Origin of the sequence: Embleya sp. NBC_00888, assembly GCF_045207655.1 — a bacterium.
Classification (GTDB): Bacteria; Actinomycetota; Actinomycetes; order Streptomycetales; family Streptomycetaceae; genus Embleya.
Window position 1 is genome coordinate 2,704,462 of record NZ_CP108784.1, and the last position, 230,686, is coordinate 2,935,147.

A 230,686-nucleotide genomic window follows, 5' to 3' on the forward strand; every position below is an offset into this window, starting at 1 on the left:
AAGCCACCCTCGGCACCGGCTCGAAGCCCGCTTCCGGATGATGGGTCACCACGTCGATTCCCGCCCCTGTCGACACTCCTGCCCTGTCCGGCGCACGCTCATGTCCCCCGGTCAGGGCTTCGATGATATGCGGCCGGAGCGGGTTCGCGCTGAGGGGCGGGGCCGCGCGGGTCGCGCCCGGTCGCCGAGGCCGTTTCCGAGAGTCGGGCTCAGCGCCCCGAACGCCCCCGGGAGCGGGGTCCACGGGCCAGCAGCGCGGCCGAGGTGAGCGCCGCGTCGCCGAATCGGCCGCGCACCGCGTCGGCCGCGCGCTCCGCCTCGCGTCGGCCCAGAACCCTTTCCCCGAGCATCAGTTGGCGCGGATGGGCGCCGCCGACCAGGCCCTCCACCCGGATGCCCACCAGCCGCAGCCGGGCCCGTTCCAGGCCCAGCGCGCCGTGCAGCACGCAGGCCACGCCGTAGATCTCGTGGCCCACGTCGGTGGCCTCGCGCAGCGTCCTGGCCCGGGTGAGCGTGGTGAAGTCGGCGAATCGGATCTTGATCGTGACGGTCCGCCCGGCCACCTTCGCCCGGCGCAGCCGGCTCGCCGTGCGGTGCGCCAGGTCGAGCAGTGTGCGGCGGATCACCACCGGATCGTCCACGTCGGTGGGGAAAGTCTCCTCGGCGCCGATACTGCGTTCGGGTTCGGACGGGATCACCGGCCGCCGGTCCCGGCCCCACGCGAGTTCGTGCAGTCCGCGACCGGCGGCCGGACCGAGCGCGCGACTCAACGTCTCGACCGGGGTGTGTGCGACGTCACCGATGGTGGTCAGGCCCAGATCGGTGAGCAGCGCGCCGGTGCGTTCGCCGACGCCCCACAGTCGGTCCACCGGGAGCGGGTGCAGGAAGTCCACCACCTCCTCGGGGCGGACCACGCGCAGGCCGTTCGGCTTGGCCAGGGCGCCGGCCAGTTTGGCGGTGAACTTGTTGTCGGCGATCCCGACCGAGCAGGTGATGCCCTGTTCGTCCAGGATCCGGGCGCGGATGCTCTCGCCGACCGTCTCCGGCGGGCCCAGTCGGCGGGTGACGCCGGTCAGGTCCAGGAACGCCTCGTCCAGGGACAGCGGCTCCACGCGCGAGGTGATCGAGCGGAGCACCTCCATGACGCCGCCGGAGATCAGCCCGTAGTCGTCGTGGTCCGGCGACAGGAACACCGCGTGCGGGGCCAGCCGGCGGGCCCGGGAGGTGGCCTGGCCGGCGTGTACGCCCAGCGCGCGCACGTCGTAGGTGGCGGAGAGCACCACACCGCGCGGGCCCTGGCCGGCCACCACCAGGGGGGTGTCCCGCAGCGCGGGATTGCGGCGGATCTCGACGGACGCGTAGAAGGCGTCCATGTCCACGTGCATGATCGCCGGCGAGGCGGATCGGGCGGTGCTCATCCGGCACCGCCCGGACCGGGGGCCCGATCGGGGTGGACCCGACCGGGGTGCGGGTCAGCCCGCCGGCTTGCTCGCCAGCAGGTGCAGTTGGGTGGCCAGGGCGCGGTACTCGGGCTGTTCGGCCGCGGCGCGCTCCAGGTCCAGGAGGGCGTCGAAGGAGCCCGGGTCGTCGACCAGGACACCCGGGACCAGGTCGGCGAAGACCCGGATCGCGTGCACGGGGCCGGCTTCGAGGCCGGCCTTGGCGACCAGGTCGGTGAGGTCGGCGACGGTGAACCGGCGCGGCAGCGGATCGGTCGGCCCGTACCGGCCCGCGGGGTCGACGAGCAGGTCGCGGGCCTGGTCGAAGTGCCCGGCGAGGGCGCGGGCCAGGACCGCGCCGGTGCGGTTGGCCGCGAGCAGGCTGAGCGTGCCGCCGGCGCGCAGGGCGCGGACGATGTGCGCGAGGTCGGCCGAGGGGTCGTCGACCACCTCGAGCACGCCGTGGCACAACACCACGTCGGCGGCGTCCGGCTCGACCACGTCGAACAGGCCGTGCGTGTCGCCCTGGTAGGCCCGGACCAGGTCGGTGACCCCGGCCTCGGCGGCCCGGCGTTCGAACGCGGCGAGCGCGTCCGGGCTGGGGTCGACGACGGTGACCCGGTGGCCGAGTCGGGCGATGGGCACGGCGAGGTTGCCGGTTCCGCCACCGGCGTCGAGCACGTCCAGGACGTCCCGTCCGGCCGCCCGGGCCCGTCGGTCCAACGCCTCGCGCAGCACCTGCCACACGACGGCGGTACGCATCGAGCTGCGCCTGCGCGTCTGGTCGGACACGGACACCCTCCTCCGGAACTGGTCGGGTTCCACCTTAGGGCGTCGAGGGAAGTCATCCCGCGCTCCCGGGACTGGCGTGCCAGAGCTTGCGCGGGGGCTGCTTGGTGGGGCCGCCGGCCGGGCGCAGGTCGGCGTACGGGGAGATCCGGAAGCCGCTCGTGTGCACCAGGACGCGGCGTGTGGCGGGCGCGGGCCCGGTGGGTGTCGACGCGGCCATCAGTTCGTGTACGGCCGGGAGGCCGCCGGTGCTCCACGCGTCGTACAGGCCGCCCAGCTCCCAGCAGCCGGTGGCCCGCAACGACACGCCGCGGGGTCCGGTGCGCCGCAGCACGCCGCGCACGACCAGCAGCCAGGAATGGAACAGGGTGGCCGCGTACGGGTCCTGGGCGTCCTCGAAGAAGGTGGTGTCCACCGGGCCGGTGGCGTCGTCCAGGGTCAGGAAGATCACCCGACGGCCGGTGCGGATCGGCGGGGTCTGGGTGGCCACCTTGACGCCGGCCACGAGCAGTTCGGCGCGGTTGCGCCGGTTCAGCAGGTCGCGGGCCCGGGTGATGCCCAGGTCGGCCAGGAACGGCGCGTAGAAGTCGAGCACGTGTCGCCCGGCGTCCAGGCCGAGGATGTCGAGTTCGGCGCGGACGCGTTCGACGTCGGTGAGCTCGGGCAGCCCGGTGGACGGCGGCGTGTCGGGGGCCAGGCCCAGGTCGAGTTCGGCGCCGCCGCCGGCCCTGCCGCCTCCGGACCGACCGGCGCGGCCGAGCCGGTCCAGGTCGGCGAGGTGCAGCAGCAGGTCGCGGCGCGTGCTGGGGGCGGGGTGGACGGTGTCGAACCCGCCGACGGTGATCAGCCGTTCGGTGGTCGGGCGGGACGCGCCGGCGCGGGCCTTGAAGTCGACCAGGGAGGTGTACGGGCGGTGCGCCAGCACGTGGGCGACCTCGTCGGCGCCGATGCCCTTGATCTCGGCCAGCGGGATGCGGATGCCGGGCGTGCCGTCGGCGGCGGGCTCGACTCGGTACACGTCGTCCGAGCGGTTGACGTCGACGCCCAGGATCGGCACGCCGAACTGGCGCGCGTCGTCCAGGATCAGCCGTTTGGGGTACATCCCCGGGTCGTGGGTGAGCACGCCGGCCAGGAACGCGGCGGTGTGGTGCGCCTTGAGCCACGCGGACTGGTAGGTGGGCACCGCGAACGCGGCGGCGTGCGCCTTGCAGAAGCCGAACGACGCGAAGGCCTCCAGCACCTCCCAGATCCTGTCGATCACGGCGGGGGTGTAGCCGCGGGCCGCGGCCCGGGCGTACAGCCAGTCGCGGACGACCGGTTTTCGCTCGTGGCTGCCCAGCGCGCGCCGGGCCACGTCGCCGCGGGCGAGGTCGCAGCCGGTCGCGATGTGGATGATCCGGATCACCTGTTCGTGGAAGACCACCACGCCGCAGGTCTCGGCGAGCGCCTCGCGGAAGTCCTCGTGGATGTAGTACGGCTCGGCCCAGCCCTGACGGGCCGCCAGGAACGGGGTGACCATGTCGCTCTTGACCGGGCCGGGCCGGAACAGCGAGATGTCCACGATGATGTCCTCGAACGTCTCCGGGGCGAACTTGCCGATCAGCTCGCGCTGGCCGGGCGATTCGATCTGGAAGCAGCCGAGGGTGCGCTTGGAGCGGATCAGCTCGAAGGTCGCGGGATCGTCGCGCGCGATCGTGTCCAGGTCGGGGGCGGTGCCGTCGACGCGTTCGATCTCGGCCACCGCGTGGGCCATCGCGGACTGCATCCGCACGCCGAGCACGTCGAGCTTGAGCAGTCCGAGGTGTTCGACGTCCTCCTTGTCGAACTGGCTCATCGGGAAGCCCTGCGCGGAGGTCTCGACGGGGGTGCGGTCCAGCAGGGTGGGGTCGGAGAGCAGCACGCCGCACGGGTGCAGGGCGAGGTGTCGGGGCAGGCCGTCCAGCCGGGCGGCGAGGGCGAACAGGCCGTCCAGGCCGCCGTCCCGGACGAGCCGGTCGGCCCGCAGTTCGGGCAGGTCACGGCGGGCCGCGGCGAGGTCGCGGGCGCGGACGTGCGGGAATGCCTTGGCGAGTTCGTCGATCTCGCCGGTGGCCAGGCCCAGCGCCGCGCCGACGTCGCGGATGGCGTGTCGGGCCCGGTAGGTCTCGGCCATCGACACGCACGCGCAGCGCTCGGGGCCGAAGACCTCCATGATCCGCCGGTACACGTCGGTGCGGCGGGCGGACTCCACGTCGACGTCGATGTCGGGCAGCGCGGTGCGCCGGTCCGAGACGAATCGCTCCATCAGCAGGCCGTACCGCAGCGGGTTCACGCCGGAGATGCCGAGCAGGTGGTTGACCAGGCTGCCCGCGCCGGAGCCGCGGGCCGCGCAGCGCACGCCCATGTCCCGGATCAGGTCGACCACGCCGGACACGGTCAGGAAGTAGGACGGCAGGCCGAGTCGGCCGATCAGCGCGAGTTCCTCGTCCAGGCGGGTGTGCGCCTCGGCGGTGGGGGCGATGCCACGCAGGCCCAGGCCGGCTTCGCAGCGGGCGCGCAGTTCGGCGGCGGCCCGGCTCGCCGGGACGCCGAGCACCTCCGGCTCGGGGTAAAAAACGCTGCCGATGCCGAGGTCCTCGGCCGGATCCAGGACCAGGTCGTCGGCGAGCGCGCGGGTGGCGTCGAGCAGCGCGGCGGCGGTGCCGCGGCCGGCCAGGCAGGTGATCTCGGCGGCGACGGCGACCATGTCGAGGGTGGGCTTGAGGTATTCCTCCGAGCCGGTGCGGGTCAGGTGGTGCCGGCCCAGCGGGACCAGCCGCCGGGCCGCGTCGAGCACGTCGGCGACCACCGCGTCCTCGCGGTCGGCGTAGCGGACCGCGTTGGTGAGCACGGCGGGCACCCGGTGGTCGTCCGCGAGGAGCGACATCCGGGCCGCGTGGGTGGCCGAGCGGGCCCGGTCGGGCGGCGCCAGATGGCATACCAGTTCGATGAAGAGAGCGTCCTTCGCCAGCACGGACCGGGCGTGGGTGAGCAGCCGCCCGGCCCGCGCGGGCTCGTCGGCGGCCACCGCCCGGCCGATCTCCGAGTCGGGTCCCGCCAGGACCACCACGGCGCCGTCGGTCGCGGCGAGCGCGTCCCACGTGGTCGCCGGGTCGGCCCGGTCGCGCCGGTGCGCGTCGCTGATCAGCCGGCACAGCGCGCCCCACCCGGCCTTGCCCCGGGCGAGCACGGTGACCCGGGGGTGTCCGGCGTCGGTGAACGCGCCGCCGCGCGCGGGGGTGCGTCGGCGCGGGCTCGTTTCGGCGGCGGCCGGCTCGATGGGCAGCACCGCGAGCTCGGCACCCAGGACGGGCCGGATGCCCGCCGCGACGCACCCGCGCGCGAACGCGACGGCGCCGTACACCCCGTCCCGATCGGTCAGCGCGAGTGTGTCCAGGCCGTGTTCGACCGCGCGCTCGATCAGCGTGCGCGGATGCGAGACGCCGTAGCGCATCGAATGCCCGGACGCGACGTGCAGGTGGACGAACGGGCGCTTCGATCGGCTCGGTCGGTTCATGGGTGGTGCGTTCAATCGGTAGGAGGGGGTGGGGCCGGGATCGGGGGCAGCGCGAGCAGTCGCACCACCAAGCGGAAGAAGGTCTCCACGTCGCGGATCAGGTCGTCCGCCTCGCGGCCGGTGACCGCGCCGGGCAGCCCCGCCTCGGCGGCGGCGCGCTTGCGTGCGCCGGACGCGAAGAAGGCTGCCCATTCGGTCAGCTCGGGCGCCACCTTCGGCAGCAGTTCCCACGCGCTGCGCGGGGCCCGCCGGCGCCGGCCCGGGCGCTCGTCGTCGGCCTGTGCGCGAGCGGCCAGCACGGCCGCGGCCACGCGCAGCGCGGCCAGGTGGGCGGTGGCGTATCGCTCCGCGACATCGCGGTTGACGGCGGCCTCGGTGAGCCCGCGCCGAGCCTGGGCCAGCAGATCGAGCGCGCCGCGCGGGGCGGACGACCAGCGCACGGGCGCCCGGCGGATCGGCGGCGGCTCGGGTATGTGGGCGGACTGGTTCAGACTCGCGCTCGGGCTCACGAAGCCACCTCCTCAATCGGCGGTCCGCGCCAGCGTCCAGGTCCCGGCGCCGGCGTCCAGGCTGAGGTCGTACACACCCAACGGCGCACTGCGACCGGCACCGGCCTCCACGCGCCACACCTCGCGCTCCCCCGTCGCCACGACGGCGGTCCGCGAGCGCGCGTGTTGCCACCACTCGCCGGTCTCGACCCAGTGCCCGATCACCTCCCGGACCACATAGAGCCGGTCGTGCCACAGGAACCGCGCGGGGTCCCCACCACTGCGCAGCACCTCCACCGGGTCGGTGTGCAGACGCGTCATACAGCTCCTCCTCTGCCGGGGGATCGGCGATGCGCTTCCCCACGCACCGCCGACCCGGGCTACCCATCCGGTTGCCCCGTGCCGTTCGAGTCGAACTCTTTCTCGAACAAAAGTTCGATCTCGTTTGCCAGTAAAGCTCGCTCCCCCACCCACGTCAACGCCATTGCCGCAGTCCCGGGCGAACCGTCGTGTTCGAGCGATGTTCGAGCATGTTCGAGTCCACTCGATCCGCCGTCGAGAGCGGTCGCTCCCCACGTCCTCCACCGTGACAGGCGACACCGACAGCCCCGGCGGGCCGACCCGGCGTGCCACCCTTGTCCGGGTGCGCCCACGTCTGCCCTCGCCGCTGCGCGAGCTGTCCGATCCCCGACTGACCACCCGCGGCCTGCGACTCGCGCTCAAACGGGACGACCTGATCCATCCCGAGGTGTCCGAGTACAAGCCGACTGGTGTTTGCGGGCGCGACCAGGGCCTTAATCGTTGGACGGCCCTCGACACCTTGACCGAAGGTGCACTCAATGGGCAGTACGGCGACAGACCCTGCCAAGCTGTGTGATCTGTTCCTTCGCCGCAGCACGTTGCAGGATGACAAGACGACTCTGAAGGCCCACGAGCGCGACCTCCGAGAGCGCGCCGCTCGCGAGGGCCTAACCGTCCGGAAGATCTGGAAAGAAGAGCTGTCCGCGTTCAAAGCGGGCGTCGTGCGGGAGGAATTCGACTCTGCCATCGCGGCCGTCCTGGCCGGTGAGGTTCGCCATCTCCTGGTCTGGAAGCTCGACCGACTGAGCCGCCGGGGCATGGGCCAGGTCGGCCAGGTGCTCGATCAGTTCGAACTGAAGGGCGCCCGTCTGGTCGCTCACATGGATGGGCTGGACAGCAGCATCCCGCAGCATCGTGGGCTCTTCGCCTGGCTGGCCGAACAGGCCCGCGCGGAGTCGTACAACACGTCCACGCGCACCCGCAGCACCAAGGCCGAGCGGAAGCTCTCGGGTGCGTGGCCGGGCGGACAGCCGCCTTACGGCCTGCGTGTGCGCAAAGGAAAGAAGAGCACGGAGCACCACCCCAAGGAGTACGCCCCGTCGCGGCGGATCGCCGAGGCGTTGCTACGAAACAAGTCAGCCTCCGAGATCGCCGAAATCCTCAACGCCGAAGGATCCAAGACCCGGCGCGGCCATAAGTGGCGCTCGTCGTCGATTACGCAGCTTGCCCACTCTCCCGCTTGGGCCGGCCTGATGCCGGTTCACGAGCGCTACACCGACGCCAAGGGACGGGTACGCTGGCGGGCCACGGACGAGCCGCTGATGACGCCAGACGGCCGGCCGGTGGGAGTCGGGGAAGGGGTGATCACGCCCGGAGAGCATACGCAGATTCTGGCGGGCTTGAAGTCTCGCACCTCCGACTCACTGGCATCGGGACGACGGGGAAAACCTGCCGCTCAGTCGCTGCTTTCCAGTCTGATCAAGTGCGGGCGCTGCGGGGGCAACATGACCAAAGGCGGCCAACAGTACCGCTGTTATCGGCGAGTCAATCTGGGCAGGTCGGCGTGCATTGGCATGACCGTACGTGTCAGGACCTCGACCGTGCGATCTCGGCCGCCTTCATAGCCCGTGTCGCATCATTCAAATATGAAAACGAAGTACTTCGGGCTCTCACCCAATCGGTGGCTGGCGTACGAAAACCCTGCGGCGCACGCCCGGCGCGGAGAACTCGCACTCGCCATAGAGGGGGCAAACGAGCGCCGAAACTCGCTGGATGACGCCTTCTACGTACAGGGGCGCTTCAAGGGCACCACCGGACAGCATCGATATGACCACCTGCGCGACGCGATCGACAATCAACTTGAATCGATGAACGCGGAGTTGGCGGAAATCTCCGCCTCCACTGATCTCGGTGCCCTGAGCAATCCCGACCGACTTCACAATGCATGGATGAATGCCGACCTGGAGCAAGCCCGAATGCTCCTACGTATCGTGCTTCACTCGGCCACGGTACTACCGCCCGCCGGACAGGGTCACAAGCGCAGTGTGTACAACCTTCTTTCCGAATGCTGCTTTCACTGGGTCGGCGAGAAGCCGCAGCCGCTACACAAGGATCTGAGCCGCCTTGCCGGTACGGTCTGGTACGACCTCGACACGACTGCCTCTACTCCCCTGACGTGGGCAGCCTGAATCGGGTTTGCGCCTGGGGCACGGGACGCCCTTTCAAGCTCCCACGAGGGCCCGTGGCATCGCCGCCACCATCTCAAGTAGCGGCGGTGCCGCGCTGCTTCAAACCCTCGTAGGCGGCTCTGAGGTCAGCAGCCTCCGGCAGGCGGCGGCCCTCGACCACTTTCACGACTTCGAGCGCTCGCCAGTGGCTGGACGGCATGACTCGGTTGGACAGGATCGCTCGTTGGGCTGCGTCGCACGCCTCGTCGAGTTTGTCATTGGTCAGCAAAATCAAGGCCAGGTCGAGGTTTGCAACCGCAGCCCGGCGCGCCAATCTTCCCCCCGGGATCGGCGTGAGCCGAGCGATCACCTCTCTTGCATAATCCTCGGCCGCTGGATCTCCCAACCATGAGAGCGTGGTCGCGGTATACGACGTCGATTTATCGGGATCATAAAGATAATGATGCTCCGGACGATCCGTCGATGAAAGTCGCGATACGAATTCGTGAACTCGCGCTATCGAATCGTAGGTTTCGCGAGACAGACCCAAGCGGGCATACGCTCGACCTTCTTGGGCGGTCGCTTGGATGGCTACCGAACTTCCCTTGGGCGCGAGGCTTTGAGCGGCCCTGGAGAGAGTCAAAGAGCGCGAATAATCCCCTTGGGTAAGGATTCTCCACGCATCGGTCTCGTAGCACCACGCCTCAAGTTCCGGCTGATTGGCTTGCTTGGCCAGATCCGCAGCCGTTCTCAGGCGGGCTGTGGCCGCGCCTTGTTGGCCAAGGTCGATATGAAGCGTTGCGCTCATCAGAGAAAGCCAGCCGCCGACGGCGACCAGGCGCTGATACTCGGCCAGAGTCTTCCTGGCATCGAATAGATGTGATGTATAGGACAGATAGCGGCGTGCTCGAACGAGGAGATCGTAAGGGGGCGCCTTGGAATAGTCGATGGCCAGCTGATCGAACGCGCTTTCCAGTCGGGTGAGAGTCTCGTCGCCCACATCGCTCGCCGAGGCACGGCGGCCCAACTCCAACGAGTCCAATTCGTCATCGATCGATGAAATCCCCGCTGGATGCGCAACTGCGACGAAGGGCGGCGGCTCGAGTCGGGGGGCGTCGGATTTCGATTCCCACTCGCGTGGTGCAATGCCGATCATGAGCCCAGGCACACGTAGGGCGTCGGCGATCTGTCGAATCTTCTCGACGGTGGTGATGCGCCCCTCGCCTCGGGCGAGTGTGCCGACTCGCTCAGGCTTGATGTCACAGGCGTCGGCGATCTTCTGATAACTGATGCCACCGTACTTGCGTGCCAGTCGGAAGACCGTTCCGAAGTCATGATCACGCAGAGCTTGGCGCACGTCATCGCGGTCGAGTACCTCGCGCGGTAGTGCAGCCGGTGCTACATCACTCGTCACGACTCGGTGACCCCCTGGTCCACGCCGCATCACGCCGTGTGGCGAGTCTACCCATGACGGGTACCCCTGCCGTGGGCTGACGAGCGGGCCTCTCGGGCAGTCAAGCTCGACGGTATGGGCAGAACGCAGATAGGGCGGGCGGGCCTGCGGCACGTGGTCACGCGGGTTCAGCCGGATGAACGGGATCGGGAACGGACTGTTCCCGGCCGGTCGGAAGCGGATGGCCGGTTGAGTCCTGGGGAACGCTGGCTCGGGGCTGTGCTGAGCGGTCCCGGATGGGATCCGGTGTGGATCCGGGAACGCACCTGGGAGTCACATCCGGCGGAAGTGAAGCAGGCTCGGGCGTTGACCTGGGCGGCCATGGCGGACTGGAACCTCCTCGAACTGACCGATGAGGCCATACTCTGCGCGTCCGAATTGGCGACGAACGCTGTGGTGCACGCGTTCATGCCGGACCAACAGGGCTGGTTGGGGCGCACGTTCACGATGCGCTTGTCGTTCTGGCCCATGCGCGCGGTGGCGATCGAGATCCGGGATGCGGATCCGCGTCCGCCCGTGATGCCCGATCGACGGGTGTTGCAGCCGTCCTTGTCGGAATCCCATCTGATGGGTGGCTCGCTGCGCGGTCTGCGGATGGTCGAAGCCGTTTCGGACTTGCTGTCGTGGGGGCCGCTGGGCATGGGCGGAAAGACGGTGTGGTGCCGCTTCGACCTGGCACCTCGTGGGCTGGCGAGGCCGTTCACAATGACCGGTAATCCTGCCGACAGCCCCTGAGTCGACGGGGGCCGCTCGCACGGTTTCTGCGGCCCTCTTGAACTCCCTCGGAGGAGACTTTCTCTTGCCGCCTCCGAGGGTTCCTGCCGTGGGGAAGGGCGTGTCGACAGCGTCTCCTCTCGCGTGACGGCAGGAGGCGGCGCGCGGACCGGCAGCGCCGCGCGCCGCTCCGATCCCCCGGGTGGCGTCTTGCAGATCGAGTGCAAGGCGCCACCCGGATACCGGGGCCCAGGCGTTGGCGGGTGCCCTGAGGCGGGTGGCCGGCCGGGCCGCGTAGAGGGTCCCAGCGGGGCAGCGCGTCGGTGCGGTGAGAGCGGCGGTGGTCGCAGTGTTGGGCCGGTGTCCTGCCTGTGCGGGGGTCGGGCATGGTCGGGGGCCCGTACGCTGGCCGGCACAGTGGGGAGCACCGCTCCCCACCCGAATTCCCCACTGAGGGCCCCCGGCCTTGCCCGACGCGGGGTCCCCGTGCTGGGAGGTGGCTCAAGACTGCGGACGCCGGCCCCCGACCGAGCGGGCCTGTGGCGCTGGACGCGTCGGTGCCTTCCGAGGGGAAGGGAGGCACCGCGGCTGCCCACACCGCGCATTCGCCCGGTGATCGTGTCCGGGGGCAGCCGCTGTGCCGGACCCTCACGGGTCCTTGCCCGGGGCGGGGCCGGTCGGGGTGTCGACCCGGGACCGGCGGCCACGCCGCACGCCCGGGGCGGGCGCCCCGGGCGGCCCCGCCCCCGGCGCGGAACGCGCCGGGCTTGAGTAAGTAGAGAAAGTCTCGGACACGCCTCCGGGATCGGCGGGCTTCGCGTCCGATCGGGATGCGACGTCACACTGAACGGGTGGATCTTCCCGTAGACCTCGACGTCGCGCTTGGCCCGCGCGCTCTGTCTCCCTTGCAGGAGCTGCACGACGACCGAATGGTCTCGCGCGGCCTGCGGCTGTGGCTCAAGCGCGATGACCTGCTGTATGCCTTTTTGCCCCGGGAACCTGGTGCGCCTGAACCAGTGCACCTGTACCCTTCCGGCAACAAGTGGCGAAAGCTGAAGTACAACCTGGTGGCGGCGCGCGAGCAGGGGCAGCGCACGTTGTTGACCTTCGGCGGCGCGTACTCCAACCACCTGCGGGCCACCGCCGCCGCCGGGCGCGCGCACGGGCTGGCCACGGTGGGCGTGGTGCGCGGCGAGGAACTCGCCGACCGCCCGCTCAACCCGTCGCTCGCCTTCGCCGTCGAACACGGCATGCGGCTGGTGTTCACGGACCGCGCGACCTACCGCGCCAAGCACACGCCGCGCGTGCTCGATCGGCTGCTCGCCGCGCACGGCCCCGCTTACGTGCTCCCGGAGGGCGGCAGCAACGAGGCCGCCGTGCGCGGCTGCGCGGAACTGCCGGCAGAGCTCGGCGAGGACCTGGACACGGTCTGCGTCGCGGTGGGCACCGGCGGCACGCTGGCCGGCATCGCGGCGGGCCTGCCGCCCGGGCGGCGCGCGATCGGCTTCGCGGCGCTGGGGGGCGGCTTCCTCGCCGACGAGGTGGCCGACCTCCAACGGCGCACGTACGGCGCGCCGACCGACAACTGGCACGTGGAGCACGACTTCCACCACGGCGGCTACGCGCGGCGCGGCCCGGAACTGGACGCCTTTCTCGCCGACTTCGCGGCCCGACACGACTTCGCACCCGAGCCGATCTACGTCGGCAAGATGTTGTTCGGCCTGTTCGCCCTCGCCGAGCGCGGCACGTTCGCCCCGGGCACCCGACTGGTCGCGGTGGTCACCGGCTGAGCCCGACCCGCCGGCCAGACCCGCCGCCGACCCCGATCCGCGGCCCGGTCTCGCGACGCGCATGCGAAAGGCGAAAGGCGTCGGTCCCGCCGCCCCCCGCGGCGGTACCGACACCTCGAACGACCCGGCTCCCCCGCGCCGGTCGTCACCCACCGGGACCGACCGACGCCCCCGTCGTCCGTCCCGATGTCGCCGCGCCCCGCCGTCCCCCCGAACGGCCCTCCCCCCGAGGTTGTCCATGGGCGCTTCCCCGTGCCGACCACGGTGCCGGTCGACCCGGTGGCGGAACATCCGTACGAATACTCAGTGGCGGACATGAGTATCACCGTCCATGTCCCCCTTGATCACGATTTTCGACCCGGGTTGCCCGCGGTGGAAAGAAATCTTCCCCGCGCGTACAACCCTCTGCCCGGGTCGCGAGTCTTACCAATCGTGACCCGCTGGGGGGTGGGCCCGTGGACCGTGGGGAGCGGTCGCGGGACGGTGAGGGGGATCAGGCCCGGGGGGCGGGCCTGATCCCCCTCACCCGCATATACGCTGTGCCACCGTGGCTCGCATCGTGGTTGTCGGCGCAGGTATGGGTGGGTTGGCGGTGGCCGCTCGGCTGGCCACGCTTCGGCACGAGGTGACGATCTGCGAACGGTCGTCGGCGACCGGCGGACTGTCCGGGTCGATCGTGCGGGACGGCTTCACCTTCACCACCGGGCCCGGGCTGCTCACGCTGCCGGCCGTCTACCGCGACCTGTTCCTCAAGACCGGCGCCGCGATCGAGGACGTCGTGGACCTGGTCCCGATCGCCACACCCACCCGCGAGTCGTTCGCCGCCGCGAGCGGCGCGCGCACCGTCGTGGACATCCCCAACGCGTCCCGGTCCGGGACCCACGAGGCGTTCGAGTCCGGCTTCGGGCCGGGCGCGGGCGACGACTGGCAGCGGCTGCTGCACCGGGCCGGCGAGATGTGGGGCGTCACGCGCAAGAGCTTCTTCGAGGCGCCGCTCCTGGCCGATCCCGCACAGCGCGCCGAGCGGCTGCGCAGCGCGGGCGGGCGGGCCGATCTGCGGGTGACCGCGCCGTGGCGCTCGCTGCGCTCGCTGGGCCGGACCCACCTGGGCGACCTGCGACTGCGCGCCCACCTGGAGCGCTTCGCCGCCGAGGCGGGCTGCCACCCGGGCAAGGCACCCGCGACGCTGGCGACGCTGCCGTACCTGGAGGAGACCTTCGGGGTGTGGTGGGTGCGCGGCGGTCTGCACCGGATGACCGAGGCGCTGCACGCGCGCTGCGTGCGGCGGAAGGTGAAGGTGCGCACCGACACCGAGGTGGTCTCGATCGAACGCGCGGGCGGGCGGGTCGCCGGTGTACTGCTGGCCGACGGCGGCCGGCTCGACGCCGACGTCGTGATCACCGACCTGCCCACCGACCCCGAGAGCGCCGGGCTGCTGCCGGCCGCGAGGACCGGCGGGGCGGGCCGGGTGCCGGCCTCCTCGGCGATGCTCGAACTGCATCTCGCGCTGCGCGGCGGCGCCGCCGGGACGCCGCACCGCACCTACCTGTTCGCGGACGACCCCGGGCACGAGCCGGACGCGCTGTTCGCGCGCCGCGCGGCGCCGCCGGTCGATCCCACGCTGTGCGTACTGGCCCCCGACGACCCGGCGCTGGCCCCCGAGGGGCACAGCACGTGGACGGTACAACTGCGGGTGCCTCGGCACGGCGCGGTGGACTGGGACTCGGCCGCCGTCCGGGACGCCTACCCGGCGACCGTGCTCGACCTGATGGCCCGTCGCGGTCTTGACGTCCGCGACCGGGTGTTGTGGTCCGAGCTGCGCACGCCCGCCGACCTGGCGGAGCAGACCGGCGCCCCGGGCGGCGAGGTGCCGGGCGCGGGCGCCGACGGTCCGCGCACCGCGCCGCGCCGGGTCCCGAACCGGTCGGCCGTACCGGGACTGTTCTCGGTCGGCGCGAGCGCCCATCCGGGCGGCGGTCTGACCCGGGTGGGCATGTCCGCGGCGCTGGTGGCGGAGCTGATCGGGCGCGCGTGAGGCGTCAGCGGGCCTTGGCGCGGCGGCCCTTCGGGCGCCGGCCGCTGACCGTCCAGCCGTGGTGGTACGCCTTGCGCACGTAGCGCGTGGTCAGGAACTGGCCGACGGCGAAGCAGAACACGCCGATGCCGACCAGCACCGGGTTCTTGATCCCCACGCCCGCGGCCACCCCGACGAAGCCGACGAAGGCGAGCACGCGGTAGCGGAACGGCGCGCCGTGCTGCCACAGCACCTCGGTCAGCAACCACAGCCCGATCGGCACGAACAGGATGTAGAGCACCACCAAGCCGAGCTGCACGGTAGATCCCTTCGTTACCGGCGCGTTGCCTCACCCTAAAGGGTGAACCGGTCGTTGGGGCCGAACCGGATCAGCCGCCTTCGTGAAGCCCGAGGTTCTGGTAGATCTCGGTGGTCGCGGTGGATCGGTTGAGGGTGATGAAGTGCAGTCCCGGCGCGCCCTCGGCGAGCAGCCGCTCGGACATCCGGGTCGCGTACTCCACACCGACCGCGCGCACCGCGGCCCGGTCGTCGGCGACCGCCGCGACCGCCGCCGCCAGCTCGGCCGGCACCCGGCAGCCGCTCAGCTCGTCCACCCGCACCAGCGTGGTCGGGCTGGTGACCGGCATCACCTCGGGAATGATCGGGATGTCGCAGCCGGCCGCGGCGACCCGGTCGCGCAGCCGCAGGTAGTCCTCGACCGAGAAGAACATCTGGGTGATCGCGTAGTCGGCGCCGGCCCGGCACTTTGCCACGAAGTGCCGGATGTCCTCTTCCCAGTTCGTCGAACGCGGGTGCATCTCCGGGAACGCCGCGACGCCCACGCAGAAGTCGCCGGACGCGCGCAGCAGCTCGACCAGCTCGATCGCGTAGGTGAAGCCGTCCGGGTGGGCGACCCACTCGCCCTTCGGGTCGCCGGGCGGGTCGCCGCGGAGCGCGAGCACGTTGCGCACGCCCGCGTCGGCGTACTGCCCGATGATGTTGCGCAGCTCGGCGCGGGTGTGCCCGACCGCGGTCAGGTGGCCCACGGGGGTGAGCGTGGTCTCGGTGGCGATCCGCTCGGTGGTGTCCACGGTCATGCCCCGACTGGAGCCGCCCGCGCCGTAGGTGACCGAGACGAAGGTCGGCGCCAGCGCCTCGACCCGACGGATGGCATCCCACAGTGTGCGGGTGCCCTTCTCGCTCCTGGGTGGCATGAACTCGAACGAGAAGGACCGGGTGCCGCTCGCGAGCAGATCGCGAATGGCGGGGGTTCGACTGATCCGAGTGGATGCGGCACCGAGAGACATGTACGCAGGTTATCCGGCGGTCACGCGGACGAGAACGTCTTCCCACTCCGCGAGACGGCCGGGCTGCTCCGGATGGCCGGACCGGGCGCAAGTTAGGCTGCCCCGTACTTCCCCACCGTTTCATCGCCCTCGACGGAAGACTCCATGGCTGCCGATTCCTTCCCCGTACACCCCCTGGACCGGGACGGCCTGCGGCAGCGCGTCAATGCCGCGCTGGGCGAGTTCATGGACCGTCAGGCCGAGGCGCTCGCCGATGTGGGCGAGGGCATGGTCCCGGTCACCGCGGCACTGAGCGACTTCGTGCTCGACGGCGGCAAGCGGCTGCGGCCGGGCTTTTGCTACTGGGGCTGGCGCGGTATCGCGGGACCGGACACGGAGGACGCCGCGATCGTGCGCGCGGCCACCGCGCTGGAGTTGCTCCAGGCCAGCGCGCTGATCCACGACGACCTGATGGACAGCAGCGACACCCGGCGCGGCAAGCCCGCGGTGCACCGCCGGTTCGAGGGCCTGCACGCGGCGAGCGGCTGGGTCGGTTCGGGCGAGTCGTTCGGCTCGGCGGCGGCGATCCTGCTCGGCGACCTGTGCCTGTCCTGGTGCGACGAGATGTTCGGCGCGAGCGGCGTGGAAGACCGGGCGCTGCGCGCGGCCAAGCCGTTGTTCGACGTGATGCGCACCGAGGTGATGGCGGGCCAGTACCTCGACGTGCTGGAGCAGGCGATGGGCGGCGGCTCGGTCGAGCGCTCACGGCGCGTGATGCGGTTCAAGTCCGCCAAGTACACGATCGAACGACCCCTGCACGTGGGTGCCGCGCTGGCCGGCGCCGACCGGGCCGCCCTGGACGCCTACTCCGCGTACGGGCTCCCGCTCGGTGAGGCGTTCCAGCTCCGCGACGACGTGCTCGGCGTCTTCGGTGACCCCGAGCGGACCGGCAAGCCCGCCGGCGACGACCTGCGCGAGGGCAAGCGCACCGTGCTGCTGGCGCTCACCGGCGAGCGGGCCGACGCCACGCAGGCCGAGGTGCTGACCGCGCTGCTCGGGGATCCCGCGCTGAGCGACACCGGGGTCAAGGAATTGCGCGCGGTGATCGAGGACACCGGCGCGCTCGCCGACGTGGAGACGATGATCACCGAGCTGACCGAGCGGGCCCTCGCGGCCCTGGCCGTCGCGCCGATCGCCGAGGACGCGCGCGAAGTGCTGCGTGAGCTGGCCGACGCCGCCACCGTGCGCAGCGTCTAGTCCGGCGTCCGCGGCGCCGACCGCGAACGGGGAGCCCAGGACCGCGGGACGGGGCCGCTCCGGCTCGGCCGCCCGGCCCCGGGAGGGGTGCGGGCCGTGCCTCTCGTCGGCCTCGAGCAGTGCCTGGGGCGGGTTGCGGCCGAGCAGGTAGATGCCGCCGATCATCGCGGCGAGCACGAACAGCGGGAACAGCAGCGCGGCGCCGCCGTCGGGTGTCGTGCCCGGACGGGGCCGCGAGTGTTCGGCGGCGCCTCTGGGCCCGGGGATCGACGGCTTCGCCGGGTCCGTTGAGCTGGTCGGCGCGGTCGAGGTGGTCGGCGCGGTCGAGGTGGTCGGCGCCGTCGCGGGGTGCGGCAGGTCGTGGTCGCGGGCATCCTCTGCGGACCCCGGACGACATCGAACGTCGGGTGTGTCCATCTCGGCAGTCTGGCCGCTTGCTCCGCCCGGTCCGGCCGGAATAGCCCATCCGCGAGGCCAACCACCCGATCGGCCCAGAATCGACACCGGCGCCGGCAGCCACCCGCCCGGTCGACCCCTCCGTGCGAGCCGGCGCACCCGCTCAGGGCAGCACGGCCGCGAAGCTCGCGTAGTGGTCGTCGCTGTAGAAGCGCTCGGTGTTCTTGCCCGTGACGATCCGGCGCGCGCCACGATCGGCAGCGCCCGGCGTACGGACCGTGTACTCGCGGTAGTACCCGTCGGGCTCCGCCGGCAGCCGCTTCTCCCGGTCGCCGAAGACGACACCGTCGCGGTTGTAGGGGAACGGCCCGCCCGCCGCGATCAGGCGCAGCGTCTCGCGGGCCTCGGCCGGCAGCCGCGCCGCGGCGACGGTGCGCATCCCGGCGGGCACCCAGTCGGGGCGCGCGGCGGTGGACCCGACCGGCCCGGGAGCCGTCGCGCCGGTGCGGGTGGTCGCCGTGGTGGGCGGCGCGCTCGCCCGGGTGCCGCCGCCGTCGCCGTCGTCCCGGGTGAGCGCGAAGGCCAGTGCGAGCGCGGCGACGAGCGCGAGCAGCGTGACAACGAGGGCACGCCGCCGAGAACCGGACACAGCCGGATATTGTCACGCCGTCTCGCGCGCGCCGGGGTCAGCGCTCGGCGAGTCGCCGGACGAATTCCGCCGTCGCCTTCGCCGGGTCCGCGGCCTCGGTGATCGCGCGTACGACCACCACGCGGTCGGCGCCCGCGGCCAGCACCTCGTCCAGGTTGTCCAGGTCGATGCCGCCGATCGCGAACCACGGCCGGGTCGGGCGCAACGCGGCGGTGTAGCGGACCAGGTCCAGGCCCGGCGCGGGTCGGCCCGGCTTGGTCGGGGTGGGCCAGACCGGCCCGGTGCAGAAGTAGTCCACCCCGGGCTCGAGGATCGCCGCGTCCACCTCGGCCTCGGCGTGCGTGGACCGGCCGATCAGCACGTCGCCGCCGATGATCGCGCGGGCCGCCGGGACGGGCAGGTCGTCCTGTCCCAGGTGCAGCACGTCGGGGCCGATCGCGTGCGCGACGTCCGCGCGGTCGTTGACCGCGAGCAGCGCGCCGTGGCGGCGGCACGCGTCCGCGAACACCCGGAGGTATTCGAGTTCGGGCCGGGCCTCCAGGCCCTTCTGCCGCAGTTGCACGATGTCCACGCCCGCGCCCAGGACCGCGTCCAGGAACGCGGGCAGGTCGCCCTGGCGCTCGCGCGCGTCGGTGCACAGGTACAGGCGCGCGGCGGCCAGCCGTTCCTGTCGGCTCGTCATCGGCCCGGCCTCAGATCGCCAGCGCCTGGGCGCGGCGACGCACCTCGGTCATCCGGTTCTCCTGGAGCGCCTGCACCGGCGTGCCCGGGAGCGTGTCGTCCGCGGTGAACAGCCACTCCAGCGCCTCCTCGTCGGTGAAGCCGGAGTCCGCGAGCAGGGTCAGCGTGCCGACCAGGCCCTTGACGATGTTGCCGTCCTGGAAGAAGTCGGCGGGTACCTGGAGGGCCCGGTGCTCGCCGCGGCGCACGGCCAGGAACTTGCGCTCCTTGAGCTGCTGCCGGACCTTCAGGATGTCCACACCGAGGATCTCGGCGATGTCGGGGAGTGTCACCCAGGCGGGGACGAGGGCTTCTGTTTTGGCGTCGATCTCGCTCACCCGGCCAAGTTTAGGTTCCGCGCCGGGGCCGGCCGGCCGGCGCCCGGCCCGGTACGGGCCCGGCGCGGCACGGCGCGGCCCGGCCGCGGTCAGCGCGCGACCGACTTGAGCGGGTTCTCGGGGTCGGCGAACCGCTCCCGGTCCACCGGCGTGCCCAGTTGCACGAGCTTGCGGCCCTGGGCCAGGTCGCGCGGCCGGGCGACGGCGAGCAGCGCCGTCAGCCGGTCGCCGGCGAACCAGCCCGCGGCCCACTTGTCGTCCTCGCCCGCGCCGCGGAAGACGAGTTCCTCGCCCGCGCCGTGCCGGCCGACGTACTGGACCATCCGACCGAACTGGTCGGACCAGAAGTACGGGACCGGGTCGTACGCCTGGTCGCCGCCGAGCAGGTTGGCGACCAGCACGCGCGGTGCCTGGAGCGCGTTGTCCCAGTGCTCGACGTTCATCCGGGTGCCGTAGCGGGCGGACGGGAAGTCCACGCAGTCGCCGACCGCGTACACCCCGGGCACCGAGGTGACCAGGTGGTCGTCCACCTCGACGAAACCGCGGTCGTTGACGGCCACGCCGGAGTCGGCCAGCCACTCGGTGGCCGGGCGCACCCCGATGCCGACCACGATCGCGTCCGCGCGCAGCCGGCGGCCGTCGGTCAGGTGTACCGCGCCCGGCTCCAGGCGATCCACCCGCGCGCCGAGCAGCAGTTCCACGCCGGCCTCGGCGTACCACGGCACGAAGCGTTCGCCGATGGCGTCGGGGAAGGGGCCGGCGAGCGGGGCGTGCAGGGCCTCGACCACGGTGGTCGGGCAACCGGCGGCGGCCGCGGCGGTGGCCACCTCGGCGCCGATCCAGCCCGCGCCGACGATCACCACGTGCGCGCCGGGCACCAGCGCGGCGCGCAGCGCGCGGGCGTCGTCGATGGTGCGCAGCACGTGCACGCCGGGCACCTCGGCCGCGCCGGGCAGGTTGAGCACGCGCGAGCCGGTCGCGATCACCAGGCGGTCGAAGGTGACCGGTCCCGCGTCGGTGTCCACCGCGCCCGGACGCAGTCCCGTCGCGGTCCGGCCGAACAGCACCTCGGTCTCCAGCGCGGCCCAGTCCGCCTCGAAGGACGTGTCGTCGGTCTTGCCCGCGAGCACCTCCTTCGACAGCGGCGGCCGGTCGTACGGCGCGTGCGCCTCGGCGCCGAGCAGGGTGACGCGCCCGGCGTACCCCTGGTCCCGCAGCGCCACCACGGTTTGCAGGCCGGCCATGCCGGCACCCACGACGAGCACGTTGTCCATGCGGGGCACCCTACGACGCGATCCGGCGCGACCGGCGGGCAGGGTCTTGACTCAGTCAAGGACATCTCGGACGCACTCGGGCACCCCGGGGCACGCGAAACCGGTGTCGTAGTGTGGAGAGGTCACGGGAGCCCGGTGAGACCGGGCTGAGAGGGGGGCTGCGAGCCCCCGACCGTCCGAACCTGATCCGGGTCATACCGGCGAAGGGAGTTCCCCTCACCATGTCCACCATCCCCACCACCGATGTCGTGGTGGTCGGCGCGGGCGTCGCCGGGCTGTCCGTCGCGTGGCGCGCGCGCACCCGGTACGGGCTGGCCGTCACCGTGGTCGACCCGACCCCCGGCGCGGGCGCCTCGCACGCCGCGGCCGGCATGCTCACCCCCGTCTCCGAACTCCAGTACGGCGAGGAGAGCCTGCTCCGGCTGAGCATCGAATCGGCCCGGCGCTACCCCGAGTTCGCGGCCGAGCTGGCCGAGGCCGCGGGCCTGCCCTCGGGCTATCGCGCGTGCGGCACGATCGCGGTCGCGCTGGACGCGGACGACCGGGCCGTACTCAAGGACCTGCACGCCCACCAGCAGCGCCTGGGCCTGCACTCGTCCTGGCTGACCAGCCGCGAGTGCCGCCGGCTGGAACCGATGTTGTCCCCGGCGATCACCGGCGGCCTGCACGTCGAGGACGACCACCAGATCGACAACCGCCTGCTGGTCGCGGCGCTGCTCGCGGCCTGCGCGCGGGCCGGTGTCGGCTTCGTCCGCGAGCGCGTCGAGCGCGTCCTGGTCGCCGACGAGCGCGCGTACGGCGTGCGGTTGCCCGACGGGCGCGACCTGATCGCGGATCAGGTGCTGCTCGCGGCGGGCGCCCGCTCGGCGCTGATCCCCGGTCTGCCGCCGGAGGCGGTCCCGCCGGTGCGCCCGGTCAAGGGCGAGATCCTGCGCCTGAGGGTGCCGCCGGCCCTGCTGCCGCTGCTGTCCCGCAACGTCCGGGGCGTGGTCAAGGGCGGCAGCATGTACCTGGTGCCGCGCGCGGACGGCGAACTGGTGATCGGCGCGACCGAGCACGAACTCGGGCACGACACCGAGGTCACCGCCGGCGGCGTGTACGAACTCCTGCGCGACGCGCACGAACTCGTCCCCGGCATCACCGAACTGCCTTTGGTGGAGACGCTCGCCGGGCTGCGCCCCGGCAGCCCGGACAACGCGCCGATCCTGGGCCGCTCCGCGCTGGCCGGCCTGGTGGTGGCCACCGGCCACTACCGGCACGGCATCCTGCTCACCCCGATCACCGCCGACACCGTGGCCGAGGCGCTCGCGCACGGCACCACCCCCGAACTCATCGAGCCCTTCGGGCCCGACCGCTTCGCGAGCGCCGCCCGAGAGGTGATGGCATGAACGACATCGAGGTCTCCGTCAACGGCGACCGGCGCCGCGTCGCGGACGGCACCACCGTCGCCGACCTCGTGGCCACGCTGACCACCGCCGCCAAGGGCGTCGCGGTCGCGGTGGACGAGTCGGTGGTGCCGCGCGGCGCGTGGGCCGAGACCGTGCTCGACGCGGGCAGCCGCGTCGAGGTGCTGACCGCCGTCCAGGGAGGATGACCGGCATGGCCGACGACAAGCTGGTGATCGGCGGCGAGTCCTTCACGTCGCGGCTGATCACCGGGACCGGCGGCGCGCCGAGCCTGGAGATCCTGGAGCAGGCGCTGATCGCGTCGGGCACCGAGATCACCACGGTGGCGATGCGCCGCGTGGATCCGGGGACCGCGGGCTCGGTGCTGGGCGTGCTGCGCCGGTTGGGCATCCGGGTGTTGCCCAACACCGCGGGGTGCTTCACCTCGGGCGAGGCGGTGCTGACCGCGCGGTTGGCCCGGGAAGCGCTGGAGACCGATTGGGTCAAGCTGGAAGTGGTCGCCGACGAGCGCACGTTGCTGCCGGACGGGGTGGAACTCGTGGACGCCGCCGAACGGTTGGTCGACGACGGCTTCCGGGTGCTGGCATACACCAACGACGACCCGGTGCTCGCGCGCCGGCTCGAGCAGGTGGGCTGCGTGGCGGTGATGCCGCTCGGGTCGCCGATCGGTTCGGGGCTGGGCATCCGCAACCCGCACAACATCCGGCTGATCACCGAGCAGGCCAAGGTCCCGGTGGTGCTGGACGCGGGCCTGGGCACCGCCTCCGACGCGGCGCTCGCGATGGAGCTGGGCTGCGACGCGGTGATGCTCGCGACGGCGGTCACCCGGGCGCAGTCGCCGCGGTTGATGGCCGAGGCGATGCGGCACGCGGTGGACGGCGGCCGGCTCGCCTACCGCGCCGGGCGGATCCCGATGCGGCACCACGCGCACGCGTCGTCACCGATGGCCGGCATGCTGGAGACGAGCCCCGAGCACCCCGCCTTCTGATCCGGCCGCACGATCGGTGCGGCCTTCCTCGGACGGGGAACCATGGGGAAGACCGTCGGCGTCCACAAGGCAGTGGACCCTACACTCCTGAACATGGACACGACCTTGAATGATCCGCTCGTCGGGCGGCTGCTCGACGGTCGATACCGGGTCGATGCCCGAGTTGCCGCGGGTGGCATGGCCACGGTGTATCGGGCTCTCGACACCCGTCTCGACCGCACCGTCGCCCTCAAGGTGATGCACGCCGGGCTGGCCCAGGACCCGGAGTTCACCCGCCGGTTCATCCTGGAGGCGAAGGCCGCGGCGCGGTTGTCGCACCCCAACGTGGTCAACGTCTTCGACCAGGGCACCGACGGCGCCTTCGCGTACCTGGCGATGGAGTACGTCGAGGGCCGCACGCTGCGCGAATTGCTCCAGGACCTGGGCAACATGACGCCGCGCGAGGCGTTCGGCGTGCTGGAGCCGATGCTGGCGGCGCTGTCCGCGGCGCACCGGGCGGGCTTCGTGCACCGCGACGTCAAGCCGGAGAACGTGCTGATCTCCGACGACGGCGGGATCAAGCTCGGCGACTTCGGGCTGGCCCGGGCGACCAGCACCACCGCCACCGCCGCGACCGGCAAGGTCCTGGTCGGCACGGTCGCCTACCTCGCGCCGGAGCAGGTCGAGCGAGGCGAGTCCAGCCCGCGCTCGGACGTGTACGCGGCGGGCGTGGTGCTCTACGAGATGCTCACCGGCCGGCAGCCGCACCACGGCGCGACCGCGGTCGAGGTGATCTACAAGCACGTGCACGCGGACGTGCCGGCGCCCTCGCTCGCGGTGCCGGGCCTGTCGCACGCGCTGGACACGCTGGTACGCACCGCCACCGTGCGCGACCCGGAGCAGCGGCCGAACGACGCCGAGACGCTGCTGGGCCTGGTCCGCCGGACCCGGCACGCGATGCCGGACACGGAGCTGGACTTCGGCGCGGCACTGCGTCTGCCGCCGCCGCCCGAGCCGATCCACGACAACGCCACGAGCGTGTTCCGGGCGGGCGAGGTGATGTTGCCGCCGCACCTGGCACCGCTCGGACTGAGCGTGGACTCGATGGAGGACGAGCAGGCGCGCTACGGCGGCGGCGCGTACGACGAGCCCTATGCGGCGGAGCACCACGAGTACGCCCCGGCCGCCGAGGCGCCCCCGGATACTCCCGGCGGCGGCTATCCGCAGCAGCCCAAGCTGCCCGGTCGGCGCCGCCGGCGCGGGCCCTCGCGCGGGATGATCGTGCTCGCCGTGGTGCTGCTCGTCGCCGCCGCGATCGGCGGCGGTGCGTGGTGGTACGGCTCGGGTCGCTACTCCGACGTGCCGGGTGTGCTGAACATGACCCAGGCCGACGCCGAGCGCAAACTCGAGTCCGCGGGCCTGAAGGTCGAGTACGTCGGCGACGGGGAGTTCAGCGAGATCACCGCCAAGGGCTCGGTGTTGTCCACCGACCCCGCCCCGGGCAAGAACGTGCTCAGCGGCTCGAAGGTCAAGGTCAAGCTGTCCAAGGGCCCGGAGCGGCACGTGGTGCCCGCGCTGGTGAACCTGAAGCTCGAGGACGCCAAGAAGGCGCTCGCCGACGCGAGCCTGAAACCCGGCACCGAGACCAAGACCGCGAGCAGTAAGCCGCCCGGCACCGTGGTCGGCAGCCAACCGGCCGCCGGCGAGCCGCTCCAGCGGGACAGCGTGGTGGCCCTGGTGGTCAGCCGCGGCCCGGACACCGTGGTCCCGGACCTGACCGGGCTCAGCGTGGACGAGGCCAAGGCCAGGTTCCAGCCGGCGACCGGGGTGAGCGTCGAGGTGGATCCGACCCAGCAGTTCTCGGACACCGTGCCGGTCGGCCGGATCATGTCCTTCGCCCCGGGAACGAACGCGACCGTGCCTTTCGGCACCCGGATCACCGTGGTGTTGTCCAAGGGACCGGACCTGGTCCAGGTGCCGCCGGTGACCGGGATGAACCCGGACGACGCGGCCCGGGCGCTGCAGGCCGTCGGGCTGCGGGTGAACAACCGGATGATCCCGCTGATCCCGGCCAACGTCGGCAAGCAGGATCCGGCGGCGGGTTCGATGGTCAAGCGCAACAGCGAGGTCTTCATCTCGAACTTCTAGGGCGTGTCTTCGGTCCCCCGTCGCGGAGCTCGGCGGGGGACCGAGCACACACCCTGGCCCGGCACCACGAAGGCCCCGCTCCCTCGACACGTGGTCGGGGAGCGGGGCCTTCGGTCGTTCGCCCGCGGGCACGGCTCAGGTCAGCGCCGGGCCCTCGCCGCTCTCCTCCTGGTAGGAGTAGCGCTGCTCCCGCCACGGGTCACCGATGTTGTGGTAGCCCCGCTCCTCCCAGAAGCCGCGCTTGTCGGCCACCATGTACTCGATCCCGCGCACCCACTTGGGGCCCTTCCAGGCGTACAGGTGCGGCACGATCAGCCGGACCGGGAACCCGTGCTCGGCGGTGAGCGGCTCGCCGTTGTGATGGGTGGCCAGGATGGTCTGGTCGTTGGCGAAGTCGAACATGCGCAGGTTCGAGCTGAAGCCGTACTCCGCCCACACCATCGCGTGGGTGACCTCCGGCGCCGGCGGGGCGATCTCCAGCAGCTTGGCGACGGTCAGCCCGCTCCACTCGTTGCCGAGCATGCTGAACTTGGTCACGCAGTGGAAGTCGGCGACGACGGTGTCGTGCGGCAGCGCCGAGAACTCGTCGTAGTTCCAGCAGTGCTTGTCCCCCGAGGCGGTCGCGCCGAAGACGCGGAAGTCCCATATCTCGGGCTTGAACCGAGGGACCGGTCCGTAGTGCAGAACGGGCCATCCGCGCTGGATTCGCTGGCCCGGCGGAAGTCGCGGATCGCGGTCCGGAGCCTCGGTTCCACCTTGTGCCGCTTCCGTATGCCCCATACCTCACATGGTCCCAGACGCCCCGACCAACTCACGACCGCCCCCGCGCGCCCCGAACCCCGCGCGCGGCACCCGATCCGGTCCCTGCGCCGGGGAATCCCGAGCCGACCGACCGTGGTGGGACATGTTCGACATTGCAAGGCAAGGCTGCCCTTCGTGGCGGATGAGCTACCAAAAGTGACAGGATTCGAGGGAAAACCGCCTCATGCGCGCTCGGGGTTCCCCCGTGTCCCACCCACACCGGAAGGTGCGTCGCGATGCACAGTGACCCGCAGATCATCGAGCTCCTGAACGAACAGCTCACGGCGGAGCTCACCGCGATCAACCAGTACTTCCTGCACGCGAAGATGCAGGAGCACCGGGGCTACATCAAGCTCGCGGCCTGGACCCGCCACGAGTCCATCGACGAGATGAAGCACGCCGAGAAGCTCACCGACCGCATCCTGATGCTCGAGGGACTGCCGAACTACCAGCGACTGAACGCGCTGCGCATCGGCCAGAACCTGGAGGAGATGTTCCGCGCCGACCTGGCGGTGGAGATGGAGGCCGTCGAGCGGCTGCGGCGCGGCATCCCGTTGATGCGCGAGAAGGGCGACGTGACCTCGGCCAACATCTTCGAGGAGATCCTGGCCGACGAGGAGGAGCACGTCGACTACCTGGAGACGCAGCTCGCCCTGCTCTCCGAGGTGGGCGAGCAGCTCTACATCGCGGGCCTGCTCAAGCAGCCGAACGAGAGCTGACCGGCGGCTCGGGACATTCCCGGATGCGATCGGGCAACCGCTCGGATTGTGTTACCGATCACCCGGTATTCCCCCCGGCGAACGCTGAGGTTACCCTTACCTAAGTAACCTCGCCGCTGGGGGGAAATCTCCGTGTACGTCTGCATGTGTTTCGGTGTCACCGACAAACAGGTGAACGACCGGATTGCCGATGGCGCGCGCACCATGCGTGAGATAGCCCAGTCCTGCGGCGGTGCCGGCACCGACTGCGGGCGTTGCGTCAAGAGCATCACCGCGATGTTGCCGCGCGACGAGTCGCGCCGCCGCCGGCGCGAGTTGTGCGGCGAGACCGAGACGTGCGCGACCCCCTGCGGGACCGCCCCGGCCCCCGAGCCGGTCCCGCTGCCGATGCCCGCGGTCGCCGCCTCGGCCGTGCCCGACAACGTGGTCCCGCTGCGCCGGCACTCCGCCGCCTGATCGGCGCCCCTGATCAGCCCTTCGCCGCCTGCGCGATCGCCGTCGCGGCACGCGCGCACCCGGCCGCGTCCACGTCCATGTGCGTGACCAGCCTGATCAGCCGAGGCCCGAACGGCGACACCAGCACACCCTCCGCACGGCAGCGCTCCGCCACCGCCGCCGCGTCCGGCTGCCCCTCCCCCAGTTCGACCAGCACGATGTTGGTCTCCGGGTCGAGTACCGCGAAGCCCGCGTCGCGCAGCAGATCGGCCAACCCCCGCGCGTGCTCGTGGTCCTCCGCCAGCCGCTCGACGTGGTGCTCGAGCGCGTACAGTCCGCCCGCCGCGAGGATGCCCGCCTGGCGCAGCCCGCCGCCCATCCGGTGCCGCATCCGACGCGCCTCGGCCTCGTACTCGGCGGGCAGCAGCAGCACCGAACCGGCCGGAGCGCCCAGCCCCTTGGACAGACACACGCTGAGCGTGTCGAACAGCGCGCCGTAGGCCCGCAGTGGTGTACCGGTCGCCACGTGCGCGTTCCAGATCCGCGCTCCGTCGCAGTGCAGCGGCAGTGCGTACCCGTGCACCAGGTCGCGGATCGCGGTCAACCGCTCCAGCGGGTACACCGAGCCGCCGCCCCGGTTGTGCGTCTGCTCGACCGCGACCATGCGGGTGCCGACGGTGTACGCGTTGTCCACCCGGATCAGCCGGGCCAGGTCGGCGACCTCCAGCAGGCCGCGCGGGCTGAGCGTGGTCCGGGTCTGCACACCGCCGTGCCAGGCCGCCGCGGCGTCCTCGTGCGCGACGATGTGCGCGTCGGCGTCCAGGACGAGTTCGCCGCCCGGCGGCACGGCCAACCGCACGGCGAGCTGGTTGGCCATCACCCCGGTCGGGGCGAACAGCGCGAAGGAGTGCCCGAACAGATCCGCGACGTACTCCTCCAGCGCCCGGACGGTCGGATCCTCGGCGTAGACGTCGTCGCCGACCTCGGCGTTCGCCATCGCCGCGCGCATCGCGGGGCCGGGCTTGGTGACGGTGTCGCTGCGCAGGTCCGTGAAGGTCATACCGGCAGCATTACAGACGCGCCGAAGGGCGAACCCCCGGGAGGGTCCGCCCTTCGACGATCGTGGTGATCCGCGCGCGGTCAGCTCTTGCGGTACATCTCCGCGACCAGGAACGCCAGGTCGAGCGACTGGCTGCGGTTCAGCCGCGGGTCGCACGCCGTCTCGTAGCGCTGGTGCAGGTCGTCGACGAAGATCTCGTCGCCGCCGCCCACGCACTCGGTGACGTCGTCACCGGTGAGCTCGACGTGGATGCCGCCCGGGTGGGTACCGAGCGCCCGGTGCACCTCGAAGAAGCCCTTGACCTCGTCGAGGACGTCGTCGAAGCTGCGGGTCTTGTGTCCGCTGGAGGCCTCGAACGTGTTGCCGTGCATCGGGTCGGACACCCACACCGGATGGGCGCCGGCCGCGGCCACCTTCTCCACCAGGGCCGGGAGGTTGTCCCGGACCTTGCCCGCGCCCATCCGGACGATGAAGGTCAGTCGGCCCGGCTCGCGGTTGGGGTCCAGCTTGTCGATCAGCGCGAGCGCGTCCTCGGGCGAGGTGGTCGGGCCGAGCTTGACGCCGATCGGGTTGCGGATCCGGGAGGCGAACTCGACGTGCGCGCCGTCGAGCTGCCGGGTCCGCTCGCCGATCCAGACCATGTGGCCGGAGACGTCGTACAGGTCGCCGGTGCGCGAGTCCACCCGGGTCAGCGCGTCCTCGTAGTCCAGGATCAGCGCCTCGTGGCTGGCGTAGAACTCCACGGTGCGGAATTCCTCGGGGTCGGTCCCGCACGCGTGCATGAACCGCATCGCGCCGTCGATCTCGGCCGCGAGCCGCTCGTAGCGCTCGCCCGAGGGCGAGAGCGCGACGAAGTCCTGGTTCCACGCGTGCACCTGACGCAGGTCCGCGTAACCGCCCGTGGTGAACGCGCGGACCAGGTTCAGCGTCGCGGAGGACGAGTGGTACATGCGCTTGAGCCGCTCGGGGTCCGGCGTGCGCGCGGCCTCGGTGAAGGCCAGCTCGTTGACCGCGTCGCCCCGGTAGGACGGCAGGGTCACCCCGTCGCGGGTCTCCATGCCGCTGGAGCGCGGCTTGGAGTACTGACCGGCCATGCGGCCGACCTTGACCACCGGCACCGAGGCCGCGTAGGTCAGCACGACGGCCATCTGGAGCAGGGTCTTGAGCTTGTTCTTGATCGCGTCTGCGGTGTTGCCGACGAAGGTCTCCGCGCAGTCGCCGCCCTGGAGCAGGAACGCTTCGCCCTTCGCCACCGACGCGAGCCGACCACGAAGCTGGTCGCACTCGCCGGCGAAGACGAGCGGCGGATAGGAACGGAGGTCCGCGAGGGCGGAGCCCAGGGCCTCGTTGTCCGGCCACTCGGGCTGTTGGGCCGCCGGGAGGGTACGCCAGGATTCGATGTCGTTCAGGGTCACCGCTCAAGACTAAGCGGAGAGGCAACCCGATTGAGTCCACCGCCCGGAGAGCGAGACGCCGACTCGGCCCGCCCGATATGGTGAGGCCGTGATCGCGATCAATCTCCATCGGAGTTCCTGGTGGCCCGTCCCTGCGGCGGCCCACTGACTTCGCGATCACCTTGACGATCCGACGGCCGCCCGGCAGGGCGGCCCTTTGTTTTTCCCGGACCGGGCGGACCTCCGCCCCGGCCGGGGCGGACAACCGGCGGATCGCCCGGTCGGGAGGGCGTCTCTTCCCCACCGAGGAGCACCCATGCGCACCGCCGACGCCCTGTCCCCGCTGTTCCGCGACGCCCCGCCGCCCTTCGCGCTGATCCGGCGCGAGCACTCGGCCGAGGTCGAACTGCTCACCGGCGAGATCGTCGACGTCCGAGACCTCGACGACCTGCCGCTGCCGGCCGCCGGCGGACCCGGCCACGAACTGCTCGCCCTGGTGCCCTACGCGCAGATCCGCGAGCGCGGGTTCGAGCATCACCAAGACGGCACGCCGCTGTGCTGCCTGAAGGTCACCGAGCAGCGCCTGCTGCCCCTGGACGAAGTGCTGGCGGCGCTGCCGCGGGTGCCGGTCGAACTGCGCGGCGGCGGCTTCGACGTGGACGACGAGACGTACGCCACCATCGTCAAGCGGGTGATCGAGGACGAGATCGGCCGCGGCGAGGGCGCCAACTTCGTCATCCGGCGCGACTACCGCGATCACATCGAGGGGTACACGCCGGCCTCCGCGGGCACCCTGCTGCACCGGCTGCTGACCCGGGAGAGCGGCGCGTACTGGACCTACCTGATCCACACCGGCGACCTCACCCTGGTCGGCGCCAGTCCGGAGCGGCACGTCAGCTCGGTGGGCGGCGAGGTGGTGATGAACCCGATCAGCGGGACCTACCGGCACCCGGCCGAGGGGCCCTCGCGCGAGGGGCTGATGGCGTTCCTGCGCGATCCCAAGGAGATCGACGAGCTGTTCATGGTCGTCGACGAGGAACTCAAGATGATGAGCGCGGTGTGCGACCTCGGCGGCGCGGTCGAGGGCCCGTTCCTCAAGCCGATGGGCCACCTCACGCACACCGAGTACCTGCTGCGCGGGATCACCTCGCACGACGTCGCCGCGGTGCTGCGCGGCACCATGTTCGCGCCGACGGTGACCGGGAGCCCGCTGGAGAACGCGTGCCGGGTGATCCGCCGACACGAGCCGACCGGGCGCGGCTACTACTCCGGCGTGCTCGCGCTGATCGGGCGCGACGACGAGGGGCGGCGCACGCTGGACGCGCCGATCCTGATCCGGACCGCGTACATCACCCCCGACGGCGGCCTGCGGGTGCCCGCCGGCGCCACCCTGGTCCGGCATTCCAGGCCCGCGGACGAGGTCGCCGAGACGCACGCCAAGGCGGCCGGGGTGCTGGCCGCGCTCGGTGTGGTGCCGGCCGCCGAGCGGGCGGCGGGCCCGGCGCTCGCGGCCGATCCCGAGGTCGGCGCGCTGTTGGCCGCGCGCAACACCGCGCTCGCGCCGTTCTGGCTCCGGCCCCGGGACGAGAGCGCGCTGCGCGCCCCGGAACTGGCCGGCCGCGGGGTGCTGGTGGTGGACGGCGAGGACACCTTCACCGCGATGCTCGCGCACGTGCTGCGCACCCTCGGCCTGCACGTGGAGCTGCGCTCGTACGACGACGTCACCTCGCGCCGGGTGCGCGCCGCGGAACTGGTCGTGCTCGGCCCGGGTCCGGGCGACCCCAGGGACACCGCGCACCGCAAGATCCGGCTGATGGGCGCACTGCTGCGCACCCGCCTGGACGCGGGCGGACCGCTGCTCGCGGTCTGCCTGGGCCATCAGCTCCTGGCGCACGAGCTGGGTCTGGAGCTGGTCCGCAAGCCGCGGCCGTATCAGGGCAAGCAGGTCGAGATCGACCTGTTCGGTCGGCCGGAGCGGGTCGGCTTCTACAACGCGTTCGCGGCCGTGCGGCCGGCCGGCGGCGTAGCCAACGTCGAGTTCGCCGCGGATCCGGAGAGCGGGCAGGTGCACGCGCTGCGGTCGAGCCGGATGCGGCTCGCGGGCGTGCAGTTCCACCCGGAGTCGGTGCTCACCCACAACGGCCTGGGCATCGTGCGGGAGTTGCTCGCCGGGCTGTGAGGTCCGTCGCGCACGCGCGCACGCGCCCGCCCGAGGCGCCCGGCCCGGGACGGCCGGGCGCACGGGGGACGCGGCCGGTCCGGGCGGTCGAAGGCGGTCCCGGGTGGTCCCAGGCGATCCGAGGCGATCCGAGGCGATCCGAGACGGTCGGTCCGAGGCGCGCCCGCGGGGGTCGCCGACCGGCCGGGACCGGCCCCTTCGTCGCACCGGCGTGCGACCATAATCGCGTTGCTCGCCGCGGTACGACGGAGGATGCTCGACCCCGTTCGTTGACCGGTTTCCAGTGGAGGGGGTTCCCGTGGGCTCCGATTGTCCGCCGCACGACCCCGTCGACTGGAGCGGTCGCAAACGTTGCCGCAAATGCGGAGTGACCTTCGGCGGGCCGCGCCCGCTGCCACCGTCACCACCGGAAGCCGATGGCTGATCCGCCGCTTCCGCCGCCGAACTTCCATACGGCGCCGCGTACTTTGTGGGACGAACTGCCCACGGACGCGCGCGCCGCGGTCGAACGGTGTGCGGGACGCGTGCTGGCCGTCGCCACCGTGTGGGCCGGATTCAACTGCGAGTTCGCCGCGACCGTGACCACCGAACACTCCCGCTACTTCGTCAAGGGCGTCCCGCGCGATCACCCGGCGGTGTCGCAACAACGCGTCGAGGCCCGGATCGCGCCGCACGTGGGCGCCGTGTCGCCGAGGTTGCGCTGGGAGATCCGGCTCGACGACTGGGTGCTCCTGGGCTTCGACCACATCGTCGGCCGACACGCCGACTTCGCACCGGGCACGGCGGATCTGCCGCTGGTCGCGGACGCGTTGCGCCGACTCGGCCGGGTCGCCGTCCGCGATCTGCCGCTGCCGCGGATCGAGGAGCGCTGGCGTCCGCTGCTCACCGGTCGTCAGCTCGAACTCCTGCGCGGCGAGAGCTTGTTGCACACCGATCTACACCCGCACAACGTGCTGATCAACGATCGCGGCCCCCGGGCCTACCTGGTCGACTGGGCCCAGCCCGCCCGGGGCCCCGCCTGGATCGAGGTCACCCTGGTGGCCAGCCGGCTGATGGACGAGGGGCACACCGCCGAACAGGCGGCCTCCTGGGCGGATCGGTTCGCCTGCTGGCGCACGGTCTCCCGGGAGGCGATGGAGACCTTCGTGTTCGCCGCCACCAACCAGTGCTCGCGCGGGATCGGCGCCACCCACGCGGCCCCGTGGAACGCCCGGTTGACCGCGCTGGCCGAGGCCCGCGCGGCCCGCGCCCACCTGCGGGCATGCCCACCGCGCACGACCCGCTCCCCCGCCCACCGGACGGCGGAGTGACCCGGATCCCCCGAACCACCCGAACCCACCCCCCGGAGGTACGAATGCCCGAACTCGACGCAACGACCAGTCCCCGCAAGTGGGTTGCCGACCAGGCCCGGCTCTACGAGGAATCCGGCGGCACCAAGGGCGTGACGATGCAGGGCGCGCCGTGCCTGCTCCTGGACACGCTGGGCCGCAAGAGCGGCGTCTGGCGCCGCACCGTGCTGATCTACGGGCGCGACGGCGAGGACTACCTGATCGTGGCCTCGCTCGGCGGCTCGGACCACCACCCGCTGTGGTACCTGAACCTGACCGCCGAACCCCGAGTCCGCCTGCGGGTGGCCACCGAGCGCTTCGCCGCCACCGCCGAGACGCTGACCCCCGCCGAGAAGGCGCGGGTGTGGCCGCATCTGGTCGAGGTGTTCGCGCCCTACGCGGGTTACCAGGACAAGACCCGGCGGGACATCCCGGTGATCCGGCTGCGCCGCGCGGGCGATCCGCACGGCTCCTGAGCAGCGGCCCCGGCGTCGGGACCCGACGGCCGGCCCGCATCGCTTATATCGGTGTGGCCCGGCCCGTACCGCCCGGTAGGCTCCGGCCGTTCGAACCTACGGTCGAGCAAGCTCCTTCCTACGACGGGTACCCCGCATGCGCCTGCGCCGCTGTCTCGCCTCGACGGCCCTCCTCGTGCTTCTCGGGTCGCCGACCGGGCACGCGGCGCCGGTCCCCGACCCCACGCCCGTGCAGGAACCGCCGATCGGGCAGGTGGTCGAGGTGCGCGGGATGCCGGACCGGATCCGACCCGCGGCTCCCGTCGAACTCACCGCGAGCGCGCACAACACCGGCGAGATCCCGCTGCTGCTGGAACCGCGGGTGGAGATCACCGGCGCCACCGGGCGACTGGCCGCCGAGCAGGTGCGCCTGGAGATACCGGATCCGGTGCACGCGGGCTGGACCCCGACCCCGTTGGACCCGGAGGGCGGCGCACGACTGCCCTTCCCGGGTCCGGGCGCGATCGACGCGACCTCGGGTCGCCTGGCGCCCGGCGCCTCGGTCGAGTTCCGGCTGCGGTTCACCATCGCGGCGAACGTGCCCGCGCAGTTCGTACAGGTGCTGGTGGGCGGCCGACCCACACCCCCGGGCGCCGGTGACGAGCCGCGCTTCGTGATCGGCTACGCGGCCGACTCCGCGCTGCTGGGACCGGACGGGGCCATGCCCACGCGTCCGCCGGATCCCGGTGGAACCCGCTCCCCGTCGGTGCCGGACGCGGGCACGGAGCACCTCGGCGGCACCGCCAAGGTGGTGCCGACCGCGCGGCGCTCCGACGGGCCGACGTTCGACCTGGTGGGCGTGCCCGGTTGGCTGCGCGCGGGGGCCGGTGCCGCCGAGTTCCGGGTCACCTTCGGCAACGACACCGACCGGATCATCCCCGGGGTGCGTCCGGAACTGGTGTTCACCAGCGGCCAGTCCCCGATCACGCCGCAGCAGTTGGTGGTCGAGGCGTACGACGACCACGACCGGGGCTGGCTCCCGGTGCCGCTCGCGGTGCTCACCGACCCCGCCAACGGACGCGACGCGCACCTGGTCGGCGAGTTGACGCCCAAACCGTGGGACGGCCGGCGGCCGCTGCCGCCGGGCGAGCTCACCGCGATCACGGTGCGTGTGTCGATCCCGACCGGCTCGCCGGTGGCGGGCGGCGACCTCGCGGTGCTGGTCGGCGGTGGCGCGCCGGAGGGAACCGACCGCGCACTCGCCTCGCGCAGCGACTTCCGGGTGTTCCACGTGCCCAACGCCGGGGTGCCGCCCCGCCCGCCCAAGCTGCGCCCGGAACTGCCGCCGACCGCCCCGGACTCGGCGGCCGGGCAGCGCGAGGAGGACGAGGACGACACCTCCACCCTCGCCACCGTCGCGATCTGGGTCGTCCTGGCCGGCGTCGGGGCGACGATCGTGTACTTCGCCCGCAGGAACCGCCGGCAAGGCGCCGGAATCGAGCCCGATCCCGGCGCCTGACCGAACCCGCCCGTCGCGCGCCCGCGCGGCGGGCCGGCAGTGGTACGCCGTGGTTCGGCGCAGGATCCGCGGCGAACGCGCGGTGGTTCGGCGACGGATCAGCCGAACAACACCTTCGCCTCCTCGTACAGGGCCGGCGGCACGGTCTTGAGCTCGCGGGTCGCCTCCTCCAGCGGCACGGTCACCACGTCCGTCCCGCGCAGCGCGACCATCCTGCCCCAGTCGCCCGCATTCACCGCGTCGATCGCGTGGAAGCCGAACCGGGTGGCCAACCACCGGTCGAACGCGGTGGGAGTGCCGCCGCGCTGCACGTGGCCGAGCACCGTGGTGCGCGCCTCGTGGCCGGTGCGCTTCTCGATCTCCGTGGCCAGCCAGTCGCCGATGCCGGACAGCTTGACGTGGCCGAACGCGTCCAGCGTCTGGTCCTTGGTGACCATCTGACCGGCCAGCGGGATGGCGCCCTCGGCGACCACGATGATCGGCGCGTAGTTGGTGCGGAACCGGCTGTCCACCCAGGCGCAGACCTCTTCGACGTCGAAGTTCTGCTCCGGGATCAGGATCACGTTCGCTCCGCCGGCCATCCCCGAGTGGATCGCGATCCAGCCCGCGTGCCGGCCCATCACCTCGACGATCAGCACCCGGCGGTGCGACTCGGCGGTGGTGTGCAGTCGGTCGATCGCCTCGGTGGCGATGTTGACCGCGGTGTCGAAGCCGAACGTGTAGTCGGTCGCGTTCAGGTCGTTGTCGATGGTCTTGGGCACGCCGACGACCTTGACGTCGTGCTCGTGCAGGCGGGTCGCGACGCCGAGGGTGTCCTCGCCGCCGATCGCCACGAGCGCGTCCACCTCGAGCTTGGCCAGGTTCTCCCGGATCCGCTCGATGCCACGATCGACCTTGATCGGGTTGGTCCGGGACGAGCCCAGGATGGTCCCGCCGCGCGGCAGGATGCCGCGTACGGCCTTGATGTCGAGCGCCATGGTGTCGCCCTCGAGCGGCCCGCGCCAGCCGTCCCGAAAACCGATGAAGTCGTACCCGTAGTCCTGGACGCCCTTGCGGACGACCGCCCGGATCACCGCGTTCAGCCCCGGGCAGTCGCCGCCGCCGGTCAGTACTCCGACACGCATCGAAATCTCCGATTTCTTCCGTCCGGTACGATTCGCGGCCCACGCTACCGGTGCGAGAAGCCACCTCGACTCTTCCCACCACCCGTTCGAGGTACCCGACTTGATCGGATCGAGCAGACCCGGATGTCGACCCGGATCCACACCGACGACCCGGACAGGGCCTAGTCGTCCAGACCCTTCTCGATGGCATAGCGCACGAGTTCCACCCGGTTGTGCAACTGCAGCTTGTTCAAAGTGTTCTGTACGTGGTTCTGCACCGTGCGATGGGACAGGAACAGGCGCTGGGCGATCTGCTTGTAGGACAGGCCCTTGGCGACCATCCGCAGCACCTCGGTCTCGCGGTCGGTCAGCCGCGGCGCGGCCGGGCCGCCGGTCGCGTCCTTGCGCGGCGGGTCGGTGGCCATCCGGCGGAACTCGCCGAGCACCAGACCGGCCAGCCCGGGGGTGAACACCGGATCCCCGACCGCGGTCCGGCCCACCGCGTCCACCAGTTCCTCGCGGCTCGCCGACTTGACCAGGTATCCGGTCGCGCCCGCCTTGACCGCCTCCAGGACGTCCTCCTGCTCACCGCTGGCGGACAACACCAGGATCCGCACCGACGGGTCGTGCCGGACCAGTTCGCGCGCCACCTCGACGCCGGGCAGTTTGGGCAGGTGCAGGTCCAGGATCACCACGTTCGGCGAGGTGGCCCGGGCCCGCCGGACCGCCTCGGGGCCGTCGCCGGCGGTGGCGACCACGTCGTGGCCCGCCGCCGTGAGGTCGCGGGCCACCGCCTCGCGCCACATCGGGTGATCATCGACGACCAGCACCTTCAGCGGCGTCGGGGCCGGCTCGCTCCCCGGTGTGGGTGTACTCGTCTCGCTCATCCGCTCCCCTGCCTCGGCACCCGGAACTCCAGCTCGGTGCCTTCTCCCGTCACCGACGACCACACCACACTGCCGCCGAGATCACGCACCCGACCCTCGATCGACTGGGCCACGCCCAACCGGCCCTGGGCCCGGGCCGCCTCCAACCGGCCCGGAGCCATCCCCGAACCGTCGTCCCGGACGCTGACCACGATCTCGTCCGGCTCGTCCTCCACCAGGATCCACGCGTTGGCCTGCTCACCGGCGTGCCGGCGCACGTTGTCCAGCGCCGCCGCGACGGCCGCGGTCACCTCGCGCGCCGCCGGGGTCGGCAGCAATACCGGCGTACCCGGCGAGGACACCGTCACGCGCGCGCCGGCGAAGCCGCCCAGCAGCACCCGCAGATCCTGCCGGGCCGGGTCGCCGTCCTCCCCGGAACCGGGCAGGTCGGCCGACTCGACCCGGGCCGGCGTCGCGGAGATCAACTGCCGCAGCGCCACCTCCTGCTCACCGGCCAACTTGCCCAGGCCCGCGGCGTCCCCGCCGATCTCGGCCCCGCGCCGTTGCACCAACGCGAGCACCTGGAGCACGCTGTCGTGGATGTCCCGGGCCAGTCGCTCGCGTTCGCGCGTGGCCGCCTCCAGCTGCAGCGCGCGGGTCAACGCCTGTTCGCTCACCCGGGCGATCTCCACGACGTAGCCGACCGCGCCGCCCGCGAGCAGCAACAGCACGATGTTGTGCTGGTTGTCGGCGGTGAGCGCGCTGCGTTCGAAGATGTCGGCGGCGCCTATCGTCAGCGCCGCGGCCGAGCCGGTCCGCCAACCGCCCTTGATCGCGCACGCCAGCACCGGTGCCGAGGCCCACACCGTGGGCAGCGTCATCGTGCCCTGGGCGACCCGCTCGGGATCGTCCAGCCACCGGGTGGCGACCAGGCACCCGACGGCCACGCACAGGTCCAGGATCAGCAGCGGAGGCTCGCGGAAGGCGGGCTTGCGGAAGCCGTACGCGGTCACCGCCGTCCAGACCACGAGCAGCGCCATCACGGCCCACCCGCCGACCGGGTGCCGATACTCGTCCGCGACCTGGGCGTACCGCACGACCGCGTAGACGAGGGCGAGCGTGCGAAAGACCGTGAGCGCCCGCCACAGCGACTGCTCGACCCCCACGTGAACCCCCAGGTGTGCCGGGTGCCGCCCGGTCAGGCGGCGGGTCGGCCGGAACCGCCCGAGTCGTCGTTCGGGGTCGGCGCGGCGTCCGGGTCGGCGGCATCCGTCGGGTCCGCCGGCTTGTCGGCCGCCGTCTTGTCGCCCGCCGTCTTGTCGGCCGCCTTGGACGCCTGCTTGCGCGCCTCGTCGATCCGCTTCTTGGCGTCGGCCGCGTACATGTCCACGTACTCCTGGCCGGACAACTCCATCAGCGCGTACATGATCTCGTCGGTGATCGCGCGCAGGATGAAGCGGTCGTCCTCCATGCCCTCGTAACGGGAGAAGTCCAACGGCTCGCCGACCCTGATGCCCACCCGCATCACCTTGGGCACGATCTTGCCGGGCGGCTGGATCTTCTCGGTGTCGATCATCGCCACCGGGATCACCGGGGCGTGCGACTCCAGCGCGAGCCGGGCGATCCCGGTCTTGCCCCGGTACAGCCGACCGTCCGGCGAACGGGTGCCCTCGGGGTAGATGCCGAACAGGTGGTCCTCGCGCAGCACCTTGAGGCCGGCGTCGAGCGCGGCCTCGCTGGCACGACCACCGCTGCGGTCCACCGGGAGTTGGCCCACGCCCTTGAAGAACGCGGCGGTGAGCCGGCCCTTGACCCCGCGGCCGGTGAAGTAGTCCGACTTCGCCAGGAAGGTGATCCGGCGCGGGACCACGACGGGCAGGAAGAACGAGTCCGAGAACGAGAGATGGTTGCTCGCCAGAATCGCCGGGCCCCGGTCCGGGATGTGCTCCTCACCCTCCACCCAGGGGCGGAAGAAGAGCCTCAACACGGGGCCGACGATGATCTTCATCAGCCGGTAGAACAACCCTGACCTCCTCCTCGGGACAGGACGAACCCTAGAGCATGCCCCCGGGCCGGGACCCGCGTACGGCCCGGTCGGGCAAACCGCCCGACCGGGCCCCGGAACCCGGCCGCGGGCCGCTCGCGGTGGATCCTCGGCCGGCCGTGCGGGCCGCCTCCCGGGCCGGCCGCCGGCCACGCGGCGCCGCTGTACGCATCGCGCACCCCCGTGGGACGATTCCGAGGCGTCCAGGTGTTACGGGGTGAGAGGCGGAACCACTCGCCTGTCGACCCCGTTATGGAACCTGTATCGCCGTCGTCCACCGGTCGCCACAACCTCGTGGTGCCCACCCGGCCGGCTGGTCCCGCCAAGCCCGTCACCCGAAGGAGCCCGTTGGTGTCGATCCTGCCCGGTGCCGAGCCCCACCAACACGACGGCGGTCCCGTGGGCGTCCTGCTCTGCCACGGCTTCACCGGCACACCGCAGTCGCTGCGACCGTGGGCGGAACACCTGGCCGCGGCCGGGCTGAGCGTGTCGCTGCCGCTGCTGCCCGGTCACGGCACCCGCTGGCAGGACATGAACCTGACCACGTGGCAGGACTGGTACGCGACCGTGGACCGCGCGTTCGACCGACTGCGCGAGCGCTGCGACACGGTGTTCGTGATGGGCCTGTCGATGGGCGGCGGCCTGGCCCTGCGGCTGGCCCAGCAGCACGGCGACAAGGTGGCCGGCCTCGTGCTGGTCAACCCGTCCGTGCAGGCCGACGACCCGAAGATCAAGCTGCTGCCGGTATTGCGCCACGTCATATCATCGGCGCCCGGCATCGCGTCGGACATCCGCAAGGAGGGCTCGGTCGAGCTCGCCTACTCGCGCACGCCGGTCAAGGCGGCCTATTCGCTGTCCCGCTTCTGGCGCGTGGTCTCCGCCGACCTGCCGCAGGTCACCCAGCCGGTGCTGCTCCTGCACAGTCCGCACGACCACGTGGTCTCGCCGGCCAACTCCGAGACGGTGCTGGCCAGGATCTCCTCCACGGACGTCACCGACGTCCTGCTCAACGACAGTTATCACGTGGCGACGCTCGATCACGACGCGGAACGGATCTTCGCATCCAGCCTGGAGTTCGTACGCCGGCTCGCGCCGGACGCGCGAGCCCCGGAGACGGCCGAGAGGGACTGAACGAACGGTGCGCGGACGTGGCAACGGACTCGACGCGGAGTCCTTCAAGCCCCTGACCGACCTCGACCCCGAGGCGGCGGACGTGATGCTGGTCGCCCTGCGGGACGCGGGGGTCGCGGCATACGTCTCGACGTTGGAACCCCGGGATCCGGACGAGGAGCCCGAGGAGATCGAGCGCCTGTGGGTGGACGCGACGGCGACGTCGCGGGCCCGGGCGATCCTGCGCTCGCTGACCGAGCCGTCCTCGCCCCGGACCCGGGCCAAGGAGGCGGCGACCGGACCGGCGGACATCCCGAAGGTGGATCCGCCGCGCGCGGAAGGCGCCGAGCGGGGCGAACGCACCGACCGGGGCGAACCCGAGTCGCCCGCCGACCGGCCGGGCGACGACGAGGTGTGGGCGCAGATCGTCGCGTCCTTCGACAACGACGTGGCCGACCCGGTCCCGCGCTGGCCGGTGGCCGAGGACCTGGGCGGCGAGCGGTCGGACCGGGACGAACCGGGCGAGGGATCGTTCAAGGTCGGGCTGCCCGCGGCCGCGGGACCGCGCGACTACTCGCTGGCGCCGCCCGGGCCGCCGGTGATCGACGAGTTGCACGAGGATCCGGAGGAGCACTTCGTGCCGCCTCCGCCGCCGCCGCTGCCCAAGACCGACGCGGCCACCAAGATCGCCTGGATCGCGCTGGTCGGCGGTCCGCTGTATCTGCTCGTGTCGGTGCTGCTCGGCCGCGCGGTCGGACCGTGGACCTCGTTCGCCGCGTTCGCCGCGTTCACCGGCGGATTCGTCGCGTTGGTGGCACGGATGCGGCGAGATCGGGACGAGGACGACCCGGACGACGGCGCCGTGGTCTGATTCGACCTCATGTGCCTTGTTCGCGACCGGTTCTGACGGGACGTCATCCCGCATTCGAGGTCCGGGTCCGGGTACCTTCCTTGCGTGGACGCGGATAACGAGGGACGCCTGATCGGCGGGCGCTACCTGCTCGCCGACCGACTCGGGCGAGGCGGCATGGGTGCGGTCTGGCGAGCTCGGGACGAGGTCTTGGGGCGCGAGGTCGCGGTGAAGGAGATGTTGCCGCAGCCCGGCGCGGACGAGGCCGACCGGGCCCGGCTGCGCGAGCGCGCGGCGCGTGAGGCCCGGGCCGCCGCGCGGCTGAGCCATCCCTCGGTGGTGCGCGTCTACGACGTGGTCGAGGAGGACGATCGGCCGTGGATCGTCATGGAGTTGGTCCCCTCGCGCTCACTGGCCGAGGTGATCCGCGGCGACGGCCCGATGGCCGCCGACCGGGTCGCCGAGATCGGGCTGACCATGATCGACGCGCTGCGCACCGCGCACGCGGCCGGGATCCTGCACCGCGACGTCAAGCCCGGCAACGTGCTGATCACGCTCGACGACCGGGCCGTGCTCAGCGACTTCGGCATCGCGGTGGTCGAGGGCGACTCGTCGGTCACCCAGTCGGGTGTGGTGCTCGGCGCGCCGGCGTACATCCCGCCGGAGCGGGCCAGGGGCCTGAGTCCGACGGCGGCCTCGGACCTGTGGTCGCTCGGCGCGACGCTGTACGCGGCGGTCGAGGGCAAAGCGCCGTTCGAGCGCTCCACGCCGCTCGCGACGCTGACCGCGATCGTCAGCGAGGACCCGGCGCCCGCCAAGCACGCGGGCGCGCTCGACCCGGTGTTGCGCGCGCTGTTGGCCCGCGATCCGCAGGAGCGGCCGGACGCGGCGGAGGCCGAGGCGATGCTGCGCGACGCGCTGCGCGAGATCCGGGAGGAGAACGCGGCCACCCGGGCGCTGCCGCTGTCGCCCGCACCGCTGCTGCCCCGGCCCGCACCGGCGGCGGACCCCAAGGCGGACCCGAAGGCGGAGTCGAAGGCGGAGTCGATACCCGCGATGGTGCCCGTGGTGCGCGTCACCGACCCGGATTCGGACGAAATACCCCGGGGCGACGGGGAGATCGCATCGTCACTCGTCGCCCCGCCCGCGAAACCCGCCAAGCCGGTCCGGGAGGACCGCCCGGCGCGCGCGTTCCCGTGGTTGCCACTGCCCGCCGCGATCGCGGCCCTGGTGGTCTTCGGCGTCGTGGTGGGCCTGATCCTCTTCCTGATCGTCCCGGCCGACGACAAGAAGCCCAACGCGAAGGCCGGCGGCACCGATTCGGCCGGCCCGCGTGCCACTCCCTCTCCACCGGCCTCGCCGAGTTCCGCCGGGTCCGCCCCGGCCGCGGGGAATCTCACCCAGCCGCCGCCGAGCACCGAGCCGGAGCAGAGCCCGAGCGGCCCGCCGGCGCAGACCACGCCGCAGACCACGCAACAACAGCAACCGCCTCCCGAGACGAACGGCCTGCCGGCGGGCTGGACTTCGTACACGGGCTCGACCACGCCCTACCGGATCGGCCTGCCGCCGGGCTGGAGCAAGGTCAAGACCGAGGGCTCGCAGGAGTTCTTCGCCAACGCGGAGCGCACGCTCAAGCTCAACGTGGACACCGTCGCCAGTTCACCGACCGACCCGGTCGAGGACTGGAAGAACCTGGAACCCGACGTGCGCGGCAATTTCCCGAACTACCAGCGGCTGAGCATCGAGAAGGCCGACTACCGCGACTACCGCGCCGCCGCCTGGCACTTCACCTTCGGCAGCACCGTCAAGCACCACGTGCTCAACCTCGGCTTCACGGTCCCGTCCGGGCGCGGCTATTCGCTGTACATGGACACCCCGGACGCGGTCTGGAACGACCCGGCCACCCAGGAGTTGCTGGCCGGCTTCAAGGCGAGCTTCCAGCCCTGACCCGCCCGAACGCCCGGCCCGCCCGGCCCGCCTCCCGGCTCACCCGCACCACCCGATCCGCCAGATCCGCCGTCAGGCGGTGGGCACCCGCAGGTCGGCCAGCACCGGGCGATGGTCGGAGGCCGCGGTGTAGTCGGCGTCCGTGACGTCGTCGGGGACGCCACAGCCGAGCACCTCGATGCCCTGGGACACGAACACACCGTCCAACCGGCGACCGGGGTCGCGGCGCGGCGAGGTGAACTCCGAGCCGTTCGGCGCGGTCGCGTAGCCGTCCTGCAACTCCTCGGCCAGCCGGTCCCACGCCGGCCGGCCGGCCGACTCGTTGAAGTCCCCGGCCAGCACCCGGTGTTCGACGCCGAGGCCGGCCAGTCGGCGAAGCACCAGTTCGGCCTGTTCGAGCCGCTCGGCGGCGTCCAGGCTCAGATGGGTACTGGCCACCGCGAACTCGGCGCCGCCGGCCTCGACCACGGCGGTGGCCATGCCACGCTGATGCAGCCCGGGCGTCCGCGGCAACAGCACGTCGTTCGCCCGGCGTACGCTCACCCGCAGGCCGCCGAGCAGCAGCGGACCGGCCGCGGTGCCGCCGCCGGTGATCACCACCAGGCCGCACTCGCGCGCGAATCGGGCCACCGCGTGCCGCCGGCGCAGGAACCGGGGCGCCTCCTGGACGCAGAGCAGGTCGGGCGCGCAGTGTCGGACGATCCGCACGAGGGCCTCGCGATCGTCGCGCAACGAGCGCACGTTGTACGACATGACCCGGATCTCACCGGTACCGACAGTCACTGGAGCCCCCTTGCCCGGCTCGGACCGCCCGGCCCGAACCACGATCGACCAGCCATGCGCCCGCCCGCTCGTCGGGCGGCGATTGTCCGCGCGTCGGCGCGGCACCGGTATCGCGCGTCGTCGCGATACCGGTCAGCGGCGGGCCAGGTCCGCCGCGCCGACCAGTCCCGCGTCGCTGCCCAGCGTGGCCACCACGACCTCGGCACCCAGCCGGTGCCCTCGGCGCAGCACGCTGCGATAGGTCTCCAGGGCCGGGACCAGCAGCAGGTCGCCCGCGTCGGAGACGCCGCCGCCGATCACGAACGCGGCGGGGTCCAGCACGGCGGACAGATCGGCCAGCCCCTGGCCCAGCCAGGTGCCGAGTTCGCGGAAGGCGGCCAGCGCGACCGGGTCGCCGAGCAGCGCGGCCTGGGTGACGTGCGGGCCCTGGATCCCGGCGGGCGTGCCGTTGCCGAGCGCGAGCAGCTTCTCCGCCGCCTCGGGGATGCCGGCCGCGCGGTCGCGGGCGTAGCGGGTCAGCGCGCTGCCGCTGGCGTACTGCTCCCAGCAGCCGTAGTTGCCGCACGGGCAGGCGATGCCGTTCGGGACCACCCGCATGTGTCCGGGCTCACCCGCTATCCCGCCACCGCCCCGGTACAACTCGCCGCCGAACACGATCGCGCCGCCGATGCCGGTACCGACGGTCACACACATCACGTTGGTGTGCCCCGCGGCCGCGCCGAAGCGCACCTCGCCCCACGCGGCGGCGTTGGCGTCGTTCTCCACCACCACAGGGAGGCCGATCAGCGCCTCCATCCGGTCGCGCAGCGGCTCGCCGACCCACGCGCCGACATTGGCCGAGAACAGCACGGTCGATCGGTCCGCGCCGATGAAACCGGCCGCGCCGAGCCCGACCGCCTCCACGACGTGGTTCCGGCGCAGGGTGTTGACCGCCTCGGCGATCACCCGCGCGGTGCCATCGGCGTCCTTGGGGGTCGCGACCTTGAGCCGATCGAGGATCACCCCGTCGGCATCGACCACGCCCGCGAGGATTTTGGTGCCACCGATGTCGACACCGATCGTGAGTCCCATGTCGTCCCAAGCTCGTTCGCGTGCATTGCCCGCAACGGATCGTACTGGTCCCTTCCCCGGGTCCACCCCACCCGTACGCCCGCAGGTCATCGTGGGGATACCCGGAAACGGGCGGTCGACCGGGGGACGACGGCGCCGGCGACGCGGCCCGGAGCGCAGGGCCGGTTATTCGTCGTCGAGCCGAATCCGCTCGGTCTCCGCCGGCCGCGCGGCCCACCGACGCTCCCGGTCACCCACGAAGGCCCGGTACGCGGAGGCCAGCTCGGATCCGGCCGCGGCCAGGTGCGCGGCGACCTCGGGATGCCTGCGCACCACCTGCTCGCGTACCGCGCCGGCCTGCTCCACGAGCGTCTCGGCCAACCTGCGCGCCTCCTCCGCCAACCGCGCGGCGGGTGCCTCGTCCCCCTTGTCGGCCCCGCTCAACGATTCGGCGAGCTTGCGCGCCTCCTCCCCGAGCCGCGCCCAGGGATCGACCCGCTCGCCGTCACGCTCCGTGTGCGCCCCTTCGTCGGCGGAGCCGGCGTCCGCCTCGTCCGGCGGCACCGGGTCCGTGTTGTCCGCCCACGCGTCCGCACCGTCCCCGGCCGCGCCCTTGCCCGTCACCCGCTCGTCTCGGTCCATCCGACGCATTGTCCGCGCTCGCGCACCCCAACGCGAACGGAACCCCGCGCGAACGATCCGAGACCGCAAACCCGACGATGCCGTCGCCGAACCCGCGCACCCCCATGAGGCACGAAATCGAGCCGCAGCATCGAGCCCCCGCATCAAGCCCCGGAATCGAGCCCGGGAAAGACGAGCCGGGAAACGAGCCTCGGGACGGCGCCGGCTCCCCCGCACCGAGCCTGCCTAGTGCCGGGCGCGGCACTAGACCGGGCTCTTTGCCGGCCGCCGGCCGGCATCGACCGTCGCGGCCGGATCCGGCGCCCGGGCCACGTCCGCGTCCTCGACGGCCCGACTCGCCCGCCACAACCGCCGTCCCGACACCACCGTCGCCGCCACCAGCAGCGCGTTGCGCAGTCCCAGGGCCAGCACCGCGTGCGGCTGGGAACCGAGCAGCTCGCCGAACCAGATCGGGAATTCGAGCATGGTCAGCGGCATCGCACAGAGCAGCAATACGGCCGGCGGACGCTGCGTGGTGTCCGGCCGCACCAGGCACACCGCCGCCAGGCCGATCAGCCACACCAGGTACTGCGGGCTGATCACCCGGCTGGTCACCACGAAGATCAGCAACGCGCACAGCGCCGCGTCGCACGCCGTCGTGTCGGTGAACCGGCGGGCCCGCACCCGCCACAGCAGCAGCCAGCCGAAGCCGAGCACGGTGGCGACCAGGCTGAGTCGGCCGACCGCCGAGACGTACGGGCCGTGGAACTCCAGCGAGCCGTAGCTCTCCTGGACCCGGCCGCTCCAACCCAGCCGGGTCGCGATGTGGAAGGGCAGCGCGAACACCGACTCGACCTCGATGCCGCGTTCGCGCTGGTAGCCCAGGAACGCGAAGGCGCCGGGCAGCGCGACGGCGAAGCCGAGCACCACGGCCGCGCCGCCGAGCAGGGTCCAGCCGTACACCCGGGCCATCCGCCCCCGCCCGCGCAGTCCGACGAAGATCAGCACCGGCCATACCTTTATCGCCGCCGCGACGCCCGCGAGCAGGCCCGCGAGTCGGTTGCGGTCCGTGCGCCGCCCGCCGATCAGCAGCAGCGCGGCCACCGTCGGCGCGGTCACCGCGAGGTCGTAGCGGGCCAGGACTATCGGCCCCAGCAGCGGCACCGCCACCACCCACAGGGCCGCGCCGTACGGCGAGCCGCCGCGCGGGATCGTCCGGACCAGCAGCCACAACACCACCGCGTCGGCGGCGAGCATCAGCAGGTAGACCGACGTCGCGTAGTCGAACGGCAACAATCCGGGCAGCAGCAGCACCCCCGCGGCGCCCGGCGGGTACTGCCAGCGCACGTCGTCCACCGGAAAGGTCCCCGAGCGCAGCACGTGGAACCACTCGCGGTAGATGGCCCGCGCGTCGCCGGTCACGAACGGCCACGGGTTGGGCAGCACGTCCATCGCGGTCAGCAGCAACAGGATTCGGGTCGCCGCCCAGACCAGCGCGATGGTCCACAGGGCACCCGACGGGGTCCGAAACGCGTTCCGGACACGGTGCGACTGCGGAGGGCTCACCGTCGGATCGTATCGAGGCGCCCGGGTCGATCCGGGCGTATCGGCGACGCTGCCGGGTCCGCGGGTCGCGGTTCGGGGCGACCCGGTCGTGCCTGTCCGGACCTCGAGCGTGCCGGTCCGGGGCCCCGAGCGTGCCGTCCCAAAGTCTCGGCCGGGCGATCCGCGGCCCTCGGTCGGGCGACCCGGGATCCTCGGTCGTGCGGTCCGCGGCAAGGATTCCCGGGTCTGGGATCCTCGTTCGTGATGAAGACCTTGATCGTCACCAACGACTTCCCGCCGCGCCCCGGCGGCATCCAGTCCTTCGTGCACTCCATGGCCCTGCGGCTGCCGGCGGACGGCGTCGTGGTCTACACGTCGTCGTGGAAGGACCGGGCGGAGATGGCCGCGTTCGACGCGGAGCAGCCCTTCCCGATCGTGCGCGACCGCACTCCGATGCTGGTGCCCACTCCCGGCGCGGTCCGCCGGGCCCGCGAGATCGCCCGCGCCGAGGGCTGCGACACCGCGTGGTTCGGCGCGGCGGCACCGCTGGGCCTGATGGCGCCCCGGCTGCGCGCGGTCGGCGTCGAGCGACTGGTGGCCACCACACACGGGCACGAGGCCGGTTGGGCGGTGCTCCCGGGCGCGCGGCAATTGTTGCGGCGGATCGGCGAGGGGGTGGACACGGTCACCTACCTGGGCGAGTACACACGCGGCAGGATCGCGCCCGCGCTCACCCCGGCGGCGGCCGCCCGGATGGTGCAACTGCCGCCCGGCGTGGACGAGAAGGTCTTTCGCCCCGACGTCGGCGGGGCCGAGGTGCGGGCCCGGCACGGGCTGAGCGATCGTCGCGTGGTGGTGTGCGTGTCCCGGCTGGTCCCGCGCAAGGGCCAGGACGTACTGATCCGAGCGCTGCCCCGGATCCGGCGCCGGGTGCCGGACGCGGCGCTGCTGATCGTGGGCGCCGGGCCGTACCGGGACCGGCTGGAGGCGATGGTCGACGAGGTCGGGGTGCGCGACTCGGTGGTGTTCACCGGCGCGGTGCCGTGGGCCGAGTTGCCCGCGCACCACGAGGCCGGCGACGTGTTCGCGATGCCGTGCCGGACCCGGCGCAAGGGGCTGGACGTCGAGGGCCTGGGCATCGTCTACCTGGAGGCGTCCGCGGTGGGTCGGCCGGTGGTCGCGGGCGACTCGGGCGGCGCCCCGGACGCGGTCCTGGACGGCGAGACCGGTTACGTGGTGAACGGCCGCTCGCCCGCCGCGGTCGCCGACAAGGTGGCGGGTCTGCTGGCCGACCCGGCGAAGGCGGCCCGGATGGGCGCGGCGGGGCGGCGCTGGGTCGAGCGGGAATGGCGCTGGGACCTGCTGTCGCGGCGGCTGCGCGGGCTGCTGGACCCGGACCGGGCGGGCTGAGCCGCGACCTGCCGAAAGCGGAAGGCGGGCGGCCCGGGAACCCCCGGACCACCCGCCTCCGCTGTCGCGAGCGAGCGCCTTCCGACGACGTCGGGCAGGCTCGGGCTCAGCCCTCGTAGATCTTCTCGATGTCCTGCTCGAAGTCCCGCAGCACGAGGTTGCGCTTGAGCTTGAGGGACGGCGTCACATGGCCGCTCTCCTCGGTGAAGTTGATGGTCAGCACGCGGAACCTGCGCACGCCCTCGGCCCGCGAGACGGCCTTGTTGCCCTCGTCGATCGCGTCCTGGACGGCGGCCAGCAGGTCCGGGTCCTCGGCGAGGTCGGCGACGGTCGCGTCGGCGGGCTTGCCGTGCTGCTCCTTCCAGGTCGGGAAGGCCTCCGGGTCGATGGTGATCAGCGCGCCGACGAACGGGCGGCGGTCGCCGACCACCATGCACTCGCTGATCAGCGGGTGCGCGCGGATGCGGTCCTCGATCACGGCCGGCGCGATGTTCTTGCCGCCCGCGGTGACCAGGATCTCCTTCTTGCGTCCGGTCACGGTCAGGAAGCCGTCGTCGTCGAGCACGCCGATGTCGCCGGTGCGGAACCAGTCGCCCTCGAACGCGTCGGCGGTGGCCGCCTCGTTCTTCCAGTAGCCGGTGAACACGTTCGGGCCCTTGGCCAGGATCTCGCCGTCCTCGGCGATCCGTACCGCCGAACCGGGCACCGGCCGGCCGACCGAGCCGATCCGGATCCCGACGGCCGGGTTGACCGTGTGCGCGGCGCACGTCTCGGTCAGGCCGTAGCCCTCCAGGACGGTGAAGCCGATGCCGCGGAAGAAGTGCCCGAGGCGGGTGCCCAGGGGTGCGCCGCCGGAGATCGCGTGGGTGGCCTGGCCGCCCAGCGCCGCGCGCAGCTTGCCGTAGACCAGCTTGTCGAACACCTTGTGCTTGAGCTTGAGGCCCAGGCTGATGCTCGCCGCGTCCATGCCCTCGCTGTAGGCGATCGCCGTCTCGGCGGCCATGTCGAAGATCTTGCCCTTGCCGTCGGCCTGCGCCTTGGCCGAGGCCGAGTTGTAGACCTTCTCGAACACGCGGGGCACCGCGAGCACGAAGGTCGGCCGGAAGGACGCGAGTTCCGTGGTCAGTTCCTTGACGTCCGGACAGTGCCCGACCCGCACGCGGGCCATCACGCAGCCGATCTCCAGGATCCGGCCGAGCACGTGCGCGAGCGGCAGGAACAGCAGGCAGCTCGACTTCTCCGGAATGAAGAGTTGTTCGAGCAGCGCGACCACGTTGCCCAGCTCGGCCTGGAAGTTGCCGTGCGTGAGGATGCAGCCCTTGGGCCGCCCGGTGGTCCCGGAGGTGTAGATGATGGTCGCGACCGAGTCGGCGCGCAGCGTCGCGCTGCGCTCCTCGACCACGGCGTCGGCCACGTCGCGCCCGCCGGCGGTGAGCGCGGCCACCGCGGCCTCGCCGTCGCCCTCGTCGATCCGCCATACGTGCTTGAGCTCGGGCAGCCGCTCGCGCGCCCGCTCGACCGCGCCCTCGTGCGCCGTGTTCTCCACGATCACCGCACGCGCGCCCGAGTCGGACAGGATCCACTCGAGCTGTTCGGCCGAGGAGGTCTCGTAGATCGGGACCGAGATCGCGCCCGCGCACCAGATGGCGAAGTCGATCAGCGTCCACTCGTAGCGTGTCCGCGACATCAGGCCGATCCGGTCGCCGGGCTCGATGCCCGCCGCGATCAGGCCCTTGGCGACCTCGTACACCTCGGCCAGGAACCGGGTCGAGGTCACGTCGGTCCAGCGTCCGCCCACCTTGCGGGCGAGCGCCGCGGCATCCGGTGCCTCCGCGGCGTTGCGCTTGATGAGGTCGGTCAGGTTGCCCTCGGCGGGAACCTCGGCCAGGGCCGGGACGCTGCACTCGCGCACTGATGCTCCTCGTTGCGGTCTCGGCGCCGGGGGTTCGGCGCTGCCGTTTGCCGTTGTCTGTGTCGCCGGCGGGTCGTACTCGCCGGCGGCTCTCGCCGGTCCGTCCGCGGTCCGTTTCCGCGGTCCGTCTCCGGTCCGTCTCTGCGCTGGGTCTCTTCGCTGGGTCTCGTCGGTGCGGCTCGTCGGTGGCTCTTGCCCGTTTCGTCGACGGGGGCAGACGTTACTGGCAAGTAGGTCCGGGGGACAGAGGTCCCGATGATCCTGTGCCCCGTCTCACGCCACGGACAAGCCCACGCCCGGATCGACTCGGATCCCGTGCGGGCGCCCGGCTCCCATCCGTCCCGATTCGGTCGTGCATGTCGAGAGTATCGATTCGTCGCCGAGGGCGGGTGTGACGGAGGCAACCCCACCGCGCCGTCGGTTTCGGTTCCGGCCCGTCAGTACAGTGACCGACATGCGGGTCCACGTGGTGAGCGATGTCCACGGCGCTGCCGAGGCACTCGCCCACGCGGGCGACGGCGCCGACGCCCTGGTGTGCCTGGGCGACCTGGTGCTCTTCCTCGACTACCACGATCTGGACCGGGGCATCTTCACCGACCTGTTCGGTGTCGAGAACACCCGCAGGCTGCTCGCGCTGCGCAACGCCCGCCGGTTCACCGAGGCCCGGGAGTTCTCCGGGGCACTGTGGGCGGGCGTGCCGGGTGGGGCCCGCGCGGCGATCGAGGAGGCGGTGCGCCGGCAGTACGCCGCGCTGTTCGCGGCCTTCCCGACGCCCACGTACGTGACCTACGGCAACGTCGACGTGCCCGACCTGTGGCCGGACTACGCGCGTGAGGGCGTGACCGTGCTGGACGGCCAGGTGGTCGAGATCGGCGGTCGCACCTTCGGCTTCGTCGGCGGCGGGCTGCGCACCCCGATGCACACGCCGTACGAGATCTCCGACGAGGAGTACGCGGCCAAGGTCGCCGCGGTCGGTCGGGTCGACGTGTTGTGCTGCCACATCCCGCCCGCGGTCCCGGACCTGACCTACGACGTGGTCGCGCGCCGGTTCGAACGCGGCAGCGAGGCGGTGCTGCGGGCCATCCACGAGACCGGGCCGGATCTGGTGCTGTTCGGTCACGTGCACCAACCGCTGCGGGCGCGGATGCGGATCGGGCGTACCGAATGCATCAACGTGGGGCATTTCCAGGCCACCGGGAAACCGTACGTCCTCACCTGGTGAGCCGGTGCCACGTACGCGCAGGTCGGGCACGATAGCCTTCGAGCGGATCGGCTGTACCCAAGCATCCGGTGATGTTTGTCCGGGACAGCCACAACGGCTACGCGAGCTTCCGGAGGACTCCTCACGATGGCTGAACGGACCAGCTCGACCATCACGATCGACGCCACGCCGGCCGAGGTCATGGCCGTCATCGCGGGGTTCGAGGGCTATCCCGAGTGGACCGGCGAGGTCAAGGAGACCGAGGTCCTCGAGATCGACGAGGCGAGCGGGCGCGCGGTGCGCGTGCGCTTCAAGCTCGACGCGGGCGTGATCAGCGACGAACACGTGCTCGGTTACACGTGGGACGGCGACCGCGAGGTGCGCTGGACCCTGGTGACCAGCCAGATGCTCAAGGCGCTCGACGGTCGCTACGCGCTGCGCCCGATCAGCGGCGGCACCGACGTCACCTACGAACTGACCGTGGACGTCAAGATCCCGATGCTGGGCATGCTCAAGCGCAAGGCGGAGAAGGTCATCATCGATCGCGCCCTGACCGGGCTCAAGAAGCGCGTCGAGAGCTGACCCGGCGGTGACGCGGGTCCTGTTGGTCACCGGCCTGCCGGGAGCCGGACGCACGACCGTCGCGGCGGCGACGGCGGTCGCCTCGGCACGGGCCGGGCGACGCACGCTGCTGCTCGCCGCCGACGGCACCCGGGACATGGACGCGGTCCTGGACCTGCCGGTGGGCACGGACGCGTCCGACGTGCTGCCGGACCTGACCGTGCAGCGGGTCGGCGCGCGGGCCGAGTTCGAACGCGAGTTCCTGCTGGTCCAGGGCCAGTTGGGCGCGGCGCTCGCGGTGGTCGGGGTGGATCCGCTGGATCCCGAGGAGATCACCGTGCTGCCCGGGGCCGGCGACGTGCTGGCGCTGCGCGTGCTCGCGCGGGCGGTGAGCGCGCGGCGCCACGAGCTGATCGTGGTCGACCTGCCGGCCGTCGAGCGCGCGGTGCCGGCGCTGGCGCTGCCGGAGGGGCTGGCCCGCTACCTCGATCGCCTGCTGCCGGTGGAGCGGCAGGCGGCCCGGGCGTTGCGGCCGGTGCTGGCGGCGGTCGCCGGTGTGCCGATGCCCGAGGACTGGGTCTACGACACGGCCCGGCGGGTGACCGCCGAACTGGCGGTGTTGCGCTCGCTGGTGGCCGCGCCGACGACCACCGTACGTGTGGTGCTGCGACCCGGGACGGTCGCGCTGGCGGCGGCGCGCCGGGCCGCCTCGGCGCTCGCGCTGTACGGGCACCGGATCGAGGACGTGATCGTGAACGGGGTGGGCGCCGCCGACTCGCCCGATCCGGCGGTGCGTTCGCGGGCCGAGGTGGCCCGGGAGACGGTGGACGCGCTGTGCGCGCTGTTCCCGCGGGTGCCGTTGGCGCAGATCCCGACGCTGGCCGCCGAACCGCTGGGCGCGGCCGAACTCGCGGACGTGGCGGCCCACTTCGGCCCGGTGCGACCGGGCGGCCCGGCCGAGGACGAGCATCTGATCGAGCGCGACGGCGAGCGGCTGTCGCTGCTGCTGCCGCTGCCGGGCACCGATCGCGACGACCTGGACCTGCTCCGCCGCGGCGACGAACTGGTGATCACGGTGGGCCCGAACCGCCGCCTGATCAAGCTCCCGTCGGCGCTGCGACGCTGTGTCATCGAAGGCGCGGGTCTGCGGGACGGCATGTTGCGCGTGCGCTTCGTCCCGGACCCGGCGGTGTGGATGCGCTCGTCGACGTAACGGCGACGAGGACGACGAGGACACCGACGCCCGTGGCGATCGACGCGGATCCCGGACCTACCGCATCCGACCTACCCCTTGCCGTGCAGCCGCTCCCAGTCGCGCGCGAGCGCGATGCGCTCGGGAGCGGACGGGTGTGAGGCGAACAGGAACTGCAGGATCGGGTTCGGGGTGACGTTGGAGCGGTTGGCCACCGCCAGGCTGTGTTGCATCCGGATGAAGGCCTCGGGGTCGCGGGTCAGGTCGAGCGCGTGCACGTCGGCGCGCGCCTCCAGGCGGCGGCTGATCAACATCTCGCCGGGTCCGGCCAGTGTGCCGATCACGGCGACCGCCGCGAGCAGCAGGGCCAGCGAGCGCGGATCGCCCGCATCGTCCGCGCCCGCCCGGCGCAGCAGCGGCGCGCACGTCATCACCAGGCCCAACGCGCAGACGCCCGCCGCGAGCGCCGCCGCGCCGATCAGCGTGCCGTGCAGCACGTCGTTGCGCTTGGCGTGCCCCAGCTCGTGCGCGGCGATCAGCTCCACCTCGCGCGGATCCGCGTCCCGCACGGTCGTGTCGTAGACCACGATCCGCCGGGTCGAGCCGAATCCGGACACGTACGCGTTGAGCGCGGTGGTCCGCCGCGACGCGTCCGCGATCAGGACGTCGCGTACCGGCACCCCGTCCCGCTCCGCCAGTTGCATCAGCGACGTGCGCAACTCCCCGTCCGGCATCGAGTGGAACCTGTTGAACGCCGGTTCCACCACCAGCGGGTACAGGAACGAGATCGCCACCACGAGCAGCGCGCCGGCTCCCGCCGCGAGCAGCCAGCCGGCCCGGGGCAGCGCGCGGATCAGCGCGTACAGCCCGAGCACGACCACCAGCAACAACCCGGTGGACATCGCGAAGCCCTTGGCCAGGTCCAGCCACCAGCTCCCCCACGACTGCACGGACAGGCCGTATCGTCGCCGGACCACCTCCAGGCGCGCCGCGAACGGCAGCGTCACCAGCCGGCCGATCAGGGCCAGCGCCAGGCCGCCGAGCAGGATCCGCCACACCCATCCGCCGCCGAGCGGGCGGGCGACCGCCTCGATGATCCGCGCGCCGACGGGGGTGAGCCCGAGCACGAGGGAGACCACCAGCGACAGCGCCATGGACAGGTAGGCGGGCGGGCGCGCGGCCCGGGCCAGCGAACGACCCCGGGCGATCTCGGCGGCGGTGAAGTCCCGGGCCGCGTCCGGGTGGGTGAAGCCGCCGGGCGGCTCGGCCAGCGGGCGCCACGGCGTGGTCACCACGACCGCCACCAGCAGCAGCGCGCCCGTGCACACCAGGCAGATCAGCAACAACCGCTGGACCGACATGCCCGCCACGCCCCCGTCATCCGGCCTGCGTCCGCAGGTAGTCCAGCCAGGTCCTGGTGAAGGAGTCGGGGTTGGTGCCCAGGACGGACACCATCGCCGACGCCAGCGCCGAGGCGGAGTCGGGCGCGTCCACCCCGGGCGGCCGTTCGGCGCCGACCGTACGGTACAGGTCGACCAGCTTGGCCTGTCCCCACCGCTCCGCGATCAGTTTGCACGCCAGCCAGCCCATCTCGTACGCCTGGGGCAGGTCCTCCTGCGTGGTCTCGAAGCTCGCGTCGGCCGGCAGCCGCTCGGGCACCTTGCCCGCCTTGACGTCGCGGCGCAGTTCGGGAGCCGCCGTGCGCATCGTCTGGGCCGAGTCGAGGTAGCCGACGTAGTCCGCGAAGCCCTCGGAGAGCCAGGTCGGCGTCCAGGCCCGGGTGAACGCGCGGCTCGCCACGTGGGCGATCTCGTGCGTCATCACCACCCGGCGCTCCAGGTCGCCCAGCTCGCGGAACGCGTCCGGATTGACGATCACCCGGTCGGCGGCGGCCGCGTCCGCCGCCGCGCCGCGCTCACCGGTGGTCACCGCCGCGATCTTGGCGTATTTGCCCGGTTCGGCGCCCAGCAGTCGGGCCATCTGCGCCTGGGTGCCGGGTACCACGACGACCGTGCGCCCGGGCCAGGACTCCCCCCAGACCGCGCTGACCCGGGGTACCGCCTTGTCCGCGATGTCGGCGAACTCGCGGATCACGTCGCGCGTACCGATCCCGAGCACCGTGCTGTGCGTGCCCTGCACGACGGTGACCGGGCCCAGATCCCACACCTGGGCGGGAGTACGCATCCCGGTCGCGGCGCCGTCGGTGTCGGCCGCGAGGTACCACGTGCCCGCGCGCAGCACGAAGGTCAGGTATTGCGGCACCCGCACGGCAGCCACGTCGTGTCCGGTGATCCGGTAGAGGAGGTCGACGTGCGCGGTGAGCACGGGGGCGCCCAGCGCGCTCTTGCGCGCGTCGGAGAGCTCGAACGCGTCGGGAGTGACGACCTCGTACTCCCAGCCGGCGAACGGCACCTCGGCGATGTTGTCGAAGACGCCGATCTGGGACTGCCGGAACTCGGCGTTCTGCGGATCCAGGGTGCTCGTGAACGCCTCGCGGTCGCGGGACAGGACCGCGCCCGCTCGCCGCTCCAGCAGCGCCCCGATCGCTATCCGGCGCGCGTTCGCGTGTTGTTCGTCGCCGTCCGCGGTGGTCCGGCCGGGGGTTTTCGAGGCCCCGGAGTGGGCGCGCGGGGGCGCGTCGGTCACCGTGTCCGCGATGAACCGGGTGACCCCGAGGACGGCCCCGAGCTGGGCAAGCGCACACACCACGATCAGGACCGGCAGGAGGCTGCGGATCCGGCGCGCGGCCCGATTCGGGTCATCCACCGGTCGATCGTAACGTGGGCGCGACCGGCGCCCGGTCCGCGCCGGGACCGGGCCCGCGACGAACGGGTCCCCGACGGGCCGGGGGCGGTCAGGCGGGGCGGACGACCTTGGCGATCGGCATCGACCTCAGCGGCGCGTAGCGCACGTTCGTCCCGGGCTTGGGGGCGTGGATGATCCGCCCGGCGCCGACGTAGACGCCCACGTGGGTGTATCCGCCGAAGTAGACGACCAGGTCACCGGGCCGGATCTCGGCGATCGGGACCGCGCGGCCCGCGCCGGCCTGCGCCTGCGACGTGCGCGGCAGCACCACGCCGGCCTGCTGCCACGCCCAGCCGGTCAGCCCGGAGCAGTCGAAGGAGTCGGGGCCGCCGGCGCCCCAGACGTACGGCTTGCCCAGCGCCCTGGTCGCGGCGGCCACCGCGATCGCCGCACGGCCGTCGATCGGGGCCGTCCGGGCATCCCGCGCCGACCCCGGCCGGGCCTCGTCGCGCGAGGCGCGGTTCGGATCGGTGCCGTCGACGAACCCGCCCGCGGACCCCTCGGCCGGCCCGTCGGCGGCCAGGAACCGGGCCCGATCCGACGCGTCGAGCGTGTTCAGCAGTTCCCGGGCCCGGGTCAGTTCGCGCTCGACGTCGGCCCGCTTGGCCGCGAGATCCCTGCGGCCCGTCTCCAGCGCGGCGAGCGAGTCGGCGGCCTCGCGACGCTCCTGGTCCAGCGCGCGCCGGGTGGACCGGGCACGGACGACCGCGTCCCGCTGCCGCTCGGCGAGCCGATCCAGGACGGACGCCCGGGACAGGTACTCGTCCGGGCTCTCGGACATCAGCAGCGCGAGCGTGGGGTCCACGCCGCCGCCGCGGTACCGCGCCGCCGCCATCGAGCCCAGGTCGCCCTGGAGGACCACCAGCTCGGCCTGCGCGTCGGCGATCCGGCCCTGCGCGCGAGCCACCTGCTCGCGCAACCGCTCCTGCCGCTCGGCGAGGCCGTTGTACTCCTCGGTGGTCGCCTCGGCCTGGTGGTACAGCTCGCCGATCCGCTGCCGCACCCGCTCCTGGAAGGGCGCCGGGTCGGCGTACGAAACGTTCGACGCGAACGCGACCGCCGTGACGGCGGTGGCGGTCAACACGGTGACCCGGGTCTTGCCGGCCTTCGGCCTGCGATGGGACGCCACGGAGGTGGGCTCCTTCTCCGGGCCCGGCTACCCGCCGTCCGGGCCGGACGGTCGAGTGCTTCTCGGGCGCTCGACCGGCGACCTTAGTGACCCAAACATGATCACTTCAAATCAATCGGCGAATTCCGTATCACTCTTCGCCAATTCTCCGAAAAAGGTCATCCGGCGATCACCTTTCGCGCTCGACCGATCGACGAACGCTCGGTATCTCGCCGTTGTCGCACAGTTGCGCGCCGGCCGCCGCGAGCATCCCCTCGGCCGCGAACAGCCGCAGCGTGGTGAGGGTTTCCTCGTCCAACTCGGCGTAGTCGAGCTGATCGGCGTGCTCGCCGTACTCCCCGGAGTCGGCGTATTGCGAAACAAATGATAATTCGGACGACATACCGGAATCGATCGAACGAACGCTGATCAACGCCGGCCCGATCGAGGCCGGAATCGCGCAGCCGGCGCCGGCGCGCCCTCGGCCGCGGTGCGTACGACAGGCGATGCGCATGTGGCTTCTCCCCTTTCGTCGACTTTCCTCGTCAACGGTAGGGAGCGGCACCGACACGCGGTGCGAACGGCGCCCGTGCGCCCGGGGTCAGCCGCGGGTGAGCCGGCGCAGCAGCATGGTGGAGGGCACCGGGCGGGCACCGGCCTTGCGCACGCCCTCGGCCACCTCGCGGTCGGTGGAGACCACCACGACCGGGCGGCCCGGCGGCTCGGCCCGGACCAGCCGGCGAATCAGCTCGTCGGCCGTCTCGCCCGGCTTGCTGAACATCACCCGCACCCCGCGGGCGGGAGCCAGCAGCACCGGCGCGTCCAATTGCGCGCCGTCGAACACGCAGGTCACCTCGCAGCCGGTCTGCGCGGCGAGCCCGGTCAGGCCGCCGACCAGCCGGTCGCGCTGCTTGTTCAGCGCGAGCGTGGGATAGCCGGTCTTGGTCACGTTGTAGCCGTCGATCACCAGGTGCGCCTGCGGCAGCGCGAGCAATTGGTCGAGCAGGGCCGGGTCGTCGCCCTCCAGCGCGCGCTGCGCGATGTCCTTTATCCCGGACGCGCCCGGCACCACCGCGTCCACCATGTCGGCGGGCCGGATGCCCACCGGCGGCAGCGCGAGCTCGCGGCGCAGCCCCTGGGCGGCCTCCAGCACGGTGTCCAGGAGCAGCCGGACCCGGGTGTCCTCCATGCTGCGTCCCTCGCGGGCCGCCCGGCGGCTGGCCTCCAGGGCCGATTCGACCTCGGCGACGCGACCGCGCAGCCGGCGCGCCTCCTTTTCCGCGGCGGCGACCGCGGCCTGCGCCTCGACCCGCACGGCGTCCAGCTCGGAGCGGGCCCGGCGGGCCTCCTTCTCCTCGTGCTTGGCGCTGCCCTGGAGGCCGCGGACCTGGCGGCGCAGGTGGTCGGCCTCCTTGCGGGCCGTCTCCAGCTCCGCGCGCAGCCGTTCGTGCTCGGTCTTGGAGGCCGCGCGCAGTACGCCGACCTCGTGCTCGAGGCGGGACAACGTCTCGGCGGCCTCGGCCTCGGCGCGATCGGCGGCGGCCTCCTTGGCCGCGTCGCCGGCGGTCTCGATCAGTCGGACCCAGCCGCGCGGGCGCAGCAGGTACGCGGCGGCGGCCACGTCGAGCGGGTCGGCCGCGGCGGGCACCTTGCCGGCCTCGAGCGCCTCGGAGATCTCCGGCAGGCCCTTGCGGAAGCGCTCCGCTATGCGCTGCCGGAACACCGGGTCGTTCTCCAGCGCGGCGGCCAGCGGCGTCGCGGCGAACTTGGCCCGGCGCTGGTGGGTGAACCGGGCGAACCGGCGCAGCGGGCCGGGCACCTCGTCCGCGGTCATCGTGCCGAGCGCGTCCGCGGCCACCGAGATCACCCGCACCCGGACCGCCTCGGGCAACGGCCCGGACAACGCCTCGGGCTCGACGACCTGCGGATCACCACGCTCCGGGTCGGCCCCGACGGCACCGGGCTCGGCGCAGGCGTCGGCATCCGCACCGGCGGCGACACGGGGCTCGGTGGTGGGGTTCGGATCGGCCTCGGCGCTCGCCGGCCCGGCCGGATGCGCGTGGGCCGCGGGGGCGGCGGGCCCGTGCGGCTCCGGATCGACCGCGTGGTCGACGGGTGCCTCCGGGGCGGACTCGGAGTCGACGGACACCGGGTCGGTCTCCGCCTCGGCCCGGGATTGCGCGTCGAGGTCGGGCTCGGCGGCCGGCACCGCCTCGGCGGCCTCGGCGGCGTGCGCAGGCGTGACCTCGTCCGCGCGGGTATCCGGTCCGCTCACTGCTCCTCCGGTCCTTCCCGTTCCCTTGAGGCCCCTCCCCACGTCACCGTTGCCGGGACGCCGACGCCTTGATCATGGCGTGTTCCGGAGCGGGGACGGCCGCGCCGGGCCGCCCCGATGCCGAAACGATGCACAGTCCCATTGTCGCCGCACGGTCTCGGCACTCAGCTCGCGTCGGGTCGCGCCACCAGCTCGACGGAGTCGGTCGCGTTGCACCAGCGGCAGCGCACCGACTCGATCTCGTCGGAAACGATCTCGCGCTCCTCGACCCGGGCGACGCCCGCGAGGTCGAGGTGGGTGAACTCGACCGCCTTGGTGGTCCGCGTCACGTCGAACCGGGTCAGGTTGCCGCACAGCGAGCAACGCCACCGGGTGTCCTCGGTGGGGGCCTGGATCGACATGCGTGTTCCCTTCCTGTCTGGTCTGCGAGCGTCTGCCGGTCCGCGAGCGGCCCGCGTACACCCATGATGCCGGGCGGCGAGAGGTACCTGGGCGCGGCCGTGTCGGGCCGGAAACGTACCGTCCGGTACATGAGCAGCACCGCGCACCGGGATTGCCGGTCACGAGGTTCGGCGAATCAGGGCTTGCCGGCGGCCGACCGGCCGCGGCGTTCCCGCCCGCCGGACAGTATCGCCCCGGGCCACGAGTTGCGAACCATGCCCGGGTCCCGAGCGATTCGTGACGAGGTGGAGCGTCAGGTGTTCACGGTCGTCGATCTGGAGACGACCGGCCTCGATCCGCAGGAGGCGCGGATCACCGAGATCGCCGCCGTACGCCTGCGCGGATCGGACCGTCTGGGCGAGTTCGCGACCCTGGTCGCGCCCGGCGTACCGATCCCGGAGTTCATCACCGACCTGACCGGGATATCCGACGACCTGGTGGCCGACGCGCCACCGCTGCGACTGGTGTTGCCGGCGTTCACCCGGTTCGCCGAGGACGCCATCCTGGTCGCCCACAACGCCCCCTTCGACGTGGGCTTTCTGCGTGCGGCGAGCCTCGCCTGCGACGCGCCGTGGCCCGATCTGCGGGTCGTGGACACGCTCGCGCTGGCCCGCGCGCTGCTGCCGCCGGGGACGGTGCCGAACATGCGCCTGGGCACGCTCGCGCGGTACTTCGAGGCGCCCACCGACCCGACCCACCGAGCGCTGGCCGACGCCCGGGCGACCGCGCACGTCCTGCGCGCCTTCATCGGCCGGATGCACGCGAGCGGCCGGCACGAACTGTCCGACCTGCTCACCCTGGGCCGGCCGGCCGCACCCAGGGTGTGGCCGGAGCAAACCACTTCGATCGGGTGAAGCCGCGGTCGCGCCACCGACACCACCCGGCGCACGTGCGCCGACTAAGCTCGGGCACCTTGTCGTCGAGAGCCGGAGGACTACCCGTGATCACCGCGATCGTGCAAGTCAAGACGCGTGTGGACCAGACCCCGGAAATCGCGGAGGCGATCGCCGCGATCGAGGGCGTGAGCGAGGTCTACTCGGTGACCGGAGAATTCGACCTGATCGCCATGGTGCGCGTCCGCGCCCACGACGACCTGGCCGACGTCATCCCCGGCCACCTCAACAAGGTCCCCGGCGTGGAGGCCACCACCACCCACATCGCCTTCCGCACCTACTCCCAACACGACCTCGAAGCCGCCTTCGCCATCGGCCTGGAATAACCCCGGTCCGGGCGCCCCAAAGCGCCCGGACCCAGCCCGTCCGGCGCTTGAGAACACCCCTCCCGACGCAATCAAAACCGCAGCCCCACCGCCCGACGACACCAAATCCAGCCCGGCCGGCGCTTGAGGCCAACCCAGCGGAGCCGACGCCCAGCGCCGGCCGAACACCAAATCAGCCCGTCCGGCGCTTGAGGCCACTCAGCCCGTCCGGCGCTTGAGGACACCCCCGGCGGGCCACCCCACCCCCGAGCCGGGCGCAGCCGAACCGCATCAACCCACCGAAACCCACCCACCCCAGCCCGTCCGGCGTTTGAGGACGCCCGGCCGGCGAGGCCAAAACCCCCTACGCCGCAGGCAATTGCCGCACGGAGCGCGGGTCCGCGTCCGGAACACACCGCCCCCCATCGACCGTGTAGCTCCACAACGCCCCACGCTCCACGATCTCCCGCACCGCCCCCGCGAAGCGGTCCAGGTGCTCGACGGGCGTCCCCAGGCCGAAGCTGACCCGGATCGCGTTGAGGTTCTGCTCACCCTCGGGCGCGTCCGGAGACCCGCACTCGCTCGGCTGGTCGGCCCGCCCGCCCAACAGGTGCCGCACCAGCGGATGGGCGCAGAACAGCCCGTCCCGCACGCCGATCCCGTACTCCGCAGACAACACCGCCGCGAACCGCGAGCTGTTCCACCCCTCGACCACGAACGAGAGCACCCCCACCCGCGCCGACTCCGGCCCGAACAGCTCCAGCGTCCGCACCGCCGGAATCTGCGCCAGTTGCGCCCGAAGGCGCGCGAGCAGCGCCTCCTCGCGGGCGACCAGCGCCGCCGGCCCCGCCTCGGTGATCGCCCGGCACGCGGACGCCAACGCGTAGGCGCCGATCACGTTCGGCGACCCCGCCTCGTGCCGGGCCGCACCGCGCTGCCACTCCACGTGGTCCCGACTGACCGCCTTGCTCGCCCCGCCGCCGGCCAGGTACGGCTCGGCCGCGTCCAGCCAGTCGCCCCGCCCGGCCAACACGCCGGAGCCGAACGGCGCGTACAGCTTGTGCGCCGACAGCGCGATCCAGTCCACGTCCAGGTCGGCCACCGACACCGGGTGGTGCGGCGCCAGTTGCGCGGCGTCCAGCACGATCCGCGCGCCGTGCCGGTGCGCGACCTCGGCCAGCTCGGCGACCGGGAAGAGCTCACCGGTCACGTTCGAGGCACCGGTCACACACACCAGCCGGGGCCCGTCGCCGGACCCGGCGAGCGCCGCCTCCAGCGTCGCGACGGCCTGCGCCGGCGAGGACGGCGCGGCCAACTGAGTCACCCCGGCGTGCCGGCGCCACGGCAGCAGCGCCGCGTGGTGCTCGGTCTCGAAGACGAACACCCGGGTGCCGCGCGGCAGTACCGACGCGAGCAGGTTGAGCGAGTCGGTGGTCCCGCGGGTGAACAGCAGCGTGTCGTCGGCCCGCAGCCCCAGGAAGCTCGCGACCGTGGCCCGGCTCTGCTCGTACAGGTCGGTGGACAACTGGGACAGGTAGCCGGCACCGCGGTGCACACTGCCGTAGTAGGGCAGGTATGTGGACACGTCGTCCCACACCCGCTGTAGACACGGCGCGCTCGCCCCGTAGTCGAGCGCGGCGTACTCGACCTCGCCACCGGTCACCAGCGGAACGAGCACGTCCCGCCCGACCACGGGCAGCGGCGCGGCGATCGCGACGTCACAGTCGAAGGCGGCGGCGGAAGCGGTGTCGACGGTCATCGCGAAACTCCTCGGCAGGCACGGAACACCGAGGCAAATGTCGCTGAATCGACATGGAAACGCACCGGGTGATCCGCTGGTGAAATGTGGTCTCAAAAAAGCGACGCGCGACGACTCAGCGCGTACAGATCAGGGCGATTCGCCCGTTTCGAGAAAGAGATTTCACGCCATCACATGCTCCCCAGGTACAGGACCCCCGGGTCACATGGAGCAATTGCCCGCCGTCATGCAAGGGGTCCGCGCTTGCCGGGGCGCCTTACGACGCCCGGCCGTGTCATCACCCGGGGCACCCCACCGCGGAGCGAGGGTTGCCGGACAGCAAGCCGGGGCTTTCCACTGTCACTCGTGACCTGCGCAGAATTATTACCAGACGGAGCGCCCCGCGCAACGACGGCCCCACCATTCCCACATCCTGGACGGCACGACGCCGGGCGGGTCGACCACGACCCACCCGGCGTACGGTCTCCCGCCCGGACCCGCTATCCCCGCGCGAACGACCGGGTCGTGGCCACCCAACGATCCAGCGCGGCCTGCGCCGCGCCCGAGTCGATCGCCTCGGCGGCGCGATCGATCCCGGCCGCCAACTGCTGGGTCAACGATCCCTCTCCCGGGCCCAACGCGGCCAGCGCCGCGGCCGAGTTCAACAACACCGCGTCGCGCACCGCGCCCTGCTCGCCCGCGAACAACTTCCGGGCCACCTCCGCGTTGAACGCCGCGTCGCCGCCGCGCAACGACTCGATCCCGTTCAGCGGGATGCCCAGGTCGCGCGGGTCCACCCGGTCCTCGCGCACGTCGCCGTCCCGCACGATCCACACCTGCGACGTGGTCGTGACGGTCAACTCGTCAAGCCCGTCGTCGCCCCGGAACACCAGCGCGGTCGCACCCCGATCGGCCAGCACACCGGCCACGATCGGCGCCATCCGCAGATCCGCGACCCCGATCGCGTGGAACCGGACCCGGGCCGGATTGGTCAACGGCCCCAGGAAGTTGAACGTGGTCGGCACCCCCAGCTCGCGCCGCGCCTGCGCGGCGTGCCGCAGCGACGGGTGGAAGCGCTGGGCGAAGCACAGCGTGATGCCCGCCTCCTCGGCAGTCCGGGCCACCTGCTCCGGGGTCAGGTCCAGCACCACACCGAGCGCCTCGAGCACGTCGGCGGCACCGCTGGACGAGGACGCCGCCCGATTGCCGTGCTTGACCACGGTCTCGCCCGTGCCCGCGACCACGATCGCGGACATCGTCGAGATGTTCACCGTCCGCGCGAGGTCGCCACCGGTGCCGACGATGTCGACCGTACGGCCGGGCACCTCGATCGTCGACGCGTGCGCGTACATCGCCCGCACCAGACCCGAGACCTCGTCCACGGTCTCGCCCTTGGCCCGCAGCGCGATCACGAACCCGGCCACCTGCACCGGCGTCGCCTCGCCGGTCATGATGTGGTCCATCGCCCACGCGGTCGCGTCGGCCGGCAGGTCGTCGCCGCGCATGAGCGTCGCCAGGAGGTCCCGCCAGGAACGGGCCGCCGGGTTGCCGCCGCTCTTGTTCGTAGAGGCCGAGGCGCCCATGGTCCGCTCCCGCTGTGTCATCGGATGAGTCCGCGACAGCGTACCCACCGCGCCCGTCGCGGCCGGGTGGTTATCCGGGATGCGGTCAGGCCGGCTGGCGTCCCGCGATCCGGCCCCGGATCAGGTCGGCGGCCGCGTCCGCGAGCGTACGCGGATCCAGCGGGTGGGCGACCACCGCGTCCGCCCGGCACCACGTGGCCAGCCACGCGTCCTGCGGACGGCCGACCAGGGTCAGCACCGGCGGGCAGTTGTAGATCTCGTCCTTGAGCTGACGACACACACCCATGCCACCGGCCGGGGCGGTCTCCCCGTCCAGGATCACCAGATCGATGCCGCCCTTGTCCATCGCCTCGATCACGGCGGGCTCGGTGGCGCACTCCAGGTATTCCACGAACGGCACGTCGACGGCGGGCCTGCGCCCGAGCGCGAGGGTGACCTTCCGTCGGGTGTTGCGGTCGTCGCTGTACACGAGGACGGTCATGGTCTCGCCGCGCGTCATGTCCACCTGCCTGTGTCTGGGCTGCGTGTGTTCAGGGCTGCATATGTTCAGGCTGCGCATGTTCGGTACGGGCAACACTCGGATCGACCCGGATGTTAGCGCTTTTCGGCACGAAAATGTGTGCCTCGTCACGCGCTCGTCCCGCTCCCGGCCGGCCCCGGTGCGGCCCGGGCGGCACCGACCGCACCCCCGACGCACCCCGAATCACCCGCGCGCGAGCACCTCGTAACCCTCGGCGTCGCCGCCCAGGCGCTGGGCCAGGCCCGCCATCCGGGTCCGCTCCCGGGCCGGCTCCAGGCCGGTGATCACCTGCTGCCGGGAGATCAGCACCCGCAGCGGCCGCTCGTCCGGGGCCGGCGCCACCACCCGCCAACCGTCCGGCGTCAGGATCCGGGCCGCCTCGTCGGCCGCCGCCAGGTCCGGCAGGGTCAGCACGTGCCGCATCACGAACGGGCCGGTCTCCACCGCGACTCCGGCGGCCCGCATCTGCGCGACCACCGCCGAATCGGCGCGCGAGGGGTCGAAGCAGGACCCGACCACGACGAGCGTGCCGTCGTCGACGAGCACGGGAGCGGGTTCCGGTCGCCGCCGGCGCAGGAAACGTTCCAGGATCATGCCGCGACGCTACTCGGCCGCGGCGGCCGGCCGCGGCTCGGGCCCGCGGGCCACCCGGACGGCCGAGTCGGCCTCCTCCGTTTGGGCAGAGTCACCCGGAAGAGTGCTCTTCGACACGGGTTTTCCGGCGTCCTCCAAGCCCTGCTCCGCACCGCCCCCGGCCTCGGCCGCCTCGCGCGCCAACCGCTCCTCGCGCGCCTTGCGGCCGGCCTCGATCAGTTCGAGTCGATCCAGCCGGCGGTCCTCCCGGACCGCCTCGCGCTCCGACGCCCGGGCCCACTGCACGAACAACACCAGGAAGACGAGCAGTCCGATGATGTCGCCGCTGCCCCACAGGATTCCGCCCGCCGTGCCCTGGTCCGAGAGCGGACTCGCGCCCCAGTCGCGACCGAGGTCGTTGTACCAGTCACCGGCGAGCACGTTGGACGAACTCATGATCGCGATACCCAGCCACGCGTGGAACGGCAGCGTCGCGAACACCGCGAGCAACCGCATCGGATGACTCGCGCGCGGCATCGGGTCCAGACCCAGCAGCGGCCAGAACCACATGCAGCCGATGATCACGAAATGCACGTGATTCATGTCGTGCATGAAGGTGTTTCGCAACGTCAGCTCGTACCAAGGGGTGAAGTACAGGGCGAACGGGTTGAGCACGAAGAGGAACCCGGCGAAGGCGGGGAAGGTGACCACCTTCGCGTATCTGCTGTGCAGCAGGGCGTTGAGGCGATTGCGCCACTTGATCGGCAGGGTACGCAGCGCGAGTGTGATCGGCGCCCCGAGCGCCAGGAAGATCGGCGTGATCATCGCCAGCACCATGTGCTGAACCATGTGCACACTCAGCAACACGGTGTCGTACGCGGCCAACGCCGACTCGGTCGCGAGCAGGAACGTGCCCAGCCCCAGTCCCAGGAAGGAGAAGCTCCGCCACCGCGACCACGAGTCCCCACGGGCCCTGAGCTTGTGCACCCCGTACAGATAGAGGCCACCGAAGAGCATCGCGACCAGGATCGGGATCGGCTCGAACACCCACCCGGTCAGGAGCCGAATGGGGGTCAGTTCCGGCGGTACGTTCCCAGGGGTCGCGTGCGCCAGAAACACCCCGGCGTCGCCTGCAGAGCCACTCACGGAACCAGAGCCTAACCCGGACACGTTGTACAAAGGTTGCCCCCCGAAGTGTGGGCAGATCCGGCGACCGCAATAATGGCCGCCGTGGCGACAGCAACTTCACTAGAAACCGGGCCCCCCTCACACGGGACGCTCAACCGTCCCAACTTGGTCAGCATCGGCACGATCGTCTGGTTGGCGTCCGAGCTGATGTTCTTCGCGGCCTTGTTCGCGATGTATTTCACGATCCGCTCCGTCACCGGCGCGGACGCTTGGCGTGAGCACGCCAGTGAGCTGAACATCCCGTTCTCGACGGGCAACACGACGATCCTCGTGCTGTCCTCGCTCACCTGCCAGCTCGGCGTCTTCGCGGCCGAACGCGGTGACGTCAAGAAGCTCAGAATGTGGTTCGTCATCACCTTCGTGATGGGCGCCGTCTTCGTCGGCGGCCAGGTGATGGAGTACACGGAGCTGGTCAAGGAGGGCACGACTCTCTCGTCGTCGGCTTACGGTTCGGTCTTCTACCTGACCACCGGCTTCCACGGCATGCACGTGACAGGCGGTCTGATCGCCTTCCTGCTGATCCTCGGGCGCACCTACGCGGCCCGACGGTTCACGCACGAGCAGGCCACGGCCGCAATCGTCGTCTCGTACTACTGGCATTTCGTCGACGTGGTCTGGATCGGTCTGTTCTTCACGATCTACGTCATCAGGTAGACGTCCCGACACTTACTACGCAGACGACATTGGACCGGGGTTTTCCGTGAAAAAGCTCTCCGCGCGGCGACGCCACCCCTTGGCGGCGATCGTCGTACTCATCTTCGCGCTCGCGGCCACGGGGGGTCTGTACGCCGCGTTCGCGCCTGCCAAGAAGGCGGAGGCCGACGATTCCGCCTCCATCGCCGTCGAGGCGGGCAAGAAGCTCTACCTGAGCGGATGTTCGACCTGCCATGGGCTCGACGCCCAGGGTTCCTCCGACGGCCCGTCCCTGATCGGCGTCGGCGCTGCCGCCGTCGACTTCCAGGTGTCGACCGGCCGGATGCCGCTTCAGCAGCCCGGCGCCCAGGCGCCGCGCAAGCCCGATGTCTACACTCCCGCGCAGGTCGAACAGCTCTCCGCGTACATTGCCTCCCTCGGCGTCGGGCCCAAGATCCCGACACCGAACATGTACGCGCCCGACGGCAACATCGTCAACGGCGCCGAGTTGTTCCGCACGAACTGCTCGCAGTGCCACAACTTCTCCGGTGAGGGCGGCGCCCTGACCGAGGGCAAGTTCGCGCCGCCGCTGAAGGACGTGGACCCGAAGCACATCTACGAGGCCATGATCAGCGGCCCGCAGAACATGCCTTTGTTCCCGGACAGCACGATGCCCGAGCAGCAGAAGAAGGACATCGTCACGTACGTCCACGAGACGACCAAGAAGGAGCCGAACCCCGGCGGCCTGGGTCTCGGCCGGCTCGGCCCGGTCTCCGAAGGCTTGTTCGGCTGGATCATCGCGCTCGGTCTGCTCATCGGATGTGCGATCTGGATTGCCGCTCGGACCCCCAAGGCCAGGACCAAATGAGTAGCCAGGACAAGTCTGAAGTGCCTGAAGAGCACCTGCCCGAGGTACCCGCCTCGGCACATGTTCCGGCGGAAGGCGACCCGTTCGCCGACCCCGGCCTGCCGGCCCACGAGCCGCGCGTCACCGACATCGACGAGCGGGCCGCCAAGCGCGCCGAGCGTCAGGTCGCGTTCCTCTTCGTGATCTCGATGTTGTCCACGATCGGTTTCATCTGGGCGTACGTCGGCATCGACAAGTACCGCATCATCGACATCTTCTTCTTCGGGAAGATCGGTGCCCAGAACCTCGCGCTCGGCGGCTTCCTCGGCCTCGCGCTGTTCTGCATCGGCGCCGGCGCGATCCACTGGGCGCGCACGTTGATGACGGACGAGGAGATCGTCCAGGAGCGGCACGAGTTCACCTCGGACCCGGAGACCCGCGAATACGCGATCCGGGAGTTCACCCAGGGTGCCGCGGACTCGGTGATCGGCCGTCGGCCGCTGATCCGGCGCACGATGATCGGCGCGATGGCCCTGGTGCCGTTGTCCGGCGTCGTGCTGCTGCGCGACCTCGGTCCGCTGCCCGGCACCAAGCTGCGGCACACCGATTGGAAGCCGGGCGTCGAGCTGATCAACGAGGCGACCGGCCTGCCGATCAAGCCGGACGACATCATCCAGGGCTCGCTGACCATGGTGCTGCCCGACGGCCTGGTCGAGAAGTACGGCCCGGACGGCGAGAAGGAAGAGCTCTCGCACGGCTGGCTGGAGAAGGCGGGCATGTCCGCGGTCCTGGTGGTCCGGCTGGAGCCGGAGGACATCAAGTCCCAGAAGGAACTGGACTGGGGCTACCAGGGCATCGTGGCGTACTCGAAGATCTGCACCCACGTGGGTTGCCCGATCGGCCTGTACGAGCAGCAGACGCACCACCTGCTGTGCCCGTGTCACCAGTCCACCTTCGACCTGGCGGACGACGGCAAGGTCGTGTTCGGCCCGGCCGCTCGCTCGCTGCCGCAGTTGAAGATCCATGTGAACGAGGCGGGTAACCTCGCCGCGACGCAGGACTTCGCCGAACCGGTCGGCGCGAGCTTCTGGGAGCGTGGCTGATGTCGAGCGAACAACCCAAGGGTGGGGCGGACAAGAGCACCCCGATCCCGAACAACGCGGCCGTTCGCGCGGCCGACGCGCTGGACAGCCGGCTGGGCATCTACGGCGCGGCGAAGAAGAACCTGCGCAAGGTCTTTCCGGACCACTGGTCCTTCATGCTCGGTGAAGTGGCGCTGTACAGCTTCATCGTGCTGCTGCTGACCGGTGTCTTCCTGACGCTGTTCTTCAAGCCGAGCATGCAGGAGGTCGTCTACGACGGCTCCTACGTGCCGCTCCAGGGCATTCACATGTCCCAGGCGTACGCCTCGACGCTGGACATCAGCTTCGACATCCGCGGTGGTCTGGCGATGCGTCAGATCCACCACTGGGCCGCGCTGATCTTCGTGTCGTCGCTGTTCGTGCACATGTTCCGGATCTTCTTCACCGGGGCGTTCCGCAAGCCGCGCGAAATAAACTGGCTGTTCGGCTTCCTGCTGCTGATCCTGGCCATGGTCAACGGCTTCACCGGCTACTCGCTCCCGGACGACCTGCTCTCCGGTACGGGTCTGCGGATCGCCGAGGGTGTGGTCCTGGCCATCCCGCTGGTCGGCACGTACGTGCAGTTCTTCCTGTTCGGCGGGGAGTTCCCGGGCGAGGACATCGTGCCCCGCCTGTTCACCATCCACGTGCTGCTGATCCCGGCGATCATGGTCGGCCTGGTGACCGTGCACCTGATCCTGGTCTTCTACCAGAAGCACACCCAGTTCCCCGGCCCGGGCAAGACCGAGAAGAACGTGGTCGGCCTGCCGCTGCTGCCGGTCTACGCGGCCAAGGCCGGTGGCTTCTTCTTCATCGTGTTCGGCATCACCGCCGCCCTCGGCGGCATGGTGCAGATCAACCCGATCTGGGCCTACGGTCCATACAACCCGGGTCAGATCACGGCGGGCTCCCAACCGGACTGGTACATCGGGTTCCTCGAGGGATCCCTGCGCATCATGCCGAACTGGGAATGGAACATCTGGGGCCACACGCTCAGCTTCAACGTGCTGATCCCGTCCCTGGTCCTGCCCGGCGTGCTGTTCACGTTCCTGGCGATGTACCCGTGGATCGAAGGCTGGATCACCGGCGACAAGCGTGAGCACCACCTGCTCGACCGCCCGCGCAACATGCCGGTGCGCACCGGCCTGGGTGTCGCCTGGATCATCTGCTACGGCGTGTTGTGGGTCTGTGGTGGCAACGACATCATCGCCACCCACTTCCACATGTCGATCAACACGATCACCTGGATCGGCCGCGTCGCGTTCTTCGTCGCGCCCGTGCTGGCCTACCTGGCCACGGTGCGCATCTGCAAGGGTCTGCAACGGCGCGACCGGGACAAGGTCCTGCACGGTCGCGAGACCGGTGTGATCAAGAAGCTCCCGCACGGCGAGTTCGTGGAGATCCACGAGCCGCTGGACGCCGGGGTGCGGCACACCCTCACCGCGCACGAGCAGCCCAAGCCGTACGAGCTCGAGCCGGCCGAGGACGAGAACGGTGTGGCCCGCAAGGTCAAGCGTTCGCAGAAGCTGCGCTCGAGGATGTCGCACTGGTACTTCGCCGAGCCGATCGAGAAGCCGACGGCCGAGGAGTACAAGGAACTGACCAGCGGACACGGTCACCACTGACGCGACCGGGGCCGGGCTGCTGACGCCACATCGGCACGACCCGTAGGACGCGCAGGAACGACGAAGGGCCCTACCGGATCTTCCCGGTGGGGCCCTTCGCGTCGCGCCCCGCAGGCGGCCGTACAGTGGCTTCACGGGAGCGCCGGGCGGCGGGCCCGGAGTTGCCGAACGGCCGCGTCAGAGCTGCCGGGTGGTGGCCGGGCCGGTCGTGCTGTGGGTCAGCCACTGCGACCAGTCCAGGTTCCACTCGCCGTAGCCGTTGCCGATCGGCTCCATGCTCTTGGCGTCGCCCGTGTTCACCACGGTGACCACGTCGCCGACCTTGATCTGGTCGTAGAACCACTTGGCGTTCTCGTCGCTCATCCCGACGCAGCCGTGGCTCACGTTCTCCCGGCCCTGCGAGCTCACCGACCACGGGGCCGCGTGCACGAACTCGCCGCTCCAGGTGACCCGGGTGGCCCAGTAGACGTCCAGCCGGTAGCCGTCGCTGCTGTCCGCGGAGATGCCCACCGTGGTGCCGTCCATCAGCACGTGCGGCGACTTGCCGAGCACCACCTTGATGCCCGACCGGGTGGTGAAACCGGGCTTGCCGGTGGTCACCGGCATCGTCTTGATGTCGACGCCGTTGCGCTCGAGGCTCAGCGTGTGCGCCGCGGCGTCCACGGTGGCGACCACGGCGTCGCCGACCTCGAAGTCGACCACCTTGCCGGGGCCGCCGTAGACGCCGTTCCCGAAGTCGACGCCGAGCAGACTGGTGGCCACCGAGACCCTGGTGTTCACCGGCCAGTAGTCCTTGGGCCGATAGCGCACGGTCGTGTCGTCCACCCAGCCCCACGCGCCCTCGACCGGCGTGGACGCGGACACCTGGAGTCGCCGCTCCACCTCGGCACGCAGCGCCGGGTCGGTGACCGGCCGCTGCAGGGTGACCGTGATCGGCATGCCCACGCCCACCTTCGAGTCGGCCTCCGGCAGCACCGAGTCCACGCGCGTCTCGGCGTCCGGCGTGAGCGTGGTGAACGACTCGGTCCGGGTCGAGGTCAGCCCGTACGCGTCGACGGCGGACGCGGTCAGCGTGTACCTGCTGCCGTAGGCCAGCGGTTCGGAGTTGGACCACGTCGTGTCGCCGGCCCCGTTGCCGCCCGGCACCGGCTTGCCGTCCGGGCCCACCAGGCTCACCGCGTACAGCCGCCCGTCGCCGGCGGTGACGGTGATCGGCCGGCCCGGCTGGGCGGGACGATCGGTGCGCACGTCCACCGCGAGGCGGGCGACGCTCTTGGCGGGTCGGTGGATCTCGGCGGTGCGCTGCTTCTCCCACGTCCCGCATCCGGCCACGAACACGAGTGGCAGCGCCGACGCGAGGGCCCAGCCGAGCCGGCGGACGCGAACAGCTCTGTCCCGATTCACTCACGACCTCCAGCCGTGCCGGCCGATCACCGTACATCCGTGCTCGCCGAGCGCGGATGGCGCGGAGTTGGTGCATCGAGAGTGGCCGGGAACGACCCACTTCATTCAGATAAACCGACGAATCGCCCGATCGCCTGACACCGGCCGCCGGCCGGGTCGCGCGATCGGGCGATTCGCCCTACCGTGTGGGACTTGCTACGCCGCCGGGGTGCCGGCCGCGCCACCGCCGGTGAGCGCGCTGCCCTTGAGCCAGGTCGCCCAGTCGACGCTCCAGCCGCCGAGCCCGTTGCCGGCCTTGACCGTCTTGTCGGTGCTGTTGAGGATCTCCACCGGGTCACCCTGGGTGACCAGGTCGAAGAACTTCTTGGCGTTGGAGGCGCTCAGCCCGATGCACCCGTGGCTGTCGTTCTGCCGGCCGAACTTGCCCTCGTTCCAGGGCGCACCGTGCGCGTACGTGCCGGACGCGGTCAGGTGCACCGCGTGCCGCACGTTCTTCATGTTGTACGCGTCGCCGAGGCCGACCGTCTCGGAGTCCATCGTGATGCCGTCGACCTTGTCGAGCACGACCATCGTGCCGCCCCAGGTCGGGAAGCTCGGGCCGCCCGCCGAGATCGGCAGGTCCTCGATCTGGGCCCCGTCCTTGGTGACCACCATGTGCTTGGACTTGAGGTCCGCGGTGGCCACCAGCGAGCGGCCGATGGTGAACTTGATGTCCTTGGTCTGCTTGCCGTAGACACCCGGCGCCGCCTTCGCGCCGGTCAGGTTGGCCTTGAGGTTGACCTTCGTACCGCTCGCCCAGTACTTCTCCGGGCGGTAGTCGATCCGGTCGTTGCCGTCGAGGTCCTTGAGCCAGGACCACGAGCCCTGCACGGCGGGCTCCGAGACGACCTTGAGGTTGCGCTCGATCGCGGCCTTGTCCTTGATCGGCTCGTTGAACTTGAGCGAGATGATCGCGCCGACGCCCCACGTGCTGTCCGGCTCGATGTTGAAGTCGGCCACGAACGTGTCGTCGGCGGCCTTGGTGTTGAACTTGCTCTGCGCGGTGACCTCGGCGCCGTCGGCGTTGGCGGCCTTGGCCGCGACCGTGTAGGCGCCGCCGTTGGCCAACGGGGCGTCCGGCTTCCAGCCGATTCCGTCCGGGCTGATCCGCCCGTCGACGGTCTTGCCCTTCGCGTCGGTGACCACGACCGAGGTGAGCTTGCCGCCGTTCGCGTCGACCTTGAGCGCGCCGTCGGTCTCCACGCTCTTGGTACCGTCGGCGGGAGTGATCGCGATCGTGGCGGGTGCCGCGGCGACCTTCTTGTTCGGACCGCTGCCGCCGCCGGAGTTGCCACCGGTCGAGCCGCCGGGAGCGGTCTTGTCGCCGTCGGACGAGCAGCCTGCAATGAATATGAGCGGCGCCACCATGAGTCCCGCGAAGAGGCGTATGCCGCCGCCCGCTGCCCCCGTGCGCGATGCTCCGTGTATCCGGGGCACGCGTGTTCCTCCCTCGTCCTGGTACTCCCTTGCGTCCATTTGACGCGTCGACCCCCGGTTCGGGTTGCTACAACCGCCGAACGGTCACACACCGGTGACATTCGGGGGCGTCAGGGAGTCCTCTGTAGATATCACACAAGGCCGACCACCCATCAGGGTGATCGGCCTTGTGGCAAAACCGTGTTGCGAAGGTTGCGAATCGGTGGCGCTAGTAGCGCTGGTCCGCACCCCGGTAGAACTCGAAGACCCAGCCGAAGACACCGATCGCGACGAACGGCGCGGCCAACATCGCCAGCCACCAGCCGAAGATGACGCCCAGGAACAGCAGCGCCGAACCGGTCGCCAACAGCAGCGGCTGCCAGCTGTGCGGGGCGAAGAAGCCCAGCTCGCCGGCGTCGTCGGCGATCTCGCCCTCTTCGTTGTCCTGCGCGAGCAGGTCCATCCGGCGCGCGGTGAAGATCAGGTAGAACCCGATCATCAGCGCCAGGCCGAACGTCAGCGCCAGGGCGGTCGTACCGGTCGGGTCCTCGGACAACAACCAGTAGATGATCGTCACCGGCAGCAGGAACACGGCCAGGACTGCGAACAGGACACCGTTGAACTTCACTTCTCGGCTCCCTTCGCCAGCTCGGGCGACGCCTCGGAACGCTCGTCGGTGAGGTACTCCAGCGCGGCGATCTCCGGGTGGTGGAGGTCGAACGCGGGAGCCTCGGAACGGATCCGCGGAATGCTCGTGAAGTTGTGCCGCGGCGGCGGGCAGGAGGTCGCCCACTCCAGCGAACGGCCGTAGCCCCACGGGTCGTCCACGGTGATCTTCTTGCCGTACTTGTGCGTCTTCCAGATGTTGTAGAAGAACGGCAGGATCGACAGACCCAGCAGGAACGAGCCCAGGGTCGAGATCGTGTTCAGCGTGGTGAAGCCTTCCGAGTCCAGGTAGTCCGCGTACCGACGGGCCATGCCCTCGGCACCCAGCCAGTGCTGCACCAGGAACGTGGTGTGGAAGCCGATGAACAGCGTCCAGAAGGTGATCTTGCCCAGCCGCTCGTCGAGCATCTTGCCGGTGAACTTGGGCCACCAGAAGTGGAAGCCCGCGAACATCGCGAACACCACGGTGCCGAACACCACGTAGTGGAAGTGCGCCACCACGAAGTAGGTGTCCGAGACGTGGAAGTCCAGCGGCGGCGACGCGAGGATGACGCCGGTGAGACCACCGAACGCGAAGGTCACCAGGAAGCCCACGGTCCACAACATCGGTGTCTCGAAGGACAACGAGCCGCGCCACATGGTGCCGATCCAGTTGAAGAACTTGACGCCGGTCGGTACGGCGATCAGGAACGTCATGAAGGAGAAGAACGGCAGCATGACCGCGCCGGTCGGGAACATGTGGTGCGCCCACACGGTGACCGACAGGCCCGCGATCGAGATGGTCGCGGCGATCAGGCTCTTGTAACCGAACATCGGCTTGCGCGCGAAGACCGGGATGATCTCCGACACGATGCCGAAGAACGGCAACGCGATGATGTACACCTCGGGATGGCCGAAGAACCAGAAGAGGTGCTGCCACAGGATCGGTCCGCCGTTGGCCGGATCGAAGATGTGTGTGCCGAACTTGCGGTCGGCCTCCAGCGCGAACAGCGCGGCGGCCAGGACCGGGAACGCCATCAGGACCAGGACCGAGGTCAGCAGCACGTTCCAGCAGAAGATCGACATCCGGAACATGGTCAGACCGGGCGCGCGCATGCAGATGATCGTGGTGATGAAGTTGACGGCACCCAGGATGGTGCCGAAGCCCGACATCGCCAGACCCATGATCCACATGTCGCCGCCGATACCCGGCGAGCGCACCGCGTCGGACAGCGGCGCGTACGCGAACCAGCCGAAGTCGGCGGCACCCTGCGGGGTGATGAAGCCGGCCACCGCGATGATCGAGCCGAACAGGTAGAGCCAGTAGGCGAACATGTTCAGGCGCGGGAACGCGACGTCGGGGGCGCCGATCTGCAGCGGCATGATCCAGTTCGTGAAGCCCGCGAACAGCGGCGTCGCGAACATCAGCAGCATGATCGTGCCGTGCATCGTGAACGACTGGTTGAACTGCTCGTTCGAGATGAACTGCGTACCGGGGCGGGCCAGCTCCGCGCGCATGACCAGCGCGAGCACACCACCGATGCAGAAGAAGACGAAGGAGGTGATCAGGTACATCGACCCGATCGTCTTGTGGTCCGTGGTCGTCATCCACTTGATGACGATGTTCCCGGGCTCCTTGCGCCGGACCGGCGGAGGTCCGTCCGGGGCCACGGTCTGTGGCTCACTGAGGATTGTCACTCGTCACTTCTTCCCGTGCGCTTCAACGGGGGCAGGCTCGTTGATCTTGCTGCGCAGCCAGCCGGTCTGGCCCTTCGCGGCCAGGTCCTTCAGGTGCTGGACGTAAACGGCCTTGTCCACGATCTTCACGTTGAAGAGCATGCGCGAGTGGTCCACGCCGCACAGTTCGGCGCACTTACCGCCGTACGTGCCCTTCTTCGTCGGAACGACCTCGAACTTGTTCATGCGGCCCGGGATGATGTCCTTCTTGTACAAGAAGTTCGGGACCCAGAACGAGTGGATGACGTCCGGCGAGGTCAGATCGAACCGCACCGACTCCTTCACCGGCAGGTACAGCGTCGGCGGCTTGCCGGGCGTGCCCTGCTCGTAGACGTCGACCGTGCCGTCGGCCGGGTCGCCCTGATAGTTGAAGGACCAGCTCCACTGCACGCCGACCACGTTGATCGTGTTGTCGGGGTTCTTGGAGAGTTCTTCGAGCTTGGTCTCGTCACGCGCGGTGAAGTAGAAGAAGACCGCGATCATGATGCCGGGGATGACCGTGTACAAAACCTCGATGGGGAGGTTGTAGCGCGTCTGCGGCGGGATCTCGATCTTGGTACGCGACCGGCGGTGGAACGCGACGCTCCACAGGATGAGCCCCCACACCACGGCCCCGACGATCAGCGCTGCAATCCAGGCGCCCTGCCAGAGCGACAGGACTCGCGGACCCTGCTCGGTGACAGGGTTGGGCAGGCCGAGTCTCGGCAGGTCCTTGGAATCGACGGAGCAGCCGGTGGCGGTCGCGGTGACGAGGCCCAGAGCCAGCAGCTGCGGCACCCTGCGCCGCATCCAGCGCCGCGGCGAGCGGTCGGAGCCGTAGGGACTCACGTAGCGCCTTCCCGAATGTCTCGCCCGCGCGCGAGTCACGGTGGGGAACTTTTCTTCCCTGACGACCCGTTGCGCGGACAGGTATGGATGTTTCTGCGGGCCAAACCCTACTCCAGCCCTATTCGGGTCGCGCGCGGAGGTCTGGTGTGGCGGGCCGGGTAGATGTGCCGGTGCGTCCGTTCGGGCGAACGGCCCGAACGCGTCCGGGATTCGGGTATTGGCTAACGTCCGACGCATGGCGTATTTCGACGCGGCCTCCACCGAACCACTGCACCCGGCCGCGAAAGCGGCCTTCCTGAGCACTCTCGACGAGGGCTGGGCCGATCCCGCGCGCGGTTATTACGACGGCCGGCGCGCCCGCATGCTGCTCGACGCGGCGCGCGAGACGGTGGCGTCCGTTCTGGGCACCCGATCCGATGAGGTGTCATTCACCACTTCCGGGACACAGGCGGTCCAGTTGGGCATGCTCGGCGTGCTCGCCGGCCGCCGCCGAGTGGGGACGCACGTGGTCCTCGGCGCGGTCGAACACTCCTCCGTATTGCACACCGCCGACACCCACGCGGCCCGTTCGGAGCAACTCGGAACGGTCGCGGAAATCACCCGGACGAGGGTGGACCGTACAGGCCGACTCGACGTATCGGCGTTCGCCTCGGCGCTTCGTTCGGACACCGCGCTCGCGTGCGTGCAGAGCGCCAACCACGAGGTGGGTACGGTCCAGCCGCTCGCCGAGGTGGTGACGGCGTGTCGGGCGGCCGGTGTGCCCCTGCTCGTGGACGCCGCGCAGTCGGTGGGTCGGCTGTCGGTGCCGGACGGCTGGTCGGTGCTGACCGCGAGCGCGCACAAGTGGGGCGGACCGGCGGGGGTCGGCCTGCTCGTGGTGCGCAAGGGCACCCGGTACGCGTCGGCCCTGCCCTACGACGAGCGCGAGGCGCGCCGGGTGCCCGGCTTCGAGAACGTCCCGGCGATCGTCGCGGCGGCGGTCGCGCTGGGTGCGGTGAGCACCGAGTCGGCCGACGAGGATCGCCGGCTGTCCGGCCTGATCGACCGCATCCGCACCCGCGTTCGCGAAACGGTGCCCGACGTCGAGGTGGTCGGCGACCCGGTCGACCGACTCCCGCACATCGTCACCTTCTCCTGCCTGTACGTCGACGGCGAGGCGCTGCTGACCGAGTTGGACAAGGCCGGCTTCGCGGTGTCCTCGGGCTCCTCGTGCACGTCCTCGACACTGACCCCCAGCCATGTCCTGGAGGCGATGGGCGTGTTGTCCCAGGGCAACATCCGCGTCTCACTGCCCCGCGGCGTCCCCGAGGCCGAGGTCGACCGCTTCCTGGCGGTACTGCCCGCCCTGGTCTCGAACCTCCGCGCGGTGGTGGCCCACACCCCCACTCCCACGCCGACACCGACACCGACGCCACCGGAAGGCGTGGTCGTCGACGCCCTCGGCCGCCGCTGCCCCATCCCGGTGATCGAACTGGCCAAGCGCATCCTCGACGTCGAGGACGGCACCCTGGTCACCGTCCTCTCCGACGACGAGGCCTCGGCCCTGGACATCCCCGCGTGGTGCGAAATGACCGGCCACGAATTCCTCCACACCACCCCCCACCCCCAGGGCACCGCCTACGTGGTCCGCCGCCGCTCCTGACCCGGACACCTCAAGCAACCAAATCGCCCCTCAGCCCGGCCGACACCAAAGCCCACCTCGCCCCGACCGGGCCACCCCTCAACCCAACCAACACCGAAACCACCTCACCCGACCGAGCCACCCCTCAGCCCGGCCGGCGTTTGAGGCCACTCAGCCGGTGCGGCGCTTGAGCACACCAGCCCGGCCGGCGCTTGAGGCCACCCACCACCCGGAGGCCGAGTTCAGATCGGAACGTGCGCCGAAACCTCAGCCGCAGCCACATCCCCATACGCGGCAGCAAACCGTCCCAGGAACGAGGCCCGCCGCAACGTGTACTCCTGCGTGCCGACCGTCTCGATCACCAACGTCGCCACCATGTTCCCCACCTGCGCGGCCCGCTCCAGCGACAACCCCCACGAGATCCCCGACAGGAACCCGGCCCGGAACCCGTCCCCCACACCCGTCGGGTCGACCTTGGCGTCCTCCGCGGGACAAGGCACGACGATCGTCTCCTCGCCCGCCTGCTCGACCTTGACCCCACTCGAACCGAGCGTGGTGACCCGGACGCCGACCTTCTTCAGGATGTCCGCCTCGGACCAGCCGCTTTTCTGCACGATCAGCGCGCTCTCGTACTCGTTGGTGAGCAGGTAAGCCGCACCGTCGATGAGCCGCCGGATGTCCTCGCCGTCCATCCGGGCCAACTGCTGCGAGGGGTCCGCCGCGAACGGGTAGCCCCGGTCCCGGCACTCGTCGCTGTGCCGCAACATCGCCTCGGGGTCGTTCGCACCGATCACGACCAGGTCCAACCCGCCGACGCGGTCGGCCACCGGCCGAAGTTCGATCTCCCGCGCCTCGCTCATCGCCCCCGTATAGAAGGACGCGATCTGGTTGTGTTCCTCGTCCGTCGTGCAGACGAACCGCGCGGTGTGATGCGTCGGCGAGATGTGCACGGACTCGGTGTCCACGTGGTGCCGGTCCAACCACGACCGGTAGTCGACGAAGTCGGCTCCGGCGGCGCCGACCAGGATCGGCGACAGTCCCAGACAGCCCATCCCGAAGCAGATGTTCGGCGCCACGCCGCCGCGCCGGATGTCCAGCTTGTCGACGAGGAAGGACAGCGAGACCACATGCAGCTTGTCCGAGACGAGCTGGTCGGAGAACCGACCCGGGAACGTCATCAGATGGTCGGTGGCGATCGACCCGGTCACGGCAATGCGCATGGCGCGTGTCTCCTAGGTGGAGTACGGGGAGGGGTGACGTACGGGGTGTACGAGAGGGGGGAAACTCGCACACGTTATCCCACCGCGCTCTGGCGGCCCTGTGAAAACTACCGGTCGGTACACCGTGCCGTCACGCTCCGTGCGACCTACTCTGGGGATCCCCAGCACAAGGAGTCGTGAAATGTCCCCGATGCCCGTGATGCCGTCGCAGGCCGAGCCCGAGACGCTCGAGGACCTGCGCGGTGACTGCCGTCACATCGACGCGTCGTGGACCACCCCGGGCCCGGAGCGCACGCCGATCAGGGCCGCGCCCGCCGGTTCGCACGCCCCCGCCACCGACGTCCCCGCGCACGGCGCGACGCTGGTCGCGGGCATGTCCGAATACGGCGACTGACCGAGACCCCGAGGGGAACCGCCCCGGCGCCGGCCGCGTCGAATCGTCATGCGTACACACGGTGAGCACGACGAAGGAATTCGACCCGAACCCACCGCACGCCGGCGGCCGTTGATCGTCGGGCTCGCGATCGTCGCGGTGCTCGGCGTAGGCGGCGGCACCTGGGCGGTGCTCGGCGGCGAGGAATCACCCCGCTCGACCACCGCCGACCCCGGCGCCGGCGCGCCGGTCGAGCCCGGCGCCCCGACCGGCGGATCCACCCGACCGGACGCAGGCGCGCAGCAACCGAGCGGAGCCACCGAGCCCGGCGGAGCCGCACAGGCCCGCCCCGGCGCCCCCGCCGCCGGCGACAACGCCGCCGGCCCGGACGCCTCGACGTCCTCGCCCAACCTGCCCACGGGCCCCCCGCACACCTACTACCCCGCGCAGGACAACACCCGGTTCAGCCGCTACACGGTGGCCCCGGACGGCCGCACGCTGACCGCCTGGCTGTGGGGCGGCCAGTGCGAGAGCAACCGCCTGGTGATCGCGAGCGAATCGGCGACGCGGGTCGCCATCCGCGTGGAGACCACCCGCACCGGCGACGTGTGCACGGAGATGGCCGTGGAGAACAAGGCGAACGTGACCCTTCCCACACCGCTGGGCACCCGCACGCTCGTCGACGCCGAGACCGGCGCACCCGTCACGCCGGGCGGCAAGCCCTTCTCCACCGGCTGACCCGAGGTCCCCTGCGAGCCCGCACACGACGACGCCGCGCCGACCCGAAAGGGGTCGACGCGGCGTCGTCGTCGAGCGGGGTGTGTCGCGACCGATCAGTCGCGAGACGTCAGTGGAACGAGTCGCCGCACGCGCAGGAGCCGGCCGCGTTCGGGTTGTCGATCGTGAAGCCCTGCTTCTCGATCGTGTCGACGAAGTCGATGGTCGCGCCGCTCAGGTACGGCGAGCTCATCCGGTCGGTGACGACCGAGACGCCGCCGAAGTCGGCCACCACGTCGCCGTCGAGCGAGCGCTCGTCGAAGAACAGCTGGTACCGCATGCCGGAACAACCGCCGGGCTGGACGGCCACGCGCAGCGCGAGATCGTCGCGACCCTCTTGCTCCAGCAGAGTCTTGACCTTGGCCGCCGCCTCATCGCTGAGGAGGATGCCACCGGTCTTGGTGGTCTCGTCCTGGACAGTCATCTGCAAGCTCCCACGTGGTGGTTCGACATTCGTACGCCACTTCCACCGTCGGCAACCGATGGTGGCTCGGCCCTATTCCCACATCATGCTTCGGGCCCTCGCGTTTTACTCATGGTCGCACACCCCCGCTCTCGTCAACCTGACATGAACAGGATAGGATTATTAGTGTCAAGTAGACGAGAAGAGGTGCGCGCCGTGACCGCGACACACGATCTGGACCTGCCGCCGGGGGTGCAGCCGACGCCGCTCGCGCTGCTCATGCTCGGGCGCGCCGCCGACCCGCGCAGCGAACGGGGCGTCGAGTGTCCCGGCGACCTGCCGTCGCCGTCCGACCCGGACCTGGTGGCCAGGGCCCGCGCGGCCAAGGAGCGGCTCGGCGACCGGGTGTTCATCCTGGGCCACCACTACCAGCGCGACGAGGTGATCGAGTTCGCCGACGTGACCGGCGACTCGTTCAAGCTCGCGCGTGAGGCGGCGGCCCGTCCGGACGCGCCGTACATCGTCTTCTGCGGTGTGCACTTCATGGCCGAGAGCGCGGACATCCTCACCTCCGACGAGCAGCAGGTGATCCTGCCGGACCTGGCCGCGGGCTGCTCGATGGCCGACATGGCCACGTCGGAGCAGGTCGAGGAGTGCTGGGACGTGCTCGCCGACGCGGGCATCGCGGATGTGACCGTGCCGGTCTCGTACATGAACTCGTCGGCCGACATCAAGGCGTTCACCGGCCGCAACGGCGGCACGATATGCACGTCCTCCAACGCCCGGCGCGCCCTGGACTGGGCCTTCGAACAGGGCGAGAAGGTGCTGTTCCTGCCCGACCAGCACCTGGGTCGCAACACCGCGGTGCTGGAGCTGGGGCTGAGCCTCGAGGACTGCGTGCTCTACAACCCGCACAAGCCGAACGGCGGCCTGACCCGCGAGCAGTTGCGCGCGGCCAAGATGATCCTGTGGCGCGGGCACTGCTCGGTGCACGGGCGCTTCGACGTGAGCTCGGTCGAGGACGTACGGGCCCGGATCCCCGGGGTCAACGTGCTCGTGCACCCGGAGTGCCGGCACGAGGTGGTGACCGCGGCCGACTACGTCGGCTCGACCGAATACATCATCAACACGCTGGACGCGGCCGAGCCGGGTTCGGCGTGGGCGATCGGGACCGAGCTCAACCTGGTCCGCAGGGTGGCCGCGGCGCATCCCGACAAGCAGGTCGTCTTCCTGGACAAGACGGTGTGCTTCTGCTCGACGATGAACCGGATCGACCTGCCCCACCTGGTGTGGACCCTGGAGTCGCTGGTCGAGGGCAAGGTGGTCAACCGGATCCGGGTGGACGCGGAGACCGAGAAGTTCGCGAAGGTCGCGCTCGACCGCATGCTGGCGCTGCCGTAACACGTGAGCGGGCGGTGTGCCCGGGAGTCCCCGGGGCACACCGCCCACACGCAGCACGGAGGAGCGGTAGTCGCGTCAGCCCGGGATCAGACCGTCCGCGCTCAGCATCTTCCTGACCTCGTCCACATGGGCGTCCTCGGCCGGCAACAGCAGGTCCGAGGGCACGATCTCGTCATCCGGCACCGCGGTGCCGACCTCTCGGACCTTGGACAGGAGCGCCGTCAGCGCCGCCCGGAAGGCGGCGTCGTCGCCGCCGTCGATCGCGGCCTGAAGCTCGTCGTCGAAGCGATTGAGCACATCCAGGTGCTCCGCCGCGACGTCGAGCTGGCCCTCACCCACGATCCGAACGATCATGTGCCGTCTCCCTGCTTGTCGAAACGCGGCCGGGGCTGTCCGGGGCCGATCGCCGGCGGCGGGGTGCCACCGGAGAGCTCGGCCTTCATCCGCTCCAGCTCCAGTTCCACGTCCGACGTGCTGGACAAACGCTCCAGCTCCGCGGTGATGTCGTCCTTCGCCATCCCGGTCGGGTCGTCGAGCGCGCCCGAGGCGAGCAGCTCGTCGATCGCACCCGCCCGGGCCTGCATCTGCGCGGTCTTGTCCTCGGCCCGCTGGATCGCGAGCCCGACGTCGCCCATCTCCTCGGAGATACCGGCGACCGCGCCACCGATCCGCGCCTGGGCCTCGGCGGCCGTGTAGGTCGCCTTGATCGTCTCCTTGCGGGTACGGAACGCGTCCACCTTGGCCTGCAGTCGCTGCGAGGCCAGGACGAGCTTCTCCTCCTCCGCCTGGAGGTTCTGGTGTTGGGTACCGAGGTCCGAGATCTGCTGCTGCACACCCGAGCGGCGCATGAGCGCCTCGCGGGCCAGATCCTCGCGACCGAGCGCCAGCGCCTTGCGGCCCTGGTCCTCGAGCTTGCCCGACTGCTGCTGCAGACCGGTCATCTGCAGTTCGAGCCGCTTGCGGGAGGTCGCCACGTCGGCCACGCCCCGACGTACCTTCTGCAACAGCTCAAGTTGTTTCTGGTACGAGTAGTCGAGCATCTCGCGTGGATCCTCGGCCTTGTCGAGGGCCTTGTTGGCCTTCGCGCGGAAGATCATCGCCATTCGCTTCATTACACCGCTCATGGGCCTCGCGTGCCCCCTTCGTAGGCAACCCGTGCTGCTCCCTGAAGCCTAAATGCCCAAGCGACCTTGTGGCAGCAGGGCTTTGCCTCACTTGACGTGTTCCCGCCCGCGAGAGTTCCGCATCCCCCTCGCACCGGATCCGGGGAGCCTTGAAATGTCCGCGACCTCGAACACGTAGGCTTTGAGGGTGTTCCGACGACGTTCCCACGCAGAGCCCGAGACCGCCGAGCAGTCCCTGGAGCGTTCCCAGGGTTCGCAGGCCGTCCGTGACCCCCAGGCGCCCAAGGGCCGGCCCACGCCCAAGCGCAGCGACGCCCAGGCCAACCGCAAGACCAAGGTGTCCGTCGCCAAGGACCCCAAGCAGGCCCGCAAGCAGGCTCGGATGCGGATGCGCGAGGAGCGCGAGGCCCAGCGCCAGGCGCTGCTGACCGGCGACGAGCGGGCGCTGCCGGCCCGGGACCGCGGACCGCTGCGCCGGTTCGCCCGTGACTACGTCGACGCGCGCTACACGGTCGGCGAGTTCTTCCTGCCCTCGGCCGTGATCATCCTGATCCTGAGCATTCTGCCCAGCCTGGCGGTGAAGAACTTCTCGCTGTTCCTGTGGATCGCGGTGATCCTGCTGATCATCCTCGACTCCATCCGAGTCAACCTGGGCATGAAGAAGGCGCTGCGGGCGAAGTTCCCCAAGGAGAACCTCAAGGGCCTGACGCCCTACGCGCTGATGCGCTCTCTCCAGCTCCGTCGGCTGCGGCTGCCCAAGCCGCAGGTCAAACGAGGCGAGAAGGTGGCATGACCACGATCACCGGGCTGACCGGCGACCTGCACACGCAGGTGCGTCGCGAATTGGTGGCCCGCCAACTGGCCGAGCACATGACACGGCTGCGCGACCGGGGCCCGCTGCGGGTGCTCGACGTCGGCTGCGGGCCCGCGTCGCCCGGCATACTGCTCGCCCGCGCCGGACACATCGTCACCTCGGTGAACACCGACACCGATGTGCTCACCCGACTGCACGAGGACCTGGCCCAGGAGTCGGCCGACGTGCAGGGGCGGATCCGGCTGGTGGAGGGCGACGGCGCCGAGGCCGGCCGGCACTTCCCGCCGGGCAGCTTCGACCTGGCGCTGTGCCACGACGTGCTGGAGGCACAGCCCGAGCCGGACGGCATGCTCGCCGCGCTGGCCCGGATGATGACCCAGGGCGGTCTGATCTCGGTCACCTCGCGCAACGCCGGCTCGCTGGCGATGCGCGCGGGCGCCGCGGCCCAGTGGACGGCGACGCTCAAGGGCCTGTCCGCGACCACGTACCCCAACCCCGCCGGCGGCACGTTGCGCGCGGACACCGTCGAGGGCCTGTGCACGGTGCTCGCGGACTTGGGCGCGCCGGTGCTCGACTGGTACGGCGTGGGCGTCTTCAGCGGCCTCCAGCCCGACGACGCCGAGCCGCCGCGCGGCCAGAAGGCGTGGACGAACCTGCTGGCCTGCGAGGAGGACGCGTCCCGGCGCGACCCGTACCGGCTGATCGCGCCGATCCTGCACCTGGTCGGCGAGAAGACGGTGCGCTAGGAAGCGCCCTGGACACCTGTGGCCGATGGGGGCGGTGGTGCGGCCGATCGTCGCGCCGGTGTCCGACATAGGGTGTTCGCATGGACTTCCGACACCTCGGTCGCAGCGGCCTCGTCATCAGCGAGATCGCGTACGGCAACTGGCTCACCCACGGCTCCCAGGTGGAAGAGGACGCCGCGCTCGCGTGTGTGCGGGCCGCGCTCGACTGCGGGATCACCACGTTCGACACCGCCGACGTGTACGCGGAGACGCGCGCGGAATCGGTGCTGGGTCGCGCGCTCAAGGGTGAGCGCCGCGAGGGTCTGGAGATCTTCACCAAGGTCTACTGGCCCACCGGCCCCGGTCGCAACGACCGGGGTCTGTCGCGCAAGCACATCATGGAGTCGATCGACGGTTCGCTGTCCCGGCTGGGCACCGACTACGTCGACCTGTACCAGGCGCACCGGTTCGACCACGAGACGCCGCTGGAAGAGACGATGTCGGCCTTCGCGGACGTGGTCCGGGCCGGCAAGGCGCTGTACATCGGCGTCTCCGAGTGGAACGCCGAGCAGATCCGCGCGGGTGCCGAACTCGCCCGTGAGCTGCGCGTGCCGCTGATCTCGAACCAGCCGCAGTACTCGATGTTGTGGCGGGTGATCGAGGCCGAGGTGGTGCCGACCTCCGAGGAGCTCGGGCTCGGCCAGATCGTCTGGTCGCCGATCGCCCAGGGCGTGCTCACCGGCAAGTACCTGCCGGGGCAGCCGCCGCCGGCCGGGTCGCGCGCCACCGACGACAAGGGCGGCCAGGACTTCGTCTCCCGGATGCTCACCGACGACGTGCTCACCCGGGTGCAGCAACTGCGCCCGCTGGCCGACGAGGCGGGCCTGTCGCTCGCCCAGCTCGCCGTCGCGTGGGTGCTGCAGAACCCGAACGTGTCCGCCGCGATCATCGGCGCGTCCCGGCCGGAGCAGGTGCACGAGAACGTCAAGGCGGCCGGTGTCACCCTGGACGAGGGTCTGCTGACCAAGATCGACGTGATCCTGGACCCGGTGGTCAGCCGCGACCCGGCGCTCACCGTGAGCCCGGCGACGCGTCCGTAGCACCCGCTCGAGACGATCGGGGGCGCGGCGTCGGCCGCGCCCCCGATCCGTTCGACCGCGCCGGCTCAGCCCTCGGCGGCGCGCAGGCTCATGTGCTCGTACACGACGGCATCGTCCTCGAGCAGGCTCACCTGTTCGATGCCCGCCGCGAGCAGGTCCTTCCAGATCTCGCCGAGCCAGCTCTCCGCGTCCGACTGGTTGGTGAAGTCCTCCGCCTGCGGTCCGTCGACCGGGGCACCGTCCGCGTCCTCATACCGCCACACCCACGACATGTCGGGCTCCTCACCTCGGGATCTCGGACCGTCAAAAGACCTGCACAGTAGATCAAGCCCGACCACCTCATAGCCAGGAGCACGACGACACCCATGGAGCTGACGCTGCTCGGCACGGCCGGTCCCAAGGGCTGGCCCCAGCCGTTCTGCACCTGTGCCTCGTGTCTGGGGTGCACCGGTCCCGTGGTGCGCGGACCGGCGTGCGTGCTGCTGGACGGCACGCTGCTGCTGGACTGCGGCCCCGAGCCCGCGCACGCGGCCGCCCGGGCCGGACACCCGCTCACCGGGGTGCGCCGCCTGCTGTTGAGCGGACCGGCCGAGTCCGCGCCGCTGGCCTGGCTGCCCGCCGCCGGGCTGGCCGAGGTGGCCGCGCCGTCCGGGCCGCCGCCCTGGCTGCCCGCGCCGTCGGCGGGCGGACCGCACTGGCGACAGGTGGCCGAGGGGGACGCCTTCGAGCTGGACGGACACCGAATACGCGTACTTCCCGGCGGCACCCCCGGGCGGGTCGCGTACGAGGTCACCGGCGCGGACGGAACGCGACTGCTGTACGCGCCGCCCTCGACGCTGCCGCCCGAGGCGGAGGCCACCCGGGCCTGGACGCACGAGGGCGGGCACTACGACGTGGTGCTCCTGGACGTGGTCTCGTGGCCGGAGCGGCTGGCCACGCTGCGCCGCGACGGCGCGGTCACCGAGGACACCGACGTACTCGCGGTGCACCTGTCGCACGAGTCGCCGCCCGGCGAGGAGTTGCACCGCCGGCTCGCCGCGTGGGGGGCTCGCGCGGTGCCGGACGGCGGTCTGGTCCGGGTCGGCGCGGATCCCTCGCCCACCCCGCGCCCGCATCGCACGCTGGTCCTGGGCGGCGCCCGCTCGGGCAAGTCGGCCGAGGCCGAACGGCGCCTGGCGGCCTGCCCGGACGTGCTCTACGTGGCCACCGGCGGCACCCGAGAGGGTGACGCCGAATGGGCCGAACGGGTCGCCCTGCACCGCGAACGACGCCCGGACACCTGGCGCACCGCCGAGACGGTCGAGCTGACCCGGCTGCTCGCGGAGGCCCGGCAGCCGCTCCTGGTGGACTGCCTGTCGCTGTGGTTGACCGCGGTGATGGACGCGCACGACGCGTGGGACGACGCCCGATGGGCGGCGGGCGCGCGCGAGGCGGTACGCGCCGAGGTCGGCGCGCTGGCCGCCGCGTGGCGCGCGTGCCGCGTCCCGGTGGTCGGCGTCAGCAACGAGGTCGGCAGCGGCGTGGTCCCACCGACCCCCGCCGGCCGCCGCTTCCGGGACGAACTGGGCCGACTCAACGCCGTCGTCGCCGGCGAATCCGACGAGGTCCTGCTCGTCGTGGCCGGCCAGGTCCTCACCCTGCGCAGCCTCCCGCGCCGCGCGAAGCACGCGGCGTCCTGACCGGCCCAGGCGACCGGGCCGCCCGCGCCACGGCCCCGGGCCCGCACAACTACCCTGACCCGGTGACCATCGACCTCGACTCCCTGGCCGCCCGGGTGGAGCGCCCCGACGACGACGCCCGCGCCCGCGTGCGCGAACACCTCGTCGCCGTCGCGGGCGCGCCGAACGCCTACGGCCGACTCGAAGACCTCGCGATCTGGTTCGCCTCGGTTCGAGGCGGCAAGACCACCGCGCCGATCTGTGCCCCCCGGGTCGTGCTCTTCGCCGCCGACCACGGCGTCGCCGCCCACGACGTGTCGGTCCGCCGCCCCGGCTGGACCGCGCGCCAGGTCCGGGCCACGCTGGCGGGCACCTCGACCGCGGCCACGTTCGCGGCCGGCCTGGACGCGCCGATCCGGATCGTCGACATCGCCGTCGACGCCGAGCCCGACGCGTTCCCCGAGCAGGTCTCGCGGGACCGGATCCGCCGCGCGTCCGCGCCCGTGGACACCGCCGACGCACTCGCCCCCGGCGAGGTCGAGCGCGCTTTCGCGGTCGGCATGGCCACCGCGGACGCGGAGATCGACTCGGGCGCCGACCTGCTGCTGCTCGGCTCGTTGGGCGCCGCCGCGTCCACCCCGGCGGCGATCCTGATCGGCGCGCTGACCGGCATGGACGCCGCGGCCGTGATCGGTCGCGGCTCCGGCATCGACGACGCGACCTGGATCCGCAAGTGCGCCACCATCCGCGACGCGCTGCGTAGGGCGCGGCCGGTGCTGGGCGACCCGATGCGGCTGCTCGGCGTGTCCGGCGGGGCCGACTTCGCGGCGATGACCGGATTCCTGCTCCAGTGCTCGATCCGGCGCACCCCGGTGCTGCTGGACGACGTGGCCACCGCCGCGTCCGCGCTGGTCGCCCAGCGGATCTCGTACCGCTCCCCGGACTGGTGGCTGGCCGGCCACGTCACCCCGGAGCCGGGCCACGTCAAGGCGCTGGACCGGCTCGCGCTGGAACCGGTGCTGGACTACCGGGTGCGCGGCGGCGAGGCGGTCGGCGCGCTGCTCGCGCTGCCGGTGCTGCGCGCGGCGGTCGACCTGGTGGCCCGGGTGCACCCCACCCCGTGAGCCCGGGCACCACCTCGGCCGGACTGCGCCTGGCGTTCGGCATGTTGTCGGTGATCCCGGTCCGGGTGGAGCGGGTGGACCGCCCGGTGGCGGGCCGCGCGATGGCGTGCGCGCCGCTGGTCGGCCTGGTCCTGGGCGGCCTCGCGGCCGGGGTGCTCGCACTCGCCGAACGGGCGGGCACCGGCGCGCTCACCGCGGCGGCGCTCGCGGTCGGCACCCTGGCGCTGCTCACCCGCGGCCTGCACCTGGACGGCCTGGCCGACACCGCCGACGGCCTCGGCTCGGCCAGGCCCGCGCCGGACGCGCTGCGGATCATGAAGGCGTCCGACATCGGCCCGTTCGGGGTGCTGAGCCTGCTGTTCCTGGTGCTCGTCGAGACCGGCGCGCTGGTCCGCCTCCAGCACGACGGCCCCGCGCCGGCCGCGGCCGGTCTGGTGCTGGCCGCGGTGACCGGCCGCGTGGCGCTGTCCGTCGCGTGCGGCCCCGGCGTACCGTCCGCGCGGCCGGAGGGGCTCGGCGCGATGGTCGCGGGCACGGTCGGGCGCGGGGTGCTCGTCGCGTGGTCGCTGGTCCTGCTCGGCGCCGCCGGGTTGTACGGCGTGCTCCAGGGCCCGATCGAGGCGCTGCGCGCGTTCGGCGCGGCGACCGCCGGACTCGCCGCCGGCGCACTGCTGTTGCGGCACACCACCCGCCGATTCGGCGGGATCACCGGCGATGTCCTGGGCGCCGTCGTGGAGGTGTGCGGGTGCGTCGTCCTGGTGGTCGTGTCCACTGGCTGAGATGTTTGCCGGGAAGGCGTGAAATGCTGAAGGCGAACGTATCTTCCATACGGCTCGTCACCGCTCGACGAGGCATCCCGAGCAAGGATCGCCACGTCGGTGCCCCACCGATCGTGCGGGCACTCAGCACCCCCGAGAGATGAGAGACAGGATCCTCGTGACCACACTGAGTATCGGCTCCACCGCGGCCCTTTCCCTGCGCGCCGACGTGCTCGTGATCGGCACCGTCAAGGGCGAGGACGGTGCCGTCCTCGCCGCGGGCGCCGAAAGCGTCGCCGCGGCGTTCGACGGCCGGCTCACCGACACCCTGTCCGCGCTCGACGCCACCGGCGCCGAGGGCGAACTACACCGCGTGCCGACCTTCGGCGCGGCCAAGGCCCCGCTGGTGCTCGTGGTCGGCCTGGGCGAACAGCCCGCCGACGGCTTCACCCACGACGCGCTGCGCCGCGCCGGCGGCAATGTCGCCCGGGCGCTCGCCGGTGTCAAGAAGGCGGGCGTCGCCCTGCCGCTCGCCGGTGCGGAGGCGATCGGTGCGTTCGGGGAGGGCGTGCTGCTCGGCGCCTACTCGTTCGAGACCTACCGGGAGAAGTCCCGCGAGGGCCGCAAGGACGCGGTCAAGGACGTCGTGCTGCTCGGCGTCAAGGGCCGGGACAAGGCCGCCAAGGCCGCCGTCGAGCGCGCCGCGATCACCGCGCAGAGCGTCAACCAGGCCCGTGACCTGGTGAACACCCCGCCGAACGACCTCAACCCGAAGGACTTCGCCGCGATCGCGGTGGACACCGGCAAGAACGCCGGCTTCAAGGTCGAGGTGCTCGACGACAAGGCGCTCGCCAAGGGCGGCTTCGGCGGCATCCTGGGCGTCGGCCAGGGCTCGGCGAGCAAGCCGCGCCTGGTCCGCCTGGGCTACACGCACCCCAAGGCCAAGCGCACCATCGCACTGGTGGGCAAGGGCATCACCTACGACTCGGGCGGCATCTCGCTCAAGCCGGCCGGCGCCAACGAGACGATGAAGATGGACATGGGCGGCGCGGCGGCCGTGCTGGGCGCGGTCGCGGCGGTGGCCCGGCTGGGCCTGGAGGTCAACGTGACCGGCTGGCTCGCGCTGGCCGAGAACATGCCCTCCGGCACCGCGACCCGTCCCGGCGACGTACTGCGCATGTACGGCGGTCGCACGGTCGAGGTGCTCAACACCGACGCCGAGGGCCGGCTGGTGCTCGCCGACGCGATCACGCGCGCGTGCGAGGAGTCGCCGCAGATGCTGATCGACGTGGCGACGCTGACCGGCGCGATGATGGTCGCGCTGGGCAACGACATGTACGGGATCATGTCGAACGACGACACGTTCCGCGGCGCGGTGCACGACGCCGCGACGCGCGCCGGCGAGCCGGCTTGGCCGATGCCGCTGCCGACCGAGCTGCGCAAGTCGATGGACTCGCCGATCGCCGACATCAAGAACATGGGCTCGCGGATGGGTGGCGGCCTGGTGGCCGGTCTCTTCCTCCAGGAGTTCGTGGCCGAGGGCGTCAGTTGGGCGCACCTGGACATCGCCGGCCCCGCGTTCCACGAGGGCGAGGCCGGCGGCTACCGGCCCAAGGGCGGTACCGGTGTCGCGGTGCGCTCGCTGCTCCAGGTCGCGCAGGACATCGCGGACAACCGGATCTGATTCCGCGCTCACCGGGACCGGTTCGGTCCGGTGGGTTCGATCCGGCTCGATCCCGGTTCGCCCGGTTCGACCGGTTCGGCCGGGGCACGCAGGCGCCCCGGCCGAACCCGATCCGGGTGGACCCGGATCGGGTTCGGACCCGGATCGCTCAGGATCCCTCGCCGGACTGCCGGCGGGTCCACTCGCGCATCCGCTTCGGGTAGCCCACCAGCGCCGCCTCGTACACCGGGATGCCGAGCTTGCGCGCGAGCGTGCGCGCGGCTCCGGGGTCGACGACCCGGCGTCGGGTCCACTCCCCGGTGTCGGCGATGAACACCACCGTCGTCCCGCTCAGGGTGGTCACCGGCTCGATGTACGCCTCGACTCCCTTGCGGCTGCGCGCGAACTCGCTCAGGTGCGCGGCCGCGGCCGCGGCCTGCCTGCGGTCGGGCGCGTCCGCGCCGGCACCGCGTTTGCGTCGGAACAACCCCACGGGGATTTCCTTCCTGTCGTACGCGCATGTCATCCGCGTCCGTCCGGGGTCGGCGGTCGCGTTCGTGTCGGAACAACGAGTCACGACGACACGTTGTGCCCCCGGTCCGCCATTTCGGCCCCGCCCTTGTGGGACAGGCAACACCGGGGCGGAGTGCTCGGCCGCTCCCGACAAGTGGGAGGATGTTGTACCGGCACTTGAGACCTTCCACAAGAAGGGGGTGCTCCCCGCCGCGTCCCGCGCGGGTGGGCATCGCAATCACAGGAGGACGTGACGTGGCGAACGACGCCGGAGCCGTTTTCGATGTAGTCATTCTCGGAGGCGGGAGCGGCGGCTATGCGTGCGCCCTTCGCGCGGCCGAACTCGGTATGCGGGTCGTCCTCATCGAAAAGGGCAAGCTCGGCGGCACGTGTCTGCACAACGGCTGCATCCCGACCAAGGCCCTGCTGCACGCGGGCGAGGTCGCGGACCAGACTCGTGAGAGCGAGCAGTTCGGCGTCAAGTCGACGTTCGACGGCATCGACATCGCAGCCGTGCACGCTTACAAGGACGGCGTCATCTCGCGCCTGTTCAAGGGCCTGACCGGTCTGATCAAGAGCCGCAACATCACCGTCGTCGAGGGCGCCGGCAAGCTCGTGTCGCCGACCGCGGTCGAGGTGAACGGGCAGCGCTACGAGGGTCGACACGTGGTACTTGCGACCGGCTCGGTGCCCAAGTCGCTGCCGGGCCTGGAGATCGACGGCAACCGCGTGATCAACAGCGACCACGCGCTGGTGCTCGACCGGGTCCCGCAGTCCGCGGTGGTGCTGGGCGGCGGTGTGATCGGCGTCGAGTTCGCCAGCGCCTGGAAGTCCTTCGGCGTGGACGTGACCATCGTCGAGGCGCTGCCGCACCTGGTGGCGCTGGAGGACGAGGCGAGCAGCAAGCTCCTGGAGCGCGCCTTCCGCCGCCGCGGCATCAAGTTCGAGCTCGGCGCGCGCTTCGCCGGTGTCGAGTACACCGACGCGGGCGTGCGGGTCTCGCTGGAGAACGGCAAGCAGATCGAGGCCGAGTTGCTGCTCGTCGCCGTCGGTCGCGGCCCGGTCTCGGCGGGCCTGGGCTACGAGGAGGCCGGCGTCGCGATGGATCGCGGTTACGTCCTGGTGGACGAGTACTGCGCCACCAACGTGCCGACCATCTCCGCCGTGGGCGACCTCATCCCCACCCTTCAGCTCGCCCACGTCGGTTTCGGCGAGGGCATTCTGGTCGCCGAGCGGATCGCCGGACTGAACCCGGTGCCGATCGACTACGCGGGCGTGCCGCGCGTGACCTACTGCGACCCGGAGGTGGCCTCGGTCGGCCTCACCGAGGCGCAGGCGGTCGAGCGCTACGGCTCGGACAAGCTCGCCACGATCAGCTACAGCCTCGGCGGCAACGGCAAGAGCCAGATCCTCAAGACGACCGGCCAGGTCAAGGTCGTCTCGGTCAAGGACGGCCCGGTCGTCGGCATCCACATGGTCGGCGCCCGCATGGGCGAGCTGACCTCGGAAGCCCAGCTGATCTACAACTGGGAGGCCCTGCCGGCCGAGGTCGCCCAGCTCATCCACCCGCACCCGACGCAGTCCGAGGCGCTTGGCGAGGCCCACCTCGCGTTGGCGGGCAAGCCCCTGCACGTCCACGACTGACGACGCGCCCCCAATCGCGCCCCGTCATCCAAGACACACGCCTTGAAGCGTTGAGAAGGAGTCATTGACCCATGCCGGTCTCCGTAACACTGCCCGCGCTCGGCGAGAGCGTGCAGGAGGGCACCATCACCCGCTGGCTCAAGCAGGAGGGTGAGCGCGTCGAGCTGGACGAGCCCCTGCTCGAGGTCTCGACCGACAAGGTCGACACCGAGATCCCCTCCCCCGCCGCCGGCATTCTGGTGTCCATCAAGGCCCAGGAAGACGACACGGTCGACGTCGGCGCCGAGCTGGCCGTGATCGACGACGGCACCGGTGCCGCGGCGCCGGCTCCGGCCGCCGCGCCGGCGCAGGAGGCGGCGGCTCCGGCCGCGCCCGCCCAGGCCGCTCCGGCAGCTCCGGCTGCGCCCGCCGCGCAGGAGCCCGCCCCGGCCGCGGCTCCGGCCGCACCCGCCGGCGACGTGCAGGGCACCCCGGTGCTGCTGCCCGCGCTCGGCGAGAGCGTGCAGGAGGGCACCATCACCCGCTGGCTCAAGCAGGAGGGTGACACGGTCGAGGCCGACGAGCCGCTCCTGGAGGTCTCGACCGACAAGGTCGACACCGAGATCCCCGCGCCGATCGGCGGCGTGCTGCTGAAGATCAGCGTCGCCGAGGACGAGACGGTGGAGGTCGGCGCCGAGTTGGCCGTCATCGGCGCACCCGGTTCCGCGCCGGCCGCGGCGCCCGCTCCGGCGGCGCCCGCACCGGCCCAGCAGGCTCCGGCGACTCCGGCTCCGGCCGCCGCCGCACCGGCTCCCGCTCCGGCCCAGGCGCCCGCGCCAAAGCCGGCTCCGGCGCCCGCTCCGGCTCCGGTCGCCGCCGCTCCGGCCGCGCAGCTCACCCCGCCCGCCGAGGCCGACGGCGCGTACGTCACGCCGCTGGTGCGCAAGCTGGCCGCCGAGCACAACGTGGACCTGGGCTCGATCGCGGGCACCGGCATCGGTGGTCGGATCCGCAAGCAGGACGTCCTGGAGACGGCCCGCAAGCAGCAGGCGGCCCAGGCCGCCGCCGCGGCATCGGCTCCGGCCGCCGCCTCGGCCGCGCCTGCCGCGAAGGCCCCGGCTGCGATCGAGCCGTCGCCGCTGCGCGGTCGGACCGAGAAGCTCTCGCGCATGCGCACGGTGATCGCCAAGCGCATGGTCGAGTCGCTGCAGACCTCGGCCCAGCTCACCACGGTCGTGGAGGTGGACGTCACCAACATCGCCCGCCTGCGCGACCGGGCCAAGAACGACTTCGTGGCGCGTGAGGGCGTCAAGCTGTCGTTCATGCCGTTCTTCGCGAAGGCGGCCGTCGAGGCGCTCAAGGTCCACCCGGTCCTGAACGCGTCGATGGACCTGAACGCGGGCACGGTGACCTACCACGACGCCGAGCACCTGGTGATCGCGGTGGACACCGACCGCGGCCTGATGGTCCCGGTCATCCACAACGCGGGTGACCTGAACATCGCGGGCCTCTCGCGCAAGATCTCCGACCTGGCCGAGCGCACCCGCACCAACAAGGTGAGCCCGGACGAGCTGGCCGGCGGTACGTTCACGCTGACCAACACCGGTTCGCGCGGCGCGCTCTTCGACACGCCGATCTTCCCGCAGCCGCAGGTCGCGATGCTCGGCACGGGCGCGGTCGTCAAGCGCCCGGTCGTGGTCAACGACCCGACGCTCGGCGAGGTCATCGCGGTCCGCTCGATGGTGTACCTGGCCCTGTCCTACGACCACCGTCTGGTGGACGGCGCGGACGCGGCCCGCTTCCTGCAGACGGTGAAGACCCGCCTGGAGGAAGGCGCCTTCGAGGGCGACCTCGGCCTGTAGGACACGCCGCGGCGGTGCGGACGCACCGCGTGGCAGGCACATTCCGAAGGCGGTCCGGACAGTCCGGGCCGCCTTCGGCATGTCCGGGGTCCGGTGGGCAAGGATGTTCCCATGCGCATCGCCGTCACCGGTTCGTCCGGCCTCGTGGGTTCCGCTCTCGTCCGCTCGCTGACCGCCGACGGCCACGATGTGGTCCGACTGGTCCGCCGGCCTCCCGGCGGACCGCACGAGGTGCGCTGGGACCCGCACGCGGGCACCGTGGACACCGCCTCGCTCGGTCCGGTGGACGCGGCGGTGCACCTGGCCGGCGCGGGCATCGGGGACAAGCGCTGGACGGCCGCGTACAAGCGCGAACTCCGCGACAGCCGGGTCCTGGGCACCGAGGCCGTCTCGCGCGCGCTGGCCGCCCTCGAGCCCGCCCCGCGCGTGCTCCTGGCCGGTTCCGCGATGGGCTATTACGGCGACACCGCCGATCGCGAGGTGGACGAATCGTCCCCGCCCGGCAGCGGCTTCCTGGCCGACCTGTGCACCGAGTGGGAGGCCGCCACCGCACCGGCCCTGGAGGCGGGCATCCGGGTCGCCCATCTGCGGACCGGCCTGGTGGTCTCCCGATCCGGCGGTGCGTGGGGCCGGATGTTCCCGTTGTTCAAGGCGGGTCTGGGCGGCCGGCTCGGCTCGGGCCGGCAGTACTGGAGCTTCATCTCGCTGGTCGACGAGGTCGCCGCGATCCGCCACGTCCTGGAGCACGCCGACCTCGCCGGCCCGATCAACCTGACCGCGCCGCACCCGGTCACCAACGCGGAGGCGACCAAGGCGATGGGCAGAGCCCTGCACCGCCCCACCGTCCTCGCGGTACCCCCCTTCGCCCTGCGCGCCGTCCTCGGCGACTTCGCCGGCGAGATCCTCACCGGCCAACGTGTGCTCCCCAAGGCCCTGCTCGACTCCGGCTTCACCTTCCGACACCCCACCATCGACACCGCGATCGCCGCGGCCCTGAACCGCTGACGGGACCGACGGCGACACCGGCCCGGCCCCTGCCTCGGGCCGTAGGACGCGGCGTCGACCGGGCGGCTGCGATCGCCGGTCGGTAACGGGCACACCGGGTCGGCGGGTCGCACACCTGCCGAACCACACCAACTCCCGTGTACCGCAACGGTCTTTCGGCATTTCGCTGGGTATGACCAGTAGGCGATGAAACCGACTCCGCGGCGCCTGCGGCCGTGGGCAGGGGGACGGGAGGACGACCGTGGTCGACGTGCGTCGAACCGAGGTGATCGTGGTGGGAGCCGGCCTGGCCGGCTTGAGCGCGGCACGGACCATCGCCGCGGCGGGGGTTGCGGTGACGGTCCTGGAGGCCGCCGACCGACCCGGTGGGCGGGTGCGCACCGACCTCGTGGACGGCTTCCGGGTCGATCACGGCTTCCAGTCGCTGACCACCTCGTGGCCTCAGGTGGGCCGGCAACTGGACGTGCCCGCACTGGGGTTGCGCGCGTTCCAGCCCGGCGTGCTGCTCCACGAGGACGGCCGCACCCATCGGGTCGGCGACGTCCGCCGGGTCCGGGACGCGCTCGGCGGTCTGCGCAACGGCAACGGCACCGACCGCGCCCGACTCGCCGCGTTATTGGCCCGGACCGCGTCCTCCCCGGTCGCCCGGGTGATGAGCGCTCCCGAGACGGCCACCGTCGACGCGCCGACGATGCGCGCGCTGCCGCCGGACCTGACCCGCCGTACGCTGCGCCCGCTGCTGACCGCGCTGTTGCACGATCCCGCACTGGGCACGTCGAGCCGGTTCGCCGAATTGACGCTGCGCTCGTTCCTGCGCGGCCGGATGGCACTGCCCGCGCGCGGCATGGCCGCCGTACCCCGGCAACTCGCGGTCGGCCTGCCCTCCGGCGCGGTGCGCTACGGCGTGCGGGTGTTGTCCGTCTCGGCCGACCGCGTACTGACCGACGTGGCGGGCGAGATCCGCGCCGGCGCGGTGGTCGTGGCCACCGACCCGACCACGGCGGTGGCCCTGCTGCCGGGCCTGCGGATGCCCGAGTTCCACCCGGTGACCACGCTGTACCACGTGGCGCGCGCCGCTCCCCGGCCCGACGCGTCACTGCTCGTGGAGGCCGACCCCCGCAGCCCGTTCACGCACACCGCGGTGGTCAGCCAGGTCGCGCCCACGTACGCGCCCGACCGGCGCGCCCTGATCGCCACCACCGTGCTGGGCCACGACGGCTCGGAGCCGACCAAACTCGAACTACGGGTCCGCGAGCGGCTGGCCGTCGTGTACGACACGCCCACCACCGAGTGGGCGCACCTGACCACCTGTCATATCCCGCGCGCCGTCCCGGTGGTCGAGCCCGGCCACAACTTCCGCCGCCCGGTCCGCATGATCGGCGGCCTGTATGTCTGCGGCGACCACCGCGACTCCAGCTCCATCCAGGGCGCCCTGACCTCCGGCTGCCGAGCCGCCAGATCCGCCCTCGCCGACCTGGGCGTACCGGCGGCCTGAAGAAGGCCCACGGCCCGTCACGCCCACCCGAGGCCCGAAATCCACCACCTTCGGGCCCTACGCAACGGGTGGGCGGTGAGCGGAAACCCTCAAGCCGTGCGCACGAAGCACCCCGACCGCGCCTCGAACTCCCGTACCGCCGGCACGTCCCGATACGGCGCCAGCCGATGCGTGAACTCGCGCACGTAGTCCACCGCCCGTGACGACCGCAGACCCTCCGCCTGCTCGGTCGCCTCCGCCTCCACCCGGCACGCCTGCTCCACCTCGCCCAGCTCCAACAACGCGGTGGCCAGGATGGTCTGGCAGAACAGCCGGCTGCGGACGTACTCGCTCCCGCGCAGCCGCAAGGACCGCTCCGCGTACTCGCGGGCCTTGTCGTAGTCCTCCAAGTCCCGGTAGCAGTGCGCGTGGTCGTCGGTGAGCTGCGCCTCGTTCATGAACGCGACCCACTCCGGCTCGTCGTCCCCCTCCGCGACACACTCCAGCGCCTGCTCCGCGCGCAGCAGCGCCGCCCCGCACGCCCGCGGGTCCCCCAACAGCCCGTGCCCGCGCGCCTCGACCGCGTGGAACAGCGCCCGGACCCGGGGGGTGGCCACCGCCGAGGCGCCCTGCTGGGCGACCCGCGCCAGTTGTACCGCCTCGCGCCCGTGCCCGAGGTAGACCGCCTGCCGGCTCATCGTGGACAACACGAATCCGCCCAGCGCCCGATCCCCCGACGCCTGAGCCAACCGCAGCGCCTGGACGAAGTAGCGCTGCGCCATCCCGTGCACGCCCACGTCGTACGCCATCCAGCCGACCAGCCGGGTCAGCGTGGCCGCCGCGCCGAACAACGCGCTGCCGGTGCGCGAGTCGTAGGTCCCGCGCAGTATCGCGGTCACCTCCGTGTCGAGGTAGCGCACCAGCGCCTGTCTGCCGTGCCCCCCGCCGAACGAGTTGTCCAACCGCCGGAACGCCTCGCCGACGGCACGCACCGCGGCCACGTCGCCGAGCCCGACCCGATCGCCGTCCTGCCGGGCGGGCCGCTCGTCACCGGCGCCGATCAGCCAGTCCCGGCTGGGCACCACCAACGCCCCGGGCGTGAACGCGGCCTCCACCAGCGCGGATCGCTGGGCCGAGTCGGCCTGCCACATGCCGGTGACGATCTCGACCGCCTCGGGCGGACCGGACGCGTATTCGAGCCCGGCATAGTCCGGTCGGCAACCGGCCATGCCCAGATCCTCGGCGCTGAGCTTGCGGCCGAGCCGCTGGGTGAAGACCTCGGCAAGCAGTATCGGCACGATCCCGCGCGGATGTTGGCCACGCAGCCAGCGCGCCACGGAGGTCTTGTCGTACCGGAGATCGATGCCTTGTTCCGCACCGAGTTGGTCAACGCGTCGGGCCAGACCGGCATGTGAGAAGCCGGCTTCCTCGACAAGCGCCGCCAGCCGGTGATTGGGGCGCCGCTCGACCCTGGCTGCCATGGAGATGAACGCCTCCCGCTGGTGCGGTGGTTCGGTGTGGGTGGGTGATCGCGCGAGAATCTAGCGATTTCTGGAGCGCTACAACCCGAACGCTCGCAACAATGACCCTTTCGAGTTACCGGGATCGGCTCGGCGATCGGGGGGCGAATCGGGCCCGACGGCGGCCCGGCGCGGCCGAGTTCGGCAGAACCTGCCGAACCCTGCGGACGGATCCGATGTGCCGTCACCAGCCCTGGGCCGCTTGCGGTGCGCGGACCCGTGGTGGAACATGCGCGGGGCAGTTCACCCGATGGGATGATCGACACCCACGCGGACGAACCGCGTGACCGACCCCGACCGAAGCTCGCGACCGACCACCGCGGCCCCGACGGCCTCGCGCCGACCGCCCGACATCGATTCGAAGGAAGCGCACGCGTGACCCGGCAGCCCGACGACACCGCTCGCGGGATCGTGATCCCGCTGGCCGCGGTCGCGCTCGTGTGCCTGCTGCTCACCAGCGGAGTCTTCCTGTTCGCCGGCTCGGATCGGGACAAGGGCCGCGGCCGCCCGGTCTCGCGCGACGTGAACATGCCGCTGCCGGCGCCCGCGCCGGTGTTTCCCGACGCCGGTTCGCCGAGCCCGGGCGCGACCACCACGACGACCGCCGGCCCGACCAAATCGGTGACCCGGTCCCCGTCCGCCTCGGCGAGCGCGACCGCGAGCACGAGCCCGACGGCGACCCGCTCGAGCGCGCCGCCCACGTCGGCCGCCCCACCCGTCCCGCCCCCGCCCGCCACCACCGGCCCGAAGGACATCACCGTCGACGCCACGGTGAGCGACTCCGGTTGGGGTGCCGACGGCACGGTGGTCATCACCAACCGCACCGCCCACCCGCTCCCCTCGTGGGACCTCACCCTCACCGCGACGGGTCGGCAGAGCGGCTTCACCATGCTCTACGGCGAGGACATGCGCACCAGCACCGACCGCGGCACCGCGACCGCGCGCGGCCGGGGCCCGTTGGCCCCCGGAGCCAGCGCGGTGATCGAGTTCGGCCTGTACGGGCGCGTCGAGTCGATCGGCTGCACGTTCACCGGTGTCACCTGCCACGTACGCGGGCTCGACGCCGGCCACGGGTGAGAGAAGGCCTCGTCGTACGCTGGTGGACGTGACCAGCTTCTTGCGATTCGTGCACTTGGGCATCGGCGCCGACGCCGTTCCGTACGAGGCCGCGTGGGAGGAACAACGCCGCGTCCACGAGCAGGTGGTCAGCGGTGCCGTCGCCGACACGTGTCTGCTCCTCGAGCACCCCGCGGTGTACACGGCGGGCCGCCGTACCGACCCCTCCGAGCGCCCGATGGACGGCACGCCCGTGGTCGACGTGGACCGGGGCGGCAAGATCACCTGGCACGGCCCCGGCCAACTCGTCGGCTATCCGATCGTGCGACTGCCCGAGCCGGTGGACGTGGTCGCGCACGTGCGCCGGATGGAGGAGGCGCTGATCCGGGTCTGCGCCGACCTGGGCCTGGAGACCACCCGGATCGAGGGCCGCAGCGGCGTCTGGGTCCTGGGCGACGCGGTTCCCGAGCGGCCCGGCCCGACCGGCGGTCTCGACCTGCGGCTGGACAGCCGACTCGCGGCCGGGCCCGACCCGCGCCTGCACCCCGAGTTCGACCCGCGCCTGGCCGGACCGGAGTACGCGCCCTCCAACGCGGGCCAGCGCGGCGACGACCGCAAGCTCGCCGCGATCGGCGTCCGGGTCTCGCGCAAGGTGACCATGCACGGCTTCGCGATCAACTGCGACGCCGACATGACGTACTACGACCGGATCGTGCCGTGCGGCATCAAGGACGCCGGCGTCACCTCGCTGAGCCGCGAACTGGGCCGCGAGGTCACCGTCACCGAGGTACTGCCCCTGGCCGAGAAGCACCTCGCCGACGTGTTCGCGCACGTGCCGGCGTGACGCCCGCCCGAACGCCCGCGCGACGCGCGCCGGGTCGCCCGCGTGACGCACGCCTCACGGTCCGCGTGACGCACGCCTCGTACCGAATCCGGCATCCGGGGAATCCACCCCGGTTCGCCCCGGTTGCCACCTGACGGGCCGTCCGAACGCCCGTTTCGCTCGGCGTACTCTGGACGTACCGCCCCACCAGGGGCCCGGACCATCCTGTCGGGCCCATCGCAGTCTGTCCCGCCCCGCAGGCTGCCCCGAGAAGAGGGAGTCGCGCGTGTCCGCTGTCGCACCCGACGGCCGCAAGCTGCTTCGCCTGGAAGTCCGCAACGCCGAGACTCCCATCGAGCGCAAGCCTTCGTGGATCAAGACCCGGGCGAAGATGGGCCCCGAGTACACCGAGCTCAAACAACTCGTGAAGCGCGAGGGGCTGCACACGGTGTGCGAGGAGGCCGGCTGCCCCAACATCTACGAATGCTGGGAAGACCGCGAGGCGACCTTCCTGATCGGCGGCGACCAGTGCACCCGGCGCTGCGACTTCTGCCAGATCGACACCGGCAAGCCGGCCGAGCTGGACCGGGACGAACCGCGCCGCGTCGCGGAGTCGGTCCAGGCGATGGGCCTGAAGTACGCGACCATCACCGGCGTCGCCCGCGACGACCTCCCCGACGGCGGCGCGTGGCTGTACGCGGAGACCGTCCGCCAGATCAAGGAGCTGAACCCGGGGACCGGGGTGGAACTGCTGATCCCGGACTTCACCGCCCAGCCGGACCAACTGGCCGAGGTGTTCTCCTCCCGTCCCGAGGTGCTCGCGCACAACATCGAGACGGTGCCGCGCATCTTCAAGCGCATCCGGCCGGGCTTCCGCTACGAGCGCTCGCTCGACGTGATCACCCAGGCCCGGGCCGACGGCCTGGTCACCAAGTCCAACCTGATCCTGGGCATGGGCGAGGAACGCGCCGAGATCAGCCAGGCCATGCAGGACCTGTACGACGCCGGCTGCGAACTGCTGACCATCACGCAGTATCTGCGGCCGAGCGTGCGGCACCACCCCGTCGAGCGCTGGGTGCGCCCGGAGGAGTTCGTCGAGCTGAACGAGGAGGCCGAGGAGATCGGCTTCGCGGGCGTGCTCTCCGGCCCCCTGGTCCGCTCGTCGTACCGCGCGGGCCGGCTCTACCGCCAAGCCCTCGAAGTACGCGAAACCCGCTCCGCTTCGGGCGAAGGTGTGCAGACCTTCACGTCGGTTTGACCCTGACGTCATCGTTTGGTAACACATTGTTGCGAGAGTCGACCGCAGTGCGGTGAACCTTCGCACCGAGAACAGGTAGGGGGACGACGTCATGCAGGACACGCAGCAGGGCAACGCCTCGGTGCTGCGGGGCGCGTTCGATCGCGGCACCGCGGCCCGGCGGGCGACCGTCGGCCGGGTCTTCCGAGCGGTCGAGACCGTACTGATGTTCGAGGGCGGCCAGCGCACCGCGCGGCGCAACGCGTGGGCCGCGGTGTGTGCCGACCGCAACCGTGCCCGCGCCCGCGCCGAGGCCTCCGACATCCTGGCCCGGCTCGCCCCGGTCAACCCGGCACCGGGCGCCGGCTCGCACTGACACGCGACACGTGTGGCATCGCGTGACGCGGGTGTGGACACAGGTGTCCGCGCCCGGCCGCCGGCAACACCGTTCGGCCGTTCGCCGGGGGCTCGTCTCCCGTCGGACGGCCGCGGCGCTGCGCCGGTCGCATGAAGGTTCGGACAAGCTGTCGGCAGCCATTGTCCCGGGTGGATGACACGCCAGTATCCTTTTCACATGGCGAGCAAGGAACCATCCGAGAAGAGCGGCCGGCTGAAGCAGATCCGGCTCGCCTACCAGCAGACGAAGAAGGCCGATCCGTGGGTCGGCTTGATTGTGGCGGCCTGGGGCCTGGGCGTATTCGCAGTACTCCTGGCCATCGGCTTCTGGTGGGGACATCCGATCTACCTGGGCATCTTCGGTGCCCTCGTGGGTCTGCTCGCGGCGGCCTTCATCTTCGGACGACGGGCCGAGAAGTCGGTGCTCGGCCAGATGGAGGGCCAGCCCGGCGCGGCGTTGGCGGTCATGCAGTCACTCAAGCGTGGCTGGGTCGTGACCCCCACCGTGGCCATCACCCGCCAGCAGGATGTCGTGCACCGCGCCGTGGGTCGCCCCGGTATCATCCTGGTGGGCGAGGGCCAGCCCGGTCGCGTGACGCGACTGCTGGCCGACGAGAAGAAGCGCATGTCCCGCCTGGCGGCGAGCACCGTGGTGCACACGATCATCGTCGGCAACGACGAGGGCCAGGTCCCGCTGCGCAAGCTGCAACGGCACATCATGAAGTTGAGCCCGACCATGGCCAAGCCCGAGGTCGCGGTGGTCAACGACCGCCTGCGCGCGGTCGGCGACCTGATGAAGAACATGCCGGTGCCCAAGGGCCCGATGCCGAAGGGCGCGCGCATGCCGCGCGGCCCGCGCGGCTGACCCCTCGACGGCCACCGCGCCACGCAGCAGCACCCCGTCCCCGCCCGATCGCGAGAGCGGCGGCGATCCGCATCGGATCGCCGCCGCTCTTTTGCCGTACCGGGTCCGGGTGCTCGTATCCCGGGTCCGGGTGCTCGTATCCCGGGTCCGGACCGTCGCGCCGGGTTCGTACGCGTCGCGTCCGTGGGGTCGTGCCCGTGGGGTCGTGCCCGCAGGCGTCGTGCCCGGAGACGCGTCGTGTCGGCACGCGTCGTGTTACGAACTACGCACGCACCACCGCGGTACCGACCGCCTTGTCGTGGAACCCGCGCCCGTCCCGGTCGTAGATCGCCGGCGGGATCACCAGGCACAGCAGGAACGTACGCACCACGACCGCGAGCGGCAGCAGCGTGTCGCGGGTGACCGACACCACCCGGATGCCCATGATCCGCTTGCCGAAGGTCCAGCCGATCGTGCTCACCAGGAGCAGGTTCTCGGCGGCGAACACGGCGAGGGTGCCCCAGCTCGTCCCGGGGTCGTTGAGGTCGCCGCCGCCTATGAAGGACAGCGCGATGATGTAGCAGATGCTCCAGTCGATGAGCAGGGCGATCAACCTGCGCCCGGTGGGCGCGAGCGAGTTGGGTCCGTCCTCGGGCAGCCCGAGACGCTTGCCGCGGTAGCCGAAGTCTTCGCCCGCCGTCCCGGGGGCCTGGTTCCGCGATGCGGTCGTGTTCTCGTCCACCCTTCCAAAGTAGACGAGCCGGGCCGATTCACCCGCCCCGGGGTGTGTGTGCGCGGGATGATCATGGGCATGCATCCGGGCAAAGACGGGCCGCCCCGTACGGGTGGGTGCGTAACATCCCGGAAACACGAGGGACACCGACGGGAAACCGCTCGCGCCTACCTTCGAGGCCTAGTGGCCACCGGGGAGGAGGCCGCTCCCCGCGAACGCAACTACCCGCGCCTGGCGCCGGGTCGAGGAGGATTGATGTTCAACAACGCCGAAGAGGTGTCGCGATACATCGCCGACAACGACGTCAAGTTCGTAGACGTTCGTTTTTGCGACCTGCCTGGCGTGATGCAGCACTTCACGGTCCCGGCGAAGACGTTCGACCCGAGTGAGACGCTGGCGTTCGACGGATCCTCGATCCGCGGCTTCCAGGCGATCCACGAGTCGGACATGGCGCTTCGCCCCGACCTGTCCACGGCGCGGCTCGACCCGTTCCGCAAGGACAAGACGCTCAACATCAACTTCTTCATCCACGACCCGCTGACGGATGAGGAGTACAGCCGCGACCCGCGCAACGTCGCGAAGAAGGCCGAGCGCTACCTCGCCGGCACCGGCATCGCCGACACGGCGTACTTCGGCCCCGAGGCCGAGTTCTACGTGTTCGACAGCGTGCGCTTCGCGACCGGCGCGAACGAGTCCTTCTACCACATCGACTCCGAGGCGGGGGCCTGGAACACGGGCCAGGAGGAGAACAACCGCGGCTACAAGGTCCGGTACAAGGGCGGCTACTTCCCGACCCCGCCGGTCGACCACTTCGCCGACCTGCGCGCGGAGATCTCCCTCGAGCTCGAGGCCGCGGGCCTGGAGATCGAGCGCCAGCACCACGAGGTGGGCACCGCCGGCCAGGCCGAGATCAACTACAAGTTCAACACGCTGCTGGCCGCGGCCGACGACCTGATGCTGTTCAAGTACATCGTCAAGAACGTCGCGTGGCGCAACGGCAAGACCGCGACCTTCATGCCGAAGCCGATCTTCGGCGACAACGGCTCGGGCATGCACTGCCACATGTCGCTGTGGACCGACGGCTCGCCGCTGTTCTACGACGAGCAGGGCTACGCGGGTCTGTCCGACACGGCCCGCTACTTCATCGGCGGTCTGCTCAAGCACGCCCCGTCGCTGCTGGCCTTCACGAACCCGACGGTGAACTCCTACCACCGCCTGGTCCCGGGCTTCGAGGCGCCGGTCAACCTGGTCTACTCGCAGCGCAACCGCTCGGCCTGCATCCGCATCCCGATCACGGGCAGCAACCCCAAGGCCAAGCGCGTCGAGTTCCGCGTCCCGGACCCGTCGGCCAACCCGTACCTGGCCTTCGCCGCCCAGCTGATGGCCGGCCTCGACGGCATCAAGAACAAGATCGAGCCGCTCGAGCCCGTCGACAAGGACCTGTACGAACTGGCCCCCGACGAGCACCAGGCCGTCCCCCAGGTCCCCGGCACCCTCGCCGAGGTCCTCGACGCCCTCGAAGCCGACCACGAGTACCTCCTCGAAGGCGGCGTGTTCACCCAGGACCTGATCGACACCTGGATCGAATACAAGCGCACCAAGGAAATCGACCCGGTCCGCCTGCGCCCCCACCCCCACGAGTTCGAGCTCTACTTCGACATCTAAACCGAAGTACTGCTGACCTGCGGGTTCGCCCTCTAGACCGACTCAGAGGGCACAGGGAGGGCACTCCCCCGAAGGACAAGGCCGTCGACCGCTGCTCCCAGAGCGTGGTCGACGGCCTTCCTCGTACGCGCGGCGCTGCCGGGCATGAGGTGGGTGTAGACGCGGAGGGTGAAGCCGGGGTCGGCGTGACCGAGGTACTCGGAGAGCGCCCGGATGTTCTCGCCACCGTCGAGCGTGACGCTCGCGTAGTGATGGCGAAGGGCATGCATCCCGTCGGCACGGGACTCGCCGAACAGTTCGCCTTCCTCCGGCGTCTCGATGACGCCCGCCTCTGCCAGCGCGGGCTTCCAGATGTACGGGTTGAAGTAGTTGCGGTTGAGAGCCTTGCTCTCGCGGCTCGTGAAGATCAGCTTCTCCGTGGTCGGCTTGCCGTCGACCTTTGCCCAGGGCAGCGTCACGTCACGAGCCGGTCGCGCCTTCAAGTGCGCGAGGATCGCCTCAAGAACCTTGGGCGAGAGCGGGACGTCGCGCGCCTTGCCGCCCTTGTGCGGAGCGAAGACCCTCCTGCTGCCGATCAGCTTGACCTGCCGTCGCACGTGCACGTAGCCCGTGGCCTCGTCGATATCCCTGACGGCCAAGCCGAAGATCTCGCCCTGCCGCAGCCCGCAACCGGCTCCGACGAGGGCAGTGCACGCGTAGGCAAACGGCAGTGCGGCGGAGACTTCCTCGACGCGCTGTGAGGACCAAGGTTCGACCGGGGGCCGAGTGTCCTCGGCAGGCGGATGGAACGCGCGCTGCACGGATTCTTGGCGATGACGCCGTCGTCCACGGCCGCGAGGAGGATGGCCGAGAGGTTGGCGAAGATGACCCGGATGTAGGAGGCGGCAAGGCCGGCCTTCTCCAGGTCTCGGAGCCAGGCCTGCAACATGGTCGGGCGTAACACCCGCAGTTGATGGTGGCCGAGGTGGGGCAGGACGTGTAGGCGTATTCGGAGTTCGACGACTATGTACGTTCCGGGGTCACCGGTCAGTGAGGCGAGGCGTTTCTTGGCGAAGACCTCCAGCGTGACCTTGCCGGAGCTGGGGTCGAGGTAGGTGCCCTCGTTGAGGTCGTTGTCGACCTTGGCCGCGCGGGCGTCGGCGTCGACACGGCGGTCGAAGTTCTCCTTGCACTGCTTGCCGGTGGCGTCCCGCCAACGGGCCTGCCAGCGCTTGCCCTTGCCGTGGTCGGCGGACGGCACCTTGCCCTTGTGCTCGCTGCGTCGCCCGGACAACTATCGGGACGTCTTCCGCGCAGCCGCGGAATGCGCCCTCATCGAAGAGGAATGGGGGCTGACCCGTGTCGACCGGTCCGACCGCACAGCCGCCCAACGCCCCGGCGACGCCGAGCGTCTCAAAGCCGAACGACGAGGACGGGCCACGACCCCACGCGAGCACCTGCGAGAGAGGGTGCGCACCGCCATCGCCGCGGCCTCGAACGAGGCGGAGTTCTTCGCCGTCCTCGAAGGACTCGGCGTGAAGGTCAGGAAACGCATCCTGCCCTCGGGCGAAGTCGGTGGATACAGCGTCGCCATGCCCGACGACACCAACGCCAACGGCGCCCTCGTCTGGTTCGGCGGGGGCAGACTCGCCCCCGACCTGTCCCTGCCCAGGATCCGCGCCCGTTTCCACCCCGGTACCCACCGCGACACTTCCACCGCCGAACCCTGGCATCGGGCAGCCACCACCCTCGACGCCCTCCCCGGACACCTTCGCCACGGCGAGGACGAAGCGGCGGCCGGACAACTCTCCGCACTGGGCGAGGCGTTCTCCGCCATGGTCGTCGTCACCACCGGCCCCACCCGCATCGAGATCCGGCGAGCCTCGATCGCGTTCGAACGCGCCACCCGCTGCCGCGTCGAAGCCGACCAACGTGCCGGAGACCTGCTGCGTGCCGCCGCCCGCGACCTCCTGTGGGCCGGCCGCGGCGAACAGGACGGCGGAGCAACCGCCATGATCCTGTGCACCCTCGTCCTGGCCGCACTCGCCGCCGTCCACTGGCACCGGGCCCGCAACCACCACCAACAGGCCGCCGCGGCCCACCAGGCCCTGATCCACCTTCAGACCGCCTACCTCCACACCACCACGCCACGCCCCACGACCACGCGCGCAGCCTGGTCCGGCGCTCCGCCCGGGGCGCGCGACCAGGAGACGCCGCCGGCGACGCCCGAACTCCTGGAGGCCCTGCGGCAGGTCCTGCCAGAGCACGCCGACCGCATCGTGGCCGACCCCGCCTGGCCCGCCCTGAACACCGCGCTCACCCACGCCACCCGCACCGGCAAGGCACCGGCGACTGTCCTGTTCGAAGCCGCCGGGCAACGCGAACTCGACACCGCCGCTTCCCCCGCCGAAGTCCTCACCTGGCGCATCCGCCGCCAACTGCACCAACCCACCGCCCGACACCGAGCCGCCACCACCCGCAGCACCACGCGCCCGGCCGCCACACCGACCCGACCCGCCGCCACCCCGGTCCGCCGCGCCACGGAGGAACACCGCCGCAGACGCTGATCACCTACGCGTCAAGGCTCTCGTGACCTGCGCGAACGCGCTCCCAAGCGGGTTGCCGAACACGATGGACTTGTACGCCCGGTCGGGGACATGGTGTGGTCCCCGACCGGAGAGGACCCCATGCACGAACCCCACCCCGAGCTCCCGCAGGCCCCGAACCTGCACCCCATGCCCCAACCCGGCACCTACGACCTGGACGCCCTCGTGGTGTGCACCGAACACCCCGACGAACTCCGCGTCACCGGCATCCCCGTGCGCTGCCCCGCCTGCGACGCCCGCCGCGACTGGCTCCTCGTCCACCACCGAGGCCACACCTTCATCCGCTGCCGCTGCGCACACCAATGGCACGAACCCGACCTCTACACCGACGACTTCGACAACCTCGCCACCAGCCCCCCCGGACCGCTACTGGGCCACCTATGACGAGGCCCTCGTCAGCCTCGGCTTCGACCGGACGTTCGCGGGCACGTACCTGTGATTGACGGGGGCGGCCGATGAGCCCACCGGCCGCCCCCGAAGGCCGAGCCTTGGCACCGGGTAGGACTCTGCGGCGGCCGTTCCGGTCGCGGTCGTCTCACGCAACCGGAACGGGGCTTCACGACGGCGTCGGTCTCAGATCTCGACGACCGCATAGATGGGCAGGTGGTCCGGGAGCCGGCGCACGGTCAGCCGCGCTCGCGCCCGCGTCTCACACTGCGGTGACCGACCATCCGTAGCGGGAGAAGGAGGGACCTCCACCGTGGTAGGCGGCCAGCGCCTGCACGGAGGTCGGGAACGCGGGCTCGGGCAACTGGTTCGCACTGACCCACTGGGCGGCCAGGTGCTTGTCCGGCTCGATGTTGGTCAGTTCGCCGGACCACGTGTCGGTGGCGAAGACGAAGAGGACGAACTGCCCGACCTGGTCCCAGCCCTGTTCGACGTGGATCACGTGGACGAGTACGAGATCTGCCGGATCGACGAGCAGACCGGTTTCCTCTTCGAGTTCGCGAGCAGCAGCCTCGTCGAGGGCTTCGCCGGGCTCGGCCTTGCCGCCCGGGACCGTCCAGGCCGGCTGCGGCAACCAGTTTCGGGCGGTGTAGTACACGGCGGCAATCGTGTCGGTGTCCTTGTCGTGGACGATCACGCAGACCGAATTGCGACTGTTCATCACACTGTTGTTCGTCAAAGTACCCAGTCCTTGTCATAGCGCCGGGGGTGTCAACGGCGAGGTGGGCGACTCAGGCCGACCCCGCTGCCGGAATGTGTGAGTCCGGCTCAGCCTCCGAGCGCCAAGAGGTCGGCGTCGGTACGGGAGAAGACCAAGTCGGTCATTTGCTCCGGGGTCTTCGTGCACCTGACGGGCGCCTGCGGGCTGCGTATGGCCTGGGGATACGTGGCCGGGTCGTAGTCGTTGGTGAGCGTGTAGGCGTGGAAGCCGTGCTCGCGCAGGTTGTCGATGATGCCGGTGGCGCTCTCGCCCTGCTTGGCCAGGAGCCTGGGGGTGACTTCCACGACCAGTTCCGCGTCGTCGCGCAGGTGCGGAAGCGCGGGCAGCAGTCCCCTGACCGCCGCCGCATCGGCGCCCTCGACGTCGATCTTGATGACCCGGGCGGTGGAGAGTTCGGCCTGACCGAGCAGCTCCGCGAGTGGCGCGGTCGGCACATGGAATGTGGTGTGGACGTGGCGGGGTCGGACGGCGGTGGTTGGTGGTGGCTGCGCCGGCGAGGTCGTCGTGGAACTGCGGGGTGGGCTCGATGGCGACGACGTGGCCGGTCGGTCCGACTGAGTGGGAGGCCAGGAGGCTAAACGCGCCACGGTGGGCCCCGACGTCGACGAAGGTATCCCCCGGCCGCAGGCGGTCGCGCAGGAAGGCGCTCAGATTCGGCTCCCACTCACCGAAGAGGTACTGGTAGCGCTGGATGACGTCGCTGGTGGTGACGGTGACCAGGTCACCCGAGCGCAACCGGGCAGTGGTGTGGAGGGGATGGGTTCGAAGGTGATCGTCGAGGAAGCGGTCGACGAGCGGGCGCTTGCCGACTGTTCCGGGCGCGTGGCGGACGTAGGCCCGCAGCAGGCGAGCGAGGGTGGAGGCGGGCACGCGTGTCTCCTTCAGGTGACAGCGGATACGGATCGCGGTTCCCGGAATTGGCCGTGGTGGCAGACTTGCCGGTGAACGCCGGTAGCGGTGAGGGGAGTCGTCGGTGGCCGAGAGTTCTCCGGTGGTGTTCCTGCTGGTGGGGCTGACCGGTTCGGGAAAGACGACCTACGCTCGGCGGAAGCTGGAACCGCAGGGCGCGGTGCGGCTGTCGGTGGACGAGGTCGTCCACGAGCGGCACGGTCGGTACGGCGTCGACTACCCGGAGCACATCTACTTCGAGAAGGAGGCCCCGGTCGTCGCCGAGCTGCACTCACGGCTGGTCGAGCTGGTCTCCGAGGGCCGGGATGTGGTGTGGGACCACAGGCTGTGGCCGCGCAAGGACCGCGACGCGATGAAGAAGCTGGTGGAGTCGGCCGGCGGACGCTGGCGGCTGCTCTACTTCCCCGTCGATCGGGACGAGCTGCTGCGCAGGCTGGCCGAGCGCAACCGGAGAGGGGACGCGAACTCGCTGATCGTGACCCCTGAGGCGCTGGACGACTTCTTCGCGCGGTTCGAGGCGCCTCAGAACGAGGGCGAGGAGATCGTGGAGTCGGGCCGGCTCTGACGGGATGGGCGCCAAGCGGCGTGGATCCGGGCGGCTTCGGTGGCCCAGTCATCGGGTATGCGGTCGAGGGTGACGTGGCGGAATCCGAGGCGGGGGTCGGAGACGTCGATGCGGTTGTTGTGGCGGTCGATGTGCTGGAGCAGACGGGTGGCCTCGCTGCGGACGGCCGGGGTGTGCTCAAGTCCAGGCGCCGCTGGTGAAGTGGTCGACGCGGCAACGCAGGTCGTCCACGACGCCGGAGCGCCACTTGAAGTGGTGGACGCACGCAAGTGTGTGAGGGTCGGGCTTGCGGCCGGGGGCGCGGTGGTTGCCGGAAGCGACGGCGGCGCCCGAGAGGGCGAGGACGATCTTGCGCGGGTCTCCGCGCAGGAGGCGGTGGGTGAGGTGGCCGCCCAGAGGGAAGGTGCGGTCGAGTCCGTCCTCGGGGCGCCAGAGGGCGAGGCGGCCGTCGGCGCTGACGCGGTCGAGCATCAGCCCGCCCACCACCGCTCGGCCGTTCTCCTCGGCCGCCTCGGTGACCTCGGCGAGCGGGGCCGGGTGGGTGTGGAACTCGTCGGAGTCGGCGAGCAGGTGCCAGCCGGGGCCGGCCTGTTCACGCAGCGCGTCGCGCAGTTCGGTGTTGGTGTGCTCGTGCCATGGACCCGTGCTGATCTGGCCGGTGGGCAAGCCGAGTTCCCGGGCGGTGGCCGGCAGTTGGCGGCGCCCGGCATCGGGGACGTGCTGGGGGAAGTGGAAGGCGAGGTGGAAGCGCTCGACGCCGAGCCGGCGGTAGTGGGCGGTCCACGCGGTCAGCAGGGCCGGTTCGACCGGGCCGACCACAGCAACCAAGGCGGGGGAGGCGGGCGTCATCGGTACTCCTTGACCAGGTCGGTGTAGGTGTCGTTGAGGTAGGCGGCCTGTTCGCGGGCCGGGAGCATGTCCACCGCTGCGGGGGCCTGCGGCCCCGGCCGGGCAGGCGGCGCGGCCTGCAGCCGGTCCAGGGTCATGGCGAGGGCGCCCGGGTCGCCGGCCGGGAAGAGCCGGGCCCAGGGCTGTCCGGCCAGCCGCTCGGTCAGGTCCGGGTCGTGGTCGGAAACGACCAGCGGCACCCCGAGCCGGGCGGCGTCCATGACCAGCCCGGACTCCTTGCCGGTTCCAAGACGCCGGGCCACCAACGCGGCATCGACGGCGGCGTAGACGAGCCGTAGGACGTCCTCACCGACCGGGCCGGGGACGATGTGTACTCGGGCGAGGGGCAGGCGCTGCCAGCGTTCGAGCACCGTGTCGTCCAGCGGAGTTCCGCATACCAGGACGTGCAGCGGCTTGGTGACGCGGGCCAGAGCGGCTTCGACAGTGGTGATGTCCTTGTACGGCCACCAGCCGCCGATCAGGCACACGGCCGTCGCACGGGCAGGGATGGTGAAGGCGGATCGCGCGCCCTCGCCTTCGGCCTCGGTCAGGCGCCGGCCGTCGTCGACCGCGAACGCCCGTACCCGTCCGGGCAGGTGGGGGAAGCTCCGCCGGAGCCGATCGCGGACCGCGGTGGTCGGGTACAGCGCGACCACACGCTTCTCGCCCCGGCCTGCCAGCCGACCCAGCCAACGGAGGGGTCGGTCCTCGGTGGTGACGAGCTCGTGGATGAACCGCAGATGTCGGCCGCCGCCTAGCAGGGCGGCAGCACCGTGCAGGGCCTCGCTCGCACTGAGGATCACCACCGCCCCAGGCTGCGGAGCGAGACGGCGGGCAGTGCGAAGGCATGCGGCCTCGGTCAGACAGCGAGCGATCAGCGTGACCTGGTGCGGCAGCCGACGCCGGCTCACCGGCCGGCTGCGTGAGGCGAAGAGCCGCTGACCGATAGCCGAGACGCGTGCCGCCGCTCGCGCACCGGCCAGCAGCGTTTTCGCCGTCGGACCCACGGGGCCTGTGGTGATGCGGGCGCCGGCACGCAGCAGCGGACCGAGGCCGTCTGCGATCCCCTCCGGGGTGATGACCAGGGCATCCGGGCGCGCGGCGGCGAGTGCGATCAGCGTGCGCTGGTGGTGCCCGCCGCCTCGGTGGGCGTACGGCTCGATCAGGACCAGCGGCCCGGAGTGGGTACTCATCCGGCGATCGCCTGCTCACCGTGCAGCGCGGTGAAGTGCCGCTGCAGCCAGGTCGGGTCGTTGAGCGCCTCGAACCGCTCGGGGTTGCGGGCCGCCGAGTGGGCAAAGTCGCACCCGTCGCGGGCACCGGCCGCCGCGTAGTGGGCGAAGTCGCCGTCCTTGCTAGTTGTCCAGGCCATGATGCGTTCTTGGGCCGAGGTGTCGGTCATGCCGTACTCGCTGCCGCGCGCGAGCATCGCACACTCGCGGAAGCCCGCCTTCCAGGCGTGGAACGGGGTCTGGTTGAACAGCGTGGCGCCGGCGGTGTGCTCGCTGAACTCGACGCGTCCGGGCAGCGCGGCCAGCACGTCAACGGCCTGACCCATCTCGCGCAGCGCACTGGTGCGGATCAGTTTGAGACCGCCGTAGCCGTAGGTGAGGCCGTTGACCGGGTTGACGGCCCGCCAGACCCGCATGGACACACCGTCCGCCAGCGGCTCCACCTCGGCGGCGGGGAATGCGTGGTCGATGGCGAAGTCACCGTCTGCGAGGAAGAACTGGTCGGTCTCGGCCAGTTCGGCGGCCAGCCGGTAGGCGCGACGCATCCCGCGTACCCCGTGCAGACGCTTGACGGTGTCGCCCAGCACCCGGGACAGGCGGGTGTGCAGGGAGTCGGCCAGCGGCTCGTCGTAGGAGAGCTGGACCGCGTCGAAGCCGCTCACTTGATCGCCTCCAGGTAGCGGGTGGCCACCGCGGCGGGCGCGAGATCGGCGGTGGAGGCGTGCGCCCGCTTGGCGTGCAGCAGGTAGAACTCCGGGTCCATGGCGAGGCGGCCGGCGATCCCGACGGCTTGGTCATCGGTGTCGAACAGCAGCTCGGGGTCGATGTGCTCGGCCAACCAGCCGGTGCGCAGGCCGATCACGGGCAGGCCCATCGCCTGGCAGTCGATCACCGACATGGACCAGGGGCAGCCGGGCCGAAACGGCGCAATGCCGAAGTGGACTTCGGCCAGCAGGTTGCGGTATCGGATGCGGTCGCCGCGGTCGGAGGCGATCGCCACACCGTCGACAGCGGCCAGATCCCCCAAGTGCTGCTCGGGGCTGGGGTCCAGGCGGACGCGCTCGAGGCTGCGGGCGCCGAACAGGTCCATCACCGTGAGCCGCACCGGGGCCTCGGCGACGAGCCGGCGGGCGAGCCGGGTGAAGCAGGAGGTGCCGTAGTGGGCGTACAGACGGTGGTTGTAGATGCCGGTGGCCTGCCCTGCCGGCGGGGTGATGTCGGCAGGGTCGCGCACCAGGCGCACATCCCTGGGAGCGGGCACCACGTGCAGCTTCTCGCCGAGGAGCTCCACGCCGGCGCGGGCGGCAGCCGCGCTGGTCCAGGAGGCGGCGGTGGCGGAGTGGACCAAGACGCGGTCGCAGGCCGCCAGGCCCGCGGCGAAGGCCAGCAGCACACTGCGGCCCAACCCGCCGTCGTCCATCGCCGGGTCCGGCTCCAGCTTGCCGGTGTCGGTGAAGGAGAACGGCAGGTAGTGGCAGTAGCCGGCGATCCGCGCGTCCACCCCGGCCTCCAGCAAGGCGGCCCGGATCGCCGGCGCGGCCTCGATCTGGTTGGCCACGACCACCTCGGGCCGGTGGTGCCGGAACAGCCGCACCATCGCGCCCATGCCCGGGTTGAAGCGGGCCCGGTATTTGGTGGTCGGCGAGGCGGTCCGGGCGAAGTACACACGCTCGTCGCCTGCCGGGATCAGGGAGGCCACGGTCACCTCCACGCCGGCATCCACCAGGGCCGGGGCGAGCAGGTCGGCGAAGGTGAAGCCGGAGTCGGCGGTCAGGCGGCCGGCGTTGGAGACGTTGAGCAGGTAGAGCAGGCGCATCGCGTGCGACCCTCCTTCTCGGAGCCCGGGGCTCGACCCGGGTCGGTGAAAGAAGGAAACTGGCGATCGGGACCGTGACAAAATGATGAATTGGGATCACTCACGGTTCACTCATCTCATCCGGCGGCCAGGGCGGGGGCTTCGATGGACGCGCGGGACAACGCCCTGACGGTCGAGCAGGCCGCCGAGGCGTTCGCAGCGGAGGTCGCCCATTGGCGCGAGGTGCGGGGCCTGTCCAAGCGGAAGTTGGCCATCAAGATGGGCTTCGACCCGTCGTACGTGAGCCACGTGGAATCCGGGAGGCACAAGCCCACCGAGGACTTCGCCCGCCGAGCCGAGGACATCCTGAACGCGGGCAAGGCCCTGCGGAAGCGCTGGCTGGACTATGAGGCGGCCAGAAGCCGGACCGTGCCGGGCACCGCCCCGCCGGCGCACCGCCGGACAGAGCAGCCGTACGCGACCGGCTCGGCGATCATCGTCGAACACGACGCCGCCCGCCTCGAGTTCGACGGCGCCGGCTACCGGCTGACGATGCGCCGACTGCTGCGCAACACCGGCGGCGAGCCGATCACCCGCTACCTCATCCGCATCAGCGTGGACCGCTACCCCGGCGAGCCGGAGCGCTCCAACGCGCACTATCGCGAACACCCGCTGACCTGGGACGAACTCGCGCTGACCGCAACCTGCCGCGGAGAGGCAATGAACTGGCAGGCCAAGCACGACCGCGATGCGTTCAAGGAGATCTGGCTGCTCTTCGAGAACGAGCAAGGCCGCTTCCCGCTGTACCCGGGCGAGTCGGTGTGGATCGAGTACGCCTATTCGGTCGGCGAGGAGAAGTGGGGCCGCTGGTTCCAGCGCGCGGTCCGCCTGCCCACCGAGCACCTGGAGGTCGAACTCGCCTTCCCCGCCGAGCTCGATCCGGCGGTCTGGGGCACCGAGACGTCGATGACCGCCGAAGCGGTGCCGTTGCGGACCGCCCCGATCCGGCGCGACGAGGCAGGTTTGTGGGTCTTCTCCTGGAGCACGTCCACACCCACCCTCCACGCCCGCTACCGTCTGGAATGGCGATTCCGAGCCCGACCCGAACGAACACGACACGGCCCAAGGGGAGTTCAGGTGATCCAGGTGCGGCCCAGCGATCAGATGCGTGACCTCGGCGTCGTCCAGGAGGGCACCCCCATCCTCGCCGAGCCCGCCCGCCCCTTCGACCTGCCGACCGAGCGCCAAAGCGCCGAGGAAATCGTCGAGAAGCTGTTCACCGCGATGGAGCGCATCGGCCAAGTCCATCCCTTCGCCAAGGGCATGGGCATCGCGGCACCGCAAATCCGTATCGGCCGAGCCGCCGCCATCGTCCGGCCCGCCGACCCCGACACCCCGCCGATCGTCCTGCTGAACCCGCGCATCATCGAACACGCCGACGAGACGGACGAGCAATTCGAAGGCTGCCTGTCCTTCTTCGACGTCCGCGGCCTGGTCCCCCGTCCCTTGTGGATCACCGTGGAGACCACCAACCCGGACGGCCAGGCGACGGTCACCGCCTACGAACGCGGGCTCGCCCGCCTGATCCACCACGAAATCGACCACCTCGACGGCCTGCTGTACACCGCGCGAATGCGGACCGACGTCGAGCCCATCCCCGTCGAGCAATACCGGCAGACCGGCCACGCCTGGTCCTACGACCGATAGCTACGAAGGCTCCACTGAGCCGGGGCCACGTGGTCGCAGTTTTGGTTGCATTCACCCCTGTCCAACACCGTCCCGAACCCGGCTGGCGGGTCGCTCCGCCGCAGCTCAGAACACCTAGGACTCATCGCCGGACGGATGATCCCTTCAGGCGAGCCCCAACTCCGGTTACGCACACGCTGTCTTACCAACCGCCGTCATGGTCCGCCTCAGCTGCAGAGGGCCTCCGTCGCAACGGAGGCCCTCGCTGTACGCACCCAGCTCAGTAGTGCTGAATCCACAGGACAATGAAGCTGACCACTGCGGCACCTGCCGCAGACGCTGCCCCTCGCACCGCGCTCAGTCCGATCGTTTGACCGTACGTACGCCGACGGTGCTGCTGTCCATGTGTGCCGTCCTCGCCCCGATCCTCGGACAGAGTTGCCCTAGAGTCTTCAAAGGTGTTAATCATCGCTCTCCTTAGCGGAGTTCTTGGTGCCGTACTCGCAGGGGGCGTCGCCGACCATGCCGGCAAGCTCCGGTCGGCGGCGTCCCCTGTTGTGGCACATCCGAGCCTAGGAGTCGAAACACTGCCGATGTGACGCCAATGGCCCCTACGATCCTACGAATTCGGTGTAATTTCCGCGTGTGACGCTCACCTCCTCCGGCACCATCGATGACCTTGTACATGACGCCGCAACTGCGGGACATGCCGCCACCCCACGTCTCGTACACGATTGGGTGTCGAAGGGGCTACTCGACAAGCCTCAACGGCGTCGGTCAGGCCCTCACGGCTCAGACAAGGGTCTGTACTCCGCGCACCAGCGCATTCTCTTCCAATTGCTCCTGCGGAAGAGGTTAGAAACACGGCGTATCTCGCTACTCGCGCGCATCCCTCTGGCCATGTGGCTGCACTGGGGTGACCAGTGGGTAGCAGCTCGTCAAGCCCTCCGCGCGCTCATGACTCATGTCGGCGACCCACGAACCGCGAAGGCCCACGCGCTAGAGAGAGCGCACCAGCTCATTCTTCCGCTAGATGATCCACGACTGGCCACAGCGCGCGACCGTCGCGCGCTCTTGCACGCCGTTCGCGACTCCCTCTACACGGGAGTCTTCAACAGTGAAACGCTCCTGGCGATAGCTCGTCCGCTGTTCGAGCCTCCAAAAGTCCATCTGGCCGTGGTCCATTCACGAGGCGCAACTGCCCCAGCTACACCTGATTCGCTGATCTTCGAGCTAGAAATCAGAATGCGCGGAGGTGTGCTCGTTAGCACTGGTGAGGTGCACGTGAACCATCTGGAGGAGGTTCGTGCGATGTTGCTACCCAATCTGCCCCGCACTGGGGATGCCACATTGGATCCGCTTCCCAGCGAACACTCCGACTTCGCTGGGCCGACGGAAGAACAGATAGCCGTCAGCGGTACCAGGCTGCTGTTCGCTCTTGGCGCCCGCAGCCTCACCGCGGGATAGCGCCAGCCGTTGCTTGAACTTCGGCCGTGTCCCTGCTGGTTACCGTAGCTGTTCGCAGCTGAGCATCGCAGCCAGAGCTTGGTTGCCGTTCTGGTTGCATTCACGCGAGTTCAGTGATGTCCGGAGCAAGCCGAGCCGTTAGCTCCATCGCAGGTGGGAACGCCCGCATCTGGCACTGAACTCCAGATCGAACGGTTGGAAAGCGTGCTGGATTCACCCCCTCGCAAGTTCGAATCTCGTATCCTCTCAGCCATAACAGGCAAAACGAATGCCCCGACCGCCATACGGTCGGGGCATTCGTGGTTGGCCGTCCCAGTTTCCGTCTCACTTGGGCCTTCAGCACCCTCCGGAACACCCCAGAGCAGCATCGATAACCGATTTCCTACCTCGATATCCAATTGAGATGGGAAAAGGGTGCTGAGTTACGTCGCCGATCTGGAATATGACGCGGGTGGCATGCCTACACCAGTCCTAGGATAGCTGGACTACATGCCGTTGCCTTCTTGTATCCGATTCGGATCCCGACCAACGAGACCGCTCGATGCTGAAGGCTCAGACCCCGGAAGTAGAGTGTCACTCGTAACTTGAGACGGGATCGCAGACGTGTTCGCAGGTGTAGATCCGCCTCGAAGGCTCCTACGGGCGTCGTGCCAAGCCAGGACTATCCCCGGCACCTTCTCAAGGACTTCTCGTACCTGCGCCAGCACGAGAATCACGACACCAAAGGTTGCCAGCACTGACAACGTGATCGCGTCCCAGCTCACGATGCACCCTCCATCGCCGGTTGGTGAACGCTGCGTCGTGAGCACCGGGCTATGACGTCTGGACTCGTCTCAGGAAGTACTTTGTCGAGCCATCTTGGGTCTGCACCCAGTGTACTTAGCTCAGATCTCACGTCTTCGCCGTACGTGGCGTTCCCGTAGCGGAACCTGATCTGAAGTCCGCGTATTCCGTCGGTTGGATGTTCCAAGTCGTAAGTACACGACCGCAGATATGCGCGGGGGTACTCGGGGGGCCTGTGGCCACAGCTGCAATGTCCTTGGACGACTCGAAGCGGCAGGCCCCACTTGGTATCCATCAGAGCATCGAGAAATTCGTTGTGCTCCGCCGGAACGCCCCGCACGGTGTCAAGCTCGAAGACCCACTTATCCGACTGCCAGGAACGGGTCGAGTAGGCGTTACTCGCCGTGTGGAAAAGCGCGACACGACGGAGCAGGCTGGAACCGATCCACGACATGCCAGGATGGACGTCCGCCCAAGGAGACTGACGCAAGTCTTCGGCTTCACGGACTGTCAGCCTCGGTTCGTCCCACAAGGGACGAGCATCGCGCCCTCTCAACCACCGTTCATGCCGTGCCAGTTCAGTCTGCCAATTTGTACCTGGGCGGCCTCGCAGGCGCAGACTCGAGTCGCCGGAAGTCTTGGTCAGCACCATGTCCGGTCCGGTAACGCAGGCAACCCGCAGTCCCAGCGCACCGCACAATTCAGAATCTGAAGCTATGGAGGGAAGCAGAGACTCCACTGCATATCCGGCCATGCTGTACGCGCTTCCGTTGGACAAGGTCGTGTGACTGTCCAGCATTACAACGGGTTCGGGTTCTGTCAGCACCACGCCAGCGATGCCGAGCGGGTGGGCCCACCATTCACCTCCGCCCCCCAGGCGCATCATCACTTGCGCCTCCAACAGGGCTTGACCCCCGTCTGCATCCGGCAAAAACGGCCTATGCGTCATAGTCCGGAGCATGTTCTTGGCCAGCGCGTACGACTCGCCTGTGTAGCGGCATCGAGTCCGCGCCAATACGCTCAGGCGTCCACTAGCACCCATCGTCACAATCCGTTCCCGAGCACCGCTGCCCCAAAGCACTCGACAACCGATCGACGCGCCTGTTTCAAAGGCGCGGGGCCACATGGACAACTCGAGACGGTGGAGCGCTGGCTTCTTAAGTCCCTAAATGAGACACCACAGCGGGGCAGCATGGTGTCGGAACGGGCCGCCGTTCGGCCGATATCAGGGTGCCCCAATCCACGCCGCAACCGCAACCGTGCTCATGGAGCAATCCCGAGAAGCAGGACACGAGGAGGGCATACCAGGGCAAGAAATGGCGCGAAACGATGAGCAGTCGTGCAAGGCGTTTGTGCGGGTCAGGGCTCATACCACGACATTCCCGCAGGTCAGCGGATCGCCCGGATCACTTCTTCGACATTTAAGCCGAAGTAGCCGGGCGCTCCCGCCCCCGAAGACAAGGCCGTCGACCGCTGCCCATAGCGCGGTCGACGGCCTTCTTCGTGTGCGGCCGGCCGGCTCAGGGTGGGTGCCGCGCCCGCGCCCACGCGCCCACGACGAAACGGCCTTGCCCCCGCGCTCATCTGCGGGGGCAAGGCCGTTTCGTCGTGCGGCCCGAGGCGGAGGCGGGGGTGGCGGTGCCGAATTCGAGGCGCCGGGGCCCGCCGTTCGCATACCCCCGTGTGGTATTCCTGCTCAACCTCTGGTCATCGATACCCCCCTAGGGTATGTTCCTGATCGCTCGATACCCCCCACGTGTATCTACGGAGTGATCACGATGTCTCAACCCCAGCCGAATCCGCGTCGCTGGGCGGCGCTTGCGCTGATTGCGCTGGCTCAGTTCATGGTCATCATGGATACGTCGATCATCGGTGTGGCTCTGCCCGAGATGCGCACCGATCTCGGGTTCTCGCAGGAGAATCTGTCCTGGGTGTTCAACGCCTACGTCGTCGCGTTCGGCGGGCTGCTCCTGCTCGGCGGGCGGCTGTCGGACCTCTTCGGGGCCAAGCGGATGTTCTCCACCGGGTGGGCGATCCTGGGGGTCGGCTCGCTCGGGGCGGGCCTCGCGAACGAGGTCTGGGTCGAGCTCGCCGGACGTGCCGTCCAGGGTGTCGGCGCCGCGCTGATCGCGCCCTCGGCGCTGACCCTGCTGATGATGCTCTTCGGCGGCAACCCCAAGGAGCTCACCAAGGCGTTCGCGCTGTACGGCGCGGCGGCACCGGCCGGTGGCACGGCCGGCGTCTTCCTCGGCGGCCTGATCACCGAATACGCGAGCTGGCCCTGGGTCTTCTACGTCAACATCCCCGTCGCGATCCTCGCCCTCGTCGCGACCCCGGCGCTGATGCCCGACGCCCCCGCCCGCCGCGGCGGCGTCGACCTCCTCGGCGCGGTCACCGTCACCGCCGGCCTCGGCGCCGCCGTGTACGCCGTCGTCCGCGCCCCGGAGACCGGCTGGGGCTCCGCCGAGACCCTGCTGGTCCTCGCCGCCGGCATCGCGCTCGTCGCGCTGTTCCTGCTCCTCCAGGCCAAGCGGACCGAGCCGCTGATGCCGCTGCGCATCCTGCGTACGCCGGGCCTGGCCGCCGCCAACCTCGCCCAGTTCTTGATGGCGGGCGCCTGGATCCCGATGTGGTTCTTCCTCAATCTCTACCTGCAGCAGGTGCTCGGTCTGGGCGCCTTCGCCTCCGGATCCGCGCTGCTGCCGATGACCGTGGCCATCATGGTGATGATGATCGTGCTCGCCCCGCGCCTGATCGCCCGCTTCGGCCCCAACCCGCTCGTGGTCACCGGCCTCGCCGCGCTCGCTGGCGGCATGTTGTGGCTGTCCTTCGCCCGGTCCGACGGCTCGTACTGGGTCGACGTCCTGCCCGCCTCGCTGCTCGCCGCCGCGGGCATGGCCCTGGCCTTCATCCCCTCGCTCGGCACCGCGATCTCCAGCGCGCGGCCCGAGGAGGGCGGCCTCGCCTCCGGCATCGTCAACACCAGCTACCAGATCGGCTCGGCCCTCGGCCTGGCCGCGATGACCGCCGTCGCCGCCGCGCACGGCGCCCGGGAGGTCGGCAACGCCGACGCGCTCACCGACGGCTTCTCCGCCGCCTTCCTCGGCGCCGCCGCGATCGCCGCCGCCGGCGCCCTGATCGCCGCCGTCACCCTCCGCAAGCCGGCCACCACGACCGCGGGAAGCACTCCCGCCGACAATCCCCCCGAGTCCGTCTCGACCCACTGATCACATCCCGGCCCACCACCCCCGGCCGGGGCCACCCATCCCACCCGAACCCGAGACCCCACGAGGACTCACGCCACCGTTCGACGAGCGCACCAAGAGCGCGCCAAGAGAGCACGAGGAGCACACGAAGAGCACACGAAGAGCAACAAAACAACCACACAGTGACCGCACAGCGACCGCACACCGCGTGCCGCCCTCCACGAACCGGAGGGCGGCACGCGCACGTGCGAACCTCCACCGCCTCCACCCTCGAAACCCCCGAGGCCGGCCGCGGCCCTCCCCGCCGGACACCCGAACACCCCCGGAGATCTCCCCCATTACGCCCCGATTCCTCCCACCCGAGAAGGAGAAGATCGCCCTCGGATGGCCCTACAGGGTGATCGGCGAAAGGATGGGCTCTGGCAGACTTGAGCCATGGGGGGCAATCCGAGCCGAGAGACCATGCCGCCGTCGGGGCGACGGGTGACCGACGAAGCCGGACGGACAATCATGCAGCCAATCCCCACGATGACCCGATTGCGTGTCTATCTGAGCACGCCGCGTCGTCCGCGATTCGTGGTCGAACTGGCGTTGATCGCGTTGAGTTACTGGGTCTATTCGCTGGTCCGCAACGCGGTACCCGAGCGCCGACACGTCGCGGTGGAGCGCGCCTGGCAACTGCTCGATTTCGAGAAGACGCTGCACATCGACATCGAACACAGCGTCAACCACGCCGTGAACGGCGTCACATGGTTGATCGTGTCGATGAACTACTACTACGCGACGCTGCACTTCGTGGTGACCATCGGCGTCCTGGTGTGGCTCTTCCACAGACACCCCGGCCGATACCGGGCCGTGCGCACGGTGTTGTTCCTGACCACCGGCCTGGCCCTGTTCGGATACTTCTTCTATGCCCTGGCCCCGCCCCGCCTGCTACCGGGCGCGGGCTACATCGACACCGTCCTGGTCCACCACACGTGGGGCTCGATGGCGTCCGGCGACATGAAGAACGTCTCCAACCAGTACGCCGCGATGCCGTCGATGCACATCGGCTGGTCGACGTGGTGCGCGATGGCCATCGTGATGTTCGCGCGGCCGATGTGGGCCAAGGTGCTCGGTGTGTTGTATCCGATCACCACGCTGTTCGTGATCGTGGCCACCGGCAACCACTTCGTGCTGGACGCGGTCGGCGGCTGGATTACCCTCGCCGCCGCCTTCGGCCTGCAGTGCCTGCTCAACGGGCGCTCCGCGTACCGCTTCCCGCAGTACCCGCCGGACGACCCACGCTCCGCGCCCGAGCCCCACGGGCGGCCGGTACGCCCGCGCGCGGGCACGCGCGACGAGGGGCACGGCGACGAAGCCGGCGAGCGGCCTCAGCGCGAGCCGGTCGAAGTCTCGTCCTCGCCGTAGAACACCCGGTCCACCACGCCCCGGGCGAGCCGCGTCATGCGTCGATACTCCTCGAGCAGGCTGCCGGTCTCGTCCGGCCGGTGGCCGAGCAGCCGGGCCACCCCGCCCAGCTCGCGCACATCGGACGGGAAGCTGTCCGAGGACCGGCCGCGCACGATCATCACCGCGTTGCGCACCCGGGTGGCCACGACCCAGGCGTCGTCCAGGATCCGCGCGTCGTGCGGGTCGAGCAGTCCCGCGTCCCGGGCCGCCGCGAGCCCCTGCCGGGTGCCGGTCACCCGCAACGCGGGCACCGCGTGCGCGTGCCGGAGCTGCAACAGTTGCACCACCCATTCCACGTCGGCCAGCCCGCCGCGCCCGAGCTTGGTGTGCGTGGTCGGATCGGCGCCGCGGGGCAGCCGCTCGGACTCGATCCGGGCCTTCATCCGCCGGATCTCCCGCACCTGCGTGTCGTCGATCCCACCCGCCGGATAACGCAGCGGATCGACCATCTCCAGGAACCGCCGGCCCAGGTCGGCGTCCCCCGAGGTGAAGTCGGCCCGCAGCAGCGCCTGGCTCTCCCACAGCTTGGACCAGCGCTCGTAGTAGGCGCGATACGACGCGAGCGTGCGCACCAGCGGACCCTGCCGTCCCTCGGGCCGCAGGTCGGCGTCGATCAGCAGCGGCGGATCCGTGGACGGGATCTGCAGCAGCCTGCGCACCTCGTTGCACACGAACTGCGCGGCCCGGGACGCGGCCTCCTCCTCGGCGCCCTCGATCGGCTCGTGCACGAACATCACGTCCGCGTCGCTGCCGTAGCCCTGCTCGTAGCCGCCGAACCGCCCCATCGCGATGATCGCGAGCCGGGTCGGGATCGGCCCCCGGGTGCGCTCGCACGTGTCTATGGCGGCTTGGAGCGCGCCGGTCAGCGTCGCCGCGTTGACATCGGTGAGCGCCTTGCCGGTGGCGTCCACGTCCAGTCGGCCCAGCACATCGGTGGCGACGATCCGGAACAGCTCGCGCCGACGCACGCTGCGCGCCGCCTGCACCGCGCTCTCCGGACCCGGCGCCCGCCCCACCGCGGCCAGGATCTCGGTCTCCAGGGCCGCCCGCGAGCGTGGCCGCAGCCCGTCCCCGTCGCCGAGCATCGCGACCGCCTCGGGCGCACGCAGCACCAGGTCCGGCGCGAGCCGCCCGGACGCGAGCACGCGGGCCATGTTCTCCGCCGCCGCCCCCGACGAGCCCGCCCCGGAGTCGCGCAGCAGGCGCAGGTACCAGTGCGTGTTGCCGAGCGCGTCGGAGACCTGCCGGAAGGCGAGCAGCCCGGCGTCCGGATCCGCCGAGTCGGCGAACCAGCTCAGCATCACCGGCAGCAGCGTGCGCTGGATCGATGCGCGCCGGCTGACCCCGGAGGCGAGTGCCTCCAGGTGGCGCATCGCGGCGGCCGGGTCGGCGTACCCCAGCGCCTCGAAGCGGGCCCGCGCGGCCTCGGGGGTGAGCCGCTGCTCGCCCGCCTTGAGCCGGGCGACCGCGTCCAGCAGTGGCCGGTAGAACAACTTCTCGTGCAGCCGGCGCACCTCCACCGTCTGCTGTCTCCAGGCCTTCTCCAGTTCGCCCACCGGGTTCGAGCGCATGCCCATCGAGCGGCCGATCCGGCGCAGTTCGCCGGGGTCGGTCGGCATCAGGTGGGTGCGGCGCAGCCGGAAGAGCTGGATCCGGTGCTCGAGCGTGCGCAGGAAGCGGTACGCGGCGTCCAGCGCGGCGCCGTCGTCGCGGCCCACGTAGCCCGCCGCGGACAGCGCGGCGAGCGCGTCCAGCGTCGAGCCGCTGCGCAGCGTCCGGTCGGATTTGCCGTGCACCAACTGCAGGAGCTGGACCGCGAATTCGATGTCGCGCAGGCCGCCGGGGCCGAGCTTGACCTCGCGCTCCACCTCGCGCGCCGGAATGCTGTCCACCACCCGGCGGCGCATCGCCTGCACGTCGGCGACGAAGTTCTCCCGGCGGGCGGCGGTCCACACCAACGGGGACACGCTGTCCAGGTACTTCTTGCCCAGCGCCGGGTCGCCGGCCACCGGACGGGCCTTGAGCAGGGCCTGGAACTCCCAGGTCTTGGCCCAGCGTTCGTAGTAGGCGAGGTGGCTGGCCAGGGTGCGGGTGAGCGGGCCGTTGCGGCCCTCCGGGCGCAGGTTGGCGTCCACTTCCCAGATCGAGCCCTCGACGGTGGTCGCCGAGCAGGTCCGCATCAGCGCGCCGGCCAGCCGATTGGCGGCGGCGACCGCGACCCCCTCGGGCACGCCGGGTGGGGCCTCGGCGACGAAGACCACGTCCACGTCGCTGATGTAGTTGAGTTCGCGCCCGCCGCACTTGCCCATGCCGATCACCGCGAGCCGGCACTGCTCGGCCTCGACCGGGTGTTCGCGCCGGACCAGGTCGAGCGCGGCGTCCAGGGTGGCGCCGGCCAGGTCGGCGAGTTCGGTGGCCACGGTCGGCTCGTCGGCGCTGCCGCACACGTCGCGGGCGGCGATCGAGAGCAGGCAGCGGCGGTAGCCGATCCGCAGCGCGTCCAGCGCCGGGTCGCCGCGCAGGCCGGCGGTGGCGGTGGTGAGCACGGCGTGGAAGTAGGCGGGGGTGGGTCGGGCGTCCTGCACGTCGTAGGTGACCAGGGAGCGCCAGTCCTCGGGGTGCCGCGCGAGGTGGTCGCCCAGTGCCGCGCTGACTCCCAGAACGCCCAGTATGCGATCGCGGAAGGGCTTCGCGGACGCGAGGGTGGAGAGCAGGACGGAGGCGTCGGCGGCGGCTTCGGCGAGTCGCACCAGGCCGAGCAGCGCGAGGTCGGGGTCGGCGGTGGCGGCGAGGGCGTCCAGGAAGAGCGAGTCGTCCCCGGCGCCGAGCAGGGCCGGATCGCGCAGATTGCGTGCGGCGCCCGCGATGTCGGTGAAGCCGAGCCGAACCAGGCGCCCGTCGGTGGCCGCCGGTTCGCGAGGCTGATCCACAGAGGTCACCGGCCGAGCGTATCCGGTGAAACGGCTGATCGATCAAGAACGGAACTGGGAATGTGGACGCGCCGCACGGGGCTCGCCGAGCCCCCCGACCGCGGCGAACTTGAATGCGGCGCGCCCTCGCCCGGTGGCGGACGACAGTTCCACTCTGCGAGCCGTCCGTCCCACGGCCCGAAGAGGCCTCCGTAGCGACGAGCTGCCATACGCCACCGTACGGGACGTCACCCTACGTTAGCGTAGGTGCCATGCGCAACGGTGTTCCCTCGGAGAGGGTTCAATCAGACGACGATCCGGACCGGCCCGCTCGCCCCGGCCGCCGCACCCTCAGCCGAGAGGACTGGGCTCGGGCGGCCCTGGAGGCGATGCGAGAGGGCGGCTTGGGCGCGGTCGCGGTGGAACCCCTCGCGGAACGCCTCGGCACCACCAAGGGCAGCTTCTACTGGCACTTCAAGGACCGCGACTCGCTCATCCAGGCCGCGCTGGAACGCTGGGTGGCCGAGTCCGAGGAACTGATGGCCGCCGCCGAACGCATCGAGGATCCGGTGGAGCGCGGGCGCCGACTCACCGAGTACGCGTTCACCGCGCCCAGCGGCGCGGACATCACCACCACGCTGCTGATCCACGCCCAGCACCCGGTGGTGGGCCCGATCCTGGAGCAGGTCACCCGCCGCCGCCTGGAGTTCGGCGCCCGGCTCACCGAGGAACTCGGCCTGCCCGCCGACGCCGCCTACCGACACGCGCTGACCGCGCTGACGATGACCGTCGGCATCGCGCTGATCCGCCGGGGCGCACCGCAGCTGCTGCCCCAGGGCGAGGACAAGGACGCGTACGTCCGCTACATCCTCGAACTCCTCGGCCCGCCGATGACCTGAGCACCCGCGCGCGCCGCTCCACGGGAAACGGCCCGACCCCCGACACACCCGGGGGTCGGGCCGTTCGCGTCGCACGCTCGGAGCACCGGAAGCACCGGCACCGGCACCGGCGTCAGAGCACCGGCAGGTACCGCTTCAGCTCGAAGGGCGTCACCTGCTGGCGGTACTCCTCCCACTCGTGCCGCTTGTTGCGCAGGAAGAACTCGAAGACGTGCTCGCCGAGGATCTCCGGCAGCAGATCGCTGCGCTCCATCAGCGCGATCGCCTCGGCCAGGTTCTGCGGCAGCGGCGCGATGCCCAGCGCGCGGCGCTCGGCGTCGGTCAGCGCCCACACGTCGTCCTCGGCACCGGCGGGCAGCTCGTAGCCCTCCTCGACACCCTTGAGCCCGGCGCCGAGCAGCACCGCATAGGCCAGGTACGGGTTGCACGCCGAGTCGATCTGGCGCACCTCGATCCGGGTGGACTGGCCCTTGGTGGGCTTGTACATCGGAACCCGCACCAGTGCGGAGCGGTTGTTGTGCCCCCAGCAGATGTACGAGGGGGCCTCGCCGCCCATCCCCGCGGTGCGCGCCGACGCGCCCCACAGCCGCTTGTACGAGTTGACCCACTGGTTCGTGATCGCGGCCATCTCGCCGGCGTGCTTGAGCAGGCCCGCGATGAACGAGCGGCCGACCTTGGAGAGCTGGTACTCGGCGCCGGCCTCGTAGAACGCGTTGCGATCGCCCTCGAACAGGGACAGGTGGGTGTGCATGCCCGAGCCCGGGTGCTCGGAGAACGGCTTGGGCATGAAGGACGCGTGCACGCCCTGCTCCAGCGCGACCTCCTTGACCACCAGGCGGAAGGTCATGATGTTGTCGGCCGTGCTCAGCGCGTCCGCGTAGCGCAGGTCGATCTCCTGCTGACCCGGCGCACCCTCGTGGTGGCTGAACTCGACCGAGATGCCCATGTTCTCGAGCATCGTGATCGCCTGGCGGCGGAAGTCCTGGCCGACCGGCTGCGGCGTGTGGTCGAAGTAGCCGCTGTGGTCCACCGGGGTCGGCGGACGGCCGTCGACCGGCTTCTCCTTGAAGAGGAAGAACTCGATCTCGGGGTGCGTGTAGAAGGTGAAGCCCTTCTCCGAGGCCCGCTCCAGGGTGCGCTTGAGCACGTAGCGCGGGTCCGCGAAGGACGGCGAGCCGTCGGGCATCAGGATGTCGCAGAACATCCGTGCGGTACCGGGTGCCTCGGCCCGCCACGGCAGGATCTGGAACGTCGCCGGATCCGGCTTCGCCAGCATGTCGGACTCGTGCACCCGGGCGAAGCCCTCGATCGCCGACCCGTCGAAGCCGATGCCCTCGGCGAACGCCTGCTCCAACTCGGCCGGTGCCACCGCGACCGACTTCAGGAACCCGAGCACGTCGGTGAACCACAGTCGCACGAACCGGATGTCGCGCTCCTCCAGGGTGCGAAGCACGAACTCCTGCTGCTTATCCATAATTCCCTATCCTTGCAGGTCGGACGGCCTGTGAGCGATCGGCAGGGCACTGCGGGGCACACGAGTATCCCGCTTCAGGGTTTCCAGCACATTACGTGCCCTTTGCGTTGTGCCCTTGCTCGCGCACAGGTACCGCCGTGCGCGCGTACGTCCCGTGGTCCTGTACCCGGAGAACCGCTCGTGGGCGACCTGCGGGATACCTTTTCGCGCGGCATCGCACCCGCCGGGAATCCCGTCGGGCGAGCCGTCGGGGCCCGGTGCTGAACTGCGCCAAGGGTATCTCCCGGGTGCTCGGGCGCCGAGCCCCGGGTTCGCTCGGGCGTACGCCTTTCGCCCGCCGTTCGCCTGCGGTTTTCCGGCCGGCCGAGCGCCCGCCATCGATCCCGCGAGCGCGGTGCGCACGGCGCGTCGCCGCACCCCGGACCACTATTCGTCACTTTGACGCCAAGGGTCGGGTACATTGGATCGCGTGACCCGGATTCGCATCGCCCTCAGCCAGATCAACCCCACGGTCGGCGACCTCGACGGCAACGCCGAACTGGTCGTGGGGCGCACCCGGAAGGCCGCCGAGCGCGGCGCGTCGCTCGTGGCCTTCCCGGAGATGGCGCTCACCGGATATCCCGTCGAGGACCTGGCACTGCGCTCGTCCTTCGTCGAGGCCTCCCGCCGCGCGCTGGAGGCGCTCGCCGCCCGACTCGCCGCCGAGGGACTGGGCGAGGTCGCGGTCGTGGTCGGCTATCTGGACCGGTGCGGGGTGTCCACGCCGCGGCTGGGCCGCCCGGCCGGCGCCCCGCAGAACGCGGTCGCGGTGCTGTACGGCGGCCGGGTCGCGGCCCGCTCGGCCAAGCACCACCTGCCCAACTACGGCGTGTTCGACGAGTACCGCTACTTCGTCCCGGGCGATCGGCTCCTGGTCACCCGGGTCGGCGGAGTCGACGTCGCGATCGCCGTCTGCGAGGACCTGTGGCAGGAGGGCGGCCCGGTGGCCGCCGCGCGCGCCGCGCGGGTCGGCCTGTTGTTGTCGATCAACGCGTCACCGTACGAGGTGAGCAAGGACGACTCGCGGCTGGAGCTGGTCCGCCGCCGCGCCGGCGAGGCGAACTGCGCGCTCGCCTACGTCAACGCCTTCGGCGGCCAGGACGAGTTGGTCTTCGACGGCGACTCGCTGATCGTGGACGCCGAGGGGACGGTGCTCTCGCGTGCGGCGCAGTTCCGCGAGGAATTGTTGATCGCCGACCTGGACCTGCCCGAGCGCACCGTGGACGACAGCGTGTACAGCGCGGGCGACGTGGTGGCCGACGGCCTGACCATCCACCAGGTGATCCTCACCGAGGAGGCCGCGCCGGTGCCCGCGCCCGCCGCCGCGCACTCGATCGCGCCGGCCCTGTCCGACGACGCGGAGATCTACCGCGCGCTGGTCACCGGGCTGCGCGACTACGTGGCCAAGAACGGCTTCAAGTCGGTGTTGCTGGGCCTGTCCGGCGGGATCGACTCGGCCCTGGTCGCCGCGATCGCGGCGGACGCGGTGGGCGGCGGCAACGTGTACGGCGTCTCGATGCCCAGTGGCTACTCCTCCGAACACTCCAAGGACGACGCGGCCGACACCGCCGCGCGGATCGGGCTCAACTACCGCCAGGTGCCGATCGCCCCGATGGTCGACGCCTACCTGGGCGCGCTCGGGCTGACCGGCCTGGCCGAGGAGAACCTCCAGGCCCGGGTGCGCGGCACCACCTTGATGGGGCTGTCCAACCAGGAGGGCCACCTGGTCCTGGCCACCGGCAACAAGAGCGAGTTGGCCTGCGGCTACTCCACGCTGTACGGCGACGCGGTCGGCGGTTTCGCGCCGATCAAGGACGTGCCCAAGACCGCGGTGTGGCGGTTGTCGCGCTGGCGCAACGCGGAGGCCGAGCGACTCGGCGAGCCGGCTCCCATCCCGGAGAACTCGATCACCAAGCCGCCGAGCGCCGAGTTGCGGCCGGGGCAGGTCGACACCGACTCACTGCCGCCGTACGACCTGCTCGACGCCATCCTGGACGGCTACGTCGAGCGGGACATGGGCCGCGACGCGATCGTGGCGGCGGGTTTCCGGCCGGAGTTGGTGGACCGGATCCTCAAGCTGGTGGACACGGCCGAGTACAAGCGTCGGCAGTACCCGCCGGGCACCAAGATCTCGCTCAAGGCGTTCGGCCGGGACCGGCGGCTGCCGATCACCAGCCGGTGGCTCGAGAGCGGCTGAGCACGACCCCGAGAGCGGCCGAGCACGTCCCCAAGGCACGACCCGAAGAGCCCGACACGGACACGACGAAGGGCCCGACCGATGCGGTCGGGCCCTTCGTCGTGCGAGCGGCTCCGCTCGGTCGCGGATCCGCTCAGCTCAGCCGCAGGTCCGCCAGGATCGGCATGTGGTCGCTCGGCGTGCTGCCGAGCACCTTCGCGGCGGCGGCGGCCATGCCCCGGTACATGACGTGGTCGATCGCGGCCATCGGGAACGACTCGGGCCAGGTGAAGCCCATCCCGGTGCCGGCCGCGTCCTGCGCGTCCGCCAGGAAGCGGGTGACCGGGCGCAGCGCGCGGTCGTCGGTGGTGCCGTTGAGGTCACCGGCCAGCACCACGTGCGGCGCGGTCTCGACCGCGAGCGACCGGGACAGCCGATCGATCGTTTCGTTGCGGTCGCCGACGGTGAAGCCGCTCGGGCCGAAGCGCACCGACGCGAGGTGCACGGCGTAGAAGGCCACGTCACCCTTGGGCGTCTTGATCACCGTGCGCAGCGCGCGGGTGAAGCCCATCCCGACGTCGACCGCCTCGGCCTTGCTCATCGAGAAGTCGGCCGTGGTCCAGACCGCGACCGTGCCCTCGTGCTGCACGTTCGGGTACCGGCTCTTGAGCACCGCGTCGTACAGCTTCCACGCGCCCTCGGGCAGTTCCTCCAGCGCGATCACGTCGGCGTTCGCGCCGAGCAGCGAGCGGGCGGTGCCGGCCGGGTCGGGGTTGCTCGCGTTCACGTTGTGGCTGAGCACCCGCATGTCGTGCGGGCCGCCGCCGCGACCGGGCATGAAGAAGCCGCCGAACATGGTCACCCACACCAGGATCGGCAGCATGGTCGCGGCCACCGCGGTCCACGAGCGACGGATCGCCGCGCAGGCCAGCAGCACCGGGACGACCAGGCCCGCCCAGGGCAGGAAGGTCTCCACGAAGCTGCCCCAGTTGCCCGGGGTGTTGGGCACCATCCGGTGGAACGCGAGCGGGAGGGTGGCCAGCACCGCGAACACGGCGATCACTCGGCCGCGGCGCCACGGCGGGGTGCGCCACGTGGCGACCGCACCGTCCCGCACGCCCTGCCACGACCACCGTGACCCTCGCCGAGGACCTCCGTCGCCGGCCGGCTGCGGCTCGGCTCCGGTGTCCGTCGTGGTGGGCCACGTCATGCTGCCTCCTGAAGTCCCAGGCTCGAGTCCCGACTGTGTCCGCGTCAACGTACGAACAAAACGTCCCCTACGTCGAAACGGACGCCGGAAAGCGGTCGATAGGTTCCCTATGGGCTCAGGAGCGAGCGCGAATCCCGCCGAGCAGCGCGTCCGCGATCTGGCCCGGCAGTTCCGGTTCCAGACTTGCGTTCTCCCGTACCAGCTTGCGTACCAGTATGGGGCCCGTGACCAGGTCCATCAGGACCTCCATCGGCAGGTCGGCACGCAGCTCGCCGGAATCCACGCCGCGTTGCAACAGGCCGCGCAGGATCGCCCGGCGTTTCTCCACGACCACCTCGTGATAGCGCCGGTGCAACTCGGGATGGCTGCGCATCTCACCGGAGAGCATCCCCATCAGCCCGTCGCCGCGCTTGTCCACCGCCTGGAGGCGCATGTGCTCCAGGACCAGGATCAGATCCTCGCGCAGCGATCGGCCCTCGAGCACCGCCGGCTTCACCTCGGCGGCCTCGACCGCCGCGACGATCAACGCCTCCTTGCCGGGCCAGCGGCGGTAGATGGTGGCCTTGCCCACGCCCGCCTCCTGGGCCACGGCCTCGACGGAGATCGCGGCGATGCTGCGGTGCGCGTCCAGCAGGCGCAGGGTGGCGCCCAGGATCGCCCGTTCGGCTTCCTCGCTGCGCGGCCGACCCCGGCGGGGCTTGTCCGCCGCGCCGGGCTCGGTCGTGCTGTCGGCCAGGGGTTCGGCCGCTGATGCGGATGTCGCAGGCTGCATGTCAGACCTTCGCGGAGCGCGGTTCCTCGGCGGACCGTTCGGTTCGGTCCGCTTCGGGGGCAGTCTGCCCGGACTCGCGGCGCGGCATCCACAGGAACACCACGACCGCGCCGATCAGCGCGACCACGGCGGAGCCGATGGAGGCGGCGTGCATGGCGTCGATGAAGCCGTCCTTGGCCGGGTCCACGAGCGCCGCGCCCTTGTCGCCGAGTCGGCCGGCCACCGCGAGCGTCGCCTCGACCGAGTCGCCGGCCGCGCCCTTGGGCACGTCCGGCGGGAGCTTGTCCAGGTCGCCGGAGATCCGATCCCGATAGACCGACGAAAGCACCGAGCCCAGGATCGCCACGCCCAGCGCGCCGCCGACCTGACGCACGGTGTTGCTGACCGCGGAGCCGGCCCCGGCCTTCTCCCGCGGCAGCGAGGACATGATCGAGTTGGTGGCCGGCGGCATCACGTGCGCCATGCCCGCGCCCTGGAAGAAGAAGACCACGCACAGGATCCAGATCGGCGAGGTGCGGTCCATGCCCAGGAAGGCCAGGAAGCTCAGGCCCACCAGGAGCATGCCGCCGGTGGTGACGGCGCGTACGCCGAACCGCTTGACCATCACCGAGCTGCGTGCCGAGAACATCAGCTGCGCGATCGCCAGCGGGAGCAGCAGCAGGCCGGTCTGCAGCGGGGTGTAGCCGCGCACGCTCTGCAGGTAGAAGGCCATGAAGAAGGTCACGCCCATGAGCGCGAAGAACACCAGGCCGATCGCGCCGGCCGCGGCGGAGAAGGCCGGGTCGCGGAAGAACTTGACGTCCAGCGCGGGATGGTCGCTGCGCTTCTCGAACCACACGAAGAAGGCGAGGACGACCAGGCCGAGCACGATCGTGCCGATCACCTCGACGCTGCCCCAGCCCGCGTCGCCGCCCCGGATGATGCCGTAGACCAGCGAGACCAGTCCCGCGATGGACAGCGCGACCCCGATCGGGTCGAGCCGGCCGGGCCTGGGGTCGCGCGAGTCGGGCACCAGGAGCAACATCGCGACGATGCCGACCAGCACGATCGGAACGTTGATCAGGAAGACCGAGCCCCACCAGAAGTGGTCGAGCAGCACGCCGCCGGTGATCGGGCCGATCGCGATCGCCAGACCGACCGCGCCGGACCAGATGCCGATCGCCTTGGGCCGCTCGTGCGGCTCGAAGACGTTGCTGATGATGGACAGTGTGGCCGGCATCACGAACGCGCCGCCGAAGCCCATCACCGCGCGCGCGGTGATCAGTTGCCCGGGGCTTTGCGAGTAGGCGGAGAGCAGGGACGCGAGGCCGAAGATCACCATGCCGAACAGCAGGGTGCGCTTGCGACCGAAGCGGTCGCCCAGGATGCCGGCGGTGAACAGCAGGCCGGCGAAGACCAGGGTGTAGGAGTTGATCGCCCACTGGAGCTCGCTCTGGGTGGCGCCCAGGCCCTTCTCCGGGTCGGCGATGGTCTTGATCGCGACGTTGAGGATCGAGTTGTCCAGGACGACGACCAGCAGGCTGATCACCAGGACGCCGAGGATGGCCCAGCGGCGGCGATGTATGTGCTCGTCGACCGTGCGTATGGGAGGAACGTTCGCTGAAGTCACGGGTGAAGCTCGATTCGTCGAACATGTGGGACCGGTTCGGGTTGCCTCACAGGCTAGGGCCAATTTACGAAACGAGAACGTCTCGTATTGCAAAACCTCGGCAAATGCCGGGTCCGATGATCACTCGACGATCACCCGGCGGTCACCCGGAATCCGGCGTCCGACTCCCCTGTTGTCCTGTTACGGCGCGTGTCACCATGGCGTTGTCCGGGGACGCCGTCCGAGCGCCTCGAGTCGGGAGAACACCATGTCCAGCAACACATCCGCGCAGCCGATAGCCGCTTCGGGCGAGGGTCCGGGACTGACCCTGTACGGCGGCGAGGGGACCGGGCGCCGGGTCACCGTGCGCGACCTCGCCCGCGCCAAGCGAGCCGGCGAGCGCTGGCCGATGCTCACCGCGTACGACGCGATGATCGCCTCCGTATTCGACGACGCGGGCATTCCGGTGCTCCTGGTCGGCGACTCGGCGGGCAACAACCACCTCGGCTACGAGAACACCGTGCCGGTCACCATGGACCAGTTGGTGATGCTCACCGGCGCGGTCGTGCGCGGCACCAAGCGCGCGCTGATCGTGGCCGACCTGCCGTTCGGCTCGTACCAGGAGTCCCCCGAGCAGGCCCTGCGCAACGGCGTGCGGCTGCTCAAGGAGGCCGGCGCCGGCGCGGTCAAGCTCGAGGGCGGACAGCGCTCGGCCCGTCAGGTCGAGGCGCTGGTCGCGGCGGGCGTACCGGTGATGGCCCACCTCGGGCTCACCCCGCAGTCGGTGCACGCCTTCGGCGGCTACCGCGTGCAGGGTCGGGACGCGGAGAGCGCCGAGCAGTTGCTCGCGGACGCCAAGACGATGCAGGCCGCGGGCGCGTTCGCGGTGGTCCTGGAGTGTGTGCCGGAGGACCTGGCCGCGCGCGTGACCGAGCAGTTGGAGATCCCCACCATCGGCATCGGCGCGGGTGTGCGGTGTGACGCGCAGGTGCTGGTGTGGACCGACATGGCCGGCATGACCACCGGCCACACCGCCAAGTTCGTCAAGCAGTACGTCGACCTGCGCGCCGTGCTCGGCGACGCGGCCAAGGCGTTCGCGGGCGACGTGGTCGGCGGCGCCTACCCGGGTCCGGAGCACACGTTCCACTGAGTATCGGGTGGGGCCGTACGATCGAACTCCCGGTCGTACGGCCCCTTTCCCGCACCTGGAGCAGTTCGTGACGCACCCCTACGGAGACTACGGCCGCCGCCCCGCGGCCGGCTCGCTGCGCCACGTGCGACCGAGCCCGCTCTTCCTCGCGATAGTCGCGGTCTGCGCCGCCTCGACCTGGTACACGTGGCACGACGACGGCTCCTCCGAGGCGGCCACCCGCACCGGCGTGTTCCTGCTGGTGATGTCCGGCTGGCTGGTGTCGTTGTGCCTGCACGAGTTCGCGCACGCGTTCGCCGCACTGCGCTCGGGCGACGACAGCGTGGTGGGCAAGGGCTATCTGACCCTGGACCCGCTCAAGTACAGCGATCCGCTGTTGTCCTTCGTCCTGCCGACGATCTTCGTGCTGCTCGGCGGCATCCCGCTCAGCGGCGGCGCGGTCTACCTGGACCGCTCGGCGATCCGCGGCCGGGTGCGCAACAGCATGGTGTCGGCGGTCGGACCGCTGACCAACGCGGTGCTGGCGATCGTGCTCGCGCTGGTGTTGTCCTCCGGCGCGGTGGACGGCGCGAGCCCGACCTTCGTCGCCGCGTTCTCGTTCCTGATCCAGCTCCAGGTGATCGCGGCGGTGCTCAACCTGCTGCCGGTGCCGGGCCTGGACGGCTACGGCGTGATCGAGCCCTGGCTGCCGTACGACTTCCGGCGGGCCATCGCGCCGTACGCGCCGTACGCGATCCTGTTCCTGTTCGCGCTGTTGTGGTCGCCGTCGGTCAACGGCTGGTTCTACGACGTGATCGACCACGTCACCGACGCGCTGGACGTGTCGCCGTACCTGGCGAGCGACGGCTACCGGTTGTTCCGCTTCTGGTCCTGAGGATCCCCGGGACCCCGCCGGCCCCGGGCGCGCCGCCACCGTCGGATGAGCGGACCCGGGCCACGCCGGGGCCGGGTCTCGTCCGGCGTCAGGTGGTGCTCGGGGATCTCGTAGCGGTGCAGGTAGCCGCCCACGAAGGCCTGTCCGGTGGCCGCGATCGGGATCGCGATCAGCGCGCCCACCACGCCCAGCAGCGCGGCGCCGGCGATCACCGCGCCGAACGCGACCGCCGGGTGGATCTCCACCGTGCGCGCGGTGATCCGCGGGTGCAGCAGATAGTTCTCCAACTGCTGGTACGCGGTGGCGAACGCCACCACCCACACCGCGGTCAACGGGCTCACCGTCAGCGCGATCAGCGCGGGCAGCACGATCGCGATGTAGGTGCCCACGGTCGGTACGAACTGCGAGATCAAGCCGACCCACAGCGCCAGCGGGACCGCGTACGGCAGGTCGAGCACGAAGAAGGCGAGGTAGTGCGCGAACGCCGAGATCAGCGCGAGCGCCGCCCGCGAGTACAGGTACCCGCCGGTCTTGTCGATCGCGATCTCCCACCCGCGCAACACCTCGGCCTGCCTCTCCGGCGGCAGCAGCGAACACACCGCACGGCGCATCCGCGGCCCCTCGGCGGTGAAGTAGAAGGTGAACAGCGCGATGGTGAACAACTCGAACAGGCCGGCCACGATCTTGGCGGACAGACCGAGCGCGTTGTTCGCCACCCGCTCGGCATAACCCTGGACGGTGTCGGAGTTTTTGAAGATGTCGCCCTGGATCTTCTCCACGGTCAGGTCGGTGTCGAAGGTGCGGTTCACCCACGCGACCAGGTCGTCGAGATAGTCGGGCAGGTGCCGCGCGAACGCGACCACCTGGTCCACCAGCAGCGAGCCCACCACCGCCAGGAAGCCGGCGCAGGCCAGGAAGACCACCACGAACGCGATGCCGGTGGCCACGCCGCGCCGCATCCCGCGCCGGGCCATCCGGTCCACCGCCGGCTCGAAGGCGAGTGCGAGGAAGAACGCGAGCAGCAGGTCGATCAGCAGCGAGCGCAGGTGGGCCAGCGTCCAGCCGAGCAGCCGGAAGCCCGCGATCATCACCAGGATCATGAACACGGCCCGCGGCAACCACGGCGGCATGCGATCACGCGACCCGACCCGTGTGGTGGGGGTGTCGGGTGTGCTCACATGGGCTCCCTGTGCTCTTCCGCACCACTGTGTCGTAATGCGCATCCGGTGACAGGAAGAGACTAGAGCGTCACGTTATGTCCATTTGGGCATGTCGGGGAGCCGCCCGTCGGTTCAGGCCCGTTTGGTCGTCGGCAGGTCCATCGAGACGCACACGCCGCGCCAGACGTCCTTGGCCTCGATGCCCGCGGCCAGCGCCTCGTGCACGGTCCGCCCACCCAGCTCGGACATCACGTGGTCGCGGGCGAAGGACTCGGCGTACGAGTCGCCGAAGTGGGCGCGCATGCGTCGCCAGAAGTCGGTGAGTCCCATGCGACCAGTATCGCGGTCGCGCCGCGTCCCCCTGTCGCCCGCTTGTCGTCCGCCGCGAATGTCGGAGCCACGCGGCACCATGGGGAGTTATGCCACACGACGATCCCGCCTCGGCCCTGGCCGGCTTCTCCCTCGCCACCCGGGAGTGGTTCACCGGCGCCTTCCACGCGCCGACCCGGGCCCAGGAGGGCGCCTGGCGCGCCATCGCCGAGGACAAGGACGCGCTGGTGGTCGCGCCCACCGGATCCGGCAAGACCCTCGCGGCGTTCCTGTCCGCGCTGGATCGGCTCGCCGCCGAACCGGTGCCGGCCGACCCGCGCCGGCGCTGTCGGGTGTTGTACATCTCGCCGCTCAAGGCGCTCGCGGTCGACGTCGAGCGCAACCTGCGCAGCCCGCTCACCGGCATCCGGCAGGCGTGCGTACGCCTGGGTCTGCCCGAGCCCGAGGTCACCGTGGGAGTGCGCTCCGGCGACACCCCGGCGGCCGATCGACGCCGGTTCGCGACCAAGCCGCCGGACATCCTGATCACCACGCCCGAGTCGTTGTTCCTGATCCTCACCTCGCAGGCCCGCGAGGCGCTGCGCGGGGTGGACACGGTGATCGTGGACGAGGTGCACGCGGTCGCCGGCACCAAGCGCGGCGCGCACCTGGCGCTGAGCCTGGAGCGGCTGGACGAACTCCTGGAGCGGCCCGCGCGCCGGATCGGCCTGTCCGCGACCGTGCGCCCGGTCGACGAGGTGGCCCGCTGGCTGCGCTCGACCGGCGACGTGCGCGTGGTCCAGCCGCCGGCCGCCAAGACGTTCGAGCTCTCGGTCGTGGTCCCGGTCGAGGACATGAGCGAGCTCGGCGGCGGCACCGGCGAGTTCGACGAGGCCGGCAACGAGCGCAAGGCCTCGGTGTGGCCGCACGTCGAGGAACGCATCGTCGACCTGATCCAGGCGCACCGCTCGACCATCGTGTTCGCCAACTCGCGCCGGCTGGCCGAGCGGCTGTGCGGCCGCCTGAACGAGATCGCCTACGAGCGCGCCACCGGCGAGAAGCTGCCCGAGGACGCGTCGCCGGCCGAGCTGATGGCGCAGGCGGGCAGCAGCCGAGGCGCGCCCGCGCTGCTGGCGCGCGCCCACCACGGCTCGGTGTCCAAGGAGCAGCGGGCCCAGGTCGAGGAGGACCTCAAGGCGGGCAGGCTGCCCGCCGTGGTGGCCACCTCGAGCCTGGAACTGGGCATCGACATGGGCGCGGTGGACCTGGTCGTCCAGGTCGAGTCGCCGCCCTCGGTGGCCTCCGGCCTACAGCGGGTGGGACGGGCCGGCCACCAGGTGGGCGCGATCTCCCGAGGCGTGATCTTTCCCAAGTTCCGCGGCGACCTGGTGCAGACCGCGGTGGTCACCGAGCGCATGCGCGAGGGCGCGATCGAGTCGGTGCGCGGGCCGCGCAATCCGCTGGACGTGCTCGCGCAGCAGATCGTCTCGATGGTGTCGATCGAGGACCGGGACGTGGACGCGCTGCTCGCGCTGATCCGCCGGGCCGCGCCGTTCACCGCCCTGCCCGCGTCGGCCTACGAGGCGACGCTGGACATGCTCGCCGGCCGCTACCCCTCGGACGCGTTCGCCGAACTGCGCCCGCGCATCGTGTGGGACCGGGTGGGCGGGGTGCTGTCCGCCCGCCCGGGCGCGCAGCGGCTCGCCGTCACCTCGGGTGGCACCATCCCCGACCGGGGCCTGTTCGGCGTGTTCCTGGTCGCGGGCGACGCGAAGTCGCGGGTCGGCGAGCTGGACGAGGAGATGGTCTACGAGTCGCGCGTGGGCGACGTGTTCACGCTGGGCACGTCGTCGTGGCGGATCGAGGACATCACCCACGACAAGGTGCTGGTCTCGCCCGCCCCCGGGGTGCCGGGCAAGCTGCCGTTCTGGCACGGCGACGCGCTCGGACGGCCGGTGGAACTGGGCCGGGCGCTGGGCGCGTTCGTCCGCGAGGTGGGCGCGCTGCCGGCGGACCGGGCCCGCGAACGGGTGGCCGCCGCGGGCCTGGACCCGTGGGCGGTGGACAACCTGCTCGGCTACCTGGGCGAGCAGCGCGAGGCGTGCGGCCACATCCCCGACGACCGCACCATCGTGGTCGAGCGCTTCCGCGACGAGCTGGGCGACTGGCGGGTGGTGGTGCACTCGCCGTTCGGCGCCCAGGTGCACGCGCCCTGGGCGCTGGCCATCTCGGCCCGGCTGCGCGAGCGCACCGGTCTGGACGTGCAGACCATGCACGGCGACGACGGGATCGTGCTGCGGCTGCCGGACACCGGCATGCCCTTCGGTGAGCAGTCCTTCGGCGAGGAGCCCGACGATCTCGCCGCGGGTGCCCTGCCGCCGGACTTCGCGCTCTTCGAGGAGGCCGAGGTGGAGCCGCTGGTGACCGCCGAGGTCGGCGGATCGGCGCTGTTCGCGTCCCGCTTTCGCGAGTGCGCGGCCCGCGCGCTGCTGCTGCCGCGCCGGATGCCGGGCCGGCGCACCCCACTGTGGCAACAGCGCCAACGCTCGGCCCAACTGCTCGCGGTGGCCAGTGAGTACGGCTCGTTCCCGATCGTCCTGGAGACGATGCGCGAGTGCCTCCAGGACGTGTTCGACGTGCCCGGCCTGACCGGCCTGATGCGCGACATCGCCACCCGCGCGGTGCGCATCGTCGAGGTCACCACCACCGAGCCCTCGCCGTTCGCCCGCTCACTGCTGTTCGGCTACGTCGCGCAGTTCATGTACGAGGGCGACTCGCCGCTCGCCGAACGGCGGGCGGCGGCGCTCGCGCTCGACTCACGGCTGTTGGCCGAGCTGCTCGGCCAGGCCGAGCTGCGCGAACTGCTCGACCCGCAGGTGCTGGCGCGCACCGAGGCCGAGTTGCAACGGCTGGCCGAGGATCGCCGGGTGCGCGACGCCGAGGGCGTCGCCGATCTGCTGCGGCTGCTCGGGCCGCTGACCACCGCCGAGGTCGCGGCACGTGCCACGGGCGCCTTCGAGAGCGATTGGCTGACCGGCCTGGAGGATGCGCGTCGGGTGATCCGGGTGCGGATCGCGGGCGAGGAGCGCTGGGCCGGCATCGAGGACGCGGGCCGGCTGCGGGACGCGCTGGGCACTCCCCTGCCGGTCGGCGTCCCCGAGGCGTTCACCGAGCCGGTCAAGGATCCGCTGGGCGACCTGCTGGCCCGGCACGCCCGCACGCACGGCCCGTTCCGGGCGGGCGAGGCCGCCGCCCGCTTCGGTCTGGGCGTCGCGGTGACCACGGGCACGCTGGAGCGGCTGGCCGCGGGCGGGCAGGTGGTCTCCGGCGAGTTCCGCCCCGGTGGATCCGGCCTGGAGTGGTGCGGCGCGGAGGTGCTGCGGATGTTGCGCCGGCGCTCGCTGGCGGCGCTGCGGCACGAGGTCGAACCGGTGCCGCCGGTCGCGCTGGCCCGGTTCCTGACCGCGTGGCAGGGCGTCGGCGCGAGCGGGGTGCGCGGCCCGGACGGCCTGGTTCGGGTGATCGAGCAGCTCCAGGCCGCGAGCGTGCCGGCTTCGGCGCTGGAGAAGCTGGTGCTGCCCTCGCGCGTGGTCGACTACCACCCGGCGATGCTGGACGAGTTGTGCGCGGCCGGCGAGGTGGTGTGGGCCGGACACGGCGCGCTGCCCGGCAAGGACGGTTGGCTCTCGCTCTGCCTCGCGGACGCCGCGCCCTACCTGCTCCCGCCGCCGGTGCCGCTGGAGACGACATCGCTGCACACCGCGATCCTGGCCGCGCTGTCCGGCGGCTACGCGCTGTTCTTCCGGCAGTTGACCGAGCGGCTGGAACTGCCGGCTCCGGCGTCCGAGGCGGCGATCGCCGAGGCGCTGTGGGATCTGGTGTGGTCCGGGCGGGTCACCGGTGACACGCTCACCCCGCTGCGCGCGCTGCTCGGCTCCGGGCGCACGTCCGGCTCCACCGCGCATCGCGCCCGGCGGGCGACCCCGCGCGGGCGGTACGCGGGACTGAGTCGGGGTCGTCCGGTCGCGTCCGGGCGCACCGGGCCGCCCACCGTGGCCGGCCGCTGGTCGCTGGCCCCGGCGCCCGAGCCCGACCCGACCCGGCGCGCCCACGCGCTGGCCGAGACGCTGCTCGACCGGCACGGCGTGGTCACCCGCGGCGCGGTGGTCGCCGAGGGCAGCCCCGGCGGGTTCGCCGCGGCCTACAAGGTGCTGAGTGTGTTCGAGGACGGCGGCCGGGTCCGCCGGGGCTACTTCGTGGAGGGCCTGGGCGCCGCCCAGTTCGCCGCCGACGGCGCGGTGGACCGGCTGCGCGCGCTCCAGAGCGCGAGCGAGCGTCGCGAGCCGCACGAACTGCCCGGCGCGGTGGTGCTGGCCGCCGCCGACCCGGCCAATCCCTACGGTGCCGCGCTGGCGTGGCCGGACCGTCCCGGCGAGACCGGCGGCGGCCACCGCCCGGGCCGCAAGGCGGGCGCGCTGGTGGTCCTGCTCGACGGGGAACCGATCCTGTACATCGAGCGCGGCGGGCGCACGTTGTTGTCCTGGACCGACGACCCGGACCGGGTCGGCCCGGCCGCCGAGGCGCTGGCCCACGCGGTGCGCGCGGGCGCGCTGGGCAAGCTGACGGTGGAGCGGGCCGACGGCGCCGAGGTACTCACCTCCTCGCTCGGCAAGGCGCTGGAGGCGGCCGGGTTCCATGCCACCCCCAGGGGTCTGCGCCTGCGAGGGTGACACCGTTTCGTTACACGAGCGCCCGGTCCGCGAAACACCCCGGTCATGTACGTCCAGCAGGATCGTGGTCACGGAAGGCGACGCGGGGAGCGATCCCGGTGACGCCGACCGGCACCATCCGCCCGTGGCGACCCTGCACGCGTCACGGTCGGAAGCACATGGATCCGGCGTCGCGAACGTGTTCCTGGCCGCGCGCTCGCGACGTCGGTCCCTGTGCGGCATTGCCCGCGGCGCCGCGACCCCCGGGGTTCGGCCGCACCGACGGGTCCGGGGGGACTCGGAAGGCCGGCCCCGGGCTCGGCTCGGCCCGCCGCCCGTCCGGGACAATGGTGGGGTGCCCGAAGGCGACAGCGTGTATCAGGTGGCGCGGCGGCTGCGCGCGGCCCTCGTGGACCACCTACTGACCGTGACCGACTTCCGCGTGCCGGCCCTGGCGACCGTGGATCTGACCGGGCGCTCGGTCCTGGCGGTGGTCCCGCGCGGCAAGCACCTGCTGACCCGGATCGAGGGCGGCCTCACGCTGCACACCCATCTGCGAATGGACGGCAGGTGGGAGATCCAACCCACCGGCCCGCGCCCGCTCCCCCGGCCCTGGCACGCGATCCGCCTGGTGCTGGCCAACGCGGGACAGACCGCCGTCGGATTGCGGATGCCCGTGGTCGAACTGCTGCGCACCGCCGAGGAGGCGACCGCGGTCGGCCGGCTGGGTCCGGATCTGCTCGGCCCGGACTGGGATCCGGTCGAGGCCGCGCGCCGACTGGCCGAGCGCCCGAACCGGCCGATCGGCGAGGCGCTCCTGGACCAGCGCAACCTGGCCGGGATCGGCAACGTGTACCGGGCCGAGCTGTGCTTCCTGCGCGGCATCACCCCCTGGACCCCGGTCGCGGCGGCCGGCGACCCGCACGCGTGGGTCGCCCTGGCGCACCGCCTGCTGTACGCCAATCGCGACCGGATCGGGCACGTCACCACCGGCGACACCCGACCGGGCCGGCGGCACTGGGTCTACGGGCGCGGCGGTCGCCCGTGCGCGCGCTGCGGCACCTCGATCCGGCGAGCGGACCTGGGCGACCCGCCGCGGGTCGCGTTCTGGTGCCCGCGCTGCCAGGTGTCACCCGATGGGAGTACACCCGGTGACCGACGCCCGGGCGGTTCGTCGTACAGGGCATGAGCCCGCCCCGGATCGTGCCCGCCCTGGTGTTGCCCGTCCTGCTCGTGGCCGCGGCCGGCTGCACCTCGGTGTCCGCGCCGACCCCGTCGCCGCGCCCGGCGCACCCGGCCGCGACCGCCGCCGCCCCGTTCGCGCCCGTGCCGGAACCGACTCCCGCCGCCGAGGTCTCCGCGTTCGCGGCGGAGCCGGAACCGGCGATCACGGCGATGGCGGGCGGCTCGGCCCAGTCCGAGATGCCCGAGCCGGCCGGCCCGACCGCGACCGGGCAGGATCCGGATCCGGATCCGCCGCCCCCGTCCCGGACCACCCGCCCGCGCCCGCGGGCCGACACGGGCGAGGCCCGGCCGGCCCGCACGAGTGCGCCGACCGGGCGCTCGAACCGGGTCGAGAGCGACCCGTGCGACGCCCTCGCAGCGGCCGGCGTGTTCCCCCGCGGCGGTGCCACGCACCGCTGGTGCCACCGGCAGGAGGGTCGGCGGTGACACCGATCTCGTTGCCCCACGCCTTTATTGACTGTTCGTCAGATGGCTCGTACGGTCGGCGCGCTGTGCACGCCTAGCGCCGGGAGGCCAACCGTGTTTCGTGAAGCCCTCGATCTGACCGGCCGGGTCGCCGTGGTCACCGGCGCGGCCTCGGGCATCGGCCGCTCCAGCGCCGAGGTGCTGGCCGACCTGGGCGCGACCGTGGTCTGCGCGGACATCCACGAGGCCGGGGCACAGGAGACCGCGAAGGCGATCGTGGCCGCCGGCGGCGCCGCGACCGCCGCCGCCGTGGACACCTCCGATGCCGCCCGGGTGGACGCGCTGATCGGCGACGCGGTGGCCGCGCACGGCCGGCTCGACGTGCTCGCCAACATCGCCGGGGTGATGCACTCGAGCACGGTGATCGAGACCGAGGAGGCCGACCTCGACCGGGTCCTCGCGATCAACTTCAAGGGTGTCTTCTTCGGCTGCCGGGCCGCGGCGCGCGTGATGACCGCGCAGGGCTTCGGCAGCATCGTCAACATGGCCTCCGGCGCCGTGGACACCGCGACCTCGGGCCTGCTGTGCTACGGCGCGGCCAAGGCCGCGGTCGTGCAGTTGACCAAGACCCTGGCCACCGAGGTCGGTCCCAGCGGCGTGCGGGTCAACGCGGTCGCCCCGGGCTGGATCGTCACCGGGATGACCGGCCGGCACTGGACCGACGCGGACGGCAACGAGGACGAGGAGCGCAAGGCCGCCGTGGCCGCGCCGATGGCCCGGATGGCCCCGCTGCGCACGGTCGGCGAGCCCACCGACATCTCCTACGCGGTGGCCTATCTCGCCTCGGACGCCGCCAGGTTCGTCACCGGCCAGATCCTGCGCCCCAACGGCGGCATCGCGATGCCCTGGTAGACCACGACCCGAACCGTCACCCGCCCGACCCGCCATCCCGCGCCCGCACCGTCCGCGCTCATGCCGAAGCCCCGCCTCCCACGATCGGGAGACGGGGCCGGGGCTGCGCCTCGCTCAGGCCTGGTTCTCGGCCTGGAACATCCAGCTCATCTTCTCGAGATCCGCGGCGATCGTGATGAACAGGTCCTGGCTGACCGGGTCCGGTTCCTCGGTGGCCGCGATCCGCTCGCGCATGCGCTCGATCACCGCGCCGTACACACCGACGAAGTAGGCGACGACGTCGGCGTCCTTGATCCAGCCGGAGTCGGGCTGCGGGACACCGCTGCCCGCCGTGATGGTCGCCGCCCGGCCGTCCGGGTTGTACCCGATCGCCGAGGCGCGCTCCGCGACGGTGTCCGCGAAGGCGCGCGCCGAGGCGACCACCTCGTCCAGCTGGAGGTGGATCGAGCGGAAGCGCGGGCCCACCACGTTCCAGTGGGTCTGCTTGGCGACCAGCGAGAGATCTATCAGGTCGACGAGGGCACCCTGAAGCGCCTCGCCGGTGATCTTGCGCGCATCGTCGGACAGGGGGCTCTTGACGACGACCATGGTGCTACGACTCCTCGGGGTTGGTGTCGATTCGACCACCGGGCCGGGGGACCCGGTGCACACGACACCGGATGCCCCGATTCGGCCGATCGATGCTCCCGAGTGGGAAAGACCACACCACGGGTCGTCGAGGTCAGGCCGCCACCACCACGCTCACCGCGTTGTCGGCGGAGATCGGGCCCGTGCCCGACGACCGGTCGTTGTTCTGACGTTCCGCGGCGGCGCGCTCGTTCGGCGTGAAGCCGGCACCGACCGGTTCCAGGACCGGACGCATCGCCTCGGCCGAGGCCAGCTCGGCGAGGGCCAGCTCGTCGCTGACCTCCCGCATGAGCACGGACATGCGCACGTCCAGCGCGTCGCAGATCGCGGCGAGCAGTTCGGACGAGGCTTCCTTTTGGCCGCGCTCGACCTCGGACAGGTAGCCAAGGGATACCCGGGCTGAGGACGACACCTCGCGCAGGGTGCGACCCTGACGCTGGCGCTGGCGCCGCAGCACGTCACCCAGCAGGCGACGGAGCAGGATCATCGGTCGCTCCCTCCTAGGGCGGCTCGGGGGGTCACAGCCCCACCGTACCTGCCCGACCGCGCGGGTGTGCCCGCCTTACGGTCCTGTTCACTCAGGGCGTGGAACCTTGACGGCGGGGGTGTCCAGGGTCCATGGGGTTTCCGGCCCACTCCCACCTCGATTCGCAGCACGTCGTTGCACAGCCTTCCGCGTGTCCCGCGCATTCCCGACCGGAGCACTCTCCCCGGCCGACCGGGGAGCCCGGTCACCCCGTACACGACGGGTCCTGCTCGGCCGGCAGCCCCGCCACGACGCACCGGAGCAGATCCAGGACGCGGACCGTGGTCATCTCCCGAATCCTGCTCCGACTGCCCGAGAACAGCAACGAAAGCACGGTTGTTCCCTCGGGTCCGGCCACCGCGATGTGCACGGTGCCCACGGGCTTGCCGTCCTGGGGGTCCGGCCCGGCGACCCCCGTCGTGGCCACCCCGTAGGTACCCGACATGAGGCGCCGCACACCCTCGGCCATCGCCCCCGCCACGTCCGGGTGAACCGCGCCCACGGCGGCCAGCAGGTCGGCGTCCACGCCGAGCACCGCGGCCTTGACGTCGGTGGCGTACGCGGTGATCGAGCCGCGCACGCTCGCGGACGCGCCCGGCACCGAGGTCAGTTCGGCGGCGACCAGGCCGCCGGTGAGCGACTCGGCCACCGCGACCGTGGCGCCGCGCTCGCGCAGCAGGTCCAGCACGACACCGGCCGGCGTGTCGCCCGCCTCGCCGTACACACAGCCCCCGAGCAGTTCGCGGGCCCGCGCCGTGGCGGCGTCGACCGCGTCGGCGCCGCCGGGAGCGGTCGAGGTGAGCTTGACCCTGGTCTGCCCGGCGGTGGCGAGGTAGGCCACCTCGACCGCGCCCACGACCGCGAGTTCCTTCTCCAGCGGCTCCAGCGTCGCGGCGATCACGCCCTCACCGACAGACGCGGTGAGCAACTGGCGCTGGGCCCGGATCGGCGGGTTGCCCGCGCGGCGCAACAGATCGGGCAACACCCGGTCCTCGGTCATCGCGATCATCTCGTGCGGCGGGCCGGGCACCGCGTACACCTGCACGTCGCCGATCTCGATCGCCACGCCCGGGGCGCTGCCGTTGGGGTTGGGCAACGAGCGGCCGCCTTCGGGCACGTCCGCCTGCTGCAGGCCCAGCGCGGTGAGAGTGCGGTTCAGGCCCTGGTACCGGCGGCGCAGCCAGTCCTCGATCGCCGGGTCCCGGCGCAGCGCCACCCCGGCGACGGCGGCGATCGCCTCGCGCGTGCGGTCGTCGGAGGTGGGACCGAGGCCGCCGGAGACGAGCACCGCGTCGGCCCGCCGCACGGCCTGGGTGAGCACGTCGATCATCTCGTCGAGTCCGTCGCCCACGGTGGACACGCCGGTGACTCGCAGTCCGGCCGCGGTGAGTCGGCGGCCGAGGGTGACCGCGTTCGTGTTCACCACGTCGCCGACGAGCAACTCGTCCCCCACCGCGACCAGTTCGACCTTCAATTCGCGCATGGTCCCTCTCCCCCCGTGGTCGGGTTCCGTCCCGACGTCAGACCTGTCCGGCGGGCACCGGCGTGCCGCGTCGCAGTCGTACGGCCTTGACGATGTAGTCCAGGCCGGTCACCACGGTGATGATCACCGCGGCCGCCATCACCCAGGCCCGCGTGCTGGCCAGCGGGCCGGTCATGACCAGTGTGTACATGCCGATCGCGACGCCCTGGAGCATGGTCTTGGCCTTGCCTCCCCGGCTGGCCGGGATCACGCCGTGGCGGATCACCCAGAAGCGCAGCAGGGTGATGCCGATCTCCCGGGCGAGCACCACGAGGGTGACCCACCACGGCAGGTCGCCGAGCGCGGACAGGCTGATCAGCGCGGCACCCATCAGCGCCTTGTCGGCGATCGGGTCGACCAGTTTGCCGAAGTCGGTGACCAGGTTGTGCATCCGGGCCAGCTTGCCGTCGAAGAGGTCGCTGATGCTGGCCACGGTGAACGCGGCCCAGGCCCAGGCCCGCCACGCGGGATCGTGGCCGCCGTCCTGGAGCAGCAGGACGACGAAGACCGGCACCAGGGCCACCCGCATCATGGTCAGCGCGTTTGCCGCGTTCCACGCGCTCACCGAGGTGGTGGGGTCGCCGAGGCGATCAGGCTTCGGCGGGTGGTTGGCCGCGGCGGCGCGGACGGCCTCGGCCGGACGCCGGCGCTGCGGTGCCGGATCGGCCGTCACCGATCGCCCCCGGGCACGATCACGTCGATCGCCTCGCCGTGCAGGTCGGCGCCCTCGCTGTCGGTGACCCGGACCCGGACCAGGTCGCCGACCCGCAGGCCCTCGCCGATCACGGTGGTCGAGCCGTCGGTCTCGGGGGCCTGGTGGTGCGCGTGGCCCTCGGCGGTGCCGTCCTCGCCGAGTTCCTCGATCAGCACGATCACCTCGGTGCCGATCCGGTCCTCGGCGCGTTGCGCGACCAGTTCCTCGGCCAGCCGGGAGATCCGCTCCACGCGCGCGGCCACCACGTCCGGATCGATCTTGTCGGCGTAGCCGGCCGCCTCGGTGCCGTCCTCGTCCGAGTAGCCGAACACGCCGATCGCGTCCAGTCGGGCGGCGATCAGGAAGCGCTCCAGCTCGTCCACGTCCTCCTCGGTCTCGCCCGGGAAACCGACGATGAAGTTCGAGCGCGCGCCGGCCTCGGGGGCCTTGGCCCGGGCCTGCTCCAGGAGGGTGGTGAACGCCTCGCGCGAGCCGAAGCGGCGCATCCTGCGCAGCACCGGCTCGGAGGCGTGCTGGAAGGACAGGTCGAAGTAGGGCGCGACGCCGGGCGTGCCGGTGAGCACGTCGATCAGGGTCGGCCGCATCTCGGCGGGCTGGAGGTAGTTGACCCGGACCCGCTCGATGCCCTCGACGGCGGCCAGCTCCGGCAGCAGCGTCTCGAGCAGGCGCAGGTCGCCCAGGTCCTTGCCGTAGGAGGTGGAGTTCTCGCTGACCAGGACGATCTCGCGGACGCCCTGCTCGGCCAGCCAGCGGGCCTCGGCGATCACGTCCGAGGGGCGGCGGGAGAGGAACGAGCCGCGGAAGGAGGGGATCGCGCAGAACGAGCAGCGTCGGTCGCAGCCGGAGGCGAGCTTGAGCGAGGCGACCGGGCCCGAGCCGAGCCGGCGGCGCAGCGCGCGCGGCCCGGAGGCCGGGGCGACGCCTTCCGGGAGGTCCGCGGGTGCGCCGTGTCCGGGCACCGCGACATCGGCGGCCTGGCGCTCGACCGGGGTGATCGGCAGCAGCGCGCGGCGGTCGCGCGGCACGTGCGAGGTGTGCTCGTCGCCGGCGAGGATCGAGCGCAGCCGGGTGGAGATGTCGCCGTAGTCGTCGAAGCCGAGCACCGCGTCCGCCTCGGGCAGGGCGCCCGCGAGCTGGTCGCCGTAGCGCTCGGCCAGACAGCCGACCGCGACGACGGCCTGCGTGCGGCCCTCGCCCTTGAGGTCGGCGGCCTCCAGCACGGTGTCGATCGAGTCCTTCTTGGCGGACTCGACGAAACCGCACGTGTTGACCATCACGACGGACGCGTCCGCGGCGTCCTCGACGAGGGACCAGCCGTCGGCCTCCAGCCGGCCGGCGAGTTCCTCGGAGTCCACCTCGTTGCGGGCGCAGCCGAGGGTGACCAGGGCGACGGTGCGCAGGGCGGAGGGGCTCTCGGCCGGGGCGGCGGGGCTGGTGGTATCGCGGGCGGGCATGCCGGAAAGCCTACGTCAGGCGCGGGCGTGGACCGGACGCAGGGAAGCGTCCGATGGTTCCGGGGAGGTCACGATGGCTCGTCAGCGAGGGGAAGCACCCGCCGACGAGGTGGTCCGCGTCGGGGAAGGTTCGGCCGACGCGCTCGTCCGCATCTGCGGGACGGGGTCGCCGGGTACGAAAGTGTGCTGGGCCACGGCACCCTCCTCGCCCGCCGGGCCCAGGTCCTTGCCGTTGACGTTCAGTCGCGCGGCGCCGGAGTTGCCGATCTGGAGCTTGAGCTGCTCGGGGTCGGTGAGCGTCTTGGCCTCGCCCTTGGCCAGGATGGTCTCGAAGATCTGCTTGTTCTCGGCGTCGAACGCGCGGATCCAGCTGCGGCCGTCGACGGCGGTGATCGTGACGACCACCTCGGCCGGGAACTCGGGGGTCTTGGTCGACGGCTCGACCGGTGGCGGCGGCGGGGCCGGGGCGACCAGGGCGGTCGTGGTCGGCGCGACCCGCGACGCGGTCTCCTTCTTGTCGTCGTCGGCGCGACCGCCGGCGAGCTGGACGAACGCGAAGATCAGCACGATGACCACCGCGACGCCCATGGCCAGGGTCCAGTTCGGCCGGCGGTACTCGATCGATTTGCGGGGGGAGTCGAAGATCTCGGTCGGGCGGGGAGTGCTGGTGCCGCCGACCGTGTGGTCGTACTCGGCGATCAGCGGCTCGGGTTCCAGGCCGGTCGCGCGGGCCAGGGTGCGGATGTGGCCGCGGGCGTAGAAGTCGCCGCCGCACGGTTCGAAGTCGTCCCGTTCGACGCCCTCGATGATGACCTGCCGGATGCGGGTGACCTCACTGAGCCGTTCGACAGTGAGACCGGCCCGCACTCGTGCCTCGGCGAGGCTCTGACCGATCGACACGATTCGCCCCTTATGCGTCATTCATCACGACTGACACCAATCATCACTTAAGTCAGATCATTCACCGCGCAACGTGGCCATAATCTGCTCGATTTCATCCGGTTTGATCAACACCTCGCGCGCCTTGGAGCCTTCGCTGGGTCCGACGATGTCCCGGCTCTCCATCAGGTCCATCAGCCGCCCGGCCTTCGCGAAGCCGACCCGCAGCTTGCGCTGGAGCATCGAGGTCGAGCCGAACTGGGTGGAGACCACCAGTTCGACCGCCTGGCAGAGCAGGTCGAGGTCGTCGCCGACCTCCTCGTCCACCTGCTTCTTGCGATCCGGCGCGGCGGTGACCTCCTCGCGGTACTCCGGCTGGAGTTGCTCCTTGCAGTGCCGGGCGACCGCGTCGATCTCCTCCTCGGTGACGTAGGCGCCCTGCATGCGGATCGGCTTGCTCGCGCCCATCGGCAGGAACAGCGCGTCGCCCTTGCCGATCAGCTTCTCCGCGCCGGGCTGGTCCAGGATCACCCGGCTGTCCGCCAGCGAGGAGGTGGCGAACGCGAGTCGGGACGGCACGTTGGCCTTGATCAGCCCGGTCACCACGTCGACGCTGGGCCGCTGGGTGGCCAGCACCAGGTGGATGCCCGCCGCGCGGGCGAGCTGGGTGATCCGCACGATCGAGTCCTCGACGTCGCGCGGGGCGACCATCATCAGGTCGGCCAACTCGTCCACGATCACCAGCAGGTACGGATACGGCTGCGCCTCGCGCTCGCTGCCCGGCGGCATCTTGAGCTTGCCCGCGCGCACCGCGACGTTGAAGTCGTCCACGTGCCGGAAGCCGAAGTTGGCCAGGTCGTCGTAGCGCATGTCCATCTCGCGCACGACCCACTGGAGCGCCTCGGCGGCCTTCTTCGGGCTGGTGATGATCGGCGTGATCAGGTGCGGGATGCCCTCGTAGGTGGTCAGTTCGACCCGCTTGGGGTCGACCAGCACCATCCGCACCTCCTCCGGGGTGGCGCGCATCATGATCGAGGTGATCAGGCCGTTGATGCAGCTCGACTTGCCCGCGCCGGTGGCGCCCGCGACCAGCAGGTGCGGCATCTTGGCCAGGTTGGCCACCACGTCGTTGCCCTCGACGTCCTTGCCGAGCGCGGCGATCATCGGATGCGCGTCGCCGCTCGCGGTGTCCGAGGCCAGGATGTCGCCCAGGCTGACCATCTCGCGGTCGGTGTTGGGAATCTCGATGCCGACCGCGGATTTGCCCGGGATCGGGCTGATGATCCGCACGTCGGCGCTGGCCACCGCGTACGCGATGTTCTTGGCGAGCGCGGTGATCCGCTCCACCTTGACCGCCGGGCCCAGTTCGATCACGTAGCGGGTCACCGTCGGGCCCCGGGAGAAGCCGGTGACCTGCGCGTCCACGTTGAACTGCTCGAACACCTTGGACAGCGCGGCGACCACGTCGTCGTTGGCCTTGCTGCGGGCCTTGGCCGGCGGGCCCTTCTTGAGCAGCGACGGGCCGGGCAGGTGGTAGGTGATGTCGCCGGACAGCCGCAACTGCTCGCTGCGCGGCGGCGCGGGGGTGTGTGCCGGCGCGTCGGCGGCGCGCGCCCGCAGGTCGGTGACCACCCGGGCCGCGGCGGCCTTGCGCGAGCGCGCGGGCGGTACGACCAGGCCCGCGTCGTTCGCGTCCAGCGCCGCGGCGGCGGCCGCGGCCACGTCGATCGCGTCCGGATGGCCGGCGGCGCCGCTCGGCCGGCGGCGCGGTCGGGTCTTGCGGACCGGCGCGGCGGCGGGAGGCGCGTCGTCCTCGTCGAAGCCGGCGAAGCCGCTCGGGCGCTCGTCCTCGTCGAACGGCACGGGCTCGGGCCCCTCGATGAAGCCCAGGAAGACCCCGAGCCGCTCGGGTACCGCGTTGATCGGCGTGGCGGTCACCACGAGCAGGCCGAACACGATCAGCAGCACCAGGAGCGGCACCGCGACCCACCGGGTCACCAGATGCACGGGCGGGGTCGCGAAGGCCCAACCGACCAGACCGCCGGCGTCGCGCATCGCGGCCGCGCCGTCGCCCGGTTGCGGGGTCCCGCAGCCGACGTGGATCAGCCCGAGCACGCTGCACACCAGCGCCGTGCAGCCGATCATGATCCGCCCGGTGGCGTCCTTCTGGTCGGGGTGGCGCATCACCCGTACGCCCAGCGCGCCGACCAGGAACGGCACCAGCAGGTCGAGCCGGCCCACCAGGCCCGCGACGACCGCGTTGACCGCCTCACCGACCGCGCCGTCGATGGTGCCCCACGCGCCGGCCGCGATCACTATGGCCAGGCCCAGCAGAGCCAGGCCCAGGCCGTCCCGGCGGTGCGCCGGGTCCAGCCCGCGCGCGCCGGAGCCGATTCCGCGCGCGGCCGAGCCGAACGCGTGGGCCAGCCCCAGCCACAGCCGCTTGAGCCCCTTCCCGAGCAACGCGGGTACCCCGCCGAGCAGTTTCGGCGGGGGCGGAGGGGGTGGAGCGGGTTTCTTGGCGGCAGCCTTCTTCTTCGCGGCCGTGCGCGGTTGCGCTCCGCCGCCGGACGCACGTGTGGCCATGTTCCGAGGTTACCGGTGGACCCTTCACACCTCATGCGTCCCAGCCCGGAGGGCGCGCGTGTCGGATTCGCACGCCGCTTCCGGGCCCGGGCGGCCCCGAGCCCCGACCGGGCCGTGCACGGCCCGGTCGGGGCTCGGGGTCACCGGGTCAGGCGTCCGCCTCGCCGGTGTCCGGTGCCGGTACCAGCGGCGGGCCGCCGTGCCCGGCCGCGGCCGGGGCGAGGGCGTCGAGCGCGGCGCGCATCCGGGCCACCCGGCGGCGGAGTTGACTCGCCGAGGCGGCCAGGATCGGATCGTCCGCCGACTCGACCTGCTTGGCCATGCCGTCGGCCTGCTCCTCGACCGAGGCCAGCCGCGCGGACAACTCCGCGATCACGTCCGCCCCGGCCCGGTCGCCGCCGGCCACCCCTTCGAGTCGCCCGCGCAGCAACGCGGCCTGCTCGCGCAGTTGGCAGTTCTTCTTGTACAGGTCCACGAACACGGAGACCTTGGCCCGCAGCACCCACGGGTCGAACGGCTTGGAGATGTAGTCGACGGCACCGGCCGCGTAGCCGCGGAAGGTGTGGTGCGGACCGTGGTTGATCGCGGTCAGGAAGATGATCGGGATGTCCCGGGTCTTCTCCCGGCGCTTGATGTGCGCGGCCGTCTCGAAACCGTCCATGCCGGGCATCTGGACGTCGAGCAGGATCACCGCGAACTCGTCCGTGAGCAGCGCCTTGAGGGCTTCCTCGCCCGAATGCGCCCGAACCAGGGTCTGGTCGAGCGCGGACAGGATCGCCTCCAGGGCGAGCAGATTCTCCTGACGGTCATCGACCAGGAGGATCTTGGCCTTCTCCGTCATGGCCCACCCTCTTCGATCCGACACGGTGGGTGACCCCGCGTATCGGTCGGCTCCACTCGTCCTTGTGCATCTTTTCGGTTTACGCGGCCCTGAATGACACAGCCTCGATCGACACGGTTTCGCTCGACCCGACCTTCGCCGTGGCCGTCCCGGCGCACACCACACCGGTCGAGCACACGTTCCGGGTGGTGCTCGTCCCGGTCATGGTAGTGGCCAGGCGATCGGCTCGGCAGGTATTCCGACACAGACGACCGCATGGTGTCACCACGCCTCGACCCACGGTCGCGACAACACCGCATCGACCCCTCCGCCCCTTCAACGTCGCTCGGTCCGTTCGGGTTCCATCATGGGGCGCCGGCCGCCCGGGAAGCGAACTAGTGGTCGAGCCAAGTCCGGATGAGTCCCAACAAGTGCCGCGTGTCGACCGGCTTGGCGACGTAGTCGGAGGCCCCGGAGTCGATGCTCTTCTCCTGATCCCCCTTCATCGCCTTCGCCGTCAACGCGATGATCGGCAGCCCGGCGTACTGCGGCATCCGGCGAATCGCCGAAGTCGTGGCGTATCCGTCCATTTCCGGCATCATCACGTCCATCAGCACGATCGCGATGTCGTCGTGTGCCTGGAGCACCTCGATGCCCTCGCGGCCGTTCTCCGCGTACAGCACGCTCAGCCCGTACTGCTCCAGCACGCTGGTCAGCGCGAACACGTTGCGCACGTCGTCGTCGACGATCAGCACCCGCTCGCCGTCGAAGGTGCCCTCGAACGGCTCGACCACCGGCTTGGCCGGGACCAGGTGTTCGGGGCGGACCGGGGCGGTGGCGCCGATCACCGCCCGGGTCAGCCCGTCCGGGGTGGAGACCCGCTGGAGCAGCACGATCCGACGTCGATAGCCGCGCAGTCGACCCGACTCGGAGCGGGTCGGCCGGTGCGGGACGTGCACCACGACCGGCAGGCTCTGCAACTCGGGCCGGGAGGCGACCGCGTCCAGCACCTGCCAGGCCCCCTCGTCGGCCAGCCGCAGGTCCACCACCAAACACGCGGGCGGCGTCTCGGCGAGCAGCCGGACCGCCTCCCCCTCGTCGCCGGCGGCGGTCACCTCGATCGCCCCGTTCATCGCGGCCAGCGCACCGGCCAGTGGGGCCCCGTCGGACTGCGGGGTCTCCACCACCAACACCCGGCTCGGGACCGGGTCGCCCTTGTCCTCGTCCACCTCCTCGCCGTCGGCGAGGAGGTCGGGGGCGTCGCTGAGCAGCGGGGTGGACGGCGCGGCGGCGGGCAGCGCCGCCCGGTACGGCGTCGGGGCGAGCTCGGTGTGCCGGTCGTGGATCACCTCGTCGCCCGGCACCAGGACGCTGTCCAGCGGGAGGTAGAGGGTGAATGTGCTGCCTCGGCCCGGCATGCTCTCGGCGTGGATCTCGCCGCCGAGCAGCCACGCGATCTCCCGGCTGATCGACAGGCCCAGGCCGGTGCCGCCGTAGCGGCGGCTGGTGGTGCCGTCGGCCTGCTGGAACGCCTCGAAGATCACCTTGAGCTTGTCCACCGCGATGCCGATGCCGGTGTCGATCACCGAGAACGCCACCGCGTGTTCGGCGTTGTCCAACTCGGTGTTGGTCAGCGGGATGTCGTCGGTGAGGGTGATCAGCACCTCCACCGAACCGGAGTCGGTGAACTTGACCGCGTTCGAGAGCAGGTTGCGCAACACCTGTTGCAGACGCTGCTCGTCGGTGAACAGGATCCCGGGCACCGCGGGCGAGACGTGCACCGTGAAGTCGAGGTTCTTCTCCGAGGTCAGCGGCCGGATGGTCGCCTCGACGTAGTCCATGAGCTGGGCCAGCGCGATCCGCGCCGGCCGCACGTCCATCTTCCCGGCCTGCACCTTGGACAGGTCCAGGATGTCGTTGATCAGTTGCAGCAGGTCGGATCCCGCGCCGTGGATGGTCTCGGCGAACTCGACCTGCTTGCGGGTCAGGTTGCCCTCGACGTTGTCCGCGAGCAGCTTGGCCAGGATCAGCAGGCTGTTCAGCGGGGTGCGCAGCTCGTGCGACATGTTGGCGAGGAACTCGGACTTGTACTTGGAGGACAGCGCGAGTTGCTCGGCCCGCTCCTCCAGCGCCTGCCGGGCCTGTTCGATCTCCCGGTTCTTGATCTCGATGTCCCGGTTCTGCCGGGCGAGCAGCGCCGCCTTGTCCTCCAACTCGGCGTTGGAGTGCCGCAGTTCGCCCTGCTGGCGCTGGAGCTCCTCGGAGCGTTCCTGGAGTTCCTCGGTCAGCCGCTGCGATTCGGCCAGCAACATCTCGGTGCGCGAGTTCGCCATGATCGTGTTGACCGTGACGCCGATCTGCTCGTTGAGCTGCTCCAGGAAGTTGCGGTGCACCTTGGTGAACGGGCGGAACGAGGCGAGCTCGAGGACGCCGAGCAGTTGGTCCTCGAACAGCACCGGCAGCACGATCACGTTGGCCGGGGCGGCCTCGCCCAGGCCGGAGGCGATCTTGATGTAGCCGGGAGGCGCGTCCAGGATCAGGATCGAGCGCTTCTCCAGCGCGGCCTGGCCGACCAGGGACTGGCCGAGCCGGAAGCGGGTGGGCACGCCGCCGCCGTCCTGGTAGCCGTAGGAGGCGATCAGCCGCAGCTCGACCACATCCTCCTGGGTCAGCTCGGCCAGGAAGAACGCGCCGTGCTGGGCGTCCACGACCGGGGTGAGCTCGCTCATGATCAGCGCGGCGACCGCCATCAGGTCGCGGCGGCCCTGCATGAGACCGGAGATCCGGGCCAGGTTGGTCTTGAGCCAGTCCTGTTCGCGGTTGGCCCGGGTGGTCTCGCGCAGGTTGTAGATCATCTGGTTGATGTTGTCCTTGAGCTCGTCGAGCTCTCCGGACGCGTCCACCGCGATCTGCAGGGACAGGTCGCCGCGGGTCACCGCGGTGGCCACCTCGGCGATGGCCCGCACCTGACGGGTCAGATTGCCGGCCAACTCGTTGACGTTCTCCGTGAGTTGCTTCCACGTCCCGGAGACGCCCTCGACCTCGGCCTGGCCGCCGAGCATGCCCTCGGTACCCACCTCGCGGGCCACCCGGGTCACCTCGCCGGCGAACGCCGACAACTGGTCGACCATCGTGTTGATGGTGGTCTTGAGTTCGAGCATCTCGCCGCGCGCGTCCACGTCGATCTTCTGCGACAGGTCGCCGCCCGCGATCGCGGTGGTCACCTTGGCGATGTTGCGGACCTGGCCGGTGAGGTTGTTCGCCATCGAGTTGACGTTGTCGGTCAGGTCCTTCCAGGTGCCCGAGACACCGGGGACGTGCGCCTGACCGCCCAGGATGCCCTCGGTGCCCACCTCGCGGGCGACCCGGGTGACCTCGTCGGCGAACGCGCGCAGCGTGTCCACCATCGTGTTGATGGTGCCCGCGAGACCGGCCATCTCGCCCTTGGCCTCGACCGTGCTCTTCTGCGACAGGTCGCCGTCGGCGACGGCGGTGGCCACCTGGGCGATGTTGCGGACCTGCGACGTCAGGTTGTTGGCCATGACGTTGACGTTGTCGGTCAGGTCCTTCCAGATGCCGGACACCCCGCGCACCCGCGCCTGCCCGCCGAGGCGGCCCTCGGTGCCCACCTCGCGCGCCACCCGGGTGACCTCGTCGGCGAACGCGGAGAGCTGGTCGACCATCGTGTTGACGGTCTCCTTCAGCTCCAGGATCTCACCCCGGGCATCGACGGTGATCTTCTTGGACAGGTCGCCGGTGGCCACCGCCGTGGTCACGTCGGCGATGCTGCGCACCTGGCCGGTCAGGTTGCCGGCCATCACGTTGACCGACTCGGTGAGGTCCTTCCAGGTGCCGGAGACGCCCTTGACGTCGGCCTGGCCGCCGAGCCGGCCCTCGGTGCCCACCTCGCGCGCCACCCGGGTCACCTCGTCGGCGAAGCCGGAGAGCTGGTCGACCATGGTGTTCACGGTGTTCTTGAGTTCGAGGATCTCGCCGCGCGCGTCCACGGTGATCTTCTGCGACAGGTCGCCCCGGGCCACCGCCGTGGTGACCTGGCCCAGACTGCGCACCTGTTCGGTGAGGTTTCCGGCCATCGAGTTCACCGAGTAGGTGAGGTCGCGCCAGACGCCGGCCACGCCGAGCACCTGGGCCTGCCCGCCGAGGCGGCCCTCGGTGCCCACCTCGCGCGCCACCCGGGTCACCTCGTCGGCGAACGCGGACAACTGGTCGACCATCGTGTTGACGGTGTTCTTGACCTCGAGGATCTCGCCGCGCGCGTCGACGTCGATCTTCTTGGACAGGTCGCCGCGCGCGACCGCCGTGGTCACCTCGGCGATGTTGCGGACCTGGGCGGTCAGGTTGCCCGCCATGAAGTTCACCGAGTCGGTCAGGTCGAGCCAGACGCCGGCGACGCCCGGGACGACCCGGGCCTGACCGCCCAGCCGCCCCTCACCGCCCACCTCACGGGCGACGCGGGTGACCTCCGAGGCGAACGCGGAGAGTTGATCCACCATCGTGTTGACGGTGTTCTTGAGCTCCAGCATCTCGCCGGAGACGTCGACCGTGATCTTCTGCGACAGGTCGCCTCGGGCCACCGCGGTGGAGACCTGGGCGATGTTGCGGACCTGGCCGGTCAGGTTGCCGGCCATCACGTTGACCGAGTCGGTCAGGTCCTTCCACGTGCCGGCCACCCCGGACACCTGCGCCTGACCGCCCAGGATGCCCTCGCTGCCCACCTCGCGGGCGACTCGGGTCACCTCCGAGGCGAACGCGGACAGCTGGCCGACCATGGTGTTGACGGTGTTCTTGAGCTCCAGCATCTCGCCGGAGACGTCCACGGTGATCTTCTGCGACAGGTCGCCCTGGGCGACCGCCGTGGTCACCCCGGCGATGTCGCGGACCTGCGCGGTGAGGTTGAAGAAGGCGGTGTTGACCGAGTCGGTCAGGTCCTTCCAGATGCCTGCGCCGCCGGGTACCTGGGCCTGGCCGCCCAACCGCCCCTCGAAGCCGACCTCGCGGGCGACCCGGGTCACCTCGGACGCGAACGTGCGCAGCGTGCCGGTCATCGCGTTGATCGTCTCGGCGAGCTGGGCCATCTCGCCGCGCGCGGACACGGTGATGGTCTGTGACAGGTCGCCGTACGCGACCGCCTTGGTCACCTGCGCGATGTCGCGCACCTGGGCGGTGAGGTTGCCGGCCATGATGTTGACCGAGTCGGTGAGGTCCTTCCAGGTCCCGGAGACCCCCTCCACCCGGGCCTGGCCGCCCAGGCGGCCCTCGGTGCCCACCTCGCGGGCCACCCGGGTCACCTCCTGGGCGAAACCGGAGAGCTGGTCGACCATCGTGTTGACGGTCTCCTTCAACTCCAGCATCTCGCCGGCCACCTCGACGGTGACCGTGCGGGAGAGGTCGCCCTTGGCCACCGCGGTGGTCACCAGCGCGATGTCGCGCACCTGGAGGGTCAACCGGCTGGCCATCGTGTTGACCGAGTCGGTGAGGTCCTTCCAACTGCCGGACACCCCGCGCACCCGGGCCTGGCCGCCGAGCTTGCCCTCGGTGCCCACCTCGCGGGCCACCCGGGTGACCTCGTCGGCGAACGCGCTGAGCTGGTCCACCAGACCGTTGGCGGTCCGGCCCATCCGCAGGAACTCGCCCCGCAGCGGCTGCTCGGCGATCCGCAGGTCCATCCGCTGGGACAGATCGCCCTCGGCGACCGCGGCCAGCACCCGGCCGACCTCGACCGTCGGCCGGACCAGGTCCTCCACGAGCGCGTTCGCCGCGTCGATGCTGGTCGCCCACGCGCCCTCGCCCGGTCCGGGGTCCAGCCGCTCGGTGAGTTTGCCCTCACGGCCGACAACCCGGCGGACGCGGGCCAGCTCACCGGCCAGGTGCTGGTTGCGCTCGACCATGTCGTTGAACGCGACGGCGATCTCGGACATGATCCCGTCGCCGGAGACCGTCAGGCGCTTGCGGAAGTTGCCGTCGCGGACGCCGGTCAGCGCCGCCAGCAGACGACGCAGATCCTGCTCGTCGTGCCGGCTCCGGGCGGCCGTCGTCCGTGCCTGCCCTGGGGAAGCCTTCGCCATCTCGCATTTCCTCCGCCGGACCGATTCGCCGCGACCGCTCGTGCTCCCGGCCGCTTGCCATCGACAGTCTTTCACTCACAGGGTTGAGAGCAGAGGCGGTCCGGGAGGATGGTGCCTGTCATCCGGAAAGTGTGGGCTCGAAAGGCTCGCTTCGGCCGGAAGTTCTGTCGGAATCGTGACGGATCCGTCACTGTTTGGAAGGGGTCCGCACGATCGTCCGAAACCGATAGGGTGCGAATCTGCCGGACTGTGGAGCCGGATTCGTCACCGCAGCCGCCGTTCGTCGCAGATGCGGGAGTGTATGGATCAGGGAACGAGCATGCTCATCACTGCCCGGATGAGCGCTGCCTTCGCACCCGAGGGCAGGTCCGTGGCGGCCGCGCGCTCGTTCGTCCGCAAGACGCTCAGCGACTGGGACGCCGGCGACGTCGTGGACGACGCCGTGCTGCTGACCAGTGAGTTGGTCACCAATGCGATCGTGCACGCGGGTACCTCGGCCGAGGTCTCGTGCGTGCGCTACGACGGCGGCGTACAGATCGAGGTCACCGACCACTACCCCAGCCGCGAGCTGCCCGAGCCCGCCACCGGGTTCGACGACGGCGACGAGAGCGGGCGCGGTCTGTTCCTGTCCGCGTCGTTGGCCTCGGCGTGGGGCGTCGAGTACGCCAAGAACGTCAAGCGCGTGTGGTTCCGGCTCGAACTGCCCGACCCGGTCTCGGCGACCAGTTCGGCGGGACCGCTGCTGCCGGCCAACGCGCTGCCCGACGCCACGGTGCCGGTCGGCGTGGCCGTGCTGCACGCGGACGCCTCGCGCAAGGTGACGCACTGGAGCACCGAGGCGGCCGAGTTGTTCGGCCTCACCCACGACGAGGCGATCGGCATGGCGCTGAACGACCTGGTCGCGTGGCCGCAGACGCCCGGTACCGAGCTGACCCTGGACGAGATGCTGGAGCTGTCCCGCTGGCAGGGCGGCTACGACATCCGCGCCGCGAACGGGGTCGCCTCCCGGGTGTTCGCGTCCCATGTGCGGCTGCGCGACGCGGGCGGCGATCCGGCCCTGGTCGCCCTGCTGGTACCCGCCCAGGCGCGGGCCGTGCTGGAGCACCGGGACGGCTCCCGCGGTCGCGCGGGCGGTGCGGTACAGGTGGACAACGAGTGGGACGGCATCGACGGGCTGAGCCGGCTGGGTCTGGAGGACCTGCTGCAACGCGCCGTCGAACGGGCCCGCGACCTGCTCGACGCGGACGCCGCGTTCGTCCTGCTGGCCACCGACGACGAGAGCGAGATGGAGGTGCGCGCCACCACCGGCCTGGCCGGCGCCGCGCACCGGTTGTCCCGGGTGCCGGTGGAGACCTCGGTGGGCCGCTACGGCTCGGCCCGGATGCCCGCGGTGCACGAGGACCTGGAGGCCGGGCCCGACGCGGTGCCGATCCTGCAGGACACCCGGATGCGCTCGGCGGTGACCGTCCCGCTCAAGGTCGAGGGCCGGCTGACCGGCACCCTCGGCGTCGCCTCCGAGACCGCCGCGCGCTTCGACAACGACGACGCGGCCCGGCTCCAGCGCGCCGCCGACCGGGTCTCGCTGACCGTGGAGAGCGCCCGGCTGTCCGAGCTCGAACGTGTCCGCCGGGGCTCGCTGTCCTTCCTCGCCGAGGCGTCCGACCTGCTCGCGGGCACCCTGGACCCGGAAATGACGCTGGCGATGATCGCCCAGATCGTGGTGCCCCGGCTCGGCACGTGGTGCGCGGTCCACACCGGCGAGTCGCACGCGCCGGTGCTGAGCGTGGTGTGGCACGCCGACGAGATGCGGATCGACGACCTGCGCGCGCTGCTCGACCGGGCGGAGCCGCCGCGCGCCCAGCCCACCCCGGGCGCGCGCCGCTGGCTGGGCCTGCGGCACCTGGACCCGGAGGTCGTCCGCGAGCACGCCGACCTGGTCACCGGCGAGGCGGTCACCCTGCCGCTGGTCGCCCGCGGCCGGGGCATCGGCATGCTGACCTTCGGCATCCTGGCCGGCGACCGCTTCCGCCGGGACACCCTGGAACTGGCCGAGGACCTGTCCCGGCGCGCCGCGCTGGCGATGGACAACGCCAGGCTGTACTCCGAGCGGAATTCGACCAGCCAGGCCCTCCAGCGCAGCCTGCTGCCGCCGGAGCTGCCCAAGATCCCGGGCGTCGACGTCGAAGTGGTCTACCAGGCCTCCGGCGAGGGCAACGAGGTCGGCGGCGACTTCTACGACCTGTTCACCATCGGCGGCGACAAATGGGGCTTCGCGATCGGCGACGTGTGCGGCACCGGTCCCGAGGCGGCCGCGGTCACCGGGCTGGCCCGTCAGGCCCTGCGGCTGCTGACCCGCGAGGGGCTGTCGGTACCGGCCGTCCTGCAGCGGCTGAACACCGCGATCCTGGAGGAGGGACCGCGCAGCCGGTTCCTGACCCTGCTGCACGGCCACATCACCCACCGCGAAGGCGGCGGCATCCGGCTCAGCCTGGTGTCCGCGGGACACCCGCTGCCGCTGCGGCTGCGCCCCGACGGCACGGTCACCTCGGTGGCCACGCCACAACCGCTGCTGGGCGTGCTGGACGAGGTCGATCTGGTCCTGGAGACGGTGGACCTGGACCCGGGCGACGTCCTGGTCTGCGTCACCGACGGCGTCACCGAACGCCGCGAGGGCACCCGCATGCTCGGCGACGACGGCCTGGCCGAGGTGCTCTGCGGCTGCACCGGACTGACCGCGGGCGCGGTCGCGACCCGAATCCACCGCGCCGTCGAACAGTTCGCCGAGGAACAGGCCCGGGACGACATGGCCATCCTGGTCATGCGCGTCTCCGGCGAGGACTGACCGGGCCGAACACCCCGACGCTCCGAGAAACCCGGCTGCCCCGGCCGCGGACTCCCGGCCGCTCGCTCGATGGGCCGGGAGCCCGCGGCCCCGACGCCTGTCTTCGATCCCGCCCCGGGCTCCGCGACGGGAGCGGAGGGGAGGAGCCCGACGGGCGGTCTCCGTGCGTCGGCGTACCGGAGAAGCGCCCGCGCATCGTGGTCGCGTTCGGGTGTTTCCCCGCGGCGAGCGCAGCGCGGAGCCCGAGGGGCGCATGTGCTGCCGGACGTGGTGGGGCTCGGCGAGATCGAAGACGGCCCGAGGCCACCGGATCCCGGCGGGTTCGTCGGCGGCGCCGGGCTCAGTCGGTGTTCGGGTCGAGGCGGCCCGTCGACCAGCGTTGTTCGTCCTCCTGCCAGGTGTCGGTGACACGAAGGCCCGCGGCTCTCGCGACGCCGGCGGAGGCGAGGTGGGCCGGGTGGATGTGCGCGCGGACCTCCTCGACGCCATGCGCGCGCAACCAGTTCACCCACGCGACCGCCGCCTCCTTGGCGATGCCCAGGCCCTGCCACACTCCGCCCACGACCCAGGCCGCCTCGGCGACCGGACCGGGGCCGACCGTGGCCTGGACCGTGCCCACCAGGCACTCCCCCGCGCGCAGCCGGATCACCCGGTTCAACCAGACCACCTCGGGGTCGGGCGAACCCTTCTCCCAGCGCTCGTACCGAGCCCGCAGCTCGGCCGGATCCTCCGGTTCACCGCCGATGAAGGCGTGCAGCGCCGGATCACCGAGCACCTCGGCCATCTCCTCGGCGTGATCGACCTCGACCGGGATCAGGTCCAGCCGATCGGTGCGCACCCACGCCGTCTCGTTCACGTTCATCGCCGCAGCATGCCGGCGCTCACGCGGCGATGTCGCCGGCGTTTCCCCGCGCGCGTAGCCGCAGCTCGGACCCGATCCGGGCGACCGTGGCCGCCGGGTCCCGGCGCGCCTGCGCCGCCGGGCACTCCAGCACCAGCCAGCCCTGCCCGGCGATGCTCCGGTGCCGTGCCCGCACCCACTGCCGATCCGCCGTCAACTCCACCCCGACCCGCGCCGCGGGCCAGGCCAGCGCGAAGCGGCCGATGATCCGGCCGAACGCCGAGCGGAGCTCCCACCCCACCGCGACCGGCGGCAGCCCCGCGCCGAGCAGCGCCAGCCGCAGTCGGGTCTCGTCCTCGCTCGCGCTGCGCCCGTCGGCCAGCCGCACCGCCTCGGCGAGCCGGCAGCGCCCCGGATGACCGGCGTAGCGCCCGAGCAGCCCGGCCGACGCGCCGGCCGGGATCAGGCCGGCCCGTAGGAAGGCGTCGAGCACCACCACGCCGGTGTCCCGATCCGAGGTCCGGACCAGGTCCGCCGCCGTCCGGATCGGCGAGGTGACCGGGATCCCGCCCGGCCACACCACCTCCCCGGCAGCCAGCGCCATGACCCGGGCCCGGCAGCCGTGCCGGCGGGGCAGAGCCGCCCCCACCGGCACGACCACCTCGATCGGTGCCGTGCGCCGAGCCTCGTCCCGGGGATCCACCGGAACGCGCACGCCGTGCAACCACGCTGCGGTGCGCCCACAGACCACGGCCCCGCGGGGCAGCACCATGACCGCGGCCCGGGCCCGCACCTCCAACGTGTCGACGACGTGCGCGCCGACGTAGACCCCGTGTATGACCCGACGCACGTCGCCGTCGCGCACCAGGCGCCGGACGACCGACCGGCCGACCCCGTGACGGGCCGCGACGGCGAGGGTGAACGGTCGGGACAGCAGGGCGGAAAGGTCGGTCGGCGTCATGCGGGTCAGTGTGCGCGCGTCCCCTCCGCGCGTGCCGCCCGTCGTCCACAGCCCCCGGGATGAGTGTGACCATCACACTCGGCCTGTGCACGGCGCGTGGCCCGAACCGCCCCCTCGGCCCGGCCCCGGCCGACCCGCGACGCCCCTTCGCCCCGCCTCCCGGCCTCACCCGCCCCGCTCAGCCGATACCGATCGCCGGTTCCGCCGCCTTGCCGCATCCCTTCTTCGCGCGGTAGAGCACCTTCCAGGTGGCCGCGTCCGTGACCCCCGACGGATCGAGGCCGTTGCACTTCTGCACCCACCGGACCCCGTCTGCGGTGGCCGCGTCGAACACGCCGCTCACCGGCAGGTCCCCGGGGGCACCGGACCTCGTGTCGACCAGGCACTGCACCTGGGCGACCGCGTCGTCCCGATCCCCTTCACGCAACTCCGGCCGGTTGTCCTTGGCCACGTGATCGCAGCGCGAGGCGGCCGCCGCCGGCGACCCGGGGCCCGTCATCCCCGTGCCCAGACCCAACGCCGCGCACGAGGTCAGCGCGATCGCCGCGACCCGCCCCCGACGCCGCAGCCCGGGCCGGGCCGAGGGCGGCCGGGGCGCCGGGATCGGCGGGGTCTGCGGGGTCGGCGGCTCCGCACCCCGTCGCGGTCCGCCGCAGCGCCGGTTCCGCTGTACCGCATTCATCTCTGCTCCTGACTGCCGATCCTGTCGACCGTGTCGACCTGTCCAGCGCCCGAAGGACCGAGTGCCCTCCGAACACGACCGACGTTAGGAGCCGGCATCAGCAGCACCGAGAGGTACGAAAACCCGACTTCCACACCGCAAAATCAGACCAAATGTCGCTATTGCCACCCCCATTTCGGCGCTCTCCCCACGGAAACCGACACCCGACCCCCATCCCGAGCCCTCTCACCCCGCACAACCGGTCGAGAACCCGCCGCCACCGGCGACCACAACCGGGAACCGACCGGCACCCCGCCCAGACCACCGCCCACACACGACAAGCCACCGCCACCGCCACCGCCACCGCCACCGCCACCGCCACCGCCAAACGACAACGACACCGACACCGACACCGACACCGACGACAAAGGGCCCGCTACGAAGAATTCGGACGCTGTTGGTTAATTTGGGCCCTGCGCGTGACGTCGGCCCTCAAGACCCGGTTGTGGTCTTGGGGGCCGACGTTGTCGTAGGGGGAGGGTGTCGATGTCGATGCAGCCGCGGGAGCCGGGGGAGATTCCGGCGGAGACGGTACGGGTGGCGCGGGCGGCGTTCCCGAAGGGGAGTCTGGCGATCCGGGTCCGGGACGAGTTGGGGCCGTTGTTCCGGGACGAGGGGTTCGCCGATCTGTTCCCGGGGCGGCGGGGCAGGCCGGCGTGGTCGCCGGGACGTCTGGCGCTGGTGCTGGTGTTGCAGTTCGTGGAGGGGTTGACCGATCGTCAGGCCGCGGAGGCGGTGCGGGCACGGATCGACTTCAAGTACGCGCTGGGGTTGGAGTTGGGCGATCCGGGGTTCGACTTCTCGGTGCTGTCCGAGTTCCGCGACCGGCTGGTGGAGGCGGACGCGGGACGGCGGGTGTTGGACGGTGTTCTGGCCGCGGCGCGGGAGAAGGGCCTGTTGGCCGGCGGCGGGAAGGCGCGCACCGATTCCACGCATGTGCTGTCCGCCGCACGCGAGTTGGGTTTTCTGGAGTTGGTGTCCGAGACGCTGCGCGCGGCGTTGAACGCGGTCGCCGAGGCCGACCCGGAGTGGTTGCGCCCGGTCGCCGAGCCGGACTGGTTCCGGCACTACGCGACCCGGGCGGAGGAGTCCCGCTTCCCCAGGGCCCGCACCCGGCGGGACGAGGTGGGGGCGCGGATCGGCCGGGACGGGACGCGGCTGCTCGCACTCGTGCTCGCCGCGGACGCGCCGGGCGGTCTGCGTGCCCTGGAGGAGGTGGAGACGCTGCGGCGGGTGTGGGTGCAGCACTTCCACCGGGTGGACGGGCAGGTGGTGCGCCGCGGCCCAAAAGACCGGCCGCCGGGCGCGAAGCGCCTGGTCACCCCCTATGACACCGACGCGCGTGGCAGCGTCAAACGCGACACGATGTGGGACGGCTACAAGGTCCACCTCACCGAGACCTGCGATCCGGACGCGGTGCACCTGGTCACGAACGTGGCCACCACCGAGTCCACCGTCCCCGACAGCGTGTTGGCCGACCGGGTCCACGCCGGCCTCGCCGAGCGGGACCTGCTGCCCGACGAGCACTGGGTCGACGCCGGCTACCCCACCGCCGCGCAGATCGTCGCCGCCCGGCGCGACCACGACGTCGCGCTGCTCGGACCGGTCCGAGCCGATACCAACGCCCAGGCGGACGGCCCGTTCCGGCAGGACTCGTTCACCGTCGACTGGGACGACCAGCGAGCCACCTGCCCGAACGGGGCCACCAACACCGAGTGGCACCAGCGCCGTTCGCAGGCCGGACTGCCGGTCGTTCGGATCCGGTTCCCCACCGCCGTCTGCCGGCACTGCCCCGATCTGCGCGCCTGTGTCAACTCGCCGAGCGCCGAGCGCCGCGAGCTCACCCTGCGCCACCGCGACGAACACGAGGTTCTGCGCACCGCCCGCGCCGAACAGCAGACCGACGCGTGGAAGGACCGCTACAAGATCCGCGCCGGCGTCGAGGGCACCATTTCCCAGGGCGCCGCACGCTGCGGCCTGCGCAGATCCCGCTACCGGGGCCTCGCCAAGACAAGCCTCCAACACCAACTCACCGGCGCCGCGATCAACCTCGCCCGCATCGACGCCCACCTCACCCACACACCGCGAGCCCGGACCCGGACCAGCCACTTCGCACGGCTTCGCCCCGCCGAGCCGAAGCTCGACGGGGCGAATTAACCAACAGCGTCCGAAGAATTCGTAGCGGGCCCCACGCAAACCGTCGGCGAGGTCTCAGACCTCCACGACCACCGGCAGAATCATCGGCCGGCGCCGATAGGTGTCGGACACCCACTTGCCCACGATCCGGCGCACCTGCTGCTGGAGCTGATACGGCTCCGCCACACCATCGGCGGCCGCCTTCTGCAACATCTCCTCGATCTTCGGGATCACCGCGTCGAAGCGGGCGTCGTCGATGCCCGATCCACGCGCGGTGATCGTCGGTCCGCCGACCACCTTGCCGGAGGAGGAGTCCACGGCGAGGAACACGGACACGAAACCCTCCTCGCCCAGGATCCGACGATCCTTGAGCGAGGACTCGGTCACGTCGCCCACGGACAAACCGTCCACGTAGACGTACCCGGCCTGCACCTTGCCGGTGATCTTGGCGACACCGTTGACCAGGTCCACGGTGAGGCCGTCCTCGGCCAGCACCACTCGGTCCTTGCGTACGCCCGTCTTGATGCCCAGGTCGGCGGCGGCACGCAGGTGGCGCCACTCGCCGTGCACCGGCATCAGGTTGCGCGGCCGGGTGAGGTTGAAGAAGTACAGCAGCTCGCCGGCCGAGGCGTGGCCGGAGACGTGCACCTTGGCGTTGCCCTTGTGCACGACCTTGGCGCCCCAGCGGGTCAGCCCGTTGATCACCCGGTAGACCGAGGTCTCGTTGCCCGGGATCAGCGAGGACGCGAGCACCACGGTGTCGCCCTCGACGATCCGGATCTGCTGGTGCGAGCGGTTGGCCATCCGCGACAGCGCCGCCATCGGCTCGCCCTGCGAACCGGTGCACACGAGCACGACCTCGTCCGGCGGCAGGTCGTCCAACGTCTTGACGTCCACGACCAGCCCGGCGGGAATCTTCAGATAGCCGAGGTCCCCGGCGATCTTCATGTTGCGCACCATCGAGCGGCCGACGAAGGCGACCTTGCGCTCGTAGGCGTAGGCGGTGTCCAGCACCTGCTGGATGCGGTGCACGTGGCTGGCGAAGCTGGCCACGATGATCCGCTGGTCGGCGTCCGCGAAGACCCGGTCGAGCACGCTCGCGATGTCCCGCTCGGCCGGGATGAAGCCGGGCACCTCGGCGTTCGTGGAGTCCACGAGCAGCAGGTCGATGCCCTCGGTGCCCAGCCGCGCGAACGCCGGCAGGTCGGTCAGCCGGTTGTCCAGCGGCAACTGGTCCATCTTGAAGTCGCCGGTGTGCACGACGGTGCCGGCCTCGGTGCGGATGGCCAGCGCGAGCGCGTCCGGGATCGAGTGGTTCACCGAGATGAACTCGCACTCGAACGGACCCAGGCGCTCGATGTCGCCTTCCTTGACCTCGAGCGTGTACGGCCGGATCCGGTGCTCGGTGAGCTTGGCCTCGATGAACGCGAGGGTCAGCTTCGACCCGATCAGCGGGATGTCGGCCTTCTCCCGCAGCAGGTACGGGACCGCGCCGATGTGGTCCTCGTGGCCGTGCGTCAGGATGATCGCCTCGATGTCGTCGAGGCGATCCCGGATCGAGCTGAAGTCCGGGAGGATGAGGTCGACTCCGGGCTGCTCCTCCTCGGGGAACAGCACCCCGCAGTCGACGATCAGCAGTCGGCCGTCGAACTCGAAGACGGTCATGTTCCGGCCGATCTCGCCGAGACCACCCAGCGGAGTGATCCGAAGGCCGCCCTTGGGCAGCACCGGCGGCGGGCCGAATTCGGGATGGGGATGGCTCAAGTTCTCTCCTCGCCACGTGCCGCCGCCCGGCCGTCGTGGACGGCCGGACGGGGACGCGCAAAAGCTCGTGTTCGGCCCGGGCGGATGTGGTACCCGCCCGGGGCACTACTTACAGATATTCCTGTTTACAGCTCTACCCCACCCGCCGAGAGATCCTGCCTCAGCTGCGCGATCTGGGCCTTGGAGGCCTCGATCAGCGGCAGCCGCAGCGGCCCGGCGGGCAGGCCCTGCAATCCCAGAGCGGCCTTGGTGAGGATCACGCCCTGGGTACGAAAAATGCCGGTGTACACCGGAAGAAGACGCTGGTGGATCTCGCGCGCCTTGGCGACGTCGCCGCCGACGTAGGCGTCGATCATCGCGCGGAGCTCCGCCGAGACGAGGTGCCCGACCACGCTCACCACACCGACCGCGCCGATGGACAGGAGCGGCAGGTTCAGCATGTCCTCACCGCTGTAGTACACCATGTCGGTGCTCGCCAACACCCGGCTCGCGGACGCGAGGTCGCCCTTGGCGTCCTTGTTCGCCACGATCCGCGGGTGCTCGGCGAGCCGGATCAGCGTCTCGGTCTCGATCGGCACGGCGCTGCGGCCGGGGATGTCGTACAGCATCACCGGCAGGTCGCCGGCGTCGGCGACGGTGGTGAAGTGCCGGTACAGGCCCTCCTGCGGGGGCTTGTTGTAGTACGGCGTGACCACGAGCAGACCGTGCGCGCCGGCGGCCTGTGCCTGCCGGGCCAGCTCGACCGAGTGCCGAGTGTCGTTGGTGCCGACTCCGGCGACCACGAACGCGCGATCGCCCACGGCCTCCAGGACCGCCCGGACCACTTGCTCTTTCTCCGCGTCGCTCGTCGTGGGCGACTCGCCGGTGGTGCCGTTGACGACGAGTCCGTCGTTGCCGGCGTCGACAAGGTGGGAGGCCAGGCGCTGGGCGCCGGCAAGGTCGAGCGCACCGTCGGCCGTGAAGGGGGTCACCATCGCGGTGAGGACCCGGCCGAAGGGGGTCTGGGGGGTAGACGTCGGAGCCATGGCCCAAACGGTACCGGGCGCACACCTGACCTGCGGGTAGCACCCGCCCTATGAGACTTCGACGGCCCGTGCGGAGCAGTCCCGGCATCGGCGCCGCGCCGACGCGGCCCGCACGCGCCCCGGACAAAAACAAGGACCAGGCGCTGCCCGCTCGGGGGTTCGAGCAGCGCCTGATCTCTTTCAGTATCGACCACCACGGGCGAAACCTTAGAGATTCGGGCGAAAAATTTCTAATGTCACCCTATGTGCCGATTTGACCACTCGGACGGCTCAACCCTACGGCGCGACCCGGCCGTTCGTGTTGAACGCCGCGTAGGTCAGCGGCATGAGCTCGGCCCACGCGGCCTCCATCCGCTCCGCGACCATCTCGATCTCGCGCTGCGGGAACGACGGGAAGGTCGCGTCGTCGCGCTTGGTGCGCAGCCCGAGGAAGTGCATCAGCGAACGCGCGTTGCAGGTCGCGTACATCGACGAGTACAGGCCCACCGGCAGCGTGGTGCGCGCCACCTCGCGCGCGACGCCCGCCTCCAGCATGCGCTGGTAGCCCGCGTAGGCGGACGCGTAGGACTCGCGCGTCGCCTCGTCCACCGTCTTGTACTGCTCGGGGGTACCGTCCACGAAGACATAGGCGCCGGGTTTGCCCTGCTGGACCAGTTTGCGGTCCTCGGCGGGCACGTAGAACACCGGCTGCAGCTCGCGGTAGCGGCCGCTCTCCTCGTTGTACGACCAGCCGACGCGGTGCCGGTGGAACTCGCGGAAGACGAAGATCGGCGCGCTCACGAAGAACGTCATCGAGTTGTGCTCGAACGGACTGCCGTGCTTGTCCCGCATCAGGAAGTTGATCAGTCCCTTGGACCGCGAGGCGTCCCTGTCGAGCTCGTCGAGGGACTTCTCCCCCGCCGTGGAGACCCGAGCCGCCCACAACACGTCCTGGTCGGCGGCGCTGTGCTTGATCAGCTCCACCGTGACGTCGCTGCGAAAACGGATGGCGGACGGATTCTCCTGGGGTGTCTCGGTCACGCGGGGTGGCTCCTCGTCGATCTGATTCCGGTGGGGTGGGCGCCCAAGCCTAACCACGCCCACCGGCATCGCCGGACGCCGTGGCCGAGCCGCCGGCCGTCGGCGTGGACCGGGGTACCACGACGGTGGTCGGCTGCGTCGACGGACCCTCGGCGGGCCTGGTGGGAGCACCCGCGGGCAACGCCACCGAGGTCTCGAAGGACACCTTGTCCAGGCGGGACATGAACGGTTGCACCTGGATCAGCAGCTTGCCGACGTACTCCCGGGGCACCGCGAAGTTGTAGGTGATCACCGTGTCGGCGTTGCGCGCCGCCTGCTCCGGACCGCTGCGGGCGGGCCCGACCTTCGCGGCCGCGCACGGCAGCGCGTCGGGCCCGGCGTACAGCGTCACGGCGAACAGGTCGGCGAGCAGGTTCGAGCCGGTCCGGTTGGCGTAGCGGATCGGGACCGAGACGTCGACCGTCTCGCGCTTCTCGTTCGGCACGCTCGCGGTGCGGGTCACCACGAGCGGCAGCGTGGCCACCGTCAGACCGTTCGAGTAGGTGTGCGAGCCCTGTTTCTGTGGGACCTGGGCCGGCGGGGCGGAACCGCCGGTGGGCGGCGGCGCGCCCGGCGTCGAACCGCCCGTCGGGTTCTTGTCCGGCAGATCCGGCGGGTTGCCGGTGGCGCCCGCGGGGGCCGCCCTCGGCTTCTCGTCGTCGATGGTCGGACCCACCATGCAGCCGCTCGCGAGCAGCGCGACCACCGCGCATGCCGGGGCGATTCGTCGGATCCGGACCCCCATGACCATCCTTCGCTGCCGCGCCCACCAATCCTTGCCGGACAGCGTCGCACGCCGCGCACGAGGGCGGCAGCGCCTTCGGCGCGTGTCGCCCACGCGTGTGCGCGTTCGGCGAGCGCGGGACACGGACCGCCCGCGCGCGCGAGAATCGGCCGAACTCGACGATGGGGGCGCCACATGACCGATCCGTACGTACGCCCGGCCCACGCCGGCGACGGTGCCGAGTTGGGCGCCGCGCATGCCCGGGCCTGGCACGACGCCTACACCGGGGTGTTGCCGGCGGCCGCGCTGGAGGCCGCCACGCCCGACGCGCTGGCCGCCGAGTGGGAGGACGCCGCGCTCGCGCCGCCCTCGCCCCGGCACCATCTGCTGGTCGCCTGCGCGGGCTCGACCGTGGCCGGCTTCGCGGCCCTGGTGCCCGGCTCGGACGAGGATCTCGACCCGGAGCGGGCGGGCGAGTTGGCGATCCTGGTGGTCGACCCGCCGCGGCAGCGCGAGGGCCACGCGTCCCGGCTGCTGACGGCCGTTGTCGCGGACGCGACGACGGACGGCGTGGAAATGTTGGTGACCTGGGTTCTGGAGAGCGACAAGCCGCTGTACGACTTCCTGCTCGGCACCGGTTGGGCGCCCGACGGCGCGACCCGCGAACTGTGGGTGGACGAGCCGGGCGGTTCGGTGATCCGACAGGTGCGATTGCACACGGCGGTGGCCGATCCGCGGTGATCGGGAATCGGTGGGCGAAACGGCCGAGCGGCACGGCGAACACCACACCGATGTGCCATTGAACAAGGTAAGTCAGCCGTCTTAACGTGGGCGCCGTGAGCCGAACTCCGACCCGCGAGCGCCTTCTGCTCACCGCCGAGCGGCTCTTCGCCGTGCACGGAATCGACGCGGTCTCGCTGCGACAGATCAGTGTCGCGGCGAGTCAGCGCAACAATTCCGCCGCGCAATACCACTTCGGAAACAAGGAGGAGCTGATCCGGGCGATCTTCGGATTTCGGCTCACGACCGTCAACGCGCGCCGCGAGGACCTGGTCCGGGAACTCGTCCGGGCCGGGCTCGACCGGGAACCGAGGGCGTTGGCCGAGGCCATGGTGCGCCCGCTGGCCGAACAGATCGACGTCGGCGGCAGCTTCTACCTGCGCTTCCTGGCCCGGGTGCACCAGCACGTGGGCGCGACCACGTACGCGCTGCCGGCGATGGGCCTGGAGGGCAGTTCGCCGGAGTTCGGGCGCCTGATCGACCTCGCGCTGGGACACCTGCCGGTCGCGGTCCGGCGCAACCGGCTGCGGCTGGGCGGCAGTCTGGCGGTGCACGCGACGGCCGATCGCGAGCAGCGCGTGCACGAGGGGCAGGCACAGGACGTGCTGCCGCCGGCGGCCTTCGTGGCGGACCTGGTGGACGCGGTGGTCGGCATCCTGGCCGCGCCGGTGTCGGCGCAGGTGCTGGCCGCGTTGGAGCCGCCGACGGGCCGGCCGGCCCGGGCCGGTTAGCCGAGCCGACGCGGGCCGCTCGGGCGGGGTGTCGGGACGATCAGGCGGAGCCGACACGGGGCTTGCCCGCGTGCAGTCGGATCGCGGTGAGCATCGCCCGGCGCCCGCGCGCGTTGTCGCGCGCGTCGCCGTACGCGACGGCCAGCCGGTACCAGACCCGCCAGTCCTCGGGCGCGGCCTCGGCCTCGGCCTTGCGCCGCTCGAACACCTCGTCCGCGCTGTCCCGGTCGACCCGGCCGCCCGGAGTGCGGCTCAACTCGTCCGGCGGCAGCGCGCCCTCGGCCTCGAGTTCGCGGGCGAGCCGCTGCATCGCGAAGCCGAAGCGCACCTCGCGCCAGATGTACCAGGCGCCGACGACCGGCACGAGCAGGATCGCCAGGCCGAGCACGATGGTGACCGGTTCCCCGTCGCGGATCGCGATCATGCCGCGACTCCCGACGAGGAACACGTAGAACACCAGAACCGCGATCAGCACGAGCGCGGTGACACGTTGCTTCACGATGGTCAGTCCAGGTCGAGGAAGTGTTCCAGGCCCACGGTCAGGCCGGGCGCGGAGACCACGCGACGCGCCCCGAGCAGCACGCCCGGCATGAAGGACGTGCGCTGGAACGAGTCGTGCCGGATGGTGAGCATCTCGCCCTCGTCGCCGAGCAGGACCTCCTGGTGCGCGACCAGGCCGCGCAGCCGGACCGCGTGCACCGGGACACCGTCGACCCTGCCGCCGCGCGCGCCGTCCGGGTCGTCCACCGTCGCGTCGGGCATCTGCCCGAGGCCCGCCTTCCCGCGTGCCTCGGCGATCAGCTCGGCGGTCCGGCGGGCGGTGCCGCTGGGCGCGTCCAGCTTGTTCGGGTGGTGCAGTTCGACGATCTCGGCCGACTCGTAGAACCGGGCCGCCTTGGCCGCGAACTGCATCATCAGCACCGCGCCGATGCCGAAGTTGGGCGCGATCAGGATGCCGGTCTCCGGGCTCTTCGCGAGCCACTCGCGCAGTTGTGCCAGCCGGTCCGGGGTGAACCCGCTGGTGCCCACGACGGCGTGGATGCCGGCGCCCGCGCAGTATTCGAGGTTGCCCATGACCACACCCGGGTGGGTGAAGTCCACCGCGACCCGCGCGCCCGCCTCGGCGAGGTCGGCGAGGTCGTCGCCCTCGTCGACACGCGCCACCAGTTCGAGGTCGGCCGCGGCCTCGATCGCCCGGCACGCCTCGGAACCCATGCGGCCGGCCGCACCGATCACACCCACCCGGATTGCAGTCATGATGTCGCGCACTCTCCAGTCAGCGGAATTTCGCATCGATCAGGGTTCGATCAGCGTTCGACCAGACTTCGATCGCACGTGATCGCACTTCGATCAGGCCGACGCGGCGACGAAGTCCGCGTCGTCGGCGAACGGTCCGACCACGGCAAGCGTGGGTCGCGCGGCGAACAGGTGCCCCGCCACGTCGTGGACCTCGGCGGCGGTGACCGCCGCGATCCGGGCCAACACCTCGTCGACGGAGAGGTGTTCGCCGTAGACGAGTTCGCTCTTGCCGATCCGGCTCATCCGCGAGCCGGTGTCCTCCAGGCCCAGCACGGTCGAGCCGCGCAGTTGCCCGATCGCCCGATCGATCTCGTCCTGGGGCAGGCCCTCGCGGACCACCCGGTCCAGTTCGGTCCGGCAGATCTCGATCACCTGGCGGGCCTTCTTGGGCTGGCAGCCGGCGTAGATGCCGAACACACCCAGGTCGGCGTAGCCGGAGTGGAAGGAGTAGACCGAGTAGGCTAGGCCGCGCTTCTCCCGGATCTCCTGGAACAGCCGCGAGCTCATCCCGCCGCCGAGCGCGGTGTTGAGCACGCTGAGCGCGAACCGCCGATCGTCGTCCCGGGCCAGCCCGGGCATGCCCAGCACCAGATGGGCCTGCTCGGTCGGCCGGTTCAGCAGCCGTACGCTGCCGGCCGAACGCACGCCGCGGCCGGCGGCACGCGGCGCGGCGGGCACCGCCGCCTCGTCCACACGCACGTGCGCGAACGCCTTCTTGACCAGGCGGACCACCTTGGCGTGGTCGATGTTGCCGGCCGCGGTCACCACCATGTTCGGCGCCTTGTAGCGACGCTTGTAGTAGCCGCTGATCTGGGTTCGGGTGAGCGCGTTGATCGACTCGACCGTGCCCAGCACCGGACGGCCGAGCGGGGCGTCGCCGAGCATCGCGTCGTAGAAGAGCTCGTGCACGAGGTCGCCGGGCTCGTCCTCGTTCATCGCGATCTCCTCGAGGATCACGCCGCGTTCGGCGTCCACGTCCTCGGCGTCGATCAGCGAGCCGGTCACCATGTCGCAGATCACGTCTATCGCGAGCGGGAGGTCGGTGTCGAGCACGCGTGCGTAGTAGCACGTGTACTCCTTGGTGGTGAACGCGTTCATCTCACCACCGACCGCGTCCAGCTCGGCCGAGATCTCCAGCGCGTCGCGCTTCTCGGTGCCCTTGAACAGCAGGTGCTCGAGGTAGTGCGAGGTGCCGGCCAGGGCCGGGGTCTCGTCCCGCGAGCCGACCCCGACCCAGATGCCGAACGTCGCGGAGCGTACCGACGGCATGTTCTCGGTGATCACCCGAAGGCCGCCGGGCAGGACCGTGCGGCGGACGGCACCGGTGCCGTCCGCGTCACGCAGCAGGGTCTTCGTGGAACCAGGCCGCTGCGCGGACGCAGCGACCTGGTTCTTCGACGAGGAGGACGTCACTTGGCGGCAGCGTCCTCGGAGGCCTCGGCGTTGTCTTCGCCCTCGATGACCGGGACGAGCGACAGCTTGCCGCGCTGGTCGATCTCGGCGATCTCGACCTGCACCTTGTCGCCGACCTTGATCACGTCGTCGACGTTCTCCACCCGCTTGCCGCCGGCGATCTTGCGCAGCTGCGAGATGTGCAGCAGACCGTCCTTGCCGGGCATCAGCGACACGAACGCGCCGAACGTGGTGGTCTTGACAACCGTACCCAGGTACCGCTCGCCGACCTCGGGCATCGTCGGGTTGGCGATCGCGTTGATCGTCGCCCGCGCGGCCTCGGCCGAGGTGCCGTCCGAGGCACCGATGTAGATCGTGCCATCGTCCTCGATGGTGATCTCGGCACCGGTGTCGTCCTGGATCTGGTTGATCATCTTGCCCTTCGGGCCGATGACCTCGCCGATCTTGTCCACCGGGATCTTGACGGTGATGATGCGCGGCGCGAACTGCGACATCTCGTCCGGCGTGTCGATGGCTTCCATCATCACGTCGAGGATGTGCAGGCGGGCGTCCTTGGCCTGCTTGAGCGCACCGGCGAGCACCGACGCCGGGATGCCGTCGAGCTTGGTGTCGAGCTGGAGCGCGGTGACGAACTCCTTGGTGCCGGCGACCTTGAAGTCCATGTCGCCGTACGCGTCCTCGGCACCGAGGATGTCGGTCAGGCACACGTACTCGGTCTTGCCGTCGACCTCGTCCGAGATCAGACCCATCGCGATGCCCGCGACCGGCGCCCGGAGCGGCACACCGGCGTTGAGCAGCGACATCGTGGACGCGCAGACCGAGCCCATCGAGGTCGAGCCGTTGGAGCCGAGCGCCTCGGACACCTGACGGATCGCGTACGGGAAGTCCTCGCGGGCCGGCAGGACCGGGAGGATGGCGCGCTCGGCGAGCGCGCCGTGGCCGATCTCGCGACGCTTGGGCGAGCCCACCCGGCCGGTCTCGCCGACCGAGTACGGCGGGAAGTTGTAGTTGTGCATGTAGCGCTTGCGCGTCTCGGGCGAGAGCGTGTCGAGCATCTGCTCCATGCGCAGCATGTTCAGCGTGGTGATGCCCAGGATCTGGGTCTCGCCGCGCTCGAACAGGGCCGAACCGTGCACCCGCGGGATGACCTCGACCTCGGCCGACAGGGTGCGGATGTCGGTCAGACCGCGACCGTCGATGCGCACCTTGTCGCGCAGCACGCGCTGACGCACGAGCTTCTTGGTGAGCGAGCGGAACGCGCCGCCGATCTCCTTCTCGCGACCCTCGAACGCCGGGAGCAGCTTCTCGGCGGCGAGGTCCTTGACCCGGTCGAGCTCGGTCTCGCGCGCCTGCTTGCCCGCGATGGTCAGCGCGGCCGACAGCTCGTCGGTGACCGCGGCGGCGAGCGCCTCGAAGACGTCGTCCTGGTAGTCCAGGTAGACCGGGAACTCGCCGGTCTCCTTGGCGGCCTTCTCGGCGACCTGGACCTGCGCGGCGCACAGCGCCTTGATGAACTTCTTGGAGGCTTCGAGGCCGTCCGCCACGACCTCCTCGGTCGGCGCGTCCGCGCCGCCCTTGACCAGCTCGATCGTGCCGGTCGTGGCCTCGGCCTCGACCATCATGATCGCCACGTCGCCGTCCTCGAGCACACGGCCCGCGACGACCATGTCGAACACGGCGCGCTCGAGCTCGGTGTGCGTGGGGAAGCCGACCCAGGTGCCGTCGATGAGCGCCACCCGGACGCCGCCGATCGGGCCGGAGAAGGGCAGGCCCGCGAGCTGGGTGGACATCGAGGCCGCGTTGATCGCCACGACGTCGTACAGGTGGTCCGGGTTGAGCGCCATGATCGTCTCGACGATCTGGATCTCGTTGCGCAGGCCCTTCTTGAAGGACGGGCGCAGCGGACGGTCGATCAGGCGACAGGTGAGGACGGCGTCCTCGGACGGGCGACCCTCACGACGGAAGAACGAGCCGGGGATCTTGCCCGCGGCGTACATGCGCTCCTCGACGTCCACCGTCAGCGGGAAGAAGTCGAGCTGGTCCTTCGGGCGCTTCGAGGCGGTCGTGGCCGAGAGCACCATGGTGTCGTCGTCCAGGTAGACCACGGCGGAACCCGCCGCCTGCCGGGCGAGCCGGCCGGTCTCGAAGCGGATGGTGCGGTTGCCGAACGTACCGTTCTCGATGACGGCTTCGGCGAAGCTGATGTCGGGACCCTCCACGGGTGCCCTCCTCGTTCGTTTCGAGGGAGGTCCGCGGCGCATGACGCCTGAGGGCCGGCCGAGCCGGTCTTCGATCGAAGCACCCGGGTGCGTTACCCGGGGGCCACTACCGAGGACCGGCGCTGTAGGTCGGCGCCTTGGTCGCGACGCGGCGCTCCCAGTTCTCTGTCTTGTTCGTCTTTGTTGCGCGTGCGGGACACAGCCTACAAAAAGCCGGGTCCGGATACGGCGAAGGAGCGGCTTGCGAAAGCCGCTCCCCCGTCGTGTGCTACTAGCGGATGCCGACGCCGCTGCGGCGGATGCTCAGGCGGTCCGTCAGCGTGCGGTAGCGCTCGATGTCCTTCTTGGCCAGGTAGCCGAGCAGGCGACGACGCTGGCCGACCAGGAGCAGCAGGCCCCGGCGGCTGTGGTGGTCGTGCTTGTGCTCCTTGAGGTGGGCGGTGAGCTCGTTGATGCGGTAGCTCAGGATCGCGACCTGCACCTCGGGGGAGCCGGTGTCGCCTTCCTTGGTGGCGTAGTCGGCCATGATCTGCTTCTTCGTTGCGGTGTCGAGCGACACGTGTTCTCCCTCTGCAAGGTGGTGAGCGCTTCCGGTCTGACTCACGGAGGCAACTGGGCTCACATGGTGCGGGCGCGCGGCCCGTGGGCAGCGCGCATCCCGGGCACGCGGCTCCGGGATATGGACAACCCTAGCAGGAGCGCTTCAGGCCGTGATGTTCCGCAGTTTGTCATACAGATCCAGAACGGCCAGGCACAACGGGACGACGGACACCATCAGCATGCCTTCGAGCAGGTCCAGCAGCCGTCCCCAGAACGGTGACAGGCCGCGCGAGGGCACGGTGCCGGCGATGATCGCCAACAGCGTGCCGACCGCGCACACGAGCGCGAAGATCCAGCCCTGGCGCTCCCCGTCCGGGATTCGGGTGTCCAGGGCCAAGCCGACGAAGAGCGTGGCCAGGCCGAGCAGGCCGGCCGTGTACAGCACGGTGACCTGCGTGGTGTGCCGGAACAGGCGGGCTCGGCACAGGGTGATCAGGGCGAGGACGGCGGCCAGGACCCGGGTCCACAACGTGTCCGCGTTGCCCAGGACGACGCAGGAGGCGACGATCGCGGCGGCGCACGCGCCGGTGAGGCCGCTGAGCATCCGGTGGCCGTCGCGGGCGCGGGCGGCGATGTCGGCGTGGTCGACGGTGTCGCTCCGGCGGGCGGTCGGCGCGTCCGCGGGCAGGAAGCCGATCGGCAGGCGGGCGAGTCGCGCGGCCCAGGAGGGCAGGAACGCGATCGTCGCGACGCCGACGGTGCCGGCGACGGCGGCCGCCTCGCGCGGGTCGCCGGCGAAGGTGATCAGGCCGAAGGTCGCCAGTGCGCCGAGCGCGCCGGCACCCGCGGCCGCGATGTACACCGCGCCGCGTTCGGGCAGCAGCGCGGCGATCAGGGTGGCGACCGGCAGGACCGCGACGCAGGCGGCCAGGAACTGTACCCGGCCCGGGCCCTCGTGTCCCGGCGGTTCGATCGTGCCCAGTCCGGCCAGGAACGCGTTCGGCAGCGCACCCAGGCCCAGCACCGCGCCGCCCACCCGATCCCCGTACACCCGGGACCGCACGCCGGCGACCGCGGTCAGCACCAGGGCCGTCGAGCCGGCGACGACCGCGGGCAGGCCGTACGGCAGGGGGGTCGTCCACCACAGCACGAGCGCGCCGAGGGTGAAGAAGACGGCCGCGCCGGCGAGGCCGGCGATCCGCAACATCGCCGGAGTCCACAGCCGGTGGTCGCCGGTGACCGAGGTCGCGACCGAGTCGGCCACGTCGTCGTAGACCGGCGGCGGGGGCACGTCCGCGAGCGCGGTGAAGCGCAGCAGTTCGCCGTCGCGGACGTGCTGCCCGGCCAGGGTGAGCGCGCTGTCCAGGGGTGCGCCGTCGAGCCGGGTGAGCCGGAAGCCGGTCACCGCGCCGTTGCGCTGGGTCTGCCCGGACAGCCGGAGGATCTCCGGATACAGCTCGGCGAGCGGGACCTCTTCCGGCAGTGCGAGATCCACGCGGCGATTCGGCGCGATGACGGTGATCCGGGCGAACCCGGTGCTGACCGACGTGGTCGTGGAGTTCACCGGTGCGGACTCCCTCCTTGGCACTGCCGCTGGTTGGCGCCGGCCTTGCCGGCCGTTCCCTGCCGGTTGCCGGCCGTGCCGGTCGCCGGCCCGTGCCCCGGACCGTGTTCCACGGCTCCGAGAGTCCGGGGTGACGAGGCACTCTATATACGCCGCGTGACGATTCGCCACCGAGCGTCGATGTTGCCGGTAGGATGCGGCGCACACACGAACGGCTCAACCGGCTCGCCGGGCGGGCGGAGACGACGCCCCGACCGGGTCGGTCGACTCACCTCACCTGCTCTTTTCCGTGTTCCGCGGCGGGCTCGATCCGTGTCCAGGGATCCTCGCGACGGATGAGGCTGATGCACCTTGACCGTGGTCATCGTCAAACGCCCGCCCAGGGTGTTGCCGCCGCCTGTGCCGACGGAGGAGATCCGACTCCAGGCACCACCCGAACCGGAGCGCCCGGCCGACCGGAACCGGATCATGAGCGTGCTCCCGATGATGGGCCTGCTGGGCTCCGCGGGCTTCTTCTTCATGCCGGGCGCGCCCAGGACGATGATGGTCATGGGCGGCCTGATGACGATCTCGTCGCTGGTCATGGTGGTCGCCAACATCCTCACGTCGCGCGACGGCGACCGGGTGCGGATGCTCGACGCCCGACGCGACTACCTCGCGTACCTCGCGCAGCAGCGCAAGGAGGTCCGCCGGACTGCCCGCAGGCAGCGCGACGCGCAGTTGTGGACGCACCCGGACCCGGCGCAGTTGTGGTCGGTGGCCGCGGGTGAACGGCGGATCTGGGAGCGGCGGGCCGGTGACGCGGACTTCGGTCAGGTCCGGGTCGGGATCGGCCGACAGCGGTTGGCCACGCCGTTGGTGGCGCCGAGCACGGCGCCGCCGGCGGAGTTGGAGCCGCTGTGCGCGGACGCCCTGGGTCGCTTCCTGCGCGCCCAGGCGACGCTGGACGACCTGCCGATGGCGGTCTCGCTGCGCTCCTTCCCCCGCCTGACCGTCTCCGGCGACCCGGAGCGGGTGTACGGACTGACCCGGGCGATGGTGGGCCAACTCGCGGTGTTGCACTCGCCGGACGACGTGCGCGTCGTGGTGGCGACCGACGCGAACTCGCTGCCGCGCTGGGACTGGCTGAAGTGGCTGCCGCACACGCAGCACCCGTCGCTGTCCGACGGCGCGGGCTCGGTCCGGATGATCGCGGACGACCTCGGCGAGATCGAGGAGTGGCTGGCCGAGGATCTGGCCGGGCGCTCGCGGTTCACGGCCGGCGCGCGGCCCGTACCGGACCAGCCGCACCTGCTGGTGGTCCTGGACGGCGGTGGCGTGCCCGCCGACTCGGTGTTGGCGGGCGTGGACGGTCTCCAGGGCGTGACCATCGTCGAGGTGCTCCCCGGTCCGCCGGCCGAACCGCGCGGCGGCCTGGCGATCATCGCCGCGGAGGATCGACTGACGCTGGAGTCGCCGACCGGCACGTACGAGGGGGTGCCCGACTTCCTGTCGGCGGCGGACGCGGAGGCGCTCGCCCGAAGGCTCGCGCCGCTGCGCCTGTCGGCCGACGACGACGAGCCGCTGCCGGCCAACCTGGACTTCACCGACCTGATGGGCATCGGCGACGCCGCCCGGATGGACGTGGCGCAGACCTGGCGGCCGAGGCCGCCGAACGACCGGCTGCGGGTGCCGATCGGGATCGGCCGGAACGGCGAGCCGATCATGCTGGACATCAAGGAAGCGGCGAAGGGGGGAATGGGGCCGCACGGCCTGTGCGTCGGCGCGACCGGCTCCGGCAAGTCGGAGCTGCTGCGCACCCTGGTGCTGGGCCTGGCCACCACGCACAGCTCGGAGATCCTCAACTTCGTGCTCGCCGACTTCAAGGGTGGCGCGACCTTCTCCGGGATGTCGGACCTGCCGCACGTCGCGGCGGTAATCACCAACCTGTCCGACGACCTGACCCTGGTCGACCGCATGCGCGACGCGATCACCGGCGAGCTGAACCGGCGGCAGGAGTTGCTGCGTTCGGCGGGCAACCACGCCAATCTGCACGACTACGAGCGGGCCCGGGTGGCCGGTGCGGCCCTGGAGCCGCTGCCCTCGTTGATGATCGTGATCGACGAGTTCAGCGAACTGCTGACCGCGAAGCCGGACTTCATCGACATGTTCCTCCAGATCGGCCGGATCGGCCGCTCGCTGGGCGTGCATCTGCTGCTCGCGTCGCAGCGCCTGGAGGAGGGCCGGTTGCGCGGCCTGGACACCCATCTGTCCTACCGCATCGGTCTGCGCACCTTCTCCGCCGCCGAATCGCGCGCGGCGATCGGCGTACCGGACGCGTACCACCTGCCGTCGGTGCCGGGCACGGGCTACCTCAAGTTCGACACCGAGTCGATGGTGCAGTTCAAGGCCGCGTACGTGTCCGGGACCCATCGGGCCTCCGGCCGGGTCCGGCGCGACCGGTCGGGCGTGCCGATGCCGGTCGTGTTCGGCAGTCGGTGGACGGCCGCGGACACGTGGAATCGACACCCGGACCTGCCCCCGGGACCGGAGCCGGAACCGGACGTCGACAGCGCGCTCGCGGACACCGTGCTGGACGTGATCGTGCGTCGGATGGCCGACCAGGGTCCGCCCGCGCATCGGGTGTGGCTGCCGCCGCTGACCGAGCCGAACTCGGTCGACCGGATGTTGCCGCCGTTGCGCGCCACGTCGGAACGTGGGCTGTGCGCGCCCGACTGGGGTGCGAACGGCCGTCTCGTGGTGCCGCTGGGCCTGGTGGACAGGCCGTTCGAGCAGCGTCGCGACGTGATGTACGCGGACCTGTCCGGCGCGGCCGGCCACGCGCTCGTCGTCGGTGGCCCGCGCAGCGGCAAGAGCACCCTGTTGCGCACCATGATCGCCGCCTTCGCGCTCACCCACACGCCGTCCGAAGTGCAGTTCTACGTCCTGGACTTCGGCGGCGGTGGCATGGTCGCGCTGAGCGACCTGCCGCACCTGGGCGGGGTCGCGGGCCGGCTCGACGCCGAGCGGGTGCGCCGGATCGTCGGCGAGGTCGAGGGCATCCTGAACCGGCGCGAGGAGATGTTCCGGGTCGCCGACATCGACTCGATCGACACGTTCCGCCGACGTCGCGCCGCCGGAACGTTGCCGGACGAGGCGTGGGGCGACGTCTTTCTGGTCGTGGACGGCTGGTCGACCCTCAGGAACGACTTCGACGCGCTGGAGGCCGACGTCACCGACATCGCCACGCGCGGTCTGGGCTACGGCGTGCACGTCGTGCTCACCGCGTCGCGGCATCCGGAGATCCGGCCCGCGCTCAAGGACCAGATCCAGACCCGGCTGGAGTTGCGGCTCGGCGAGACGATGGAGTCCGAGGTCGACCGCCGGCTCGCGGCGAACGTGCCCACGGGCGCGCCCGGTCGTGGTCTGTCCCCGGACAAGCTGCACTTCCTGGCCGCGCTGCCCCGGATCGACGGCTCCCCGACGGCCGAGGACCTGGGCGAGGGCATGGCCGCGATGGTCGGCGCGATCAAGGCCGCGTGGGCGGGGCCGCCCGCTCCCCCGGTGCGAGTGTTGCCGATGCTGTTGCCCTACGAGCAGTTGCCGACGCCCGCGCAGGTGCCCGGTCGGGGCATCCCGATCGGCGTGGACGAGCAGACGCTCGACCCGGTCTGCCTGGACTTCGGCGTCGACACGAACTTCGTGCTGTTCGGCGAGAGCGAGTCCGGCAAGACCAACTTCCTGCGACTGCTCGCGCGCGGCATCTCCGAGCGGTACACGCCCGTCGAGGCCCGGATCATCGTCTCCGACTACCGGCGCACGCTCTTGGACGCGGTCCCGGAGTCGCACCTGCTGGAGTACGCCGCGGCGGCGCCGGCGCTGACCTCGTTCATGAACGAGATCCGCGGCGGCATCGATCGCCGGCTGCCCGGACCGGAGGTGACCCAGGAGCAGTTGCGCAACCGAAGTTGGTGGAGCGGCCCGGAGTTGTTCCTGCTGATCGACGACTACGACCTGGTCGCCTCATCCGGTGGCAACCCGGTGGGCGCCATCGCCGAGTTCCTGCCGCTGGCCCGCGACGTCGGCCTGCACCTGATCATCGCCCGCAACACCGGCGGCGCGGGCCGCGCACTGTACGAACCGGTCCTGCAAAAGCTCCTCGACCTGGGCACATCCGGCCTGATCCTGTCCGGCAACCGCGACGAGGGCGCCCTGATGGCCAACGTCAAGCCATCCCGACTACCGCCGGGACGGGGGCAGTTCGTCTCCCGCCGACGCGGCGTGGCACTGATCCAGACGGCCTGGCTCGCCGACGACCGACCGAGCCGGGCCGGGGGTGCGGGGTGACAGGCCGACCTCGGCTGCCACCTCCATCGCTCGCCGGCGGGCAGGCACACCGCCTACCCGCCACCCCTACGACCCGCGTCGTGTGCGCCGACCGCGGGCGTCACGGATGACGGTGGCCGCGCAGACGACGACGATCGTCAGACCGATGGCCGGGAACAGGAGCACGGAGGCCTGACGGCGGTCGAAGTCGACTCGGGTGGGACCGTGCGCGAGCGGAGCGACGTCGACGAGTTCGGTACTGCGGTCGACCCGGGGGTCGGGGGCCGGGCTCGACGCCGGGACCACCGTGGAATCGAGCGCGCGCAGCGGGTCGACCACGCCCCAGCCGACGCCGTCCACCCGGCCCGCGGCCCCGCGCTGTGCGGTCTGTTCGATCAGCGTGACGACCTGGGCCGCGGTGTAGTCCGGGTGCGCCGAGCGGATCAGTGCCGCGACCCCCGCCACGTACGGGGTCGCGAACGAGGTGCCGTCGCCTCGGCAGTGGCCGCCCCCGGGCACCGTCGACCACACGTCCACGCCGGGCGCGAGCACGCCCACGTACGGCTTGTTCTGCGAGAACGGCGCGCGCTCGTTGTTGCGATCCGAGGCGCCGACACCCAGAACTCCCGGGTACTTCGCGGGCCACGAGTCGAGGTTGTCCTTGTCGCCGGAGTTGCCGACGGCGGCGACCACCACCACCTGCCCGGCGAGCGCGCGCCGGATCGCGTCCCGCAGCCTCGTGCCCGGCTCCCGGCCGCCCACCGTGTCCTGCGAGATGTTGATCACCGAGGCGCCCGCGGCCACCGCGTGGTCGATCGCGGCGGCCAGGCTGTCCTCGTTGCCCTTGGTCGCGTCGCCGCCGCCGTTCTGCCGGATCGGCAACAACATCGCGTCGGGCGCGAGCCCCACGAAACCCGTGTCCACCCTGGGCGTGAGCCTGTCGCCGGGCCGGGCCGCGATGATGCCCGCGGCCATCGTGCCGTGGCCATTGTCGTCGTCGGTGCCGTTGGCCCGGTCGTTGAAGAAGTCCTTGCCACCGGCCACGACCGCGGGGCCCAACTGCGGGTTGTCGTCGTCGATCCCGCTGTCGATCACCGCGACCGTGACGCCCTTGCCGGTGGCCTTCCGCCAGACCTCGTCGAGCAACACGCGCTGTAGGGACCAGGGTTTGCCGGGCATCGGCTTGGACGGGTACCGACAATCGCCGCCCGCGAGCGAGGCGGTACCCGCTCGCCCGGCATGCACCGACTCACGCTCCGCCGACTCCGCCGACACCGGGCCCACCGCCCCGACCGGCAACAACAGACCCAACGCGAGCAGAGCTGCCCTCCACCGTCGCCGCACGGCTCGCACCGGTTCGTTCGCCTTCCGGATCACCGCCCACCGCCCCGCGATCGCGAGCCGACCGGGCCCTGTCGGTGCTAGCGCCACATCCTGGCGTTGGCGGCCTCGGTCCTGCGGTACGCGTCGGCCGCCCGCGTCAGGCCGTCGGCGATGCCGTTGAGCGCCTCCCGCAGACCCTGCGCGTTCCGGTCCCAGCTCGCCTGCTGGACGAGGTAACCCTCGCGCGCGTCACCGGACCACGACTCGGTGACCGGCGCGATGTCCCGCTTCAGGCCCGACTGCATGTCGGCGAGGCGGGCGTCGAGGGCGCGGATATCGGCTGCGGCCTGTTCGAGCGCAGCGAACGTGACAACTACCTGCGACATGCTTTCTCCCCAGTACGAGAGCGGATACAGCCGCCTGCGACCGAGCGCCCCGGCGGCGAAAGGACCGAGCGACGGAGCTCGGTCAGAACATCAACTTCGAGATGTTGCCGGACACGGTGGTCTCGGTCCGGTCGTACGCATCGGCGTTGCGGCCCATCGCGCCGGAGATGGCGTCGAGCGCGCGCTTGACCCCGAGCGCCTTCTGCACGGCCTGCTCCTGCAACGGATCGAATCGGCTCCTGGCGGCACCCTGCCATTGCCCCTCGATCGCGTCGACCTTGCGGTTCATCTCCTGGATCGCCGCTTCGAGTTCGGTCGCCACGCCCTGAACCTTCCTCGACAACTCCGCCAACATCTGCGGAGTGATCCTGAACGCTTCACCTGCCATGTTTCACCAGCCCCCATGAGACGGACGTGCGCGAGGCAAGGTCGTGTCACCCGGGTCGGGCCCCCGCGCCAACGTCACGGTTTGTGACGTCGTGGGAACTCTAACCGCATTCGAGGACGCCGCCCAAGCGAAACCCTACGCATGGTCACCGAAGGTCGACGCTGTGGATACGCTTCCGGCCTTGCGCAAAATGCCGGTATGCGGTGTTGCCTTCGGGTCGAGCCGTCACCACTCACGACCCATCCGACGCCGCCCCGAACCTTCGTCGCCCAGGCTCAGGAACCTTGCGGCCTCCTGGCGTCCGCCGTACTCAACTGCGGCCCACGCGAGACCAGTTCGGACCATGCCCTGGGCAACGGCCGCACCTCCACGCCCCTGTATCCCAGGCGCAGCTTGGCCTCGCTCTCCTGTTCCGGCGCGGCCGGCGCCCCGCCGGTCCGCGCCGGCTCCGCGATGGCGTAGCGCAGACCGGAGTCGGCCACCAGATACGTCGGACCGCCGTCGTCGGGCGTCCCGGTCACCTCCCGATACAGCGCCCCCGCACCGGGTTTGACCCACACGCCGCCCATGCCGTCGACGAGTTGCTCCGGCGGCCGGGTCCCGGCGGACTGCGCGGTCACCGGCCGGCCGCCGCGCCACTCGCCGGAGAAGGTGTTGCACACGACGTTGCGCGGCAGTTCCAGGTCGTCGCGGGTGATCCGGTTCATCGGCGTCGGCGGGATCTCCGGCCAACCCTTCTCCGCGGCGAACGTACGGTCCTGCACCAACGCGCCGCCGAGCGTGCCCAGGTTCACCGGAAAGGCGGTGGGCGTGGTGCTCCCGTACGCCTCCCGCGCCCTCGGGTTGGTGGTGAGCAGCACGGCGGTCAACTCGCCGACCGGCAGCACGCCCTCGTGGGTGACCACATAGTTCTGCCGCCGGGCGGCGCCCTCCGCGCGCAGCACGACGCCGACCCGGTTGTACTCCGGGGCCAACGGCAGCCGGGTCGTCGCGCCGTAGTCGGCCGGCATCGGGTGGTCGATCGTGCCGCCCTCGATCAGCGTGGCCAGCCACGCGTCGCCGACCGGTTGCGCCGGCATGCCGACCAGGTTCAGCGCGCCGAGCACGGTCGGCGCCTCGATCATGAAGCGCCTGCCCTGATGGACGAGGTACTTGTGCCGGTTCCGGTCCTGTACGAACAGCGCCTCGCCCGGTCGTAGCGCCCCCTCCGCCGGGGCGGCGCCGATGAACACGCCGCGCTGCGGCTCGCCGGCCGGGTCGGGCCTGCCGTCCTTGCCCAGGGCCGGACGCTCGCACACGGTCCAGGGCCTGCGCTCCTCGACCTGCTTGGCCGTCGGCAGCCGGTCCGGCGCGTTCGGAATGCCCAGCGGCGCACCGTGACCGACGCTGTCGAGCCGCTTCTCCGCAACCAGGTTGACCTTGAACCTGCCGGGATCCAGCAGCAGTCGACCGGAGGCGATGTTGAGCACCGGGTGCAGCTTGCCGTCCAGGAAGACGTACCGACTCGCCGAGTCGCGCCCCACGATCAGGCTGCCCCGGTCCTTCCAACCCGGCGGCGTACCGGGCCTGATCAACCCGACCACACCGAACCCGACCAGCACCAGCATCGCGACCACGATGCTCGGCGTGAGCATCCGCATCGGCTTGGGCGCGTTCTCCTCCGTGCCTCCGCCCGGGCCCGGTTGCAGGAACGCGGCCACCATGCGGCGGCGCGCGAAGATGTACGCCTCGAGTTGCTCGCGGCGCGTTGCCATCGTTCTCCCCGTGATCGACGTGCGCTCCGGCCGAAGGTTCCACCCCGACGCGACCGCGGGGTCGCGGGCAAACCCGTGGACACGTACCGTACGGTGTTCCGCACTCACTGTGACAGTCGGGCGACACATCATGACCACCGGGGAGCTGACGTGGCCGCACCCGCGCCGGTAGGGCCGCATGCACAGACCCGTGCACCCACACCCGATGGGGCGTCGCCATCGGCGACGCGGCGCGCGACACTGCGGGTGCACCCGCGGGCCGGTCGCGTCGGCGGCGTCCTGGTGCAACAGGTCGTGCTGGTCCAGCTCGGGATCTCGCTGTTCGCGATCGCGGCGACCGCGCACCCGGCGGTGTCGATCGGCCTCGGCGCGGTGGGGGTACTCCTGGTGTCGCCGGCACTGGTGCGGTTGCGCGGGCGTTGGCTCGTGCAGTGGTTGCCGATCGTGTTCGACTTCCGCCGAAGGCGCCGGCTTCCGGCCGTCGCGGACGACGCGGATCCGGTGCTGCTCCCGATCCTGGAGTGCGCACCGCACCTGGCGACCGGCTCGGTCGACGACCGTGAGCGCCGTTCGATCGGAGTGATCGGCGACGGCACCTTCCTCACCGCGGTGCTGCTGGTCTCCTCGCGCGACGAGCCGCTGCGTCCCGCGCGCGGGCAACGGCCGTTGCCGCTGCCCGCGATCGTGAGCACGCTGGAGGTCGACGACGTGACGTTGGCCTCGGTGCAGGTGGTCCAGCACACCCGGCCGGCACCGGCCGACCACCTGCCCGAGGAGTCGTTGGCGGTCGAGTCCTACCGCCAACTCGTCGAACAGGGCCTGCACGACGTGCCGGCACTGCGGCTGACCTGGATCGCGCTGCGCTTCGAGCCCGACCTGTGCCCGAGCGCGGTCGCCGCGCGCGGCGGCGGCGAGCAGGGGGCCCGGCGGGCGCTGCTGCGCGCGCTCGACCGGCTCGCCGGCAATCTGACCGGCGCCGGGTTCGAGGCCCGCGCGCTCGAGGAGGCCGAGTTGATCCAGGCACTCGCCACCTCGTGCGGCGTGAACCGTTCCACCCGCCGGTACGGGCGCGGTGGGCGGCGGACCATCGAGTCCAGGCGGGCGTGGCGCTGCGACGATCGGTGGCACGCCACCTATTGGGCGAACCGCTGGCCGGAGCCGACCCATGGGCGTACCTGCGACCCGATCGGCACGCTGACCGCGACACCGGCCATCGCCACCACCTTCGCGCTGACCGCGACGCACGGCGTGGGCGGCACCACCGCGCTCACCGCGCACGTCCGGGTCGCCGCCCGCTCCGATAGCGAACTCGCGGATGTGACAAGGCGGTTGGAGCATCGGGCCCGAGCCGGGCAGATCGGCCTGACCCGGCTCGACTGGGAGCAGCAACCGGCCTTGCTGGCCACCCTGCCGCTCGGCGGTCTGCCATGACGAACCATCACATGTGGGTATGTACAGGGAGGATCGACCAGTGAGCACGGCCGACCCCGGCCGGAGCCGGCACCAGGCCCCGAACGCACGCGGCAACAGCCGGATTCCGAACCCGACACCCGCGCCGACCCCCACGCCCGGCTCGGGAACCCCCGCGCACCGGCCCTTCCGGCGCAAGGGTCCGGCCCGGCTGGTCGGCCCCAGGCACGAGCGGCACATGCCGACCGCCGCCCAACTGCCCGCCCTCGGCCTGCCGGTGGGCGACGACGGCGTGGTGATCGGAGTCGACGCCGAGCGCAACCCGGCGGTGCTGGGCCTGTTCCGCCCCGAGGCGCTGCACGTCGCGTTCGTCGGCGGCGCCCATGCGGTGCAGATCATCGCGCTGCGGGCCGCGGCGATCGGCGCCCGGGTCGCGATCGAGTCCGGCCGGCCGCGGCTGTGGTCCGCGATGGCCCGGGCCGCGGGTGGCGCGCAGCCGTGCGTGACGGTACATCAGGTGGGTCGGATCGGCCCGCAGGGACCCGGTGCGGGCAGCCCGGTCCTGGTCGTCCGCGACTGCGGCGCGCGGCCGCCGCGCGATCGACTCGCGCCGGCCGCGTGGCAGACCACGCTGACCCTGCTGCCCTTCCTGGACCCGGCACCGGCCCGGCAGCGCATCGGCGCCGGCACGGGCCTGGTCGGCCTCCAGCGGATCTCCCCGATCGAGGCGCGGGCGGCGTCCTCGGTGTTGTCCCTGTCCGGCGAGGACGAGGCCGCGCTGCCCACACTCGCCGACGAACTGACCCTGTGGAGTGCCGGAACGTCGCGTAAGTACGTATTGCTGACGCCCACTCCGGCCGAGCTCGACCTGCTCGGACCGCCACGCCGGATGGACTGACGAACAGTGCTCGCGACACCGGCTCTGAGCGAACAGGTGGACGGACCGGCGACGACCGCCGACACCCCTGACTACGCTGTGAGGCTCGTGCAGGGGGCGAACCCCGACCCGGGTCGGGGTACGGCGGACGGCGGCGGCGTGTGATCTGAGGCCGAGCCGCCTCCGGACGATCGGAAGGACCACACCGTGAGCAGCGAGCAGGACGGCGCACACATCGAGACGGGGGCGGACGAGGAAGAGGAGTGGTCGGGACCCGACTTCACCATGCCCTCGTGGTACACGCACCAGGACGGCGGCGCGCCCGCGCCACCGCCGTCCGGGATCCGCGCGCCCGCGCCTCCCCCGCAGGGCGACCAGGTGCCGGCGGCACCTCGGTACGGCAGCCAGGATCCGACACTGGTGCCGCCGGCACGGACGCCCGAACCGCCCGCGCCGCTGCCGTACGGGACCGGCGCCGGCGCGAACGGGCCGACCGGCGGTGCCCCGGAGCCGTACGGATCGGCCGCAGGCGCGCCCTCGGCCTCGGTGCCGCCGGCCCGCCCGGCCGGCGACCCACCCGGCTTCGGCACCCCGACGCCCGAACCGCCCGCGAACTCACCCGCGCCGACCGAACCGCCGGCCCCGTACGGCCAGGGCACCCCCGGCCGGCCCTCGGCACCGCTCCCGCACGGCACCCCCTCGGCCGAGCAGCCGCCCACCGATGCACCGGCGCCCCCCGTGCCCACCCACACTCCCGGCGAACCCACCATGGTCGTCCCGCCATCGTTCGAGAGCCCCGAACCGCCCGCCGAGGCACCGGCACCCCTCGCACCCACCTACACACCGGGCGAACCGACCATGGTCATGCCACCGTCATCCGGGGCCCCCGATCGGCCCACCGAAACGCCGCCCCACACGCCCGGCGAACCCACCATGGTCGTCCCGCCGTCCTTCGAGACCCCCGAGCCGCCGACCGACGCACCGGCGCCCCCCGCACCCACCTACACACCGGGCGAACCGACCATGGTCATGCCACCGTTCCTCGACCCGAACGGCGCTGCCGACGCGCCGGCCGCCCCGGCACCGACCTACACGCCGGGCGAGCCGACCGTGATCGTCCCGCCATCGTTCGAGACCCCCGAACCGCCCGCCGAGGCACCGGCGCCCCCCGCACCCACCCACACCCCCGGCGAACCCACCATGGTCGTCCCGCCGTCCTTCGAGACCCCCGAACCGCCCGCCGCCGAACCGCCCGCCGCCGAGCCGCGTGCGGTCGATGCCGCCCATGAACCCGGCGCTCCTGCCGCGCAGTCGGAGCACCGGGGTCCGGACCGCGCCGAACAGGCCGAGCAGGCCCCGCCGGCCGCCCGACCCAACGATGCCGCGCCCGCCGAGCAGCCGGTTTCCGCTCCGCCGAGCGACGCCGCCCCGGGCCTCGACGCGAAGCCCGCCGAGCCCGCCGCCCTCGTCGATCCCGCCGCGCCCGACGCGTCGACCGCGTCCCCCGAGCAGCCGGCCGGCGAAGCACCCGCACCCGACGGGACCGACGACGCGCGCCCGGACGCGCCGGTCGATCCGCAGGACGTGCCCACCACACCCGCCGGCGGCACCCCGATCCCCGGCCTCTCGACCGCAGCGCCGGCCCCCGAGGCGCCGCGTACGGAGCCCGCAGACGCCGCCGGACCCGCTCCACGGCACACACCCGAGCCGCCCACGCACGACAACCACCCGTCGGCCGAGCCGCAGCCGCACCGACCCGCCGCCGGCGACGCGCAGCCGATGCCCGAGCCGCACCGGGCCCCCCAAGCTCCCCCGGCTCGCCAACCCGAGGTTCGAGCCACCGAACCGCCGCAGCCCCACCCGACACCGGCAGCGGCAGCGGCAGCCGCAGCGGCCCTCGACGCACCGCAACCACAGGCCGGCGACCACCCGCAGCAGCCCCAGACCCCGGCGGGCGGGTATCCGCCGCCCGCCGGCGGATACCCGCCCTACGCACAGCAGCCCGCACCGCCGCAGGGCGCCCCCGCGCCGTATCCGCCGCCACAGCCGGGCGCCGCACACCCCGGCCCTCCGCCGCAGCAGCAGTACCCGGGCCAGGCCCAGGGCGCCCCGGTGCCCGACCCGGCGACCCGGCTGCTGCCGCCGATCACCGACGACATGGCTCCGCCCCCCGGTTTCCCGCAGCAGGCGCCGCCCCCCGGCGCCGCGCAGCAGCCCCCTCCGCCCGGCGCCCCGCAGCCTCCGGTCAGCCCGCCGCACGGCTCGCCGATGCCGCCGCCGGCCTGGTCCGGCACGGCCCCGGGCAACGGCGAGGCGTGGGGTGGCGCGGCCCCGCCGCCGACCGGACAACCGCTGCCGCCGCCCAGCGGCGAGCCGATGGCACCACCGCAGCAGCAGCGCTCGTGGATGCGGCGCGCGTTCGGCGGCAACGAGCCGGAGCAGCAGGGTGGTCAACCGCCCTACGCCCAGGCCCCCGGCCCGTACAACCAGGCTCCCGGTCCATACCAGGGCGCCCCCGCCCCGCAGGCCTACCCGCAGCCCGACCCGAACCAGGCGCACAACCCGTACGCCCAGGGCGCTCCCGGCCAGGACCAAGGCCAGGCGCCGTACGGCCACAACGGCCCCCAGGGCCAGGAACCGCAGCAGTACGGTCCGGGCGGCACCCCCTACGGCCGGCCCGAGGCGCACCAGCCGTACGCCCAGGGCACCCCGCCGCGGGGCGCCCCCGCGCCGCAGCACAACCCGTACGGCCAACCACCCGGCCCGCAGACCCCCGACCCGCAGTCGGCCCACCACCCGGGCACTCCGCCACACGGCGCACCCGGCCCGCAGGCCCAACCGGGCCCGCCGTCCGGACAACCCACCCCGGCCGACCGCGCACCCGAGCCGCCCAACCCGTACGCCCAGGCACCCGGCCCGTATGCGCAGGCGCCCGACCAGTACGCCCAGGCGCCCGACCCGAACCAGCCGTACCATCCGGGCACCCCGCCGCAGGGCGGCGGGCAGCCGCAGGCCTGGTCGCCCGACGGCGGCGCACCCGCGCGGACCGGCGGCGGCGCACCCCTGGGCTACACCGCCGCCGTCGAACTGACCAGCGACCGGCTGCTGCGCAAGCAGCCGCAACCACGTCGGCAGACCCCGCGCTTCCGGATCGGCGGCAAGTCCGCCGACGCCCGCCGGGCCGAGCGCCTGGAGCGGATCCGCACACCCGTCCTCGGCTGCTACCGGATCGCGGTGATCAGCCTCAAGGGCGGCGTCGGCAAGACCACGACCACCACCGCCCTGGGTGCGACGCTGGCCACCGAGCGCCAGGACCGGGTGATCGCGATCGATGCCAACCCGGACGCCGGCACACTCGGCCGCCGGGTCCGCCGGGAGACCGGTGCGACCATCCGCGACCTGGTCAACTCGATGGCCCACGTGCACAGTTACATGGACATCCGGCGGTTCACCTCGCAGTCCTCCAGCGGCCTGGAGATCCTGGCCAACGACGTGGACCCGGCGGTGTCCACGACGTTCAACGACGAGGACTACCGCTCGGTGATCGACCTGCTGGGCAAGCAGTACCCGATCATCCTGACCGACTCGGGCACCGGCCTGCTCTACAGCGCGATGCGCGGCGTGCTCGACCTGGCCCACCAGTTGATCGTGATCAGCACGCCCAGCGTGGACGGAGCCACCAGCGCGAGCACCACGCTCGACTGGCTGGTCGCGCACGGCTACGCGGATCTGGTCGCGAACAGCATCACGGTGATCTCCGGCGTCCGCGAGACCGGGAAGATGGTCAAGACCGAGGACATCGTGGCCCACTTCGAGACCCGCTGCCGTGCGGTCGTGGTCGTCCCGTTCGACGAACACCTGTCGGCGGGCGCGGAGTTGGATCTGGACATGATGCGGCCCAAGACCCGCGAGGCGTACTTCGAACTGGCCGCGCTGGTCGCCGAGGACTTCCACCGCACCCAGCCGTCCGAGCAACAGCACCAGTGGCAACCGCAGTACCAACAACCACAGCAGCAGGCGCCGCAGCAGCAGCCCTACTACGGCCAACCGCAACAGGCACAGCCGTACCCGCAGCAACAGCAATATCCCCAACACCAACAGCAGCAGCAACAACCGCCGCAACAACACCCGCACCAGCAGCCACACCCACAGAACCCGCAACAACCACAGCAACCCCAGCAGCCGTACTACCAGCAGCCGCCGCCCGGCGACTGGCAGCAGCAGCCCCCGCCGCACCAGGGAGGCTGACACGCCGAAGGGCCGCCCCGGAGATTCCGGGGCGGCCCTTGGCACATCCGTCGCGAAGCGGCGTGGGCGCTCAGCCCGCCGGGTCCAGGTCCGCCGCGTCGATCAGCTCACGGGCCCGCTTCACATCACGCGCCATGTGTTCCAGCAGGTCGTCGATCGAGTCGAAGCGCTCGGTACCGCGCAGGTACTCCAGGAAGTCCACCGCGACGTGCGTCCCGTACAGATCGAGGTCGGTCCGGTCCAGCGCGTACGCCTCGACCCGCCGCTCGGTGCCGTCGAAGGTCGGGTTGGTGCCGATCGAGATCGCCGCCGGCAGCCCCTCGCCATCGATCACCAGCCAGCCCGCGTACACCCCGTCGGCCGGGATCGCCGTGTACGGGAGCACCTCCAGGTTGGCCGTCGGGTAACCGAGTTCGCGCCCGCGCTGATCGCCGCGCACCACCACGCCCTCGACCCGATGCGGGCGCCCGAGCAGTTCGGCCGCGCCCGCCACGTCGCCCTCGGCGACCCGGGCCCGGACCACGGTGGACGAGAAGGTCACGTCGCCGGAGACGAACAGTTCCGGCTCGACGACCGTGAAGTCGTTCGCCACGCCCAACTCCTCCAAGAGCGCGACGTTGCCCGTCGCCTTGTGGCCGAATCGGAAATTGCGCCCCTCGACGACCACGGCCGCACGCAGCGTGTCCACCAGGACCTGCCGGACGAAGTCGACCGCGCTCTGCCGGGACAACTCGAGCGTGAACGGCACCACCAGCACCGCGTCCACCCCCAGGTCCGCCATCAGCTGCGCGCGCCGGTGGTGCGGCGTGAGCAGGGGCGGATGGCTGCCGGGCCGGACCACCTCGCTGGGGTGCGGGTCGAACGTCACCACGACCACCGGCAGCCCGCGCTCGCGACCGATCGCGACCGCCCGGCCGATCGTCCGTTGGTGCCCGCGATGCACACCGTCATAGGACCCGATCGTGACGACGGAGCGTCCCCAATCGCTGGGGACGTCCGCCAAGCCCCGCCAACGCTGCACCGTAACCGCTCCTCGTTCTTCGTGACGTGTCGCGGGTCCAGCTTCCCATGCAGGGGCCGTCGCTCGGTCCCGCCCCCGCCGTGGCGACCATCACCCCCGGATCCGGTCCGGGGCGCGGCTCAGCCCACGAACACCGCGAGCGGCCGGGCCACTCCCTGCCGGTTCTCCACCAGGGCCAGGAAGGTTCCGTCGGGCCCGAACACGCCGACCGGCCCCTCGCTGTCGTCGGCCGGCAACCGGCCGCCGTGCGATACGGCGCGCGCCTGGTCCTCGTTGACCTCGCGGCGCGGGAACGCCGCCGCGGCGGCCTCGGCGATCGGCAGCACGCCGAAGGACTCCTCGAGCTGTTCGAGCGTGTGGGCCCGATCCAGCGCGTACGGACCCACCCGGGTACGCCGCAGCGCGGTCAGGTGCCCGCCCACCCCGAGCCCGGCCCCCAGGTCGCGGGCCAGCGCGCGGATGTAGGTACCGGACGAGCAGGTCACCCGCACGTCCAGGTCGATCGTGTCGCCCTCGCGGCGGGTGGCGAGCACCTCGAACGCGGAGACGGTGACCGGTCGGGCGGCCAGCTCGAACTCCTCGCCGTCGCGTACCCGCGAATACGAGCGCTTGCCGTCGATCTTGATCGCCGACACCTTCGAGGGCACCTGGAGGATCGGGCCGGTCAGCTCGGCGACGCCCGCCGCGATCGCGGCGTCCCGCACGTGTGCGGCCGAGGTGGTCTCGGTGACCTCGCCCTCGGCGTCGTCGGTGACCGTGCTCTGCCCGAGCCGGATCGTCGCGTCGTACTCCTTCTCGGTGAGCGCGAGATGGCCCAACAGGCGGGTGGCCTTCTCGATGCCGATCACCAGGACGCCGGTGGCCATCGGGTCCAGCGTGCCCGCGTGGCCCACCCGGCGGGTGCCGGCGATCCGGCGCAGCCGGCCCACCACGTCGTGCGAGGTGAGCCCGGCCGGCTTGTCCACGATCACCAGACCGTCGGGCGGCGGGGGTCCTGCGTTGCGGCGCTTCACGCGTCGTCTCCCGGGGTTGCCTGCGCCGGAGCGACCGGCAGTAGTGCGTCGGCGAGGAGGTCCCGGAATCGGGCCACCACCTCGTCCGGTGGGTCATAGGCGGTGAATCCGGCCGCGAAGGCGTGTCCGCCGCCGCCGAACGCCCCGCAGACGCGCCCGAGGTCCACCGCGCCCTTGGACCGCGCGGACGCGCGCAGCGCGCCGTCGTCGTCCTCCTTGAGCACCAGCGCGACCTCGGCCTCGCCGCTCTTGCGGACCACGTCGATCACGCCCTCGATCTCGTCGAGGCGGATCCCGTGCGCGGCGCGTTCGGCGCGGGTGATCACGGTGGACACCAGCCCCAGGCCGCCCGCGGCGGCGGCGTCCAACTCGGCGCCCGCCAGGGCGGCGGCGAGCACCTTGAGATAACCGAATCGGCAGGTGTCCCAGATTGCCCGCTGGATCAGGTCGTGCCGTATCCCGGTGGCCATCAGCCGCGCCGCGAAGGTGTGCGTCTCGGGCGTGGTCCCCACGTACTTGAACGAGCCGGTGTCGGTGACCAGCCCGGTGTACAGCGCGGTCGCGATGTCGGCGGTCAGCGTCGCGCCGAGCCGGGTGATCAGCTCGTCGGCGAGCACCGCGGTCGCGGGCGCGTCGACGTCGATCAGGTGATGCGTCCCGAAGCGCGTGTTGGACGCGTGGTGGTCGACCACCAGCAGCGTGCCGGCCGCCTTGGCCTTGGCCTCCAACAGGCCGAGCCGAGCCGAGCCGGCCGCGTCGAAGACGGCGACCAGCTCGGGCTCCTCGGGCACCTCGGTGTGCGCCACCAGCAGGTCCTGGCCGGGCAGGAACTCCAGCGAGGACGGCACCACGAGGGGGTCGTCGCCGTAGGAGACCCGCACCGTGCGGCCCAACTCGCGCAGCGCCAACCCGACGGCGAGCGCCGAACCCAGCGCGTCGCCGTCGGGGCTGACGTGTGCCAGCAGCGTGATGTCCTCGGCCGTCAGGAGCAGGCGTACCGCCTCGTCCCAATCGGCCGCGCCCGGCGCGGTCGGCGGCACCGTCCGCACGCCCGAGTCGCCGGTCCGCGGCTTCGCTCCCGCGGCCGGGCCGGGCTCCCGGTCCGCCGCCACGCCTGGTGTCAAGGTCGGTCGCCCTCCTGTGTATCCGCCTTGGTCTCCGCCTCCGACTCGTCGTCGGAGTCCTCGGAGTCGTCCACGGCCGGAGTCCGATAGGGGTCCGCGTCACCGGCATAGCCGGCGCCCGCGGCGGTTGAGCGTACCGCCGCATCGGCCTGCTGTGCCCGGGCGAGGAGATCGTCGATGAGTTTGGCGTTGTCCGGAAGGGCGTCGGCGATGAACGTCAGCGACGGCGTGTGTCGCACGCCGGTCTGGCGGCCCACCTCACTGCGGAGTACGCCCTTGGCGCTCTCCAGCGCGGCGGCGGTCGCCGCGCGCTCGGTCTCGTCGCCGTAGACCGTGTAGAACACGGTCGCCTCACGGAGGTCACCGGTCACTCGTGCGGCGGTGATCGTCACGAACCCCAGGCGCGGGTCCTTGATCCGGCGCTCCAAGGTCTCCGCGACCACAACCTGGATACGGTCCGCGAGTTTGCGCGCCCGCGCGGTGTCGGCCACTGATCCTCCTGCGATTGCTCGGCATTTCGGCGGAACCCCCGCGCCCGGGGTCACCGGACGCGAAGGCCGCTCTCGTTGCTTGTTCTTCTTCGGTGTTCGTGCGCTGCCCGTTCGACCCGGGTCGAACGATCGTCAGTCGTCGTCCCCGTACACCCTGCGGCGTGCGGAGAGCAGTTCCAACTCGGGCCGGCCGGCGACCAGCCGTTCACAGCCGTCCAACACCTCGGCACATCGTTCGACACTCGCGGAGACCACCGCGATGCCGATCACGCTGCGCCGATGCAAATCCTGATGCTCCACCTCGGCGGCGGCAACGGCATTCTTGCGCTGAAGGTCCGCCAGGATGGGGCGGATCAGAGATCGTTTTTCCTTCAACGAGTGCACATCGCCGAACAGCACATCGAGGCTGATGGTTCCCACAAACATAGGCGACGGGCCTGGCCGGCCCGGGAGGCCTCGGGTCGGGACCGCTGGGGCCACCGACGAAAAGAACCGGGCTCGCACGTCGCGGCCCGGACACCACTGGTCACGCTTGCTCTGCTCGTACTGCGAGACGCCGGATCCGCCCGGTGTGCACCGGGCGGATCCGTCGTATCGGTTCAGCGGTTCGATCGGTTCGAGCTACCGGGTCAGCCTCGCGGCTTCTCCCGCATCTCGAACGTCTCGATGATGTCCTCGACCTTGATGTCGTTGAACGAACCGAGGTTGATACCGCACTCGAAGCCCTCGCGGACCTCGGTGACATCGTCCTTCTCGCGACGCAGGCCCTCGACGTTGAGGTTGTCGGCGACGACCGACCCCTGCCGGATGATCCGCGCCTTGGTGTTGCGCTTGATCGTCCCGCCGGTGACCATGCAGCCCGCGATGTTGCCGAGCTTGGAGGAGCGGAACACCGCGCGGATCTGCGCCGTGCCGAGCTGCACCTCTTCGTACTCGGGCTTGAGCATGCCCTTGAGCGCGGCTTCGATCTCCTCGATGGCCTGGTAGATCACCGAGTAGAAGCGGATGTCGACGCCCTCGCGGTCCGCCATCGTCCGCGCCCGGCCCTCCGGCCGGACGTTGAAGCCGATGATGATCGCGTCCGAGGCCATCGCCAGGTTGACGTTGGACTCGGTGATCGCACCGACACCCCGGTCGATGATCCGCAGCTCGACCTCTTCGCCGACCTCCAGGTTGAGCAGCGCGTCCTCCAACGCCTCCACCGAACCGGAGCCGTCACCCTTGAGGATGAGGTTGAGCTGCTGCATCTCGCCGGCCTTGAGGGCCAGGTCGAGGTCCTCGAGCGAGATCCGCTTCGAACGACGGGCCAGCAGCGCGTTGCGCTCCCGAGCCGCCCGCTTCTCGGCGATCTGGCGCGCGGTGCGCTCCTCCTCGACCACGAGGAAGTTGTCACCGGCACCCGGCACCGAGGTCAGACCCAGCACCATGACCGGACGGGACGGCGCGGCCTCGGTGAGGTTGTTGCCGTTCTCGTCGATCATCGCGCGGACCCGGCCGTACGCCTCGCCGACCACGATCGCGTCGCCGATGCGCAGGGTGCCGCGCTGGACCAGGACGGTCGCGACGGGGCCGCGGCCCTTGTCGAGGTGACCCTCGATCGCGATGCCCTGGGCCTCCTGGTGCGGGTTGGCGGTGAGCTCCAGAGCCGCGTCCGCGGTCAGTACGACCGCCTCGAGCAGCTCGTCGATGCCCAGGCCCTGCTTCGCCGAGATGTCGACGAACATCGTGTCGCCGCCGTACTCCTCGGCCACGAGCCCGTACTCGGTGAGCTGGCCACGAACCTTGGTCGGGTCCGCGCCTTCCTTGTCGATCTTGTTGACCGCCACCACGATCGGCACGCCGGCCGCCTGCGCGTGGTTGAGCGCCTCGATCGTCTGCGGCTTCACGCCGTCGTCCGCCGCGACCACGAGGATCGCGATGTCCGTCGACTTGGCGCCGCGGGCACGCATGGCGGTGAACGCCTCGTGACCCGGGGTGTCGATCAGGGTGATCTTGCGGTCGATGTCGTTGACCGTGGTCGCGACCTGGTAGGCACCGATGTGCTGGGTGATGCCACCGGCCTCGCCCGCGATCACGTTCGTCTTGCGGATCGCGTCGAGCAGGCGGGTCTTGCCGTGGTCGACGTGACCCATGACGGTGACCACCGGCGGACGCGCCTCGAGGTCGTCCTCGTCGCCCTCGTCCTCGCCCCATTCGAGGTCGAAGGACTCGAGCAGCTCGCGGTCCTCCTCCTCCGGGGAGACGATCTGGATCACGAAGTCGAGCTCGCCGGCCAGGATCTGCAGCTCCGCGTCACTGACCGACTGGGTCGAGGTGAGCAGCGAGCCGAGGTTGAACATGATCTGGACGAGAGCCGCGGGGTTCGCGTTGATCTTCTCCGCGAAGTCGGTGAGCGAGGCACCGCGCGACAGCCGGACGACACGCCCGTTGCCACGAGGAGCCATCACGCCACCGGCGGACGGAGCCTGCATGTTGTCGAACTCTTGACGACGCTGACGCTTCGACTTGCGCGCGCGGCCCGGACGCCCACCGGGACGACCGAACGCGCCCTGCGTGCCGCCGCGACCGCCGGGGCCACCACGACCGCCGCCGCCGGGACGACCGGCGAAGCCGCCGCCGCCACCGGGACGACCCGGAGCGCCGCCGCCACCACCGGGACGGGGACCGCCGAAGCCGCCACCGCCGCCGCCGGGACGACCGCCACCGCCGCCGGCACCCGCCGGACGACCGCCACCGCCGCCACCGGGACCGCCGGGACGACCGGGCGCACCACCGGGACGACCGGGACCGCCGGGGCCACGAGCGGGCGCCGGACGGTTGGGCATCATGCCCGGGTTGGGACGCGGGCCACCGGGGCCTGCGCTACCACCGGGACGGGGACCCGCGGGGCCACCCGAACCACCCGGACGCGGGCCACCGGCCGCAGGACCCTGCGGACGCGGCGGCATGCCACCGGGAGTGGGTCGACCGGCGCCGCCGGCGGCCTGCGGCCGCGGCATGCCGGTGCTGCCCGAGGTGAAGGGGTTGTTGCCCGGACGCGGGCCCGCGGGACGCGTGCCACCCGGACGGGGGGCACCTCCCTGACCGGGACCACCCGGACGCGCGCCACCGGCGGACGGAGCGCCACCGGTACGCGGACCGGAGGGACGCTCGCCACGCTCGGGACGATCGCCGCGCTCGGGACGGCCACCGGGGCCGCCCTGACCGCCACCGGCCGGACGCGGACCCGGGCGGCTACCCGCCGGACCCGAGGAGGCCGCAGCCGGACGGTCCGAACGCGGACCGCGCTCGGCCTGACCGCGGTCGCCCTGACCGCGCTCGGCCGGACCGCGGTCGCCGGGACGCGCCGCCGGGCGCGGGCCCGGAGCCGGCGCACCGGCCGGACGCTGACCCGACTGCGCCGCGGGACGCTCCGCCTGACGCGGGGCGGCCGGAGCCGCCTCCGCGGCCGGCGTGGCCGGCACCACGGGCGGAGCGGTGCTGCCCTGGGGGGCCGGGCGCGGCGCCGGGCGCGGGCCCGGGGTCGGCGCACCCGCCGGGCGCGGGCCCGGAGCGGGGGCAGGACGCGCCGAGGCGCCCTGCGGGGAACTGGGGGTGGCCGCCTGCGGCGCGCCCGAGGGCGCGGGACGCTGGGGCCGGCGGGCGGGCCCGCCTTCCGTCTTGAGTGCTTCCGTCAGTTTGCGAACAACCGGCGCCTCGATCGTCGAGGACGCCGAACGAACGAACTCACCGAGTTCTTGGAGCTTGGCCATGACGACCTTGCTCTCGACTCCGAACTCCTTGGCGAGTTCGTATACCCGGACCTTTGCCACGTCGCTCCTTCTGGTCCGGGGTTGGTCGTCCGCCGGACCGTCACTACCGCATGTCTGTACTCATCGCGTACTCATCGAGTGCTCATCGCAATCTCGACCTACTTCCGACTCGCGAGGTACTGCTTCGCTGGACCTGTCCGACCGACCTCTGACAACCCATCACCGCTCAAATAAGCACGCAGTGGTGCCGAGTCCAGCGGCCCCGGCACGCGCAAAGCCCGAACGAACGCCTTTCGACGCTCAGCCTGGGCCAGGCACTCCGGATCGGGGTGCAGATGCGCGCCCCGTCCGAGCATTCGGCCGCGGGGGTCGGGGACACAACTGCCCTCCACCGCCACGACCCGCAATAGGTCGGCCTTGGCCGCACGCTGCCGACAACCTACGCACGTTCGGCACGGAGAGGCAGTGATTTCCTGCTTCTCCGCCGTTGTACGAGGGCATGCTCGGGCTCGCCTGCGACCAGACATGTTCAAGTCTACCGCTCCTCACCGCGGCCTGGTTCGGTCGACCGTCCCCGGTCGTCCGATTCCCCGGTCTCGGTGTCCGGCCGGATGTCGATGCGCCATCCGGTCAATCGCGCGGCAAGGCGGGCATTCTGCCCCTCCTTGCCGATCGCCAGCGAGAGCTGGTAGTCGGGCACCGTCACCCGGGCGGAACGCGCGGCGAGGTCCACGACCTCGACCTTGCTCACCCGGGCCGGTGACAGCGCGTTGGCCACCATCCGCGCGGGGTCGTCCGACCAGTCGACGATGTCGATCTTCTCGCCGTTCAACTCGGCCATGACGGCACGCACGCGTGCCCCCATCGGCCCGATGCACGCGCCCTTGGGGTTGAGCCCGGCGCGCGTGGAGTAGACGGCGATCTTGGAGCGGTGGCCGGCCTCGCGGGCGATCGCGGCGATCTCGACGCTGCCGTCGGCGATCTCCGGGACCTCCAGCGCGAACAGCTTCCGCACCAGGTTGGGGTGGGTGCGCGAGAGCGTGATGGACGGCCCCTTGGGCCCACGCCGCACCTGTACGACATAGCAACGCAGGCGCATGCCGTGCGCGTACCGCTCGCCCGGTACCTGCTCCTGGGGCGGCAGGATCGCCTCGATGCGACCCAGGTCCACCAGGACGTTGCGGTTGTCCTTGCCCTGCTGGACCACGCCGGCGACGATCTCGCCCTCACGGCCGGCGAACTCGCCGAACGTGATCTCCTCCTCGGCGTCGCGCAGCCGCTGCAGGATCACCTGCTTGGCGGTGGTCGCCGCGATCCGGCCGAAGTCGTCCGGGGTGTCGTCGAACTCGCGAACGCGCTGCCCGGCCTCGTCGGTCTCGGTCGCCCACACGGTGACGTGCCCGGTGGCACGGTCCAGTTCCACGCGCGCCTTGGGCAGGCTGCCCTCGGTGCGGTGGTATGCGATCAACAGGGCCGATTCGATGGCCTCGACCAGGAGGTCGAACTTGATCTCTTTTTCGCGCTCAAGCCCGCGCAGGGCGCTCATGTCGATGTCCACGTCCTACGCCTCCTCGTCCATGGTGTTGTCGTTGTCGTTGTCGATGTCGTCCTCGACCCCGGTGTCCTCGTCGTCCTCGGCGTCGGCCGCCGGGTCCGCGCTCTTGCGGTTGAACTCGACCTGCACCACCGCCTTGGCCACCTCGTCGTAGGTCAGCCGGCGCGGCTTGCCCTCGACGTCCAACTCCACGCCGTCCGCGTCGCTCGCGCCGATCCGGCCGGTGACGGTGCCGCCGTCGTGCAGATGGACCTGGACCAGCCGATCCGCCGCGCGGCGCCAGTGGCGCTCCAGCGTCAGCGGGCGGTCCACGCCCGGGGTGGTGACTTCCAGTTGATAGGGCAGGCTGCCGAGCACGTCGCTCGGGTCGAGCACGTCCGAGACGGCCCGGCTGACCTCGGCGACCTTGTCCAGGTCGACACCGCCGTCGGCGGCGACCATCACACGCAGCACCCGGCGCTTGCCGGCGGGGGTGAGGGAGAGATCCTCCAGATCCACGCCCACCGTCGATACCACCGGCTCCAGCAACTCCCGCAGCCGGTCCAACGTGGTGGTGCTCATCCGGGTGACTCCTCGGCTGCGTGTGCTGTTGTCTCAGGTGCGTCGACCGCCCGGGGCGGGTCGGGGAAGGACAACAGTATCCGGTCCGGAGGCCATCTCGCGCACGTCCGCCCGGCGTACGCCGGATGTCCGCCGAGGTCCGCACGCCCGCATATGCGGTAGCGTCCGACACGGCCGGGGCCGGCGACGGACACCGGGCATCGCACATCACGGACGAGGTTCAGGAGCGGGACGCATGCGCGACGCGGGGCCGACGCGACGGGCCGTCCTGGGCACCGTGGCCGCGGCGACGATCGCCGCGGCCGTCGTCGGTTGCGACGACAACGGCGGGGGCGCGGACCAGGGTCGACGCCGGATCGACGACGCGGCGCGCGAACGGGCGTACGCGACGACCGGGGCACTGCTCGCGCACTACGACGCGGTCGCCGCGCGAGACGCCGCCCTGGCCGAGCGGATCCGGCCGCTGTCGCTCGAACTGCGCGAACACCTGCGCGTGTTCGCCGGGGGCGCGTCGCACTCCGCGCCGCCTCCCGCCGCCGCGCCACAGGACGCCGCCGCCGCGGGCAGCGCGGTCGCCGACCGGGCGCAGCAGGCGTCCGACGAACGGCTGACCGGACTGGACGCGGTCTCCCCCGAACTCGCCCGCAAACTGGCCGCCACCGCCGCGTGCCTGGCGGGTCACGCCCAACTGCTTCGGAGCGCATCGTGAGCACGCCGCGACCGGCCCCGTCCGGGTCCGCCAACCCCGAGGTCCGGGCGCTGAGCGAGGCGTTGCAGGCGGAGCACGCGGCGGTCTACGGCTACGGCGTGGCCGGTGGCCGACTGACCGGTGCCGCGCGCACTCAGGCGCGCACCGCGTTGGACACGCACCGGGCCCGCCGGGACACGATCGCGCGGCTGATCACCGATCGGGGCGCGGCGGCGCCGGCCGCGGCGCCCGCGTACACGATCCCGTTCCCGGTGGGCACGCCCGCGGACGCGACCCGGCTCGCGGTGCACCTGGAGGACGGGGTCGCGGTCCGGCTGGGCGAGTTGGTGGCCCTCGCGGGCGCCCCGCTGCGGAACGAGGCGGCGGGCTGGTTGCGCGAGACCGCGGTGTGGGCGGTGCGCTGGCGCGGCGCGAGTACCCCCTTCCCGGGGTTGCCCGCGTCGACCGAGCCCGGCACTCCGACGGCCGGGGGCCGCACGTGAGCGATCGGGTCGAGGTGCCGGAACGATTGACCCGGACCGCGCTGCGCTGGTGCGGCGAGGAGGTCGCCCGCCCGTGGCTCGCCGGGCTGCCGGACGCGGTCGCCGAGTACGCGCAGCGCTGGGGGCTGACCATCGAGCGGCCGATCATCCCGGGCGGCGCGCTCAGCCTGACCTTCCTGGTCCGGCTCGCGGACGGGACGCCCGCCACGCTCAAGCTCGGCCTGATCGACCGCTACACCACGCACGAGGCGGCCGCGCTCGCGTTGTGGGACGGCGTCGGGGCGGTCCGGCTGTTGGACGGTGATCCGCAGCGCGGCGCGCTGTTGCTGGAGCGGCTCCAGCCGGATGTGTCGCTGCGCTCGCTGGCCGAGGACCGGGCGATGCTGGAGGCGGCCGAGGTGGTCCGCAGGTTGTGGGTGACGCCGCCCGCGGACTGCGCGATCGAGCCGGTCGCGGATCGGGCCGGGCACTGGGCCGAATCGATCCCTCGCCGGTACGCGGACCTGGCCGGCCCGTGCCCCCGGGCACTGGTCGACGAGGCGGTGGCGCTGTGCCGCGAGTTGGCCGACTCGCAGCCCGAGGTCGTGGTCCTGCACACCGACTGCCACCACGGCAACGTGCTGGCGGGTACCCGGGCGAAGTGGCTGGCGATCGACCCGCGCCCGATGCTCGGCGAACGCGCCTTCGACCTGGGCCCGCTGGTGCGGGACCGGATGGCCACGGTGGTCGCCGAGCCGCGCCCGCAGGCGCTGGTGCGGCGGCGGGTGACCTGGCTGGCGAACGCGTTGGACCTGGACGCCGAGCGGGTGCGCGGGTGGGCCCTGGTGCAGGCGTTGGCGCTGGGCCTGTGGTGCGTGTCGGTCGACGATCCGGCGGGCGAGGACCTGCTCTCCGTCGCCGAGTGGCTCTCCTGATCCGGTGCTCGCGAGGCCCCGCCCGGATCCTGCGTCGCGCGGGGGTCGGGCCGGTCAGGTGAACGGCAGGATCGCGCCCATCACCGCGTAGGGACGGTCGTTGCCCGGGAACAACACCGGGCGGGCCAGGTCCCGGAACCCCAGGCCCCGGTACAACCGGCGGGCCGGGGTCTGCTCGTCGATCGCGGACAGCAGGATGTGCGACCGGTCCTGTCCCCGGCACAGCAGGCTGATCAGGGTGCGTCCGATGCCGTGGCCCTGCCAGCGCGGCAACACGTGCAGTTCGCCGACCACGAACGATTCGTCCAGCCAGGCCCGATGTCCGGCCCGGGCCAGGTGCGGCTCGATCACCAGGCTCCACCACTGGTCGGTGAGGTTGGGGTAGCCGTAGCCGAATCCGACCAGCCGGCCCGCGTCGTCGAACGCGCCCAGCGAGCGCACCCCGGCGAAGGTCGCGTGCCGGCGCATTATCCGCTGCCGCACCGCGATCTCGTCGTCGGCCAGACCGAACGCGCCGGCCTGGACGTCGACCGCCTCGTCCGCGTACTCGGCGAGATCGACGACCCGGCACGTCCACTCCATCAGCACACGCACTCCCTCGGGGCCGGGTCCCGCCGCCGCCCACGCACCACCGGCTCGGGCCGCATACCGGCGCGCCTGATCGCAGCGTTCCGATTCGACCCGGACCACATCCGCTCCGGCCCCATCAGAACAGCACGCTCATGAAGGTGCCGGTCTCGGCGAAGCCGACCCGCCGGTAGGCCGCGCGTGCGGGGCCGTTGTAGCTGTTCACGTACAGGCTGGCGATCGGGGCGACCTCGCTCAGCGCGTGGCGCAGCACGGCGGCCATGCCGATCTCGGACAGGCCCTCGCCGCGCCGCTCCGGCGCCACCCACACGCCCTGGATCTGGCACGCGTGCCGGGTGACCGCGCCGATCTCCGCCTTGAACACCACCCGGCCCTCCTCGATCCGGGCGAACGCGCGACCACCGGCGATCAGTTCGGCCACGCGCGCGCGGTACAGCGTGCCGCCGTCGCCGATCAGCGGCGAGACGCCGACCTCCTCGGTGAACATCGCCACGCACGCCGGCATCATCAGATCCAGTTCGTCCGGACGCACCCGGCGCACCAGCGGATCCGCCGCCACCTCGCGCGAGGGCTGGTCGGCGACCATCAGCGGCTGGATCGGGCGGACGTCGCGGGCCGGGCCCCACACGGGTTCGAGCAGCCGCCACAGGTCGGCCGCCGCCTCGGCCGGGCCGACGATCGACGAGCAGCGCCGGCCCTGGCGGCGGGCCCGCTCGGCGAAGGAGCGTATGGCGTCCGGGCCGGCCTCGACCGGGACCAGGTTCGCGCCCGCGTAGCACAGCGAGGTGAGCCGACCGCTCTGGTAGTACCCCCACAGTTCGCCGCCCAGCCGCCACGGATCGACGCCCGCGAGGCGGACCCGGGACGCGACGAAGACGTTCGTGACGGGGTCACGGTCGAGCAGCGCCTGGACGGCGGACAGGTCGGTCCCGTCCAGGACTTTGGTGGAAACCGAGCTCAGCACGTGCCTCACCATGCCATCGGGCGGACCTTGGGGAAATGCCAGTCTTGCGGCACCACCCTATGCAGGTCCGGGCCGCGCGCGCCGCCCGGGAGGCGACGGGTTCTGCGACCGGGGCCGGCGGCCCCCCGCGGGCGGGTCAGCGGCGGAGCCGGGGGACCGCCGATCGGCGCGAACGGGGCTCGCTCGACGCGGCGCCGGCGCACTCGATGTCGGTCGCCGGCAGGGTGCCGTCGACCAGGTAGGCGGTGCCTCGCTCGTCGACGCACCCGCCGTCGACGAGGTAGTGCCCGTGGTTGCCGTTGTCGCGCACGGTCAGCAGTCGCGAGGAGGGCAGCGCGGCGTGCATGCGCAGGGCCCCGTCGTAGGGCGTCGCCGGGTCGCCGACGGACTGGATCAGCAGTACGCCGGGCAGCCCGGCGCCGTCGATCCGGGTCGGCGGCGCGGTGTTGCTCTGCAGGTACAGGCACGCGCCGGGGGACGCGATGGCCGCGCCCAGCGCGCCGTGCCGGGCCCGGAGCAGGGCCATGTCGCGCTCGAACACCGACTCGTCGGCCGGGGCGGGCGCGTCCGCGCAGGTGACGGTCTGCATCACCGATTCGAAGTTGACCTCGTCCTCGGTCGCCGGCTTGCGCCCGGCGATCAGCGCGGCCGGATCGCCCGACGCGTAGTCCCCGAGCGCGCCGGACATGCTCGCCCAGTCCCGGTCGGTGTACAGCCTGCCGAGCGTGTACTGGTCGAGTTCGACGCCGCCGAACACGCCGCCCGCAGGGTGCGCGGCGAGTTCGGTGCGCAGTCGGTCCCAGGTCGCCAGCACGGCCGGCGGGGTCGAACCCAGGTGGAAGCGGTCCGCCCGCTCGGCGGTCCACGCGGCCCACGCGCGCCGGCGCGCGTCGAATCCGGCGGCCTGGAGGAAACCGGTCTCGTACCAGACCCGGGTCGGGTCGACCAGGCTGTCCAGGAGCATCCGGTGCACCCGGTTCGGGAAGAGCTGCCCATAGACCGCGCCCAGGTAGCTGCCGTACGAATAGCCCAGGATCGAAAGCCGATCCGCGCCGAACGCGGCGCGGACCAGGTCGAGGTCGCGCGCGATGTCCCGGGTGCTCAGGTGCGGCAGGAGGTCCGCGGCGGACGCGCGGCAGCCGTCGGCGAACGCGCGGGTGGCGGCCAGGTGCGCCGCCCGGCCGGCGGGCATCGCCGGGTCGGGCTTGGGCCCGCGGCCGAACGTCGCCGGGTCGGTGCACGTCACCCGGGTGCTCGTGCCGCGCCCGCGCAGATCGAAGCCGATCAGGTCGTAGGCCCGGCGCACCCGCTCGGGCAGGCCGCCGGCCAGTGCCGCCATCGAGCCGACGGCGGCGGCGCCCGGACCGCCGAAGTTGACCATCAGGATGCCCTGGTACTCGGCCGCGGTCCCGGTCGCCGCGACCTTGGAGACGCCGACCCGGATCCGCGGGCCGGCCGGGCGGGCGTGGTCCAGCGGCACGCCGATGTCGCCGCAGTGCTCCCCCGGCGCGGTGCCCGACGGGCAGTCGCCCCACACGATCGGCTCGGTCTGTGCCCGGGCGGGCGCGGCGGCGGTCAGCACGGCGGCGGTCAGCGCGCCGGCCAGCAGGACGCGGACGGCGCGGGTCACGATTCCTCGCAGGTGGTGTCGCGGCCCGCCGGGAGCGTGCCATCGGTCAGATAGGCCGCGGCGGCCCGCAGGACACAGTCGTTGGGCTGGAACGCGAGGATCCCGTGGTCGCCCTCGCCGAGCACGGTGATCAGATGCGAGGACGGCAGCGCGTGGTGCAGCGCGCCCGCCCCGGCGGGCGGGGTGGCCGGATCCCGGGTGCCCTGGATCAGCAGCACCGGCGGCAGGTCGTGGCCGTCGATCGTCGGCGGCGTGCGCGCGGGCACCGGCCAGAACGCGCAGGGCGCGTTCAGCCACGTGTTGGACCAGGTCACCAGCGGCGCGACCCGATCCACGGCGCGGGCGTCGCGGTCCCAGACCGACCAGTCGCGCGGCCACGGACCGTCGTGGCATTCGACGGCGGTGTAGACCGCGGTGCCGTTGGCGTCCTGCGCGGTGGGTGGGGCGTACAGCGCGGCCAGCGGGGCCGGGTCGCCCGCGTCGTGGGCGCGCAACGCCCGGGCGAACCCGGGCCAGGTCTGCGAGCCGTACAGGATCCGGGTGGCGATGTCGCGCAGCTCGGCGGGGCCGAGCCTGCCGCCGGCGGGCTCGACCCGGACGTGGGCGAGCACGCGGGCGAACACGTCGTCCAGGTCGGCGCCCTCGGCCGCGACGAAGTCCCGCCAACGGGCCTGGAAGGCGACGTCCTGCCGCAGGTTGGCGCCGTACCAGATCTGGTCCGGGCGCGGGTCGACGACGCTGTCCAGGATCATCCGGTCGACCCGCTCGGGGAACGACTGCCCGTAGACCGCGCCGAGATAGGTGCCGTACGACCAGCCGATGAAGGAGATCCGGGGTTCGCCCAGCGCGGCGCGGACCAGGTCGAGGTCGCGCGCGTTCTCCGACGTGCCCAGGTGCGGCAGCAGATCGCCGGCCCGCTCGGCGCAACCTCGCGCGTAGTCGCGGGCCCGCTCGACCAGGCGCTGTTCGTCCTGCGCCGTGACGGGCACCGGATCCGGCTTCGGCGCCCGGTCGAAGCTCGGGTCGACGCACGAGATGGGGTCGCTGTGGTGGTTGCCGCGCGGGTCGACGCCGACGATGTCGTAGCTCTGCCGCACCCGTTCCGGCAGCGCGCGTCCCACCAGGTCGGCCAGCCACATGCCGCCGCCGCCCGGGCCGCCGGGGTTGACCACGATCGTGCCGAGCCGGGGCTTGCCGCCCAGGGCCCGTGCCATCGAGACGCCCAGCGTGGTGGTGGGCCCGTCGGGACGCGCGTGGTCGATCGGAACGGCCAGAGTCCCGCAGCGCAGTCCGGGTGCGGCGACGTCGGCCGGGCACGCGCCCCAGGCGATGCCGGGCGACACCCGGGCCGGTGCTCGCCCGCCCGGGTCGGGACCGCCGACGGGGCCCGCCGCGGTGCCCACGATCATGCCGGCGACGGCCAGTGCGGCCACGATGACGCGTCCCACGCGCGACGCCCCTCCCCCGGGGGCGATGCCCCGATCATGTATCTCGATGATCGGGGTCGGTTACCGGGGGTAGGAACGCATCAACGATATGTCACTCGGGTGGGCGAGTGGATTGATCCGGTCGGGCGGCGACCGTCGGGCCGCTCCGCGTCCGGCCGAGGCCGGTGTCGGAGGCGCGTCGGGCCGGTATCGGGCCGGGACAGCGAGGCCGGCTCGGGACCGGCCGCGCGCCGGCCGCGTGCCGGCCCCGGGGCGGGACCGGCTCAGGCGATGTCGACGATCGGGTCGCCGCTGATCACGCCGTCCGCCTGCATCTGCTCGGCGAGCTTGAGCGCCTCCTCGATCAGGGTCTCGACGATCTTCGACTCGGGCACGGTCTTGATCACCTCGCCCTTGACGAAGATCTGGCCCTTGCCGTTGCCGGACGCCACTCCCAGATCCGCCTCGCGGGCCTCGCCGGGCCCGTTGACGACGCAGCCCATGACGGCCACCCGCAGCGGCACCTTGAGTCCGTCCAGGCCCGCGGTGACCTGCTCGGCGAGCTTGTACACGTCGACCTGGGCGCGGCCGCAGGACGGGCAGGAGACGATCTCCAGGCCACGCTGCCGCAGGCCCAGCGACTCCAGGATCTGGTTGCCGACCTTGATCTCCTCGACCGGCGGGGCGGAGAGGGAGACCCGGATGGTGTCGCCGATGCCCTGCGCGAGCAGCGCGCCGAACGCGACCGAGGACTTGATCGTGCCCTGGAACGCGGGACCGGCCTCGGTGACGCCCAGGTGCAGCGGATAGTCGCAACGCTCGGCGAGCAGCCGGTAGGCCTCGATCATCACGACCGGGTCGTTGTGCTTGACCGAGATCTTGATGTCCCGGAAGTCGTGCTCCTCGAACAGCGAGCACTCCCACAGCGCGGACTCCACCAGCGCCTCCGGGGTGGCCTTGCCGTGCTTGGCCAGCAGCCGCTTGTCCAGCGACCCGGCGTTGACGCCGATCCGGATCGGGGTGCCGGCGGCGGAGGCGGCCTTGGCGATCTCGGCGATCTTGTCGTCGAACTGCTTGATGTTGCCCGGGTTCACCCGTACCGCGGCGCAGCCCGCGTCGATCGCGGCGAAGACGTACTTCGGCTGGAAGTGGATGTCCGCGATCACCGGGATCTGCGACTTGCGGGCGATCGCGGGCAACGCGTCGGCGTCGTCCTGCGAGGGCACCGCGACCCGGACGATCTGGCAGCCGGACGCGGTCAGCTCGGCGATCTGCTGAAGCGTGGCGTTGACGTCGGAGGTAAGGGTGGTGGTCATGGACTGCACCGACACCGGGGCGTCTCCGCCGACGGCCACGTTGCCGACCATGATCTGCCGAGACTTGCGGCGCGGCTTGAGGGGCCGGGCAGGTACGGACGGCATTCCGAGCTGGATCGCGGTCATCTTCGCTTTAGTCCCGTGGGTCGGCGCGGTAGGTCGGACTCAACGCTACGCCACCGCACACCGGTGCGGACGCGCCCGTGCCCCCGTGCCGACCCACCTGTTGCCTGATCGACACAAGGGGGGCCGGCGGGGCGTCTTGTCCGGTGCTCTCCCGAGCGCTAGTGCCGTGCCGGGCGCCGCGACGGGGGGCAAACGTTGCCGGGCGCGGCACTAGGTCACCTTCACCGGGTTGATCAGGTCGGCGATCAACACCAGCACGGTGAAGGCGATGAAGATCGAGGCCACGACGTAGGCGACCGGCATCAGCCTGGCCACGTCGAACGGGCCCGGGTCCGGCCGCTTGCGCAGGCTCGCGATCCGGCGACGGATCGACTCCCACCACGCGCCGACCACGTGACCGCCGTCGAGCGGGAGCAGCGGCAGCATGTTGAACAGGAACAGCGACACGTTGAAGCCCGCGATGATGAAGATCATCAGACCGACCCGCTGGGACGCGGGCACGTCCAGCGCGGCCACCTCGCCGCCGACCCGGGCCGCGCCGACCACGCCGACCGGGGAGTCCTGGTCGCGTTCGTCGCCCTGGAAGGCCGCGCCCCACAGCGCGGGCACCTTCTGCGGGATGCGCAGCAGGCTGTGGAACGCGCTCTTGACCAGGTCGCCCGTGTACTCGACGGACTCGGCGGCGCTCTGGCGCTGGATCCCCCGCGCCGGACTGATGCCCAGGAAGCCGGTGGTGACGTACTGATCGGCCACCGGGCGTCCGTCGCCGTCGAGCTTGATCATCTTGTTCTGCTCGAGCACCGGCTTGAGGGTGACGAGTTCGCCCTTGCGGTCGACCACGAGGGTGACCTCGCCGGACGACTTGCGGATCAGGCCCTGGAGCTTGTCGTAGTCGCCGATCCTCTGACCGTTGAACGACACGATGCGGTCGCCCGGCAGCAGACCGGCCGCCTTGCCGGGGGCGGCCTTGGCGCCCTCGGGGCACTTGTCGGTCTTCGCGTCGGCACTGACCACGCATTCCGAGACGGTGCTCACCGTCGAGGTGGTCTCGGGGATCCCGAAGCCCATCAGGTACACCGCGAGCAGCCCGATGGCCAGGATCAGGTTCATGAACGGCCCGGCCAGCATGATGATCGTGCGCTGCCACGGCTTGCGCTGGTAGAACATCCGGTCCTCGTCGCCGGGACCGACCTCCTCGTAGGACGCCTCGCGGGCCTCCTCGATCATGCTGCGCCACGGTGAGGTGCTGCGGGCCTGTACCTTGCCCGACGCGTCGGGCGGGAACATGCCGATCAGCCGGCAGTAGCCGCCCGCCGGGATCGCCTTGAGCCCGTACTCGGTCTCACCGATCTTCCTCGACCACAGCGTCTTGCCGAAGCCGACCATGTACTGCGGCACCCGCACGCCGAACATCTTGCCGGTGACCAGGTGGCCCGCCTCGTGCCAGGCGATGGAGAACAGCAGGCCCACGACAAAGACGACGATGCCGAGGATCGTCATGAACAGGGTCAACGGGGTTCTCCTCCGTGGGCGATGATCTCGCGTGCCCGTCGGCGCGCCCAGTCCTCCGCGTCGAGGACGTCATCCAGTGTCAGCCGGTTGCCGTCCCCACGTACATCATGCTCGCTCACGACGCGGGCGACCGTGTCGGTGATGCCGTTGAACCCCAGTCGTCCCGCGATGAACGCGTCCACGCACTCCTCGTTGGCCGCGTTGAACACGGCCGGCGCGGTGCCGCCGGCGCGCCCCGCGGCGCACGCCAGCTCGACCGCCGGGAACGCCTCGTTGTCGAGCGGGAAGAACTCCCACGTGGCCGCCTTGGTCCAGTCGCAGCCGGCCGCCACGTTCGGCACCCGGTCCGGCCAGGACAGACCGAGCGCGATCGGCAGCCGCATGTCCGGCGGCGACGCCTGGGCCAGGGTCGAGCCGTCCACGAACTCGACCATCGAGTGCACGATCGACTGCGGGTGCACGACGACGTCGATCCGGTCGAACGGGATGTCGTAGAGCAGGTGCGCCTCGATCACCTCCAGGCCCTTGTTGACCAGGGTCGCCGAGTTGATCGTGATCACCGGGCCCATGTCCCAGGTGGGGTGGGCGGCGGCCTCCTCGGGCGTGACGTCGACCAGGTCGGCGCGGCTGCGACCGCGGAACGGGCCGCCGCTGGCGGTCACCACGAGCCGCTTGACCTGGTCGGCCCGACCGCCGCGCAGCGCCTGGATCAGCGCCGAGTGCTCGGAGTCGACCGGGACGATCTGGCCGGGCTTGGCGATCGCCTTGACCAGCGGGCCGCCGACGATCAGCGACTCCTTGTTGGCCAGCGCGAGGGTGCGGCCGGCGGTCAGCGCGGCGAGCGTGGGGGCCAGGCCGATCGAGCCGGTGATCCCGTTCAGGACGACGTCGCACGGATGCGCGGCCAGTTCGGTGGCGGCGGTGGGGCCGGCCAGGATGCGCGGCAGCTTGTACTCGCCCTTGGCGTAGCCGCGCCGCTGGGCCTCGGCGTAGAAGGCCAGTTGCAGGTCCTGGGCGGCGGACGCCTTGGCCACCGCGACCACCTCGACCGCCAGTTCGAGCGCCTGTCGCGCCAGCTCCTCGACCCGGCCGCCGCCGGCGGACAGGCCGACGATCCGGAACAGGTCGGGGTGGGCGCGCACCACGTCGATGGTCTGGGTCCCGATCGACCCGGTGGAGCCGAGCAGGACGATGTCCCGCCGGGTGGTCGACTGGTCGCGGGCGGCGAAGGGCACGTACGGATCGGCCAGGGAGTCCATCCGACCATTGTGGCCCGCGCCGGCTCGGCGCCGAGCGCAGGTCGACCGATTGCCCTCGGTGGCCGCCCGGGGACCGCGCGTGTCGACGGGCGCGGCCGGCGGGGTGCCCCCGCCGGCCGCGGGCGGCTCAGCCGACCGGTCGGTGTACGTTGTCCACTTTGGCCGGGCCGGGTGTCGCGTCGGCGATCCACGGGCCTTCGGTGGACGGGTCGAGCACGCCCTCCTCCAGCCACAGGTGCCGGCCCGCCAGCACGCCCTCCACCGCCTTGACGTCCAGCTCGTCGGTGTTCTTCCACAACCGGCCGAACAGCTCGTCCACCCGGATCTGCGCCTGCCGGCAGAACAGGTCGGCGAGTTCGTACGCGGCCCGGCCCTGCTCGAGGTCGCGCCGGCGCAGCATGTCGGCCCGCACGCACACCGCGCTCATCGCGAACAGTTCGGCGCCGACGTCGACGATCCGGCCGAGGAAGCCCTGTTTGCGCTCCATCGCGCCCTGCCAGCGGGCCATTCCGTAGAAGGTGGAGCGGGCCAGCCGGCGCGAGGCGCGCTCGACGAAGCGCAGGTGCGCGGCCAGGCTCGGCGCGCCGGCCGGGGCGAACTCGCGGTAGGACGTGGGCACCTGCCCCTTGCCGGTGACCAGTTTGGGCAGCCACTTCGCGTAGAAGACGCCCGCGTCGGCGGCGGCCTTGCCCTTGGCCTTCAGATCCGCGTCGGGGTCGATGATGTCGCCGGCCACCGCCAGGTGGGCGTCCACCGCCTCGCGCGCGATCAGCAGGTGCATGATCTCGGTCGAGCCCTCGAAGATGCGGTTGATCCGCATGTCGCGCAACATCTGCTCGGCGGGTACGCCGCGTTCGCCCCGGGCCCGCAGCGAGGCGGCGGTCTCGTAGCCGCGGCCGCCCCTGATCTGCACGAGTTCGTCGCTGACCGTCCAACCCACCTCGGACGCGTACAACTTCGCCAGCGCCGCCTCGATCCGGATGTCGCGGCGGTCCTCGTCGGCCATCCGGGCGGTCAGCTCCAGCACCGCCTCCAGCGCGAAGGCGCTCGCCGCGATGTAGGCGATCTTGCCCGCGACCGCCTCGTGTCCGGCGATCGGCCGACCCCACTGCTCGCGCTCGCCCGCCCACTCGCGGGCCACCTTCAGCGACCACTTGGCCGCGCCGGCGCACATCGCGGGCAGCGAGAGCCGGCCGGTGTTGAGCGTGGTCAGCGCGATCTTCAGGCCCGCGCCCTCGGCCCCGATCCGGTTCGCCGCGGGGACCCGGACGTTGTGGAAGCGGGTCACGCCGTTTTCGATGCCGCGCAGGCCCATGAAGGCGTTGCGGTTCTCCACGGTGATGCCGGGGCTGTCCGCGTCCACGACGAAGGCGGTGATCCCGCCGCGCCGGCCCTCGGCCTTGGGCACCCGAGCCATCACCACGAGCAGCCCGGCGACCACGCCGTTGGTGGTCCACAACTTCACGCCGTCCAGGACGTACGCCTCGCCGTCCTCGGTGGGCACCGCGGAGGTGGCCAGCCGGGCCGGGTCCGAGCCGACGTCGGGCTCGGTGAGCAGGAACGCGCTGACCTCGCGCACACAGCGCGGCAGGAACTCGCGCTTCTGCTCGTCGGTGCCGAACATCTTGACCGGCTGCGGCACACCGATCGACTGGTGCGCGGACAGCAGCGCGCCGAGCGCGGCGTTGACCGAACCGACCAGGACCAGGGCCTTGTTGTAGTAGAGCTGACTCAGACCCAGGCCGCCGTACTCGGTGTCGATCTTCATACCCAGCGCGCCGATCTCGGCCAGGCCCTTGATCACCTCGTCCGGGATCCGCGCGTCGCGTTCGATCACGGTGGGATCCACCCGGGTGACGAGGAACTCGCGGAGCACCGCGAGGAAGTCCTCCCCCCGACGAATCTCCTCGGCGTCCGCCTCGGGATGCGGGTGGACGAGGTCGAGCCGAAAGCGTCCGAGGAACAACTCCTTGGCGAAACTGGGCTTGTCCCAGTCCTGTTGCCGTGCTTCCTCGGCGACCTTGCGGGCTTCGCGTTCGCTGACAGGGGGCATGGCGGACTCCTCGCGGACTCGCAGCGGACCGACGTTGTTACCGATCGGTGTTACCTGCCCGTGCACGTCCACTGAATGCCGCGTGACGCCCATTTGTCCAGAGGAGGCGCTCCGCGAGTGTGCGGCCTTGCTCCGGACGGGCGTGCCCTTGCTCCGTATGGGCAGGCGCGCCGTGCCCGCGGACGTGCGCGCTGCTTCCTGCGGACGTGCGCGCCTTGCCCGTGGGCGCGCGCCGCTGCCCGCGGACATGCGCTGCTTGTCCGCGGACATGCGCTGCTTGTCCGCGAACATGCGAAAGGGCCCGGCGACACCACCCCAGGCGGCCGGGCCCTTCGTTCGGGGGTGCCTACAGGTCCAGGCCCGTGAGCACCATGACGCGCTCGTACGTGAAGTCGGTCATCGCGTACGTGACGCCCTCGCGGCCGACACCGGAGTTCTTGGCACCGCCGTAGGGCATCTGGTCGGCGCGGTAGGACGGGGCGTCGCCGATGATCACGCCGCCCACCTCCAGCTCGCGCTGGGCCCGGAAGGCGGTCTGGATGTCATGCGTGAACACGCCCGCCTGGAGGCCGAACTCGGAGTCGTTGACCGCGGCGAACGCGGCGTCGGTGTCGTCCACCCGGGTCAGCGTGAGCACCGGGCCGAAGACCTCCTCGCACGCGATGGTGACGCCGGCCGGGACCTCGCTGAGCACCGTCGGCGCGTAGGAGGCACCGTCGCGGGTACCGCCGGTGAGCACCTTGGCGCCCGCCTGCACGGCCTCGTCCACCCACGCCTGGACCCGCTCGGCGGCGGCGACGCTGACCAGCGGGCCGACGTCGACCGTGTCGTCCTCGGGGTCGCCGGTGACCTGCGCGGCCACCTTCGCCACGATCTTCTCCACCAGGCGGTCGTGGACACTCGCGTCGGCGATCACCCGCTGCACCGAGATGCAGGACTGGCCGCCCTGGTAGTTGGAGAAGGTCGCGATCCGCTGCGCGGCCCACTCCAGGTCGGCCTCGGAGGACCAGTCGGCGAGCACGACGGCGGCGGCGTTGCCGCCCAGCTCCAGGGTGACGTGCTTGCGCGGCACCGAGTCCATGATGCTCCAGCCCACCGGGCCCGAGCCGGTGAACGAGATGACCGGCAACCGCTCGTCCTTGACCAGCGCCGGCATCCGGTCGTTGGGCACCGGCAGCACGCTCCAGGCGCCCGCCGGCAGGTCGGTCTCGGCCAGGATCTCGCCGAGTACCAGCGCGGACAGCGGGGTGGCCGGGGCCGGCTTGAGGATGATCGGCGCGCCCACCGCGATCGCCGGGGCGACCTTGTGCGCGACCAGGTTCAGCGGGAAGTTGAACGGCGCGATGCCCAGCACCACGCCCTTGGGGATCCGGCGGACCAGCGCGTAGCGGCCGGTGCCGCCCGCGTCGGTGTCCAGCCGCATGCCCTCGCCGTTGAACCGGCGGGCCTCCTCGGCGGCCCAGCGGAAGACCGACACCGCGCGGCCGACCTCGCCGCGCGCCCACTTGATCGGCTTGCCGTTCTCGGCGGTGATCAGCCGGGCGATCTCCTCGGTGCGCTCGCCGAGCCGCTTGGCGACGTGGTCCAGGGCCGCGGCCCGGCGGAACGCGGGCAGCGCGGCGAACTCGTGCGCGACCGCGTGCGCGGCGGCGACAGCCTCCTCGATCTGCGCGTCGGTGGGCTCGGAGACCCGGCCGACGATCCGGCCGTCGTACGAGTTCGTGACGTCGAAGGCCGTCTCGCCGGTGGCCTGTCGGCCCGCCAGCCAGAACGCGTGGGTGGTGGTCACTGCTGCTCCTTCTCCGTCAACGGGCGCCGATGATCCCGGTGACTCAACGGTAGGCCGATCGCCCGCCCGCGTATTTGTCCATGCCGGCCAATTGCGCTCCGCCGGCACTACGACTTGTCGTCGCGAACCTCGCTCGGATCACGCAGCGCGAACCACAGCTCGGCGCGGGTGTCCGGATCGTCCAGGGTACGGCCGAGGATCTCCTCGGCCCGGCGGATGCGATAGCGCAGCGTGTGCCGGTGCACCCCCAGGTCGCCGGCCGCGGCGTCCCACTGCCCGTGTCGGGCCAGCCACGCGCGCAGCGAGCCGATCAGGTCGCCCCGGCCGCCCACGTCGTGCGCGCGCAGCGGCGCGAGCAGTTGTTCGGCCCACGCGTGCACCGCGGCCCCGTCCAGCAGCGGCAGCAGCCCGCCCGCGTCCCGGCCGTGCACGGTCAGCGTCCGCTCCGAGCGCAGGCCCACCGCGTGCGCGCCGAGCGCCTGCCGGTAGCCGTCGGCCGCGGCGGCCGGCTCGACCGGACCGGACACGCCCGCGATCAGCCCCGGCAGGTCGCTCGGCTCGACCGGCTCGACCGCTTCCGGCAGCACCAGTACGGTCGCGCCGCCCAAGTCCCCGGTGAGCGCGGGTGTGCCGGCCCGGACCGCCCGCGCGCACAGACGCTCGGCGAACGCCGCCACGACCGGCTCGGGTCCGGTGGCCACCACGACCCGCCACGGCCCGGGCGGCAGGTCGGTCGCGATGTCGTGGGCCAACTCGGCCGGCGTCGCCCGTTCTCCGGTGAGCAACATCCGCAGCAGCGCGGTGCGCATCCGGGCGCCCGCGTCGGCGCTGACCCGGGACTGCTCCAGGGCCAACGTGAGCAGCGAGGCCGCGGTGCCCAGGGTCTGCCGGTCGGCGGTGCGCGGCGGGCGGGCGGTGCCCACCGCCAGGAAGCCGCTGATCCGCCGCTCGGCGCCCAGCGACTGGACCACCACCCGCTCCTCGCCCTCGACACCCGGCAACGACGCGGAGGACGGCGCGGGCATCCCGCGCAGCTTCTCGATGTCGGCGCGCAGCGCGTCGGTGCGCGTGCGGGCCGCGGTCGGCGCGACCTGACGCAGCGTGCCGTCCGCGTCGTAGAGCGCGGCCCAGCCGTCCAGCCGGGCCGCGAGCCGGCGGATCAGCGTCGCGGCGCCCTCGCGCCCGGCGGCCGCCCGGGTCAGTTCCTGCTGGACCGCGAAGCCGGTGGTGACGGTCTCGTACTGCTCGGCGGCCAACGCCGACGAGACCACCTTGCTGATCGCGATGAACGGGGTCGGGCGCGGCACCTCGAACACCGGGAAGCCGTGCGCCTCGGCGGCCTCGACGATCACCGCGGGCACCCGGTCCAGGGACAGCCCCACCCCGATGCCGAGTCCGGCCACCTCGGCGGCGGCGAGCCGCTCGACGTAGGCGCGGCGCTCGGCGTTGCTGCGGCCGAGCTTCATCCCCGTGGTGAGCAGCAGTTCGCCGCCCTCCAGATAGGGCGTGGGATCGGCGAGTTCGCTCGTGTGCACCCACCGCACCTCGCGCTCGAGCCCGCCCTTGCCCGCGAGCACCCGCAGGTCGAGGGCGGGTGCGCGGACCAGGGACGCGAGGGTGGGCGGCATGTCGGCGTTGTCCAGACTGGAGTGGGAGAGGCCTCCAGTGTGACTCAGCGGCCGAGATCGATCAGCACGGGAGGGGTTCGCTCGCCCTTTCGGGTGGTCAGGCTGACGATCGCGTGCCGCGTGGGCAGGTCGCCGGCGATCTCGGACGGGGACCAGCGGTAGCGCTCGACGGTACGGGTGGTCACCCGCTCGGACCGGCCGCTGGCCTTCTCGCCGAACAGCGTGCCCAGTACCGAGTAGCGGATCCGCTTGGCCAGGCCGCCTTCGGGCGTGCCCATGGTGATCGACTTCTCCTGCTCCTTGGTCATCCCCCAGTGCTCGGCGAACAGTTCGGCGTCGGTGCGGGACGCGCCCGGTACCACCGCCTTGCAGCCGGCCGCGGCGAACACGGTGTGCCGCAGCGCGGGCGCGAGGTCGTCGAGCGAGCGGACCGACAGGACCAGACCGGCCCGGCGGTTGCGGGCCCATTGCAGGCCCTTCGCCGCGTACTCGTCCACCAGCCGCCCGGCGTCGTCGGCGACCAGGCACGCGAACACCTTGCGCGGCCCGCGCTCGCGCCGGGGCGTGGCCATCGCCTGGACGAACTGGGACAACACCAGTCGGCCGATCAGCCGGGCCGCCTCGGGGTGCGCGGCCTCGTTCAGCGCGATCCGCACCCGCAGCGGCCGGTCGATGTCGCCGGCCGCGAACCGCTCCCGGTCGGGCCGGAACAACTCGGCGACACCGGGCCGTTCCAGCACCGCCAGACGCTGCACCAGCATCCGCGCGTCGTCGTCGCTGCGGGCCATCGCGCGCAGCGCCCGTTCGTGCTCGGCATAGCGGTCGGCGGCCCGCAGCGCGCGCTCCAGCGCGGCGAGCGCGGCCTCGGCGCCGTCCAGCAGGTCGAGCAGCGTGCCGACCTCGGGATAGCGGCCGTGCCCGGCCACGTACGCGCCGAGCACCTGACGCAGCGCGTTGCTCGCGCCCTCGGCGAGCCCGATCGCGTTCGGCGGCAGCGCGGCGGCGGCGAGCCGGTCGGCGGCGTCCTCGGGCGAGGCCGCGCCGCCGTACAGGTCCAGACCCGAGGGCGAGTCCGGGTCGCCGACGATCACCTCGCGGTCGTAGCCGCCGGGGCGTTCGAACTCGTCGCCCTTGGCGTCGATCACCACCAGTGACGCGGTGCCGGTCAGCGCGCGCAGGCTCATCGTCTCCACGACCGGCTCCAGCAGCCGACCCGGCTCGCCGGCTCGGGCCGCGCCGACCACGAGCATCGAGGCGCCGAGCACGTCCAGGTCCAGCGCGAACGCGGTGTCCCGGTACAGCGCCGGGTTCCGCGTGTGGTCGGTGCCCATGCCGACCCGTACCTGTCCGGCCAGCAGGTCGTGTTCGGCCCGCCTGGGGCGCACGTCGCGCTGCCCGGAGCCGTGCCGACAGGCCGCGGCGCCGTGGTCGTGGATCTCGTCGGCCACGTCGGCGAGGTATTCGGGGTCGAGCTCGCCGGCCCCGATCACCCGGCGCAGGCGCAGGTAGTCCACGTCCCGCAGCCGACCCGCCGCCACCTCGTGGTCGAGCACATCGGCCGCCTCGTGTTGTCCCGCGTCGCGCAGCTCCGGCCACAACTCGGCGTCGGCGACCGGCGCTTCCTCGTCCGGGTGCGCGGCGTGCGTGGCGGGCGTGCGCGCGTACGGCCCGACCACCACGTTCCAGCGCCCGAGCACCGCGGCCGCGTACAGGAAGCCGCCGTTGTAGAGGAGTCGCACCAGCCACTGCCCGTCGTGCAGCAGCCCGCGCGGGAAGATCAGCAACAACAGCGCGACGAACGGCCGCATCAGCACGATCCACGCGACGAAGCCCAGGACCAGGAACAACGCGGCGCGGCGCCACTGTTCGGGGCGCGGGCGCCCGTTCAGTTCGGCGCGCCGGTCCAGCCGCTGCCACCACGGGCGCAGGAACGGCCGGGCGATCTCGTGCCAGCGGCCCAGATAGCCGAAGAGCACGAAGACCAGGACGTAGAGCAGGTTGTTGAACAGCAGCGGCCACAGGAAGGTGGGGATGATCTTCCGGACCAGCCAGACGTAGGCCATGATCACCCAGTTCAGGCTGAGCACCGCGATCACCAGCCACAACACCGCGCGCCGCACCAACGCCGCCTCCGGCCGGGTGCGCGCCTCGCGCTCGGCCGCCCGCAGCTTGATCTCCCGCTCGTCCCGGCCGTATCCGTACACGCCCGGGGCCTCTCGGTGGCGCGGACCGCGCAGCCACCCGCGCAGGTCGAAGCCGTCGGGATCCACGTCGCGATCCGCCGCCGCCGGCGCGGGCACCCGCGCCCCGGCGGACCGCGCCCGGCGGGTCGGCGGTGTGCTCCGGCGTGCCGGGTCGACCTCGAAGGCCGCGGCCTCGAAGACCTCCGCCTCGGCAGCCGGCGACGCCGGGGAATCCGGCCGTTCCACGTCCACGTCCAGCCCTCCCGGAGCCACGTCCTGAACCGGAACTCAATCTAGGCGCCACACCCGCTGTCGTGATGATCATTCCGGCGCGAGTCCGCGATGCGTTCCGAAGTTGTTCTGCCCGATCGGCATTTGTCCATCCCGGACACAAGCAACCGGGTGATTAACCGATGCGGCGCATGCGACGAACGCGGCCCGGCGCCTAGCCTGCCGATAGGACCGCGGTGCCACCGCGAACCCCCCGCCTCGACCCACAGGAGACCAGCATGGGCGCTTCGCAGCCCGGCGGGCCCTCGCTCCCGCAGGAGCGCCGGCTCGTCACCGCCATCCCCGGCCCGAAGTCGACCGAGCTGATGACGCGCCGCGACCAGGCCGTGGCGCGCGGCGTCAGCACCACCCTGCCGGTCTTCGTGACCCAGGCGGGCGGCGGCGTGGTCGTCGACGTGGACGGCAACTCCCTGATCGACTTCGGCTCCGGCATCGCGGTCACCAGCGTCGGCAACTCGGCCGAGGGTGTGGTGCGTCGCGCGTCCGAGCAGCTCCAGCGCTTCACCCACACGTGCTTCATGGTGACCCCGTACGAGTCGTACGTCGCCGTGGCCGAGCAGCTCAACGAGCTGACCCCGGGCGACCACGACAAGCGCACCGCGTTGTTCAACTCGGGCGCCGAGGCGGTGGAGAACGCGGTCAAGATCGCGCGTGCCCACACCAAGCGCCCCGCAGTGGTCGTGTTCGACCACGGCTACCACGGGCGCACCAACCTGACCATGGCGCTGACCGCGAAGAACATGCCGTACAAGGAGTCGTTCGGCCCGTTCGCCCCCGAGGTCTACCGGGTCCCGGTCGCCTACCCCTACCGCTGGCTGACCGGCGCGGAGAACTGCGCCGAGGAGGCCGCCGCGCAGGCGATCGACGTGATCACCAAGCAGATCGGCGCGCACAACGTCGCCGCCGTGGTGATCGAGCCCATCCTGGGCGAGGGTGGCTTCATCGAGCCCGCCAAGGGCTTCCTGCCCAGGATCGTCGAGTTCTGCGAGGCGAACGGCATCGTGTTCGTGGCGGACGAGATCCAGACCGGCTTCTGTCGTACCGGCCAGTGGTTCGCGTGCGACGACGAGGGCATCGTGCCGGACCTGATCACCACCGCCAAGGGCATCGCCGGCGGCCTCCCACTGGCCGCCGTGACCGGGCGCGCCGAGATCATGGATTCCGCCCACGCGGGTGGTCTCGGTGGCACGTATGGCGGTAACCCGGTCGCCTGCGCCGCGGCGCTCGGCGCGATCGAGACGATGCGCGGGCTCGACCTCAACGGCGCGGCCCGCCGGATCGGCGAGATCATGCTCGGCCGACTGGGCACGATGAGCGATAAGTTCGCCGAGATCGGCGAGGTCCGCGGTCGCGGCGCGATGATCGCGATCGAACTGGTCAAGCCCGGCTCCAAGGAGCCGAACGCCGAACTGGCAGGCGCGGTCGCCAAGGCGTGCCACGCGCAGGGCCTGCTGGTGCTGACCGCCGGCACCTACGGCAACGTGCTGCGCTTCCTGCCGCCGCTGGTGATGCCCGAGCACCTGCTCGTCGAGGGCCTGGACGTGCTGGAGGAGGCGTTCGCCGCCTCGGTCTGAGCCGCCCACGACACGACGAACCCCCGCCCACCGGAACAATCCGGTGGGCGGGGGTTCGTGATGTTCGGCGTCCCGTTCGGCGCCTGCCTCGGCGTCCGGTTTCGGTGCTCGCCTCGGCGTGTTGTCGGGCGCGTTGTTCGAGTGCGCCGTCGAGCGCGGCCACTTCGGCCGGAAATCGACGTTCGAAAGCGGTGCGGGCCGATCAGAGCCGCGGTCGGCGCGGCGCCGGGGCGATCCGCTCGACCATGCTCAAGCCCGGGACGGTGTCCCACCCGCACAGGGCGAGCACGCGCAACATCTGCCGGCTCGCGCCGACCAGGACCATGTGACCACCGCGCCGGGACAGCGCCCCGGCCTGGTCGACGAACACCCGCAGGCCCGCGACGTCGATGAAGGCGAGCTTGCTGACGTCCACCCGGACGTCACCGCCGTCACGGGCCGCGGCGGCCAGGACACGGCGCACCACGTCCACGTTCGCGAGGTCGATCTCGCCTTCGAGTCGGAGGCCGCGCGGCCGCGTCGTGCGCACGACGCGAAGCTGGCGGTCGCTGGTCAGAACCACGCCCATCGCACCCGCGCCCCGACCCGGTCGGGGTTCCACCGAGGAATCGAACACGGCACCGCCCGCCTTGACGCCCTTGGATACCACCGGGGCCTCGGCCCGGCGGACGCGCCCGCTCCCCGCAGGGGCCGGGATGCACGGCACGCGGTATGTCGAGTAATCGGACTCTTCAACCACCTGACCAACCCTACCTTTGCGTGCTGACAGCAGAGGGGCGATCGACGACATTGCGTCAATGCCACGTCACTCGTGCCACCGTCGATTTGCCCTGCTTACAGATGTTCTCCGCGTACTTGGACTCTTCGGGGCGGCCGGCCTCACGCGACACGCGCTGTGACGCCGCTCACACCCTTCATTGCTCCAACGTACAGCGTGTATGTCTCGCCTTCCAGACCGTGGAGAACGTGTGCAGGCTTTGTGAGGAGGCCGCGCGTCGGGAACCTGCCGACCTGTTCTCCGCGTATCTTCGAGTGAGATGCACAGACCTTCCACCGACGCCGGCCCTGAGCAAGCCGGCGGCCGCCCCGGGACAACGCCCCCCGTTCCGGGGCGGTGGTCTGTTCACTCACAGTACACGCGCGGCCTCGTAGCGCCGCTGATTCCCGCCATCGTGCTCGTCGTGCTCACCATCCAGGTGGTGGCCGAAAGCGGTCCCTCGATCACGCTCGATCACACCGTGCGCGACGCGATGCGCGAGCTGGCGGGCGCGCGGGGCGCGGCCTGGCTGGACGGCCCGATGCACCTGTTCGCCGATCTCGGCGGACCGCTGCCGGCCGGGATCGCGCTCGCCTGCGCGGCGCTGTTCGCGACCTGGCGGGCGCGCGGCGGGTACCCGCTCGCGATCGCGGTCGGCGCGGTGCTCGTGGTGATGGTCGCGGTGATCGGCGGCAAGGACCTGATCGGTCGGCCCGGGCCCGGCGAATCGCCGGTGCCCGCCGACGCATGGGGTTTCTTCCCGTCCGGCCATACCGCGACCTCGACGGTCTGCTTCGGGATCGCCGCGCTGCTGCTCGGGCGTGTCGGCTCGGCGCGGGCGGGCCGGTACTGGACCTGGGCCGCGGTGCTCCTGTGCGCCGCGATCGGCTTCGCGCTGCTGTGGTGCGACTACCACTGGCTCGCCGACGTGCTGGCCTCGTGGGCGCTGTGCGCGATCGTGCTGTGGACGGCGGCCCGGGTGGCCGACGCCGCCGGGCTCAGACCTCGGCCGCCCGCCGGGCCGCCGTCGCCATCGCCTCGTGGAAGCCCGCCATCGTCCGCTCGATGATCGCGGCCACCGTCTCCACCTCGTGCACCAGGCCGACCGACTGACCCGCGGAGGCGAGCGACGCCTCCATGTCGCCGCCGAAGTACAACCGTTGGATCGCGTCGAGCGAACTGCGCGCCGGCCCGCCGGAGGCGGCGAGCGCGCGGGAGAAGTCGGTGCCCAGCACCCGCATGGTCGGGCTGCCCGAGCGGTTGACCACCACCGTCCCGGTCTCGTCCGCGGCCAGCACGGCCTGCTTGTAGTGGGTGTGCACCGGACTCTCGGCCGAGGCCAGGAACCGGGTGCCCATCTGTACCGCCTCGGCGCCCAGCGCGAACGCCGCCGCCATGCCGCGCCCGTCCACGATGCCGCCGGCCGCGACCAGCGGCAGGTCGGTGATCTCCCGGATGCCCTGGAGCAACACGAGCAGCGACACCTCGGCCGGGTTCTTGAAGCCGCCGCCCTCGGCGCCCTCCACCACCAGCCCGTCCACGCCGGCGTCGACCGCCTTGCGCGCGGCCCGGATCGAGGGCACCACGTGATAGACGGTCAGGTCGTGCTCGCGCAGCAGCTCGACGAAGGTCGCCGGGTTGCCCGCCGACGTGGTCACGAACCGCACGCCCGCGTCGGCCACGTGCCGCACGAGCCGGTCGTCGCGCAGGAACATCAGCGGCAGGTTGACCCCGAACGGCAGCCCCGAGGCGACCATCGTGTCGATCTCCCGGCGGCAGGCGTCGACCTCGCCGGAGGAGGTCTCCACCATCCCGAGCCCGCCCGCCGCGGACACCGCGGCGGCCAGTGGGGAGCGGGCTATCCAACCCATCGGCGCCTGGATCACGGGGTGCCGGGCGCCGGTGTGCGCGAGTACGCGGTTGACCATGGCCGGAGGCTATCTCGACAGGTGAACGGTGAGAAAACTTTTCCCGCAGCGCAATCTGCGGATTACGCGCCATCAGATGCCAGCTTGAAGCATTATTCGATGAAATCTGGGCGTACAACCTACGGAATCAGTTGCTAACGGGATCTTGACGGGTGATCAAACGGGCGTTTGTATTACGCCGCACCGTTCGGAAGGTACGAACGGCTCACCATCCGTCCCGGAGGCGATATCCGCACCCCGCTGTCCCGCAGAGGTAGCGCACATGGCTGTTGAAACAACCCCACCGCCGTCCGGGACCCTGACTCCAGTCACCCTCGACGCCGGTGGTGCCCCCGCCCCGCTCAAGCGCTCCATCGGAGTCGTCGGCGGCACACTGCTCACCCTCTCCTGTCTGACCCCCGCGTCCTCGCTCTTCGTGATCGTTCCGGGGATGTTCGCGGACCTGGGGTCCGGAACCGCGTTGGCCCTGGTCGTGGCCGCCGTGCTGTGCGTCGGCGTCGCGTTCTGTTACTCCGAGTTGGGCACCCTGATCCCCAGCTCCGGCGGCGAGTACGCCATGGTCGGCACCCTGATGGGCCGCTTCATGGGCTGGCTGGTCTTCATCATCGCCACCGTCGTGGTGATGATCGTGCCGCCGATCATCGCGCTGGGCACCGCCGATTATCTGACCTCGATCGCGACGATCGACACGATGTGGGCCGGCGCCGCGGTGATGATCCTGGCCACCGTCATGGGTCTGCTCGACCTGCGCGCCAACGCGTGGGTGACCGGCGTGTTCCTGGCCTTGGAAGTGGTCGCCGCGGCGATCGTGGCCTTCCTCGGCTTCACCAACGTGCACCAGTCCACCTCGACGCTGATCAAGCCCGAGGTCGTCGTGGACGCCGCGAACAACACCACGGACCCGCTGAAGATGGGCCTGCTGATCGCGGGCATGGCCGGCGCGCTGTTCGCCCTCCAGGGCTTCTCCACCGCGGTCTACCTGGCCGAGGAGATGGAGAACCCGCGCCGCACGGTCTCCCGCACGGTGTTGTGGACCCTGGGTCTGGGCGGCGTGATCCTGATCGTGCCGACCATCGCGATCTCGCTGGGCGCACCCGACCAGGCGACACTGGCGGGCGGCGACATCCTCGGCCTGGTCGAGGGCTGGTCCAACCACGGCATGGCCACCTTCATCGGCCTGTGCATCGCGCTGGCGATCATCAACGCGGGCGTGGTCATGGTGATCCAGAACTCGCGGGTGGTCTACGCCTCGGCCCGCGACCGGGCCTGGCCCGAGCCGATCAACCGGGCCTTCGGCAAGGTGAACCGGTTCGGTTCGCCGTGGGTCTCCACGCTCGTGGTCGGCGTGCCCGGAGCGCTCCTGTGCTTCGTGAACCTGGACATCCTCGGCGAGGTCACCGGCGTCGCGGTCGCCGCGCTCTACCTGGTGGTGGCGCTCGCCGTGCTGGTCGCCCGCAAGGGCGCGCACAAGACCACACAGGCCTGGCGGATGCCG

At 71.5% G+C, this 230,686-nt stretch carries 189 protein-coding genes, 1 pseudogene and 2 riboswitches (1 of these 192 cut by a window edge); of the genes and pseudogenes, 79 read left to right on the forward strand and 111 right to left on the reverse strand.

Going from position 1 to position 230,686, the window contains the following annotated elements; genetic code table 11:
* Positions 1–209: 209 nt before the first annotated feature.
* Genes dinB through OG948_RS10825 form a run of 5 tightly spaced genes read right to left on the reverse strand, consistent with a single transcriptional unit; the run spans position 210 to position 6,572 of the window.
* Entirely contained in the window at positions 210–1,418 is a 1,209-nt protein-coding gene (gene dinB, locus OG948_RS10805) for a DNA polymerase IV (protein ID WP_406295773.1), read from the reverse strand.
* 54 nt (positions 1,419–1,472) lie between these two features.
* Complete coding sequence (locus tag OG948_RS10810; RefSeq protein ID WP_406295775.1) at positions 1,473–2,231, reverse strand: methyltransferase domain-containing protein; 759 nt, start codon at positions 2,229–2,231, stop codon at positions 1,473–1,475.
* Between the two features lie 52 nt (positions 2,232–2,283).
* Complete coding sequence (locus OG948_RS10815) at positions 2,284–5,763, reverse strand: DNA polymerase III subunit alpha (RefSeq protein ID WP_406295777.1); 3,480 nt, start codon at positions 5,761–5,763, stop codon at positions 2,284–2,286.
* Between the two features lie 11 nt (positions 5,764–5,774).
* Entirely contained in the window at positions 5,775–6,272 is a 498-nt protein-coding gene (locus tag OG948_RS10820) for an SAV_6107 family HEPN domain-containing protein (RefSeq protein ID WP_406295778.1), read from the reverse strand.
* Positions 6,273–6,284: 12 nt separating this feature from the next.
* Positions 6,285–6,572, reverse strand: coding sequence for a DUF6504 family protein (locus OG948_RS10825; protein ID WP_395862401.1), 288 nt, complete (start codon positions 6,570–6,572; stop codon positions 6,285–6,287).
* Between the two features lie 265 nt (positions 6,573–6,837).
* On the opposite strand from OG948_RS10825, the pseudogene OG948_RS10830 reads away from it, so the two are divergent.
* The 3 genes and pseudogenes from OG948_RS10830 to OG948_RS10840 all read left to right on the forward strand — a co-directional run.
* Positions 6,838–7,002, forward strand: a pseudogene (locus OG948_RS10830) (1-aminocyclopropane-1-carboxylate deaminase); the annotation flags it as partial.
* An 88-nt stretch (positions 7,003–7,090) separates the two neighbouring features.
* Entirely contained in the window at positions 7,091–8,176 is a 1,086-nt protein-coding gene (locus OG948_RS10835) for a recombinase family protein (protein WP_406295780.1), read from the forward strand.
* Positions 8,177–8,197: 21 nt separating this feature from the next.
* Complete coding sequence (locus OG948_RS10840; RefSeq protein WP_406295781.1) at positions 8,198–8,740, forward strand: hypothetical protein; 543 nt, start codon at positions 8,198–8,200, stop codon at positions 8,738–8,740.
* A 73-nt stretch (positions 8,741–8,813) separates the two neighbouring features.
* Here OG948_RS10840 and OG948_RS10845 read toward each other — a convergent pair whose 3' ends face one another.
* A complete protein-coding gene (locus tag OG948_RS10845; RefSeq protein WP_406295783.1) occupies positions 8,814–10,133 on the reverse strand; it encodes a transcriptional regulator in 1,320 nt (439 codons plus the stop codon).
* A 114-nt stretch (positions 10,134–10,247) separates the two neighbouring features.
* On the opposite strand from OG948_RS10845, the gene OG948_RS10850 reads away from it, so the two are divergent.
* The 3 genes from OG948_RS10850 to OG948_RS10860 all read left to right on the forward strand — a co-directional run bounded on the left by OG948_RS10850 (position 10,248) and on the right by OG948_RS10860 (position 14,711).
* On the forward strand, positions 10,248–10,907 hold the full coding sequence (locus OG948_RS10850; RefSeq protein ID WP_406295784.1) for an ATP-binding protein: 660 nt from the start codon (positions 10,248–10,250) through the stop codon (positions 10,905–10,907).
* Positions 10,908–11,716: 809 nt separating this feature from the next.
* A complete protein-coding gene (locus OG948_RS10855) occupies positions 11,717–12,676 on the forward strand; it encodes a 1-aminocyclopropane-1-carboxylate deaminase/D-cysteine desulfhydrase (RefSeq protein WP_406295785.1) in 960 nt (319 codons plus the stop codon).
* Positions 12,677–13,223: 547 nt separating this feature from the next.
* Positions 13,224–14,711 carry a phytoene desaturase family protein gene (locus tag OG948_RS10860; protein ID WP_406295787.1) on the forward strand — a complete coding sequence of 496 codons (1,488 nt, stop codon included), beginning with the start codon at positions 13,224–13,226 and terminating at the stop codon, positions 14,709–14,711.
* Positions 14,712–14,715: 4 nt separating this feature from the next.
* Here OG948_RS10860 and OG948_RS10865 read toward each other — a convergent pair whose 3' ends face one another.
* On the reverse strand, positions 14,716–15,009 hold the full coding sequence (locus OG948_RS10865) for a hypothetical protein (protein WP_395862395.1): 294 nt from the start codon (positions 15,007–15,009) through the stop codon (positions 14,716–14,718).
* A 70-nt stretch (positions 15,010–15,079) separates the two neighbouring features.
* On the reverse strand, positions 15,080–15,997 hold the full coding sequence (gene metF, locus OG948_RS10870; protein WP_406295788.1) for a methylenetetrahydrofolate reductase [NAD(P)H]: 918 nt from the start codon (positions 15,995–15,997) through the stop codon (positions 15,080–15,082).
* Between the two features lie 144 nt (positions 15,998–16,141).
* Between metF and OG948_RS10875 the strand changes: the two genes are divergently transcribed.
* Entirely contained in the window at positions 16,142–17,233 is a 1,092-nt protein-coding gene (locus OG948_RS10875; RefSeq protein ID WP_406295790.1) for a polyprenyl synthetase family protein, read from the forward strand.
* A gap of 559 nt (positions 17,234–17,792) precedes the next feature.
* Here the strand turns inward: OG948_RS10875 and OG948_RS10880 are convergent.
* The 4 genes from OG948_RS10880 to OG948_RS10895 form a co-directional block, all read right to left on the reverse strand.
* Positions 17,793–18,278 (reverse strand): ribonuclease domain-containing protein, encoded by a 486-nt coding sequence (locus tag OG948_RS10880; RefSeq protein WP_406295792.1) that lies wholly within the window; start codon positions 18,276–18,278, stop codon positions 17,793–17,795.
* A gap of 37 nt (positions 18,279–18,315) precedes the next feature.
* Positions 18,316–18,960, reverse strand: coding sequence for a thiamine phosphate synthase (thiE, locus tag OG948_RS10885; RefSeq protein ID WP_406295794.1), 645 nt, complete (start codon positions 18,958–18,960; stop codon positions 18,316–18,318).
* 10 nt (positions 18,961–18,970) lie between these two features.
* Positions 18,971–19,336, reverse strand: coding sequence for an Rv2175c family DNA-binding protein (locus tag OG948_RS10890; protein WP_395862385.1), 366 nt, complete (start codon positions 19,334–19,336; stop codon positions 18,971–18,973).
* Between the two features lie 89 nt (positions 19,337–19,425).
* Positions 19,426–20,610 (reverse strand): NAD(P)/FAD-dependent oxidoreductase, encoded by a 1,185-nt coding sequence (locus OG948_RS10895; RefSeq protein ID WP_406295796.1) that lies wholly within the window; start codon positions 20,608–20,610, stop codon positions 19,426–19,428.
* A gap of 114 nt (positions 20,611–20,724) precedes the next feature.
* Positions 20,725–20,836: riboswitch (TPP riboswitch) on the forward strand.
* On the opposite strand from OG948_RS10895, the gene thiO reads away from it, so the two are divergent.
* The 4 genes from thiO (at position 20,832) to pknB (ending at position 25,131) form a co-directional block, all read left to right on the forward strand.
* A complete protein-coding gene (thiO, locus tag OG948_RS10900) occupies positions 20,832–21,998 on the forward strand; it encodes a glycine oxidase ThiO (RefSeq protein ID WP_406295798.1) in 1,167 nt (388 codons plus the stop codon). (Overlaps the previous riboswitch by 5 nt.)
* A complete protein-coding gene (gene thiS / locus OG948_RS10905; protein ID WP_406295800.1) occupies positions 21,995–22,204 on the forward strand; it encodes a sulfur carrier protein ThiS in 210 nt (69 codons plus the stop codon). Before thiO ends, thiS begins: the two co-directional genes overlap by 4 nt.
* Positions 22,205–22,209: 5 nt before the next feature.
* Positions 22,210–23,004 carry a thiazole synthase gene (locus OG948_RS10910; protein ID WP_406295802.1) on the forward strand — a complete coding sequence of 265 codons (795 nt, stop codon included), beginning with the start codon at positions 22,210–22,212 and terminating at the stop codon, positions 23,002–23,004.
* A 93-nt stretch (positions 23,005–23,097) separates the two neighbouring features.
* Positions 23,098–25,131: a Stk1 family PASTA domain-containing Ser/Thr kinase gene (pknB, locus tag OG948_RS10915; RefSeq protein ID WP_406295804.1), complete on the forward strand. Its 2,034-nt coding sequence runs from the start codon at positions 23,098–23,100 to the stop codon at positions 25,129–25,131.
* Between the two features lie 135 nt (positions 25,132–25,266).
* Here pknB and OG948_RS10920 read toward each other — a convergent pair whose 3' ends face one another.
* Positions 25,267–25,911, reverse strand: a complete 645-nt coding sequence (locus OG948_RS10920) for a sulfite oxidase-like oxidoreductase (protein ID WP_395862375.1) — start codon at positions 25,909–25,911, stop codon at positions 25,267–25,269.
* A gap of 257 nt (positions 25,912–26,168) precedes the next feature.
* Here OG948_RS10920 and bfr point away from each other — a divergent pair, with 257 nt between their 5' ends.
* Both bfr and OG948_RS10930 read left to right on the forward strand, forming a co-directional pair.
* Entirely contained in the window at positions 26,169–26,651 is a 483-nt protein-coding gene (gene bfr / locus OG948_RS10925; RefSeq protein WP_395862373.1) for a bacterioferritin, read from the forward strand.
* Positions 26,652–26,795: 144 nt separating this feature from the next.
* Positions 26,796–27,107: a bacterioferritin-associated ferredoxin gene (locus OG948_RS10930; protein ID WP_406300225.1), complete on the forward strand. Its 312-nt coding sequence runs from the start codon at positions 26,796–26,798 to the stop codon at positions 27,105–27,107.
* A 13-nt stretch (positions 27,108–27,120) separates the two neighbouring features.
* On the opposite strand, the gene OG948_RS10935 is transcribed toward OG948_RS10930, so the two are convergent.
* Positions 27,121–28,146, reverse strand: coding sequence for a threonine aldolase family protein (locus tag OG948_RS10935; RefSeq protein WP_406295806.1), 1,026 nt, complete (start codon positions 28,144–28,146; stop codon positions 27,121–27,123).
* A gap of 80 nt (positions 28,147–28,226) precedes the next feature.
* A complete protein-coding gene (locus OG948_RS10940; protein ID WP_406295808.1) occupies positions 28,227–29,561 on the reverse strand; it encodes a class II 3-deoxy-7-phosphoheptulonate synthase in 1,335 nt (444 codons plus the stop codon).
* Positions 29,562–29,856: 295 nt separating this feature from the next.
* Here OG948_RS10940 and OG948_RS10945 point away from each other — a divergent pair, with 295 nt between their 5' ends.
* The 4 genes from OG948_RS10945 (at position 29,857) to OG948_RS10960 (ending at position 35,021) form a co-directional block, all read left to right on the forward strand.
* Positions 29,857–31,719: an anthranilate synthase family protein gene (locus tag OG948_RS10945; RefSeq protein WP_406295810.1), complete on the forward strand. Its 1,863-nt coding sequence runs from the start codon at positions 29,857–29,859 to the stop codon at positions 31,717–31,719.
* 416 nt (positions 31,720–32,135) lie between these two features.
* Complete coding sequence (locus OG948_RS10950; protein ID WP_406295811.1) at positions 32,136–33,029, forward strand: phosphotransferase; 894 nt, start codon at positions 32,136–32,138, stop codon at positions 33,027–33,029.
* A gap of 44 nt (positions 33,030–33,073) precedes the next feature.
* A complete protein-coding gene (locus OG948_RS10955; RefSeq protein WP_406295813.1) occupies positions 33,074–33,523 on the forward strand; it encodes a nitroreductase family deazaflavin-dependent oxidoreductase in 450 nt (149 codons plus the stop codon).
* A 136-nt stretch (positions 33,524–33,659) separates the two neighbouring features.
* Positions 33,660–35,021 (forward strand): hypothetical protein, encoded by a 1,362-nt coding sequence (locus OG948_RS10960; RefSeq protein ID WP_406295815.1) that lies wholly within the window; start codon positions 33,660–33,662, stop codon positions 35,019–35,021.
* Between the two features lie 98 nt (positions 35,022–35,119).
* Here OG948_RS10960 and OG948_RS10965 read toward each other — a convergent pair whose 3' ends face one another.
* From OG948_RS10965 to OG948_RS10980, 4 genes are all read right to left on the reverse strand, one after another.
* Positions 35,120–36,145, reverse strand: a complete 1,026-nt coding sequence (locus OG948_RS10965) for a 6-phosphofructokinase (protein WP_406295816.1) — start codon at positions 36,143–36,145, stop codon at positions 35,120–35,122.
* Between the two features lie 161 nt (positions 36,146–36,306).
* Entirely contained in the window at positions 36,307–37,011 is a 705-nt protein-coding gene (locus tag OG948_RS10970) for a response regulator (RefSeq protein ID WP_406295818.1), read from the reverse strand.
* Positions 37,008–38,156 (reverse strand): MacS family sensor histidine kinase, encoded by a 1,149-nt coding sequence (gene macS, locus OG948_RS10975; protein ID WP_406295820.1) that lies wholly within the window; start codon positions 38,154–38,156, stop codon positions 37,008–37,010. The genes OG948_RS10970 and macS overlap by 4 nt, the downstream gene beginning before the upstream one ends.
* Positions 38,157–38,188: 32 nt before the next feature.
* Positions 38,189–39,013 (reverse strand): lysophospholipid acyltransferase family protein, encoded by an 825-nt coding sequence (locus tag OG948_RS10980; protein WP_406295822.1) that lies wholly within the window; start codon positions 39,011–39,013, stop codon positions 38,189–38,191.
* 372 nt (positions 39,014–39,385) lie between these two features.
* Between OG948_RS10980 and OG948_RS10985 the strand changes: the two genes are divergently transcribed.
* From OG948_RS10985 to OG948_RS10995, 3 genes are all read left to right on the forward strand, one after another.
* Complete coding sequence (locus tag OG948_RS10985) at positions 39,386–40,165, forward strand: alpha/beta hydrolase (protein WP_406295823.1); 780 nt, start codon at positions 39,386–39,388, stop codon at positions 40,163–40,165.
* Between the two features lie 7 nt (positions 40,166–40,172).
* Positions 40,173–41,015 (forward strand): hypothetical protein, encoded by an 843-nt coding sequence (locus tag OG948_RS10990; protein ID WP_406295825.1) that lies wholly within the window; start codon positions 40,173–40,175, stop codon positions 41,013–41,015.
* Positions 41,016–41,099: 84 nt separating this feature from the next.
* Positions 41,100–42,941 carry a serine/threonine-protein kinase gene (locus OG948_RS10995; protein ID WP_406295827.1) on the forward strand — a complete coding sequence of 614 codons (1,842 nt, stop codon included), beginning with the start codon at positions 41,100–41,102 and terminating at the stop codon, positions 42,939–42,941.
* Between the two features lie 72 nt (positions 42,942–43,013).
* Here the strand turns inward: OG948_RS10995 and OG948_RS11000 are convergent, their stop codons facing one another.
* The 4 genes from OG948_RS11000 to OG948_RS11015 all read right to left on the reverse strand — a co-directional run bounded on the left by OG948_RS11000 (position 43,014) and on the right by OG948_RS11015 (position 46,961).
* Positions 43,014–43,724, reverse strand: coding sequence for an endonuclease/exonuclease/phosphatase family protein (locus OG948_RS11000; protein WP_406295829.1), 711 nt, complete (start codon positions 43,722–43,724; stop codon positions 43,014–43,016).
* Between the two features lie 132 nt (positions 43,725–43,856).
* Positions 43,857–44,795, reverse strand: coding sequence for an ROK family glucokinase (locus OG948_RS11005; RefSeq protein ID WP_395862344.1), 939 nt, complete (start codon positions 44,793–44,795; stop codon positions 43,857–43,859).
* Positions 44,796–44,960: 165 nt separating this feature from the next.
* Positions 44,961–45,416 carry a DUF5304 family protein gene (locus OG948_RS11010; RefSeq protein ID WP_406295831.1) on the reverse strand — a complete coding sequence of 152 codons (456 nt, stop codon included), beginning with the start codon at positions 45,414–45,416 and terminating at the stop codon, positions 44,961–44,963.
* 243 nt (positions 45,417–45,659) lie between these two features.
* The gene (locus OG948_RS11015) at positions 45,660–46,961 is read right to left on the reverse strand and encodes a glycosyltransferase 87 family protein (protein ID WP_406295833.1); all 1,302 of its coding nucleotides are present in this window, start codon (positions 46,959–46,961) and stop codon (positions 45,660–45,662) included.
* A gap of 240 nt (positions 46,962–47,201) precedes the next feature.
* On the opposite strand from OG948_RS11015, the gene OG948_RS11020 reads away from it, so the two are divergent.
* The gene (locus OG948_RS11020) at positions 47,202–48,350 is read left to right on the forward strand and encodes a glycosyltransferase family 4 protein (protein WP_406295835.1); all 1,149 of its coding nucleotides are present in this window, start codon (positions 47,202–47,204) and stop codon (positions 48,348–48,350) included.
* Positions 48,351–48,456: 106 nt separating this feature from the next.
* Here OG948_RS11020 and OG948_RS11025 read toward each other — a convergent pair whose 3' ends face one another.
* Complete coding sequence (locus OG948_RS11025; protein WP_395862336.1) at positions 48,457–50,262, reverse strand: AMP-dependent synthetase/ligase; 1,806 nt, start codon at positions 50,260–50,262, stop codon at positions 48,457–48,459.
* A gap of 454 nt (positions 50,263–50,716) precedes the next feature.
* Here OG948_RS11025 and OG948_RS11030 point away from each other — a divergent pair, with 454 nt between their 5' ends.
* The 3 genes from OG948_RS11030 (at position 50,717) to OG948_RS11040 (ending at position 53,237) form a co-directional block, all read left to right on the forward strand.
* Complete coding sequence (locus OG948_RS11030) at positions 50,717–51,484, forward strand: metallophosphoesterase (RefSeq protein WP_406295837.1); 768 nt, start codon at positions 50,717–50,719, stop codon at positions 51,482–51,484.
* A gap of 126 nt (positions 51,485–51,610) precedes the next feature.
* Positions 51,611–52,045 (forward strand): SRPBCC family protein, encoded by a 435-nt coding sequence (locus OG948_RS11035; protein WP_406295839.1) that lies wholly within the window; start codon positions 51,611–51,613, stop codon positions 52,043–52,045.
* A gap of 7 nt (positions 52,046–52,052) precedes the next feature.
* Positions 52,053–53,237, forward strand: coding sequence for an ArsA family ATPase (locus OG948_RS11040; RefSeq protein ID WP_406295840.1), 1,185 nt, complete (start codon positions 52,053–52,055; stop codon positions 53,235–53,237).
* Between the two features lie 71 nt (positions 53,238–53,308).
* Here the strand turns inward: OG948_RS11040 and OG948_RS11045 are convergent, their stop codons facing one another.
* From OG948_RS11045 to OG948_RS11070, 6 genes are all read right to left on the reverse strand, one after another.
* Complete coding sequence (locus tag OG948_RS11045) at positions 53,309–54,577, reverse strand: M48 family metallopeptidase (protein ID WP_406300226.1); 1,269 nt, start codon at positions 54,575–54,577, stop codon at positions 53,309–53,311.
* A 16-nt stretch (positions 54,578–54,593) separates the two neighbouring features.
* Positions 54,594–55,982: a hypothetical protein gene (locus OG948_RS11050; RefSeq protein ID WP_406295842.1), complete on the reverse strand. Its 1,389-nt coding sequence runs from the start codon at positions 55,980–55,982 to the stop codon at positions 54,594–54,596.
* A gap of 88 nt (positions 55,983–56,070) precedes the next feature.
* On the reverse strand, positions 56,071–57,150 hold the full coding sequence (locus OG948_RS11055; RefSeq protein ID WP_406295844.1) for an NlpC/P60 family protein: 1,080 nt from the start codon (positions 57,148–57,150) through the stop codon (positions 56,071–56,073).
* 169 nt (positions 57,151–57,319) lie between these two features.
* Entirely contained in the window at positions 57,320–57,643 is a 324-nt protein-coding gene (locus OG948_RS11060; RefSeq protein ID WP_406295845.1) for a hypothetical protein, read from the reverse strand.
* A gap of 87 nt (positions 57,644–57,730) precedes the next feature.
* A complete protein-coding gene (locus tag OG948_RS11065) occupies positions 57,731–59,032 on the reverse strand; it encodes an NYN domain-containing protein (RefSeq protein ID WP_406300227.1) in 1,302 nt (433 codons plus the stop codon).
* 536 nt (positions 59,033–59,568) lie between these two features.
* Positions 59,569–59,805: a hypothetical protein gene (locus OG948_RS11070; RefSeq protein ID WP_020552989.1), complete on the reverse strand. Its 237-nt coding sequence runs from the start codon at positions 59,803–59,805 to the stop codon at positions 59,569–59,571.
* A 297-nt stretch (positions 59,806–60,102) separates the two neighbouring features.
* Between OG948_RS11070 and OG948_RS11075 the strand changes: the two genes are divergently transcribed.
* Together OG948_RS11075 and OG948_RS11080 are read left to right on the forward strand one after the other, a co-directional pair.
* Positions 60,103–60,699, forward strand: a complete 597-nt coding sequence (locus OG948_RS11075) for an exonuclease domain-containing protein (protein ID WP_406295847.1) — start codon at positions 60,103–60,105, stop codon at positions 60,697–60,699.
* Positions 60,700–60,785: 86 nt separating this feature from the next.
* Positions 60,786–61,064, forward strand: a complete 279-nt coding sequence (locus OG948_RS11080) for an Lrp/AsnC ligand binding domain-containing protein (RefSeq protein ID WP_020552991.1) — start codon at positions 60,786–60,788, stop codon at positions 61,062–61,064.
* Positions 61,065–61,407: 343 nt separating this feature from the next.
* Here OG948_RS11080 and OG948_RS11085 read toward each other — a convergent pair whose 3' ends face one another.
* The 5 genes from OG948_RS11085 to OG948_RS11105 form a co-directional block, all read right to left on the reverse strand.
* Positions 61,408–62,802, reverse strand: a complete 1,395-nt coding sequence (locus OG948_RS11085) for an aminotransferase class V-fold PLP-dependent enzyme (RefSeq protein WP_406295849.1) — start codon at positions 62,800–62,802, stop codon at positions 61,408–61,410.
* A 234-nt stretch (positions 62,803–63,036) separates the two neighbouring features.
* Positions 63,037–63,153: riboswitch (SAM riboswitch) on the reverse strand.
* Between the two features lie 128 nt (positions 63,154–63,281).
* Positions 63,282–64,385, reverse strand: a complete 1,104-nt coding sequence (trpD, locus tag OG948_RS11090; RefSeq protein ID WP_406295851.1) for an anthranilate phosphoribosyltransferase — start codon at positions 64,383–64,385, stop codon at positions 63,282–63,284.
* A gap of 64 nt (positions 64,386–64,449) precedes the next feature.
* Positions 64,450–64,863, reverse strand: coding sequence for a response regulator transcription factor (locus tag OG948_RS11095; protein ID WP_020552994.1), 414 nt, complete (start codon positions 64,861–64,863; stop codon positions 64,450–64,452).
* 204 nt (positions 64,864–65,067) lie between these two features.
* Positions 65,068–65,478: a hypothetical protein gene (locus tag OG948_RS11100; RefSeq protein WP_406295853.1), complete on the reverse strand. Its 411-nt coding sequence runs from the start codon at positions 65,476–65,478 to the stop codon at positions 65,068–65,070.
* Between the two features lie 9 nt (positions 65,479–65,487).
* A complete protein-coding gene (locus OG948_RS11105; protein ID WP_406295855.1) occupies positions 65,488–66,603 on the reverse strand; it encodes a cytochrome c oxidase assembly protein in 1,116 nt (371 codons plus the stop codon).
* A 75-nt stretch (positions 66,604–66,678) separates the two neighbouring features.
* On the opposite strand from OG948_RS11105, the gene OG948_RS11110 reads away from it, so the two are divergent.
* From OG948_RS11110 to OG948_RS11125, 4 genes are read left to right on the forward strand one after another with little or no spacing between them, the layout of a single operon-like run.
* The gene (locus OG948_RS11110; protein WP_406300228.1) at positions 66,679–67,299 is read left to right on the forward strand and encodes a heme-copper oxidase subunit III; all 621 of its coding nucleotides are present in this window, start codon (positions 66,679–66,681) and stop codon (positions 67,297–67,299) included.
* Between the two features lie 46 nt (positions 67,300–67,345).
* Positions 67,346–68,146, forward strand: a complete 801-nt coding sequence (locus OG948_RS11115; RefSeq protein WP_406295857.1) for a c-type cytochrome — start codon at positions 67,346–67,348, stop codon at positions 68,144–68,146.
* Entirely contained in the window at positions 68,143–69,228 is a 1,086-nt protein-coding gene (locus tag OG948_RS11120) for a Rieske 2Fe-2S domain-containing protein (RefSeq protein WP_406295859.1), read from the forward strand. The genes OG948_RS11115 and OG948_RS11120 overlap by 4 nt, the downstream gene beginning before the upstream one ends.
* Positions 69,228–70,871 (forward strand): cytochrome bc complex cytochrome b subunit, encoded by a 1,644-nt coding sequence (locus OG948_RS11125; protein ID WP_406295861.1) that lies wholly within the window; start codon positions 69,228–69,230, stop codon positions 70,869–70,871. Before OG948_RS11120 ends, OG948_RS11125 begins: the two co-directional genes overlap by 1 nt.
* A 177-nt stretch (positions 70,872–71,048) precedes the next feature.
* On the opposite strand, the gene OG948_RS11130 is transcribed toward OG948_RS11125, so the two are convergent.
* The 5 genes from OG948_RS11130 to coxB all read right to left on the reverse strand — a co-directional run bounded on the left by OG948_RS11130 (position 71,049) and on the right by coxB (position 76,940).
* Positions 71,049–72,275, reverse strand: coding sequence for an Ig-like domain-containing protein (locus OG948_RS11130; protein ID WP_406295863.1), 1,227 nt, complete (start codon positions 72,273–72,275; stop codon positions 71,049–71,051).
* A gap of 195 nt (positions 72,276–72,470) precedes the next feature.
* The gene (locus tag OG948_RS11135) at positions 72,471–73,751 is read right to left on the reverse strand and encodes an Ig-like domain-containing protein (protein ID WP_406295865.1); all 1,281 of its coding nucleotides are present in this window, start codon (positions 73,749–73,751) and stop codon (positions 72,471–72,473) included.
* Positions 73,752–73,959: 208 nt separating this feature from the next.
* Positions 73,960–74,358: a cytochrome c oxidase subunit 4 gene (locus tag OG948_RS11140; protein WP_406295867.1), complete on the reverse strand. Its 399-nt coding sequence runs from the start codon at positions 74,356–74,358 to the stop codon at positions 73,960–73,962.
* Complete coding sequence (ctaD, locus tag OG948_RS11145) at positions 74,355–76,073, reverse strand: cytochrome c oxidase subunit I (RefSeq protein WP_395862302.1); 1,719 nt, start codon at positions 76,071–76,073, stop codon at positions 74,355–74,357. Before ctaD ends, OG948_RS11140 begins: the two co-directional genes overlap by 4 nt.
* Positions 76,074–76,076: 3 nt before the next feature.
* The gene (gene coxB, locus OG948_RS11150; RefSeq protein WP_406295869.1) at positions 76,077–76,940 is read right to left on the reverse strand and encodes a cytochrome c oxidase subunit II; all 864 of its coding nucleotides are present in this window, start codon (positions 76,938–76,940) and stop codon (positions 76,077–76,079) included.
* A gap of 235 nt (positions 76,941–77,175) precedes the next feature.
* On the opposite strand from coxB, the gene OG948_RS11155 reads away from it, so the two are divergent.
* Positions 77,176–78,582: a cysteine desulfurase/sulfurtransferase TusA family protein gene (locus tag OG948_RS11155; protein ID WP_406295870.1), complete on the forward strand. Its 1,407-nt coding sequence runs from the start codon at positions 77,176–77,178 to the stop codon at positions 78,580–78,582.
* Between the two features lie 221 nt (positions 78,583–78,803).
* Here the strand turns inward: OG948_RS11155 and OG948_RS11160 are convergent, their stop codons facing one another.
* Positions 78,804–79,781, reverse strand: coding sequence for a carbohydrate kinase family protein (locus OG948_RS11160; RefSeq protein ID WP_395862296.1), 978 nt, complete (start codon positions 79,779–79,781; stop codon positions 78,804–78,806).
* Between the two features lie 181 nt (positions 79,782–79,962).
* Between OG948_RS11160 and OG948_RS11165 the strand changes: the two genes are divergently transcribed.
* Together OG948_RS11165 and OG948_RS11170 are read left to right on the forward strand one after the other, a co-directional pair.
* A complete protein-coding gene (locus tag OG948_RS11165) occupies positions 79,963–80,175 on the forward strand; it encodes a hypothetical protein (protein WP_406295872.1) in 213 nt (70 codons plus the stop codon).
* Between the two features lie 48 nt (positions 80,176–80,223).
* Entirely contained in the window at positions 80,224–80,892 is a 669-nt protein-coding gene (locus OG948_RS11170; protein ID WP_406295874.1) for a hypothetical protein, read from the forward strand.
* A gap of 109 nt (positions 80,893–81,001) precedes the next feature.
* Here the strand turns inward: OG948_RS11170 and OG948_RS11175 are convergent, their stop codons facing one another.
* Positions 81,002–81,355 carry a HesB/IscA family protein gene (locus tag OG948_RS11175; RefSeq protein ID WP_395862290.1) on the reverse strand — a complete coding sequence of 118 codons (354 nt, stop codon included), beginning with the start codon at positions 81,353–81,355 and terminating at the stop codon, positions 81,002–81,004.
* 144 nt (positions 81,356–81,499) lie between these two features.
* Here OG948_RS11175 and nadA point away from each other — a divergent pair, with 144 nt between their 5' ends.
* Positions 81,500–82,735: a quinolinate synthase NadA gene (gene nadA / locus OG948_RS11180; protein ID WP_406295876.1), complete on the forward strand. Its 1,236-nt coding sequence runs from the start codon at positions 81,500–81,502 to the stop codon at positions 82,733–82,735.
* 75 nt (positions 82,736–82,810) lie between these two features.
* Here nadA and OG948_RS11185 read toward each other — a convergent pair whose 3' ends face one another.
* Both OG948_RS11185 and OG948_RS11190 read right to left on the reverse strand, forming a co-directional pair.
* Positions 82,811–83,089, reverse strand: a complete 279-nt coding sequence (locus OG948_RS11185) for a PspA-associated protein PspAA (protein WP_395862286.1) — start codon at positions 83,087–83,089, stop codon at positions 82,811–82,813.
* The gene (locus OG948_RS11190) at positions 83,086–83,859 is read right to left on the reverse strand and encodes a PspA/IM30 family protein (protein ID WP_079026675.1); all 774 of its coding nucleotides are present in this window, start codon (positions 83,857–83,859) and stop codon (positions 83,086–83,088) included. The genes OG948_RS11185 and OG948_RS11190 overlap by 4 nt, the downstream gene beginning before the upstream one ends.
* 187 nt (positions 83,860–84,046) lie before the next feature.
* Between OG948_RS11190 and OG948_RS11195 the strand changes: the two genes are divergently transcribed.
* The 3 genes from OG948_RS11195 (at position 84,047) to OG948_RS11205 (ending at position 86,498) form a co-directional block, all read left to right on the forward strand.
* Complete coding sequence (locus tag OG948_RS11195) at positions 84,047–84,652, forward strand: DUF3043 domain-containing protein (RefSeq protein WP_395862284.1); 606 nt, start codon at positions 84,047–84,049, stop codon at positions 84,650–84,652.
* Entirely contained in the window at positions 84,649–85,419 is a 771-nt protein-coding gene (locus OG948_RS11200; protein WP_406295878.1) for a class I SAM-dependent methyltransferase, read from the forward strand. The genes OG948_RS11195 and OG948_RS11200 overlap by 4 nt, the downstream gene beginning before the upstream one ends.
* A gap of 80 nt (positions 85,420–85,499) precedes the next feature.
* On the forward strand, positions 85,500–86,498 hold the full coding sequence (locus tag OG948_RS11205; protein ID WP_406295880.1) for an aldo/keto reductase family protein: 999 nt from the start codon (positions 85,500–85,502) through the stop codon (positions 86,496–86,498).
* A gap of 65 nt (positions 86,499–86,563) precedes the next feature.
* On the opposite strand, the gene OG948_RS11210 is transcribed toward OG948_RS11205, so the two are convergent.
* Positions 86,564–86,770, reverse strand: a complete 207-nt coding sequence (locus OG948_RS11210) for a hypothetical protein (protein WP_406295881.1) — start codon at positions 86,768–86,770, stop codon at positions 86,564–86,566.
* 93 nt (positions 86,771–86,863) lie between these two features.
* Here OG948_RS11210 and OG948_RS11215 point away from each other — a divergent pair, with 93 nt between their 5' ends.
* The 4 genes from OG948_RS11215 (at position 86,864) to OG948_RS11230 (ending at position 91,722) form a co-directional block, all read left to right on the forward strand.
* Complete coding sequence (locus OG948_RS11215; RefSeq protein WP_406295882.1) at positions 86,864–88,177, forward strand: bifunctional adenosylcobinamide kinase/adenosylcobinamide-phosphate guanylyltransferase; 1,314 nt, start codon at positions 86,864–86,866, stop codon at positions 88,175–88,177.
* Between the two features lie 62 nt (positions 88,178–88,239).
* Entirely contained in the window at positions 88,240–89,280 is a 1,041-nt protein-coding gene (locus OG948_RS11220; RefSeq protein WP_406295884.1) for a nicotinate-nucleotide--dimethylbenzimidazole phosphoribosyltransferase, read from the forward strand.
* Complete coding sequence (locus OG948_RS11225) at positions 89,277–90,059, forward strand: adenosylcobinamide-GDP ribazoletransferase (RefSeq protein ID WP_406295886.1); 783 nt, start codon at positions 89,277–89,279, stop codon at positions 90,057–90,059. The genes OG948_RS11220 and OG948_RS11225 overlap by 4 nt, the downstream gene beginning before the upstream one ends.
* A 157-nt stretch (positions 90,060–90,216) precedes the next feature.
* A complete protein-coding gene (locus tag OG948_RS11230) occupies positions 90,217–91,722 on the forward strand; it encodes a leucyl aminopeptidase (protein ID WP_406295888.1) in 1,506 nt (501 codons plus the stop codon).
* A gap of 148 nt (positions 91,723–91,870) precedes the next feature.
* Here OG948_RS11230 and OG948_RS11235 read toward each other — a convergent pair whose 3' ends face one another.
* Positions 91,871–92,194, reverse strand: a complete 324-nt coding sequence (locus OG948_RS11235) for a hypothetical protein (protein ID WP_395862269.1) — start codon at positions 92,192–92,194, stop codon at positions 91,871–91,873.
* A gap of 275 nt (positions 92,195–92,469) precedes the next feature.
* Here OG948_RS11235 and lpdA point away from each other — a divergent pair, with 275 nt between their 5' ends.
* The 4 genes from lpdA to OG948_RS11255 all read left to right on the forward strand — a co-directional run bounded on the left by lpdA (position 92,470) and on the right by OG948_RS11255 (position 98,199).
* Positions 92,470–93,858, forward strand: a complete 1,389-nt coding sequence (lpdA, locus tag OG948_RS11240; protein WP_395862267.1) for a dihydrolipoyl dehydrogenase — start codon at positions 92,470–92,472, stop codon at positions 93,856–93,858.
* Positions 93,859–93,929: 71 nt separating this feature from the next.
* Positions 93,930–95,699, forward strand: coding sequence for a 2-oxoglutarate dehydrogenase, E2 component, dihydrolipoamide succinyltransferase (gene sucB, locus OG948_RS11245; RefSeq protein WP_406295890.1), 1,770 nt, complete (start codon positions 93,930–93,932; stop codon positions 95,697–95,699).
* Between the two features lie 111 nt (positions 95,700–95,810).
* Complete coding sequence (locus OG948_RS11250) at positions 95,811–96,704, forward strand: TIGR01777 family oxidoreductase (RefSeq protein WP_406295892.1); 894 nt, start codon at positions 95,811–95,813, stop codon at positions 96,702–96,704.
* Between the two features lie 250 nt (positions 96,705–96,954).
* Complete coding sequence (locus OG948_RS11255; protein WP_406295893.1) at positions 96,955–98,199, forward strand: NAD(P)/FAD-dependent oxidoreductase; 1,245 nt, start codon at positions 96,955–96,957, stop codon at positions 98,197–98,199.
* An 89-nt stretch (positions 98,200–98,288) separates the two neighbouring features.
* On the opposite strand, the gene OG948_RS11260 is transcribed toward OG948_RS11255, so the two are convergent.
* On the reverse strand, positions 98,289–99,659 hold the full coding sequence (locus OG948_RS11260; protein WP_406295895.1) for a regulator: 1,371 nt from the start codon (positions 99,657–99,659) through the stop codon (positions 98,289–98,291).
* A 414-nt stretch (positions 99,660–100,073) separates the two neighbouring features.
* Here OG948_RS11260 and OG948_RS11265 point away from each other — a divergent pair, with 414 nt between their 5' ends.
* The 5 genes from OG948_RS11265 to OG948_RS11285 all read left to right on the forward strand — a co-directional run bounded on the left by OG948_RS11265 (position 100,074) and on the right by OG948_RS11285 (position 104,075).
* Positions 100,074–100,775, forward strand: a complete 702-nt coding sequence (locus tag OG948_RS11265) for a hypothetical protein (RefSeq protein ID WP_406295896.1) — start codon at positions 100,074–100,076, stop codon at positions 100,773–100,775.
* Between the two features lie 28 nt (positions 100,776–100,803).
* The gene (gene lipB / locus OG948_RS11270; protein WP_406295898.1) at positions 100,804–101,598 is read left to right on the forward strand and encodes a lipoyl(octanoyl) transferase LipB; all 795 of its coding nucleotides are present in this window, start codon (positions 100,804–100,806) and stop codon (positions 101,596–101,598) included.
* A 265-nt stretch (positions 101,599–101,863) separates the two neighbouring features.
* Positions 101,864–102,835, forward strand: a complete 972-nt coding sequence (gene lipA, locus OG948_RS11275) for a lipoyl synthase (protein WP_395862254.1) — start codon at positions 101,864–101,866, stop codon at positions 102,833–102,835.
* Positions 102,836–102,926: 91 nt separating this feature from the next.
* Positions 102,927–103,190, forward strand: coding sequence for a hypothetical protein (locus OG948_RS11280; RefSeq protein WP_406295901.1), 264 nt, complete (start codon positions 102,927–102,929; stop codon positions 103,188–103,190).
* A 198-nt stretch (positions 103,191–103,388) separates the two neighbouring features.
* On the forward strand, positions 103,389–104,075 hold the full coding sequence (locus tag OG948_RS11285; RefSeq protein WP_395862249.1) for a DUF4191 domain-containing protein: 687 nt from the start codon (positions 103,389–103,391) through the stop codon (positions 104,073–104,075).
* A 262-nt stretch (positions 104,076–104,337) separates the two neighbouring features.
* Here the strand turns inward: OG948_RS11285 and OG948_RS11290 are convergent, their stop codons facing one another.
* The gene (locus OG948_RS11290) at positions 104,338–104,796 is read right to left on the reverse strand and encodes an RDD family protein (protein WP_406295903.1); all 459 of its coding nucleotides are present in this window, start codon (positions 104,794–104,796) and stop codon (positions 104,338–104,340) included.
* Positions 104,797–105,042: 246 nt separating this feature from the next.
* Between OG948_RS11290 and glnA (OG948_RS11295) the strand changes: the two genes are divergently transcribed.
* Entirely contained in the window at positions 105,043–106,452 is a 1,410-nt protein-coding gene (gene glnA / locus OG948_RS11295) for a type I glutamate--ammonia ligase (protein WP_395862245.1), read from the forward strand.
* Positions 106,453–106,484: 32 nt separating this feature from the next.
* On the opposite strand, the gene OG948_RS11300 is transcribed toward glnA (OG948_RS11295), so the two are convergent.
* Positions 106,485–107,114 (reverse strand): tyrosine-type recombinase/integrase, encoded by a 630-nt coding sequence (locus tag OG948_RS11300; protein ID WP_406300229.1) that lies wholly within the window; start codon positions 107,112–107,114, stop codon positions 106,485–106,487.
* Positions 107,027–107,725 carry a hypothetical protein gene (locus tag OG948_RS11305; protein ID WP_406300403.1) on the reverse strand — a complete coding sequence of 233 codons (699 nt, stop codon included), beginning with the start codon at positions 107,723–107,725 and terminating at the stop codon, positions 107,027–107,029. Before OG948_RS11305 ends, OG948_RS11300 begins: the two co-directional genes overlap by 88 nt.
* Between OG948_RS11305 and OG948_RS11310 the strand changes: the two genes are divergently transcribed.
* Positions 107,694–108,998, forward strand: coding sequence for a mobilization protein (locus tag OG948_RS11310; RefSeq protein ID WP_406295906.1), 1,305 nt, complete (start codon positions 107,694–107,696; stop codon positions 108,996–108,998). The genes OG948_RS11305 and OG948_RS11310 overlap by 32 nt on opposite strands.
* Before the next feature lie 120 nt (positions 108,999–109,118).
* Positions 109,119–109,421: a hypothetical protein gene (locus OG948_RS11315; RefSeq protein WP_406295908.1), complete on the forward strand. Its 303-nt coding sequence runs from the start codon at positions 109,119–109,121 to the stop codon at positions 109,419–109,421.
* 265 nt (positions 109,422–109,686) lie between these two features.
* On the opposite strand, the gene OG948_RS11320 is transcribed toward OG948_RS11315, so the two are convergent.
* Both OG948_RS11320 and OG948_RS11325 read right to left on the reverse strand, forming a co-directional pair.
* Complete coding sequence (locus tag OG948_RS11320) at positions 109,687–110,163, reverse strand: NUDIX domain-containing protein (RefSeq protein WP_406295910.1); 477 nt, start codon at positions 110,161–110,163, stop codon at positions 109,687–109,689.
* A gap of 89 nt (positions 110,164–110,252) precedes the next feature.
* A complete protein-coding gene (locus OG948_RS11325) occupies positions 110,253–110,792 on the reverse strand; it encodes an FkbM family methyltransferase (RefSeq protein WP_406295911.1) in 540 nt (179 codons plus the stop codon).
* Between the two features lie 386 nt (positions 110,793–111,178).
* Here OG948_RS11325 and OG948_RS11330 point away from each other — a divergent pair, with 386 nt between their 5' ends.
* Positions 111,179–111,679, forward strand: coding sequence for an AAA family ATPase (locus OG948_RS11330; RefSeq protein ID WP_406295913.1), 501 nt, complete (start codon positions 111,179–111,181; stop codon positions 111,677–111,679).
* Positions 111,680–111,856: 177 nt separating this feature from the next.
* Here the strand turns inward: OG948_RS11330 and OG948_RS11335 are convergent, their stop codons facing one another.
* The 4 genes from OG948_RS11335 to OG948_RS11350 are packed head-to-tail and all read right to left on the reverse strand — an operon-like array spanning position 111,857 to position 115,615.
* Positions 111,857–112,528 (reverse strand): hypothetical protein, encoded by a 672-nt coding sequence (locus OG948_RS11335; RefSeq protein WP_406295915.1) that lies wholly within the window; start codon positions 112,526–112,528, stop codon positions 111,857–111,859.
* Positions 112,525–113,760, reverse strand: coding sequence for a hypothetical protein (locus tag OG948_RS11340; RefSeq protein ID WP_406295917.1), 1,236 nt, complete (start codon positions 113,758–113,760; stop codon positions 112,525–112,527). Before OG948_RS11340 ends, OG948_RS11335 begins: the two co-directional genes overlap by 4 nt.
* Positions 113,757–114,461 (reverse strand): hypothetical protein, encoded by a 705-nt coding sequence (locus tag OG948_RS11345; protein WP_406295918.1) that lies wholly within the window; start codon positions 114,459–114,461, stop codon positions 113,757–113,759. The genes OG948_RS11340 and OG948_RS11345 overlap by 4 nt, the downstream gene beginning before the upstream one ends.
* Positions 114,458–115,615: a glycosyltransferase family 1 protein gene (locus tag OG948_RS11350; protein ID WP_406295920.1), complete on the reverse strand. Its 1,158-nt coding sequence runs from the start codon at positions 115,613–115,615 to the stop codon at positions 114,458–114,460. The genes OG948_RS11345 and OG948_RS11350 overlap by 4 nt, the downstream gene beginning before the upstream one ends.
* A gap of 144 nt (positions 115,616–115,759) precedes the next feature.
* On the opposite strand from OG948_RS11350, the gene OG948_RS11355 reads away from it, so the two are divergent.
* The 3 genes from OG948_RS11355 (at position 115,760) to OG948_RS11365 (ending at position 124,146) form a co-directional block, all read left to right on the forward strand.
* The gene (locus OG948_RS11355; protein WP_406295922.1) at positions 115,760–117,301 is read left to right on the forward strand and encodes a peptide deformylase; all 1,542 of its coding nucleotides are present in this window, start codon (positions 115,760–115,762) and stop codon (positions 117,299–117,301) included.
* Positions 117,302–121,308: 4,007 nt separating this feature from the next.
* Positions 121,309–122,757 carry an MFS transporter gene (locus OG948_RS11360; protein WP_406295924.1) on the forward strand — a complete coding sequence of 483 codons (1,449 nt, stop codon included), beginning with the start codon at positions 121,309–121,311 and terminating at the stop codon, positions 122,755–122,757.
* A 507-nt stretch (positions 122,758–123,264) separates the two neighbouring features.
* Positions 123,265–124,146: a phosphatase PAP2 family protein gene (locus tag OG948_RS11365; protein ID WP_406295926.1), complete on the forward strand. Its 882-nt coding sequence runs from the start codon at positions 123,265–123,267 to the stop codon at positions 124,144–124,146.
* On the opposite strand, the gene OG948_RS11370 is transcribed toward OG948_RS11365, so the two are convergent.
* On the reverse strand, positions 124,110–127,118 hold the full coding sequence (locus OG948_RS11370) for a bifunctional [glutamine synthetase] adenylyltransferase/[glutamine synthetase]-adenylyl-L-tyrosine phosphorylase (RefSeq protein WP_406300230.1): 3,009 nt from the start codon (positions 127,116–127,118) through the stop codon (positions 124,110–124,112). The two genes, OG948_RS11365 and OG948_RS11370, sit on opposite strands and share 37 nt — an antisense overlap.
* A gap of 251 nt (positions 127,119–127,369) precedes the next feature.
* Between OG948_RS11370 and OG948_RS11375 the strand changes: the two genes are divergently transcribed.
* Positions 127,370–127,996 carry a TetR/AcrR family transcriptional regulator gene (locus OG948_RS11375; RefSeq protein WP_395862238.1) on the forward strand — a complete coding sequence of 209 codons (627 nt, stop codon included), beginning with the start codon at positions 127,370–127,372 and terminating at the stop codon, positions 127,994–127,996.
* Positions 127,997–128,108: 112 nt separating this feature from the next.
* Here OG948_RS11375 and glnA (OG948_RS11380) read toward each other — a convergent pair whose 3' ends face one another.
* Positions 128,109–129,470 carry a type I glutamate--ammonia ligase gene (glnA, locus tag OG948_RS11380; protein ID WP_395862236.1) on the reverse strand — a complete coding sequence of 454 codons (1,362 nt, stop codon included), beginning with the start codon at positions 129,468–129,470 and terminating at the stop codon, positions 128,109–128,111.
* Positions 129,471–129,939: 469 nt separating this feature from the next.
* Here glnA (OG948_RS11380) and OG948_RS11385 point away from each other — a divergent pair, with 469 nt between their 5' ends.
* On the forward strand, positions 129,940–131,706 hold the full coding sequence (locus OG948_RS11385) for an NAD+ synthase (protein WP_406295928.1): 1,767 nt from the start codon (positions 129,940–129,942) through the stop codon (positions 131,704–131,706).
* Between the two features lie 133 nt (positions 131,707–131,839).
* On the opposite strand, the gene OG948_RS11390 is transcribed toward OG948_RS11385, so the two are convergent.
* The 3 genes from OG948_RS11390 to OG948_RS11400 form a co-directional block, all read right to left on the reverse strand.
* Entirely contained in the window at positions 131,840–132,895 is a 1,056-nt protein-coding gene (locus OG948_RS11390) for an endonuclease/exonuclease/phosphatase family protein (protein ID WP_406295930.1), read from the reverse strand.
* Positions 132,896–133,010: 115 nt separating this feature from the next.
* A complete protein-coding gene (locus tag OG948_RS11395) occupies positions 133,011–133,667 on the reverse strand; it encodes a TetR/AcrR family transcriptional regulator (RefSeq protein WP_406295932.1) in 657 nt (218 codons plus the stop codon).
* Position 133,668: 1 nt separating this feature from the next.
* Positions 133,669–135,276: an MFS transporter gene (locus OG948_RS11400; protein WP_406295934.1), complete on the reverse strand. Its 1,608-nt coding sequence runs from the start codon at positions 135,274–135,276 to the stop codon at positions 133,669–133,671.
* A 247-nt stretch (positions 135,277–135,523) separates the two neighbouring features.
* Between OG948_RS11400 and panB the strand changes: the two genes are divergently transcribed.
* Together panB and OG948_RS11410 are read left to right on the forward strand one after the other, a co-directional pair.
* A complete protein-coding gene (panB, locus tag OG948_RS11405) occupies positions 135,524–136,405 on the forward strand; it encodes a 3-methyl-2-oxobutanoate hydroxymethyltransferase (RefSeq protein ID WP_395862226.1) in 882 nt (293 codons plus the stop codon).
* 67 nt (positions 136,406–136,472) lie between these two features.
* A complete protein-coding gene (locus OG948_RS11410) occupies positions 136,473–137,279 on the forward strand; it encodes a site-2 protease family protein (RefSeq protein WP_406295936.1) in 807 nt (268 codons plus the stop codon).
* Here the strand turns inward: OG948_RS11410 and OG948_RS11415 are convergent.
* Together OG948_RS11415 and OG948_RS11420 are read right to left on the reverse strand one after the other, a co-directional pair.
* The gene (locus OG948_RS11415; protein WP_406295938.1) at positions 137,252–138,457 is read right to left on the reverse strand and encodes an AI-2E family transporter; all 1,206 of its coding nucleotides are present in this window, start codon (positions 138,455–138,457) and stop codon (positions 137,252–137,254) included. The genes OG948_RS11410 and OG948_RS11415 overlap by 28 nt on opposite strands.
* A 114-nt stretch (positions 138,458–138,571) precedes the next feature.
* A complete protein-coding gene (locus OG948_RS11420) occupies positions 138,572–138,769 on the reverse strand; it encodes a DUF3046 domain-containing protein (RefSeq protein ID WP_360304842.1) in 198 nt (65 codons plus the stop codon).
* An 89-nt stretch (positions 138,770–138,858) separates the two neighbouring features.
* Between OG948_RS11420 and OG948_RS11425 the strand changes: the two genes are divergently transcribed.
* From OG948_RS11425 to OG948_RS11440, 4 genes are all read left to right on the forward strand, one after another.
* Entirely contained in the window at positions 138,859–143,478 is a 4,620-nt protein-coding gene (locus OG948_RS11425) for an ATP-dependent helicase (RefSeq protein WP_406295940.1), read from the forward strand.
* 334 nt (positions 143,479–143,812) lie between these two features.
* Complete coding sequence (locus OG948_RS11430; RefSeq protein WP_406295942.1) at positions 143,813–144,646, forward strand: DNA-formamidopyrimidine glycosylase family protein; 834 nt, start codon at positions 143,813–143,815, stop codon at positions 144,644–144,646.
* Positions 144,643–145,128, forward strand: a complete 486-nt coding sequence (locus tag OG948_RS11435) for a hypothetical protein (protein WP_406295944.1) — start codon at positions 144,643–144,645, stop codon at positions 145,126–145,128. Before OG948_RS11430 ends, OG948_RS11435 begins: the two co-directional genes overlap by 4 nt.
* A 93-nt stretch (positions 145,129–145,221) precedes the next feature.
* Entirely contained in the window at positions 145,222–146,019 is a 798-nt protein-coding gene (locus OG948_RS11440) for an SDR family NAD(P)-dependent oxidoreductase (RefSeq protein ID WP_406295945.1), read from the forward strand.
* A gap of 114 nt (positions 146,020–146,133) precedes the next feature.
* On the opposite strand, the gene OG948_RS11445 is transcribed toward OG948_RS11440, so the two are convergent.
* The 9 genes from OG948_RS11445 to OG948_RS11485 form a co-directional block, all read right to left on the reverse strand.
* Positions 146,134–146,607 carry a Dps family protein gene (locus OG948_RS11445; RefSeq protein ID WP_406295947.1) on the reverse strand — a complete coding sequence of 158 codons (474 nt, stop codon included), beginning with the start codon at positions 146,605–146,607 and terminating at the stop codon, positions 146,134–146,136.
* Positions 146,608–146,740: 133 nt separating this feature from the next.
* Positions 146,741–147,133, reverse strand: a complete 393-nt coding sequence (locus OG948_RS11450; protein ID WP_395862211.1) for a helix-turn-helix domain-containing protein — start codon at positions 147,131–147,133, stop codon at positions 146,741–146,743.
* Between the two features lie 244 nt (positions 147,134–147,377).
* Positions 147,378–148,655 (reverse strand): CinA family nicotinamide mononucleotide deamidase-related protein, encoded by a 1,278-nt coding sequence (locus tag OG948_RS11455; protein ID WP_406295949.1) that lies wholly within the window; start codon positions 148,653–148,655, stop codon positions 147,378–147,380.
* Between the two features lie 37 nt (positions 148,656–148,692).
* Positions 148,693–149,367, reverse strand: coding sequence for a CDP-diacylglycerol--glycerol-3-phosphate 3-phosphatidyltransferase (gene pgsA / locus OG948_RS11460; RefSeq protein WP_395862207.1), 675 nt, complete (start codon positions 149,365–149,367; stop codon positions 148,693–148,695).
* Positions 149,364–150,863: a 30S ribosomal protein S12 methylthiotransferase RimO gene (gene rimO, locus OG948_RS11465; RefSeq protein ID WP_406295951.1), complete on the reverse strand. Its 1,500-nt coding sequence runs from the start codon at positions 150,861–150,863 to the stop codon at positions 149,364–149,366. The genes pgsA and rimO overlap by 4 nt, the downstream gene beginning before the upstream one ends.
* A gap of 81 nt (positions 150,864–150,944) precedes the next feature.
* A complete protein-coding gene (locus tag OG948_RS11470; RefSeq protein WP_406295953.1) occupies positions 150,945–151,763 on the reverse strand; it encodes a helix-turn-helix domain-containing protein in 819 nt (272 codons plus the stop codon).
* A 57-nt stretch (positions 151,764–151,820) separates the two neighbouring features.
* Entirely contained in the window at positions 151,821–154,328 is a 2,508-nt protein-coding gene (locus OG948_RS11475; protein WP_406295955.1) for a DNA translocase FtsK, read from the reverse strand.
* Between the two features lie 148 nt (positions 154,329–154,476).
* Positions 154,477–155,169, reverse strand: a complete 693-nt coding sequence (locus tag OG948_RS11480; RefSeq protein WP_395862198.1) for a two-component system response regulator — start codon at positions 155,167–155,169, stop codon at positions 154,477–154,479.
* Between the two features lie 374 nt (positions 155,170–155,543).
* A complete protein-coding gene (locus OG948_RS11485; RefSeq protein ID WP_406295957.1) occupies positions 155,544–161,234 on the reverse strand; it encodes a HAMP domain-containing protein in 5,691 nt (1,896 codons plus the stop codon).
* 319 nt (positions 161,235–161,553) lie between these two features.
* Here OG948_RS11485 and OG948_RS11490 point away from each other — a divergent pair, with 319 nt between their 5' ends.
* Entirely contained in the window at positions 161,554–164,076 is a 2,523-nt protein-coding gene (locus OG948_RS11490; RefSeq protein WP_406295959.1) for a SpoIIE family protein phosphatase, read from the forward strand.
* Between the two features lie 340 nt (positions 164,077–164,416).
* Here the strand turns inward: OG948_RS11490 and OG948_RS11495 are convergent, their stop codons facing one another.
* The 3 genes from OG948_RS11495 to OG948_RS11505 all read right to left on the reverse strand — a co-directional run bounded on the left by OG948_RS11495 (position 164,417) and on the right by OG948_RS11505 (position 166,560).
* A complete protein-coding gene (locus OG948_RS11495; RefSeq protein ID WP_406295961.1) occupies positions 164,417–164,938 on the reverse strand; it encodes a GNAT family N-acetyltransferase in 522 nt (173 codons plus the stop codon).
* A gap of 19 nt (positions 164,939–164,957) precedes the next feature.
* A complete protein-coding gene (locus OG948_RS11500) occupies positions 164,958–165,878 on the reverse strand; it encodes a type IV toxin-antitoxin system AbiEi family antitoxin domain-containing protein (RefSeq protein ID WP_406295963.1) in 921 nt (306 codons plus the stop codon).
* A 178-nt stretch (positions 165,879–166,056) separates the two neighbouring features.
* Positions 166,057–166,560: a peptidoglycan-binding protein gene (locus tag OG948_RS11505; RefSeq protein ID WP_406295965.1), complete on the reverse strand. Its 504-nt coding sequence runs from the start codon at positions 166,558–166,560 to the stop codon at positions 166,057–166,059.
* A 525-nt stretch (positions 166,561–167,085) separates the two neighbouring features.
* Between OG948_RS11505 and OG948_RS11510 the strand changes: the two genes are divergently transcribed.
* Positions 167,086–168,756: an IS1182 family transposase gene (locus OG948_RS11510; RefSeq protein WP_331773102.1), complete on the forward strand. Its 1,671-nt coding sequence runs from the start codon at positions 167,086–167,088 to the stop codon at positions 168,754–168,756.
* A gap of 54 nt (positions 168,757–168,810) precedes the next feature.
* Here OG948_RS11510 and OG948_RS11515 read toward each other — a convergent pair whose 3' ends face one another.
* The 4 genes from OG948_RS11515 to OG948_RS11530 all read right to left on the reverse strand — a co-directional run bounded on the left by OG948_RS11515 (position 168,811) and on the right by OG948_RS11530 (position 173,328).
* A complete protein-coding gene (locus tag OG948_RS11515) occupies positions 168,811–170,499 on the reverse strand; it encodes a ribonuclease J (RefSeq protein ID WP_395862186.1) in 1,689 nt (562 codons plus the stop codon).
* A 125-nt stretch (positions 170,500–170,624) separates the two neighbouring features.
* Positions 170,625–171,524 carry a 4-hydroxy-tetrahydrodipicolinate synthase gene (gene dapA / locus OG948_RS11520; protein WP_395862184.1) on the reverse strand — a complete coding sequence of 300 codons (900 nt, stop codon included), beginning with the start codon at positions 171,522–171,524 and terminating at the stop codon, positions 170,625–170,627.
* Positions 171,525–171,800: 276 nt separating this feature from the next.
* Entirely contained in the window at positions 171,801–172,544 is a 744-nt protein-coding gene (gene thyX / locus OG948_RS11525) for an FAD-dependent thymidylate synthase (RefSeq protein ID WP_406295967.1), read from the reverse strand.
* Between the two features lie 49 nt (positions 172,545–172,593).
* Complete coding sequence (locus OG948_RS11530; protein ID WP_406295969.1) at positions 172,594–173,328, reverse strand: hypothetical protein; 735 nt, start codon at positions 173,326–173,328, stop codon at positions 172,594–172,596.
* Between the two features lie 174 nt (positions 173,329–173,502).
* On the opposite strand from OG948_RS11530, the gene OG948_RS11535 reads away from it, so the two are divergent.
* Positions 173,503–174,048 (forward strand): GNAT family N-acetyltransferase, encoded by a 546-nt coding sequence (locus OG948_RS11535; RefSeq protein WP_406295971.1) that lies wholly within the window; start codon positions 173,503–173,505, stop codon positions 174,046–174,048.
* A gap of 95 nt (positions 174,049–174,143) precedes the next feature.
* On the forward strand, positions 174,144–174,818 hold the full coding sequence (locus tag OG948_RS11540; RefSeq protein ID WP_406295973.1) for a TetR/AcrR family transcriptional regulator: 675 nt from the start codon (positions 174,144–174,146) through the stop codon (positions 174,816–174,818).
* A 40-nt stretch (positions 174,819–174,858) separates the two neighbouring features.
* Here OG948_RS11540 and OG948_RS11545 read toward each other — a convergent pair whose 3' ends face one another.
* From OG948_RS11545 to eccD, 6 genes are all read right to left on the reverse strand, one after another.
* Positions 174,859–175,317, reverse strand: a complete 459-nt coding sequence (locus OG948_RS11545; protein WP_406295975.1) for a hypothetical protein — start codon at positions 175,315–175,317, stop codon at positions 174,859–174,861.
* Positions 175,318–175,322: 5 nt separating this feature from the next.
* Positions 175,323–176,075 (reverse strand): 4-hydroxy-tetrahydrodipicolinate reductase, encoded by a 753-nt coding sequence (gene dapB, locus OG948_RS11550; RefSeq protein ID WP_406295977.1) that lies wholly within the window; start codon positions 176,073–176,075, stop codon positions 175,323–175,325.
* Positions 176,076–176,168: 93 nt separating this feature from the next.
* On the reverse strand, positions 176,169–177,530 hold the full coding sequence (locus OG948_RS11555) for a M16 family metallopeptidase (RefSeq protein ID WP_406295979.1): 1,362 nt from the start codon (positions 177,528–177,530) through the stop codon (positions 176,169–176,171).
* Positions 177,527–179,749 (reverse strand): polyribonucleotide nucleotidyltransferase, encoded by a 2,223-nt coding sequence (locus OG948_RS11560; protein WP_395862170.1) that lies wholly within the window; start codon positions 179,747–179,749, stop codon positions 177,527–177,529. The genes OG948_RS11555 and OG948_RS11560 overlap by 4 nt, the downstream gene beginning before the upstream one ends.
* A 271-nt stretch (positions 179,750–180,020) precedes the next feature.
* The gene (rpsO, locus tag OG948_RS11565) at positions 180,021–180,308 is read right to left on the reverse strand and encodes a 30S ribosomal protein S15 (RefSeq protein WP_020553079.1); all 288 of its coding nucleotides are present in this window, start codon (positions 180,306–180,308) and stop codon (positions 180,021–180,023) included.
* A 144-nt stretch (positions 180,309–180,452) separates the two neighbouring features.
* Complete coding sequence (gene eccD, locus OG948_RS11570) at positions 180,453–181,853, reverse strand: type VII secretion integral membrane protein EccD (RefSeq protein WP_406295981.1); 1,401 nt, start codon at positions 181,851–181,853, stop codon at positions 180,453–180,455.
* A gap of 351 nt (positions 181,854–182,204) precedes the next feature.
* On the opposite strand from eccD, the gene eccCa reads away from it, so the two are divergent.
* The gene (gene eccCa / locus OG948_RS11575) at positions 182,205–186,179 is read left to right on the forward strand and encodes a type VII secretion protein EccCa (RefSeq protein WP_406295983.1); all 3,975 of its coding nucleotides are present in this window, start codon (positions 182,205–182,207) and stop codon (positions 186,177–186,179) included.
* 66 nt (positions 186,180–186,245) lie between these two features.
* Here eccCa and mycP read toward each other — a convergent pair whose 3' ends face one another.
* The 4 genes from mycP to eccB form a co-directional block, all read right to left on the reverse strand.
* Complete coding sequence (gene mycP / locus OG948_RS11580) at positions 186,246–187,502, reverse strand: type VII secretion-associated serine protease mycosin (RefSeq protein WP_406295985.1); 1,257 nt, start codon at positions 187,500–187,502, stop codon at positions 186,246–186,248.
* Positions 187,503–187,579: 77 nt separating this feature from the next.
* The gene (locus OG948_RS11585; RefSeq protein WP_395862162.1) at positions 187,580–187,867 is read right to left on the reverse strand and encodes a WXG100 family type VII secretion target; all 288 of its coding nucleotides are present in this window, start codon (positions 187,865–187,867) and stop codon (positions 187,580–187,582) included.
* A gap of 82 nt (positions 187,868–187,949) precedes the next feature.
* Positions 187,950–188,255: a WXG100 family type VII secretion target gene (locus OG948_RS11590; RefSeq protein ID WP_406295987.1), complete on the reverse strand. Its 306-nt coding sequence runs from the start codon at positions 188,253–188,255 to the stop codon at positions 187,950–187,952.
* Between the two features lie 275 nt (positions 188,256–188,530).
* Positions 188,531–190,009: a type VII secretion protein EccB gene (eccB, locus tag OG948_RS11595; protein WP_406295989.1), complete on the reverse strand. Its 1,479-nt coding sequence runs from the start codon at positions 190,007–190,009 to the stop codon at positions 188,531–188,533.
* Between the two features lie 246 nt (positions 190,010–190,255).
* Between eccB and eccE the strand changes: the two genes are divergently transcribed.
* The 3 genes from eccE to OG948_RS11610 all read left to right on the forward strand — a co-directional run bounded on the left by eccE (position 190,256) and on the right by OG948_RS11610 (position 196,544).
* Entirely contained in the window at positions 190,256–191,440 is a 1,185-nt protein-coding gene (eccE, locus tag OG948_RS11600; protein ID WP_406295991.1) for a type VII secretion protein EccE, read from the forward strand.
* A gap of 40 nt (positions 191,441–191,480) precedes the next feature.
* Positions 191,481–192,317, forward strand: a complete 837-nt coding sequence (locus OG948_RS11605) for a hypothetical protein (RefSeq protein ID WP_406295993.1) — start codon at positions 191,481–191,483, stop codon at positions 192,315–192,317.
* A gap of 186 nt (positions 192,318–192,503) precedes the next feature.
* Complete coding sequence (locus tag OG948_RS11610; protein WP_406295995.1) at positions 192,504–196,544, forward strand: AAA family ATPase; 4,041 nt, start codon at positions 192,504–192,506, stop codon at positions 196,542–196,544.
* A gap of 70 nt (positions 196,545–196,614) precedes the next feature.
* On the opposite strand, the gene OG948_RS11615 is transcribed toward OG948_RS11610, so the two are convergent.
* From OG948_RS11615 to rimP, 9 genes are all read right to left on the reverse strand, one after another.
* Positions 196,615–197,565: a bifunctional riboflavin kinase/FAD synthetase gene (locus OG948_RS11615; RefSeq protein WP_406295996.1), complete on the reverse strand. Its 951-nt coding sequence runs from the start codon at positions 197,563–197,565 to the stop codon at positions 196,615–196,617.
* A 119-nt stretch (positions 197,566–197,684) separates the two neighbouring features.
* Positions 197,685–198,578 (reverse strand): tRNA pseudouridine(55) synthase TruB, encoded by an 894-nt coding sequence (gene truB, locus OG948_RS11620; protein ID WP_406295998.1) that lies wholly within the window; start codon positions 198,576–198,578, stop codon positions 197,685–197,687.
* A complete protein-coding gene (locus OG948_RS11625) occupies positions 198,575–199,702 on the reverse strand; it encodes a bifunctional oligoribonuclease/PAP phosphatase NrnA (RefSeq protein WP_406296000.1) in 1,128 nt (375 codons plus the stop codon). The genes truB and OG948_RS11625 overlap by 4 nt, the downstream gene beginning before the upstream one ends.
* Positions 199,699–200,193 (reverse strand): 30S ribosome-binding factor RbfA, encoded by a 495-nt coding sequence (gene rbfA / locus OG948_RS11630; RefSeq protein ID WP_391582779.1) that lies wholly within the window; start codon positions 200,191–200,193, stop codon positions 199,699–199,701. Before rbfA ends, OG948_RS11625 begins: the two co-directional genes overlap by 4 nt.
* 132 nt (positions 200,194–200,325) lie before the next feature.
* Entirely contained in the window at positions 200,326–200,619 is a 294-nt protein-coding gene (locus OG948_RS11635) for a DUF503 domain-containing protein (RefSeq protein WP_395862144.1), read from the reverse strand.
* A 203-nt stretch (positions 200,620–200,822) separates the two neighbouring features.
* A complete protein-coding gene (gene infB, locus OG948_RS11640; protein WP_395862142.1) occupies positions 200,823–204,005 on the reverse strand; it encodes a translation initiation factor IF-2 in 3,183 nt (1,060 codons plus the stop codon).
* Between the two features lie 98 nt (positions 204,006–204,103).
* On the reverse strand, positions 204,104–204,472 hold the full coding sequence (locus OG948_RS11645) for a YlxR family protein (protein ID WP_406300231.1): 369 nt from the start codon (positions 204,470–204,472) through the stop codon (positions 204,104–204,106).
* An 8-nt stretch (positions 204,473–204,480) separates the two neighbouring features.
* A complete protein-coding gene (gene nusA, locus OG948_RS11650; protein ID WP_395862140.1) occupies positions 204,481–205,503 on the reverse strand; it encodes a transcription termination factor NusA in 1,023 nt (340 codons plus the stop codon).
* Between the two features lie 3 nt (positions 205,504–205,506).
* Entirely contained in the window at positions 205,507–206,061 is a 555-nt protein-coding gene (gene rimP, locus OG948_RS11655; protein WP_406296003.1) for a ribosome maturation factor RimP, read from the reverse strand.
* A gap of 235 nt (positions 206,062–206,296) precedes the next feature.
* Here rimP and OG948_RS11660 point away from each other — a divergent pair, with 235 nt between their 5' ends.
* From OG948_RS11660 to OG948_RS11670, 3 genes are read left to right on the forward strand one after another with little or no spacing between them, the layout of a single operon-like run.
* Positions 206,297–206,770, forward strand: a complete 474-nt coding sequence (locus OG948_RS11660) for a hypothetical protein (protein ID WP_406296005.1) — start codon at positions 206,297–206,299, stop codon at positions 206,768–206,770.
* Positions 206,767–207,252 (forward strand): ferritin-like domain-containing protein, encoded by a 486-nt coding sequence (locus OG948_RS11665; protein WP_406296006.1) that lies wholly within the window; start codon positions 206,767–206,769, stop codon positions 207,250–207,252. Before OG948_RS11660 ends, OG948_RS11665 begins: the two co-directional genes overlap by 4 nt.
* Complete coding sequence (locus OG948_RS11670; RefSeq protein WP_406296008.1) at positions 207,249–208,166, forward strand: aminoglycoside phosphotransferase family protein; 918 nt, start codon at positions 207,249–207,251, stop codon at positions 208,164–208,166. Before OG948_RS11665 ends, OG948_RS11670 begins: the two co-directional genes overlap by 4 nt.
* Positions 208,167–208,220: 54 nt before the next feature.
* Here the strand turns inward: OG948_RS11670 and OG948_RS11675 are convergent, their stop codons facing one another.
* From OG948_RS11675 to OG948_RS11725, 11 genes are all read right to left on the reverse strand, one after another.
* Positions 208,221–208,748, reverse strand: a complete 528-nt coding sequence (locus OG948_RS11675) for a GNAT family N-acetyltransferase (protein ID WP_406296010.1) — start codon at positions 208,746–208,748, stop codon at positions 208,221–208,223.
* A 124-nt stretch (positions 208,749–208,872) separates the two neighbouring features.
* Entirely contained in the window at positions 208,873–209,730 is an 858-nt protein-coding gene (locus OG948_RS11680; protein WP_395862128.1) for a GNAT family N-acetyltransferase, read from the reverse strand.
* Positions 209,731–209,854: 124 nt separating this feature from the next.
* The gene (locus OG948_RS11685; protein ID WP_406296011.1) at positions 209,855–211,348 is read right to left on the reverse strand and encodes an alpha/beta hydrolase; all 1,494 of its coding nucleotides are present in this window, start codon (positions 211,346–211,348) and stop codon (positions 209,855–209,857) included.
* Positions 211,345–212,796, reverse strand: a complete 1,452-nt coding sequence (locus OG948_RS11690; protein WP_406296013.1) for an alpha/beta hydrolase — start codon at positions 212,794–212,796, stop codon at positions 211,345–211,347. The genes OG948_RS11685 and OG948_RS11690 overlap by 4 nt, the downstream gene beginning before the upstream one ends.
* Positions 212,797–213,059: 263 nt before the next feature.
* On the reverse strand, positions 213,060–214,217 hold the full coding sequence (gene ispG, locus OG948_RS11695) for a flavodoxin-dependent (E)-4-hydroxy-3-methylbut-2-enyl-diphosphate synthase (RefSeq protein WP_406296014.1): 1,158 nt from the start codon (positions 214,215–214,217) through the stop codon (positions 213,060–213,062).
* Between the two features lie 210 nt (positions 214,218–214,427).
* Positions 214,428–215,729: a M50 family metallopeptidase gene (locus tag OG948_RS11700; protein WP_406296016.1), complete on the reverse strand. Its 1,302-nt coding sequence runs from the start codon at positions 215,727–215,729 to the stop codon at positions 214,428–214,430.
* Complete coding sequence (dxr, locus tag OG948_RS11705; RefSeq protein WP_395862120.1) at positions 215,726–216,988, reverse strand: 1-deoxy-D-xylulose-5-phosphate reductoisomerase; 1,263 nt, start codon at positions 216,986–216,988, stop codon at positions 215,726–215,728. Before dxr ends, OG948_RS11700 begins: the two co-directional genes overlap by 4 nt.
* 127 nt (positions 216,989–217,115) lie before the next feature.
* Positions 217,116–219,041, reverse strand: coding sequence for an acyl-CoA dehydrogenase family protein (locus OG948_RS11710; protein WP_406296018.1), 1,926 nt, complete (start codon positions 219,039–219,041; stop codon positions 217,116–217,118).
* A 346-nt stretch (positions 219,042–219,387) separates the two neighbouring features.
* Positions 219,388–220,830: an aldehyde dehydrogenase family protein gene (locus OG948_RS11715; protein WP_406296019.1), complete on the reverse strand. Its 1,443-nt coding sequence runs from the start codon at positions 220,828–220,830 to the stop codon at positions 219,388–219,390.
* Between the two features lie 107 nt (positions 220,831–220,937).
* Entirely contained in the window at positions 220,938–222,458 is a 1,521-nt protein-coding gene (locus OG948_RS11720) for a PucR family transcriptional regulator (protein ID WP_406296021.1), read from the reverse strand.
* 44 nt (positions 222,459–222,502) lie between these two features.
* A complete protein-coding gene (locus OG948_RS11725) occupies positions 222,503–224,914 on the reverse strand; it encodes a hypothetical protein (protein ID WP_406296023.1) in 2,412 nt (803 codons plus the stop codon).
* A gap of 236 nt (positions 224,915–225,150) precedes the next feature.
* On the opposite strand from OG948_RS11725, the gene gabT reads away from it, so the two are divergent.
* A complete protein-coding gene (gabT, locus tag OG948_RS11730; protein ID WP_406296024.1) occupies positions 225,151–226,506 on the forward strand; it encodes a 4-aminobutyrate--2-oxoglutarate transaminase in 1,356 nt (451 codons plus the stop codon).
* Positions 226,507–226,708: 202 nt separating this feature from the next.
* Here the strand turns inward: gabT and OG948_RS11735 are convergent, their stop codons facing one another.
* Positions 226,709–227,035, reverse strand: coding sequence for an anti-sigma factor antagonist (locus OG948_RS11735; RefSeq protein WP_406296026.1), 327 nt, complete (start codon positions 227,033–227,035; stop codon positions 226,709–226,711).
* A gap of 652 nt (positions 227,036–227,687) precedes the next feature.
* Between OG948_RS11735 and OG948_RS11740 the strand changes: the two genes are divergently transcribed.
* Positions 227,688–228,332, forward strand: a complete 645-nt coding sequence (locus OG948_RS11740; RefSeq protein WP_406296028.1) for a phosphatase PAP2 family protein — start codon at positions 227,688–227,690, stop codon at positions 228,330–228,332.
* Here the strand turns inward: OG948_RS11740 and OG948_RS11745 are convergent.
* Entirely contained in the window at positions 228,262–229,191 is a 930-nt protein-coding gene (locus OG948_RS11745) for an NAD(P)H-dependent flavin oxidoreductase (RefSeq protein WP_406296029.1), read from the reverse strand. The genes OG948_RS11740 and OG948_RS11745 overlap by 71 nt on opposite strands.
* A gap of 262 nt (positions 229,192–229,453) precedes the next feature.
* On the opposite strand from OG948_RS11745, the gene OG948_RS11750 reads away from it, so the two are divergent.
* A protein-coding gene (locus tag OG948_RS11750; protein WP_406296031.1) for an APC family permease crosses the window boundary here: on the forward strand, positions 229,454–230,686 show its 5' portion. The gene runs 183 nt beyond the window's last position; 1,233 of the gene's 1,416 nt are visible here — the first part of the coding sequence; its start codon is at positions 229,454–229,456; its stop codon lies off the right edge, out of view.

Excerpts from the sequence above, each read along its gene's own strand:
- dinB (WP_406295773.1), bottom strand. The coding sequence starts at position 1,418 with ATGAGCACCGCCCGATCCGCCTCGCCGGCGATCATGCACGTGGACATG.
- OG948_RS10815 (WP_406295777.1), bottom strand. The coding sequence starts at position 5,763 with ATGAACCGACCGAGCCGATCGAAGCGCCCGTTCGTCCACCTGCACGTC.
- OG948_RS10825 (WP_395862401.1), bottom strand. The coding sequence starts at position 6,572 with ATGACGCGTCTGCACACCGACCCGGTGGAGGTGCTGCGCAGTGGTGGG.
- OG948_RS10835 (WP_406295780.1), top strand. The coding sequence starts at position 7,091 with ATGGGCAGTACGGCGACAGACCCTGCCAAGCTGTGTGATCTGTTCCTT.
- OG948_RS10840 (WP_406295781.1), top strand. The coding sequence starts at position 8,198 with ATGAAAACGAAGTACTTCGGGCTCTCACCCAATCGGTGGCTGGCGTAC.
- OG948_RS10850 (WP_406295784.1), top strand. The coding sequence starts at position 10,248 with ATGGGCAGAACGCAGATAGGGCGGGCGGGCCTGCGGCACGTGGTCACG.
- OG948_RS10855 (WP_406295785.1), top strand. The coding sequence starts at position 11,717 with ATGCGACGTCACACTGAACGGGTGGATCTTCCCGTAGACCTCGACGTC.
- metF (WP_406295788.1), bottom strand. The coding sequence starts at position 15,997 with ATGTCTCTCGGTGCCGCATCCACTCGGATCAGTCGAACCCCCGCCATT.
- OG948_RS10875 (WP_406295790.1), top strand. The coding sequence starts at position 16,142 with ATGGCTGCCGATTCCTTCCCCGTACACCCCCTGGACCGGGACGGCCTG.
- thiE (WP_406295794.1), bottom strand. The coding sequence starts at position 18,960 with ATGACGAGCCGACAGGAACGGCTGGCCGCCGCGCGCCTGTACCTGTGC.
- OG948_RS10895 (WP_406295796.1), bottom strand. The coding sequence starts at position 20,610 with ATGGACAACGTGCTCGTCGTGGGTGCCGGCATGGCCGGCCTGCAAACC.
- thiO (WP_406295798.1), top strand. The coding sequence starts at position 20,832 with ATGTCCACCATCCCCACCACCGATGTCGTGGTGGTCGGCGCGGGCGTC.
- thiS (WP_406295800.1), top strand. The coding sequence starts at position 21,995 with ATGAACGACATCGAGGTCTCCGTCAACGGCGACCGGCGCCGCGTCGCG.
- OG948_RS10910 (WP_406295802.1), top strand. The coding sequence starts at position 22,210 with ATGGCCGACGACAAGCTGGTGATCGGCGGCGAGTCCTTCACGTCGCGG.
- pknB (WP_406295804.1), top strand. The coding sequence starts at position 23,098 with ATGGACACGACCTTGAATGATCCGCTCGTCGGGCGGCTGCTCGACGGT.
- OG948_RS10920 (WP_395862375.1), bottom strand. The coding sequence starts at position 25,911 with ATGGGGCATACGGAAGCGGCACAAGGTGGAACCGAGGCTCCGGACCGC.
- bfr (WP_395862373.1), top strand. The coding sequence starts at position 26,169 with ATGCACAGTGACCCGCAGATCATCGAGCTCCTGAACGAACAGCTCACG.
- OG948_RS10930 (WP_406300225.1), top strand. The coding sequence starts at position 26,796 with ATGTGTTTCGGTGTCACCGACAAACAGGTGAACGACCGGATTGCCGAT.
- OG948_RS10935 (WP_406295806.1), bottom strand. The coding sequence starts at position 28,146 with ATGACCTTCACGGACCTGCGCAGCGACACCGTCACCAAGCCCGGCCCC.
- OG948_RS10945 (WP_406295810.1), top strand. The coding sequence starts at position 29,857 with ATGCGCACCGCCGACGCCCTGTCCCCGCTGTTCCGCGACGCCCCGCCG.
- OG948_RS10950 (WP_406295811.1), top strand. The coding sequence starts at position 32,136 with ATGGCTGATCCGCCGCTTCCGCCGCCGAACTTCCATACGGCGCCGCGT.
- OG948_RS10955 (WP_406295813.1), top strand. The coding sequence starts at position 33,074 with ATGCCCGAACTCGACGCAACGACCAGTCCCCGCAAGTGGGTTGCCGAC.
- OG948_RS10960 (WP_406295815.1), top strand. The coding sequence starts at position 33,660 with ATGCGCCTGCGCCGCTGTCTCGCCTCGACGGCCCTCCTCGTGCTTCTC.
- OG948_RS10965 (WP_406295816.1), bottom strand. The coding sequence starts at position 36,145 with ATGCGTGTCGGAGTACTGACCGGCGGCGGCGACTGCCCGGGGCTGAAC.
- OG948_RS10970 (WP_406295818.1), bottom strand. The coding sequence starts at position 37,011 with ATGAGCGAGACGAGTACACCCACACCGGGGAGCGAGCCGGCCCCGACG.
- OG948_RS11005 (WP_395862344.1), bottom strand. The coding sequence starts at position 44,795 with ATGGGACTCACGATCGGTGTCGACATCGGTGGCACCAAAATCCTCGCG.
- OG948_RS11010 (WP_406295831.1), bottom strand. The coding sequence starts at position 45,416 with ATGGACCGAGACGAGCGGGTGACGGGCAAGGGCGCGGCCGGGGACGGT.
- OG948_RS11030 (WP_406295837.1), top strand. The coding sequence starts at position 50,717 with ATGCGGGTCCACGTGGTGAGCGATGTCCACGGCGCTGCCGAGGCACTC.
- OG948_RS11035 (WP_406295839.1), top strand. The coding sequence starts at position 51,611 with ATGGCTGAACGGACCAGCTCGACCATCACGATCGACGCCACGCCGGCC.
- OG948_RS11045 (WP_406300226.1), bottom strand. The coding sequence starts at position 54,577 with ATGTCGGTCCAGCGGTTGTTGCTGATCTGCCTGGTGTGCACGGGCGCG.
- OG948_RS11060 (WP_406295845.1), bottom strand. The coding sequence starts at position 57,643 with ATGCGCATCGCCTGTCGTACGCACCGCGGCCGAGGGCGCGCCGGCGCC.
- OG948_RS11070 (WP_020552989.1), bottom strand. The coding sequence starts at position 59,805 with ATGTCGATCCAGGCCCCCACCGAGGACACCCGGTGGCGTTGCTCGCTG.
- OG948_RS11085 (WP_406295849.1), bottom strand. The coding sequence starts at position 62,802 with ATGACCGTCGACACCGCTTCCGCCGCCGCCTTCGACTGTGACGTCGCG.
- trpD (WP_406295851.1), bottom strand. The coding sequence starts at position 64,385 with ATGACACAGCGGGAGCGGACCATGGGCGCCTCGGCCTCTACGAACAAG.
- OG948_RS11095 (WP_020552994.1), bottom strand. The coding sequence starts at position 64,863 with ATGACGCGCGGCGAGACCATGACCGTCCTCGTGTACAGCGACGACCGC.
- OG948_RS11100 (WP_406295853.1), bottom strand. The coding sequence starts at position 65,478 with ATGATCCTGGAACGTTTCCTGCGCCGGCGGCGACCGGAACCCGCTCCC.
- OG948_RS11110 (WP_406300228.1), top strand. The coding sequence starts at position 66,679 with ATGGCCGCCGTGGCGACAGCAACTTCACTAGAAACCGGGCCCCCCTCA.
- OG948_RS11120 (WP_406295859.1), top strand. The coding sequence starts at position 68,143 with ATGAGTAGCCAGGACAAGTCTGAAGTGCCTGAAGAGCACCTGCCCGAG.
- OG948_RS11125 (WP_406295861.1), top strand. The coding sequence starts at position 69,228 with ATGTCGAGCGAACAACCCAAGGGTGGGGCGGACAAGAGCACCCCGATC.
- OG948_RS11155 (WP_406295870.1), top strand. The coding sequence starts at position 77,176 with ATGGCGTATTTCGACGCGGCCTCCACCGAACCACTGCACCCGGCCGCG.
- OG948_RS11160 (WP_395862296.1), bottom strand. The coding sequence starts at position 79,781 with ATGCGCATTGCCGTGACCGGGTCGATCGCCACCGACCATCTGATGACG.
- OG948_RS11165 (WP_406295872.1), top strand. The coding sequence starts at position 79,963 with ATGTCCCCGATGCCCGTGATGCCGTCGCAGGCCGAGCCCGAGACGCTC.
- OG948_RS11170 (WP_406295874.1), top strand. The coding sequence starts at position 80,224 with ATGCGTACACACGGTGAGCACGACGAAGGAATTCGACCCGAACCCACC.
- OG948_RS11175 (WP_395862290.1), bottom strand. The coding sequence starts at position 81,355 with ATGACTGTCCAGGACGAGACCACCAAGACCGGTGGCATCCTCCTCAGC.
- nadA (WP_406295876.1), top strand. The coding sequence starts at position 81,500 with ATGAACAGGATAGGATTATTAGTGTCAAGTAGACGAGAAGAGGTGCGC.
- OG948_RS11185 (WP_395862286.1), bottom strand. The coding sequence starts at position 83,089 with ATGATCGTTCGGATCGTGGGTGAGGGCCAGCTCGACGTCGCGGCGGAG.
- OG948_RS11190 (WP_079026675.1), bottom strand. The coding sequence starts at position 83,859 with ATGAGCGGTGTAATGAAGCGAATGGCGATGATCTTCCGCGCGAAGGCC.
- OG948_RS11200 (WP_406295878.1), top strand. The coding sequence starts at position 84,649 with ATGACCACGATCACCGGGCTGACCGGCGACCTGCACACGCAGGTGCGT.
- OG948_RS11205 (WP_406295880.1), top strand. The coding sequence starts at position 85,500 with ATGGACTTCCGACACCTCGGTCGCAGCGGCCTCGTCATCAGCGAGATC.
- OG948_RS11210 (WP_406295881.1), bottom strand. The coding sequence starts at position 86,770 with ATGTCGTGGGTGTGGCGGTATGAGGACGCGGACGGTGCCCCGGTCGAC.
- OG948_RS11215 (WP_406295882.1), top strand. The coding sequence starts at position 86,864 with ATGGAGCTGACGCTGCTCGGCACGGCCGGTCCCAAGGGCTGGCCCCAG.
- sucB (WP_406295890.1), top strand. The coding sequence starts at position 93,930 with ATGCCGGTCTCCGTAACACTGCCCGCGCTCGGCGAGAGCGTGCAGGAG.
- OG948_RS11250 (WP_406295892.1), top strand. The coding sequence starts at position 95,811 with ATGCGCATCGCCGTCACCGGTTCGTCCGGCCTCGTGGGTTCCGCTCTC.
- OG948_RS11260 (WP_406295895.1), bottom strand. The coding sequence starts at position 99,659 with ATGGCAGCCAGGGTCGAGCGGCGCCCCAATCACCGGCTGGCGGCGCTT.
- OG948_RS11280 (WP_406295901.1), top strand. The coding sequence starts at position 102,927 with ATGCAGGACACGCAGCAGGGCAACGCCTCGGTGCTGCGGGGCGCGTTC.
- OG948_RS11285 (WP_395862249.1), top strand. The coding sequence starts at position 103,389 with ATGGCGAGCAAGGAACCATCCGAGAAGAGCGGCCGGCTGAAGCAGATC.
- glnA (WP_395862245.1), top strand. The coding sequence starts at position 105,043 with ATGTTCAACAACGCCGAAGAGGTGTCGCGATACATCGCCGACAACGAC.
- OG948_RS11315 (WP_406295908.1), top strand. The coding sequence starts at position 109,119 with ATGCACGAACCCCACCCCGAGCTCCCGCAGGCCCCGAACCTGCACCCC.
- OG948_RS11335 (WP_406295915.1), bottom strand. The coding sequence starts at position 112,528 with ATGACGCCCGCCTCCCCCGCCTTGGTTGCTGTGGTCGGCCCGGTCGAA.
- OG948_RS11340 (WP_406295917.1), bottom strand. The coding sequence starts at position 113,760 with ATGAGTACCCACTCCGGGCCGCTGGTCCTGATCGAGCCGTACGCCCAC.
- OG948_RS11350 (WP_406295920.1), bottom strand. The coding sequence starts at position 115,615 with ATGCGCCTGCTCTACCTGCTCAACGTCTCCAACGCCGGCCGCCTGACC.
- OG948_RS11355 (WP_406295922.1), top strand. The coding sequence starts at position 115,760 with ATGGACGCGCGGGACAACGCCCTGACGGTCGAGCAGGCCGCCGAGGCG.
- OG948_RS11360 (WP_406295924.1), top strand. The coding sequence starts at position 121,309 with ATGTCTCAACCCCAGCCGAATCCGCGTCGCTGGGCGGCGCTTGCGCTG.
- OG948_RS11365 (WP_406295926.1), top strand. The coding sequence starts at position 123,265 with ATGACCCGATTGCGTGTCTATCTGAGCACGCCGCGTCGTCCGCGATTC.
- OG948_RS11375 (WP_395862238.1), top strand. The coding sequence starts at position 127,370 with ATGCGCAACGGTGTTCCCTCGGAGAGGGTTCAATCAGACGACGATCCG.
- glnA (WP_395862236.1), bottom strand. The coding sequence starts at position 129,470 with ATGGATAAGCAGCAGGAGTTCGTGCTTCGCACCCTGGAGGAGCGCGAC.
- OG948_RS11390 (WP_406295930.1), bottom strand. The coding sequence starts at position 132,895 with ATGACGTGGCCCACCACGACGGACACCGGAGCCGAGCCGCAGCCGGCC.
- OG948_RS11395 (WP_406295932.1), bottom strand. The coding sequence starts at position 133,667 with ATGCAGCCTGCGACATCCGCATCAGCGGCCGAACCCCTGGCCGACAGC.
- panB (WP_395862226.1), top strand. The coding sequence starts at position 135,524 with ATGTCCAGCAACACATCCGCGCAGCCGATAGCCGCTTCGGGCGAGGGT.
- OG948_RS11420 (WP_360304842.1), bottom strand. The coding sequence starts at position 138,769 with ATGGGACTCACCGACTTCTGGCGACGCATGCGCGCCCACTTCGGCGAC.
- OG948_RS11425 (WP_406295940.1), top strand. The coding sequence starts at position 138,859 with ATGCCACACGACGATCCCGCCTCGGCCCTGGCCGGCTTCTCCCTCGCC.
- OG948_RS11435 (WP_406295944.1), top strand. The coding sequence starts at position 144,643 with ATGAGCCCGCCCCGGATCGTGCCCGCCCTGGTGTTGCCCGTCCTGCTC.
- OG948_RS11445 (WP_406295947.1), bottom strand. The coding sequence starts at position 146,607 with ATGGTCGTCGTCAAGAGCCCCCTGTCCGACGATGCGCGCAAGATCACC.
- OG948_RS11450 (WP_395862211.1), bottom strand. The coding sequence starts at position 147,133 with ATGATCCTGCTCCGTCGCCTGCTGGGTGACGTGCTGCGGCGCCAGCGC.
- OG948_RS11455 (WP_406295949.1), bottom strand. The coding sequence starts at position 148,655 with ATGCGCGAATTGAAGGTCGAACTGGTCGCGGTGGGGGACGAGTTGCTC.
- rimO (WP_406295951.1), bottom strand. The coding sequence starts at position 150,863 with ATGCCCGCCCGCGATACCACCAGCCCCGCCGCCCCGGCCGAGAGCCCC.
- OG948_RS11475 (WP_406295955.1), bottom strand. The coding sequence starts at position 154,328 with ATGGCCACACGTGCGTCCGGCGGCGGAGCGCAACCGCGCACGGCCGCG.
- OG948_RS11480 (WP_395862198.1), bottom strand. The coding sequence starts at position 155,169 with ATGACGGAGAAGGCCAAGATCCTCCTGGTCGATGACCGTCAGGAGAAT.
- OG948_RS11485 (WP_406295957.1), bottom strand. The coding sequence starts at position 161,234 with ATGGCGAAGGCTTCCCCAGGGCAGGCACGGACGACGGCCGCCCGGAGC.
- OG948_RS11490 (WP_406295959.1), top strand. The coding sequence starts at position 161,554 with ATGCTCATCACTGCCCGGATGAGCGCTGCCTTCGCACCCGAGGGCAGG.
- OG948_RS11495 (WP_406295961.1), bottom strand. The coding sequence starts at position 164,938 with ATGAACGTGAACGAGACGGCGTGGGTGCGCACCGATCGGCTGGACCTG.
- OG948_RS11500 (WP_406295963.1), bottom strand. The coding sequence starts at position 165,878 with ATGACGCCGACCGACCTTTCCGCCCTGCTGTCCCGACCGTTCACCCTC.
- OG948_RS11505 (WP_406295965.1), bottom strand. The coding sequence starts at position 166,560 with ATGAATGCGGTACAGCGGAACCGGCGCTGCGGCGGACCGCGACGGGGT.
- OG948_RS11510 (WP_331773102.1), top strand. The coding sequence starts at position 167,086 with ATGTCGATGCAGCCGCGGGAGCCGGGGGAGATTCCGGCGGAGACGGTA.
- dapA (WP_395862184.1), bottom strand. The coding sequence starts at position 171,524 with ATGGCTCCGACGTCTACCCCCCAGACCCCCTTCGGCCGGGTCCTCACC.
- OG948_RS11530 (WP_406295969.1), bottom strand. The coding sequence starts at position 173,328 with ATGGGGGTCCGGATCCGACGAATCGCCCCGGCATGCGCGGTGGTCGCG.
- OG948_RS11535 (WP_406295971.1), top strand. The coding sequence starts at position 173,503 with ATGACCGATCCGTACGTACGCCCGGCCCACGCCGGCGACGGTGCCGAG.
- dapB (WP_406295977.1), bottom strand. The coding sequence starts at position 176,075 with ATGACTGCAATCCGGGTGGGTGTGATCGGTGCGGCCGGCCGCATGGGT.
- OG948_RS11585 (WP_395862162.1), bottom strand. The coding sequence starts at position 187,867 with ATGTCGCAGGTAGTTGTCACGTTCGCTGCGCTCGAACAGGCCGCAGCC.
- OG948_RS11590 (WP_406295987.1), bottom strand. The coding sequence starts at position 188,255 with ATGGCAGGTGAAGCGTTCAGGATCACTCCGCAGATGTTGGCGGAGTTG.
- eccB (WP_406295989.1), bottom strand. The coding sequence starts at position 190,009 with ATGGCAACGCGCCGCGAGCAACTCGAGGCGTACATCTTCGCGCGCCGC.
- OG948_RS11635 (WP_395862144.1), bottom strand. The coding sequence starts at position 200,619 with ATGTTTGTGGGAACCATCAGCCTCGATGTGCTGTTCGGCGATGTGCAC.
- OG948_RS11645 (WP_406300231.1), bottom strand. The coding sequence starts at position 204,472 with ATGTCTGGTCGCAGGCGAGCCCGAGCATGCCCTCGTACAACGGCGGAG.
- rimP (WP_406296003.1), bottom strand. The coding sequence starts at position 206,061 with ATGAGCACCACCACGTTGGACCGGCTGCGGGAGTTGCTGGAGCCGGTG.
- OG948_RS11660 (WP_406296005.1), top strand. The coding sequence starts at position 206,297 with ATGCGCGACGCGGGGCCGACGCGACGGGCCGTCCTGGGCACCGTGGCC.
- OG948_RS11675 (WP_406296010.1), bottom strand. The coding sequence starts at position 208,748 with ATGGAGTGGACGTGCCGGGTCGTCGATCTCGCCGAGTACGCGGACGAG.
- OG948_RS11680 (WP_395862128.1), bottom strand. The coding sequence starts at position 209,730 with ATGGTGAGGCACGTGCTGAGCTCGGTTTCCACCAAAGTCCTGGACGGG.
- ispG (WP_406296014.1), bottom strand. The coding sequence starts at position 214,217 with ATGACCGCGATCCAGCTCGGAATGCCGTCCGTACCTGCCCGGCCCCTC.
- dxr (WP_395862120.1), bottom strand. The coding sequence starts at position 216,988 with ATGGACTCCCTGGCCGATCCGTACGTGCCCTTCGCCGCCCGCGACCAG.
- OG948_RS11710 (WP_406296018.1), bottom strand. The coding sequence starts at position 219,041 with ATGCCCCCTGTCAGCGAACGCGAAGCCCGCAAGGTCGCCGAGGAAGCA.
- OG948_RS11720 (WP_406296021.1), bottom strand. The coding sequence starts at position 222,458 with ATGCCGCCCACCCTCGCGTCCCTGGTCCGCGCACCCGCCCTCGACCTG.
- gabT (WP_406296024.1), top strand. The coding sequence starts at position 225,151 with ATGGGCGCTTCGCAGCCCGGCGGGCCCTCGCTCCCGCAGGAGCGCCGG.
- OG948_RS11745 (WP_406296029.1), bottom strand. The coding sequence starts at position 229,191 with ATGGTCAACCGCGTACTCGCGCACACCGGCGCCCGGCACCCCGTGATC.